Origin of the sequence: Novosphingobium sp. PhB57, assembly GCF_004342985.1 — a bacterium.
Classification (GTDB): domain Bacteria; phylum Pseudomonadota; class Alphaproteobacteria; order Sphingomonadales; family Sphingomonadaceae; genus Novosphingobium.
Genome location: NZ_SMBO01000001.1, coordinates 1368098 through 1590036 on the forward strand (window position 1 = coordinate 1368098; position 221939 = coordinate 1590036).

Genomic DNA, 221939 nt, shown 5'->3' on the forward strand with positions numbered 1-221939 from the left:
GCCTCACGGAAGAGGCGGATAGCGGCATTTCACGAGGCGGCTAGGGACTTTCCCCGATCAACTTTTGCTCCTGCCAAGGCAATGATCGCAAAGCACAACGGAAGGTGAAGACCGATGGAGATCGTGAAACAACTGATACCGTTACTGCTGACCTTGAGCCTCGGCCTGCTGGTGGTAGCGGCCGGACTGGCATCGTCGCGCGGTGACTTCGCCTATGTCCTGAGGCGCCCCCGGCTGTTGCTGCCCGCCTTCGTGGCGATCATGGTGATCCCGATCCTTGCGGCCATGGCCATCGTCGCTCTGTTCCCGCTTTCCCAGGCGGCAAAAGCCGGCATCCTGCTCATGGCCATTTCGCCGGTGCCCCCACTGATGCCGGGCAAGGCGCTGAAGGCGGGCGGTCACACGCCCTATGTCTACGGCCTCATGGCGACCGGCGCCGTCTTCGCCGTGATCTTCGTGCCGATCCTCGGCGCCCTGGCAGCCCGCTTCTACGGCGTTCACGCGCAATTCCCGGTAAGCGTGGTTGCGCGCAATATCCTCATTGGCGTGGCCATCCCGCTTGTGGTCGGGCTTGTAGTTGGCCGGGTCCTGCTCAAGGCGCCCGCTCCGCGCCTGACGAAAGCCGTGACCATTGCCGCCTACCTGCTGCTGGTGCTGGCCGCACTGCCGATCTTGATCAAAGTCTGGCCGGCAATGATGGCGCTGATCGGCAATGGCACGGTTCTGGCCATGATACTCGTCGCCGTCGTGGCCATCGCGGGCGGCCATTTTCTTGGTGGCGACAACCTGGCGGACCGAGGCTCGCTCGCCATCTCCGCCGCCATGCGACACCCTGGCATCGCCTTGGCCCTGGCCGGTGCCAATCATGCCAATGCGGCGCTTTCGGCTGCAGTCCTGCTGTTCCTGATAGTCGGGTTCCTGGTGCTGATCCCTTACCAGATGCTCCTGCGGCGACAGGAAAAGCCCGGAGATCAGGTCTGATCCCCGGGCCCTGCAGGCTCAGTCGTTCGCGTCAGATCCTGGCGATGGCCCGGAAACCGACATGGGATGTCGAGGTATCGACCGGCTGGGCATGGCGCGCCGCCGGTCGATAGCGCTGGCAGTAGTTCGGCGCGCAAAGGTGCGAGCCGCCCTTGAGCACGCGCCGGGGGATGCGCGTGGGGTCGTTCGGGTCGACACTGTCCTGCATCGCCTTGGCCCGCGCCGTGGAGCAGCAGCTCCTGACCGGCGCCGCACCGGGAGAATCGCGCCACCAGTCGGCGGTCCATTCCCAGACATTGCCGATCATGTCGTTGAGCCCATAGCCGTTGGCCGGATAAGTGCCGACGGGCGAGGTCCGCAGCCACCCGTCCTCGCGCAAGTTCGCATAAGGGAAAGCGCCCTGCCAGGTGTTGGCCTGATGGACGCCGCCCGGCACGAGTTCGGAACCCCAGGCGAATTCGGTGCCTTCGCTGCCACCGCGCGCCGCGAACTCCCACTCCGCCTCGTTCGGCAGCGAGAGTCCCGCCCAGTCGAGATAGGCCTCGACATCGACCAGCGCGACATGGACCACCGGATGTTCGGCGATCTCGTCCAGGGAGCTATCTGGTCCCATGGGATGGCGCCAGTCCGCGCCGGACTGGAAAGACCACCACTGGCTGACCGGCCCGCGCGGATCGACCGGGCGGGCGGGCGGCTGGAACACGAGCGAGGACGGTACCAGCATCTCCGGCAGGGCGCCGGGATAGTCGGCCGGGTCCGGCGCCTGCTCTGCAAAAGTGCGGTAGCCGGTTTCCGCCACGAACCGCGCGAATTCCCGGTTGGTCACCGGGTTGCGGTCGATCCAGAAGCCTTCGACCGCGGCCGGCCGCTCGGGCCTTTCTTCGGGATAATGGTGGTTGGAGCCCATGGTGAACTGCCCGCCTTCGATCCAGACCATGTCGCGATCGGATCCGGGGCGGGTCTTTGCTGCATTCGATGCCACGGTTCAGTTCATCCCCGAGATGTTGAAGACGATCCCCAGCACCGCCGCTATGCCGAGAATAGCCAGCAGCACCGCAACGACCAGGGTAAGCGAAACCGGAAACACCGTCTCGCCGTGAATCAGCCCGTCGCCCGTCATGGACGTTCGGCTGGCGCGAAGCTCCAGCGCAAACTGGACGTGCCGCGCGATGCCGCCGAACAGCAGCAATATGCCCAGCACGATAAGCGCAACGCCGAAGTTCCGGGGTGTCTGGCTTTGGCCGATGACACCCGCTTCGTGCAGCTTCGCGAAGGCCTGATAGATCGTGAAACCGAAGCCGATGAGCGACAGCGCAGTGCGTATCTCGGACATCAGCGTCCGATCGGCGCTCATCCGCGTCCGGTGGAAGGACATGCCGGTGCGGCGCATCGACATTTCCGTGCGGTTTTCGGAAAGACCCGTGCGATGCTGCGAAAGATCGGTCCGGAATTCGGACAGGTCCGTGCGGTGCTCCGAAAGGTTCGTGCGAAAGCGCGAGAGATTGCTGCGAAACCGCGAGAAAGTGGTCGAAGCCTCGTCGGAAGAGATTCCGGCAACGTCGGGCAGAGGCGGAACGGCAGGCAGGTCGATCCGCTCAGGCCTGGGGGTGGCGATGCCCCGTTCGTTCTCGAACGCTTCGCCGGTCATTTCGCCGCTCCTGCCGGCGGCGGGAAGTTGGCGAGAACCGCCGTCACCACCGCATTGACCTTTTCCTGAGTGACGCTGCTGCTGGTCACCTGCTGCGTCGCAGTGCCATGCCACACCGGCGACTTGCTCGCGCTGTCGTAGACGTCGATGGTCAGCGTCCCGTCCGTCACGTTGCGCACATCGACCTGGTTGTACCCGGCCCAGCCGCCCCAGGGACGGAAATAGGGCCCGTAGGAGCCCAGCGAGGACACTTCCACGCGGTCACGCGAACCAAGGGTAAACCCGATGGCGAAATCGCCGGTGCCGGCCTGGGTATAGCCGCGCTTGGACATCTCGCTTTCGACCGCGGTCTTGACGCGCTGGGTAAGCAGCGGGTTCACGCCTTGCGGTGCGGCAGTGTAAGCCCAGCTATACGTCCGGAAACCGGCAAAATTCGCCGTAGGATCGGCGTCGAAGGTTACTTTCGGCGTGGTCGCGCAAGATGCCGTCAGCAGTGCGCAACATGCCAGGGTCAACGCTCGCGAGTTCATGGCCTTCTCCTTGTATCGAGGCCTGAACTATTCGGCTGGCAATGGCTTTCAGCTATCGGGAATCTCCCTGATGCAGGCTGTCGGGCATCCCCATGGACAGCCCCCGAGGTTCGCCGCGCCGACTGCCCTGGCATCTCCCGAGGCAATTCCAGCGCGATCAGAGGGATTCCCCGGATGTGACGCCCGCAGGGAAACTGTGACCCTGTAACGGTTCAGCCATCAAAGGAGTGACCGATGCCCGTTTCGCGCTTCCGGCCTACCGCCGGAGCCTTCACGCTGGCGCTGCTGCTCGCGGTTGCCGCGACACCCGCTCTCGCCCAGGCTGCTGCGGACCAGACCCCGTCCGCAGCCGACGCGGCGACGACCGCAGCCACTGGGCCCCGCACGGCGACGCAGACGCTCGACCCGGTGGCCATCCAGGCGCTCAAGGGCATGGGCAACTATCTCAAGACGCTGCAGAGCTTCGAGATCCAGTCCAAGGCGACGATGGAATCGACGTTGCAAGACACCGATATCGCCGTGCATCTCGGCTATGAGGCAACCTACAAGGTCATGCGGCCCACCGCCTTCTTCGTGCAATTGAAGTCGGACCGCGCGATCCGCGAATATTACTATGACGGCAAATCACTCACCGTGAACGTGCCGCGGCAGAACTACTATGCCAAAGTGCCCGCCCCGGCGACGATCCGCCAGACGGTGGACAAGATCTATCTCGACTACGGCATCGACTTGCCGCTTGCCGATCTGTTCTACTGGTCCGAAAATCCCGTGACCGATGGCATCACTTCGGCCGTCCGCGTGGGCTTCGCGCGGATCAACGGGCAGGAAACCGACCAGTTCGCCTATCGCGGCGAGGATCTCGACTGGCAGCTCTGGATCGCCCGCGGCAAGAAGCCGGTGCCGCTGAAGGTCGTGATCATAGACCGGTCGAACCCGATCCGGCCGTCTTACGTGGCGGAACTCACCTGGAACACCGCCCCTGCCCTGACGGCGCGCGATTTCGCCTTCGTTCCGGGCAAGAACGCCACCGCGATCCAACTGGCCGCGCTTTCCAGCCTGGAGGGCAACTGACATGCGAAACCATCGGATCGCTCGGATCGGAGCCCTTGCCACGTCGCTTGCAGTCCTTGCGGCGACGATTGCTCCGGCGGAGGCCCAGCGCCGTCTCGGCGGCGGCGGAATGCATATGAGCGGCGGACGCATGAGCGGCGGGCTGGGCGGCGGCGGAGGCTTTCAGGGCCGCAGCAACTTCCATGCCCCCGGCAGCGGCGGCGGCGGCATCCGCAATCCCGACATCCCGCGCGAGCATCCCGTGCCGCATCCCGATGGCGGCGGCGGCGGAAGACCCGAACCCGGCCCCGGTCCGCATCCCGGCCCCGGACCTAACCCTGGACCTAACCCCGGCCCTGGCCCTGGCCCTGGACCCGGCCCCGGACCGCATCCTGGGCCTGGCCCGGGACCTGGACCTCACCCGGGACCAGGACCTCGTCCGGGACCGCCGCCGCCACCCCCGCCGCCCGGCTGGGGTTGGGGCTGGGGATACTACGACGATCCCTTCTGGGATGCTGCGGCCGTCGGCATCGTCGCCGGCACCACTGCAGCCGTGGTCGCCAGTTCCAGCCAGCCGGACACGGTCGTCATCCAGAGCACGACCGTCGGCTCGGTGGTCTACACACTCCCTTCCAACTGCCCGAAAGTGGTGCGCGGCGACGTGACCTACTTCAGCTGCAACAACATCTGGTATCGCCCGCAGTACCAATCCTCCGGGGTTACCTACGTCATCGTCAATCCGCCGGGGTGAGGCTCATGTACCCCCTCGGTCCCGCGCCGGTGGAGCAGGTCGCCGGAGTTGCCCTTCCCGAAGGGCGGCTCCGGCGACTACGCCGCGGCAGTCGGGCAAACCTGCCGGGAGGATCGCTGGATGAAATCGATAGCAATGTTATCGCGCGATACATTCCACCATGCGACATCGAGCAAAGCGGCAGTCGTTTTTGCCAGACCAGACATGAAAGCTTACACTAGTCCGGTAGAATGTTCTCGATTTACCTTTTGAACCTCTGGCTATTTTTCAAATATTTAATATCAATATCCGGCCCGGCTTCAAAGGCGAACCTCTCCTGAAAATTCAGGAGATCGGTTCGACTTGGAAAAGTGCCTTTGCATCTGCGTTCGCCGTTCGTCGGAATTGTGGAGAACTTATGCCGGAATGCTAGGGAAACTCCCGATTGAACGGGGTCATGACGGAACGAAGATAGACCCGCAGCCAACCGATGGCACCTGCAACGCCGCTAGAAAAAGGGGGGGTCGAATGCGCCCGATCACAAGCAGAATCCTTATCGCTGACGATCATCAGGCGATGCGCCAGGGCGTTCGGACCTTGCTGGAATCGCATGCCGATTTCCAGGTCGTGGGGGAAGCGGCCGATGGCCGCGAGGCGCTGAACCTGGCGGTGGAAACCAAGCCGGACATCGCCATCCTGGATTACTCGCTGCCGCTGATGAACGGCCTCGAACTGACCCGCGCGATCAAGCACGAGCTGCCGCGCACCGAAATACTGATCTACACGATGCACGATCGCGAAAGCATCCTGATAGATGTCCTGCGCGCCGGTGCCCGCGGCTATGTCCTCAAGTCGGACAGCGGCGTGCATCTGGTCTCTGCGGCCAAGGCCCTGGCGAAACGCAAGCCGTACTTTTCCGGCGCGATTTCGGAAACGCTGCTGGAACACTTCATCGATACCAACCACTCTACCGACAAGAGCATCATGCTCACCGCGCGCGAACGCGAGATCGTGCAGCTGATCGCGGAAGGCAAGCTGAACAAGCAGATCGCCCATATGCTGGGCATCAGCGTGAAGACGGTGGAAACCCACCGCGCCGCCGCCATGCACAAGCTGAAGCTCAGGACGACGGCGGAACTCGTGCTTTATGCGGTTCGGAACAATATCGTTGAGCCTTGACCGCGTTCGCCGCAGCATCGGTCTGGCGCCGCTGCGGGAAATAGGCGCCGATGTGCGTGCCATTGGCGCGCCGCTCCACGCAAAAGATACCGCCCAGCGCCTCCACGCGCTCACGCATCCCTGACAATCCCACGCCCATGGCCTCGCGGCGGCGTCCTTCGATGATGTCGCTGGGAATGCCGATCCCGTCGTCCTCTACTTCCAGCACGAGATGCTTGGCCACCGTCGTCAGGCGCACTTCCACGGTATGGGCGAAGGCATGCTTGCCCACGTTGACCAGCGCTTCCTGCGCGACGCGGTACAGCGCAATCTCGAGATCGGCCGAGGGCCGCAGACGCCCGGCAAGGTTCTGGAAACGAACGTCCAGCCCCGTGCGCCGCGCAAAACCCCTGACGAAGGCTCCCAGCGCCTCGTAGATGCCCCCAGACGACAGTTCCGGCGGGTGCAGGACGTAGCTGAGCGTGCGCATTTGATGCTGCGCGGTGCTGAGCGCGCTTTCGATGTCGATACAGGCTTCCTCGATGGCATCGAAAGTCCGCGCCTTGCGCACCGTCTCCAGCATGACTTGCGCCAGCGCGAGGTGCTGCGCGGTGCCGTCATGAAGGTCGCGCGCGATCCGGCGGCGCTCTTCTTCCTGCGCCAGGAGAATTCTGGCCTGCTGCGCCCGCCGCGTCAGCCGCTCCCCTGCCTTGCGGCCGGTCTTGAGCACGACCAGGATCATGCCGAAGGGCTCGGCAATGCTCGTGATCTGGACGCCCAGTTCCCCCCCGCGCGAGGTCAGCATGGGATAGCTGCGGCTGACGGACAGCAGGCTTCCGCCCAGGATGCGAACGATGTGCCCGCGAATGTCCGATCGGGATTCCTGGTCGAGAGGAAGCTGCTCCAGCACGCTCTCGAACGATGAATTGACGCTCTGGGCGAAGTCCATGCCCAGCACCGCAAGCGCTGCATCGGTAAGATTGGCAAGGACCACCTTGCCGCTCGGCGCCACTACGAAGACATCGAGCGGCAGCGCCTGGATTAACCCGCTCAGGACAGTAGCACGGTTCTCATCATAGCTGAGGTTCTTTACGAGCGGCATCTTGACTACGACGCCGCTGCAATCGATTTTCGGGTTCGTCATACGCACAGCCCCCGTGAGTACGCAGCAATTTGCGCTTCGGATCAATAGCGTAACTAAGTATGATTCTCTAGCTGTATTATTCCAAGTCCATGACTAACCACAATGGATAGGTTTTTCGCGCCTCCGTAATTACCCGTATAGCTCTTTACTTATTGTGATATTGTTTCCAACACCGCCAATTAGCTAACGTGGCAACTGAACTTTTCTGTCCTGCAGCATCGGCGCAGGCCAGGCGCATCGCCTGCAAACGTTGCTGAAAACCGGACCTCGCGGAAACCCGATCGCCATTTCCTGCCTGAAAGGGTGCGTCGAACGCCCCGGACATGCTGCAGCGCCCACACGCACGATCATCGAGTTGCGCAGCGGATCCGCGTGCCCTCGCGCCCTTCCGGGCTGTGCCCCTATGGCCACAGGGAAAGCCCCCATAGCCTCGGGGCGAGGAGTCGATAGCGTGCTGTCCTGTAGAAACTGATGCGCGAGCCAAGCCGATGTCCGAAGCTGACACCAGCGGCACAGCCCAGGACACATCGCCCGGGCGCAGAGGCTGGATCCGCGATCCGCTGGCGGGGCTGGTCGACGCGGTCGTGGCCCTTCCCGATGGCCTCGCAACCGCCGCGCTGATCGGCGTGAACCCGGTTGCCGGCCTCTATGCCGCCGCGATCGGCCCAGCAGTCGGCGGCATGCTGACGAGCAGCCGGTTGATGATCGTCGCGACCACCAGCGCTTCCGCCGTCATGGCCGCAGAGGCGCTTGCAGCGTTCTCCGGCGAAGCGCGCACCAGCGCACTGATGCTGCTGGTCCTGCTGTCCGGCGGCTTCCTGGTCCTGTTCGGACTGTTACAGGCTGGCCGGCTCGTGCGCTTCGTCTCCCATGCAGTGATGACCGGCTTCATGCTGGGCGTGGCGGTGATGCTGATCCTCTCGCAATTGCCCACGCTGATTGGCTATTCTCCGCAGCCGCCCGCCGAAGTCGGCCCCCTGCTCTCGCGGCTGTTCCATATGGGCCGGATCGCGCCTCATACCGCGATTATCGGCCTCTCCACTCTGGCGCTGCTGCTGATACTGCGCCGCACACGGCTCAGCCTCTGGTCCCCCCTCCTCGCACTGGCCGTCCCGACGCTCTCGATGGCGGCACTGGGATGGAGCGACGTTCCCACTGTCGCCAGCGGCAGCCCCATTCCGCGCGGGTTCCCGCTGCCGCGCCTGCCGGCGCTGGACAGCTTGACGCTCGACCTCGTCGGATCGGCTTTCGCCATCGCCGTGGTCGTGGCGATACAGGGTGCCGGGGTCAGCCAGGGCCTTGCCGTCGCCCACGGCCGCCGCGCGAACGTCTCCCGCGACATGATGGCGCAAGGCGCCGCCAATTGCGCGAGCAGCCTGATGTCGGGGATCGGCGTAGGCGGGTCGGTCAGCCAGACCGCCCTCAACGTCAGCCTCGGCGCCGCGACCCGCTGGGCCGGCATCAGCGCGGGGATCTGGCTGCTGGTCTTCATCCTGCTCATCCCCAATCTGGTCGGCCTGGTCCCGACGAGCGGCCTCGCCGCGCTGATGGTCAGCGCTGGAGCGAGCGCGATCAATTGGCGTGAGGCACTCTCCATCTGGCGCGTGGGAGGCGGCGCGCGGCTCGCCATCGTCGCGACTTTCAGCGCCTGCCTGGCCCTATCCATCCCCGTAGCAGTCGGCATCGGGGTACTGGTGACGATCGTCTATTTCGTCTCGTCCTCGGCCACGGACGTGTCCATGCGGATGGTGGTGCAGCGACCTGACGGACAGGCGGAGGAACAGCCCCCGCCGGCCGCCCTCGCCAGCCACCAGATCCTCGTCCTCGACGTCTGGGGCAGCCTGTTCTTCGCGGGAGCGCGGACCCTTCAGGAAAACCTGCCGGATCCCGCCGGAGCGGAAGAGCCCGCAGTCATCCTACGCATGCGCGGCCACAGCGCCGTGGACGCCACCCTGATCGAAGTGCTTGACGACTACGCCCACCGACTGTCGAAGCAAGGCGGCACGCTCTACCTCAGCGGCGTCAGCGACGGCCTGGCCGAACAATTCCGCCGATCGGGAAAACTGCTGCCTTCCAGCAACGTGCACATCGTTCCGGTCCAACCCATAATCGGCGCCGCCACCCGAACCGCCCTCGCCGAAGCACGCCGCTGGTCCGAAGACCACGACAATCGCGCCAGCTGAACGTGTGAAGCCGCTAAGGTTCGGCTAAATAAATATTTCTATGAAAAAGTAATGGTAGCGGAGGAGGGACTCGAACCCCCGACACGCGGATTATGATTCCGCTGCTCTAACCAGCTGAGCTACTCCGCCAAACCAGGGCCGCCGCGTGGGGGCCAGATCCGGTGCCTCGCATTGCTGCTGGGCAGGCCGCGTCCTCTAGGGGTAAGGTTTCCATCGGTCAACACCCAAAAATGCTTTTAGCTGCGAAAAGCTATCGAGCGGATCGGGCGCCACAATCCGTCCTCCCAGGCATGGAGGCCGAAGCCGCGGAAACGGAAGGTTACCGGGCGCAGACGCGGTTCCAGATCGGTCTGGAGCGCGCGGGCGGCGGCTAGTTCCACCTTGTTCTGGATCGTGATGTGAAGCCGCAGGGGCCGACTGTCCTGATCGGTGAGCAGCCCGTACATGCGCTCTGCGATCTGGGCATGCAATTCGACCATCTCCGGCGATTCGATGGCGATCGCCGTGCCGCCGCCTAGCTTCATCACGCCGGCGATCTGCGCTTGCGGCCTGCTTGCGCGGGCGAGCGTCCCGAGGACCTGCAGCAATTCGGCCTCCACGCGCGGCGGAAGGGCATGGAACAGAGTGACGTGGGCGCGAAGGCGGTTCCGTTCGGCAGGATAGTGCGCGCGGCGCAGGCCGTCCGCCCAGTCCAGAACATCGGCAGGCAGTTCCGCCGTGACGAGCAGCGGCGCATTCGGCTTGCGCTCCGGCGGCAGGACCTCTCCCTCGCGGTTCATGCAGTCTGCTCCTTCATTGCCGCGCCCTCCCCCGCCGTAACGGTTGTCAGGGCCTTGGCGCCAAGGCAAAATCGCCCATTCACCGTCCTGCGCGAAAGGAAGCGGGCATGAGAAAGTTCCGGGTCATCGCCGTTCTCATACTCTTGTGGAATCTTCTGGGCGATGCCGCCTATCTCATGCAGGCGACTGCCAATCTCGACGAGATTGCGCTGCGCGATCCGGTGCAGGCGCAGGCCTTTCGCGCAATGCCCGGCTGGGTCTGGGCAGCTTACGCCGTTGCCGTGTCGAGCGGTACCATCGGCGCGATCGTCCTGCTGATGCGGCGCGGCTGGGCCTGGGCGCTGTTCGCGCTGTCGCTTGTCGCCGTGGTGATCCAGTTCGGCTGGACCTTCCTCGGCTTCCACCTGCTCGGCGCCAAGGGGCCTTCCTCCGCCGTGTTTCCACTGCTGATCGTGGCGGTCGCCCTCGCTTCGACGGTCTACGCCCGCCGCAAGCGCGCGGACGGGACGCTGAAGTAGCGCCCGCGCCGTCAGATCTCGCCGCGCGACCGGCGGATCGCGAACCACTTCTTCACGTTTTCATTGTGCTCCGAAAGGGTCGCAGCGAAAACGTGCCCGCCGGTACCGTCCGCCACCATGTAGAGCGCGTCGGTCTTCGCCGGATTGAGCACGGCGGCAATCGATTCGCGGCCGGGATTGGTGATGGGATGCTTGGGCAGACCGGCCATCGTGTAGGTGTTGTAATCGTTGACGGCGCGGATTTCCGACTGGCGGATGCGGCGGCCTAGCGGCTTGCCCTTGGTGATCGGATAGATGATCGTCGGGTCGGCCTGGAGCGGCATGCCGATGCGCAGGCGGTTGGAGTAGAGCCCCGCCACCATGCCGCGTTCGGAAGGCTTGCCGGTTTCCTTCTCAACGATGGAGGCCAGGATCAGCGCCTGTTCCGGCGTCTTGACGACCAGACCTGACGCCCGCTTGGCCCAAAGCTCTGCCAGGGTCTTCGTCATGGCCCCTTGCATGCGCCGCAGCAGGGCCGCGCGCGGTTCGCCATTTTCGTAGGCATAACTGTCGGGCAGGACGGACCCCTCGTTCGGCGTCGAAACGTCGCCGCTGAGGTGCTCCTGCGCGTTCAGGCGCTCGTAGACCATGATCGAGGGCATGCCCTCGGGCACCATCACGAAGCGGCGGACCATGTCGTCGCTGGAGATGATCGCCAGCACGCGCGAAGCACTGGCATGGGCGGGAATGGCGAACTCGCCCGCCTTGATGCCGCTGCCGCCGCCGAAGACGCGGGCACGCAGCGTGAAGCCGCGCGCGCTGCGGATCACGCCCTGCTTTTCCATCCGTTCCGCCACGGCCGAGAGGCTGGCTCCGGCCGGAACGAGAAAATGCTGGTCCTTCTTGAGCGGGCCGGATCCGTACCAGCCTCCCACGAAGGACCACAGGGCGATCGCCGCCACCAGGCCGATGGCCGCGACGAGTATCCAGTTGCGCCGCGACATCATCGCCTTCAGTCCTTCTCGATCAGTCGATCTTGCGCATCACCAGGCTGGCATTGGTACCGCCGAAGCCGAACGAATTGTTCAGCACGGCGCGCACTTCGCGCTTCTTGGCGACGTGCGGCACCAGATCGACGCCTTCGCAGCCCTCGTCCGGATTGTCGAGATTGAGCGTGGGCGGCACGATCTGGTCGCGCAGCGCCAGGATGCAGAAGATCGATTCCACCGCACCGGCACCGCCGAGCAAGTGGCCGATGGCCGACTTGGTCGAGCTCATCGAAACGCCGCCGATGTCATCGCCGAACAGGCGGCGCACGGCGCCCAGTTCGATGGTGTCGGCCATCGTCGAAGTGCCGTGGGCGTTGATGTAGTCGATGTCGGCCGGGGTCATGCCCGCCTTCTTCAGCGCCATCGCCATCGAGCGATAGGCACCGTCGCCAGTGGGCTCCGGCGCGGTGACGTGGAAGGCATCGCCCGAAAGGCCGTAGCCGATCACTTCGCAGTAGATCTTGGCGCCGCGCGCCTTGGCATGCTCGTACTCTTCCAGCACGAGAACGCCCGCGCCCTCGCCCATGACGAAGCCGTCACGATCCTTGTCGTAAGGGCGGCTCGCCTGTTCGGGGCGGTCGTTGTAGCTGCTGTTGAGCGCACGGGCCTGTGCGAAACCGGCAATGCCGATCGGGCAGACGGTGGATTCGGCGCCGCCCGCCAACATGATGTCGGCATCGCCGTCCTTGATCATGCGCGCCGCGTCGCCGATCGAGTGGGCGCCGGTGGAGCAGGCGGTGACGACCGCGTGGTTCGGGCCCTTGAGGCCGTACTTGATCGAGACCTGGCCCGAGATCAGGTTGATGAGGCGCCCGTGCACGAAGTGCGGCGATACGCGGCCCGGGCCCTTTTCGGCCAGCACCAGCGATTCGCTTTCGATGCCCGGCAGCCCGCCGATGCCCGAACCGATCGAGCAGCCGGCCATGAGCTTGTCTTCCTCGCTCATGTCGGTGAGGCCGGCGTCTTCCAGCGCCTGGCCCGCGGCGTCGATGCCGTAGACGATGAAAGGATCGACCTGGCGCTGGACCTTGTGGTCGACGCGCTTGTTGGCGTCGAAACCATATTCGTGGTCGGCCGGCTTCACCTCGCAGGCGATCTGGCACTTCTGGTCCGAGGCATCGAAGCGGGTGATCGGCCCTGCCCCGCTCTTGCTCGCAAGGATGTTGGCCCAGGCGGTCTCCACGTCGGCCCCGAGCGGGGTGACAAGACCAAGTCCAGTGACGACAACACGACGCATTCATGCTCTCCGAAAAAGCAATTTGGCCGAAAATGCGGCCGGTGCAAACCAGCCTGCAGAAACGGCAACAGGCCCGCCCCCTTAGAGGTCGAGCCTGTCGAGTTCAATCCGGTTATGAACCGGGATCACAGCCGCCCGCGCGCCGACACCTGGCCGGCCTGCGCGAGAGTAGCCGAAAAGCCGGGCTCAGCCCTTGTTCTCTTCGATGTACTTGATGGCATCCGAGACGGTGCTGATCTTCTCGGCAGCATCGTCGGGGATTTCGACGCCGAATTCTTCTTCGAACGCCATGACCAGCTCGACGATGTCGAGCGAGTCAGCGCCCAGATCGTCGATGAAGCTTGCTTCTTCCGTCACCTTGTCGGCTTCGACGCCCAGGTGTTCGACGACGATCTTCTTAACCCGATCGGCGGTATCGCTCATTGAATAAACCCCTTCAAAAATTCGCGAGGTGTGAAATCTCGCCTGCCGCCCTAATGACTGGGGGCCGCGCTGGCAAGCCTCGCACGCAAGTTAGGATCACGACGTACAAGCGTCATGGCCCGATTTATCCACGACGCGTCCCTGTTTCCAGATTGTTTCCCGAAAACGGGGCTGCATCGTGACGGTTGAGGCGGCGGAGCAAACCCCGCCGCCATGCAAAAATTCGAACGAACTCAGCTCTTCTGCGGTTCCACGACACGCATGTGCAGTTCGCGCAGCTGCCTGGATTCGGCCGGGCTCGGCGCGCCCATCAGCAGGTCTTCGGCGCGCTGGTTCATCGGGAACAGCGTGATTTCACGCAGGTTCTGCGCCCCGCAGAGCAGCATCACGATGCGGTCCACGCCGGCCGCCATGCCGCCGTGCGGCGGCGCGCCGTACTGGAAGGCTCGGTAGAGGCCGCCGAAGCGATCTTCCACGTCCTGCTTGGTCAGGCCCACCATTTCGAAGGCCTTGACCATCAGTTCGGGCGATTGGTTGCGGATCGAGCCCGAGGCGATCTCGTAGCCGTTGCAGACGAGATCGTACTGGAACGCCTTGATCGTCAGCGGGTCCTGGCCCTCCAGCGCTTCCATGCCGCCTTGCGGCATCGAGAACGGGTTGTGCGCGAAATCGACCTTCTTGTTGTCCTCGTCCCATTCGAAGAACGGGAAGTCGACGATCCAGCACAGCTCGAAGCGGTCCTTGTCGATCAGGTCGAGCTGCTCGCCGGTGCGGATGCGGGCAAGACCGGCCAGCTTGGCGGCCTGCTCTTCCTTGCCGGCGGCGAAGAACACGCCGTCGTTCGGGCCGAGACCCAGCGCTGCGACCAGCGCGGCGGTCTTTTCCTCGCCGTGGTTCTTGGCGATCGGGCCGCCGGGGACGCCGTCCTTGATGTTGATGTAGCCAAGGCCCGAATAGCCCTCGCCGCGCGCCCAGACGTTCATCTCGTCGAAGAACTTGCGGCTGCCGGCGCCAGCGCCCGGAGCCGGGATCGCGCGGATCACGCCGCCGTTCGCGACGATGCCGGCGAAGATGCCGAAGCCCGATTCGACGAAGTGTTCGGTCACGTCCTTGATGATCAGCGGGTTGCGCAGGTCAGGCTTGTCCGAACCGTAGTCCAGCATCGACTGGGCATGCGGAATGCGGCGGAATTCACCGGCCGGCGTCACCGGCTTGCCCTCGGCGAAGTCGGCGAAGACGCTCTGGAGCACCGGCTCCATGGTTTCCCAGACTTCTTCCTGGGTCACGAAGCTCATCTCGAGATCGAGCTGGTAGAACTCGCCCGGCAGACGGTCTGCGCGCGGATCTTCGTCGCGGAAGCAGGGGGCGATCTGGAAATAGCGGTCGAACCCGGCGACCATCAGCAGCTGCTTGTACTGCTGCGGCGCCTGCGGCAGCGCGTAGAACTTGCCGGGGTGGATGCGGCTCGGCACCAGGAAGTCGCGCGCGCCTTCGGGGCTGGAAGCGGTGAGGATCGGCGTCGAATATTCGGTGAAGCCGATGCCTTCCATCTTGCGGCGCATGTCCGAGATGACCTTGGTGCGCTTGACGATGTTGGCGTGCAGCGTGTCGCGGCGCAGGTCGAGGAAGCGATAGCGCAGGCGGATATCCTCGGGATATTCCTGCTCGCCGGCCACCGGCATCGGCAGCTCCTCGGCGCGGCTGATCACCGTGGCGGAACGGGCGTAGACCTCGATCGCGCCGGTGGCGAGATTGGCGTTCACCGTGGATTCGGTGCGGGCCTTCACCACGCCCTCGATCGTCACGACCGATTCGACGCGCAGCGAATCGAGCAGTTCCAGCGCCGCGCTGTCGGTATCGGCCACCACCTGGGTCATGCCGTAGTGATCGCGCAGGTCGACGAAGAGAACGCCGCCGTGATCGCGCTTGCGATGCACCCAGCCCGAGAGGCGAACGGTCTGGCCGACCTCGGCAGCGGTCAGGGCGCCGCAGGTGTGGGAGCGATAGGGATGAGTCATGGCGGGCTCGCGCTTCTTCTGATCGGAATTGAGTTGCAAGCCGAGGCCCCTAGTCGAGTGGCGCGGCGATTTCCAGAAGAGATCGGACCGTCATGCGCGTCCAGCGCCAGGTGGCTTGTGGAATCCTCGTGGATTCCCGTTCCTATCTCTCGACCAGGCGCGCGGGCGCTAACCTGAAATAAACCATTGCGGGTCCATACCCATCGGCAAAACGGGTCTTGCCGATGGATCACATGGACAATGCGCAGGCTTCGGGCACCGTCACGATCGACGGTATTCCGGAGAATCAGTTCCGCACCGCGATCGAGGCCATGCTCCGCGAGGGCCGGGCCGACGAAGCCGCGCGCCGCCTCAAGGACGAACTCGTCTTTCTCTGCGGCGAAGGCCTCCCCCTGCCCGCGCGTTTCCGGTTCATCGCTGCGCAGGACGTTTCCGTCAGCGGCTGGCCGCGCCTGATCGAGCGGATCGGCGAACTCGACCGGCCCGGAGACCCGATCACCGCGATCGGCATCGACATCTGCCAGGGACCGACCGAGACCGGGCGGCCCTTCTACGAAACCGCTTTCTATACCGACCGCGCCTGGCCCTTCTCTCGCGCCGGCCGACTCGACCTGGCGGCGGCCTGCGGGGCCGACAGCCCGGCGTGGCAGGGCGCTGCGGAAGACAATGGCGATACGCTGAACGTCACCGGCCTGGAGGACCTCCACGCCGTGATCGCCGCGATAGGCAAACTCTGCGAAAGCGGCATGGCCACCATCGAGGAACAGCGTGCCTGCATCGTCGGGGCCTGCCATCTCGCGGTGCTGACTCATCAGGCCATCCGTGACGCGGCCATGGCCGAGGGCTTGCCGCGGCCCATGGCCCTCCTCGTCGGCAGCGACGGCGGCTATCCGGGCTTCGAGGCAGCGGCGCTCGCCGCCGCCGAAGGACCGCCCCGCAACGCGCCTCCCGCGGCGCCGTCCGAGCCGGCGAAAGACGCCCAGCGCCCCGCCGAACAGGCCGCGGCGATTCCCGGCGACAATTCCGAAACCTGGCCCGAAGCCTGGCACCTGCCGCCGCCGGGCCTGCACGTCACCGGCACGCAGCTTCGCCGCCGGCTGGTAACCCAGGAAAGCATCGCCGAACTCGACGCAGAGACGAGCCCGAGCCTCCTGAACAGGGTTTTCGGAGGCCTGCGGCGCAAGAAATAGGCATTTTCGTCATTTGTCGGAGAATTTGACGGGCTGGAAACATTGATCCCCCGCCCTGTTCGCGTTACCGCCACGGTCGAAATGAAAATCCACCCTCTGATAACGAAGACCGAAGACCTCGCCGCGCTGTGCGAACGCCTTGCGAAATCCGATTTCGTGGCGGTCGACACCGAGTTCATGCGCGAGAACACCTATTGGCCGGAACTCTGCCTCGTGCAGATCGCCAATACCGAGGAAGCGGCCGCGATCGATCCGATGGCAGTTGGGCTCGACATGACGCCCCTGCTCGACTTGCTGACCGACAACGAGGAGGTCCTGAAGGTCTTCCACGCCGGCGGGCAGGACGTGGAAATCATCTACAACGCCACCGGCCGCACGCCGCATCCGATCTTCGATACGCAGATCGCGATGATGGCGATCAGCCAGTCCGAACAGATCGGCTATTCGAACCTGGTCGAATCGTGGATGGGTCTCACCATCGACAAGGGCGCCCGCTTCACCGACTGGTCGCGCCGCCCGCTGACCGAGCGGCAGATCGAATATGCGATCGGCGATGTCACTCACCTCTCCAAGATCTTCCCCAAGATCCTCAAGCGCCTGATGAAGACCGGGCGCGGCGAGTGGCTCGACCAGGAAATGGAAAAGCTCGCCGATCCTGAGCACTACCGCAACGATCCCGCCCAGGCGTGGAAGCGGATCAAGGCCGCCGGCCGCAACCCGACGATGCTCGGCCGCCTCAAGGCCATTGCCGAGTGGCGCGAGCACGAAGCGCAGGGCAAGAACATCCCGCGCGGCCGTATCGCCCGTGACGAAACGCTGGCCGATATCGCCAGCCACCCGCCCAAGCAGCAGTCCGACCTCGCCAAAGTGCGCGGTCTTTCGCAGGGCTGGAAGGACAACGACATCGGCAAGCGCCTGATGAACACCATCGCCAAGGCCGAGCCGCTGGCAGACGACGAATTGCCCCCGCGCACGCCCAAGGGCGCGCCGCTCGGCAAGGAAGGCGCGCTCGTCGCTGACCTGCTCAAGCTGCTGCTCAAGATCCGCGCGCGCGAGATCGACGTTGCCGCCCGCCTGCTGGCCCGCAGCGAGGATCTCGAACTGCTGGCCGCCGGCGTGCGCAAGAAACTGCCGATTCTCGAAGGCTGGCGCTACGGCGTGTTCGGCCGCGATGCGCTGGACCTCGTTGAAGGCAAGCTCGCGTTCGCGGTCGAGAACGGCAAGCTCAAGATGACCCGCGTCGAGGACGAACCGACGGACGAGGCCTCGGACGAGCCTTCGGACGCCGCCGCAACGGAAGAATAAGGCACGGCAAAAGTCCATCGTCCCGGACCCGATCCGGGACGATGCGCCTTTCCGCCTTCTTCCGGAAGCACGTTCAACAAAAGCAAACGCTTGGCGAACCTGCCGCGTTCATGCGATAGCCGGCGCGTGACCGTATACCAGCCCACGCTCAAGCAGCTCCAGTACCTCGTCGCCCTGCACGAACACGGGCATTTCGGCCGTGCCGCCGATGCCTGCTTCGTCTCGCAATCGACCCTGTCCGCCGGCCTGCGCGATCTCGAAGCGCTGCTGGGGGTCACTCTGGTGGAGCGCACCAAGCGCGCGGTGCGCTTCACGCCGCTCGGTAATGCCGTGGTGGCCAAGGCGCACCGCATCCTGCGCGAGACCGAAGAACTCTCCGACCTCGTCCAGTCCAGCGGCAAGCCGCTCTCCGGCGAAGTGCGCATGAGCGTGATCCCCACGATCGCGCCGTTCTTGCTGCCCCGCATGCTCCCGCGCTTGCGCCGCGAGCGCCCGAACCTCAAGCTGTTCCTGCGCGAGGAGCCCAGCCAGGCCGCCATCGAATCGCTGCACCACGGCCGCGCCGACTGCGTGCTCCTGGCGCTGCCCTATGCCACCGGCGAGGTCGAGAAGGAGACCATCGAACTTGACGCCTTCTTCGTCGCCTTCCCCAACGACGATCCGCGCAATCCGCCGGCCGAAGTCGGCCCCGAGGTGATCGACGAGCACCGCCTGCTGCTGCTGGAAGACGGCCACTGCCTCAAGGACCATGCACTTGCAGCCTGCAACCGCCCGGAACTGCGCGCTTCGGCAACGATGATCGGCACCTCGCTCCATACGCTGGTGCAGATGGTCGACAACGGCCTCGGGCTGACGATGCTGCCGGAAATGGCGATCGATGCCGGCATTCTGAACGGCACCAACGTCGTGGCCCGCCCGCTGCTCTCCCCCAATGCCAACCGGGAGATCGCGCTGGTCTGGCGCAAGAACTCGCCCCGGGCCGAGGAATTCCGTTTGCTCGCGGATGAGTTGCGCGCCGGATAAGCCGCGCCCCCGCTCCCGGGCGCGCGATCCGGGAAATCAGGCCTTGCGCCGCAAGGTCTGAAGACCCAGCCCCAGTGCCGCGATTCCGGTGCCGAGCACGACGACGCCGGTCCAGCCCCAATTGTGCCACGCCACGGTCGCCGCGCCGGAACTGGCCGAGCCGGCGAAGAACATCGAGGCCATGTAGACGGTGTTGATCCGCGAGCGCGCCTCCGGGCGCAGGGCGTAGATGATGCTCTGGTTGGAGATCTGGCTCGCCTGGATCGCGAAGTCGAGAAGCAGCACGCCGACCACCAGGCCGATGATCGAGGTCCAGAAACCGAACACGAGCCAGGACACCAGCGTGAGGGCGCTGGCTGCGACGATCACCGGATGAGGGCCGCGTCGGTCCGCGATCCGTCCCGCGACGGGCGCGGCCAGGACGCCGGCCGCCCCGAGCACGCCGAACAGCCCCGCCACTTCCGAACCGAGGCCGAAACGCGGCTCCTGCAAGTGCAGCGCCAGGATCGTCCAGAACACGCTGAACACGCCGAACTGGGTGCACTGGGTGAATGTCGCCAGGCGCAGCGCGGGAAATTCGCGCCAGAGATCGCGCAGCGAGGCGATCAGCCCCAGGTAGCCGAGCCCGCCCGATTGCGGACGGCTGCGCGGAAGCTGCCAGGCCATCAGCCCGGCGGTCAGCAGCGCCAGAGGCACCGCCAGCCAGAACATCGCGCGCCAGCCGAAAGCCGCGCCGACGAAGCCGGCCAGGGTTCGGCTCAGCAGAATGCCGCAGAGCAACCCGGCCATGACCGAGCCGACCACGGCACCACGCTTGTCTTCAGGCGCGAGATTGGCGGCGAGCGGAACGATCTGCTGCGCCACCGAGGCAAGCAGGCCGACGACAAGCGAGGCCGCCAGCACCGTGCCGCCCGTGGGCGCGAGCGCGACCAGCGCCAGCGCGACCGAGAGCGCCAGGCACTGCAGCACGATGAGCCGCTTTCGCTCCAGCAGGTCCCCCAGAGGCACCAGCAGCAGCAATCCACCCGCATAGCCGAGCTGAGTCGCGGTTGGGACGTAGGTGATCGCAGCGCCGGAAAAATCGCGCTCCATCAACCCGAGCATGGGCTGGCCATAATAGATATTGGCCACGGTCAGCCCGGCGGAAACGGCCAGGGCAAAGACCATGGAGGGGCCGAACGCGCGCTCGCGGCCAGATCCGCCGCCCGGTGCTCCGCCCTGTTCCTCACCGGGCGGCAGCTTGCGAAATGAGGCGGGGTTGGAACGAGGCGACGCGGAGATGGGATTATCCTTCATGAAGAGTCCCCCCGAACCGGAGCGCCCTGCCGGGTCAGCGCGCTTGTGCCAAACGCAACGAGTTCAAGCCCGATAGCCAATTTTGCAATAGAGCGCCGCCGAAAACGAGGCAGGCGCGGGCCTTCAGTCCATGTGCTTCAGGCCGACGCGCAGATAGTCCCAGCCGGTGATGAGCGTCAACGCGGCCGCGGCCCAGAGCGTGGTCAGCCCGACGGTATGCGGGATATTGACCTCCACCGCGCCCAGGTCGACGTTCCACCATGGCATCGCCGCGCCCAGGATCAGGGCGCCGAGCGAAACCAGCTGGAACGTGGTCTTCCACTTGGCAAGGCGGCTTACGGGCACGGAAACCTGAAGCCCGCCCAGGAACTCTCGCAGGCCGGATACGGCAATCTCACGCACCAGGATGATGAGACCGGCGATCACATGCATGTCGCCGACGTAGGGCCCGGTGAGAATCCCCTGCGCCGTCAGCACCAGGATCACCGTGGCGACCATGATCTTGTCCGCGATCGGATCGAGGAACACGCCCAGTTTCGACACCGTGCCGCTCGACCGGGCGAGATAACCGTCGAAATAGTCGGTTATGCCCATCAGGCAGTAGATGCCGAAGGCAAGGCCATAGCCGAATTCCCATCGGGGCCACCACAGCAGGAAGCCCAGCAGGGGGAGCGTGACGATCCGCGAGAGCGTGAGGATATTCGGCAAGGTCAGCATGTTCTCTAGCCCATAGCGTCGATTCTCGCGTTTGAGAATTGGCTTGTGATCGGGTGCCGCGTCATTTCCGCCCGACCACCTCGGCCTTGCCTCGATCGGCGTGGCGGTGTTTGTTGCCGGGGCATTTCCACAGGGCCCGCAGGCGGCCGCACCCCGGCAAAAAAGGCCGGGTCGGCGCCTACAGGGGTTGTGCCCTCGCCCTACCGCATTAAGTGTCGCCGCAACGATGAAGCGAGGCCGCCGAATTTTTCCGACATGACCACGACCTCCCAACTCATCCGGGCAAGACGATTCCTGCCCCTCTTCGTCACCCAGTTGCTTGGCGCGTTCAACGACAACCTGTTCAAGAACGCGATGGTGCTTTTCGTCGTCTACGGCGTCTACAATTCGGAAACCGCCGAGGCCCGGTTCAGCGCGCTCGCTTCCGGCATCTTCGTAATCCCCTTCTTCCTGCTCTCCGCCCTCGCCGGCCAGATGGCCGACATGCGGGACAAGTCGCGAATCATCCGCATCGTCAAGTTCTGCGAGATCATCATCATGGTGGTCGGCGGGACCGGGCTTGCGCTCGCCTGGCAGGGTATCGCGCTGCACACGGTGGCCATCCCGCTGATGCTGCTGGCGCTGTTCGCCATGGGCATCCATTCGACGTTCTTCGGCCCGATCAAGTACGCGATCCTCCCCCAGCACTTGCGCGATGACGAAGTGCTCTCAGGCACCGGGCTGGTGGAGGCCGGGACCTATATCGCCGTACTGGCCGGCACGATCGTGGCGGGCTGGATCAGCGTGGATACCGCTGCCATCACCGTGGTGATCATCGCCGGCCTGGGCTATTTCGCGGGCCGCCAGGTGCCGCCCGCACCGCCGCAGGGCAAGCCGGAGCCGATCGACTACCACGTCATCCGCTCCTCCATCCACCTGGTGCGCACGACGATGAAGGACCGCCGGGTCTACCTGGCGATCTGCTCCATCAGCTTCTTCTGGGCGATCGGCACCGTGCTGTTCATTCAGTTCCCGCCCCTCGCCAAGAACATGCTTCATGCCAGCAAGGAAGTGGCCAGCCTGTTCTTGGTGATCTTCTCGGTGGGCGTCGCCATCGGTTCGGTAGCGATCAATGCCCTGCTCAAGGGTACCGTTTCCGCGCGCTGGTCGCCGCTATCGGTGATCGGCATGGGCCTGTTCCTGCTGGCGTTCCAGGAAGTCTGCGCGATCTGGCCGCCACACGAAGGGCCGGAAGTGCTGATGAACGTGGGCACGTTCGTGGTCCAGCCGCTGGCCGTGCCGCTGCTGCTCACCCTGCTCGGCATCGCCGTGAGCGGGGGCATGTTCGTGGTGCCGCTCTACGCCTTCCTGACGACTTTCGTCGACAAGTCGCAGACCGCCCGCACCATCGCGGCCAACAATATCGTGAATTCGGGCGCCATGGTGGTCGGTGCCATCGCCACCGGGCTCATGTCGCTGCTGGGCCTGCCCGTGGTCACCCAGCTTATGGTCGTGGCGCTGTGCTGCGTCGCTTCGGCCTGGCTGGGATACCTGCTGTACAGGGCCGAGCGCGCCGCGAGGCGTCCCTGATCTCCAGCCCGATCTGGGCCAGGCCCTTCAGGCGATGAAGGCGACCACGGCAGCCAGGCTCACGCAATAGGCCGAGAGGAAACTGCGCCAGTCTCCGCCGGTCATTTCCCAAGCGGTCCGGGCCTCGGCATTTTCCGCGGCCTCCACGGCAGGGGGCCGCATGCCCCGGAAGACATGACGAGGCAGAGAGCGCCGGAAGGGATGGCCGGCCCGCTCATGGGTGAGGACGAGTGCGCGTCTTGACATGCTCCACATGGGACGCACCTTAAGACATTGTTTACCTTTGACCACTCGCCCGAAAGAGACATCCCGATCCGGGACGGTACGGCTGCCAGGCAGGCCATGAACGACCTTTAACAGGCGAAGATTCCTCGGTTTTCTGCCATCGCGGCGATCGAGGCCCAAACGAAAAAGGGCCGCCCTTGGGCGACCCTTTTCGAACGCTTCGGCATGGAGCCGAGGCGCGTGGTCAGATCCGGTCGCCGAGGGCGCCCTTGACCTTGCCAACGCCCTGCTGAAGCTCGCCCTTGGTTTCCTGGGCCTTGCCTTCAGCCTGCTGGGCCGGGTCGTTGCGAGCCTTGCCCGCGGCCTGCTTGGCGTTGCCGGCAATCTCGTTGCCCAGACCCTTGATGGTGTCCTTCAGTTCGCCCATGATCGGTACTCCTTTTCGGTTTCGGCAGAAATCCGCCGTCTACACGAACAAGAAACCGGACCAGGGCGCTGGAAGTTGCAGGCCGCTGCGCCGAAGCGTTCCGCTGCGGCGACGAATCTCTTCGCCTGCCTTATCCGCCGGCCAGGGTCAGGATGTATTTCCAGTCCTCCGGCGTCACTTCCGCCACCGAAAGGCGCGACAGCCGGATCATTTCCATGTCGGCCAGCCTGGGATCGGCCTTGATCTGCTTGAGCGTGACCGGACGCGCCACCTTGCGCACAGGCTTCACTTTCACCGCCGCCCATTTGCCCTCCGGATCGGACGGATCGGTGAGGCCGGACTGGCTGATCGTGACGATGCCCACGATCTCCTTGCCGATGTTCGAATGGTAGAAGAAAGCCTCGTCCCCCACTTCCATGGCGCGCAAGTTGCCCGCGGCGCGGTGGTTGCGCACGCCGTCCCAGGTGCCCTCACCTTCCGCGACCAGATCGTCCCAGCCGTAGGCATCCGGTTCGGACTTCATCAGCCAGTAGCGCTTTGCCATGAATCGCCTTTCGATTTTCGATTTGGGACGGAAGCTTCTATGGGGGCGGCATAGCGATTCAATCGACGGAAACAACATCGGTGATTCGGCCTTCCGCTGGAGGCGCCGGTCACCGCCCGCTTACCACGGGCCGCCGATCCTGTTGGAAGACCATGATGAACCTTGCCCAGATTCCCGTCCTCAGCCTCGCAGACGACCGCGCCGAATTCTCGCAGCGCATCGGCGAGAGCTTCCGCACTTTCGGTTTCGCCATGGTCCGCGACCACGGCATCGACCAGGCCCTGATCGACCGCGCCTGGGAGATGACCGCCGCTTTCTTCGCCCTGTCAGACGACGTGAAGCGCAGCCACTTCATCCCCGGCCAGGGCGGCGCGCGCGGCTATACGCCGTTCCGCACCGAAGTGGCCAAGGGCGCCACCGAAAAGGACCTCAAGGAGTTCTGGCACATCGGCCGCGACCTGCCGGCCGGCTCGCCCCTCGCCGCCTCGATGCCGCCCAATATCTGGCCCGGCGAAGTCGAAGGCTTCCAGGAGACCTTCACCGAACTCTATGCCCAGTTCGACAAGGCCGGTGCGGAAATCCTTTCGGCGATCGCCGTCTACCTCGGTCTCGACGCCCGCTGGTTCGATCCTGCGATCGAGGACGGCAACTCGGTGCTGCGCCTGCTGCACTATCCCCCCGTGGCGCAAGGCGCGGGCGGCGCCATCCGCGCGGGCGCGCATGAGGACATCAACCTCATCACCCTTCTTCTCGGCGCGCAGGAAGCCGGCCTGGAACTGCTGGGCAAGAACGGCGAGTGGCTGTCGGTCGCCCCGCCCGAGGGCGCGGTCGTCATCAACATCGGCGACATGCTCCAGCGCCTGACCAACCACGTCCTCCCCTCGACCACGCACCGCGTGCGCAATCCCGAGGGCGACCGCGCGGCGCACAGCCGCTATTCGATGCCCTTCTTCCTGCACTTGCGCAGCGACTTCCCGTTCAAGACGCTCGACCAGTGCATCACGCAAGAGAACCCCGACCGCTATCCGCTGAGCATCACGGCGGACGACTACCTGCAGGAGCGCCTGCGCGAAATCGGCCTCAAGATGTGATCGATCGGTGCTCCCGGGCGATCCCGGGAGCACCGCTGCCTCACCGATTTAACCAATATTTCAGTCCACTGCGCTAAGGAACTCACCGGGGTTCAAGCAGGGGGTAACTGGAGTGACGGAAACGGAGGCCACACGATACGCCGTGGTTGGCGAGGCGACCGAAGCGGCGAACGAAGGCCCGGATAACGAGGCCAATCGCCCGGTGGACATCGTCGCGCTGGGTATCGTCACGGCCGCGATCCTGCTGTTTCTCGCCACCGGCGCGGCGATCGGTCCTTCGGTCGTGAAGTCGCTGACCGGACAAGGCCCTGCGCCCGACCGGTTCCTGGTCAACGCCTTCCTCCTCAACGTCGCCATCATCATCTTCGGATGGAGCCGCTATCGCCAGCTCTGCGAGGAAATCCAGCAGCGCAAGCGCGCCGAACGGCACGCCCGCCACCTGGCGGAAACCGATCCCCTCACCGGCTTCCTCAATCGCCGCAGCTTCCACCGCGCGGTGGACGCCCTGATCCGCGAGGCCGCGCTGCGCGACCGGGCAGTGATGCTGGCGATGATCGACCTCGACAATTTCAAGCAGGTCAACGACTACAACGGCCACAACACCGGCGACCGCCTGCTCCAGGAATGCGCGCGCCGCATTTCCGGATGCCTGCCGGACCGCGCCCTGATCAGCCGCATCGGCGGAGACGAATTCGCGGTCGCCGTGGAGTTCGACCGGAGCCGGGTCGAGCGGATCGACCGCATCGCCGCCTCGCTGGTCGAGGCCATCGGCCAGAGCGTCTCGGTCAATTCCACCCCGATCGACGTGACGGCCTCGATCGGCCTGGCCCGTTCGGATATTCCCCGTTCGGATGCTCCCCGCTCCGCCCCTTCCGGCGAGCGGGCGCCGGGGCCCGATGCGCAGGCTCTGCTCGAGATGGCGGATATCGCCATGTATCACGCCAAGCGCCAGGGCCGGAACAGCTTCTACTGGTTCGAAACGGCCATGGCCGAAGAGATGCGCTTCCGCAGCGATCTGGAGTTCGGCATTCGCCAGGGCATCGCCAATGGCGAATTCGTGCCCTTCTACGAGCAGCAGATCGATCTCCAGACCGGCGAGCTGACCGGCTTCGAGATGCTGGCGCGCTGGAACTCGCCGCTGTTCGGGATCGTCGCGCCGGACATCTTCATTCCCGTGGCCGAGGATATCGGCGCCATTGCCGAACTCTCCGAACAGCTCATCGCCCGCGCCCTGGACGATGCGCGGGGCTGGGACGCCCGGCTGACGCTTTCGGTCAATATCTCGCCCCTGCAGATGCGCGACCCCTGGTTCGCCCAGAAGCTGCTGAAGCTTTTGGTGGAGGCCAGTTTCCCGCCCCATCGGCTGGAGATAGAGATCACCGAATCGTGCCTTCACCAGAACCTCACCCAAGTCCGCACGCTGATCGCCAGCCTGAAGAACCAGGGGATCAAGGTGAGCCTCGACGATTTCGGCACGGGGTTCAATTCGCTGGCAATGCTGCGCAGCCTGCCGTTCGACCGCATCAAGATCGATCGCAGCTTCATATCGGGCCTCGCCGAGAACAAGGACAGCATGGCCATCGTCCACGCCATCGCCCTGCTCGGCAAGGGTCTCGACCTGCCCGTCACGGCCGAGGGGATTGAGACCAGCGAAGTCCTGTCCCACCTCCAGCAATACGATCGCATCAAGGGCCAGGGCTATCTCTACGGCAAGCCGCGTCCCGCCGAGCATCTGGCCGAGTGGCTGGAAGGCATGGAGATCGTGGCCGATGCCGAAGCCGTCAGCGATCTTGCCGCCTTGCGCCGCCGCATCGAAGCCGCACGCATGGACGAGCAGCGGGCCGCCGGCGCCGCGCCGGATCCGCAGGCCCGTCTGGCCTGAAGCGAGCGCCTCGCGGCTTTTTCTGGACCTCGCGCCCCGCAGCGCATAAATCGCCCGCCATGCGGATCGACTTCACCAAGATGCATGGACTGGGCAACGACTTCGTCGTGCTCGATGGACGCACCGCCGCGCTGCCGGTCGTGAACGCTGCGCTCGCCGCCGCGCTCGCCGATCGCCATACCGGCATCGGCTGTGACCAGCTCATTGTCCTCACGCCTTCCGATCGCGGCGACTTCCGCATGCGCATCTTCAATGGCGACGGCAGCGAAGTGGAAGCCTGCGGCAATGCCACCCGCGCGGTGGGCCTGCTGCACGGCCGGCCGGCCACCGTGGAAACGCTGGGCGGCATCGTCTCCACCACGCCCAGGGGCAGCGGCATCAGCGTCGAGATGGGCAAGCCCCGCTTCGACTGGAACGCGATCCCGCTTGGCTATCCGATGGACACGCGCAGCCTGCCGGTGGCCTGGGAGGAACTCGTCAATCCCATCGCCGTCAATGTCGGCAATCCGCACGTCATCTTCTTCGTCGACGATCCCTACGGCATCGACATGGCCCGGCTCGGACCCCTGATCGAAAACGATCCGCTGTTTCCCGAGCGCATCAACGTGAACGTCGCAGCCGTGACGGCGCGCGACGCCATCACCCTGCGCGTCTGGGAGCGCGGCGCCGGACTGACACGCGCTTGCGGCACGGGCGCCTGCGCCACCGCCATCGGCGCCATGCGGCGCGGCCTGGTCGACCGCAAGGTCACCGTCACCCTTCCCGGCGGCCCGCTGGCCATCGAATGGCGGGCGGACGACGAAATCGTCATGACCGGCCCGGCCACCGAATCGTTCCGCGGCTCGTTCGAAACGGCGGACTACGGGATCCCAGATTGACTGTCGAAGTCCATTCGCTCGGCTGCCGCCTCAACATTTCCGAGAGCGAAACGCTGCGCGGCTTGCTGCGCGGGGCCGAGGATCAGCCGGAAGGCCTGGTGGTCGTCAATTCCTGCGCCGTGACGGCGGAAGCCGTGCGCCAGACGCGTCAGGCGATCCGCCGCGCCCGCAAGGCCCACCCGGACGCGCGCCTGATCGTCACCGGCTGCGCGGCTGAAGTGGAACGCGCGATGCTGGCCGCCATGCCCGAAGTCGACGGCATCGTCGCCAACACCGCCAAGCTCGATCCGCGCGCCTGGAACGTCCCGCCAGCGCCTATTGCGCCTTCCCCCGGCCTGACCGCGCGGCGCGCCTATACGCGCGGTTTCGTGCAGGTCCAGAACGGCTGCGACCACGCCTGCACTTTCTGCGTGATCCCGCAAGGCCGCGGGCCCAGCCGCTCACGCACCGTGGCCGAAGTCCTCCACGACCTGGCCGTCCACACCGACGCCGGCGTCAACGAGATCGTGCTGACCGGCGTGGACCTCACCTCCTGGGGCGGCGATCTTCCCGGATCGCCCCGCCTCGGCACGCTCTGCGAAGCGATCCTCGCCCGCTTCCCCGGCCTGCCCCGCCTGCGCCTGTCCTCGATCGACGGCGCCGAAGTGGACGAGACGCTGTTCGCGCTGCTGGCCAGCGAGCCGCGGGTCATGCCGCATGTCCATCTCTCGCTCCAGCACGGCCACGACCTGATCCTGAAGCGCATGAAGCGCCGCCACAGCCGTGCCGATGCGCTGGAACTGGTCTCCGGCCTGCGCGCGCGCCGCCCCGAAATCGCCATCGGCGCCGATCTCATCGCCGGCTTCCCGACCGAGGACGAGGAAGCCCATGCCGCCAATCTCTCGATCATCGAGGAACTGCAGGTCGTCCACGGCCACGTCTTCCCCTATTCGCAGCGGCCCGGCACCCCGGCGGCGCGCATGCCGCAAGTGGAGGCCGCCACGATCCGGTCCCGCGCAGGCGAACTGCGCGAGAAGATCGCCGGAACCAGGGCGAACTGGCTCACGGGGCTCATCGGCCAGCCGCTATCCGTGCTTGCCGAAAGAGGCGCGAAAGGCCATGCGGAAAACTTCGCGCCGGTACGTCTCCCTGGGCGCCTGCCCGACCATGTGCAGCCCGGCACGCTAATCCGCGTTACGCCCGCAAGGGTAGTCGAAGGAATACTGGAATCATGAGTACCGATGGCCAGCAGGCTGACCGCGACTGGTCCGACCGCCTGTTCGGCGGCTTCCGCAAGACCTCGGAACGCCTGAGCGAGAACCTTTCCGGCATCGTCGGCAAATCCAAGCTGGACGATGCCCAGCTCGACGCTCTGGAAGACGCGCTGATCATGTCGGACCTCGGCCCCCGCGCCGCCGCCCGCATCCGCGCCCGCCTGGCCGAGGAACGCTTCGAGCGGGACGCGGACGAACGCGCGATCATGGAAGTGGTCGCCCGCGAGATCGCGGAAATTCTGCGCCCGGTCGCCAAGCCGCTCGACGTCGTGGCCTTCCCCCGCCCGCAGGTGATCCTGGTGATCGGCGTCAACGGCTCGGGCAAGACCACCACGATCGCCAAGCTGGCGCACTTGTTCCAGGAGCAGGACTACTCGGTCATGCTGGCGGCGGGCGACACGTTCCGCGCCGCCGCGATCGGCCAGCTCGGCGTCTGGGCCGACCGTCTGGGCGTTCCGCTCATCAAAGGCCCCGAGGGCGGCGACCCGGCCTCCATCGTCTTCGATGCGGTGAAGGCCGCGACCGACCAGGGCATCGACGCCCTCATCGTCGACACCGCCGGCCGCCTGCAGAACAAGCGCGAACTGATGGACGAACTGTCCAAGATCCGCCGCGTGCTGGGCCGCCTCAACCCCGAGGCGCCGCACGACGTGGTGCTCGTGCTCGACGCCACCAACGGCCAGAACGCGCTTTCGCAGATCGAGATCTTCAAGGAAGTGGCGGGCGTATCCGGCCTCATCATGACCAAGCTGGACGGCACGGCCCGCGGCGGCGTCCTCGTCGCGGCGGCCGAGCAGTACGGCCTGCCTATCCACGCCATCGGCGTCGGCGAGAAGATCGACGACTTGCGCCCCTTCAACCCGGATCTGCTCGCGCGGGTCATCGCCGGGATCGCCTGATGAACAGCCAGACCACGCCTGCCGAGAAACCCAAGAGTTCCTGGGTCAATCTCGTCGTCGATTTCGGCCCGCTGCTCGTCTTCTTCCTGGCCTATCGCCATTTCTCGCCGACCGGCGAGGGAGACACCATCGGCACGGTTTCCGCCGTGATCAAGGGCACCGTGGCCTTCATGGTCGCCACCGTGATTGCGCTGGGCATTTCGAAATGGCGCCTCGGCCACATCTCGCCGATGCTCTGGCTGACCACGGTGCTGATCGTCGGCTTCGGCGCGCTCACCGTGGTGTTCCACGATGCCTTCTGGATCCAGATCAAGCCCACCGCCGTCTACCTGATGTTCGCGGGCGTGCTGTTCTTCGGCCTCATGCGCGGCAAGCCCATGCTGAAATACCTCCTGCAATCCGCGTTCGAGGGATTGAACGAGGAAGGCTGGATGAAGCTTTCGCGCAACTGGGCCTGGTTCTTCCTGCTCCTAGCCGTGCTCAACACCGCGCTGGTCTTCACCGTCAGCTTCGACACCTGGCTCCAGGCCAAGCTCTGGGGCTTCACCGTGCTGTCGTTCGTCTTCACGTTCTCGCAGCTGCCCATGGTGCTCAAGCACGGCATGGGCGAGGCTGCGAAGGAAGAAGTGATCGAGAACCCGCCGCACGACTGAGCGAAGCGGGGGGGGCAGCGGCAAGGCCGCCGCCCCCCGTCAGCCGACCGAGCGACAGTCCTTCAACAGGAGGATGTGGTCGGTGGGGCTGAAATTGTCGTAGACCCCGCTCATGCGAATGGTCTTGCCGGGCTTGAGCTGCAGGGTGAACGCGGCCTGCCCTTTGGCCATGACACAGGCGATATCGGTCTTGAATGCCGCCTGGCCCGGCAGGCGGATGGCCTGCTCGTAAGGCTGGGGGATCTTGTAGGTGACGATATAGTCGCCCCGATCCTTGGCGATCTCGCCCACCATGCCCTTGATGATGAAGCTCTTGTTTTCATAGCGCAGCGGAATGGCCGCGGCATTGCGTTCGGTATCCTTCGAGATCTGCTGCGACAGCGAGAGCGCGTCCATTTCGAGCGGCGGCGCGGTGCTGACGGCCTTCATGCCGCTGCTGGCCGCCGCCAGACCGGCCTTGCCGCCCTTGAGGCCGCCGAGCATCTCGCACATCTCGGTCTTGGCCGCCTCTGCCGGCACCGTCTGCCCCCCGCGCAGCTTCGCTTCCATCTGCACGGTGCCCTGCCCGCCGGCATTGGTGGCAGTGATCGTGATCGGGAAGGCGCGCGCCTTGCCGGTCTGCGGCTGCTCGATCAGCATGGATCCGTCTTCCGGCTCGGCGACGATCACGTCGTAGCCCTTGGCCGCGACGATTCCCCGCATCTGCCCGATGGCGCTGGCCGGTGTCAGGTCGGGAACGGTCACCGTGGCCGTGAAGCGCATGCCGCTGAGAATGGAGCCGGCCTTGGCGAACGTCTCGTCGCAAGTCGCCGCTTTCGCGCCCGAGGACAGCGCCAGCGCCGGAAGGATCAGGGCCGCACCGGCCGAGAGGTAACAGGAACGCATCTCACCCCCTTGTTGGAGAAGTAAAGTTGCGTCCTATCAGACCGTTGTGTTTGAAACTGATGACAAATACCGTCAACAGGGCCGCAAGGATGCCGCCCGTGCCTGCATGGCTCAGATTTCCAGCTGGCTGCCCAGTTCGACCACGCGGTTGGTGGGCAAGCGGAAGAACTCCATCGCGCTGGCCGCATTGCGCATCATCCAGGCGAACAGCTTTTCGCGCCAGATCGCCATGCCGGGCTTGGCCGAGGGAACCAGGGTCTGGCGCGAGAGGAAGAAGCTGGTCTTCATCATCTCGAACGGGCCGCCGCACATCTCGGAATGCGCGAGCGCGGCCGGAATGTCGGTCTCTTCCATGAAGCCGTAACGCAGCGTCATGCGATAGAAGCCCTGCCCCAGGTCGGTGACCGAATAGCGTTCGGCCGGCTCGACATAGGGCACGTCCTGAACTTCGACCGTCAGCACCACCACGCGCTCGTGCAGCACCTTGTTGTGCTTGATGTTGTGCAGCAGGGCCGAAGGCACCCCGGCATTGCTCGATGCCATGAAGATCGCCGTGCCCGGCACCCGCGCCGCCGAGCCATGCGCGCTCTTGGCGAAGACGTTGAGCGGCAAGGCGGCCTCGGTCATGCGAACGCGCATGAGGCGGCGACCCTTGTTCCAGGTCGTCAGCAGGGTGAAGGCGATGCCGCCGATCAGCAGGGGGAACCAGCCGCCGTCCGGCACCTTGGTGGCATTCGCCGCGAAATAGGCGCCGTCGACGACGAAGAAGGTGACGATCACCGGGATCGCCATCCACAGCTTCCAGCGCCAGAGCACGATCAGCAGCACCGCCATGAGGCAGGTGTCGATCAGCATCGCGCCGGTCACCGCGATGCCGTAGGCCGAGGCGAGGTTCGACGAGTTCTGGAACACCAGGACCAGCACGATCACGCCGGTCATCAACGCCCAGTTGACGAAGGGAATGTAGATCTGGCCCACCTCGTGCTCGCTGGTGTGGCGAGTGGAGAGACGCGGGATGAAGCCGAGCTGCATAGCCTGGTGAGTGATCGAGAAGGCGCCCGAAATCACCGCCTGGCTGGCGATGAAGGTGGCGCAAGTGGCCAGGATCACCAGCGGCAGGCGCAGGTTTTCGGGCGCGAGGTTGAAGAATGGGTTCTTCATCGCCTCTGCCGCGGCCGAATCGTCGAGCCCGAGGATCATCGCCGCCTGGCCGAAGTAGTTGATCAGCAGGCAGGGCATGACGACCCCGAACCACGACAGGCGCAGCGGGCCGCGGCCGAAATGGCCCATGTCGGAATAGAGCGCTTCCGCGCCGGTCACGGCCAGCACGACCGAGCCCAGAGCCAGGAAGCCCAGGACCTTGTCGGTCATGAAGAACTGGATGGCGTACCACGGGTTCAGCGCCACCAGCACTGACGGCATCTGCACGAGATGGTAGATGCCGAGAATGGCGAGCACGGCGAAATAGACGATCATCACCGGCGCGAAGAGCGCGCCGACTTTGGCGGTTCCGCTCTTCTGGATCACGAACAGTGCGATCAGCAGCACCAGCGCGATCGGCAGCACCAGCGGCGCCAGTCGCGATTCGACGACGGTGAGGCCCTCGACCGCGGACAACACCGAAACGGCGGGGGTAATCATCGAGTCGCCGTAGAACAATGAGGTCGCGAAGACGCCCAGCAGGACCACCAGCGAACCGTAGCGCGACTTGCGGATCGCGCCCGAGATCAGCGCCACGAGCGCCAGGCTGCCGCCCTGCCCCTTGTTGTCCGCGCGCATCAGGATGCCGACGTACTGGACCGACACGACCAGCGTCATCGACCAGAAAATCAGGCTGACCACGCCGAGAACGTGCAGTTCGTCGATCGCCAGCGGGTGCGGGCCGACGAAGGTTTCCCGGAAGGCGTAAAGCGGGCTGGTGCCGATGTCGCCGAAGACGACGCCCACGGCACCGAGCGCGAGCTTGGTTATGTTGCCGGAACCATGTCCACCCGCGGCGGGGGCTTTATGCCCCGTCGCCGGATCGATCACCGTCGGAACGACAGCCGTGTCCGAACTTGCATCACTCATTCCAGCGCCCCGTAATGGCTTTGCCGCGTCGGCATTTCACCCCCGCAACAAGCGCCCGCCGTTAGCAGCATGATCGGAGCCTAGCAACGACCGTTAGTTGAAGGTTCATCGACGCGGCGGCATGGGCTGGGGATTCCGCGATGGCGGCGTCCGCTCTTTCATGGGTTCAGGCCCGGATTCCTGGGCCTGAGGTTCTTGAGCCTGAGCATCTTGACCTTTGGCATCCGGTGCCTGCCCGGTCTGCTCCTCCGCCTGTACGGCCGAGGGCGATTGGCTGGCGATGAAGACATCGAGCCGCTGAAGCTGCTGCGCCACTGACACCCGCCAGTCCGCATTCTTCGGCGCCGTCTTCAGCAGATCGGCCCATAATGCCCGCGCCTGCGTCAATTGACCGGACTGAGCCATGGCCAGCCCCAGGAAATAAGGCGGCCCGGGCGCCTTCGGATCGGCCTTGACGGCCCGCCGGTAGGCATAAAGCGCGGGCGGCGTCAGCACGCCTTCCGAATGGGCGACAAGGACGTTGCCCAGCGCCAGCCAGGCTTCGGAATCCTTGGGATCGTCCTCGATAGCCCCGCGCAGGAGCTGCGCGGCGTCGGCATAATGGCCATTGCGGGCCAGCCCGTCGGAAATGATGACCCAATGGTTGCTGGTGGGGATGCCCTGGTCGCGCAAGCGGGCACGGGCCTCCACGAAGAATTGGCCAGCTTCCGGATTCTGCGCGTCCGTGGCTTCCTTGGGCGCTCCGGCTTCGCCGGGCCGCCCCTGGGCGGCATAGCCTGCCGCCCCCAGCATCAGTGCCGCCGCCACCGCCTCTCGGCCGCCTTTCGGCGCCTTGAACAGGAAGACGATGGCCAGGAAGGACAGGATGGCCAGCAAGGCGACAAAAACCCAGGTCATCGCGCTTCTCCCCGGCGAAAACGCTTCCGCAGGAGCAGCGCGGCCAGCCCGATCAGCACGACCGGCAAGGCGAACAGCGGCCAGGTCAGCGAGGTAAGCTGCGGCGCATAACTGACGTAGTCGCCATAGCGCTCGATCAGCCAGCCGCGAATCGCCTCGGGCTGTTCGCCGGCAGCGATTCGCTCGCGCACCAGCGAGCGCATGGACCCGGCGATGGGCGCATCCGAATCAGCAATCGACTGGCCCTGGCATTGCAGGCAGCGCAGCGTTTCCATCAGCGCCTGCGCCTGCTGTTCCTTGGCGGGATCATCCAGCTGGCGATAAGCGAATGGCGCCGTGGTTTGCTCTTCCTGCGCGGCCGCGGGCACGGTCAGCCAGAGCGCCATCGCCAGGGACAGGGCCGTCAGGGACAAGGCTGCCGGGCGCCGCGTCACTGCGACGCCTCCTGCAGCTTTGCCAGGATCATCGCGACATGCTCGGGGCGGATCTCACCGATGTGCTGGTAGCGGATGACGCCCCGCCCATCGATCACATAGGTTTCGGGCACGCCGGACGAGCCCAGCGCCAATTGCACCTTGCCATCGTCGTCCGCGCCGATCCGTTGATAGGGATCGCCGTTTTCCTTGAGAAAACCGGTCAGCGCCTCGGTGCTGTCGCGCACCGAAATCCCCACTATCGGCACCCCCGCTCCGGCCAGAGCGCGCAATTGCGGTGCCTCGACCCGGCAGGGAATGCACCACGAGGCGAAGATATTGACGAGATGCGGCTTGCCGGTGGCGATGTCGGCGCTGCCCAGGCCAGGTCGGTCAGGCAGGGCGGGCGGCAGCGCGAACGCCGGCATCGGCTTGCCGATCAGGGTGCTGGCGACCGTCCGGTCCGCCGGCCGGAGGAGGCCGATCGTGACCAACGCCGCGAAAGCCAGGAACAGCCCCAGCGGCAACCAGATCGCCCAGGCAGGCGCCTTGGTTCGCACAGGCGGGCTCATGGCTCCTCGCCCTCCTGCGCGCGCTGCAGATCGGCCATGCGGCCCCGGCGATAGGCGATCTTCTCGCGCGCGAAAATGCGGCGCAAGTCGCTGGCAACGCGGCCGAGCAGAGCCAGCAAGCCGCCCAGGGCGATGAGCACCCCGCCCAGCCAGATCAGCGGCACGAAAGGCTTCCACCACAGGCGCAGCTGCCAGCGGCCGTCATCCGCCTCGCCGCCGAGCACCGCGTAAAGCTGGCCATTCCAGCGGGTGAGCAGCGCCGATTCGCTGGTCTGCTGCGGCGGCGCCCAGAAACTGCGCGATTGCGGGTCGAGCTGCGTAACCTTCCCGTAGTCGCCATAACGCACCAGCAGCCGGGCTTCGAGAGCGGTCCAGTTCGGACCTGCCATGGGCTCCACCGCGTCCAGCTTGATCTGCCACGGCCCCACGGCCGTCGCGTCGCCGGCTTTCACCGCCACCAGCTTCTCGACCGAAAATGCGCTCTCGCAGCTCATCCCGAACAGCGAGACGGCAATCCCGAAGTGCGCGAGAACCATACCCCAGATCGGCAGAGGCGTGCGGCGCAAGTTGCGGCCCTTGAGCGGCAGCACGCTCGCCCAGCCAAGCCCCAGCGCCAGCGCAAAGCCGAGCGTGGGCAGAAGGCCGACGCCGCCGACCACCACCATGGCGATGATGCCCGCCGCCACCAGCATCGCCGGAATGACCAGCGACCGGCCGACCCGGGCGAACGAATCGCGCCGCCAGCGCAGCATGGGGCCGACGGCCAGGATCACCAGCATCGGCACCGCGAAAAGCGCGCCCATCGGATTGAAATAGGGCGGTCCGACGGAGACTTTAGCGCCCATCGTCTCAGCCACCAGCGGGTAGAGCGTACCGAACAGGACGATGCCCAGGATCGCCGAGAGCATGACGTTGTTGAACACCAGCGCGCCCTCGCGGCTGACGAGAGCGAAACGCTCGCCTTCGGTGACGGTCCCGGCCCGCAGCGCGAAGAGCGTCAGGGCGCCGCCGATATTGATCGCCAGCAGAGCGAGAATGAAAGAACCGCGCTGCGGGTCCACAGCAAAAGCGTGTACGCTGGTGAGAATGCCGGAGCGCACGAGGAACGTGCCGATCATCGACATCGAGAAGGCCACCACGCCCAGCATCACCGTCCAGGCCCTCAGCGCATCGCGGGATGCCAGCACGCTTACCGAATGGAGCAGCGCCGTCGCCGCCAGCCAGGGCATCAGGGAAGCATTTTCCACCGGGTCCCAGAACCACCAGCCGCCCCAGCCCAGCTCGTAATAAGCCCAGTAGGAGCCGGCCGTGATGCCCAGCGTCAGGAAAATCCAGGCGCCCAGCACCCAGGGGCGCATGGCACGGGCGAAAGCCGGGCCGACCTGCCGCGTGACCAGCGCGCCGATGGCGAAGCTGAAGGCCACCGAAAGACCGACATAACCGAGGTAGAGCGTGGGCGGATGGAACGCGAGCCCAAGATCCTGCAGCAGGGGATTGAGCCCATTGCCTTCCTCCGGGACCGGGGAAAGGCGGTCGAACGGGTTGGAGGCGATCAGCAGGAAGGCATAGAAGCCCAAGCTGACAAAGGCCTGTCCGGCCAGGGTCGCCAGCATGGTCGGCTCCGGCAGCCGCCGTTCCACGAGCGCGACGAAACCACCGGCCAAGCTCATCACCATGACCCAGAGCAGCATCGAGCCTTCGTGATTGCCCCAGGTTCCCGCCACCTTGAAGATCAGCGGCTTCAGCGAGTGCGAGTTCATCGCCACCAGCTTCACGGAAAGATCCGTCGTCGCGAAGACGGCGATCAGGCAGAGGAAGGCGATCAGCGCCAGGACGCCCTGCACCGCCGCCACCGGCCGCACGATCCCGCCCAGCGAGGCGCCGCGCCCGGTCAATGCCAATATGCCTGCCAACAATTGCAGGCCGGCCAGCGCCGCGGCCATCCAGAGGGCGGCAAGTCCGAGTTCGGCTATCATCGCGCGTCGCTCATTTCGTCTCGCGCATCACTTGCTCGGCCTGTTCCCTGCTCATGTCCTTCATTTCGCGCGGCACATAGTTCTCATCATGCTTGGCCAGGAGATTGTCCGCCTGGAACGTGCCGCCGGAATCCAGATGCCCTTCGGCCACGACGCCGGAGCCTTCCACGAAGAGCGAAGGGACGATCCCTTTGAAGCGCACCGGAACGCGCGCTTTCCCGTCTTCCACGACAAAGGCGATTGTCACGCCGTCAGCCTCGGTCTTCAGGGAGCCTTGCGCGACCATCCCGCCCAGCCGCACGGCGCGGCCGGGCTCGGGCGGTTTCGCCACGATCTCGGCCGGTACGTAGAAATAGCTGGCCTGGTTGCGCAGGGCCCAGGCCGCCAGCAAGGCAGCGCCGACGAGAACGGCCAGCGCCACGGCCAGGAGGACCAGCCTCTGGTGCTTCGCCTTGATCCCGCCAGGGCGGACATTGGCCGTCTGCGCCATGCTCAGCGCTTCCTCGCATCGTCGCGGCGCTTCTCTGCACGACGCATCGACAGCAGCGACCATGCCGCCATCGTCACGGTCGCACCGATCCCCACCACATAGGCCGCGGCCACGAAGATCCAGGGGTCCATCGCCTCGCGCATCAGTTCCTCTTATCCGGCATGACTGTCACCAGGCCTCGCTCAGGGCCTTGCGCCGCAAGCGGGCTTCGGCTTGCTGGTTTGCCAGGATCGCGCGCATCCGCGCCAGGACGCAGCCTGCGAAAAGCAGTGTGAAACCCAGCATTGCCAGAAGCAGCGGCCAGAGGAAATCGCCGGCCATCGCCGACTTGCCCAGGCTGATGCTGGGTGCCTGGTGCTGGCTGTTCCACCAGATGACCGAGTAGTGAATGATCGGAATGTTCACGGCGCCCACCAGGCCGAAGATCGCGGGTGCGCGGTTCTGGCTGCCGTCGGCGGCCTCGCTCGCCTGCGAAAGCGCCATCCAGCCGAAGTAGAGGAAAAGCAGCACCAGCATGCTGGTCAACCGGCCATCCCAGACCCACCAGGTGCCCCAGGCCGGCCGTCCCCAGAGCGATCCGGTGATCAGGCAGACCGCGGTAAACACCGCCCCGGGCACTGCGCAGGCACGCGCGGCTATGCCCGCGAGCGGGTGGCGCCAGACGAGTTCGGTAAAGCTGGCGGCCGCAATTCCCATCCATCCCGCCATGCCGAGCCAGGCGGCCGGGACATGGAGATAGACGATGCGAACGGTTTCGCCTTGCAGACGCTCTGCCGGGCCGAAGAACAGGCCCCACCCCAGAGCCCCGAACGCCACGGCGAATCCGATGCCCATGCAAAGCGGCATCAGCCATCGGGCGATGCGCAGGAACCGGGCGGGATTGGCAAGGCCGTGCATGGTCGAAGGCGTTCTATCGTCCGCAGGGAAAGGAGCAAGTGGCCTACGTCAAAGCATCGGGAATTTCACCCGGCATTTGATCCATATGGCGATAGAAGAAGGAGAAATGGGGCGATTGATGGGGTTCGAACCCACGACCTCCGGTACCACAAACCGGCGCTCTAACCAACTGAGCTACAATCGCCACACGGCAAACGCGGTTTGAAACGACGCGTCTTCCGAAGTCCGCTCCGTTTCGCTTTGCAGCGACCGTTGCGGAGGGCGCCCTTTGCACAAGGTTTGCCCTCTTGCAAAGCAAAAAATTGGATCAGGCCGAAACTCATGCAATTTTCTCGCCCGGAGCGGCCCGCTAAGGGTGCAGCATGAAGTCTCCCGGCGAATCATCTGCTGACATCCTGCTCTCGCGCCATGGCGTGCAGCGCTTCCCCTCATCGCGGCTGGACCTTTTCGTCCTGCGCGCGTTCCTGTCCGGGGAGGAATGCGACGCCCTGCTTGCCATGATCGAGGCGCAGCATCGGCCCTCAACGATCGCCAACTACAACGGTGACGATGCCTTCCGCACCAGTTCGACCTGTGATCTTTCACCCGAGGATCCCGCCGTGGCAGCTCTGGCGGACAAGCTGGCGCAGTTGTCGGGTATCGACATCGCCCACGCGGAGCCGCTCCAGGGCCAGCGCTACGAGGTGGGCCAGGAATTCAAGGCACATACCGACTACTTTGAGCCCAACAACAGCGACTACGACAAATACTGTTCGGTCGCGGGCCAGCGGACCTGGACCTTCATGGTCTACCTCAACGATGTTGAGGCCGGCGGCGCCACGCGGTTCAAGGTGATCGACAAGCTCATCCAGCCCGAGCGCGGGAAGCTGATCGCCTGGAACAACCGCCGCGCCGACGGTACGCTCAATGCCGCCACGCTCCATCACGCGATGAAGGTGCGCAAGGGCTACAAGTACGTCATCACCCAGTGGTACCGGGAAAAGCCCTGGGGCTGAGCGGGGAGCAGCCCAGCGAGCGCGCCCCGCTCGCCAGGATCACTTCGGAGCGCTGATCACCGCGCAGGCAATGCGGCCACCGGCGTTGCCGGCAGGCTGGCTGGTATAGTCGTCGGGATCGGCGTGGATGACCAGCGCCGAACCATCCGCATCGGCCAGTGACTTGGCGCCTGCGGCCAGCGTCACCCCGGTATTCAGAACCTGCGCCTTCAGCACGCCGTCCGCGCCGACGTGCTGGTTCGGCATGTCGCCGCCATGCGGACCGCCCATGACCATCAGGCCGTGCTTGTGGTCGCCGCCCGTGAAGTGACCACCGGCCGTGGTGAACTTCTGCGCCGGTTCGCACACGCCCTTCTCGTGGAAGTGGAAGCCATGGTCGCCGGCAGGAATCCCCTTGAGATCGGTGGTGACGAGCACGCCGCCCGCCGTGTCCTGAAGCATGACAGTCCCCATCGGCTTGCCGTCCAGGCCGATGACATCGGCGTGAACCATCGGCGCAGCCGCTGCGGTGTCCTGAGCCTGCACCTGTCCGGCGAGAGCGGCACTGGCCACGAGTGCGGCGCCACAGGCGGTCAGGATACGGAAGTTACGGTTCATTGCGCTTCTCCATCTGCAAGCCGGCAAACCGGCATCTGCCTCATTCCATCAGGACCGGCCGGAGATTTTGGTTCCGATCGCCCCACGGTGACTGTCCGTTAACGGTATTGACGGAAATTGGCTCCGAATTTTCAACGGTACGCCAAGGACATCGCACAGTGAACGCATCGCTCGCAAGGCTCATGCCCAGCCCCGCGCGGGCTCGCGACGACCGGCGCCGCGAACACCGGCACGTCACTTGCTACGATGCCACGCTGGAATCGGCCCGCGGCGGCTCCGCATCGGTCCAACTCGCCGACGTCTCGGCCCATGGTTGCAGCGTTCGGGGCGACGCGGACTGGCTGCGCCCAGGCGCATTCGTTTCGATCCGACTGGAAACCGGCGCGCCCGCGCTGCAGGCAATCGTCCGCTGGGTGCGCGGGGATGCCGCCGGAATGGAGTTCCTCCGCCCCGTCCCCGCCGAGCGGCTGGACTGGCTCGATCTCATGGATTTCGGCTTCGAGACCTGACCAGGACGCCTCCGACACGCTGCCGCGCGAATCGGATAAACCTGAATCGGACAACAAAAAAGGCGGCCCGAAAGGACCGCCTTCTTTGTGTTCGAAGCTGTCTGCGCTCAGTTTTTCTTGAGCGAAAGACCGCCGAAACGCTTGTTGAACTGGGCAACACGGCCGCCGTCCTGCAGCTGGGCCTTGCCGCCGGTCCAGGCCGGGTGCGACGTGGGATCGATGTCGAGGACCAGCGTGTCGCCTTCCGAGCCCCAGGTCGAGCGGGTCTGGAAAGTGCTGCCGTCGGTCATCTGGACGGTGATCATGTGGTAGTCGGGATGCGTATCGGCCTTCATGTCGTATCTCTCTTCGCATATGGCCGGTTCCGACCGGCCTGCTTCGGAAAGCGGCGCCCTTACACGGACGCCCCCGAAAATGCAAGGGTCAAGGGGAAGGCTGGCCCTCCCCTTCCCGTCAGGCGTCGGCGATCATGGCGGTGAAGTTCACTTCGCAGGTCACCTTCTCGCCGATCGAGGCCTTGCCCCAGAACTTGCAGACGCGCGAGCGCTTCTGCACGAAGCCGGCCCGCAGGTCGAGCAGGTTGCCCGGCGTCACGGGATTGCGGAACTTCGCTTCCTCGATCGCCATGAAGTAGACCAGCTTGCCGGTTCCGGCGAGCCCGAGTGCTTCGATCGCGAGGATGCCGGCCGCCTGCGCCAGCGCTTCGATCTGAAGCACGCCGGGCATGATCGGACGGCCGGGGAAGTGGCCCTGGAAGAAGTCCTCGTTGAAGCTCACGGCCTTGACCGCATGGATCTCGTTCTCGTCGAACGAGACCACGCGGTCGACCAGCAGCATCGGGTAGCGATGCGGCAGAGCCGCGAGGATCTTCGCGGTGTCGTAGACGAACTCGGTCGGCTCGCTCATCGCCTTACCCGCCGCTGCCCTTAGCGGCCCGAGGCCGCGGGAGCAGGCTGCTGCTGCTGCTGCGCCGGAGCCGTGGTGTTGATCGAGGTGAGCGCGCCGTTAAGCGCGGTCAGCACGTCGGTGGTCACGTCCAGGCCGGGATCGTAGGCCAGCGTCTGGCCCATTTCGACCAGCATGTTGGCGCCGCGCTTCTGCATGGCGGGCTTGTAGAGGTTCTGCAGCTGCGCCTGGATCTGCTGGCCGACATAGGCCTGGTTGCGCTGGATCTGCTGCTGCTGGCCCTGCAGTTCCTGGCCGGCCTGCTGTTCCTTCTGCTGGTAGGCCTGGATGCGGGTCTGCAGCGCGGCGTCGGGCTGCTTGCCGTTCAGCGCCTTGACGGCGGTTTCGAGGCCCTGGGCTTCAGGCTGGAGCGAGGTCTGCAGCTGGTTGCGGCGTGCCTCGAAAGCCTGGATCTGCTGCTGCAGCGACTGGTTGGCAGTCTTGCAGGCGTTGCACTCACGCGCAACGCGGTCGAGATCGACCACGGCCACCTTCGACGCGGGCACAGCCTGCGCGAGCGCGGGCTGGGCCAGAGCGACAAACGCCAGGCCCGAGGCCAGAGCGGCGGACTTGAGAAGCATGTTCATCAGAATTGAGTTCCCACGTTGAAAGTGAAGGTCTTGGTATTGTCGCCGTCATACTTGAGCAGCGCCTTGGAGATATCGATACGGAACGGCCCGAAGGGCGAGTTCCAGTTCACGCCGAAACCGATGGCAACGCGCGGCTTCCAGGTATTACCCTCGAAGGTTTCGGTGAAGTAGCTGGTGGTCCCGATGGCCGTGTTCGCGTCACCTGTGACCGAATTGGTCTTACTGGTCGTAGTCGATGTCGTGCCGTCGGAAGCCGTCTCGGTATAAAGCTGGTTACCGCTCGAATCACGCGACCCAATAAAGCAGCCCTTCTCACAGTCGCTCAAAGTCGGCGACTTGATGGCCCAGACCGCACCGGCGTCCACAAAGATGGAAGGGCGCAGACCCATTTCGCGTGCGCCCGAGCCCAAAGGAATCTCGAGTTCTGCGCGGTTCATGTAGTAATACTTGCCGCCGAGAGCGTCGTCCGAATCCTCGCCCTTAACGGTATAGTTCCCGTTACTGTCTGCCGTAAGGTACTGACGCACGACGCGCGGTCCGACGCCGCGAATGCCGAAGCCGCGGATCTGGGGCTCACCCAGATAGAAACGGTCGGTCAGGCGGACATCGTCTCCGCCCCAGCCCTTGATCAGGCCGCCTTCGCTCTGGATCGAGAAGATGAAGCCCTTGCCGAGCGGCCAGTACTTCGCCGCATTGGCACGCAGGCGGTAGTACTTCACGTCGCCGCCGAGGCCCGCCACGTCGACGTTGGCCGAGATGGTTTCACCGCGGGTCGGACGCTGGCGGTTGTCGAGGTTGTCGTAAACCACCGACATGCCGAGGATCGAGCTGAGACGCTTGCCGATCGCATCGCAGAGATAACGGCCGGCACGCAGCGGGTCGCAGGCGTAGTTACCGTTGGAATCGACCGAGTAGTACGTACCCTTGTCCAGCGACACATCATCGTAGTTGAGCGTGTAGCGGCCGATGGCGGTCAGGTATTCGGTCAGCGGCACACCGGCACGAACCTGGAAGCCCGTGGTCGACTGCTGGTAGGTCGTGTTGCGGTCCGAATTCGTGTAATTGAAGCTGTTGTAATCGCGGCGATAGATATCGACGCCCAGCGACACGTTCTTGTCGAACAGGTACGGCTCTACGAAGCTGGCTTCGACCGACTTCGAGTAGGACGAATAGCTGCCCGACAGGCCCACCGTCTGACCGCGGCCGCGGAAGTTGCGCTGGCGGATCGAAGCCTGGAAGATGAAGCGCTCAAGGCTGGAGAAACCGGCCGAGAGCTGGAGTTCGCCAGTCGGCTTTTCCTCGACGTTGGCTTCGAGGATAATGCGATCCTCGGCCGTACCAGGCTTCTGCTCGACTTCGAACTTCTCCTGGAAGTAGCCGAGCGACTTGATGCGGTTGGTCGAACGCTTGACCTGCAGCGAGTTGAAGGCGTCGCCTTCCGCAAGACGGAATTCGCGGCGGATCACCTTGTCCTGAGTCAGGGTATTGCCGTTGATGTCGATCTTCTCGACATAGACGCGCGGCGCCTCCTGGATCACGAAGGTCAGCCCCATGGTGAGGTTTTCCTTGTCGCGATCGTACTGCGGGCGCACGTCGGCAAAGGCATAGCCAAAGGCGCCGGCGGTGTCGTTCAGGCCCTCGATCGTGTCTTCGACGAGCTTGGCGTTGTACCAGTCGCCCTTGTGGAGCGCGAGGTTCTTGGCCAGCTTGTCGCCATCGAAATCGCGCAGCTGGCTCTCGACCTTCACGTCGCCGAACTTGTACCGCTTACCTTCCTCCACCACGTACGTGATGATGAAGTCCTTCTTGTCCGGCGTCAGTTCGGCCACGGCCGAGACGACGCGGAAATCGGCATAACCCTGCGTCAGGTAGAACTGGCGCAGCTTCTGCTGGTCGAAGGCCATGCGATCGGGATCGTAGCTGGTGCCCGAGCTGAACAGGCGCGTGAAGCGGGCCTGCTTGGTCACCATCTGGCTGCGCAGTTCGCCGTCGGAGAACTGCTCGTTGCCCAGGATGTTGATCTGGCGCACCTTGGACTTGTCGCCCTCGGTGATCTCGAAGACGATGTCGACGCGGTTCTGGTCGAGCATGACCATCTTCGGCTCGACAGTCGCGGCGTAACGGCCCTGGCGCTTGTAGAGTTCGATGATGCGGGCCACGTCGGCGCGGATCTTGGAACGGGTGAAGATCTGGCGCGGAGAGACCTTGATCTCGGGCAGGATCTTGTCGTCCTTGATGCGCTTGTTGCCTTCAAGGATGATGCGGTTGATGACCGGGTTTTCCTTGACCGTGATGGTCACGACGCCCTTGTCGTTGTTGACCTGCACGTCCGAAAACAGCTCGGTTCCGTAGAGGTCCTTGAGCGCGGCGTCGCCGGCGGACTTGGTATATTGCTGGCCGACGCGCAGCTGGATGTACGAAAGTACGGTCTGCGCTTCGAGGCGTTCGGCGCCGGTAACCTGAATCGTCTGGATCGTTTCGCCGACTTCGGCGGGGGCCTGAGCGGGAGCCGAGACGGGAGCGGCGGGGGCAGGTGCATTCTGCGCAAGGGCAATGCCGGGGGCGCCCGCGAGGATCGTGGTCCCCAGGAGCACTACGGCAAGCTGCGGCGCACGGCGAGCTTCAGTGCTGCGACCCATTTCCAATCCGATCATTCTACGCAAATTCCTGTATTCGCTTTCGCGAGGACTTCGACCGACCCGCCAGGCTGCCCGTCATGACGACGGGTAATCGCGCCCATCTGCCCGATGGACGACGTCCAATCAAGCAGCCAATCCCGGCGGAAATGTGATGGCTGATGAATTCTCCAGGCTATCCCCCGAAAATCGGGAGCGATGCCAGATCGTTGACCGTGACGAACACCATCAGGGCAAGCACGAGTGCCACCCCGGTGCGGATCGCCCATTCCTGACTGCGCAGTCCCAGCGGCTTGCGACGGACCAATTCGGCCGCATAGAAAGCCAGGTGCCCGCCGTCGAGGCCAGGAATTGGCAGGAGATTGATGAATGCCAAGTTAATCGAGATCATCGCCACGAAGCCCACGAAAGGCTCCCATCCCAGCGAGAATTGCTCGCCGGAATACTTGGCGATCTTGATCGGGCCGCCCAGTTCTCGGACGGACCGGTCTCCGGTCACGATCTGCCGGATCCCGGTGACTATCGTGCCCATCAGCGCGAAGCTGCGATCGACGCCGATACCCAGTGCGGCGACCGGCCCAACAGGCTCAAGCCGGCCGAAACCGGACTGGACACCGATACGCCCGACGGTTTCCTGGCGGCCTTGCGCGTCCTTCTGGATGGCGCTGCCGATGGTCATGGGCAGGACATGCGCCTGGCCCTCGCGCATGACGGTTATGGTCGTTCTGGCACCCGGCATGGGCATGATCAGCGGCGGCACTTCGCGGAAGCTGCTGATCGGAGTCTCGCCGACGGCAACGATCCGGTCACCCACTTTCATGCCTGCCTGCTCGGCCGGGGAATCGCCCATGAAGCCGCTTACGACCGGGACGGCGAAATCGAGGCCGAGGTCGCCGATCCGGGCCTTGTTGCCGAAATCGTCACTCACTTCGTCGCCGGCCAGGGTCACCGGCAGAACGACCGAGCGCCCTTCCCGGTCCACGACCAGTTCCACGTTCTTGCCCGGGAAATAGACGGTGTGTTCGGGAATATCGGTGACGCTGCCGATGCGGTTGCCGTCGATGGCGACGATGCGATCGCCGATCTGCACGCCCGCCACCTTCGCCGCGGAGGTTTCCGAGAAGCCGACGACCTCGGGATCCGCGATCAGACGGCCGTGAGCATAGACGAAGCCGGCCAGGATCAGCACGCAGAGGACGAAGTTGGTCAGCGGGCCCGCAAAGACGATAAGCGCACGCTGCCACAGCGGCTTCACATGGAAGGTCCTGGTGCGTTCCTCGGCCGTGAGGCCGTCCTCCCCGGCGCGGGGCGCCGAGGCCGGGTTCATGTCGCCAGCGAACTGGACGTAGCCGCCCAGCGGCAGGGCCGAGAGCTTCCAGCGGGTGCCGCGCCGGTCGGTCCAGCCCGCGATCTCCTTGCCGAAACCGATCGAGAAGGCATCCGCCTTTACGCCGAACAGCCGTCCCACCAGATAGTGGCCAAGCTCATGGATCAGCACGAGCGGCCCCAGCACCAACAGGAATGCAAAGATCGTCGTCAGCAGGTTGGGCGATCCGGTCAATTCAGGGAATCCTTTTCGGACCGCGTGCCGTCACGCAGTCCCGGCCAGCATGCTTGCCCTTGCTCTTGCCTCGCCGTCAACCGCCAGAACATCCGACAGGCTGGAGGGCGCGGGCGGCGCATAGGCCCCGAGCACGTCCTCGACTTGTGCGGCAATGCGCGTGAACGGAATCTGACCGCCAAGGAAAGCGGCCACGGCCACTTCGTTTGCAGCGTTGAGCACGGCCGGAATGGCACCGCCCGCCTCGGCCGCTTCCCTGGCCAGACGCGTGGCGGGAAACCGCACTTCGTCGGGGCGGCGGAACGTCAGTTCGCCGATTTCGGCCAGGTCCAGCGGTGCGCAGGGCGTGTCCATCCGTTCCGGCCAGGCGAGCGCAGAAGCGATTGGCACACGCATGTCGGAAGGCCCGAGCTGCGCCAGAGTCGACCCGTCCCGATACTCCACCATCGAATGAACGACGGACTGCGGGTGAACGATGATACGCAGCCGGTCCAGCCCGACCGGGAAGAGGTAGTGCGCCTCGATCAGTTCGAGGCCCTTGTTGAACATCGTCGCCGAATCGACGCTGATCTTCGCGCCCATATCCCAATTCGGATGCTTTACCGCCTGTGCCGGGGTCGCCAGCGTCAGCCGGTCGAGCGACCAGTCGCGGAACGGACCGCCACTGGCCGTCAGCGTGATCCAGCGGACGTGATCGAGGCTGTTGCCCTGCAGGCACTGGAAGATCGCATTGTGCTCGGAATCGATGGGCAGCAGGGTTGCGCCGTGACGCTCCACCGCTGCGGTCATCACTTCGCCCGCCGAGACGAGCGCCTCCTTGTTGGCGAGCGCGATCACCCCGCCCTGCTCGATCGCGGCCATGGTGGGCGCGAGGCCGGCACAGCCGACGATGGCGGCCACGGTGACGTCGGCGCCGCGCGAGGCGGCTTCCACCAGCGCGGCAGGGCCGCCGGCGGCTTCGATCCCGGTTCCGGCCAGAGCCTCCCGCAAGGCGGGCAGGCACGTCTCATCGGCGACGACCGCGACTTGCGCGGACAGCTCGATCGAAAGCCGGGCCAGTTCCGGCACGTTGCCGTTGGCGGTCAGGGCCACGACGCGCCAGTCCGCCGGATGGCGGCGAACGAGGTCCAGCGTCGAGGCGCCGATGGAGCCGGTGGCTCCGAGAACGGAAATGGTGCGCATCATGGTCATCGCGGCTGGAAAAGGATCATCAGCCCTAGCACGAAAAGCACGGCCAGCAAGCCGTCGAGACGGTCGAAGAAACCGCCATGGCCCGGAATGAAGTGGCCCGAGTCCTTGACCCCGGCCCGGCGCTTCATCCAGCTTTCGAAGAAATCGCCGGCTTGCGCGCAGACGGCCAGCAGTATGCCGGTCATCAGACAGGTCGCGAAAAGCGGCACCGCATTGGCCGTCAGGTACCAGCAGGGCTGCATCCCGAAGCAGGCGGGGCCGTCCGCCGCATTGCCCTGCGGATGGACCGAGATCAGCCCCTCCTGCCAGAAGCGCGCGGCGCCGAACAGGACCAGCGTGGCGCCAAGGACGCCGCCGAGCAGGCCGGACCAGGTCTTGGACGGACTGATGGAAGGTGCGATCTTCGGGCCGCCCAGCGAGCGTCCCGTGAAATAGGCGCCGACATCGACGCCGATCACGGCCAGCAGGATCGTCAGCAGCGGCGCAAGGCTGAAAGCCGGGTTGCGCAGGAACAGCAACATCGCGGCGCCGATACCCACATAGAGCATGCCGCCGAAGTTGAAGGCCGCGCGCTCGCCGGGATGTTGCGTGCCGCCGCGGGCCAGCTTGACCCATTCCCAGAGCACGCCGAGCGCCACGGCACAGACGAAGGCGGTCCAGACCACCCCGCCCAGCCACAGCGCGCCGCCGGCCACGACCAGCATGACCACGGCCGAAGCCGTCCGCACGCCCAGGTCGGACTTTTTCCTGCCGGGGTCAGCGTCCGCCATAGCGTCGCTCGCGGGAGGTGAAATCTTCCAGGGCCTGGCGCAAGTGCTCGGCGGTGAAGTCCGGCCAGAGCACTTCGGTGAACATCATTTCCGCATAGGCCGCCTGCCAGAGCAGGAAATTCGACAGCCGAACTTCGCCCGAAGTGCGGATCAGCAGATCGAGCGGGGGCATGTCCGCCGTATCGAGTTCGGCAGCGATGGTTTCGGGCGTGATCGGGCCCTTCGCGGCTGCCTTGCTGGCGGCGCGGGCGATCTCGTCCTGCGAACCGTAATTGAGCGCCACGGCCAGCGTGGTGCCGGTGTTGCCGGCCGTCCGCGCGACGGCACCTTCGACCAATTCGACCACATCGGGCTTGAAGGCCTTGTAATCCCCGATGATCTTCAGCCGGACACCGGCCGCTGCAAACTCGTCCAGATCGGAGAGGATGAAGCGCTTCATCAGGCTCATGAGGTCGGAGACTTCTTCCTCCGGCCGCCGCCAGTTCTCCGTGGAGAAGGCGTAGAGCGTCAGCGCTTCCAGCCCCATCTCCCGGGCGCCGCGCACCACGCGGCGAACCGATTCGACGCCGCGCTGGTGACCCAGCGCACGCGGCAAGTGGCGCTTCTTCGCCCAGCGCCCGTTGCCATCCATGATGATGGCAACGTGGCGCGCCACGACTTTCGCAGGTTCTTCCTTGGCCATCAGGTCTCCCTCGCGGCGAGGCTAAGCCTCACTTGCCGAGGATTTCCTTCTCCTTGCGGCCGAACTCCTCGTCGAGCAACTTGATCATGTCGTCGGTCAGCTTCTGGACTTCGGTTTCGCCGCGCTTGCGCTCGTCTTCCGAGATTTCCTTCTTCTTTTCGTCCGCCTTCAGGTTCTCGATACCATCTCGGCGCACGTTGCGCACGGCGACGCGGGCCTTTTCGGCGTAGGAGCCGGCGAGCTTGGCCAGTTCCTTGCGGCGTTCCTCGGTCAGGTCGGGAATCGGCAGGCGCAGGGTGTTGCCGTCATTGATCGGGTTGAGGCCGAGACCGGCCGAACGGATCGCCTTTTCGACGGGACCGATGTTCGTCTTGTCCCAGACCTGCACCGAAAGCATGCGCGGTTCGGGCGCCGAGATCGTGGCGACTTGCGTGATCGGCGTGTTGGCACCGTAAACGGTGACCATGATCGGCTCCAGCAGCGCGGTGTTGGCGCGGCCGGTGCGCAGGCCCGAAAGGTCGTGCTTCAGTGCTTCGATCGCGCCGGTCATGCGGCGTTCGAGATCCGCCTTGTCGTACTTGGCCATTGTTCAGGCTCCCTTCTGGACGATCGTCTTGGTGCCGCCACCGGCAAGAACGGTGGCGAGATTGCCCTTCTCGCGGATCGAGAACACGACGATCGGAATGGAATTGTCGCGGCACAGGGCCACGGCGGAGGCGTCCATCACCTTCAGGTTGTCGGCGAGGACAGTGTCGTAATCGACCGAATCGTAGCGCTTGGCATCCGGATTGGTCTTGGGGTCGCTGTCATAGACGCCGTCGACGCTGGTGCCCTTCAAGAGAGCGTCGCAGCGCATTTCGGCGGCGCGCAGGGCAGCGCCCGAATCGGTGGTGAAATAAGGTGCGCCAACGCCGGCGGCGAAGATCACCACGCGGCCCTTTTCCAGGTGACGCTCGGCACGGCGGCGGATCACCGGCTCGCAGACCTGGTCCATCTGCACGGCGGACTGCACGCGCGTCTCGACGCCAAGCTGCTCGAGCGCATTCTGCATCGCCAGGGCGTTCATGACGGTGGCCAGCATGCCCATGTAATCGGCCTGCGCACGGTCCATGCCGCGCGCGGCGCCGGCCATGCCGCGGAAGATGTTGCCGCCGCCGATGACGAGGCAGACCTCCAGGCCGGTTTCCTTGGCCGCCTTCACTTCCTTGGCAAGTTCGGCGACGAATTCGGGATCGATTCCGAACTGCTGGCTTCCCATCAAGACCTCGCCCGACAGTTTCAGCAGGACGCGCTTGTAAGGGGAAGAACTCATGGCCGCACAATCTCCTCTGGGCAGGACCGCCCGGCTTTAGGAGCGCGCGGGCCGATTGCCAAGGGGCGAGCTTGTGGATGACCGCGCCCGGTCTGCGCGGCGGCCCCTCCTACCCCTTCATAGGTAGCGCATCCACCAGGCGGGACTGGCGCGCTTGACCCCGGCGAACCAGCGCGTGGCGAACCAGCAAGGGACCGCGGTGAGCGCTGCCAGCGCCCAGATCCAGCCCACCGAAGGCACGCTCGTCAGGCCCTGCGCCCCCATCACCGCACCGGCCGCGCGGTTGGCCGCGTGGAGCAGATAGAGATGGACGAGGTAGAAGAACAGGGGCGCCCCGCCCAGCACGGCCAGCCACCGGATCGCCGCACCGGCGCCGCGGTGTTCCGCGCGTTCGAACAGGTTGAGCAGCGAGGCACCTATGCCAAGGGTCAGCAGCAGGAAACAGGCGGAGGCCGGATACTTGGTGAGGTTCACGAAGGCCATGGCATCGCGCGGCATGTTTCCGCTGACGGTCCAGGCCTGGGTGTCACCGTATCCCGTCGCTGCGCGCAGCAGGGCGAAGAGGGCCAGACTTCCGGCCGAAAACAGAAGGAGCGCCCTGCCCCGCATCTTCGGGTTCGCCTCGCGGCCGAACCACGGTCCGGCGGCATAGCCGATCGCCATCGCCCCGATCCAGGGCAGAACCGGATAGGAGGTGCGCGCCGCCGCGCCCCAGGGCAGCGCGATCAGGTCGCGCTGGTGGAGAATCGCCCAGAGGGCATGCCCGGGCGCGTCCGGCGCCAGCGTGATGCTGTCGAGGAGGTTGTGTCCCAATATGAGCGCCCCGCCCAGGCCCGCGACCCAGGCGCGTGGCAGATGGACGAGCGCGGCCAAGGCCAGCATCGACAGGCCGATCGCCCAGATGACCTGGAGAAAATAGGTCTCGGGCGCCGGGTCGAAAGTCCAGGCGAAGTTCACCAGAGTCACTTCCAGCACGATGAGGAACAACCCGCGCTTGGCCAGGAAAGCCCCGGCCCGCGCCGCATCGCCGCGCGCATGGAGCCAGGCCGATACGCCGGTCAGTACGACGAAAACCGGCGCGCAGAGATGCGCCGCCAGTCGCGTAAGGAACAGCGCGGGATCGGTGACATCGAGGTTCATCGGATCGGTGACCTGCCGATCGAGGTAGAAGAACTCGCGGGTATGATCGACGAGCATCAACAGCATGACGAGCCCCCTCAGGGCATCGATAGCCATGATCCGCGGACCCGAAACGGGACGCACGGCTTCGTTCTGCGGCAGGGATAGGAGATCGGCTCGGCTCATGCCTCGCGCAGTACAGTAACGTTATATCATTTCAACCCTGCACTGCAGATCGCATGCGATCCTGGCTTCTTACAGAGCCAGGCCCGCCAGTTCCTCTTCGCGAACGTCGTAAGCAAGCTGCGCCAGCCTTACGTCGGCCATGCGCCGTTCGGCCCAGTCGATCATGGCCTGAAGCGCGGCGAGCAATTCACGTCCCAGCGGCGTGATGGCGTAGCTGACCGTCACCGGCACCGTCGGCACGACCGCGCGCACGACCAGTCCGTCACGCTCCAGCGAGCGGAGGGTCTGGCTCAGCATCTTCTGGGAAATCCCGTCGATCCGCCGTTTCAGAGCGTTGAACCGCATCTCCCGAGAACCCAGGGTGGTCAGGATCAGCACGCTCCATTTGTCGGCAATGCGATCCAGCAATTGCCGGGTCGGACAGTTCGCCGCGTAGACGTCGGGGAGACGGTCACCGGTTCCCTCGGGGTAACCCGGTGCGCTGAAAGTGCCTTCTTGCATGGCCACGCTCCATGACACACTTGGTCACTATTGGAAACCAGTGGAGTATCCGGAAATGAAGATTGCAGTCCTCGGCGCCAGCGGCCGCGCCGGATCGGAAATCGCCAGGGAGGCCGCCGCGCGCGGCCATCAGGTTCTCGCCATCGCGCGCAATCCTGCGAAGATTCCGTCGGTAGAAGGCGTGACCGCCACGGCCGGCGACGCCTCCGACCCCGAGGCGCTCGCCCCGCTCATCGCCGGCAGCGATGCGGTGATCAGCGCGCTCCACTTCGATGTCTCGGCCGACACACTGCTTGCCGCGCTCCGCAAGGCGGGCGTCCACCGCCTCCTCGTCACCGGCGGTGCCGCCAGTCTCGAAGTCGCGCCCGGCAAGCGGCTAATCGATTCGCCGGATTTCCCGGAAGAGTGGAAGCCATTTGCAACCGGCGGCATCACTTTCCTCGACGCGCTCAGGCAGGTCGACGACGTGGACTGGACCTTCTTCTCCCCCGCCGCGCTGATCTTCGAAGGCCCGCGCACGGGAGCCTACCGCACGGGGGGCGACCTGCTCCTCACGGACGAAGCCGGAGAGAGCAAGATCAGCTTTGCCGACTACGCCATCGCCATGGTCGACGAACTGGAAGCACACCGGCACAGCCGCGCGAGGTTCACCGCCGCCTACTGACCCTGCACCGCGCAAAGAAAAAGGGCCGGGAAGCCTAAGCTCCCAGGCCCTTTTCTTATTTCGGTGTCCGCGAAGGATCAGCCGGCGACAGCAGCAGCCACTTCGGCTGCGAAGTCGGTGACTTCCTTCTCGATGCCTTCGCCGAGCTGGAAGCGGACGTAGTCCTTCAGCACGATCTTGGCACCGGCTTCCTTGCCGGCCTGGTCGACGACCTGCTGGATCGGGGTCTTGTTGTCCATGACGAAGACCTGCGAGAGCAGGGCGTTTTCCTTGGCGTACTTGGCGATCGCGCCTTCGACCATCTTGGCCTGCACGGCTTCGGGCTTGCCCGATTCGGCGGCCTTTTCCTGGGCGATCTTGCGCTCGCGCTCGATCAGCTCGGCGTCGAGGTCGTCGGCGTTGAGGGCCAGCGGGAAGGCAGCGGCGATGTGCATCGCGATCTGCTTGCCGAGGGCTTCGAGAACGTCAGCCGAAGCTTCCGATTCGAGCGCGACGAGAACGCCGATCTTGCCGAGGTTCGGCGCGGCAGCGTTGTGCATGTAGGGGATGACCAGGCCCTGAGCGACTTCGACGGTCTTCAGACGGCGAACCTGCTGGTTCTCGCCGATGGTCGCAACATTGTTGGTCAGCGCGTCGCCAACGGTGCCGCCGGTCGGGTAGGCAGCAGCCTTGAGCGCTTCCACGTCGTCACCGGCAACGCCGAGGGCGACTTCGGTCGTGTTGCGGACGAAGTCCTGGAACTGGTCGTTCTTCGCAACGAAGTCCGTTTCCGAGTTCACTTCGACGGCAACGCCCTTGGTGCCGGTGACGGCAACGCCGACCAGACCTTCGGCAGCCGTACGGCTGGACTTCTTGGCTGCAGCAGCCAGACCGCGAGCGCGCAGCGCGTCGACGGCAGCTTCGAGATCGCCACCGGTTTCGTCCAGGGCCTTCTTGCAGTCCATCATGCCGGCGCCAGTGCGCTCGCGCAGGTTCTTCACGTCAGCGGCGGTGTAAGCCATCGCTCAAATCCTCTTGCTTGGTGGGACCGTGTAGCACGGCCTTTAAAATCCTCGGATCGCGATGCGACCCGAAAATGCCCAGGTCGCGTTGCGGCCCATGAAATGCCCGGGTCGCACAGCGGCCCATAAAATTAACGCGCGCCAGGCCCATTGGACCCGGCGCGCGACAATTCCATGACGAAAAAGTCGTCGCCGGACCTATCAGGCCTCGACGGTCTCTTCGGCAACCGGCACGTCCATGGCGCCGAGATCGGCACCGCTGTTCACGAGCGCGTCACGACCACCCTTGGTGGCGGCCTGAGCAACGGCTTCGCAGTACAGACGAACGGCACGGCTGGCGTCGTCGTTGCCCGGGATCGGGAACGAGATGCCCTGCGGGTTCACGTTGGTGTCGAGCACGGCAACGACCGGAATGCCAAGGACGTTGGCTTCCTTGATGGCCAGCTCTTCCTTGTTGGCGTCGATCACGAACATCACGTCCGGGATGCCGCCCATGTCGCGGATACCGCCAAGCGACAGCTCAAGCTTGTCGCGCTCGCGGGTGAGCTGAAGGACTTCCTTCTTGGTCAGACCGGTGGTGTCGCCGGCAAGCTGCTCTTCAAGAGCCTTGAAGCGCTTGATCGAACCCGAGATGGTCTTCCAGTTGGTGAGCATGCCGCCCAGCCAGCGGTGGTTGACGAAGTGCTGACCGCAAGCGCGGGCGGCCTGGGCGATCGGCTCCTGAGCCTGGCGCTTGGTGCCAACGAAGAGCACCTTGCCGCCGGCCTGGACAGTGGCCGAAACGAACTCGAGAGCGCGGGCCATCAGGGGCACGGTCTGCGAAAGGTCGATTATGTGGATGCCGTTGCGCGCACCGAAGATGTACGGCTTCATGCGCGGGTTCCAGCGGTGGGTCTGGTGGCCGAAGTGCGCGCCGGCTTCGATGAGCTGCTGCATGGTGACGACGGGAGCCGCCATAATGTAATTCCTTCCGGTTGAACCTCTGGAAAGCAGGAACCAAGCGGGGATATCGATCCCTGGCCGCCTAGCACCGGTATGTGCGCTTTCCATGTGGATTGCCCGAGTCGCGGGTGACGCGAATTCGACACCTTTCGCCGAGCGGGGCCGCCCTTAGCGCCGTTTGCCCGAAAACACCAGCCCCAATCCGGCGTCCCGACAAGGCATTTCGTCGCAGAGCGCGAGACTTGGCGGCCAAGGCCGGAAACTACAGGGCTTCCACTGCTTTTCCACAGGGTAATCCCCAAGCTGCCGGCGCTTCTGGCGCAGTTCCATCCGGCGCCAGCGATCGGCACAGCAGAAGGGATCTTTCAAGGACAGCGCCTGAGGGGGTCGCGAATTCAAGGACGCAATCGATGACTGTCGTTTCATCCATCCTGTTCGGAATCGGCGCCGCCCTGGCGCTCATGACGATCTGGAAGAGCTACCGCGCTGCCCTGCCCGCACTGCGCAACCTGAAACGCCAGATCGATCTTGAAGCCGGAGACGCCGTGTGCTGGAGACGGGGTGCCGTATTGCCGGGAGATCGTGCCCCGCGCCGCCCCCCTGCAGCCCGTCGCCGCCTGCTCGCGCCAAAGGCCGCGCCGCATGTTCCGCGCCGCCTGACCCATCGTCGGGCGGCCTGACCTGACATCGGCGAATCAGTGCAGGCGCCGCGAGCCTTCCAGTCCGAACGCCTGGTCGATGGTCCGGTCATCGGCCTCCATCTCGCGCTCGATGACATCCTCCAGCAGTTCGCTCGTATGATCGATGATTGCCTGCATCTGCATGACCGCCTCGCCGATTGCCGCAGCGGTTCGGCAGGAGGGCATGAGATCGACGATGATGATGAGGCCTTGCTGCGCGTCGACTGAAAACCGGCAGCCCAGCAACCGGTCATGCAAGCGCGCGAGAGTCAGGCATAAGGCCGATCCCGGTTCGACTTCGTCCAGAACCAGACCCTTGATCTGGATCCAGTCGTCGACGCCGAATACCGACCAGACGCTCCCCGCTTCGCGATCGGTCAGGACGAGTTCGCTCGAATCAATTTCCTCCAGATCGAACTGATTGCTCTCGCACCAGTCGCGCAAGCCCTCCAGCTCGGCCAGACGATCGACGGCTTCTCCGCTCATGCCGCCCCCCGCAGCGCGCGCTTTACGCTCAGCGAAGGTCTGGACGATTCCTGCTTGACAGCCGGAGAACAAATTGAGAACAACGAGATCACAGGAACATTAATAGAACGATTCTGGATTTTCCACAAGGTGTCCACAGGCGCTGCTCTTCGGCAGACCAGGGAGGCCATGGATGATGGTTCGAAAGGAACGGTCATGACTGCTTTTGCTGCCTGTATCTTCGCTGTGGCCGCGATTGTTTCGGCCCATGTCATCGCCACGAGCTGGCTGCGCCACGCGGATGCGGCGCGGTCCTTGCCGGCGCAGCTGCGTGGCTGCCCGGACAGCACTCTTCTGGTCTGGAAAGCGATCGAACGCGTGCCCCTGCCCGCGCTCGCCACGCTCAGAAAGGACCGTTCGGTCCGTCCTCGCCGCCAGTCGCAGTGGACTGCGGCGGAACGCCCGGGACTGGAATGGCCGGGGATGGAACTGCCGGCGACGGACCTCGCCGCCTGATCTTCATGTAAGTGACGATGCCGATGGGAATCAGCGCCAGATAGGCAATGGTAATCACGGCCAGCGTGAACCAGGGCTCGGTCAGCAGCGCCGCCACGGTCAGGCCGACCAGCGCGATCAGTCCGACGCGAAGGCTTGGCGGCGGACTCATGCGGGACCAGCTGAGCGTCGGCAGGCTGGAGATCATCAGGAAGGCGATCACCACCATCCAGACGCTGACCGCGATGGGATTGGCGAATTCCGGCACCCCGCTCGCGATCCACAGATACATCGGCAGGAACGCCAGCCCCGCGCCGATCGGCGCCGGAACACCAGTCAGGAAACCGGCGTCTTTATGCGGCTGATCGATCTCGTCGAGGCGGGAATTGAAGCGCGCCAGACGCAGTACGCAGCAGATCGCGAAAGCCAGGGCGGCAATCCATCCCAGGCTGGGCAGCTGGTGAAGCGTCCAGAGATAGACGATCAGCGCCGGGGCAACACCGAACGAAATCGAATCGGCCAGACTGTCCAGCTCGGCGCCGAAACGCGTCTGCGCCTTGAGCAGGCGCGCCGCGCGGCCGTCGATACCGTCGAGCAGGCCCGCGAGGATGATGGCCTGCACGGCGCGCTCATAATCGCCGCCGATCGCAAAACGGATACCGGTAAGGCCGGAGCAGAGCGCGGCGGCCGTGATGGCATTGGGAACGAAAACGCGCATCGGCAGCCCGCCGGCAAGGCGGCGGCGCACGCGAAGGCCATCGCCCTCGAACTCGCCGCCCTGGATTCCGTCGGGCTCGCCGGTCACTGCGAGATACCCTCGATCACCGGCGCCGAACCGAGTTCCGCCAGCACGGTTTCACCGGCGACGATCCGCTGGCCCATGAGCACCTTGGGCTCCGTTCCTGCGGGGAGATAGACGTCGACGCGGCTGCCGAAGCGGATCAGGCCGATCCGCTGGCCGGAGGCGATCATGTCGCCCGGCTTCACGAACGGAACGATGCGGCGCGCGACCAGACCGGCAATCTGCGTAAAGCAGACGCGCAGTCCATCACCGCGCTCGACCAGGATGTGCTGACGCTCGTTTTCCTCACTGGCCTTGTCGAGGTCGGCATTGAGGAACTTGCCGGGGATGTAGATCACCCGGCGCACCGTGCCGCCGATGGGGCTGCGATTGATGTGGACGTCGAAGACGCTCATGAAGATCGAGATGCGGGTAACCGGTTCGGTCGACATAGGCTGCGAGCCGCTGCCATCCTCGACCGTCAGTTCGCGCGGCGGAGAGACTTTGCCGATAAGCGTCACCAGGCCATCGGCCGGTGCGACGATATAACGGTCGTCCTGCGGCGTCACGCGCACGGGGTCGCGGAAGAAGGCCAGCACGCAGACCGTGAGCAGCGCCAGCGGCCAACCGACCAGCGGACCGAACACGATCCAGCCGATCAGGGCCACGACGCCGGCGATAGCGCCGAACTTGCGGCCTTCCGGGTGGATGGAAGGCCAGCTCCAGGACGCTTCGCCGCGTCCCTGATTATCGAGAATTTCTCCGGGCATCACCATCCTCTAGTCAGTGTCCACCCCTCCCGCAATGCCGGGAAGAAGGGCATGTTCCCATCCACGCCGACGGCCGGGGATAGTTTCCAGCGCGATACGCCACATGGCACCCTGTCCGCCGCGATACGCGACACGGCACGGTTATCTCGCGCGATGCTGTAACTGGAGGGGAGCCCCGAAGGGAATGTCCTGTTAGGGAAGCCGGTGGTGGACAGGGCTGGATTCGAACCAGCGTACGCTTGCACGGGCAGATTTACAGTCTGCTGCCTTTAACCACTCGGCCACCTGTCCACACCAGTTGCTGGCGGGGGTTCTTCTTTCGAAAAACCCGTTGTGTTGAAGCTCCGAAACCAGAGCCTCGCTGCCGAGGAGCGCGCCTATGTAGAACGCGGCCTTGCCTGTCAATGGGGGTAATGGCAGGAGCGGCATAGTTTTTCCAAAAAGGACAGTTTTCATGACCAATCGTAGCGACCGGCAAGAAGGCGACCGCGAAGGCGGACGCTCCGGGAAGGCGCTGCGCGGCCGCGCAGGCCGGATGAAGAACGGCCGTGGCAGCGGCAGAGCGAGCACCGGCATGGTTCGGCTCTGGGGTCGCCACGCCGTGGAGGCCGCGCTCAAGAATCCGAATCGCAGCCATCGCAAGCTCTGGGCGACTCGCGAGGGCGTGGAATCGCTCGACGGCGAATTGCCGGCCGACTTCCCCGTCGAATGGGCCCAGCCAGCCGATCTCGCCCGCCTCGTCGCACGCGACGCTCCGCACCAGGGCCTCGTGCTCGAATGCGCACCGCTCGATGATATCTTCATCGACGACGTGCTGGATGGCGATCCCTCGCGCCCGGTCGTCGTGCTCGACCAGGTAACCGACCCGCACAACGTCGGCGCGATCATGCGTTCGGCGGCGGCCTTCAATGCCTGCGCCATCGTCACGCAGGACCGTCACGCACCGCCCGAATCGGGTACCCTGGCCAAGAGCGCTTCCGGTGCGCTGGAAGTCCTTCCCTGGGTCCGCGTGGTCAACCTGGCCCGCGCGCTCGAGGAAATCGCGGAAGCCGGCTACTGGCGCATCGGCCTCGACGGCGGCGCGCAGTCGACTCTCGGCGAAGCGCTTCCTGCCGGACCGGTCGCGCTCGTGCTCGGCGCCGAAGGTGACGGCATGCGCCACAACATCGCCCAGCATTGCGATTCCGTCGCCAAGCTGCCGATCAGCGATGCGATGGAAAGCCTGAATGTCAGCAATGCCGCTGCCATCGCGCTTTACGCCGCGGCGACCCGCGGCTGACGATCCGAACGCAAGAGGGGCACTCATCATGAACCAAGTCGAACGGCGCCCCCTGGGGCGCCGCTTGCTGGCAGGGCTGGGCGTCACCGCCCTCGCCCTGCTGGCGGCAGCGTGCATCTTCGCACCCGGCAAATTCACCTCGACGCTGGACTTGCGCAAGAACCGCACGTTCACCTTCCGCTATGCCGGCGAAATCGTGATGGTGCCTCTCCAGGCATCCAAGCCCAAGGTCTTCGCGCCGGAAGCGTGCCACGACGAAGACTACAACGAGCACCCCTGCACCGAGGAGGAACTCGCCCAGCAGAAGACCGATTGGGAGAAGTCCAACGAGGACAAGAAGAAGAGCGATGCCCAGGCCGCGCAAATGCTGCTGGGCGGGCTGGATCCCAGCGATCCGAAAGCCGGGGAGCAAGTGGCCGAGAAGCTCCGCCGCCAGGTTGGTTGGAACAAGGCCGTCTACATAGGAGACGGCAAGTTCGATGTCGATTTCGCGATGACCGGCCGGCTCGACCATGATTTCGCATTCCCCACCATCGAGGGCTTTGCGATGAGCAATCGGTTCGTCCAGCTCTCGCTGCGCCGGGACGGCTCGGTGCGCGTGGATGCCCCCTCGTTCGGCCCTCAAGCCGGCGCGACGGGCATGGGCGCCATGATGAGCGGCCTGGCCAATGAAAAGGAGGGCGATGCCATGCCCGGCACCACCGAGGCCGACGGCACTTTCACCGTGACGACCGATGGCGAGATCCTGGCCAACAACACCGACGAAGGCCCTCAGGCGGCTGCCAATGGCAAGGCGCTCATGTGGAAGATAGACCCCCGAACGCCCGCCGCACCGACGGCTCTGGTCAAACTGATGCCCTGAACCGGAGAGGGCCGGCGCCTCGGCGCAGGTCCTGCCTGGCCTGGGTCCCGGCGGCATCCTCCGGGAAACAGACCGCTACAACGAAAAACGCCGCGCCAACCCAAAGTTGGCGCGGCGTAATCTTTTCAGCCCGCGAGGCGTAGCAGGCTACAAGGATGCTTAGTTGACAGCGTCCTTGAGGCCCTTGCCGGCCTTGAACTTCGGCTGAGCCGAAGCCTTGATTTCCATCGGTTCGCCGGTGCGCGGGTTGCGGCCGGTCGAGGCCTTGCGCTTGGCAACCGAGAAAGTGCCGAAGCCAACGAGGCGAACTTCGTCGCCGGACTTCAGCGCGCCGGAGATGGCGTCGAACACGCTTTCGACGGCCTTGGTGGCATCGGTACGGGTAAGTCCGCTCGAGTCTGCTACGGCGCTGATAAGATCGTTCTTGTTCATTATGGGTACCCCCTAACCTTTCTGTTGAATCGGATGTGTCGGGATATTCGGACTCGCCTCTAAACGCGACGGAATTGAGCGGTTTTTGCGCGCGGTGTCAAAGGCTAAACAAAGCCAAAACTGGCACTTTATCGCGTTTTTCCGCCATTCAGATGACGATTCCTGAATTGTGCAACGCAGCATGATCGACCGTGCGACGCCTGCCCTCTTTCCGAAAGGCGTTGCGTCGAACAACAGAAGGGCCGCGCGGGTTCATTTTGCCGGCGTGGACTGATTCGCTTCGCGGAATCAAGTCGATAACCGTAATTGTCATCCAGGCGGAGACACAAAAAAGGCGGTTCGAAACCGAACCGCCTTTCAAGTTGTCCAGCCTGCAAGCGGCGGACACGATGCCGGAGCTTAGCCCTGGACGTCGTTGATGCGACGCTCGGCGATGCGAGCGCGCTTGCCGGTACGACCGCGCAGGTAGTACAGCTTGGCACGACGCACGACGCCGCGGCGAACCACGGTGATCGAGTCGATGTTCGGCGAGTAGAGCGGGAATACGCGCTCGACGCCTTCGCCGAAGCTCATCTTGCGAACGGTGAAGTTCGAACCCATGCCACGGTTCGAGCGCGCGATGCACACGCCCTCGTAAGCCTGGACGCGGGTACGGGTACCTTCGACAACCTTCACGCCGACGCGGACGGTGTCGCCCGGACGGAAGGTCGGGATTTCCTTGGCGGCCTTGGCAATTTCCTCGGCCTCGATCTGCTGAATCAGGTTCATGAACCTAAGTCCTCGTTTTTGCGCCGCGCACCAGAGGCAGACTGGCCCCGAACGTCACTGCGACGTTCCCAAAGGTCCGGCCTGCGTGACCGTGTATCTTCCTCCGCCTGTTGTTTCCGCCAGGCGGCGATCTTCGCATGATCCCCCGATCGCAGCACTTCAGGGATCGTGCGCCCTTCCCACTCGGTGGGTCGGGTATATTGCGGGTATTCGAGAAGACCGTCCTCAAACGATTCCTCGGTCCCGCTGGAAGCCGCGCCCATTACGCCGGGAAGCAGGCGAATGCAAGCGTCGAGAAGCAGGATCGCCGCGGGTTCGCCGCCGGAAAGCACCGCATCGCCGACCGACATCTCCTCGACGTCGCGGCCCTCGAAAATGCGCTCGTCGAAACCTTCGAACCGGCCGCACAGGATGGTGACGCCGGAGCCCTCCGCCAATTCGCGCACACGGGCCTGCGAGATCGGCTTGCCGCGCGGTGTCATGGCGATGACCGGCGCGGCCGGATTGATGCTGCGGGCATGGTCGATGGCCGCCGCCAGCACATCCACCTTGAGCACCATTCCCGCACCGCCGCCTGCGGGGGTGTCGTCCACGGTGCGATGCTTGTCGGCCGCGAAATCGCGGACATGCACGGGGTTCATGGCCCATTTGCCCTCGGCAAGCGCCCTGCCCGCCAGGCTGACGCCGAGCGAGCCAGGAAACATCTCCGGATAGAGGGTGAGAACGGTGGCGTTGAAAGTCATGCTGTCGCGCAAAGCCCAATTCGGCGGCGGCGACAAGAGGCCGGGCGGGATTTTGTGTCGCTCAGAAGGGTTCCCATACTTCTGGCGGCAGGAAATCCCGGTCGCGCATCACTTCGTCGCGCAGCCATTCCCGAAAGCGTTCCAGCTTGCGGACGCCCACGCGCTGTTCCGGGTGGACCAGCCAATGGCCGGTGCCGGGCAGGAACATCGTCGCGAACGGCTGGACCAGACGTCCCGCCGCCAGGTCCTCGCGCCAGATCAGCGGTGTCATCAGGGCTATGCCGAAGCCTTCGCGGGCCGCGCTGCCTTCCTGGAGCTGGTTGTCGAACATGAAGCCGCGCCGGGACGGCGGCGGCGGCGTTCCCACGCCGGCGGCTGCGAACCAGGCCGCCCACCAGGGATCGTTAGGGGCGAAGCGCTCCACCGCCAGCAGGTCTTCCGGCCGCGTGATCCTGTGGCGCTCCAGGAAATCCGGTGCGCAGATCGGCGAATAGTGCTGCCGGAACAGGAATTCGCTGCGCAGCCCCTCCCAACGTCCCGCGCCGCCCCGGATCGCGGCATCGTAGTTCGAAGTTGCGAAATCGATCACTTCGTTCGAAAGCGACATGCGGACGGCAATGTCGGGATGGCGGAGCTGAAAGCGGCCGATGCGCGTGCTCAGCCAGCTTGCGCCAAGCGATACCGAAGCATTGATCGCCAGCACGTCCTCTTCTTCGCTGCGAACGGCGGCGAAAGCATCTGTCATCGCGGCAAACGCACCGGACAGCGCGGGCAGCAGCCTGCGCCCGACATCCGATAGCCGCGCCCGGCCCTTCTCCCGCACGAACAGCGGCTTGCCGACCCGGTCTTCCAACTGCTTGATCTGATAGGAAATGGCCGCCTGACTCATGCCCAGTTCCTCGGCGGCACGGGAGAAATTCTCGTGCCGGCCCGCGGCTTCGAATGCGCGAACGGCGGTCAGGGGCGGCAGGCGGTCCATGGCCCGACGATAAGGCAGCCTTATGGCTGCCACCAGAGGGTTTGTTGGCAAAGAGGCGCTGCAACGCGCAGATTCCGGATATCCGAAGGAGGAACCGGACAATGCAGGACGAACATTTCATGCGCCAATGGAACGCCGGCCATGCCCGGTTTTCCGAAGATGCGGATCGCGGCCTCGTAACGCTCGCCGCCAAAGCCACACGCCTGCCCGGTTGGATCGGGCGCAAGGCGCGGCTGGAAACTGCGCTGGCACGGAAGGCGAGGCTGACGACCATCGCCATTCTCGCCGGCGTGCTGGCCGGCTCCAGTCTGGCGGCCGTAACGCCGCTGATCGCCCCGACCGATGGCAGCCAGGCCCCGCGGCAAGCCGCACAGCCCTGCACCGACCCCGCGCTCGCCTGAGGAACCCTCGCCTGAGAAACCAAGGCCCCTGACGCAGAAAGGCCGCCCGGAGGCGGCCTTTCCTTATTCTTCCGCAAAGGCGGCGTTGACCACCACCCGTTCGTGATCCCATTCGGGCACCGCGGCCGGGCTCATCGGCACCATGAAGCGGCGCCGCTTGCCGTCCTCGCCTGCCGGACGCTCGATCTCGATCACGTCGCCGGCGCCGAAGTTTTCGACCGCTATGCAAGTGCCCAGTTCGTCACCCGCATCGGAAACGGCGCGCAGGCCCAGCAGGTCGGCGTGATAATACTCGCCTTCCGCCAGTTCCGGCATCTGCGAGCGCGGAACGGTGAGCGCGGTACCGCGCAGCTTTTCCGCCGCGTTACGATCGAGCACTTCTTCGAAGCGGGCGATCGCGCCGCCCTTGCCGTCATCGCGCACTTTGGTGAGCGTGAGCGTGGAATCGGTGAAGGCGCGGTAGCGCTTGAGCGCCGCCACGCCTTCACCGAACAGCTTGAGGCGAACCTCGCCCGTCACGCCGTGCGCGCCGGTTACGGCAGCAAGCGTGACGGGGCGGTCTTGACCAGCCATCTGGATTCAACCTGAAGCTTAGGCTTCGGTCGATTCCTCAGCAGCTGCTTCGGCAGGCGCTTCTTCAGCGGCCGGAGCGGCTGCAGCAGCAGCGGCAGCTTCTTCAGCTTCACGCAGCTTCTCGGCCTTTTCCTCGGCGCGGTCCTTGGCCTTCTGGCCGGGCTCGCCCTTCTGGGCGTTCACGGTTGCGGCGCGTTCCTTGATGCCGGCCTTGTCGAGCAGACGGGCAACGCGGTCGGTCGGCTGGGCGCCAACGCCGAGCCAGTAACGCACGCGGTCTTCGACCAGGCGCACGCGGTTCTCGTCTTCCTTGGGGAGGACCGGGTTGTAGGTGCCGACCTGCTCAAGATACTTGCCGTCGCGCGGAGCGCGCGAGTTGGAGACGACGATCTTGTAATAAGGACGCTTCTTCGCGCCACCGCGCGACAGACGGATCGAAACGGACATTGCTCTACCTTTCCTTCAAATCTTCGAGAATTACTTTTTCAGAAACTTGCTGAGATCGGGACCACCGAGGCCCGGCATGCCGCCGGCGCCCCCACCCATGCCGCCACCAAGCCCGGGCATGGCGGCATCGAGGCCGCCCTTTCCGAACATCGCGGCAAGGCCCTTGAGGCCGCCCATCTTCTTGATCTGCTTCATGGCCTTGGACATCTCCTGGTGCATTTTCAGGAGCTTGTTGACGTCCTGCACCTGGGTGCCCGAGCCGTTGGCGACGCGAATTTTGCGCTTGGCGTTGAGCAGCGCGGGATTGACGCGCTCCTTCTGCGTCATCGAGCCGATGATCGCATCCATGCGCAGCAGCACGCGGTCATCCATGCCCGAAGCCTGCATCGCCGCCTTGGCCTTCTTCATGCCCGGCATCATGCCGGCCAGCGCGCCAAGGCCGCCCATCTTCTGCATCTGGCCCAGCTGCATGCGCAGGTCGTTCATGTCGAACTTGCCCTGCTCCATGCGCTTGGCCAGCGCTTCGGCGTCCTCGACCTTGACCGCTTCGGCGGCCTTCTCGACGATGGAGACGATGTCGCCCATGCCGAGAATGCGGTTGGCAACGCGGCTGGGGTGGAAGACCTCAAGGGCCTCCATCTTCTCGCCGGTGCCTGCGAACTTGATCGGCTTGCCGGTGACGGCGCGCATCGACAGCGCCGCACCGCCGCGCGCATCACCGTCCATACGAGTGAGCACGACGCCGGTGAGATCGACTTCGCCGGAGAACGACTGCGCGACGTTGACCGCGTCCTGACCCGTCAGCGAGTCGACCACGAGCAGCGTTTCACGCGGAGTCGCGATGGCGGCAACCGCCTTCATCTCGTCCATGAGCTGCTGGTCGACGTGGAGGCGACCGGCCGTGTCGAGCATCAGCACGTCGACGGCCTGGAGCTTGGCCGACTGCATCGCGCGGGTGGCGATCTCGGTCGGCTGCTGACCCGGGATGATCGGCAGGGTGGCGACGCCGACCTGCTCGCCCAGGACGCGAAGCTGTTCCTGCGCGGCCGGACGGTTGACGTCCAGCGAGGCCATCAGGACCTTCTTGCCCTGCTTCTCACGAAGGAGGCGGGCGATCTTGGCCGTGCTGGTGGTCTTGCCCGAGCCCTGGAGGCCGACCATCATGATGACGACCGGGGGAGCGGCATTGAGGTCGAGTTCAGCGGTCTCTTCGCCGCCAAGCATCTCGATCAGGGCATCGTTGACGATCTTGACGACCTGCTGGCCGGGCGTGACCGAGCGCAGCACCGAGTGGCCCACGGCCTTCTCGGTAACCTGGTCGATGAAGCGGCGCACGACGGGAAGCGCGACATCGGCTTCGAGCAGCGCGATGCGGACTTCGCGCATGGCATCGCGAACGTCCTGCTCCTTGAGCGCGCCGCGACCGCGCAGCTTGTCGAAAACGCCACCAAGACGATCCGAAAGGGAGTCAAACATTCTCGCTCCTAACGTCACTCGCGGCGAACATGCCAAAATTCCTCATCGACGGGTCGAACCGCCAGAACGCCAAAAACGCCGGTGGGCGAAACCTCGCTGACCGGCGTGACGGGACGTTATGCGAAAAACGCCGGCGGACGAAACCTCGTCAGCCAGCGTGTCGCGTTCCCGCGAAACTGCAATGTTGAAATGGTGGAGCCTAGCGGGATCGAACCGCTGACCTCCTGCATGCCATGCAGGCGCTCTCCCAGCTGAGCTAAGGCCCCAATCATTTCATCGGATCGATCCTGGGAGGTCCGATCCGTTTCCGTCACGGCGACTTGCGCCTCCGCTTGGGAGGCCGCCCTCTAGATTGGGTTCACCGGACTGGCAAGAGGAAATTTTCACGGGCCTGTCATTTTCCGGAAAGCGGCCCGAAAGCGCACCCCCGTCCCTCTGCAGTGTCCTTCGCTTCACAGCCTTTGCCCTTCGTCATTGCGAGGAGGTGAAGCCGGCGAAGCAATCCAGAGCGGTGTAAGGCGCCCCTGGATTGCTTCGCCATGCTCGCAATGACGAAGGATGGAATCGAATCTGGCGGACCAAAACGAGAAAGGGCGCGGTCGCCTGAGCGCCGCGCCCTTTCCCTTAATGGATGCGTATCGCGGCTTACTCGTCGCGGTCGCCGTCGTCGTCGCCGGCACCGATGCCGAGATCGTCGTCACCGCCGAGGTCGACGTCGTTGTCCGGCGAATCGCCGTCGTCGTCGATATCCAGATCTTCTTCAGCCAGATCCGAATCTTCGGTCTCGACCACTTCCTTCTTCTGGATTTCCTCATAGGGAATCGGCTGCTTGGACTTCAGCACCGGCTCCGGGTGCCACGAATGGCCGCACTCGATGCAGGTGACCGGGTCGTCCTTGCCCAGGTCGTAGAAGCGGGTGCCGCATTTCGGGCAGCCGTGCTTGGCGCCCCACTCAGGCTTTGCCATGAAATGTCCTCATATTGCCCGCTCGAAAGGAACGGGCGTGAATTTCGTATCTTGATGGGAGGGCCGGCGCGCAAAATCAAGCGTCCCGGCACCATCAGGGCGCGCGCCTTGCCATAGGCCGCACCCGCTGTCAAAAGCCCGGCGATTTTGCGCCCCTCCAGTATCGAGAGAAGCACGCCCGTGAGCCACGACGACACCACCCCCATGCGCCCCCGCCGTTTCCTGCCCGCAGGACCGCTCAAGGGCAAGATCCGCGTGCCGGGTGACAAGTCGATCAGCCACCGCTCGATCATGCTGGGCGCGCTGGCCGTGGGCGAAACGCGCGTGACCGGCCTGCTGGAAGGCGAGGACGTGCTGGCCACCGCCGCCGCCATGCGCGCCATGGGCGCCACGGTGGAACGCGTGGGAGACGGCGAATGGCGGGTGAGCGGCGTGGGCGTGGGCGCCCTGCTCCAGCCCGAGGGTCCGCTCGACATGGGCAATTCCGGCACCTCGACCCGCCTGCTCATGGGCCTGGTCGCCAGCCACCCCATCACTGTCAGCTTCACGGGCGACGGCTCGCTCTCCAAGCGCCCGATGGGCCGCGTGATCGATCCGCTCTCCGAAATGGGTGCGAGTTTCGAAGCCAGCGAAGGAGGCCGCCTCCCGCTGATCGTGCGCGGCGCCTCGCCGGCCGTGCCGATCACTTACCGCCTGCCCGTCGCCTCTGCACAAGTGAAGAGCGCGATCCTGCTCGCCGGCCTCAACACCCCCGGCACCACCACCGTGATCGAGCCGGTGCCGACGCGCGATCACTCCGAGCGCATGCTCAAGGGCTTCGGCGCCGATCTTGAGGTCACGGTGGAGGCGGACGGCACCCGCGTCATCACCATCAAGGGCGAGGCGGAACTGAAGCCGCAAGTCATCGACGTACCGGGTGACCCCTCCTCCGCCGCTTTCTTCATCGTTGCTGCCCTCGTCACGCCGGGCAGCGAAGTCGTGATCGAGAACGTCGGCCTCAACCCGACGCGCGCCGGCCTTGTCGAAGTGCTGCGCCAGATGGGCGGCCAGATCGAATTCCTGAACGAGCGCGAAGTCGGCGGAGAGCCGGTGGCGGACCTTCTGGTGAGGCATTCGCAGCTCAAGGGCATCGAAGTCGATCCCGCCATCGCGCCTGCCATGATCGATGAATTCCCCGTTCTCTTCGTGGCGGCCTCGCTTGCCGAGGGCGTCACCGTCACCAGCGGTCTCGACGAACTGCGCGTGAAGGAATCGGACCGCCTCACCGCCATGGCCGTCGCGCTGACGCTGGCGGGCGCCCGGATCGAGGAACGCGAGGACGGCCTCGTCATCACCGGCACCGGCGGCAAGCCCCTGCCCGGCACGGCCAGCGACGCGCAAGTCGTCACCCACCTCGACCACCGCATTGCCATGTCGATGGCGATTGCCGGCCTCGTCAGCAGCGGCGGCGTGGAAGTGGACGACACGCGCCCGATCGCCACCAGCTTCCCCAATTTCGAGGACCTGCTGGCCACGCTGGCCGGATAAGGGCATTCTTGCAGGCTGGCGGCGCCGCGTTCTTCCACGCGGGCGCCCCGCCTGACAGGAGTGTGCATGATCCTCGACCTGCCGCAGTGGCTCAGCAACATCCTCGGCTTCGTGGGCACCGTGTGCTGCGTGATCGCCTATGCCTATGTGACATACGAGAACAATCCGAACCGCTACCTTCAGCACGGACTGAACTTCGTCGGGGCCGTGCTCCTGCTCATTTCGCTGATGGTGAACGTCAACCTCCCCTCCATCGCGATGGAGGGGCTTTGGGCGATCATCGCCGGCTGGGGCCTCCTGAAGGCCCTGCGGTCAAGGCGCAGCGCGGACCGGCCATCCGACGAAGCCCGCCTGCCTTGACCTTCGCCCAGACCTTCGCCCAAACCTACGGCGCCGGCTCGACCAGCCCCTTGCCTTGGCCGCGCCAAGCCGCCAAGAGCCCGCGATGATCATCGCCGTCGACGGACCCACCGCATCGGGCAAAGGCACTATCGCCAAGGCCCTCGCAGAGCATTACGGCCTGCCCCACCTCGATACCGGACTGCTTTACCGCGCCGTCGGCCGCCAGTGCTTCCTCGACGGCGGCAATCCCGACGATCCGGTGGCCGCCCTTGCCGCATGTGCCTTTCCGGACGCATTCCTGAGCGACCCGGAACTCCGTTCGGAAGCGAGCGGCGGCCTTGCAAGCCGCGTCTCGATCCACCCCGCGGTGCGGCAGGCCCTGTTCGAACGCCAGCGCAGCTTCGCCACGCAGGCCGGCGGTGCCGTGCTCGACGGGCGAGATATCGGCACGGTGATCGCGCCCGAGGCAGAGGCCAAACTCTTCGTGACCGCTTCGGTGGAAGCCCGCGCCCAGCGCCGCCATCTCGAAATGGAGGCGCAGGGCCGCGATGTCTCGCTGGATGAGATCGCCGCCGACTTGTCCGCCCGCGACGCCCGCGACCGCGGCCGCAAGGACGCCCCGCTCGTGGCGGCAGATGACGCCGTGCTGCTCGATACGTCCGACCTCGGCCGCGACGCAGCAATCGCCGCGGCCATCGCCGCGGTCGAAGCGCGCGCGCGCCGATCGCCAGCTCTTTGACATCAAGGCCCTCTGGAAGGCGGGCCTTCAATCCCGCGCGCGGTTGCGCCAGCGCTCGACCCCGGCCCGGGCGTCCTGCACGAAGCGCGAACGCCGCACGCCTTCCAGGAACAGGTTGCCCACGATCCACCCCACGGGACCGACCGGGCGCTTGAACTGCACGAGCAGGACGATGCGCGTTTCTTCGCTGTCATTCCTCACTTCGTGGTTGAAGACATCGTCGAAAACCAGACACTTGCCTTCCTGCCACTCCAGCCAATCGTCGACCACGCGCATCCGGCACTCCCCGGATTCGCGCGGCACCTGGATGCCGAGGTGGCACGTCAGGAACGCTTTCGAGACGCCGGTGTGGGCCGGCAGGTGCGTGCCTGGAACGAGCACGGAAAAGAACGCCGAATTCAGGCCGGGTATGCGCGAAATCAACTCGGCCGTGCGCGGACAGGCCCGGCAATTGGGCTCGTCCCGGTAGCGATAGCCGACCAGGAAGTAGGACCGCCAGCGCCCGGCCGGAGCGATGCGCCGATGGTCGGGTGAAATCGTCGCCAGTGGAGGAACTTCCTCCAGGTCCTGGAGCACGGCCGCGGCTTCCTCACGGATGGCCTCCCAGTTGTCTTCCAGCAGGCGGGTCCAGCGGAAATTCGCCGGATCGTGAACCGGCACGTCCGGTACGCGCGAACTGCGGGCAATCCAGCGGTTCGTCCTGGGCTGCATCCATTTCCCGAAACGCAGGATCCAGTTCGGCTTCGGGACCAGCGCCTTGCTGGGGGCCATCGTTGCATCGAGTCTGTCTGGGATCGGTGACGTAGCGTGCTCGGCCATGAAGGCTCCTCGAACGAAGTGTCCCGCGCTCCCCCATATCTCAGGCCGAAGGTCAGGACAGGGCGGGACAATGGCGCTTTTCCGAGGCGGCCACAAGACGGCCGCCCTGCCCGGTTCCGACGGACCGCCGCCATCCGTCGGCGAACCGGGCAGGCCGGCATTTTCCTTGCATTTTGGCGCTCCGGCGCGTAGGGGCCGCCGGTCTGGAAAGCCCTTGCGCTGAAAGGACGCTGCGGAAGGCATCCGGCCCCCGTGGCAGTACGGCCCTTTTGGCCCGCCGCCCGCATGGTGCGGACGCGCGGAGGAAAGACCGGCGGATTCAACCGCCTGGCCGGAAATACGTGAACAGGAAAGACCTTTAATGGCTAGTTCTGCCAATCCGACTCGCGACGATTTCGCGAAAATGCTCGACGACCAGCTCGGCGGCGTCGCCGACGACGGCTTTGAAGGCCGCGTGGTCAAGGGCACCATCACCGCCATCGAAAACGACAAGGCCGTCATCGACGTTGGCCTCAAGAGCGAAGGCCGCGTGCCGCTGCGCGAATTCGCGCGCGGTGAAGGCGAGCACGGCCTGAAGGTCGGTGACGAAGTCGAAGTCTACGTCGACCGCGTCGAAAACGCCGACGGCGAAGCGATGCTGTCGCGCGACCGCGCCCGCCGCGAAGCCGCGTGGGACAAGCTCGAAAACGAATTCGGTGAAGGCAAGCGCGTCGAAGGCGTGATCTTCGGCCGCGTCAAGGGCGGCTTCACCGTCGACCTCGACGGCGCCGTTGCCTTCCTCCCCGGCTCGCAGGTCGACATCCGCCCCGTGCGCGACGTCACCCCGCTGATGGACGTGCCGCAGCCCTTCCAGATCCTGAAGATGGACCGTCGCCGCGGCAATATCGTCGTGTCGCGCCGTGCCGTCCTCGAAGAAACGCGCGCCGAACAGCGCAGCGAGCTGATCGACAAGCTGAGCGAAGGCCAGGTCATCGAAGGCGTCGTCAAGAACATCACCGACTACGGTGCGTTCGTTGACCTCGGCGGCATCGACGGCCTGCTCCATGTCACCGACATGAGCTACAAGCGCGTCAACCACCCGAGCGAAGTGATCGCCATCGGCGACACCGTGAAGGTGCAGATCATCCGCATCAACCAGGACACCCAGCGCATCAGCCTCGGCATGAAGCAGCTGGAAAGCGATCCGTGGGAAGGCGCAGCCGTCAAGTACCCCGTGGGCGCCAAGCTCACCGGCACCGTCACGAACATCACCGAATACGGTGCCTTCGTGGAACTGGAAGCCGGCATCGAGGGCCTTGTCCACGTTTCGGAAATGTCCTGGACCAAGAAGAACGTCCACCCCGGCAAGATCGTCTCGACCTCGCAGGAAGTCGAAGTGGTCGTTCTCGAAGTCGATTCGGACAAGCGCCGCATCTCGCTCGGCCTCAAGCAGGCTCAGCAGAACCCCTGGGAAGCCTTCGCCGAGAAGCACCCCGTCGGTTCGCAGGTTGAAGGCGAAGTCAAGAACGCCACTGAATTCGGCCTGTTCATCGGTCTCGACGGCGACGTCGACGGCATGGTCCACATGTCGGACATCGCCTGGGGCATCTCGGGCGAAGACGCGCTGGCTCTGCACCGCAAGGGCGAGCAGGTTTCGGCCGTTGTTCTCGACGTCGACGTCGAGAAGGAACGCATCAGCCTCGGCATGAAGCAGCTTGAGCGTGGCGCTCCGGCCGCTGGCGGCGTTGCCGCAACCGGCGGCAGCTCGCTGCGTCGTAGCGAAGTCGTCACCGTCACCGTTCTCGAAGTTCGCGACGGCGGCCTGGAAGTCCAGGCTGGCGACGATGGCGCCACCGGCTTCATCAAGCGTTCGGACCTCGGCCGCGACCGCGACGAGCAGCGCCCCGACCGCTTCCAGGTCGGCCAGAAGCTCGACGCCATGGTCACCGGCTTCGATCGTTCGAAGAAGCCGAACTTCTCGGTCAAGGCCCGCCAGCTGGCCGAAGAGAAGGAAGCCGTGGAACAGTACGGTTCGTCGGACTCGGGCGCTTCGCTCGGCGACATCCTCGGCGAAGCCCTCAAGAACCGTTCGTAAGAACGCTTCCGGGCTTCACCGCAAGGTGAACCATCAAAGGCCCGTCCGGAGCAATCCGGGCGGGCTTTTGCTTTTCCGGCGGTCGCCATCGCGCGCGCGCCTTGCTTCCAGGCTCTTTCGCGCACCGCTCCGAAGGCTTACATCGCCCGGCAAGGAGACGCCCGATGCTCGAAGTTCACCAGTTCCCCTGCCTCAGCGACAATTACGGCTATCTGCTGCACGATCCCGTCAGCGGGGAAACCGCCTGCATCGATACGCCCGATGCCGATGAGTACCTCCGCCAGGCCGGGCACAAGGGCTGGCAGATCACGCAGATCTGGAACACGCACTGGCATCCCGACCACGCCGGCGGCAATGCGGCGATCAAGGCCTGCACCAATTGCACCATCACCGCTCCGCTGGACGATGCCGGGAAGATCGAAGGCGTCGACCGGACCGTGTCTCAGGGAGAGGTCGTCATGCTGGGCAACTGGAAGGCCCATGTCATCGACGTAGGCGGCCATACCATGGGCCATTGCGCCTACTACCTACCCGAGGCGCAGATCGCTTTCGTCGGCGATTCGGTCTTTGCGCTGGGCTGCGGGCGCATGTTCGAAGGTCAGCCCGCGCAGTTCTGGGCGAGCCTCCAGCGCATCAAGGCGCTGCCGGTGGACACGATGCTCTACTGCGCCCACGAATATACCGCGGCGAATGCCCGCTTCGCGCTCCATGCCGATCCGGACAATGCCGAGTTGGCCGCTTATGCCGAAGACATCGCGCGCGCGCGCGCAGCGGGCCTGCCGACAGTCCCCACCAAGCTCGGCCGCGAGCTGCTGACGAACCCGTTCCTGCGCGCGGACGCCCCCGCTATCCAGGCGCGCTGGGCGCCGGAGGGCGAGGCCGGAGATGCCGTGGCGACCTTTGCCGCTCTGCGCGAGGCCAAGAACACCTTCTAGCGGCTGTTTCGCGGAGGCAGGGATTTCCCCTGCCCCGCATAGTGCTATTCGTAGACGATCCGCAGTTTCGCGGCGGCTTCTGCAGCGATCCGCCGCGCTTCATCGGTGTCGCTTGCCAGCGCCAGGGCGACACCCATGCGGCGATAGGGTCGCGTCGTGGGCTTGGCGAAGACCCGCAGGTCCACCTCGCCGCCCGGCGTCGCCAGGACATCCGCCAGCCCCTCGTAGGCGAAAACCTCGGCCTCGCGGTCGGCCAGGATCACGGCCGAGGCACTCGGGCCGCGAAGGGTGACTTCGGGGACCGGAAGGCCCAGGATGGCCCGCGCGTGCAGATCGAACTCCGAAAGGTTCTGCGAGATCAGCGTGACCATGCCGGTGTCGTGCGGGCGCGGCGAGAGTTCGGAGAAGATCACGTCTTCGCCTTTCACGAAGAACTCCACCCCGAAGATGCCGTAGCCGCCAAGATCGTCCACGACTTTGCGCGCCATGTCCTGAGCCGCGGCGATCGCCGCGGGCGCCATGGGCGTCGGCTGCCAGGATTCCTGGTAGTCGCCGCGTTCCTGCCGGTGGCCGATCGGCGGGCAGAACGACACGCCCTCGCGGCTGCGCACGGTCAGCAGCGTGATTTCGTAATCGAAATCGACGAACTCTTCGACGATCACCCGGGCCCGGTCGCCGCGCATGTTGGCGACGGCATAGTCCCAGGCCTTCTCCAGATCGGCCGCATCCCGCACGGTGCTCTGGCCCTTGCCCGAAGAGGACATGACCGGCTTGATCACGCAAGGCAGCCCCGTGTGCTCGGCGCCGGTCAAGACTTCGCCCAGGTTCTCGGCATAGCGATAGCGCGAGGTGCGCAATCCGAGTTCGGTCGCGGCCACTTCGCGGATGCGGTCGCGGTTCATGGTCATCTGCGTCGCCCGCGCCGATGGCACCACGCAGAAGCCTTCCGCCTCCACTTCCGCCAGCACTTCGGTGCGGATGGCCTCGACTTCGGGCACGATGAAGTCCGGCCGGTGCTTCTCGATGGCGGCGCGCAGCCGCTCCCCGTCAAGCATCGAGAAGACTTCGAAAGCATCGGCCACCTGCATCGCCGGCGCGCCCTCGTAAGCATCGCAGGCCACGACCTCGCAGCCGAGCCGCTTGGCCGAGATCACGAATTCGCGCCCCAGTTCGCCCGAACCGAGCAGCAGGATCTTCGCGGTGAATGGCATGGCGGCCGGTCCTTTCGTTTGGCTTTGCGCCCTAGAGCAGCGTCCCGGAGAGAATCGCAAGAGCGATGGTGAAATAGATCACCAGCCCCGTGACATCGACCAGGGTCGCGACGAATGGTGCGGAGGCGCTGGCCGGGTCGAAACCGAGCCTTTGCAGCAGGAACGGCAGCATGGATCCAGCCAGGGAGCCGAAAGTGACGATCCCCACCAGCCCCGCCGAAACGGTCGTGGCGATCAGCATCCAGTGGCTGCCGTAATCGTAGAAACCGAGGGCCTGCCAGGCCGCGATCCGGGCGAAGCCGACCGCGCCGAGGATCGCGCCCAGCACTAGCCCTGCAGGGAGTTCGCGCAAGGCGACGCGCCACCAGTCGCGCAGGCGGACCTGCCCCATGGCGAGCGCCCGGATGATGAGCGACGTCGCCTGGCTGCCGCTGTTACCGCCCGAACTCATGATGAGCGGGATGAACAGCGTGAGCACGACTGCGCGCGCCAGCTCGTCCTCGAAATGCTGCATCGCGCTGGCCGTGAGCATTTCCGAAAGGAACAGCACGCTGAGCCACCCTGCCCGCTTGCGGATCATCTCGAAGAACCCGGTCTCCAGATAGGCCCGGTCCAGCGCCTCGACCCCGCCGAACTTCTGCACATCCTCTGTATGTTCGGCGACGAGTGCGTCAAGCACGTCATCCACGGTGACGATGCCCAGAGGTCGTCCGGCATCGTCGACCACCGGCAGCGCCAGCAGGTCATGACGGCGGATCAGATCGGCCACGACCTCGCGGTCGGTGTCGGGCGTCACGGTGACCGGCTCGCGGTCGCGGGCAAGGTCGATCGCGGGCGAATCGGGCGCCGCGGCGATCAGACGGCGCAGCGAGATCGTGGCTTCGAGGCGGCCGGCCTCGTCCATGAGGAACACCGAGTAGACGGTCTCGCGGCTGCGTTCGACCGTGCGGATGAGATCGAGCACATCGGCCACGCTGGACGAAGCCCGCGCCGCGACGAACTCCGTCGTCATCATGCCGCCTGCGCTGTCCTCGGGCCATGCCAGGAGGCTGCGCAGCGACGAGCGCACTTCCGGGGCCAGCGCCGCCAGGATCTGTGCGGCCACGCCCTCGTCCATCTCGGCCAGGACGTCCGCCGCGCGGTCCTCGGCCATTTGCGCCACCAGATGAACCGCACGCGGCAGCGGCAGCAAGGCCAGAGCTTCGGCAGCGCCGGTGAATTCGGGGCGGTCGAGCGTCGCCACGGCGCGCACGTCGGCCATGCGGCCAAGCTTGGCGGCGGCCGCCTCGGGCGGCAGCGCCTGAAGCATCTCGACGATATCGGCAATATAGAGCCCGCGCTTGGCGGGACGGGCACCGGCAGTCATGCCGGCGAGGAGGTCGTTCACCATCATCACACCTTTCGTCCGCACGACCCGGGCGGACGACGGCCAGCGAGAACTAGCGGACGACCTCCGGGCGTGCGGTCCTACTGGAACTGTCGCTTGACATGTCCTCGCTTCCTGAAACACCGCAGCAACACTGGCTGCGCGGTCGTCGCTCTGATCCCAAATGCGCGGGGCGTCAACTGCCGATCGGCGCTATGCCGACCCCAGCGTGACCGCAATCGGGACACAAAAAAGCCCCCGCGCAGCGCGCGGAGGCTTTTTTGTTCGATAGCGAACCGGCGGTATCAGATACCGGCGATCGCCTGGTCGACCAGCGCCTTGTCGGCATCGACCGAGTGGTTGGCGCGGATCAGCCCGCTGGCGGCAGCCGCCGCAGCAGCAGCAGCCTGCTGGCGCAGTTCGGTAACGGCCGCGCGTTCGACGGCGCCGATCTTGTCCTGCGCCATCTTTTCGCGGCGGGCGATCACGTCCGTCGTGTCGGCCTGGGCCTTGGCGACGATCGTTTCCGCCTCATGACGGGCATGCTCGAGCAGAGCCGCGGCGTCCTTTTCGGCACCGGCGATCTTGTCGGCATATTCCTTGCGCAGGGCTTCCGCCTCGGCGCGAAGGGTCTTGGCCTCTTCGAGCTGCGCCTTGATCTCGGCGATCTTGCCGTCCAGACCGCCCGAAATCATCTTGGGCAGGCCCTTCCAGACCATGATCGCCAGGAGCACCAGCATCGAGGCGCTGACGACCGCGACCGGCGGGGCGACGCCCAGCAGCAGCGGTTCGGCATGATGCTCGACGCCCTCGTGGGTCTCGGCACCCTGGGTTCCGGCCATCTCGGCAGCCTCGTGCGAGGTGCCTTCGGCAACGACGGTGTCCGTGGTGGACAGCTGCGTGTTGTCAGCCATGGACCAGGTTCTCCTTCACGGCGGAACGAACCGCGCCATCGTCGAGAGTCAGGCCGGCGATGCGGCTGACGATCTCGCGCGTGGCGTCGGCGGCGACGTCCTCGATCTCCGCGGCAGCCGAACGGCGAGCCTGGGAAATGCGGGTTTCGGCTTCGGCGAGCGTGGCGTCGATTGCAACCTGTGCGGTCGCGAGACGCTCCGTCGTGACGGCAGCGGCCTTGGCGCGGGCTTCCGCGATAAGGGTCTGCGCCTCGGCGCGGTTGGCGTTCTCACGCGTGCGCCAGGCTTCCTCCTCCGCATCGGCCTGAGCGCGAGCGCGTTCGGCGGCGGCGAGGTCGTCGGCAATCTGCTTGTCGCGCTGCGCAACCGTATCCATGACCTTGGGAACCATTCCCCGTCCGACGACGAAGAACGTGAAGCCGAAGAAGATCAGCATCCAGAAGATCTGGCTGGAATAGGTCGCGGCTAGCTGTGCGATCTGAGGCATGGGTCAGCCCTGTCTCGAAGTGGCCGGTAGAATTCTTGCGTCCTCTCCGGCCGCCCAACCAAAGGGTTCGGGCAGCCGGAGGGGATCAGTGCGCGCGATCAGGCGAAGATCAGCAGCGCGGCAACGACGAACGACAGCAGGCCGAGAAGTTCGGCGCCGGCGAAGCCGATGAAGAGGCGGCCCTGCTGGGCGTCCGCGGCGCCCGGATTGCGCAGTGCGCCTTCGAGGAACTTGGCGAAAACGCTACCCACGCCGATCGAGGCGAGGCCGCAACCGATAGCAGCGAGACCGGCACCAAGCAGCTTTGCAGCTTCTGCGTCCATTTCAAAAACTCCCTTTGGAAAACTCGAGTGAGACTGAAAATCAGTGAAGGTTCTCTGCGTCGTTCAGATAGACGCAAGTGAGAAGAGCGAAAACGTAGGCCTGGATGCCGGCGACGAGCAGCTCGAGAGCGCAGATGCCGACCATCAGGATGAAGCTGGGCAGCCCGGCGATGGCGAAGAGGCCGATACCGGCATTGCCCGAGCTGATGACGAAGCTCGAAAGAACCTCAAGAAGGACGTGGCCGGCCATCATCGCAACAAAGAGACGCAGGCCGAGGCTGAACGGGCGCACCAGGAAGGAGATCAGTTCCACGCAGAAGATCAGCGGGATCATGATGACCGGGGTGCCGTGCGGCACGAACAGCGAGAAGAAGTGCAGCTTGTGCTTCGCGAAACCGACGATCAGGACGATTGCGAAGGAAAGCACCGCGAGAACGCCCGTGGCCGAGAAATGGCTTGTGAACGTGAAGGCATGGAGGCCGATCACGCCCAGCGGCAGCAGGCCGAGGAAGTTCGCGAAAAGAATGAACATGAAGAGCGAGAAGATGTACGGAACGTACTTCTTGCCGCCGGGGCCGACGTTGGCAGCCAGCATGCCGTCGATGAAGCCGGTGAAGCTTTCGACTGCCATCTGCCAGCGGCCGGGAACGAGCTGGCGCTTCATGCCGCCAGCGACGAAGAACGCCAGCGTCACGGCGGCGATCGCCATCCACAGCGTGCTGTTGGTGAAGGCGATGTTGTAACCGGCGATGCTCCAGCCTTCCGAGCCGAACAACGGCTGGATGCTGAACTGGTGCATCGGATCGACCTTCGCTTCGGCTGCCACGCGAATATCCCTGTCGCCAATGAACGACAGCGCCCTTACTCACCCCCCTTGGGTCAATCCGGGCGCCGGTTCGAATTCCTGATAATATTCCTGAAGGCGACGAATATTCCTGCGAACATCATCACCATCAGACCCCAGGGCGATGTTCCGGCGAAGTGATCGATCACCCAACCAAGGAACAGACCACCGGCAACCCCGCCGAGCAAGTCGGCCAGGACGCGGTTTCCGGCACGATAGGCATCGTCCGTTTCCGCACCCGCGACCGGCCTTTGACGCTTCACCTCGCGCTCACGAAGGGCTTTCAGCCGATCGTCCAGCGTATCGAGGCGCGCATCTTCGCCAACAGGTTCCCGTGCGGACGGCTCGTCGTTCATGTCAGGTTCCTCCTCCAGGAAAGGATGACGCGTTCAACGGCTGCCCGCCGAGGGCGCCGACCCCTTAGGGTGGGGCTATTCCCGAGTCAACCATGGCAGGACGCGCACGGCAACAGTTGTTCACACGGATACCCGTATGCCCAAGTGCCGAACAGGGCTGGAAAATGGGGCTGGGCCGGCAATACCGCAAGGACGATACCGAAGAAATTCCTCGTAAAAGCCACAGCCGCGTCCCGCCCCGGTCAAGCGGCGCGGCGACTTGTCGGTTCAACGTCGCAGCGCCGTCGTGAAAGAGACACACGAAAAAGGGCGGCTGGATGTCCAACCGCCCTGTCGGGTTCTGCTTTTGGGCCTTCGGCCATGCTCGCTTTCGCCTGGCGCCATTCGGAGGCCGCGCAGGCGCCGCCGATCACGGGCAGCGGGCGTCGCGCTCGGGCGCTCCGGCGCCGCGGGTTTTCCACGTTCCGTCGGGCGCCTGGTACTTCTCACCAGGCTGGGTCTGCGAGATCAGACGGCACGCGGTGGCGAAGGCATATTCCTCGATGGTGCTCTTGCCCGCGGCCTTTTCCGTGTAGATGGCGCGGCGCTTGTTGTTCAGGTCGCGTACCATCGCCTGGACCGCCGCGGACTGGCCGCCGATAACGCCCAGATAGCCGTCCTTCTGCTCACCGACCTGGCCCGCAGAGCGCGCTGCCGCATATGCGGGATCGCGGCCTTCCTGTGCCAGCGCCATGCTGCCGCCGCCAAGAGCCAGGGCCATTGCGCCGATCAGGCCGACGGGTCTGCTGAAAACGGTCTTGCTCATCAGAATACGCCTTCGTTTTCCTTGATCGTGTTCTCCGCATCCTGGGAGAGACGATAGATCACTTCCTGCCTGATGTTGATGTTGAGCTCTATCACGATCGGCTTGTCGGGCGCCGTCACGTTGACGCAGCCGGCAAGGGCCGATCCCAGGCCCGTCATCATCATCACGGCGCATGCGGCGCGCCGGCCGGACCGGGAAGCAAGCTGCTGCGCGAAATATCGTACCGGACTCATCATCGCCGGGCTTGTCGCAGCCGGAGTGCTTCCGGTCAATTCCAGGGCCTTCATGGATTATTCTCGCTGACTGGAGGCTGAATGGTGGCTGGCGCGGGACGAATCGAGTTCGGGTCATTCGAGAGCTGGCCCTGCGCCGGAAGCTGGTTGGGGATCCCCAGGGTGCGCGGATCGGTCAGGTAGGTCGGATCGTAGAGCGAGCGCATCGAGCCGAAGAGGCTGAAGAACGGCGCCTTGATCTTGACGATGAACCGGATCGGCAGCTTCGCCACCTGCCGCGTGAGGAAATTCTTGTCTGCGGACGAGCCCTGGCTGAGCCCGTCGAAAGCGATGCGCGTCAGGATGTCACCCGAGATCGAGCCGTTCAGGCCGATCTCCATGTGTTTGTAATCGACCGACTTGAGCGCGCCGAAGGCGAAGTTGCCCATGGCCGACAGGTCCTTGTAGGTCAGCGCGCCGAGATAGCTGACATTGCCGCCCGGATCACGCGAGGCCAGGTAGCCGTCGACGATGCGGCCGCCCTGCTCGTCGAAGACGATCGGCACTTCGCCGTCGAAGACGCCGCTGGCGTTGATATTCGTCAGTTCGAGATGCTGCACGAACGTCGCGGCGTCGAGGCCGCGGACGTTGAGCTTGTAGTGCCGCGTCTCGGAGGCACCGATTCGCATCGTCGCCGGATCGAGCGTGAGCGTGCCCGACATGAAAGGCCATTTCGCGCCGTTGATCCGCAGCAGATAGCCCGGCTCCATCTGGAAGCCGACGACGCCGTCATTGACTTCGATGCCCGGGTTGACCGAGGCGATCCTGAGCTGCTGGTCCGGCGCGGTGACGAAACCGAGCAGGTCGGTGAAAACCACGTCGCCGCTGAGGCCCTTCACCGGGCCGAAGGCGGCGGCGAAGTCCAGGCCGTCCGAGGAGAACCGGCCGGTGCTGGTGACGCCGCGCTCGTTCCAGTCGATTCGACCCGTGCCATGAAGCGAACCGCGCAAGTCCGAAACGATGCCGAGCAGCAGCGGAGAGAGCGCTTCGGCCTGAAGGTTCTTGTCGAAAGTGATGCCAGCCACGCTCAGATCGGCATGGCCGCTGGTCTTGCCGAGGTCGTGGACAATGTCGGCGCGAACCACCTCGTGGTCGCTGCTGGGCTCACGCATGACGGCCTGCGCGGTGATGACATTGTTTTCCAGCCGCAGGCTGCCGTCACGGGCGATCAGCGGCTGGAAGCGCGGCACCGCCTGCCGGTCGACCAGAGTGAAGCGTGCCCGGTCGATCGTGAGGATACCCCCGGCATAGCGCCAGTTGCCCGCGGTCTGGCGCAGATCGAGCGGGACGGCCGCTAGCCCGATGTCCGCTTCGTCGAAAGTGCCGCCGATATCCTTGCCCACTTGCGCGTCGAGGCGGGCGAGCTGGAAACGCGACGGCGCATCTGCGGGACCGAGAGCGACATCGATGCCCTTGGCGGTCAGCGCGCCGGGCCGACCCGCCAGCTGCGCATAGCCCAGCGGCCCGCTGGCGATCCGGATCGGCGTCTGGCCGAGCCGGCCCGACACGTCGAGATTCGGGACGCCCAGCGCAATGTCGAGTCCGCTGCCGCGGCTGCGCAGGATCGCGCCGCCGGGCGCGGGGCAGACTTGCAGGCTGCGCCGCTCCAGCGTCAGGTTCGCAAAGGCGAGGCTGTCGAAACCGATTTTCGTGCAGGCGTTCCAGACCGCCAGCGCGCCGTCGGCGCCCCAGCGCCCGTCGACCGGCAGGACGAGGCCCTTCGCGGCGCCGCCCGGCAGGGCGCCGGAGAGCCGCGCCTCGCCGGCAAAGCGCATGGCGCCATCAGGTGATTGGGTGAGCGCGAGGTGCGGCACGGCCAGGCGCGAATCGCCGGCGGCATATTCGGGCATGGCCACCTGCAGCGCGAGGCGTCCGCGCGCATCGCTTTCCATGCGCCCGGAGATCTGTGGCAGGCCCTGCCCGCCGCTCGCGAAATTGCCGGTCACGACCGGGCGGCGGCCGCTGTCGGTCTCGGCGCCGAACTGCGCCTGCACGCGCGAGAGCGTCAGCAGCGAGGCGCCGCTGGTGCCGTGCAGATTGCCGCGCGGCACCACCAGGGTCAGGCCCTCCTGCCCGCGGCGCAGCACCAGGTTGGCGGAGAGCGTGCTGGCGCGGGTTTCGCGTGCCAGGGCGGTGCGGAATTGCCGGGCCAGTGGCGCGGCCAGCGTGCCCTCCCCGGACTGGACTGCCTTGGCGAGCAGCGAATCGACCGATTCGCCGATCGCCAGCCGCTTGCCGCCAATGTCGCCCTCCAGATCGAAGCGGGCGAGGCCGTGGCTGGAACGCATCCGGCCATCGAAGCCCAGCTCCCCGATTCGGGCCTGCGAAGTGGCGACATCGCGCGCGGCGGCCTTGAAATTCGCGTTGAGCGCCTCGCCCCGATACGTGAAGCGGCCCGATCCGGTGAGCGCGGCGAGGCGATTTCCCGCTATCCGCAGGGCGCCGCCTTCAAGGCCGAGGCGGCCCTCCCCACCGTCCAGCCGCCGGTCGAGCACGACATCGAGCTGCATCCCGCTGGCGGCGAGTTGCAAGTCGCGCGCGCGGCAGGTCACGCCGCCGGTTCGCAGCGGCCCCTTGAAGCGCGGACGCTCGCCGGAGATGGACAGCTTGCCGTAAAGCGTGGCGAGCCCGGTCTCGCAGCCATCGACCGCGAGGCGAGGGGACACCACCGCCAATTCACCGCCGAAACCGCCGCGCAGTCCGCCCGCGCCGGTCAATTTCGCGGCCAGGCGGCCATAATCGCTTTCGATCAGCGCGCGTCCGTCCACCACGGCCACGTCGAGGTCGGGCAAGGGGTGGTCCTTGTCACCGCCGCCGCTTGCCAGCGCCTTGTCGAGCGCGCCCAGGCTCAGCTTGCCCTGATGGAGCGCACCGAACAGACGCGGGCGAACGACGGTGATCCGGCCGATGCCCGGCCAGCCCCAGGTCAGCCGGGTGGCGACGCGCAGTTCCTCGATCGTGAGGTCCGGATGCTTCGGATCGCCGATCACGAGATTGCGAATCACCTGCTCCGAAGGGCCGATGCGAACGATCCGGTAAGTGGCCGGCAGGCCGAGCTTGTGCAGCTGGTCGGCAATGATGTCGTCGGCGATGTCCTTGCGCCAGGCCCAGGCGCCCGCAAGTCCTGCCCCCACCACGGCCAGCATACCCAGCGCCGCCACGCGCCGCCCGAGGCGACGGGCCGGCTGCGGCAAATCCGCCGGTACGGTAGGTTGGTCCTGCTGCTGCGACATCCGGTCCATCACTTGCGCTTGCCTTCCGGGAAAGGCAATTGTCTGTACGCGTTATGCCCGAGCAAGACCGTCTCTTCGATGAACCTGTAGCCCCGGCGGGCCGCGATTCCGTGTCCGTCGTCGCGGCGGTCGGCCCCGATGCCGGGAACGACCCCAGCGGTCACCGTGCAAGGCTGAGGAAGCGGTTGGTCGAAGGCGGGGCGGAAGCTTTGGGCGATCACGAGGTGATAGAACTCCTGCTGATGCAGGCCGTTCCCCGCCGCGACATGAAGCCTCTGGCCCGCAGCCTGATCCATCGCTTCGGCTCGCTCGCGGCCGTGCTTCAGGCCGATCCGCGCACGTTGGGCGGCCATCCGGGCATGGGCGAGGCCAGCGTGGCCGCGCTGCGCGTGGTGACCGTGGCGGCCACCCGCCTCGCTCGGCAGACAGTGCGCGAGAAGCCGGTTATCGGCTCGTGGCAGGCGCTGATCGACTATCTGACGATCGACATGGCGCACCTGACGCTGGAACGCGTTCGCGTGCTTTATCTCAACACTAGAAACATGGTTGTGCAGATAGGAGCCCACCAACGTCACTGCTTGCTGAACAGTGACCATGAAAGCCTCCACTCAGTTGCGTAAATTGCATCGAAATTTCGGCAGAATTGCAAAGAATGATATCGTCAAATTGGGGGCTCGGCGCGGATACGATGTCTATGCCTTGTTCCAATTGCCCCCTGACAAAAGTGTGTAGCCTCGAATTTCCCCTCCCGACCAACGTCAGCGCGCTTCGTTCAAGGCGCGGCCGTCCCCTCCCCGTAGGCGAATACCGCTGTACGTTCGCCTGTGCGGGCCTGACGGTGAGAAAGTTGGTTGTGCATGGAAGCCATGCTCACTGCGTGAACTTTCATCCGGATTGATAGCACCCGCTATCTTTTGAACATACGAAAAATTCCTTCTTCGATACGAGAACGCTGATGAGACCTGAGTCTCATCAAACCGAGGACGTGCGCGTCCTCGATGATAAATAAGTTAAAACAAGCATGTGATCTCTTGAAAATTCAAATTCCGACTACGCGCGATGCGCTCCTTTCCTACTACGACCTCAGTGATGAATTTCGACGCCGCCTTGATAGCTGCGGTACTCCGGCAAATTGGGGCTGGGTTTTTTGCAAGACTTTCGCTTGCCAGCGCTGCCGGAAATATCGCGCGCGCGACTGGGCTGCCGAGGCATCTGCACTCTTCAGCGAGAGCCGGGCTGAAAATCTGCACTGGGTAACAATCATGCTGGAGCCGATCGCTGATCTCACCCGAATTCGCCCGCAGTTGAAGAAGGCCCGGAAGGATCTGCGCAATTTGATAGCGCGATTTCGCGCCCAGGACGAACGAGCGACGCAACTGCGGATGTATGGCGCTTTTGAGACCGACTGGTACCCCACCCATCACGTCCCCCGGCTGAGCGGCTACAAGCTGACGCAGCTTGCCAAAATCGGTTTCGACTACACGGCTTCGGAGGTGTGGTTTCCGCACTTGCACGTCTTGGTAGACCTGGGCGGCGCGAGCGAGGCTGGATTCCGCGATCTTTTGACTCGAAAATGGCCAGGGCACCGACGCGTCCATTTTCGGAACCTTGATGAGACGAGATCGCGGGAAACAAATATCGCCAACCTGATGTCGTACGTCCTGAAGTGCAAGCACTACTACCGGCTGGACCCTTTCCGCGATGAGACCGCGTCGGTCTCGAGGTGGCCCGCACACGTCGTTGCCCGGTTCCATGAAGAAATCTTCGCTCACGGCAATTTCGCCTTCGTCCGCTTTCATCTTAAACCGGTTGAAGATAAATCCTTGAGCGAAATCGATGAACTCGAAGCAGAAGACTCGTCTTTCTACTTCACCTCGTCAATAAGTCAAAACTCGTATTCTTTATATATTAACTAGAGGAAATCATGATTAACTACGAAAGGTCACTTTATAATCTTCACCTACTTGCCGTACAACTTGCGCGTGAGCTTGGCGAGGCCATCCAGGCGGAAGGCAGCCTTCCTGAAACGCACCTTGATGAAGATGCCGCAGAGGCGGCGCGCAAGGCGCGTGAGCAAATCGCTAGCGCCGATCACAAGAAGTCGGCGGCGGCGGACCGGTACCGTACGGCCGTGAAGAAAGCCGAAGGCAAGCCGGAGTTCGGGCGGAAAGCATCTGATGCGAGCCAGAAATACCAGGCGTCGATGAAACGTGCTGACACCAGCATACGGAATGCCCGCTCAAAGCTGCGGAACGATCGATGAGGAGGCACATGTGGGCGGCCGCATTAACAGCCTCGCTTCCGCTGGAGCCGTCCACCGCAGGAGCGGTGGTGACCCGGTCAATCCACTGGTGCGAAAATTTCTGTGTTGGCCGGTGGTCCTATCATCGGGCGCGCCCAGATCGCGCTTTCCTCGCCTTCGAGTATGAAGAAGACTGCGACGGGTTCATGGGACAATTGTGATCTGGAGAACGGCGCAGCCATACTGGATCGCAGCCAACGCCCGCGCCTGCGCGATGTCACGGGCCACCAGTTTCGTCTTTGAAATTCCTGCCTTCGTGCGCAGCGTGATGGTGAAAGTCGTCACGAGGCGCAACAACGTTTGACAGTCGCGGGGCTGATGGAAAACTGCTTCGCAGTTTCACGAATGCTCGCCCGGTTGTGTCGTCGCCAAGATGCCACCTCAGCCGGATCCGCCGCTTTCGGCCTGCCCAGGGAGGATTTACCGCGATGCGTTTTTCCCGTGACCGCAAGCGCGGATCTCGCAGCACTTCGCCCAGCTTCGCATCTCTCCCGAATGCGTGCACGCTCCATGTCAGCAACCTGAGCAAGGACAGCGAGGATTAGCTCGCCAACCCCGGTCCCTATGCTGCCCAGGCCGTAAACATCGACCGTGACTCCCCGCTTGAGCAATCCCCGGACGGTGGCTTGAACGTCGAGCGCGTCACGGCCGAGCCTGTCCACCGCGAAAACACAAACGGTATCTCCGGAACGGACATAGCGAAGCAGCGCGCTGAAACCCGGGCGCTGCGCGGCTGGCACCGCTCCCGAAATCCCCTCGTCCGAAAACGCTTCATCGCAGGATCCGAGCGCCTCCTTCTGCGCTTGGATCGATTGGTCAGATCCCGAGACTCGATAGTAGTTGATACGGCTCATCATCATCGACCTATGGATCAAAAGATACATCCCATTAATGAGCCATGGCTCAATTGTAAAACGTTATCTTTTGATACAGCTTCATCCCGCAAGATTGCCAGGGTCCAAAAGGATCAAGTTGTGAGCCGGGCGCGTCCATGTGCAGCGGCGGCGGATCGACCGTTGTAACCGCGTGCTCCGAGTGGTTCGGCTACAGCAGAACCGCACGGTCGGACACCAGTCACTATCCGGTCGGGCGATGCTGGAGCGACCGCACGGCCAGGGCATAATGCATCGCGCCGCTCACGATGCTAGCAGTTCGCCCAGGTCACCTTGAATTCCAGCGGCTCGCTGGCGTTAGGCATTGTGTAGAGATAGCGATATGTGATGCCGTAATCTCTCAACATCCGTTTCGTGTCAGCTTGCGAACAGACGTTCGGGCGAATGGTTTTTTCGAAAAACCTTCGCAGCGCGTCATCACTCGCATCGCGGCGGATGATCGAATAGAAGTAGGTGAGCGTTCTGCCGTCCGCCTCCGCACGATCGACTCGCGTGACCTGATCTAGCATCTTCGGCTTCACCTGCGCTGCACCCTCAGCAAGCTCTGCTGCGATGGGGTCATCGGCCTCCACCCGAGGTGGAGCAATCACCGTACCGGCCGTTTCGTCATACTCGATCGTCTGAGACGCCGTGCGCGCCTGGTTCCGCTCGTATGCATCAAGCACCCGGTCGCCGATATTCAGGCCGACGAAAAGCAGTGCTACCATCCACACCCGCGCGGGGTTGCACTGGATGTCGTATACGCGAGTTGAAAGCACGTCGTCCCACGCGGTCTGATCTCCACGGCTAACCCGCGCGTGATTGCGAGACATCGTAATTAGCGCGATCAACGGAAAGCCGATTGCCAAACCGAAGAACCACACACGGAAGTTGCGCCGCAGAGCAGTGCCAAAGTCTAACCGCGCGTGCCACATCGTCTCAACGCGAATGCCCATGAGGGCACGACCTGGCGTATTGCCGAATGCCGTTAGCACCGCAGCATCGATCACCATGCCGACCGGGATCAACATCATGGTGAACAATCCTGCCCCGCCACCTTGAAAGGCTTCGTTACTAGCTAGAGCGGGAAAAAAATACGCGACCAAGAACGCTAGCGGCAAGTTCCAGATCAGCACGTCCAGCATCCGCGACCAGTAACGCGGCCACGCCCGCGCTTGTTCACGTACCACCTCGCCGGATAGTTCGAATTCGCGATCGTCAATTGCAAGTGCTGTCATCGTGCCCCCTTTATTCGCAGGCCCATAGTGCCGTGATTTCGTTTGGCAACTCTTTCCAAAATCCAGCCTCGGCGGGAACGTCGTGTCGCGACTAAACCTTTTCTGAATTGCTGTTCCACGGACGTTCCGGGCTCCGAAGCGATCCCGATTACATCGCCTCATCGATGGAGAGGCTCACTTAGAGGCTGCCCGCCCGATGTCGGATGGGTATGGTCGCGTCGGGCGGTTGCTCATTCTTCTCATGACGGCCGCATCTGACCACACACCACTAATCCTCTCGCCTTACATCGAGGCAAACGCCGGTCGATATGTCGAAGCGCTGAAGTCGGCGCAGCAACGCTTGGAGTGGGCTGAGATCATCGGTTTCATGGCTGATGCGATCACGGGAATGGGTCGCGACCTTCCTCTTTACCGTTTGTCAAACCCTGAACCTTAGCTTTTCCGCCATGGCAAGACATCACCCGTTCCACACGATCCGTCGTCAACGTCAGCCGCGAAGGCGCGAGGGTTGGGGGATGATCGCGGATTATCTCATTGGCGCGGTGATCATCGGTGGAGCGGCCGGTCTCGCGCTGAATGCCTGGGATGGACATCAGGCAAGGAAGGCGAAACTCGAAGCGTTGCCCGCTGGCTATCAGTTCCCCGGATGCGATGCCGTTCGCGCACAAGGCCTGGACCCGCTGAGACGCGGTGAACCCGGCTATGGAAAGCACATGGACGGTGACGGTGACGGAATCGCGTGCGAACCCTATCCCTGACGGTCTTTTGCCAATTGGGTAAGCTGAAGGTTCACACCAGCGTAACTACTAAAGGGCCAACGCCTAACCTGAGCGGTCTCGCCAGTTTCGAAGATAGCTCGATCACGGTCTCCGCTCGCATCCGGCGAAACAGGACGACGCAGCGACATTCCGCTCGCAGACCAGCTTGACCGGCTTGGTAAATCGAGATTGCTTCAACCGGGGCATCAACCAGACCGTCAGAACCGACAATGCAACAACGACATCCGATAGGCCTGCGATCGCGGATTGCGTTTCGAATTCACGAGGTTAGATGTTAGGCTATGGAGGGGGCATGTCCATAGCTTATCGTGCGGGCCGCATCTGGCGGAAAATCTGGAACGGGCCGTTTCACATCGGCCATCTCTCTCAGCCGGTCACGGTTGGCGACGTTCTCATGAAGGTGCTGGAAACCGCGTGGCGGACGGCCGTCGTCGCAATCACGATTGTGGTGGTGATGGTCGCCTGCGGCGGCGTGTGGTTCACCTACCTCAGCCCCGTGATATTCCCGCGCGCGGAAACGAAGCTTGTGGTGGAAGCGGTTTACGATAACGGCAAGCGTACGATACCGGCACCTCCGCCGCTCGTTAAACCAGGGCAGAAAGCGCCTCCGGTGTTTCGCTGCACGCCCGATTATCCGATCAAGGTGAGTTTCTGGAACAAGAGTTCGCGGCCGATCACCGATGTTTATTTCGACATTGAAGCCTACAACCTCGGCTACACCAACAATCTGGTAGACGGCGGCGCGTTTCGCGAAAACCATCGAGTTGTTGAGCCTCACCATATCTGGACTACGTGCTACGCCTCCCCTGCTCTGGAAGGCGTTGATCCTATGGAGTTGACCTACAAGGCCAACGTCTCGACGGCGTCGTACGCTGACGAATGACCGCGTTACCCGGTTTTGCGGGATGCTAACCGGAAATGGCGGGCGTAGGGCTAACCGATTGAAATCGGCACCGGTTCAAATTTCGATAGGCTGGCTCCTCCTGACTTGTGATGCCAGAACCTCTACCGCATCGTCGGCGACGCCATACCTCAGAATTCGCGAGAACGCGCTATCGGGCTCATTTGCAAACACCTCCAGGTGATCGCGCTTCTTGACGACGTTGCCGTTGCCATCAAACCAGACCATGAAGTGACCGCCCACAAGGCGCATAGCGATCAGCCTTGTATATTTCCTGTGTCCGACTTTCGCGCTTTTGAACCGGATCGACTCGATCACATTCTGGAACGCTGTCCGAACCATCCGTCGAGCCTGCTGTCCAGTTTCAGGATCATCGCTCGTGATCGCCTCCCGAACCTCCATCACCCGCTTGATGTGATCGGCCGGGCTCACCTGCCCGCGAGCAAGCTGCAAGGCAGCTTCCGCCTTCGCTAGATCGGCCTCAGCCCGTGCCACTGAGTCTTCGCGCTGAGCGATCTTCGTTGCAACAGTGCGACTGTCCAGTCCATCCTCCACCATCGCGACAAGAGAGTCGAGTTTCCGTTGCTCAAGCTCGATCTGCTTCCGAAGATCGGCAATGCGGGCGATGATCGGGCTAGTTTCTTCGGTCTTCGTGAAGTGCTTGCTATCGAGGCTGAGATAAAGAATCTCCCGCACCGCAGCCTCCTCGAATTTGTCGTAGCGGAATTGAACGTTGTTTTCGCAAGAGCCCCCCCTCGCTGCGCGACAGATGATGTAGTAGTACCGGGAACCTCGCTGGTTCAGGTTGACGATCTTCGCCATTGTGCCGCCGCACGACCCACACGTCATCAAGCCCGTGAAAAGATTCCGACCTTCGGGCGCGTACCGGCCACCAGTTTTCAAACGAGCGCGTTTCGCTGCCCTCGCCTGCTCAACCAACTCCGCCGCCACGACTCGCGGATAGTAGCCAGTAATGACCTCTATCCGATCTTCGCCTGCGGCTTTGCGATGATATTCGCCCTCGACACTTGGGCTGTGTAGTATGTCGCGGACATAGCCGATTTTCCATTCCGCCCGATCGGTCTTCCACCCCCGCGTCCACGGCTCATAAGTGGCGTTCAGTTTCTTGCAGATTGCTGCGTAGCCGAGTCCATCGGCCGACCACTCGTATATTTGCTGCACTATCGGCGCACGGTCAGGCGACGGATACCACTTCCCATCGTTCCCAACCAACCACGCTGGCGCTCGCGCGGTAATGATTTCGCCCCGCTTCGCTTTCTCGATGTGCCCTTCATTGACCTTCTGCCGAAAAGATGAACGGCGCTCTGACTCCGCGTGAGCCCGCTGCGCTTCCATGAGGTATTGCATCAGGTCGAGGATGTTTTCGCCCGACAAGCTTTCTTCCGTGAAGACCTTATTCAAGCTAGCCACGGCCACAGAGATACCTGCCTCGGTCACTTCTTCGATCCAGCGCCGGGCGAATCGGACCTTTTGGCGGGAAAGACGGTCAAGATTCTCGATAACGAGAACCGATCCCGGTTCGATCTCGCCTGCATCAATCAGTTCCTTGAACTTGCCTAGCTGCCCCACCTTGAGGTGGTCACCTCTCCATGCCGATCGGCCTTTATCTTCTAAAGGACCTCCCGGGGCTGGGGTCCAATGGTTGGAAAGTATCATCGCCGTGGTGGCGGCGGCTTGCCGCTCGATCGAGGAGCCTTTGTCTTGAGTTTTTGTCGAAAAACGGTGGTATGGATAAGCGATTGTCATGGCTGAAATGTACGGGAATCTCCATGTCAGCACAATACTGCTACATCTTAATGCCAAGAACATGCTGATCCTCGACGACCTGGTGGGCGACGGCTCGATCGACGAAGCGGCGATTCACCCGCGCGAAGTGATTCGCCGCGCGCTGGACATCGGCGCCACCGCCCTCATCCTCGTGCATAATCATCCCTCGGGTTCCCCCCAACCCAGCCGCGCGGACATCGAAGTCACCAACCGCATCGCCGAAGCCGGAAGGCTGCTGGGGGTCTCGGTGCACGATCATGTCATCATCGGCCGCGAAGGCCATGTCAGCCTGCGCGCCAAGGGCCTGATCTGAAATGTGCGTTGCCGCCGTCGCCTGGCAGGCCCACCCGGACTGGCCGCTCGTGGTCGCCGGCAATCGCGACGAATTCCACGCACGCCCCTCGGCGCCGCTTTCGCCTTGGCAGGACGGCAGCGGAATCCTGGCCGGTGCCGACTTGCTGGGCGGCGGGACATGGCTGGGCGTGACGCCATCGGCGCGCATGGTGCTCGTCACCAATTACCGAGTGCCGGAAGGCTCGGTTCCGGGCCGCCCTTCGCGCGGCAAGCTCGTCACCGACCTGCTGGAAGGCCGTGAGCCGGAACCCGTCGAGACGATGAACCCGTTCAATCTCGTCGAAGTGAACGGCACCAGCGCCCGGTTCCTGACCAATTATCCGCATCGCGAATCGCGGCCTCTCGCCCCCGGCATCCATGGCCTGTCCAATGGCGGCTTCGACCGGCCCTGGCCCAAGACCCTGCAAGTGGCGCAGGCGGTTTCCGCATGGCTGGCAGACGGGCAAGCCGATCCCTCCCCCCTGCTCGGCGCCTTGCAGGCGGAGACCCCGGGCATGGCCCCCGGCCATGCCGAAAACGGCCCCGAGCCGCGCTTCGCCCCGGTCTTCATCCGCGATCCCCTCTACGGCACCCGCTGCTCCACGGTCATCGCCGTGAACCGCACCGGCGCCGGCATGATCGTGGAGCGCAGCTTCCACCCGGACGGTTCGGCCTCGGGCGAAGTCCGTATCGATTTCGACTGGTCGCCGGTGCTCTCGCAAGGCCCGAACTAGGCAAGGGCTCCGGGCAATCCCGCGCCCGCTCTTCGCGCGCGCCGGGCCTGCCGATCTTCGCCGCATCATGGACTTACCGGCGCCTTTTGCATAAGTTGGGCCGGTCTCCGGCGGTTCGGCGATCGATTGCGACAGGGATTATCCAACCGCATGACGCTTCAAGGTTCGGTTCTGCTGCGCGCCCTGCCCTTTTGCGCGGCGCTGCTGGCGAGCGGCTGCAACACGATGGCCCCCCCCGTGGCGCAAGTGGCTTGCACGGCCACGCAGCAGCCCCGCGTCGCCCTGTCCGCCGATGGACGGAGCGCCACCACCACGCTCTCGGTGCTCACTTTCAATATCGAAGGGCTGTCCTGGCCCGCGCGCAGCGGGCGCAAGCCCTCGCTTGAGGAGATCGGCAGGCATCTGGCCAGGATGCGCGCCGCCGGCACCGCGCCCGACGTGGTGCTGTTCCAGGAGATGTTCAGCGACGCCGCCAAGCGCGCAGTGGCCTCTGCCGGCTATCCCGCGCTCGATTCCGGCCCGCGCCGGACCACCCGCGCACGCGGTTCCACCAAGGAACGGCTGCCCGGCAATTCCAGCCTCAAGCGCGGCGAGATCGGCATCCACGTCTTCGGCAGCGGCCTTGCCATCGCCTCGCGCTACGCGATCGTCGATACCGAGCGCCGGGCCTATGGCCGCAAGTCCTGCGCCGGGTTCGACTGTCTGTCGAACAAGGGCATCGCGCTCGCAAGGATCGACGTGCCGGGCGTGCCCACCCTGATCGACGTCTACGACACGCACATGAATTCGCGCGGCGCTTCCGGCGCGCCCGCGGCGCGCAACCTGGCCGCGCACGACCGGCAGGCCCTGGAAGCCTCGGAATTCATCGACCGCACCCATGACGATGCGACGCCGGTGATCTTCGGCGGCGACTTCAACATGCGCCACTCCGAGCCGCGCTGGGAGAATTTCTCGCGCTATCAGTCACTGAACCTGGTGCACCGCACCTGCTCGCACCCTGGCTCGGGCTGCGACGTGCAGATGTCGTGGGACGGGGACGAACCCTGGATGGATACGCAGGACCTGCAGTTCTACTGGAACGGACAAGCCGTCGAGATCCGCCCCATCCGGGTGCAGGCCCTGTTCGACGGGCGTCCGGACAGCCCGCAGCTGTCCGACCATGACGGCTTCCTCGTCACTTACGAACTGCGCTGGAAGGCTTCCGAGACCCGCGCGCCGGGCTGCCGGACGATCCCCGGCGCGCTGGCTCCGAATCCCCGATAGGACCTTCGCGCCAGCTCTTCTTCAGGGTGCCGGCGAGGACAGGATCTCCAGCAGCCGGGCCCCGAACACGTCCGGCGCTTCCACCTGCGGAGAATGCCCGTAGTCGGGGAATTCGACGATCCGTGCCGAAGGCATGGCCGCCGCCGCTTGTGCCGCGATCTGCGGGATGGGTTTCAGCTTGGCCTTGATCTCGGCCGGGGCCTGACCCTTGCCGAAGACCGTCGTGTCCCGCATGCCGATCATCAGCGTCACGGGAACGCCGAGACGGCCGAACTCGTGGCTCACCGGCTGGGTCAGGATCATCTCGGAGGTCTTGGCCTGCGCCAGTTCCGCCGCATCCTGGTCCGGCGTGGCATATTGCCCCGCCAGCATCTTCACCCACCGATCATAGCGCGGGTTCCAGTCGCCATGATAATAAGTGTCGAGCTGATACTGGCGCATTTCGGCATAGCCCTTGGCGCGCTCGCTGGCCAAGAGCTTGTCCAGCGGCGCGTAAGGCACGCCTTCCGCCATGCGGTCGACCAGCCCCAGCGGATTGACCAGCACCAGTCGCTCCACCGCTTGCGGGTACATCAGGGCAAAGCGCATCCCCAGCATGCCGCCGGTCGAGTGCCCCAGCACGATGGCCTTTTCCAGGCCCACTTTCTCCATGAGCCGGTGCGTGGTGTTCGCCATCATCGCGAAACTGTATTGCGCGGAGGCCGGCTTGGAGGACTTGCAGAAACCGAGCTGGTCGGGGATCAGCACCCGGTACCCCGCGGCCAGCAGCGTTCGCGCGGTGTCTTCCCAGGTCGCGCCGCAGAAATTCTTGCCGTGCAGCAGGACCACGGCGTGGCCGTTGGGCTTGTCGGGCTGCACGTCCATATAGGCCATGGCGGCTTCTTCGGCGCCCAGATTCAGCTCCATGGTCTCGACTTTCCAGGGATAGGGAAAGCGTTCGAGATTGGCGCCGAATTCCTCCAGCTTGATGTCCTGGGTGCTCAGGACCGGCGCCGCCAGGGCCGAGGGGACGGCTTTCGGGTCGGCGGCGTCCTGGGCATGGCCCGCGCCGATGCCGGCGCCGAAGAGACAGGCCGCGGCAAGAATCGTCGAGAGCGCGCGAGGCATCGCTGGTCCTTTCGTGATCGACAGGGTGCCGCATGAAACCGATGCGACCATAGCGCCTGACGGATCGGATGGCTCCTGAGAAATCGGAAAACCGTGGTTCTACAATCGCTCCGCCGCCAAACTTATCGTCTGCGGGATGCCGCTTCGCCTTGCCGGCTTTCAATTCGTGCAAGCGGCGGTGCCGGGCTCAGTATTGCCTCCCCTGTTCCCGCAACGCCCCGAATTCCGCCAGCTTCGCCGTCCGGCCCGGCGGATTCTTTCGGCCTTTCCCGGCCGCGCACCCTTGCCTTTGTCGCAAGCCCGCCGTAGCGGCACCGCCATGAGGCCGGGTCAGCGCCGGGTCGAGTCAGGTCACTCAAGGAGTCGAACATGGTCCCCCGTTACGCCCGCCCCGCAATGACCGCGATCTGGGAACCCGAAGCCCGCTATCGCATCTGGTTCGAGATCGAGGCCCACGCCGCCGTGAAAATGGGCGAGATGGGCACCGTGCCGAAAAGCGCCGGCAAGGCGCTGTGGGACTGGTGGGCCACCAATCCCGTGATCGACGTTGCCGCCATCGACGCCATCGAGGCCGTGACCAAGCACGACGTCATCGCCTTCCTCGACTGGGTGGCCCAGCAGGTCGGCCCTGAAGCCCGCTTCATGCACCAGGGCATGACCAGCTCCGACGTGCTCGACACCACGCTGAACGTGCAGCTGGTCAAGGCTGCCGACATCCTGCTGGCGGACCTCGACGCCCTGCTCGCCGCGATCAAGCGCCGCGCCGAAGAGCACAAGTATACCCCCACCATCGGCCGCAGCCACGGCATCCACGCCGAGCCGGTGACGTTCGGCCTCAAGATGGCCGAAGCCTATGCCGAATTCGCGCGCTGCAAGACGCGCCTGATCGCCGCCCGCGAGGAAGTCGCCACTTGCGCGATCTCGGGCGCCGTCGGTACTTTCGCCAATGTCGATCCCGCCGTCGAAGACTATGTTGCCGACAAGCTGGGCCTCGCGGTCGAGCCGGTCTCCACCCAGGTCATCCCGCGCGACCGCCACGCCATGTTCTTCTCGGTGCTGGGCGTGATCGCCAGCTCGATCGAACGCCTTTCCATCGAAGTGCGCCACCTTCAGCGCACCGAAGTTCTGGAAGCCGAGGAATACTTCTCGCCCGGCCAGAAGGGCTCGTCGGCCATGCCGCACAAGCGCAACCCGGTGCTGACCGAGAACCTCACCGGCCTGTCCCGCGTCGTGCGTTCGGCCGTGGTTCCGGCCATGGAAAACGTGGCGCTCTGGCACGAGCGCGACATCTCGCACTCTTCGGTCGAGCGCTTCATCGGCCCCGACGCGACGATCACCCTCGACTTCGCACTGGCGCGCCTCACCGGCGTGATCGACAAGCTGCTCGTCTATCCCGAGCGCATGCAGAAGAACCTCGACCGCATGGGCGGCCTCGTCCACTCGCAGCGCGTGCTTCTCGCCCTTACCCAGGCCGGCCTCAGCCGCGACCAGTCGTACCGCCTGGTGCAGCGCAACGCGATGAAGGTGTGGGAATCGGACGGCCAGCTCTCGCTGCTCGAACTGCTCAAGGCCGATGACGAAGTCACCGCCGCGCTTCCGGTCGAAGTGATCGAGGACAAGTTCAACCTCGACTATCACTTCAAGCACGTAGACACGATCTTCGCGCGCGTTTTCGGGAACTAAGCTTCCAGCCGACACTTCCCATGCCTCGCAATCGCGCTTAGCATCCAGCGCGATTGCGAAAGGTCTTGGTGCACGAATTGCCGGAGGGAACATGAACATAGTCCGCACGGTGCTGTGGATCGCGATCACCGCGATCCTGGTCGCTTTCATCGCCATGAACTGGACCAGGGTGCCGGTGAACTTCTGGCCGCTGGACGATGCCAACTACGTCCATTTCGAATGGCCGGTCGGCGTTGTCGCACTCGTCTTCTTCGTGCTGGGGATGGCCCCCGTCTGGCTGTACCTGCGCGCCGTGCGCTGGCGCCTCCAGCGCCGCATCGCCAGCCTCGAAAACTCCCTTCGGGCCAACAGCGTGCCTTCCACGGTTCCGGCCGTCCCGGAATCGGCACAGGGCGCGCATCTTTTCACGCCCGAGGCCACCTCACCTTCCAAATCCTCTCCGGAACTCTGAGATCATGAACAGCAATCCCGTCTACCTCGCCCTCGACCTGCCCCGCCTCGACGCCGCCGAGGCGCTGGCGCGAAAGGTCGCCGGGCATATCGGCGGGATCAAGCTGGGTCTCGAATTCTTCTGCGCGCACGGTCATCATGGCGTTCACGAGCTGCATAAGCTCGGCCTGCCGATCTTCCTCGACCTCAAGCTGCACGACATCCCCAACACCGTGGCCGGCGCCATGCAGGCGATCCACGTCCTGGAGCCTTCCATCGTCACCATCCACGCCGCCGGCGGCCGTGCCATGATGGAAGACGCCAAGGCCGCCGCGGGTGAGAACTGCAAGGTCGTGGCCGTCACCGTATTGACCAGCCTGGACGGCGGCGACCTCAACGCCATCGGCGTGAACGCGGAACCGCACGAGCAGGCGCTTCGCCTGGCGGACCTGGCCCATTCGGCAGGGCTCGACGGCATCGTCTGCTCGGGCCATGAAGTGGGCGCGGTCCACCAGCAGTGGAAGGACGGCTTCTTCGTCGTCCCCGGCCTTCGTCCCGACGATGGCCGCAACGGCGACCAGAAGCGCATCATGACCCCGCGCGCGGCGCGCGATGCGGGCGCCAGCGTGCTCGTCATCGGCCGCCCGATCAGCCGTGCCGAAGATCCCCTCGCCGCCGCGATCGCGATCGAAGCGACGCTCTGATACTAGAGCGGTGCGGCCGGTCGAATGCCGCACCGCACCTGACCCAGCCGGACACCGACAAGAACTGACTTGGCCCGTCAGCCCGCTTCTGCGGGAGTACGGAAAGACAAAGGCCGTGTCCGTTGCCCACCGGGATCGCAAGCCACCGGCGCAGCGGCACACCTCCTGCTCCAAACCTTTCACGGCGCAAAATGCACGGTTCAGCGCCGGGCAACCTCCCTCCCTCCAGATCGTTGAACCGATCAATTGGACGGAGAGTGCGACCTCATGAAATCCCTGAACCTGCTTGCCGTAACGACTGCCGCGCTGGCCTCGGCCGTGGCTGTGCCCGCCATGGCCCAGGACACGGGCCTCGTGCCTACCATCGCCGCCGGGCATACCCTGCTGACCGTCAACGCGCAGGGTTCCTCCACCCGCACGCCCGACATGGCCGGCTTCTCGGCCGGGGTGACCACGCAAGGCGCCACGGCCAGCGAGGCGCTCAATGGCAATTCCACGCGGATGAACCAGGTCATCGCCTCGCTGAAGCGCGCGGGCGTGGCGGACAAGGACATCCAGACCAGCAATCTCAGCGTCAATCCGGTCTACGCCCAGCCCAAGCGCCAGCCCGACGGCAGCTATGTCGACGGCCCGCGCGAGATCGTCGGCTATGAGGCCAGCAACACCGTGGGCGTGCGCCAGCGCAAGCTCGACGACATGGGCAAAGTGATCGACGCGCTCGTCAAGGCCGGCGCCAACCAGGTCAACGGCCCCAACTTCTCGCTGTCGCAGCCCGATGCCGCGCAGAACGAGGCGCGCGTCGCGGCCATCAAGGAAGCCCGTGCCCGCGCCGAACTCTATGCCGGTGCTGCAGGCATGCATGTCACCCGGATCGTCTCGATCAGCGAGAGCGGCGGCTATTCGCCCGCCCCGGTGATGTACCGCGCAAAGGCGGCGATGGACTCGCTGGCCTCCGCGCCCCCCGTCGCAGCCGGAGAGCTGGAAACCAACGTCAACGTCACCGTACAGTTCGAACTGGCGCCTTGATTCGCACAGGCGCCTGCCCGGCTCAGTTGAGCATCATGTCCTGCGACTGGATGTTGTAGCCGGTCAGCGCCACCTGGCCTTCGTCACTCTTGCGATAGACGAACTGTTCGACGCCCGACCCGCGTTCGAACTGCGTCTCGTACGTCAGGGTGACGAAGGTGCCGCCAGTGGTGGCATTGGCGTTCCAGCCCACCTGCTTGGTCCCCTTCACTTTGCCGAGCTTGCGCTGCACGGCTTCCAGCGCCTTGGCGAGCTGGTCGTGCTCCGGACCCTTGCGCAGCGCCGGATCGGTCTGACGCCAGATCGGCTGCAGGTTTCCGGCGTCCATCGCCTGGTGGAATTTCGCCACTTCGGCTTCGGCGTCCTTGAACGACTCCTTCACGCCGCAGCCCGCCAGCATTGCGGCGGCGACAAATGGCACTAGATAGCGGCCGACCCGTCTCGACATTTGGCGGTTCATCCTGTCCCCCTTGGTTCCGGGACGCAATCTAGGCCGGAAAAACGACATGCCAACTGCCGCGATCAAGATCTGCGGGATAAGCACGCCCGACGCACTCGACGCAGCGATCCGCGCGCGCGCCGCCCATGCCGGCTTCGTGTTCTTTCCCAGGAGTCCGCGCAACGTCACGCCGGCGCAGGCAGCGCTCCTGTCGGAGCGGGCGGAAGGGCGGATCGGCCGGGTGGGCCTGTTCGTCGATGCCGACGATGCGACGATCGGCGAAGCCGTCGCCAGCGCACGGCTCGATGCCCTTCAGCTTCACGGCAGCGAAAGTCCCGCCCGCGCAGCGCAGCTTCGCGCGCAGTTCGGGATTGCGGTGTGGAAAGCGCTTTCGGTCGCCACGGCGGAAGATGCGGCCAGGGCCGCCACTTATGCCGGAGCCGTGGATCTCGTGCTGTTCGATGCCAAGACACCCAAAGGCAGCCTGCCCGGCGGCATGGGCCTGAGCTTCGACTGGAATCTCGTGGCGAACTGGAAGGGCCCCATCCCCTGGGGCCTGGCGGGCGGCCTGAACCCGGAAAACGTCGCCGAGGCCGTGCAGCTGACCGGCGCTCCGCTGGTGGACACCTCTTCGGGGGTCGAGAGCGCACCGGGCGTCAAGGACCTTGACCGGATCGCCGCTTTCGCGCGCGCCCTGCAGGCGTCCTGACCGCAAGCTGCCGGATCGCGGCGCGGCCTGGCGCGGCGCGATCACGCGCGGAGGGCATGCAAAGAGAAAGGGCGGCCCCTCATAGACCGCCCTTCCCTGGCTTACGCTCCTTGCAGAGCGAATTCCCTGTGCCGGCTCCGGCCTGACGAACTCGGTAGCTGCGTCAGGCCGGAAATCCGATCAGAACTTTACGCCAACGCCAACCAGGCCGACGTCTGCGTCGGGGGTGTTGTCGCCAACCAGCAGGTGCTTGTATTCGACCTTGCCGTAGAAGCGGTCGTTGAGCGACTGCTCGAGACCACCGCCAACGGCAACGGCGCTGTTGCCGTACTTGGCGAACTTCGACTGCCAGGTCGAGTTGGCGTAGAGCTTGGTGGTCGGGGTGACCTTGAAGCCGGCGCGGCCGCCAACGCCCCACGAAACGCGGGTGTCGTCGGTCAGGATCTTGTCAGCCGAACCTTCGACGCCCACGAAGAACTTGTTGCCCAGGTCGTAGTCGTAGCCGACTGCGACGCCTGCAACTGCTTCGCTGTCGCTGCCGTCCCAGATGATGCCGGTGCGGGCTTCGACGCGCGCTTCGTTGGCGAGAGCGGGGGTGGCGGCGGCCACGGAAGCAACCGCAGCGAGCGAAACGAGTGCAATACGCATATTTTTAAACTCCAGAATGTCCCGGCCCTCACCGGGAGCCGCCCCGCTGCTCCCCCCAACCTTTCACCCAGATGAACGAAATAATTCATAATTACCCCGAAACGTCACGAAACTGCCACTTACAGACATTATCTTGCCATTGAAGGTGCGCCTGTTGCATGATTTGCAATTGAAAACGGGTTGGCGCACCCCAAGGAAGCAAGGCGCTGGACTTGCAGGTCGCGCTCTGCCAATCGCCCGTTTCATGACCGCACCGACGCCCGTGAACAGTTTCCGCTCCCTGCCCGACGAAACCGGCCATTTCGGCCAGTTCGGCGGTCGCTACGTTGCCGAAACGCTGATGCCGCTGATCCTCGATCTCGAGAAGGAATACCGCAAGGCACAGCAGGATCCGGCGTTCTGGGCCGAATTCGATGCGCTGATGAAGGACTTCGTCGGCCGCCCCAGCCCGCTCTACTATGCCCCGCGCATGACCGAGCATTTCCGCGGCCTCGCGCCGGCCGGAAAGGGCCCGAAGATCTACTTCAAGCGCGAAGAGCTGAACCACACCGGCGCGCACAAGATCAACAATTGCATCGGCCAGATCCTGCTGGCCATCCGCATGGGCAAGAAGAAGATCATCGCCGAGACCGGCGCCGGCCAGCACGGAGTCGCCACGGCCACCGTCGCCGCACGCTTCGGCCTGCCCTGCAAGATCTTCATGGGCGCCAAGGATATCGAGCGCCAGAAGCCCAACGTGTTCCGCATGAAGCTGCTGGGCGCCGAAGTCGTCTCCTGCGAAAGCGGATCGCAGTCCCTCAAGGACTCGATGAACGACGCGCTGCGCTACTGGGTCGCGAACGTCCACGACACCTTCTACATCATCGGCACCGCCGCCGGCCCGCACCCCTATCCGGAACTGGTGCGCGATTTCCAGTCGATCATCGGCAAGGAAGCGCGCGAGCAGATGCTGGAGAAGGAAGGCCGCCTGCCCGACATGCTGGTGGCGGCCGTGGGCGGCGGATCGAACGCGATCGGCCTGTTCCACCCCTTCCTCGACGATCCCGAAGTCGCGATGACCGGCATCGAAGCCGCGGGCCACGGCATCGAGACCGACAAGCACGCCGCCTCGCTTACCGGCGGCAAGCCCGGCATCCTGCACGGCAACAAGACCTACCTGCTCCAGGACGAGGACGGCCAGATCACCGAGGCGCACTCGATCTCGGCCGGTCTCGACTATCCGGGCCTCGGGCCGGAGCACTCCTGGCTGCACGAGAGCGGCCGCGTGAACTACGTGCCGATCACGGATACCCAGGCGCTGGAAGCGTTCCAGCTCTGCTGCGAACTGGAAGGCATCATCCCGGCGCTCGAAAGCGCGCACGCCCTCGCCGCGCTGCCGCAGCTGACCGCCGAGATGGACGAGGACAAGCTGCTCGTCGTCAACGTCTCCGGCCGCGGTGACAAGGACATCTTCACCGTCGCCGAAGCGCTGGGCGTGGAACTCTGAACATGACCACCCGCTTCGAAACCGCATTCGCCAAGGGCCCGGCGCTCGTCTGCTTCATCACCGGGGGTGACGGCAACACCGCCGCCAATCTCGACGCGCTTGTCGAAGGCGGCGCCGACGTGATCGAACTCGGCATGCCCTTCACCGATCCCATGGCCGACGGCCCGGCGATCCAGGAAGCGAACATCCGCAGCCTCGATGCCGGCACCAGGACAGCCGACGTGTTCCGCATCGCCAGTGAATTCCGTGCGCGCCACAGCCAGGTGCCGCTGGTGCTGATGGGCTACGCCAACCCGATGATCGCGCGCGGCGCGGACTGGTTCGCCGGTGAATGCGCGAAAGCCGGTGTGGACGGCGTGATCTGCGTGGACATCCCGCCTGAGGAAGACGCCGAACTCGGCCCTGCCCTGCGCGACAAGAGCGTCTCGCTCATCCGCCTCGCCACGCCCACCACCGATGCGGCGCGGCTTCCTGCCGTGCTCGAAGGCTCCTCGGGCTTCCTCTACTACGTCTCGGTCGCAGGCGTCACCGGCATGCAGCAGGCGGCACAAGGCTCGATCGAGGATGCCGTGGCCAAGCTCAAGGCCGCCAGCACCATCCCCGTGGCCGTCGGTTTCGGCGTGCGCACCCCCGAACAGGCCAGCGCCATTGCCAGAGTGGCGGACGGGGTCGTCGTCGGCTCTGCACTGGTCGACCTGGTCAAGCAGCACGGCACCGACGCTCCTGCCCATCTGCGCGCCCTGACGGCCTCGCTGGCCGAAGCGGTCCACACCGCGCGCTGACCCTTCTGTTTTTCGTCATTGCCAATTGCATGACGACAACGCAATTCCAGCATCGCGGCAGCCTCTTGCAGGTTGCCGCGATGTGCTTTTCCGGACGGGTGCCATGAAAGACTTCGCCGTTTCCGAAGACCCCCGCGTCCAGGCCCAGCTCAACCGGCTGGAGGCGCTGTCACTGCCGCAGGGGCGTTTCGGGCTGGAGACCATCCTGACCCTGCTCGACCGAGTCGGTAACCCGCAAAAGCGCCTGCCGCCGACCTTTCATGTGGCCGGCACGAACGGCAAAGGTTCGACCTGCACTTACCTTCGCTTCATGCTGGAAGCGCAGGGCCTGAAGGTCCACTCGGCCACCAAACCGCACCTCGTGCGCTACAATGAGCGTATCCGCCTTGGCGGCAAGCTGATTTCCGACGGGATGCTGGCCGACCTGCTCGCCGAAGTTCTCGATGCGGGCGAGGATCTCCAGCCCAGCTTCTTCGAAGTGACGACGGCCGCGATCTTCCTCGCTTTCGCGCGGGAACCTGCGGATGCCTGCGTGGTCGAGGTCGGCCTCGGCGGGCGGCTCGATGCCACCAATGTGCTGGAACACCCGGCCGCCTGCGGTATCGTGACGCTGGGCATCGACCACGAGGCGTTCCTGCTCCGCCCGGAGCCTGGCGCGCCCGAGGACCCGCTCGCCCGCATCGCCTTCGAAAAGGCCGGCATCGTCCGCAGCCCTGCCCCCGTCGCCACCCTGGCCTATCCCGAAAGCGCAGCGCTGGAGATCGAGCGCGCCGCCATGACCGCCGGCGCTCCGCTGCACATGCGCGGGCGCGACTGGGACGCGGGCGTGGGCGACGTGATCGAATATTCGGACCGGCACGGCGAACTCACCCTGCCGCTGCCGAGCCTGCCCGGCCTGCACCAGGCGGAGAACGCCGCGCTGGCCGTCGCCATGCTGCGCCATCAGGACCGCGTGACCGTCGCGCCAGAGGCCATGGCGGAGGGGATACGCGCCGCACACTGGCCCGCGCGCCTGCAACGGCTCTCCCAAGGTCCGCTTACCCGTCATGCCGGAGGGCGCGCCGTCTGGCTGGACGGTGGCCACAACCCCGACGCCGGGCGTGCCATCGCCCGTCATTTCGCCGGGCAGCGGCTGCATCTCGTGATCGGCATGCTGGCCAACAAGGACCCGCGCGCGCTCACCCAGCCGCTGGCCGAAAGCATCGCCAGCATTCGCGCGGTGCCGGTGCCGGGCCACGACTGCCACGGTGCCGCGAGCTTCGGCCCGGGCGCGCTCGGCGCCGAAAGCGTGGCCGATGCGCTTGCCGCGCTGCCGGACGATGGCCTGCCGGTATTGATCGCCGGATCGCTCTATCTGTCCGGCGTGGTGCTCAAGGCCAACGACGAAGTGCCGGACTAGGCCTCAGGCCAGGCGCGCGCGCCGCGCCTGGCGGGCCACGCGCCACCATTCCAGCAGGCACAGAACGATGGCGATCGTGCCGATCCAGGTGACGAGCACGAACATCCGGTAATAGCCCTGCTGCTGGATGAGCTGTCCCAGCGCGCCGCGCCCCAGTGTTCCCACCAGCAAGGTCAGCGAGGAGAGCAGCGCATATTGCACCGCGCTGTAGCCCTTGGAGACGATGGACGAGAGCCAGGCGATATAGGCCGCGCCGGCAATGCCCGTCGCCAGGTTCTCCGTGCCGATCGTGACCATCAGCGTGCCCAGGCGCGGCTCTCCGCCAAGCTGCTCGACCAGCCAGGTCACGCCGAGCATATCGCTCACCATGGCCATGCGCGCGCCGCCGAGGGCGAGGTCCGCATAGAGCAGGTTGGTGACCGCAGCGAGGATCGCGCCAAGCGTCAGCGTGGCCATGCGGCCGATCACCGTCAGCAGCGTACCCCCGAGCGCGAGGCCCAGAACGATGGCGCCCACGCCGAAGAACTTGGAGGCGATGGCCACTTCGTCCTTCGTGTACTTCAGTTCGCCCAGGTAGAAGGGATAAGCGAAAGTGCCCCAGATCGAATCGCAGATGCGATACGTCAGCACCAGCGCCAGAGCGAGCACCAAGCCCCAGCCCATGCGCCCCACCAGTTCGGTCAGCGGCAGGATCAGGGCGCGGTAGAGGTGGTCCGCCACGCGCGAACCGGTCCCGTCGTGCGGCACGGCCTGCGTCAGGAGATGACGTCCACTGCGCTGCAGATAGACCAGCACCGCCGCGATGGAGGCAGGCAGGATGATGGTGGCGATGACGATGAGCGGGCCGGTGGTCGACACGAAATCGACGGCATCGGGCCGCGCTCCCGGATCGCTGCCCAGCGAGCGGACCATGAAGATTCCCACGGTGACCAGCGCCCAGCCCCACAGCAGGCCCACCAGCGCCAGCGCAATCGTTCGCACGCGCGGGCTCAGCTGCCCCGCCTCGCGCAGTTCCAGCAGTTCGTCCCGGTCTTCGGCGCTCGGCGCGACAGCATCCGCATCGGGCGCGAAGAGGCAAACCACACCCGCAGCCACGAGAATCAGCCCCATGACCAGGAACACCGAAGTCCAGCCGATCCGCTCGGCCAGGATCAGGGCCAATGCCCCGCCGACGAGCGCGGCGATGCGATAGCCCATCTGGAATACCGTGGAGAGCATGTCGATGGTCGCCACGTCGTCCGCCACGTCGACGCGCCAGGCGTCGATGGCGATGTCCTGCGTGGCCGAGGCGAAGGCGCCGATGCCCGCCAGCAGCGAGAACAGGCCCAGCGCCGCGACCGGATCGAGCTGCGACAGCGTCACCAGAATGATGCCGAGCAGGACCTGCGCCGTCACGATCCACTGCTTGCGGCGGCCAAGGCGGCGAAGGCCGGGCAGGTCGATGCGGTCGAGCGCGGGAGACCAGAGGAACTTGAACGCGTAAGCCAGCCCGATCAGCGAAAATACGCCCATCGTCTCCAGATCGACATGGGCATCGGACAGCCAGGCATAAAGCGTGCCGAGCAGGAGCGAGTAGGGCAGACCGGCCGCGAACCCGAAGACCGCCATGAACCCGGTCTTCCGATTGCCCAAAGCGCGAATCACCGTCCCCAAGCCGGGCTTCGGGGCAGCAGAGGCTTCAGACATCCAATATTCTCCGTTGGCAAACTCCGGGGACGGGCCCTGCGCGACCGTAACGCGTGGTTTCCCGAAGGGAAGGCTGGATGAAGCGGCGATCAACAGGTATGGGCGGGCGAATGTCCAAACCTCCTTTCAAATCCGGCGGCCCGAAGCGTGGCGGCTCTTCCCGCGATGGCGGCTCCTCGCGTGGCCCCTCGCGCACCACTTCAGGCACCTCGGGCCGGCGCGGCGCCGACCGGACGGCACGCGACGGCGCGACCCGGAGCGATGCGGGACGGGAAGAAGGCGGCCGGGGACGCGCATTTCGCGATGGCCCCGCACGGGATGCGCGCGACACGCGCAGCGCCCGGGATTCGCGGGACGGCCGCAACCCCCGCGATACGCGATCGACGCGCGACGAACGCCCCGCCCGCGGCGGCCGCTCAGGGCGCACCGGCCGTGACGAAAAGCTCTTCGGTCGTAACGAACGCCCCGTGCGCGATGAACGTCGTTCGCGCGATGATCGTCCGGCCCGCACCGAACGCCCTGATCGTGGCGACCGCCCTGCCCGCACCGACCGTCCCGTACGCGGAGACCGTCCCTTCCGCGAGGATCGGCCTTTCCGCGAGGATCGGCCATCGCGCGATGGCGCGCCGGCACGCGGCGAGCGCTCTGCCCGCACCACCGCTCCGGCGCGTGACGCTGCGCCGCGCCGCGGCCCCGGCGCTCGTTTCGGCGAGCAGGAATCGCGCGGCAGCGCTTATGCGCCGCGCGGTCCCCGTCCGTCGGATTCCGGCCGCTTCGACAGTGAACGCCCGCGTCGCAAGCCCCCCCGCTCGGCGCCCCAGGCGGCAGCGCCCACGCCCAAGTCTGCCGGGTTGCCCGTGCGCGAGGGCGAACGCATCGCCAAGCTGCTGGCCCGTGCCGGCATCGCCAGCCGCCGCGAAGCCGAACGCCTGATCATCGAAGGCCGCGTGAAGCTGGGTGAAGACGTGATCGAAACCCCCTCGACCGTGCTCGCCAACCTCAAGGGCGTCACCGTGGACGGCAACCCGGTCCGCGAGGCCCAGGAAACCCGCCTCTTCGCCTTCCACAAGCCCGCCGGCCTGCTTACCGCCGAGCGCGATCCCGCCGGCCGACCGACGATCTACACCGCCTTGCGCAATGCCCTGCCCGAAGGCAGCGGCAGGGTGATGCCGATAGGCCGTCTCGATCTCAGTACCGAGGGGCTGCTGCTGCTGACCAATGACGGCGAGTTCAAGCGCGAGCTGGAACTGCCCGCCACCGGCGTGCCCCGCACTTATCGCGCCCGTACTTTCGGCGACATCAGCCAGGGCCAGCTCGAAGACCTGATCGAAGGCATCGAGATCGAAGGCGTGGTCTACGGCAAGATCGACGCCAACATGGAGCGCCGCACCGGGCGCAACCAGTGGATCGAGATGACTCTGACCGAAGGTAAGAACCGCGAAGTCCGCCGTGTTCTCGAACACCTCGGCCTGCAGGTCAGCCGCCTGATTCGCACGTCTTACGGACCTTTCCGCCTGCTCGACCTGCCCAAAGGCATGGCCTTCGAGGTTAGCCAGCGCGATCTCGAAAACTTCCGCAAGACCCTGCCGAGCATCAAGTCGTGAAGGGGCCCGCGGCCAAGGGCCCAGCCGTGAAGACGGGCCTGCGCATCGTCGCGGGCGAATGGCGCGGCCGCAAGCTGGCAGCGCCCGAAGGCGATACCACCCGGCCGACGGCGGACCGCACGCGAGAGACGCTGTTCTCGATGCTGGCCAGCCGGCTCGGCACATTCGAGGGTCTGAAAGTCGCGGATCTCTTTGCGGGATCGGGTGCGCTGGGCCTTGAGGCGCTGTCGCGCGGCGCGGCCCATTGCCTCTTTGTCGACCAGGACCCGGCAGCGGTTCGCGCGATTCGCGCCAATATCGCCAATCTTCAGGCCCAGGGCCGGAGCGACGTCCGCGCCGGATCGGTCATGGCACTCGGCCCCGCCAAGGGGACACTCGACCTCGTACTGCTCGACCCGCCTTACGAGACGGGCGCCGGCGCAGTCGCGATCGACAAGCTCGCGCGGCTCGGCTGGATCGGCGAACAGACCTGGGTCAGCCTGGAGACCGCCAAGACGGAAGCCGTTTCCATCAAGGGCTTCGAACTCGAAAGCTCGCGCGATGTCGGCAAGGCCCGCCTGCATCTGCTGCGGCCCGTCGGCTAAAAGGCAGCACCGTCCCGGACAAGGTTCGGGACGGTCTCGCCCGGCTTACTTGCCGCCGCGATTGCGACAGCCATCCTTCACGGTCTTGCTGCAGACCGGATAATCCTTGTTCATCGCAGTCGCAGGCGGCGGGGTCATTGCGCCCTTGTAAGGGCCGCCCTGATAGGTCTGGTCCGCCGGCATGGCCGGGCGCACCGTCTGGTCGGCATATTGCGGATCGGGAACGCCGGTCGTCGGCATGCCTTCACCCGGAGGGTTCGCCTGTGCCGGGGGCGTCGTCGGTGTCTTGCCGGCCATCTGCTGCGAAATCGAGTTCCATGCGATCGCCTGCTGCTCCGGGGTCATCTTGTAGATTTGCCCGCGCTGGTCCGGGGTGAGCGCCCAGTAGCCCTTCTGCTGCGGCGCCGTGAGGCTCCAGTAATAGGCTTGATACTCCGGCGTCCACGAATCGTAGTCCGCGCGCTGAGCGGCCGGCCAGGCGTCGTACACGGACTTCTGGTCGGGTGTCATGGTCGAGGAGGTGATGGGCTTGGCCCCGGCCATGCCCGAGGGCATGCTCGAATCGGAAGGGGTTGCGGGCGGCGGCGGGGCTTCCGGCACAGGGGGCATCTCGCCGGCAGAATCCGTTGTGGTATCCCCAGCGGTGTCTTGGGCCTGGACGGCGCCGGACATGCTCAGGATGGCCAGGGCTGCCGCGCCCGAAAGGAGATATTTGTGCATGACTCACTCTCCATCTGCTCGTGTTTCTGGTTATTCTTTTCCGTGACTAGGCGACTCCCGGCGCCGGGGGATTGTTCCGGGGCTGCGACGAACCGGCCTTGCGCCACGACATCCCGTTCCCTAGATGTTCACGGGTGAACGATCTGCAATCCTCCCTGCCCGAAGCCTCCTCGGACCCCCTGCTGGAAGGGCTCAACCCGCCGCAGCGAGAGGCCGTGCTGACCACCGAAGGCGCGGTGCTGATGCTGGCCGGAGCCGGCACGGGCAAGACGGCCGCGCTCACCCGCCGCCTGGCGCATCTGGTGCGCAGCCGCCTCGCCTGGCCGAGCGAGATTCTCTGCGTCACGTTCACCAACAAGGCCGCCCGCGAAATGCGCGAGCGCGTGGGGCACCTGATCGGCCCGGCCGTGGAAGGCATGCCCTGGCTGGGCACGTTCCACGCCATCGCCGCCAAGATGCTGCGCCGCCATGCGGAACTGGTGGGGCTGCAACCCAACTACACGATCATCGATACCGACGATCAGTTGCGCCTGCTCAAGCAGCTCATCCAGGCCGAAGGGCTGGACGAAAAGCGCTGGCCCGCCCGCCAGCTTGCGGGTTGCATCGATCGCTGGAAGAATCGCGGCCTCAACCCGGCCGACCTCGATGCAGGCGAGAACGAGGCCTATGCCAATGGCCGCGGGCAGAAGTTCTACCAGCTCTATCAGCACCGCCTGAAGGCCGTGAACGCCTGCGATTTCGGCGACCTCCTGCTGCACATGCTCAACATCCTGCGCACTCACCGCGAGGTGCTGGAACAGTATCAGCAGCGGTTCAAATACGTGATGGTGGACGAGTACCAGGACACCAACCAGGTCCAGTACCTGTGGCTCCGGCTCATCGCGCAGGAGCGCAAGAACATCTGCGTGGTGGGAGACGACGATCAGTCGATCTATTCCTGGCGCGGCGCCGAAGTGGCGAATATCCTCAAGTTCGAAAAGGATTTTCCGGGCGCCAAGGTGATCCGGCTGGAGCAGAACTATCGCTCCACCCCGCAGATCCTCGCCGCCGCTTCGGGCCTGATCGGCGAGAATACCCAGCGCCTCGGCAAGACGCTGTGGACCGAGCGCCATCCCGGCGACAAGGTCCGCGTGATCGGCGTCTGGGATGCCCCCGAGGAAGCGCGCCGCGTGGGCGACGAGATCGAGCGGCTGGAACGCGAAGGCGCCCCGCTCGACCAGGTGGCCATCCTGGTGCGCGCACAGTACCAGACCCGCGAATTCGAAGACCGGTTCATCTCGATCGGCATGAAATACCGCATCGTCGGCGGCTTCCGCTTCTACGAACGCGCCGAGATCCGCGATGCCCTCGCCTATCTGCGCGTGATCGCGCAGCCGGCGGACGACCTTGCCTTCGAGCGCATCTACAATGCCCCCAAGCGCGGCCTGGGCGCCAAGGCGCTGGAGGCGCTGCACACGCTCGCTCGGCGCCGGAATATTCCGCTTGCCATGGCCGCGATCGAGATCGCCGACAGCGACGAATTGCCGGCCCGTCCGCGCAACACGTTCCTGTCGCTGATGCGCGACTTCGCGCGGTGGCGGGACCTTTCCGGCACCGAGAACCCAGCCGATCTCATGCGCACCGTCTTGGATGAGAGCGGCTATACGGACGCGCTCCAGGCCGAGAAAACGCCCGAAGCCAGCGGGCGCCTCGAAAACCTCGTCGAACTGGCGCGGGCCATGGAGGAATACGAGACGCTCGGTGATTTCCTCGAGCACGTCAGCCTCGTCATGGACAACGACGCTGCCTCCGACGAGGAAAAGGTCACGATCATGACCATGCATGCGGCCAAGGGACTCGAGTTCGAGCATGTGTTCCTGCCCGGCTGGGAGGAAGGCGTGTTCCCCTCGCAGCGGGCGATGGACGAAGGCGGACTGGCCAGCCTGGAGGAAGAGCGCCGGCTCGCCTACGTCGCGATCACCCGCGCGCGGCGCAAGTGCACGATCCTGCACGCGGCCAATCGGCGGATCTACGGCCAGTGGACCAGTTCGATCCCCTCGCGCTTCATTGCCGAACTTCCGGACGATCACGTCGAGAGCGAAACCACGCTGACCGGCGGCGCTTCGCTCTGGCGGGCGCAATGGTCCGAAATGGCGGATCCCTTTGCCGAAGTGGCCCGCGCCCAGCCCGCCCGCACGGTAACGCGCGGCCCGGGGTGGCAGCGCGCCGCAGCCCGGGAATTCGATACCACGCCGCGCAAAATCGCCGAATCGACGCGCAGTGCGGCCAGCTTCGCCGCCAAACCGCGCACCGACATCGAAATCGGCAGCCGCGTGTTCCATGAGAAGTTCGGCTACGGCGCGGTGATCTCCCAGGAAGGCAACAAGCTGGAGATCGAATTCGAACAGGCCGGGCTCAAGCGCGTGCTCGACAGTTTCGTCAAACCGGCAGGCTGACGCGGGCCAGCCTGCCAGCTTGATGCCATTTCAGAGGCCGGCCTTTACCGGCGCCGCGCGAATCTGCTCGATCCACGGATCGCGCTCGAAGCGCGCCGTGCCATCGGCTGCAAAGTCGAGAAGATCCCCGCCCTCCCCGGCGCGCGGCGACCACTTCGGCAAGGAGGTGCCGTTGGGATCGCCGGTCCGCGCGAAATTCACGAGATAGGCGCTGACGATCCCGCCCATCGCCTTGTCCCGCGCACTGGTCCGGTCTCCATATTTCACCGCCTGGGTATCGAGGAAGAACGGGATGTCGGTAGCGTGGCCGGCGCCCTTGCCGCCGCCTTCCAGCGAGGACGCAACGTAGGAGAAGCGGTACTCGTAGACCGCAACGCCCGCCTTGGCGACAAGGTCGGAGATCTGCCGCGCGCCGGCTACCATGCCGCCACTGACGCCGCCGATGTCGTCGCTGGTCGCGCCGATCATCATCGGAACGTGGTGGAAACGGCTGGTTTCATAAGCCTTGCGCTGGTCCACCGCTATGCGGCCATCGGAGAAGGGACTGGCGAAGGTCCGCAAGCCCCCGGGCGGCGTGAACAGCGCCGCGAGATTGAGACCGTCGATCACTTGCTCGGCCGTCAATCCGCGCAATTTCGCCAGAGCCTCCGGGTCGCCCGGAGCGATGCCCTTGGACTGCCCGAAGCGGCCACCGATCTCTTCCGCCGCGGCAAGATCCGGATTGGCCAGGCTCGTGCCGTTCCCGCCCGACATCACGACCGCTTTGTGAAACAGGCCATCGGCCTCGGGCGAGGTCACGAGATTGTTCACCGACATGCCGCCGGCGCTCTCGCCGATGATGGTGACATTGGCCGGATCGCCCCCGAAAGCAGCGATGTTGCGCTGAACCCAGCGCAGCGCGGCCAGCTGGTCCATGTAGCCGTAGTTGCCCACCATGCCGCCGTCCTCCGCCGCCCGGGTAAGCGCCGAATGCGCGAAAGTCCCGAAGCGACCGATGCGGTAGTTGAAGCTGAAGAACAGGACGCCCTGCCGCGCCAGTTCCGCGCCGGAATAGGTCGGCGGCGAAGCGCCCCCGTTCACGAAGCCGCCGCCGTAGATCCACACGACCACCGGCAGCTTGCCCTTGGCTGCGGCAGGACGCCAGACATTGGCGTAGAGGCAATCCTCGGCAGGCGGCGTGCCGAGCGGCGCCGCGTCGCCGTCGAAGGGCTTCTGCATGCAGTCATGGCCATAAGTCGTGGCCTCGCGGGTTCCCTGCCAGGCGGCGGCGGGTTGCGGCGCGCGCCAGCGCAAGGGACCGACCGGCGGCGCGGCGAAAGGAATGCCCTTCCAGCTGTCGACGCCGTTCTCGACGCGGCCGGCCAGCTTGCCGCCCTCGACGACCGCTTCCGGCCGGGGACCGGCCTGCGCGCCGCAGGAGGCAGCAAACACGCCTACGAACGCCAGCATGTACCTGTATTTCATCGGATCCCCGCTGCAGACAGCCTCTTCGAAAGCAGTCTGGCATGCGGCCGTGCAGCCACGCAAGCGAGATCGCCCGCGCTCAGGCGCAACGCAAAAACGCCCCGCTTCCTCCGAAGAAAAAGCGGGGCGTCTTGGAATTATCTGGAAAAACACCCCTCAGGGCATTCTCCCGACCGTGCGCTCAGGCGAGCGCCGAAACGTGGAGGAATTCCGGGATCGGGCCGTTCCAGCCGTCGTCAGCCGGCTCCTGATCGCGGCGGCGCGACCGGTTGCCATCCGAACGGCGCTCGCGGCGCTGTTCTTCCCCGCGGCTTTCGCGGCGCGGTGCACGGTCTTCGCGGGCAGGCCGCTCTTCGCGAACCGGCGCGCGCTCTTCACTGGCGACTCGCTCTTCACTGGCGACTCGCTCTTCGCGCACCGGGCGCTCCTCACGGGCCGGGCGCTCTTCGCGGGCCGAAGACCGCTCACGCTTTTCACGGCGGGGCTTCTCTTCACGGGCCGGAGCTTCAGGGGCCTCCTCATCCGCCATCTGATAGACCGGGATCTTCCCGCCAGTGAGCTTTTCGACATTGTCGATCGCCTCGGCATCTTCCGGGGTCACGAACGTGAAAGCACGGCCCGATGCGCCGCCACGGCCCGTGCGGCCGATGCGGTGCACATAGTCGTCCGGGTGCCAGGGCGTATCGAAGTTGAAGACGTGGCTTACACCCTTCACATCCAGGCCGCGGGCAGCGACATCGGACGCGACGAGGATGTTCACCGCACCATCCTTGAACCGCTGCAGCTCTGCCAGACGGGCGGGCTGGTCCATGTCGCCATGGATCTCGCCGGCCGCGAAACCGTGCTGTTTCAGGCTCTTGGCCAGTTCGCGAACGGTAGTCTTGCGGTTGGCGAAGACGATCGCGGTGGAGACATTGTCAGTGCGCAGCAGGTCGCGCAGCACTTCGCGCTTCTTGCGCGACTGCACCGCCACCTTGTGCTGGACGATATTGGTGTTCGCCGTCGCCGGGCGGGCGACTTCGATATATTTCGGGTTGGTCAGGAAGCGGTCTGCCAGCTTCTTGATCACCGGCGGCATCGTTGCCGAGAACAGCAGCGTTTGCCGGGTGGTGGGCAGCTTGGAGCAGATCGTCTCGATGTCGGGGATGAAGCCCATGTCGAGCATGCGGTCCGCCTCGTCGATGACGAGCAGTTCGCAACCCGTGAGCATGATCTTGCCGCGCTCGAACAGGTCCATCAGGCGGCCCGGAGTCGCGATCAGCACGTCGACGCCGCTTGACAGCGCCTTGAGCTGATCACCCATCTGCACGCCGCCGATCAGCAGCGCCATCTTCAGATCGTGGTTCTTGCCGTACTTCTCGAAGTTTTCGGCGACCTGCGCAGCGAGTTCGCGCGTCGGCTCGAGAATCAGCGAACGCGGCATCAGCGCGCGGCGTCGGCCATGCGCGAGAATGTCGATCATCGGCAGCACGAAGCTGGCCGTCTTGCCGGTCCCGGTCTGGGCGATGCCGATAAGGTCCTTCATCATCAGGACCGGCGGGATGGCTTGCGCCTGAATGGGAGTCGGCTCGCTATAGCCAGCGGTTTCAACCGCTTGCAGCAGTTCGTCAGACAGGCCGAGATCGGCAAAGTTCATAGACAGACAGGTCTCATAGGCAGGAGTCTTGCGAGAATGCAGGGTACTTCGATTATGTCGCGGCGCGGCAGCGAGACCCGAATCATATGATTCACGCGCATGCCAATCGTACACCTGCGCGCCGCCTAGGCGGGAAATACCGCAGAAGTCAAGGAAATCCACGCCCTGCCCGCTTCAGGCTGCAAGATTCGCCTTCGCAAAAGCCGCGCGAAACGCATCTGCCGCCCCGCGCGCGTTCCGTGACAGCCTATCGCGCCACCACAAGCTGACGGATGCGTGACAGCTTGCAGGTCGTGCCGCTGCGCGAAAGCAACTCGTCACGATCGATGCAAAGCTGGCCGTCGGACGTGCGGGAAAGCAGGAAACCCGAGTAAAATGCGCCTGCCCGACACCCGCGCTCCAGGTCCGCGCCCACCACGCGGCGATCGCGCATGAACAACAGCAGGCGGCTCTGACCGTCGGGCTGGACCCCGGCGATCCCGGACATCGGCAGGCACTTGCCGATCTTGCGTTCCGAATAACGCGGCCGATCGTCCTCGCGCCCCGGCATGCCCATGAGCATTTCCGGCGGAGCGGGCATCTGCGCGCGCGGGCTGATTCGGATGGTCATGCGCTGCTCGATTCGCACCTGCCAGGCACTGTCCGGCTCGACATGCTCGAAAGCCTCGGCGGCGAAGCGCCAGGCGCTGGGCGAATCGGGCAGTTCTTCCGGCCAGACGTAGCCCTGCTCAGCCGGCGCGGCCGTGGCAGCGGGCGTTTCCGGACGATCTTCGTGCTTCGCGCGCCCACCTCCGCCCAGGCCGACTGCGGGAAGCAGCAGCGCAAACGGATAGAGCAGGACGGAAGCGAGATTCATGAAAAGGAACGGTCCCCGGGCGCGCTTTAACCGTCGCCATAGCGCAGGAGCTTGAACCAGCGCTTAACTCGGCGCAACGCCAACCGCCTTCCTATCCCGCGAAGAGTGCTGCCTATCTTGCGAAGAGTGCTGGTGAAACCTGTTCGCGCCTGTGCCATATCGCCCCCATGACCCATACCGACAGCTTTCTCGCCGAAGCCGCCGACCTGCTCGGTCCGCGTGGATTCACCACCGATGCGGAACTCGTCACGCCCTGGCTGACCGACTGGCGCGGCCGTTACACCGGCGCGGCCATGGCGCTCGCCTCGCCGGCCGATGCCGAGGAAGTCTCCGCGCTTCTGCGGCTCTGCTCGAAGCACGGCGTGCCGATCGTACCGCAGGGCGGCAACAGCGGCATGTCCGGTGGCGCGACCCCGGACGCCACCGGTTCGGCGCTGCTCCTGTCGCTGCGCCGGATGAATGCGATTCGCGCGCTCGATGCCGAGGCCCGGCAAGTGACCTGCGAGGCGGGGGTCGTTCTCCAGACGCTTCACGAAGCCGCCGAAGCGCAGGACTTGCGTTTCCCCCTCTCGCTCGGCGGCAAGGGCTCCGCCACGGTCGGCGGCCTGATCTCGACCAATGCCGGCGGCACCCAGGTGCTGCGCCATGGTTCGATGCGGGCCTTGGTGCTGGGGTTGGAAGCCGTCATGGCCGATGGCCGGATCTTCTCGATGCTGACGCCGCTCAAGAAGGACAACCGCGGTTTCGATCTCAAGCAATTGCTGATCGGATCCGAAGGGACGATGGGCGTGGTCACCGCCGCAACCCTCGCCCTGCTCCCGGCCGTCGCCGAACGCGTGGTCATCTGGGCAGGTGTTCCCTCGCTGGGCGCAGCGCGAAAGCTCCTGCTCCACTGCGAGGCGGCGGCCGGAGAAGCGCTCGAAGGCTTCGAAGTGCTGCCGCAAGCCTGCCTCGAAGCCGTGCTCGACCACTTGCCCGATGCGCGCGCGCCGCTTGCAGACGCGCATGCCTGGCACGTCCTGATCGAAGTGGTGGCGGACCGCTCGGCAGCCGCGACCTTGCGGGACCGCTGCGAAGCGATGATGGCCGATGCCTTCGAGGCCGAACTGGTGGAGGACGCCGCCATGTCCGCCAGCGAAGCCCAGGCTGAGGCAATGTGGCTCCTGCGCGAATCGATCTCGCCCGCCGAGCGGGCCCGCGGTCCGGCGGTCCAGCATGACATTTCGGTGCCGGTCGAAAAGATGCCCGACTTCGTGGAAACGACCATCCCGATGATCGAGGCGAAATGGCCCGGCACCGAAGCCATCGCTTTTGGACATCTCGGAGACGGCAACGTGCATTACCACGTCATCGCCCCCAGCGTGACCGACGGCCCCGCCTGGCAGGCCGGCGAGGGCAAGGCGATCAGCCGCTACGTCCACGACCTCGTCACCGAATGGGGCGGCTCGATCTCGGCCGAGCACGGCATCGGCCAGCTCAAGCGCGACGAACTGGCGCGCCTCGGCGATCCGGTGGCCCTATCCATCCTGCGCGCGGTGAAACAGGCACTCGACCCGCAAGGGCTGCTCAATCCCGGCAAGCTGATCTGACAGGATAATATCGCCGAACACGCCGCCGAAGGCCGACTCGCGCAATATCCCCGTTCCGGCGGGGCCGGCGCTTGCGCCCGCCCCGCGCAGCCCCTAAAGCGACGCCTTCAAAATTTCCCTGTCTTGCGGAGAGTATCGCAATGGCCACCGCGCCGCAGAATCCTGCCCTGCCCCTGTTCTACAAGGACCTCGTGCCGCTCAATTCGCAGCAGCACACCACCTGGAAGACCCGCTCGACCGATAAGGCGACCTGGCTCGTCGGCGTGAATTCGATTCCGCTGACCGTCGAGGAATTCCCGCAGGCGCAGCGCAACTTCCCGATCATCTTCACGGCAGGCGAAAATCCGGTCCCGCTGGTGCTGATGGGCATGAACGAAGGCGTGAACGTCTACGTCGACGAAGACGGCACCGTGAACACCCCGGTCTACATCCCGGCCTACGCGCGCCGCTATCCCTTCATGCTGGCACGCCTGCGTCCCGACGCCGAGGAACTGTCGCTCTGCATCGATCCGACCAGCGACCTGGTGGGTGAAGGCGACGAGGGCGAAGCCCTGTTCAACGGCACCGAGCCGACCGAAGCCACGACCAACATGCTCAAGTTCTGCGAGAACTTCGAGATCGCCGGCACCAAGACCGCCAACTTCATGGCGGAACTGGCCAAGCACAACCTGTTGATGGACGGCGAGCTGAACATCGATATCGGCACCGGCCAGCCCTTCACGTATCGCGGCTTCCAGATGGTCGACGAGAACAAGCTGCGCGAAATGCGCGGTGACGTTCTGCGCCAGTGGAACCAGAACGGCATGCTGCCGCTGATCTACGCCCACCTCTTCTCGCTCGACCTCGTACGCGAGATCTTCGGCCGCCAGGTTTCGCAGGGCAAGGGCCCGCAGATCCTGCCGAGCGCCTGAGAACCAGCGGCTAAACCCGCTCGGAGCGGAGGTTTATGACAAATTTGTCACACCTCCGCTCCATTATGCGACGCTATCCAAACGCGCTCTTGCAAAACATATGTTGCGTACCCCATTCTAGGGGTTGAATGTGCGATCAGGCTTGCTATGTTAGGGCTACCTGATCGGCGCTACCCTCATGGCCCGGTCAGGCTGGTGCACATCGTGCACCTCCTCCCTGAACCTTGGCCACCTCGCGCATTGCGCGAGGTGGTTTTTTATGGGCTCAAGCGGTTCTGAAGACCGCATCGCCTGCGGGCATTTTCCAGATCCCAGATATACGCGATTTCGAGCCGCGGCCGGGCTATTCGGCCGCCTGCGCCATACCCCTGCCCGAATCCTGCGCCAGCTCGCAGACGGTCGCAGCCAGCTGGCGTACCAGCCCTGACAGCAGTTCTATCACCGCCTCCATGCCCGGACCCGGCTCCAGCAGACGCGAATCGAGGTAGCAGCTGCGGTCGATCTCCAGCTGCATGGCATGGATCGCCTCGGCAGGCCGCCCATGTCGCTCCAGCACATATCCGCCCGCGTAGGGACGATTGTGCGACGCTTCCCACCCATGATGCGCAAAGTGCGAGAAACAGGCTCCCACGAGGCTACCGTGGCAACTGGCACCGAACTTGTCCCCCACCACGAAACGCACAGGCTCGGAGCCAAGCCGCGCCGCCAGCGGGGGCATGGAATGGAGGTCGAGCAGCAACGCCGCCCCCCAGCGCTCACGCAGGCCGCTCAAGGCGCTCGCCAGGGCCGCATGGTAAGGTTCATGCACCCCGTCGATCCGAGCCCTGAGATCGCTCTCCTCGAGCCGGCCGCGCCAGATTTCCCCGACACCGGGAAGGCGGCGCGGTATCAGCCCCAGTCCGCTTCGCACCCGCCGACTCGGCAATCCGCGATGCCCGGCAGGGCGCGACGCGCGCGAAAACATGTCCCAGTCGACATCGTCGGGCGCGCGGTTGAGATCGATCATCGCGCGCGGCGCCTGGGCGAACAGCAGCGATGCGCCCGTCGCCCGCGCCACGCCCTTGGCGATGCGATCGACAAGGCGATCCTCCAGCCTGATCGAGACGGTTTCCGGCTGCCGCATGTCCTTGAGAAGCGACGAAGGATAGGCCCGCCCGGCATGAGGCGCAGCGATCAGGACGGGAATGGCCGAAGGCTCGGGCGCTGAAAGGACGAAAGCGGGAATGCCGGGAGCGCCGGGAATGCGGCCTCCGGCACCTTGTTGCGAATCATTCGCGCCCAATGGATCGATCATGCCCACTACGCTGGCCCTTTCCAGTCCCGCTGTCAAAGCGTCCCGATCCCGATCACTTCGTAATCCTAGCGAGAATTTTAACCAGACAGGGGTTATGGCTTGGAGCATAAGAGCGTGCGACGCGCCACCCGACGAATCTGGCCGTGGTTTGGCCCCGAATCTGGATATGAAAACGCGATGATCCGCATCCTGCTTGCCGAAGACGACCAGGCCATGCGCACTTATCTTGCCCGCGCGCTGGAAAACGCCGGCTATGATGTGCTGGCCGTCGATCGCGGCACCGAGGCCCTGCCTTATTTGGAAAGAGACCACTTCGACCTTCTGCTTTCGGACATCGTCATGCCCGAAATGGACGGAATCGAACTGGCGCAGCGCTGCGCCGAAGTTTCTCCGATGACCAAGGTGATGTTCATCACCGGCTTCGCCGCCGTGTCCCTGCGCGCCAGCCGAGAGGCGCCGCACGCCAAGGTCCTGTCCAAGCCTTTCCATCTGCGTGATATCGTTATGGAAGTTCAGCGCGTATTCGGCCTTTCGGAGCACGCGCGGCTCTGATCGAAACTATCCACAGGGCTATCGACAGGCCCAAAGAAGTTTTTTGAAAAAACCGGTTGCCAACCCTCGGGACCACCGTTAGAGGGCCACTCCACCGAGCGGCACACAATGCCGCAACGGACCGACCGAATGGTGTGGGCGTATAGCTCAGTGGTAGAGCACTATGTTGACATCGTAGGGGTCGCAAGTTCAATCCTTGCTACGCCCACCATTCGGACAGTCGGCCAGAACTAGGGCCGACCTTCCCCAAATCTCTACAATTTGACGGAACGCGGATTGCCGCGGCGGCGGCCAGTTTGGTTCCCCCCCGGACGATCGCCAGCGCGTAATGCGCGGCGCGCAACTCCGCCCCCGCGCAAAGCGGGTGCCCTGCCCGACAGCGCCTTGCCAGCCGTGCCCCGCCTGCCTAAGAGACCCCCAATTTCTCACCTCCAGGGGAGTTTTCCGGAATGGCAAAAATCAAGGTCAAGAATCCCATCGTCGAGATGGACGGCGATGAAATGACGCGGATCATTTGGGAATGGATCCGTGAACGACTGATCCTCCCCTACCTCGACGTCGACCTCAAGTACTACGACCTCTCGGTCGAAAAGCGCGACGAGACCGACGACCAGATCACCGTCGACGCCGCGAACGCCACCAAGGAACATGGCGTTGCCGTGAAGTGCGCGACCATCACCCCCGATGAAGCCCGCGTCACCGAATTCAGCCTCAAGAAGATGTGGAAGTCGCCCAACGGCACGATCCGCAACATCCTGGGCGGCGTCGTCTTCCGCGAACCGATCGTGATCTCGAACGTGCCCCGCCTGGTTCCGGGCTGGACCGACCCGATCGTCGTCGGCCGTCACGCCTTTGGCGACCAGTACAAGGCCACCGACACCCTGATCCCGGGCGCCGGCAAGCTGCGCCTCGTGTGGGATGGCGAAAACGGCGAGAAGATCGACCTCGACGTGTTCGATTTCCCGGCTCCGGGCGTCGCCATGGCGATGTACAACCTCGACGAATCGATCCGCGACTTCGCACGCGCCTCGTTCAACTACGGCCTCAACCTGGGCTGGCCGGTCTACCTCTCGACCAAGAACACGATCCTCAAGGCCTATGACGGCCGCTTCAAGGACCTGTTCCAGGAAGTCTTCGACAACGAAGGCTTTGCCGCCAAGTTCAAGGACGCCGGCATCACCTACGAGCACCGCCTGATCGACGACATGGTCGCCTCGGCGCTCAAGTGGTCGGGCAAGTTCGTCTGGGCCTGCAAGAACTACGACGGCGACGTCCAGTCGGACACCGTTGCACAGGGCTTCGGCTCGCTCGGCCTGATGACCTCGGTCCTCCTCTCGCCCGATGGCAAGACCGTGGAAGCGGAAGCCGCTCACGGCACCGTGACCCGTCACTACCGCCAGCACCAGCAGGGCAAGGCCACCTCGACCAACCCGATCGCCTCGATCTTCGCCTGGACGCGCGGCATCGCCTACCGCGGCAAGTTCGACGAGACCCCGGAAGTCGTGAAGTTCGCCGAGACGCTGGAACAGGTCTGCATCGAAACCGTCGAAAGCGGCAAGATGACCAAGGACCTCGCGCTGCTGATCGGTCCGGACCAGAACTGGATGACCACCGAGCAGTTCTTCGAGGCTATCGTGCAGAACCTCGAAACCAAGATGGCTGCCTGGGCCTGAGCCTTTCGCATCCAAGCCCCGGGTCTTCGGACCCGGGGTGCAAAAAACCCTCCGCCTTCCCAGGCGGAGGGTTTTTTCTTGTCCCGGGCAGGCGGCACCCTGCCTAATGGAGCACGCCTTATTCGAAGGGTTCTTCGCCTTCGAGCTTGGTGCGATGCATCATGCGGCCGCAAGTGGGGTCATAGGCCTCGGCCCGGTGCATGGTGCCGGTGTTGTCCCACATGACGAGATCGCCCACTTCCCACTCGTGGCTGTAAGTGAACTCCGGCCCCGTCGCCCATTCGCGCAGGCCGTGGATGATCATCGCGCTCTCCAGCGCGGACTTGCCCACCACTTGCGCCGAAGTGCAGCCGATCACCAGGCTCTTGCGGCCGGACTTGTGCTTCCAGACGAGCGGCAGTTCCTGCTCACCGATCTGCGCATAGCCCTGCAACTTGGCGAGGCTGGGCTCGGGCTCGTAATAGAAGAGGCTGGCCCAGGGGCCGTGGATCATACGGTACTGCTCGTATTCAGCCTGCTGGTCCGCCGGCAGTTCCTCGAAAGCGGCGTAAGTGTTTGCGAAGCCGGTATTGCCCGTGCCGCGGGGGCTGGGCACGCGGCAGGACAGCAGCGAGGCCAGGATGGGCACATCGTTGCGGGTGCCGTCGATGTGCCAATAGAGCGAGCCCTTGAGGTACTCGGCGCTCATCGGGTTTTCCTTGGCGTCGAGGGTAATCTTGGAAATCACCTCCTCGCCGCCCTTCCGCTCGGGCGCGAACGTGCCGAGCGTCTTGGTGAAGGCGACCTGTTCCTCGTCCGTGAAATTCACTTGCGGGAAGACGAGTACGCCGCGCGCTTCCAGCAGCTCGCGGATTTCGGTGGCCACCGTTCCGACGAGCAGGTCTTCCCTGCTGTTGAGTACGCGGCTGCCGATCTTCGGCTTGATCTCTTCGGCCTTCAGCCTGGTCTGGGTCTCGACCGACATCCTGGAATTCTCCCGTCATATTGGGCCCGCTGAATCAGCGGCTCACGAGAGTTCCAATATCACGGCCTGAACGCCTGTTCAAATCGGCGCGAGCGCGTAGCGGCGATGGATCGCCCTTGCGAAAGTCAGCCCGCGCCCTGCAGGCGGTCGAGCCAGGATTCGACGATGCGGCGCGCCTGTTCGTGGCCCATCTCGGCGCCCAGCCCTTCCTCCATCACGATGCAACGGCCGATTCCGGCAAGGATCACGGTGAGCCCGGCCGGGTCGAAGCCCTCCACGGCCTTCAGCCGATCGCCCAGCAGGCGCTCCAGGAGCTCGACCTGGCGGCGGCGCATGGCGATGCTGTGCTCGGCCATCTTTTCGCGCACGGCCGGGCGATGGTTGGCCAGGGCCATGAATTCGACGGACATGGCCGTGCGGCTGGTATCCACGAAGAACCCCCAGAGCGCCCGGACGGGATCGGCGGAGGCCAGGGCTTCCTCGATCATCTGGTCGCTGTCCGCCGCGCCCTGGCGGCACACTTCCAGAAGCAGATCGTCCGTGGTGGGGAAATAATAGTGCACCAGCGACGGCTTGAGCCCTGCGCGCGCAGCCACGCGGCGCGTGCTGGCGGCGGCATAGCCTTCGTCCCGGATCAATTCCACGGTCGCCGTGACGATGCGCGCTCGCGTCGCGGATGTCTCGGCCCCTATCCTGCGCGCTGCGCCTGCCATCGGATTTCCTTTGCTTGTCGGGCCTGCCTAGGGGCTGGCCGGAGCAATATCAACCGAACGGCTTTGGCTTGTATTTTGTTCTCTTTTTGTTCATACGAATCGCATGCGAGTTCCTGGGCCAATCCAAAAGGGAAGAGGTGCCGTCAGCGGCCAGGCCAGTCGGCGTTTCAACCTGCCGCAGCGGGAGAGCGACGGGGACTGGATGGATGCCGCGCAAGAGATCGACGGTCCGGCGCGGCACCCGGCCACGACGGTTACCGAGGAGCATCCTCGCTCAATCCTGTCGTTCAACAAGTCTCCGGACATCCCCTTCGACCGCTCGATCAACGCTTACCGGGGATGCGAGCATGGCTGCATCTACTGCTTCGCGCGGCCGACCCACGCTTATCACGACCTTTCCCCCGGGCTCGATTTCGAAACGAAGCTCTTCGCCAAGCCGAATGCGGCACGGCTGCTGCGCCAGACTTTGGCGAAGCCCGGCTATCGCCCCGCTCCCATCGCCATGGGCACCAATACCGACCCCTACCAGCCGATCGAAAGCCGCTATCGGATCACCCGCAGTGTGCTCGAAGTCTGCCTGGAAACGCGGCATCCGGTAACGATCACCACCAAATCGGACCGGGTTCTGCAGGATCTCGACCTGATCGCGGAACTGGCCAGGCTGAAGCTGGTGGAAGTGGGCATATCGGTGACGAGCATGGATCCGAAGCTTTCCCGCCTGCTGGAGCCGCGAGCGGCTGCGCCTGCCAAGCGCATCGCCGCGCTGGGGCGTCTGGCGGACGCGGGCGTGCCCGCCCACGTTTCGATTGCGCCGGTCATTCCCTCGATCACCGATCAGTTCCTCGAAGACATACTTCATGCCGCGAAGGATAAGGGTATCGACCGCGCGACATGGATCATGGTCCGCCTGCCCCACGAAGTGGCGCCCCTGTTCCGCGAATGGCTGGATGTGCATTTTCCGGATCGGGCAGGCAAAGTCATGGCCACGATCCAATCTCTGCGCGGCGGCCGCGACAACGATCCGGATTTCTTCACCCGCATGCGCCCCACCGGCGTCTGGGCCGATCTGTTCCGCAGGCGATTCAAGGTGGCAATGACCCGCATGGGATTCTCGAAACCGGCGATCCTGCTGGACAGCACGGCCTTCCGCCGGCCGTCGCTGGACGGTCAACTTTCGCTGCTATAGCCTTCGTTTCGAAATACAGGTGGAGGCTGATCCCATGTTGCTGGCAACTCTCGCTCTTTTGACCGCCACCGTCGCGCCTGCGGCTTCCACCCCAGCCGCCCCGCCTGCCTCTGCCCCCGCCGCCGCCAACCCTGTCGAGACAACTCGCACCGCAGCCGCACCGCCGGCCTTCCGCGCGCTTTCCTGCGCCCGGGGATGCCTTTCCGCCATCGAGGCGGTAACGTATGCCTCCTATCTCGGCGAAAAAGCCGGGGTGGCCGGCATGTTCGAAATGCCCGTCGTCGAAGTCGGGCAGCAGAACGGACTGTTCTACCTCAACTCCGAAGACGACTACCGCGACCGCAATTGCCTGACCGTGGCCATGACACCTGCGGCTATGCAGGCCTTCATCGGCACGGTGGATCTCGACCAGGTCCGCAAGCGGCTTCAGAAGCGCCGGATCGTGGTGCGCGGGGTTGCCCAGCAGGTGCGGATCAATTTTTCCTCCGACGGCAGGCCCTCCGGCAAGTACTATTACCAGGTCCATGTCCGCGTCGGTGAAGCGAGCCAGGTGCGCGTGACCGTCTGAGGCGCTCCGCAACCGAAAACCATCCTCGCGCGTTCCCTGCCCAACGATAAAAATGGACAGGAGGCTGTCATGGCCGATGAAACCGTAACGACCGAACGCGCACCCGAAGCTCCGACCACCACCACGACGATCATCCGCGAACGCGGATCATCGGGAGGAGCGACGGGCATCGTGATGGCGCTGATCCTGCTGATCGCGGTTGTCGGCGGCATTTACCTCTTCAGCAAGGGTACGCAGAGCGAAACCGCCAAGGACGATGCCATCACCGAAGCGGCCAACAATGTCGGCTCGGCCGCGAACAAGGTCGGCAACGCGGCAGAGAACGCTGCCGACAACGTCCAGAAGAACGACGGTAACTGAGCGGGCCTGCTGAACGGTCAATCCGGCAGGCGATAACCCCGGAAACGTTCGCGCAGGTCTTTCTTGCTGATCTTCCCGCTGCCGGTGTGGGGTATGTCGGACACGAATTCGATCGCGTCCGGCAACCACCACCTGGCCACCCGGCCCGCCAGGAATGCCAAAAGCTGACGCTCGTCGATCGCGCTTTCCGGTCTGCGGATGACGACGAGCAGCGGCCGCTCGTCCCATTTTGGATGCGAAATGCCGATGGCCGCCGCTTCCATGACATCGGGATGCGCCACGGCGGCATTTTCGAGTTCGACCGAACTGATCCACTCGCCGCCGGATTTTATGAGATCTTTGGTGCGGTCCGTGATCCGCAAGGCGCCGTCGGGCTGGATTGCGGCCACGTCGCCGGTATCGAACCACTGATTGCTGTCTACGCAGTCCTCCTCGGCACCGAAATAGCGGCGTACGGTCCAGGCACCGCGCACTTGCAGGGCGCCGGACGATGCCCTGCCCTCCGCTCCGATGCCCCCTACCTCGATGCCGTCTGCCTCGCCGCCTGCCTTCTCCTCTCCGGCGAGAGGGACGATGCGGACTTCGCTGCCGTAGAGCGGGCGCCCCTGAAAGCTCTTGACCAGGACCTGCTCCTCGAAGGTCATCTCGTCCCATCCGGCCGGTTCGTAAGTGACCGTTGCAATCGGGGAGGTTTCCGTCATGCCCCAAGCCTGGACCACGCGCACGCCGGCACGCATCAGCCGCTCGACCACGCTCGGCGGTACGGCGGCGCCGCCCGACAGGGCCTGGCGGATAGGCGGCATCTCCCTGCCCGTGCTGTCGAGGTGCGCGAACATCGAGAACCAGACGGTCGGTACCCCCGCCACATGGGTAACCGCTTCGTTTCGCAGGAGATTGCAGAGCGTCTCAGCCTCGCTTGTCTGACACCAGACCATCTTCGCGCCGACCGCCGCGCAGGCCCAGGGCAGCCCCCAATCGTTCGCATGAAACATCGGCACCACCGGCAGGACGCAGGATCGCGGCTCGAGGGCGAGGCAGGACGGCGCGATGATCGCCAGGGTGTGAAGCACGTTGGAGCGGTGGGAATAGAGCACCCCTTTGGGATGCCCGGTCGTGCCGCTGGTATAGCACAGCATACAGGCGTCGCGCTCGGCTCCCGGCGTCCAGAGCGCCCGGCCGTCCTCCAGCCCGATCCAGTCATCGAAACAGGGCCCGAATGCCGCCGAATCGAAGCAGATGGCATGGGCGATGGAGGGGCACCGCGGCAGCAGGCGTTCGACGATGGACTGGAACGCCGCGTCGTAGATCAAGACGCGGTCGGATGCGTCGTTGACGATCCAGGCGAGTTGGTCCTCGAAAAGCCGAGGGTTGAGGGTGTGGAGCACACAGCCCGCGCCGGTCACCCCGAACCAGGCCGCAAGGTGCCGCCCGTGGTTCATCGCCAGCGTCGCCACGCGGTCTCCGGGATAGATGTCCAGCCGCCGCAGCGCCTGCACCATCTTCAGGGCATCGTGCCTGATGCCGGCCCAGTCCGTTCGGGTTTCGCTGCCGTCGACCCAGTGCGTGACGATCTCGCGCGTGCCGTGCTCGCGCGCGGCGTGATCGAGCAACCCCGTCACGCGAAGGTCCCATTCCTGCATCGCCCCAAGCATCGGGTGCCTCCCCTCTTCCTGCAGCTTCCCCCGTGGAGGAAGCCCCGCCAAGGCAAAAGGTAGGTGCAGTTTGCCCCTGATAGCAAGCTGCCGCGACCGGCCGCGCGGCGGACGGACGGATCGAGGGGATATGCGGTCAGGCCGCGCGGCGAAGGCCTTCCGGCCCCCTTCGTGCGATCAGCGACACGTTGGAGATCCCTGCCACACTGGCAAGGTGCTCGGCGAACTCACCGTCGAGCGCGAAATCCCGTCCCAGCCGGACTTTCTGCCGGCGCCCCTCGCCCAGATCCAGCACTGCCACCACTTCACCGCATCCGGGCGCTCCCGGCCGCATGAGCATCGCCAGTTCCTGCACGGCTTCCACCCGGTCTATGTCGAGCGTGAGCAGCATGCGGGCCCCCGCCTTCACTTCGTTGAGCGGCCGCGCGCCCCGCACCGTCACACGCGGCGGTTCGTCCGGGCTGGGGCTGTCGAGTTCGACGTTGAGCAGCACGCATGCGCCCTCTTTCGACCATCTGACGAAGTTCTCGACCAGGCTTTCCTCGAAGCAGGAGGCAGAGAAATTGCCCGACTGATCGGAGAAGTCGGCCATGACGAAGTCCTTGCCGCGGCGCGTCTTCCGTTTCTGCACGTTCTCGACCATGGCCGCCATGACCGCATCCGTGCGCCCTGCCCCGCCGCCGTTCATGAGGCTGGAATAGGTCCGCGCCCCGTTGGCCGAGGCCACGGCGCGGAACTGCTCCACCGGATGAGCGGCGAAGTAGAAGCCGAAAGTCTCCCGCTCCTTGGCCATCTGGTCCATGCGGTTCCAAGGGTCCGCATCCACGAAGCGCAAGCCCTGCTCGACATGATCGTCCCCGCCGAACAGGCCATGCTGGGCGCTGTTCCGCTCTCGCGAGGAGCGATCCGCTTCCGCCAGCAGGGTATCGGCATTGGCCAGGACTTTGGCGCGATTCGGCTCCAGGGCGTCGAAAGCACCGGCAGCGGCCAGGCTTTCGAGCTGGCGGCGATTCATCGAGCCGGCAGGGGCCCGCCTGAACACGTCGTCGAGGCTGACGAACTTGCCGTTCGCTTCGCGCTCGGCGACGATGGCGTCCATCGCCTTCTCGCCGACATTGCGAATACCCGCGAGGGCATAGCGCACCGCGTGGCTGTCCGGCGTTTCCTCCACGCAGAATTCGGCTTCCGACATGTTGATGTCGGGCGCTGCGAGCTGAATGCCGTTGCGCCGGGCGTCATCGACGAAGATCGCGAGCTTTTCCGACTGGTGCATGTCGAAGCACATCGAGGCGGCGTAGAATTCGTGCGGGTAATGCGCCTTGAACCAGGCGGTGTGATAGGCGAGCAGCGCGTAGGCGGCGGCGTGCGACTTGTTGAAGCCGTAGCCGGCGAACTTGTCGATCAAGTCGAACAGTTCGTTGGCCTTGCCCGCCTCGATCCCGGAAACCTCCTTGCAGCCATCGACGAAGCGCTGGCGCTGCTTGTCCATCTCCGCCTGGACTTTCTTGCCCATGGCGCGGCGCAGAAGGTCGGCATCGCCGAGCGAATAGCCTGCCAGGATCTGCGCGGCCTGCATGACCTGTTCCTGATAGACGAAGATCCCGTAAGTCTCGCCCAGGATACCGGCCAGCTTGTCGTGCGGATACTCGATCGATTCGAGCCCGTTCTTGCGCCTGCCGAACAGCGGGATGTTGTCCATCGGGCCGGGACGGTAGAGCGAGACGAGCGCGATGATGTCGCCGAAATTGGTGGGCTTCACGGCCGCCAGCGTGCGGCGCATACCTTCCGATTCCAGCTGGAACACGCCCACGGTGTCGCCGCGCTTCAGCAGTTCGTAAACGGCCGCATCGTCCCAGGCGAGCGTCGAGAGGTTGATCGTGATGCCGCGCCGTTCCAGCAGGTCGCAGGCCTTCTTCAGCACCGAAAGCGTCTTCAGGCCGAGGAAGTCGAACTTGACGAGGCCGGTATCCTCCACCGACTTCATGTCGAACTGCGTCACCGGCATGTCCGAGCGCGGGTCGCGGTAGAGCGGCACCAGTTGCGCCAGCGGACGGTCGCCGATGACGACGCCCGCCGCGTGAGTCGACGAGTTGCGGGGCAGACCCTCCAGCTGAACCGCCAGGTCGACCAGGCGCTTCACCTCGCGGTCGACATCGTATTCGCGGCGGAATTCCGCGACCGGCGGATCCTTGGTGACGCCATGCTGCTTGCGGCCATGCAGCGCATCGGTGAGCGTCCACGGGTCGGTCGGATGGTTCGGCACCATCTTGCAGAGACTGTCGACGCGGCCGTAGCCCATCTGAAGGATACGGCCGCAGTCGCGCAGCACGGCGCGGGCCTTCATCTTGCCGAAAGTGATGATCTGGGCGACGTGATCGTGCCCGTACTTGCGCTGGACGTAGCGGATCACCTCGCCGCGGCGGGTTTCGCAGAAGTCGATGTCGAAGTCCGGCATCGAGACGCGTTCCGGGTTCAGGAAGCGTTCGAACAGCAAGCCCAGCTTCAGGGGATCGAGGTCAGTGACGGTCAGCGCCCAGGCGACCAGCGAGCCCGCGCCTGAACCACGGCCCGGTCCTACCGGAATGTCGTTGTCCTTGGCCCACTTGATGAAGTCGGCAACGATCAGGAAGTAGCCGGGGAAGCCCATGCCGACGATGATCTGCACCTCGAAATCGAGGCGCTTGGCATAGTCGAGGAAATCCTCGGTGACGCCGCGCTCGGCCAGTTCCCGATAGGCGGCTTCGCGCTCTTCGCCCTGAAGGGCCATGGCGGCATCGAGTTCGTCTTCGGTAACGTCCGGCCAATAGGGCGCGAGACGGCTGGCAAGGCCGGCGCGGGAATTGTCCGCCAGCATCCGCGCCTCGCCCTCAAGGTCGCCGGCAAGGCTGGGCAGCAGCGGCTTGCGGCGCGGCGGCATATAGGCGCAGCGCTGCGCGACGACGAGGGTGTTGGCCAGCGCCTCGGGCAGGTCCGCGAACAGCTCCTGCATCGTCTCCGCAGGCTTGACCCAGCGTTCGGACGAGGACCGGGGACGCTCCGGCGCGTCGACTTGCGTGGAATTGGCGATGCAGAGCATGGCATCGTGCGCGGCGTGGAACTGCGCTTCGGCATATTGCGCGGGGTTAGTGCCGACGAGGGGAATATCGCGCACATAGGCCAGCGCGATCAGGTCTTCCTCGCTCTCGTCCTCGACTTGCTCGCCGGTGCGGGTGATCTCGATATAGAGCCGGTCGCCGAACAGGGCTTGCAGGCTGTCGCAATAGCTTTCCGCGGCTTCGAACTTGCCCGCCGCATAGAGCCGGGTCAGCGCGCCTTCGCTGCCTCCGGTCAGGCAGATCAGGCCATCGGTGTGGCCGCGCAGCGATTCCAGCGTGACATGCGGGTCGAGCTCCAGTGGACGCTCCAGGTGCGCGCGGCTGACGAGATCGCACAAGTTCAGCCAGCCGGCCTCGCTCTGGGCGAAAAGCGCGAGCCAGTCGATCGGCAGGTCCTGTCCCTGTGCCACCACCCCCGGCCGCGCGACGGCGAGGAAAGTGCCGACGATGGGCTGGACGCCGGCTCCCTTGCAGGCCTGCGCGTAAGTGGGGGCACCGTAGAGACCGTTACGGTCGCAGATGGCGGCGGCGGGAAACTTGCGTTCCTTGGCCAGCTTTGCCGCGGCCTTGGGATCGATCGCGCCGTCCAGCATCGTGAAACTTGAGAAGATGCGCAGAGGTACGAAGGATGCATGGGCCATCCGGGGAATTTAGGCATTGCCCTATGCCCCGATCAAGGCGCGTCTGGGGATAAGCCGGGGGAAAGGGATCGCGATGGCTCCGAAACGGTCCGGTCTCGCGCCGGATGGCTGGATTCCGGCGAGCGGGTACGGGCCCTGCTGCTGTCGGAGCGCCTTGAAAGTCGGGCGGAATCGCGTCATGTTCGGCCCGTTCCTGTCCTTGCCGGAAGTCCCGACCCGGTGTCTTCAAGAACCATTGATTCATGCACAACCCACGCCGTTTTCGGCGTTTTCGTCTTATGCCGGATCGGCCGTTCTGGAGACGTGTGAATGAAGTTCGCCTATCTCGCTTTCGTTCCCCTGCTGCTCGCACCGGAAGGCCTGCTGCCTCTGGAGTTCGCAGCCATGGCACAGCAGAATCGTCCCGGCGGATCGCAGGGCCAGGGCGCGCGGCCACCGTCGGGTGGTTCGAATCGCCCCTCCGGCCCCGGCCAGCCCGGCGCGGGAGGAAGCCGCCCGCAACCGCAACCGCAGCCTACCCGCCCCGGCGGCAACCAGACGCAGCCGAGTCGGCCCGGTGGCGGCAACGACAATCGGCCGGGGCAACCGGGTGGCGGCAATCGACCGGGGCAACCCGGTGGAGACCATCGCCCCGGCCAGCCCGGCAATGGCAATCGCCCTGGGCAGCCGGGTGGCAACTACCGCCCGGGACAGCCGGGCAGCAACTATCGCCCGGGCCAGCCGGGCAGCGGCAACCGCCCCGGCCAACCGGGCTATCCGCGTCCGCCCGTCGTCTCCCAGCCCCATCGTCCGGGCGCAGGAAGGCCGAGCACGTTCCGCCCGATGCGCGCGCCGCCGTACCGCTATCCGCGGGGCTACAGCTATCGGCGATGGACGGTGCGGATGGTCCTGCCGGCCATCTTCCTGTCCTCGGCCTATCTGTTCCAGGACTACTCGATGGTCGGCGTCGGCCCACCGCCCCCGGGCTATTACTGGGTGCGCTACGGCCCCGACCTGCTGCTGGTCAACCGCACCACGCGCCGCGTGGTCGATGTGATCTACAACGCCTTCTACTATTGAGCCGGATGGCAGGACGAAAGAAGGCGCTGCTCGTTCAGAGCAGCGCCTCGATGTCCTTTTCCAGGCTCTCCGGCTTATCGGTGGGAGCGTAGCGACGCACGACCTTGCCGTCGCGGCCGATCAGGAACTTGGTGAAGTTCCATTTCACGGACTTGCTGCCGAGCAGACCCGGCGCTTCACGCTTCAACCATGTCCAGATGGGCGCGGCATCGTCTCCATTGACGTCCACTTTGCCCATGAGCGGGAACGAGAGGCCGAAGTTCACTTCGCAGAACGAGGCGATCTCCTCGGCCGAGCCCGGTTCCTGCCCGCCGAACTGGTTGCACGGGAAGGCGATGACCTCGAAGCCGCGGTCCCGATATTTCTGCCAGAGTGCTTCCAGTCCGGCATATTGCGGCGTGAAACCGCACTTGCTGGCCGTGTTGACCACGAGCAGCACTTGGCCGAGCCTGTCGGCGAGACTTACCGTCTCACCGCCGGGCAAGGCGACTTCGAAATCCGCAATCGTTCGGAGATCAACTGGTGACGCCATGGGGGAAGTCCGTCCTTCGATAAAGACGGCGTATGTCCCCGATTTCCAGCAGCCTGTCACCGTCCTTCTGAACGGAATAATTCACCTGATCCGCCTCTGGGAGGTGCATCACGTAGCGAATCAGATTGGCCACCGTATCTCGGCGTATCGCCTTGAATACGTTGAACAGACCACTGCCATCAGTGGCCTTGTGCAGTTCCGCACCGTCGTTCCATCCGGGGCTGTCGCCAGCCGGAATGCCTTGGATGGTGGTGGGAAAGTCGCTCATATGTTGCTCCTTTCGCGCGTCTTGCCTCGGCCCATGAAACGCGCAGGAATCGCGCAATGTTCCCTGAGCTTTATCCCGGCCGGGTCAGGCCAGCACCCCTTCGTGGAGTCTTACCACCCGGTCCATGGCTGCAGCCAGCCGCTCGTTGTGGGTAGCCACAAGCGCCGCGCTGCCCTGTCCGCGCACCAGTTCGAGGAACTGCGCGAACACAGTGTCGGCGGTGGTCTCGTCGAGATTGCCGGTCGGTTCATCGGCCAGCACGAGGCGCGGCTTGTTGGCCAGGGCACGGGCCACGGCGACGCGCTGCTGCTCGCCGCCCGAGAGCTTGCTCGGCCGGTGTTCGAGGCGCTGCCCCAACCCCAGCGCGCTCAGCAATTCGCGCGCGCGCTCCTCGCACTCCTCGCGCGGCTTGCCGGTGATGAGCTGCGGCAGGACCACATTCTCGATCGCGTTGAAGTCCGGCAGGAGGTGGTGGAACTGGTAGACAAAGCCGATATGGTCGCGCCGAACCGCCGCGCGGCGGTCCTTGCCGAGCTTCGACGCATCGATGCCGGCAATCTCGATTCGCCCGCCGAAACCGCCTTCGAGAAGGCCGATGGCCTGGAGCATGGTCGACTTGCCCGAACCCGAAGGCCCGAGCAGGGCAACGATCTCTCCGGGGCGAACGTCGAGGTCCACGCCGCGCAGGACATCGATGGTCACGCCGCCCTGCTCGAAGCTGCGCGTCAGCTTGTCGAGGCGGACGACCGCTCCATTGGCGGAAGCATGGGCAGTGTCATTCATAGCGCAGCACCTGCACGGGATCGGTGCTCGCCGCCTTGAAGGCGGGATAGAGCGTGGCGAGAAAACTGAAGATCAGGGCCATCACGCAGATCACCGCGATTTCCACGGGGTCCGGGCGCGAGGGCAACTCGGTCAGGAACCGGATCGAGGGATCCCAGAGGTTCTGGCCGGTCACGATCTCCACGAAATGAACGATCGGTTGGCGGAAGTAGAGGAACACGATGCCCAGCAGCACCCCCGCCAGCGTTCCCAGCACGCCGATGCAGAAGCCGGTCGTCACGAAAACCTTGAGCAGCGAACGCCGGGTCGCTCCCATCGTCCGCAGGATCGCGATGTCGCGCGTCTTGGCGCGCACCAGCATGATCAGCGAGGACAGGATGTTGAACACGGCCACCAGCACGATGATCGAGAGCACGACGAACATCGCCACGCGCTCCACCGCCAGCGCCTCGAACAGGGAGGCGTTGATGGTCTTCCAGTCAGTGACAATGGCGCGGCCCTTCAACTGCCGTTCAAGCGGCGCGATGATCTCGCCCACGCGGTCCGGGTTGGTAGTCGTCACCTCGATCATGCCGATGGTGTCGCCCGTGAGCATCAGCGTCTGTGCGTCCTTCATCGGCATCACGACATAGGCCTTGTCGTAATCGTAGATGCCGATCTCGAAGATGGCAGCGACGCGATAGGCGATCTGGCGCGGGACGGTGCCGAACGGCGTCGAGCGGCCGAGCGGGTTCATCACGGTGATCGTATCGCCGACTTGCGCGCCGAGATTCTGCGCGAGCTGCGACCCGATCGCTACGTTGTCGCTGCCGGGAACCAGTTCTCCGAGATTGCCTGCCTGCACCTTTTCACGCAGGCGCGCGATATCCTCATTGGTGTTGCCCCGCACCAGCACGCCTTCGACGCGGCCGTTGAAGGTGGTCACCAGCGGCTGTTCGATCAGCGGCGAGGCCTTGACCACGCCCGGAGTCGCGCGGACATCCTTCAGCACGCTCTGCCAGTCGTCCAGCCGGCCGCCATAGGCCTGGATGATCGCATGGCCGTTCAGCCCCACGATCTTGTCGAACAGTTCCGCGCGGAAGCCGTTCATGACGCTCATGACGATGACCAGCGCGGCGACGCCCAGCATCACGGCCACCAGGCTGATGCCGGCAACCAGGGCAATGAAGCGCTCGCCCTTTCCGGGCAGCATGTAGCGCTTGGCGATGGTCCATTCGAAAGGGGATAGGATCAAGCGACGGGTCCGTCTGTGATCGGGCAGATGGCCCGGCATTAAGCAGAAGTAGGAAGACTGGCAAGCTGATCGCCTGCCCGAGGTGACGCGGTGCTGAACGCGCAGGCAAAAGTCCAGAGAGCCCCAACGGTCGATCACAATGCTTCTGAGAGGCGCCGGTTCCCGTGGATCGGGGCTGTCATTATGCCGTCACGAAGCTGGCGCAGACGCCCTTGCCGAACCGGAGGCGTTCGACCCCCTTGCATTTACGGGCAACACGCTCCAAATGCGCGGGCGATTTTGGCGCGCCAGCAGCCCGGACGACATCCATGAACATGACACATCCCTTTCGAGACGCCGACGGGGACAAGCTGCGCGAAGAGTGCGGCGTTTTCGGCGTAATCGGCTCCAAGGACGCGGCGAACATCGCCGCGGCCGGGCTTCACTCCTTGCAGCACCGCGGCCAGGAGGCCGTGGGCATTACCAGCTTCAGCGGCGAGGAGTTCCACTCCCACCGCGGCCTCGGCCACGTGGCGCAGGTGTTCTCCCAGCGCGAGCTGGATACCCTGCCCGGCACCATGGCTTCCGGCCATGTCCGCTATGCCACGACCGGCGGATCCGGGCTGCGCAACGTGCAGCCGCTCTTCGCCGATCTGGCCGCGGGCGGTTTCGCGATCGCCCATAACGGCAACATTTCCAACGCGATGACGCTGAAGCGCGATCTCGTGTCGAAAGGCTCGATCTTCCAGTCGACCTCCGACACCGAGGTGATCATCCACCTCGTCGCCACCAGCCGCTATCCCACGCTGCTCGACCGGTTCGTAGACGCGCTGCGCATGGTGGAAGGCGCCTATTCGCTCATCTGCATGACGGCAGAGGGCATGATCGCCTGCCGCGATCCGCTGGGCATCCGCCCGCTGGTCATGGGCCGCATCGGTGACGCCACCGTGTTCGCCTCGGAAACCGTGGCCTTCGACGTGATCGGCGCCGAGTTCATCCGCTCGATCGAGCCGGGCGAACTGGTCCAGGTCGATCACAAGGGCACGATCTCCAGCCACCGCCCCTTCGGCAATCCGGCCCCGCGCCCCTGCATTTTCGAGCACGTCTACTTCAGCCGACCCGATTCGGTGATGGACGGCCGCTCGGTCTACCAGGTGCGCAAGCAGATCGGCATGGAACTCGCCAAGGAAGCGCCGGCCGCCGCCGATGTGGTGATCCCGGTTCCCGACAGCGGCGTGCCTGCCGCCATCGGTTATGCCCAGCAATCGGGCATTCCCTTCGAGCTCGGCATCATCCGCTCGCACTATGTCGGCCGTACCTTCATCCAGCCGGGTGACGCAGCCCGCCACGCGGACGTGAAGCGCAAGCATAATGCCAACCGCGCCATCGTCGAAGGCAAGCGCATCATCCTGATCGACGATTCGATCGTGCGCGGCACCACCTCGATGAAGATCGTCGAGATGATGCGCGACGCAGGCGCTGCCGAAGTGCACATGCGCATCGCCAGCCCGCCGACCGAGCATTCGTGCTTCTACGGCGTCGACACGCCGGAGCGTTCGAAGCTGCTGGCCGCCAACATGGACATCCAGGCCATGGCGGACTTCATCAAGGCCGACAGCCTCGCCTTCGTCTCGATCGACGGTCTCTACCGTGCGGTCGGCGAGGAAAAGCGCAACAAGAAGCGCCCGCAATTCTGCGATGCCTGCTTCTCGGGCGAATATCCCACCAAGCTGACGGACTTCGCCGAGCGCTTCTCCGGGGAGCTTAACGCAGCGTGAGCGAAAGTATTGGCGGCAAGCCGTTCGAAGGTCAGGTCGCGCTCGTCACCGGCTCCAGCCGGGGGATCGGTGCGGCCACCGCGCTCGCACTCGCTTCGGCGGGCGCACACGTCCTGCTGACGGGGCGCGACACCAAGGCGCTGGAAACGATCGAGGACCGGATCTACCAGGCCGGCGGCGCGGCGACGATCGCGCCGGTCGACCTCGTCGAATCGGACGGCATCGCCCGCCTGGCGACCGCCGTATCGCAGCGCTGGGGCAAGCTCGACATTCTCGTCGCCAATGCCGCGGTCCTGCCGGAACTGACGAGCGTGGCCGATATCGACCAGCGCGCCTTCAACAAGGCGCTCACCACGAATGTCCTCGCCACGCAGGCGCTGATCGCCAATTTCGATCCGCTGCTCCGCAAGAGCGACGATGCGCGCCTGATCGGCATGACCTCCACCGTTGCCACCGCGCCCCGCGCGTTCTGGGGCGCCTATGCCGCTACCAAGGCCGCGTTCGAGGTTCTGCTGGATTGCTATGCGCAGGAAAGCCGCAATATCGCGAAGCTGCGGGTGGCCATCGTCAACCCCGGCGCCACCCGCACGGCGATGCGTGCCCGTGCCTATCCTGGCGAAGCGCCGGCATCGGTGAAACCGCCCGAAGCCGTGGCCGAAAGGCTTGTCTCGCTGCTGGCGGAACCCTTCGAAAGCGGCCACCGCGAGACCATTCCCGCCGATTTTTAACCACATGATTTAATGCGGTGGTAACTCTTTCCTGATTTCTTCCCATTGACGGCGTATCATGCACGCCGCTCCAATGTACGGGTCTCGGGACAATGACGACAAAATCCCCGCAAGACATCTACGAACTCGCTGCCCAGGAAGACCGCAGCGCGATTCGCCTGCGAATCTCGATTCCGGCCGGTTTCCGGGCATCGGGCACCAAGGGTTTCCAGACGGCCGTGCGCGATCTCTCGCTTTCCGGCTTCTCGGCCACGGCGATCAGCCGCATTCACCCCGGCACATACTGCTGGCTGACGCTGCCCGGAATGGAAGCCCTGCCCGCGCGAGTCATCTGGTGGGAAGACGGGCTGGTCGGCTGCGCGTTCGAGCAGCTGCTGAACCCGATCATTCTGGAAAACGTGCTTGCGCGCTGGCGCGGCCAGGGAAGCTGAGCGCTTCTTCAGCCCGGCTTGACCAGGGTAACTTGCGCGACGTCGATGCCGCCGCCCATGAAGCCGCCCTCGCAATACATCAGGTAGAAGCGCCATAAGCGTACGAACCGCTCGTCGAAGCCGGCGGGGAGCCGCCCTTCCGCAACGGCGGCCTCGAAGTTCCGGCGCCATTCGTGGAGCGTCCGGGCATAATCCAGCCCGAATCCCTGCCGGTCCTCCCACGAAAGTCCGCGCTCCTCGGCCAGGCGGCGGAATTCCGGTTCGTGAATCAACATGCCGCCGGGGAAGATGAAAGTCTGGATGAAGTCCGCGCTGCGGGCATAGGATTCGAAGATGTCGTCGCGAATCGCGATGTACTGGATCGCAGCGCGGCCGCCGGGCTTGAGGTTCCGCGCCACGCAGTCGAGGAAATCGGGCCAGAATTGCCGCCCTACCGCCTCCACCATCTCGACCGAGGCAATGGCGTCATAGGCGCCTGCGACATCGCGGTAGTCCTGCTTCAGGAAATCCACGCGCCCGCCTGCGCCTTCCACTCGCCCGGTCCAGCGATCCCGCGCATAGGCGAGCTGCGCGTCCGAAAGGCTGATGGCATCGACATGCGCGCCCTCGGTTTCAGCGAGGAAGGCGGAGAGCGTGCCCCAGCCGCAGCCGATTTCCAGAACACGACCGTCTTCGGGAATGGCAAGCCGGTGGGCGATGGCGCCGATCTTGTTCGACTGCGCGAGGTCAAGCTCGGTGACGAACTGGCTGAGCGCATTGGGGCCGCCCCCGGCGCGCGGATAGATCCCGCTGGAATAGAGCATCGTCTCGCCCAGCCATTGTTCGTAGAAGTCGTTGCCGAGATCGTAGTGGACGTGGATGTTCCGCAGCGAGCCGGATCGCGTATTGCGGTTCAGCCAATGCAAGGCCTTGGCCGCGATCCGCCAGGGTCCGCGCGCGCGGCCGACATTTCCCAGGCCCGCGGCATTGTCCATGAACAGCGCGAAGATCGGCACCGGATCGGGGCTTTCCCATTCCCCTTCGTCCCAGGCCTGATACCAGCCGACCGAGCCTGCCGTGGCGAGGCGCAGCAGCGCGCGCCAGCTATTGATCTGAACCACGGCTTCGAATCCCGGCGCCCTTCCGCCGAGAAGGCGAGTCTCGCCGCCGGGAAGGGTCGCCTCTATCGATCCGCGCTGGAGACCCTGGTCGATCTTGTCGAGAACCCTCGACACACCGCCAGACCAGAGTTTTGCCAGCCACTGCGGGCCGACGCCAATGGAGCGGCCGCCGTCGACCAGTTCCTCACCCCTGCCTGGCGCCTGTGCGTTCATATCCGGGATATTATCCGGAAATTGGCCGCGGGCAATTGCTTAGAAACCCGCTCTCACCGGTCTTTCGCCTTCGCCCAGGCGGCCAGGGCCCGCTCACGTCCCGCCCGGTGCTCGACGAGCTTGGCAGGATAGCCGCGAGGGCGCTTGTCCGACGCGGGATCATGGATATCCGCGTCGTCCAGGTCCGCAAGCTCGGGCACCCACTCGCGAATATAGGCGCCCGCGTCGAACTTCTCCGACTGGCTGAGCGGGGCCATGATCCGCACGAACATCTGCGCATCCACGCCCGAACCGGCGGCCCACTGCCAGTTCACCGCGTTGGAACCGTAGTCCGCATCCACCAAGGTATCCCAGAACCATTTCTCGCCTTCCCGCCAATCGAGCAGGAGATGCTTGATCAGGAAACTGGCGACGATCATCCGCACCCGATTGTGCATCCAACCGGTGTGCCAGAGCTGGCGCATGCCGGCATCGACGATCGGATAGCCGGTCCTGCCTCGCTGCCAGGCAGCAAGATCCGATTCGGCCTGCTTCCCGGTCCGCCAGTGCAAGTGCGAAAAATCCTCCTTCGCGGAACGGCTCCCATATTCGGGGAACTGCAGGATCACGTTCTGCGCATAATCGCGCCAGCCCAGTTCGCCGAGGAAGGTCTCCACCGAGCCGCCGGCATCGGCCACGGCATGCCAGACTTGCGCCGGGGAGATTTCGCCGAAGTGAAGATGCGGCGAAAGGAAGGAAGTGCCGTCGACCGATGGCAGGTTCCGCTGCGCTTCATAGGCGGAGGCTTCCTCTACGAAGGCATGGAGCCGCTTCTTCGCCCCATCCTCGCCCGGTTCCCACATCTCGCGCATGCCGCCAGCCCAATCGGGCTTGGCCGGAAGCAGCTTCCAGTTCGCGAGCCGATCGGACTTCGGCCAGTGCGCCGGTGCCTCGATCCTGGCGGGCCGGGGTTGCGGTTCGACCGGCGGCAGGCGTTCGTGCAGCGCCCGCCAGAACGGCGTGTAGATCTTGTAGGGCCGTCCCGAACCATTGATCACCGACCCGGCCGGCGCCAGGTAATTGCCATGATGAAGGTGCAGATCGAGCACTTGTCCCACGGCCTTTTCGGCATTGCGCCACCAGGGCTCGTAGTGGTGCAGGGCGTGAACCGACGTGGCCCCCACTTCCTCGGCCACTTCCTTCAGCACGTTCTCGCACTGCCCCTTGCGCAGGATCAGACGCGAGCCTTTTTCCCGCAGCGCGGCGTCCAGGCTTTTCAGCGAATGGTGCAGCCACCAACGCGATGCACCGCCCATGCTGCGATGCCTGGGCGTCTCGTCATCCAGGACGTAGACCGGGACGACGGGGCCCTGGCTGGCCGCTTCGGCGATGGCAGGCTGGTCGGACAGGCGCAAGTCGCGCCGCAGCCACACGATGATGGGGGGATTCATGCTGCCGGAACGCTTGTCTGCCATGGGCGTTCCCTAAGCCAATGGCAGCCTCTTCCGAAAGACCGAACCTGCTGCGGCATCGCATCGATCCGCGCAAATCCCTCATCGCCGCCGCGACCTGCTGGACGGCTTTCGCCTTTTTCGCATGGGCGGTGCCGGCGGGACGTACGACGCATTTCGACAGGATCGGCGTGATGTTCTGGCGCGCGCAGGATTTACGGCCGCTCGGCCCGACCTGGCTGCTGGAATGGGTGCGGGATCTCACCGCAATGGGCGGATTCCTGCAACTGAAGCTCTACACGATCATGGCGGTCGTGGCGCTGTTCTGGCTCCGCTGCCGGCGCGAAGGCGTTCTCTTGGCATTGACCGTCATCAGCGCCAGCCTGGTCAATCTGGGGTTCAAGGCGCTGTTCGGCCGCCCTCGCCCCGAAATCGTGCCGCACCTGACCTCGGCCGGCGGGGCCAGCTTTCCAAGCGGGCACAGCTTCAATGCCGCTTCTTCATATATCGCGTTCGCCTTGGCTTTTGCCGCATTGAGTCCGCGGGCCTCGCTGCGCCACACGCTCATCGCCTGCGCCATGATCCTGAGCCTTGCGATCGCCTGGAGCCGGGTATGGCTGGGCGTCCACTGGCCGAGCGACGTCATGGCCGGATGGCTGGGCGGCGCAGGCTGGGCCTTCCTGGCCAGCGCGCTGCTCTATAGACCGGCGGTCACCGTGATCCATGCCGCCGACGATCTCGCTGACGCCAAGAGCTGAGTCCCTGGCTTCAAGGCACGGTCCAGGTCTGCCCGCGGGCTAGCAATTTGCCGAGATCCGCCGTCTTGCCCGCGATCAGCCCCTGCCTTTCGGCCACGACCGCGCTTTCGAACGTGGGCGCTGGATCGTCGAGAATCACGCCCAGCGCCATCGGGAACGGACCGAAGGGCATTTCCACCAGCATGTGGGCCAGCGTGCGGTTGCGCACATTATGCCGCAAGACCCCGGCGCCCTGCCAATCGCCGTCGACTACGTCGACAGCTTGCAGCGACAGCGTCTCGGGATCGAGCGCAAGGCCGCGGGTCTCCTTTGCATAGAGCAAGGGCTCTCCATCCCGGCACTGTACCTGCATATCCGCAGCGACAGCCTTGTCGGTGAAGTCGTCGAAACGATCCTTGTTGTAGACGATGCAGTTCTGGAAAATCTCCATGAAGGCCGCACCCTTGTGGCGATAGGCGGCCATGAGCACCTCGGAGAGATCCTTGGAGACATCGTAGCTGCGCGCCACGAAACGCGCACCCGAACCCAGCGCGAAGGCGCAGGGGCTGGCGGGCCGATCGACCGATCCCGCTGGCGAGGTCGGCGAAGGTGTGCCGGGACGACTGGTCGGGGAATATTGCCCTTTCGTCAGGCCGTAGATCTCGTTGTTGAACAGCATGATCTGGCAATCGAGATTACGCCGCAGCACATGCATGGTGTGGTTGCCCCCTATCGACATGCCGTCGCCGTCGCCGGTGACCAGCCAGACGTCGAGCTGCGGATTGGCCAGCTTTATGCCGGTTGCCACGGCGGGTGCGCGGCCGTGGATCGAATGGAAGCCATAGCTCTCGACGTAGTAGGGAAAGCGACTGGAACAACCGATACCCGAGACGAAGACTGTGTTCTTCGGGTCTGCTCCCAGCATGGGCAGGGTCCGTTGCACGGCCTTCAGGATGGCATAGTCGCCGCAGCCGGGGCACCAGCGCACTTCCTGGTCGGTCTCCCAGTCCTTGAGCGTAGTCTCGATCGGGGTCATGTCGTTCATGAGGGCATCTCCGTTCGAAAGTCTCAGGGCTGCTCGATCTCGGGAGCGGGAAGCTGGGTCTCGTTGACCTCCACTTCGCCGCCTTCGTTGCCGGCGATGCCGTCGAAGAACCGGGCGATGGCCGCCTCCAGTTCGGCGATGGCAAAAGGCTGGCCGCTGGTCTTGTTCAGCGGCACGGCGTCGACCAGAAACCGGTCCCGCAGCAAGGTCTTGAACTGACCCGTGTTCATTTCCGGCACGAGCACATGGTCGAAGCCCGCCAGCAGTTCGCCGAGATTGCCGGGCAGCGGCCAGATATGGCGAACCTGGGCATGGCTGACGGCGTACCCTTTTTTTTGCGCGCGGCGCACGGCCTGATGGATCGGGCCGAATGTGGAGCCCCAGCCGATGACGAGCAGCGTGCCCTGCGCTTCGCCCAGGCAGATTTCCTGAGGGGGAATGCCCGCCGCAATGCCGTCGATCCGGGCCTTTCGCGCATCGGTCTGGGCCTGATGGACATCCGGAGCGTAATCGATGTTGCCGGTATCGACGGCCTTCTCGATGCCGCCGATGCGGTGCATGAGACCGGGCGTGCCCGGCCTGATCCACGGCCGCACGCCGCGCTCGTCGCGCTTGTAAGGCAGCACCCGCGACTCGCCGTTGGGCTCTTCCAGAAATGCCACGGGGAAAGGCGCAAAGCCGGCCGGATCGGGGACTTTCCAAGGTTCGGAGGCATTGCCGATATAGCCGTCCGTCAGCAGGATGACCGGCGTCATGTAGCTGGTGGCAATGCGGCAGGCCTCGATGGCGCATTCGAAGGCGTCGGCCGGGGAGCAGGCCGCGATCACTGGCAGCGGCGCATCGCCGTTGCGCCCGTAGACCGCCTGGTAGAGATCGGACTGCTCGGTCTTGGTCGGCAAGCCCGTCGAAGGCCCGCCGCGCTGCGAATTGACGATGACCAGCGGCAGTTCGGTCATCACCGCCAGTCCCATGGCCTCTCCTTTCAATGCGATCCCGGGCCCGGACGAGGAGGTCACCCCCAATTGCCCGGCGTAACTCGCGCCGATGGCGGAGCAGATCGCAGCGATCTCGTCTTCGGCCTGGAAGGTGGTGACCCCGAATTCCTTCATCTTGACCAGATGGTGCAGGATCGCGGAGGCCGGTGTGATCGGATAGCCGCCGAAGAACATCGGCAACCCGGCAAGCTGGCATCCCGCGACAAGGCCGAGGGAGATCGCCTCCGCGCCGGTGATCGTCCGGTAGAGCCCCGGCGCGCTCGGCACCGGGTCGATGTGCTGGCGCTTCAGCGGACCGGCCAGTTCAGCCGTCTCTCCGTATGCATGCCCGGCATTGAGCGCGGCTATGTTGGCCTGCGCCAGGACCGGGTTTTTTGCGAACTTGGCGTTAAGCCAGTCGATCAGCGGCTGCCGGTCGCGGTCGAACATCCAGAGCGCCAGGCCGAGCGTCCACATGTTCTTGCAGCGCAGCGCTTCCTTGTTGCCCAGGCCGAAGGGCTTCACCGCCTCCAGCGTCAGCGCGGAAATGTCGAAGGCCAGCACGTCCCATCGCGCAAGGCTGCCATCCTCCAGTGGATTGGCCGCGTATTTCGCCTTCTCGAGGTTGCGCTTGCCGAATTCCCCAGTGTCTACGACGACCATGCCGCCGGGCTTGAGCGCATGGATATTGGTCTTGAGCGCGGCGGGGTTCATGGCGACGAGCACATCCGGCGCATCGCCCGCCGTGGTGATCTCACTGGAGCCGAAATTGATCTGAAAGGCCGATACTCCGAACAACGTGCCTTGCGGGGCGCGGATTTCGGCCGGGAAGTCCGGGAAAGTCGCCAGGTCGTTTCCGGCCAGGGCGGTGGAGAGGGTGAACTGGCCTCCCGTCAACTGCATGCCATCGCCCGAGTCGCCGGCGAACCGCACGACCACGGCTTCCAACGGTGGTGCCTCCACCCCAGGAACGCCCCCTTCCAGCGGCGCGCGTTGCCGCGCCGAATCGTCAACCGATGAGATCGTTGCCATCATCGTCTCTCCCGGGATGGCCGGTCTGACGCCGGCAGCATTTGTTTCCCGTTCACCAGACTATGCTGGCTTACTATCGGTGCAAACCGGAAAAATGCCCGGCGCGGCAGACCGCGCGCGGCGGCGGATCAGATCCCGGATCTGGGGCCGATCATCGGTTAGCGGACTGGGAACCATAGATCGCGCTGGCATTGCGCGAGCGCTTGGGCCATTCTACGGCCATGCGCTCCGGTAATCCCGCCGCCGATTTCCGAACCTCGCTTCTCCCAACGATCATGGAATACCGTTCACCGATGAAAGACTTCGCGTCCCTGCCCTACCGCCCCTGCGTCGGCGTCATGCTCGTCAATTCCGACGGCAAGGTCTTCGTCGGCAAGCGGATCGACACCAAGGAAGGCGACTGGTGGCAGATGCCCCAGGGCGGCGTCGACGATGGCGAAGACCTCAAGGCCGCCGCCCTGCGCGAGCTTTGGGAGGAAACCGGCGCGACCGAACAGCACGTCACCATGCTGTCCCAGACCCGCGAAGAGCTGTTCTACGACTTGCCTGACGAACTCATCGGCAAGTTGTGGAAGGGCAAATATCGCGGCCAGCGCCAGACCTGGTTCCTCGCCCGATTCGACGGCAAGGACGCCGACATCGATCTCGAAGCCCATACGCCGGCAGAATTCGCCGACTGGAAATGGATCGAGCCGGAATTGCTGCCCGACCTGATCGTGCCGTTCAAGAAGCGCGTCTATCGCGCCGTTCTGGAAGAATTCCGCGCGCTGATCTGATTCGCAGGTCTATCGATCGGGCTGACCGGCCCGATCGAACCTGCTCCTGCCGAAAAATCAGTTTTCGGAAACGACCGGCTTGGGCGCCGTCGCTTCGGCAGTCATGACCCGAGTCGCGGGAACTTTGGCGATGGCGGCGGCGAGCTTTTCGGTTTCGGCGCAATCCTTGCCGCAAAGCGTCTGGAGCCGCGCCAGGTTGCGGCTCGCCTTGTCGGTCGCGCCCTTTTCCGCCAACGCCATGCCTTCGCCCGCCAGAGCCGCGACATTGCGCGGATCGCTGGTCAGCGCGACGCGATAGTAATGCAGCGCCTTGCCCTGAAGCCCCTGCTTGCGCGTGGCATCGGCCAGGGCCAGCAGGACGGGAACGCTGCCGGGTTCCACGGTGAGAGCGGCTTCATAGGCATCGATGGCGCCATTGACGTTGCCCGCGTCGACAGCAGCGCGCCCTTCGGCCATCAGGGTCGCAGCGCGGGGATCGAGCGCCGCGGCGGGCTCGGACAGGATGGCGCTGGAAGAGATGGCAACAACAAGGGATAGAGCAATCGCGGCAGGCGTGTAACGCATCAAAATGTCCTTGGCCGAGGGCTTCGTCCTCATCATGACGCCGACGCTATCACAGCCGTTCGAAGCGCGCGACGAAAAAGCCATCGGTCCCGTCGTGCCACGGCGACAGCCTCAGCCCGGCTCCGCGCTGCGTACCGACTGGCAGGACGGGCGCTGCCGCCTGCCATCCGGGATTGCGCTTCAGGAAGCCATCGGCCTGGTTCGCGCCTTCCTCGTCCAGCAGCGAACAAGTGACGAAGACCAGCCTTCCTCCCGGCCGCACCAGCTGCGCGGCCACGTCGAGCAGACGGGCCTGCACGGCCGTGTAGCGGGCCAATTGCGCTTCGGTGAGCCGCCAGCGCGCCTCGGGATTGCGGCGCCAGGTGCCGGTGCCCGAGCAGGGCGCGTCGACCACGACCGCATCCGCCAATTCCGCGAAGCGCTGGAGAGCCTGCATTTCCTTGTTGGGATCGAGGAGCACGGTTTCGATCCCGGTCGCCCCGGCGCGCTCGGCTCGCGGGGGCAGGCGCGAGAGGCGGGCCCGGTCGGCATCGCAGGCGATCAGAACACCGCGATTTTCCATGGCCGCTGCCAGAGCCAGGGTCTTGCCCCCTGCCCCGGCGCAAAGATCGATCACCGTTTCGCCGGGCCTTGCGGCCACGACTTCGCAGGTCAGCTGCGAGCCGGTGTCCTGAACTTCGATGGCGCCCTGGAGATAGGCCTCGGTCTGCTCGATGCGGGTTTCGGGAGGATAGCGCCAGCCGTGGGCCGCTTCGGAGCGTTCCCCGCCCTCGGGAAGATCCAGGTCACCCTGGCGGAGCGTATTCACGCGGATGTCCAGCGAAGCGCGGCCCAGCAAGGCTGCCGCGTCGCGTTCGGAGACGCCGCTGCCGGCAAAGCGATCGACCAGCCAGCGCGGGGCGAGCCCGGCTTCGGCCACCGGCTCGTCTGCAGCGATAGCGGCGGGCCCATGCCCCTCCCCATCGAACAGCGCGGCCAGTCCCGGATCTTCGGCCGCGACGCGAAGCATGGCCGCGCGCCCGGACTCCGGAATCTCACCGCATACGCGTATCGCCCGGTACGCCAGTTCGCGCACGGCACGGCGATCCTTGCTGCCGGCAAAGCGCCGCGCGCGAAACCAGTCTGCGATCAGTCGGTCGGCCGGCGCTCCGCCGGCACGCGCGGCGTCGATCACGAGATCGAGGATCTCGATCGCCGCCTGAACGCGCGCGCCCGGTGTCATGCCCTTGTGCCGCCCTGCGCGATCAGCGCGACGGGTAGTTCGGCGCCTCACGCGTGATCGTCACGTCGTGGACGTGGCTCTCGCGCAGGCCGGCATTGGTGATGCGCACGAACTGCGCGCCCTTGCGCAGATCCTCGATCGTGGCCGAGCCGGTGTAGCCCATGGCCGCCTTCACGCCGCCGACGAGCTGGTGAATGACGTCCTTGGCGGGACCCTTGTAGGCAACCTGGCCTTCGATGCCTTCGGGAACCAGCTTCATCTGGTCCTTGATGTCGCCCTGGAAATAGCGGTCGGCCGAACCCCGGCCCATCGCGCCCACCGAACCCATGCCGCGGTACGACTTGTAGGCGCGGCCCTGGTAGAGGAACGTCTCGCCCGGCGCTTCCTCGGTGCCGGCCAGCATCGAGCCGACCATGATCGTCGATGCCCCGGCGGCGAGCGCCTTGGCCGCGTCGCCCGAAGTGCGCAGGCCGCCGTCGGCAATCACGGGGACGCCCGACTTGTCGGCCTCTTCGGCGGCATCCATGATAGCGGTCAGCTGCGGCACGCCGACACCGGCGACGATGCGCGTAGTGCAGATCGAGCCCGGCCCGATGCCCACCTTCACGCAGTCCGCGCCCGCGTCGATCAGCGCACGCGCCGCTTCGGCGGTGGCGATGTTGCCGGCGATGACCTGGGCCGAGTTCGACAGCTTCTTCACGCGCTCGACCGCGAGCGCCACGTCCTTGTTATGGCCGTGGGCGGTGTCGATCACCACGACGTCGCACTCGGCGGCCAGCAGCGCCTCGGTGCGGGCGAAGCCCTTGTCGCCCACCGTGGTGGCGGCGGCGACGCGCAGGCGGCCGGCGGCGTCCTTGGTGGCGTCCGGGTAGGTGACGGCCTTTTCGATGTCCTTCACGGTGATGAGGCCGACGCAGCGGAAGTCGTTGTCGACCACCAGCAGCTTCTCGATCCGGCGGGCGTGCAGCAGGCGGCGCGCCTCGTCCTGATCGACGCCGAGCTTCACCGTGGCGAGATTCTCATGCGTCATCAGCTCACGCACCGGCTGTGCCGGGTTGGCGGCGAAGCGCACGTCGCGGTTGGTCAGGATGCCGACCAGCTTGCCCGAATTCTCCACCACCGGGATGCCGCTGATCCGGTTCGCGAGCATGATGGCCTGCGCTTCCCCAAGCGTGGCATCGGGCGAAATCGTGATCGGGTTGACGACCATGCCGCTCTCGAAGCGCTTCACGGCACGGACCGCCGCGCACTGTTCCTCGATCGTGAGATTGCGGTGCAGCACCCCGATGCCGCCCAGCTGCGCCATGACGATGGCCATGTCGGCCTCGGTCACGGTGTCCATCGCGGACGAGATGACGGGGATGTTGAGCGCGATGTCGCGCGTGAGGCGGCTGCGGGTATCGGCCTGCGTCGGGACGATGTCGGACTTCGCGGGACGAAGCAGTACGTCGTCGAAAGTAAGTCCGAGCTGGATATCCATGAGCGCCACCATAACCTTTACCGGGGAGAATCGTGGCGGCCCATGTAATCAAAGGGGGGCGTCAGGGCTAGAGCCTTTTCAAGCGCGGCTTCGGGCCAGGACGAAACGGCTCACTTGCGCTTCTTCTCCCCGCCCGTGACGGGAGGCCCTACCGGATTGACCGGCACGCGGCGCAAATCGCCGAACCACCTGCCGAGCGCCGTCAGCATCTTCACGTCATCCACCGCCCCGCCCAGTTCGAGCGGATGATCCATATGCGCCAGGTCGTCGCTGGGCCGGTGGTAGTCGCCATCGAAAAAGGCGCGCATGCGGGCGATGTCGCCATAGGCCGTCGTCACCATGACCGCCGGAATGTCGTGCTGGATCAAGGCCCAGCCGTCCTGCCGCTTGAGGTATTCATTGGCGTCGTCACCCGCGCGCAGCTTGAAGCGCTCGGCCTTGGCGACCTTGGCGATTTCCCCATCCAGTGCCGTCATGCCCCGCCCGACGATGGCGAAGGGCGTGCCGCGCGGGGCAATGGCGATCGAGTCTATATTGAAGGCGGCAACGATGCGCTCGGGCGGCAGCGGCGGATTTTCCGCAAAGGCGTGCGCGCCGAGCAGACCGAGTTCCTCGGCCGTGGTGGCCAGGAAATAGACGTCGCGATCGAGCTGCGGCCCGCGCGACAGGCGGCGTGCCACTTCGGTAAGCGCGGCCACGCCGCTGGCATTGTCGATCGCGCCGTTGCAGATCACGTCCTCGGCGGGTGCCTCGCCGCATTCGCCGAAGTGATCCCAATGCGCCAGGAACAGCACGGCACCCGAATCCGGTCTTCTGCCGGGCAGCTTGCCGATCAGGTTGTGGGTGTGGATCGTGGTTTCGCGGGTTGTCGCCTCCAGCGAGGCGGTAAGGTCCAGCGTCAGCGGCACGAAGTCCTCCTTCTCGGCAGCCGCTTCGAGACTGGCGAGCGAACGGGAGGTACCCTTGAGCAACGCCGCCATGGCCTCGCGCGTGATGAAGGCTTCCAGATCACCGCCCAGCGCATCGTCGGACAGCGCATAGCCCGTGCGTTTGCGCCGCGCCGCGACCTGCTCGAGGCTGCGGTCCCCGTCGAGCACGGTCAGCACCGCCGAAGCGCCGAGCGCCAGCAGGTCGTTCTGCCGCTCTCCGTCGGGCGTGTCGCCATCGAGCACGACGGCGACGCGGCCCGCCAGTTCGTTGCGCGTATAGTCCCGGCCCCGCCCCTTGCCCAGGAACAGCATCGGCACATTGCGCACGAGGCTCCGCTTGCCCGAAGTCAGCACCAGCACGCCCTCGGGCGAAACGGTGCTGCGCGCGCCCTTGCGCAGGAAGCGCGCCATCGAAGAGGAAGGCTCGCGCGCGACAAGGGTGACCGGGGCGAACCATTCGTGACCCGGGTCGTTGGTGCCCGAAACCAAGCCGATGTCGAACCACTGCTTGCCAAGATAGCGCAAGGTTTTCGCCTCGCCGTCCGTGCCGGGCTCGCGGCCGTCGAAATCGTCGCTGGCCAGAACCTCGATATGGGCGCGCAAACGCGAGGCCAGTTCCTGGTCGGCGCGTGAGATCGCGGAAAGCAGAGGATTGCTGCTCAACAGCAGTGCGCCGAGCGCCACCGCGCCGGCCGCACGGGCCAGTGCCGCCCGATATCCCCTGTCGTGTCCCCTGTTCATCGCGTCGCTGCCTATACGATGGAAATCGGCCGGCTGTTACATTTTCTCGCAAGTGTCCGAACAGGAAGACACTTTTGTGGCCGCAAGGCAACGCCGGAACAACTTGCCCGAAATTCGATTGAACAGGCCTTAGGCCTATGGCTAGTCTGGAGCGCCCTGCTCCGGATCTGCGTGCAAGGCGGCAGGCCTCTTCGGAAAGGATCACATACGATGCGGCTCGACGAGTTCGACCCTGACAATATCCGGGTCAGCCAGGGTGGTCGCAGCTTTCCAGGAGGACGCGGCGGCAAGATGGGCTGCGGCTCGCTGGTCATCGTGCTGATCGGCGCACTGGTCTTCGGGGTCGATCCCGGACAGATGCTCGGCACTCTGGACAGCGTCCAGCAGCAGCAGGCGCCCAGCCAGATCGAGCCCGGCCAGCCGAAGGATACGTCCTCCATCTGCCGTGAAAACGCCTATTCCCTGGAATCCTGCAACGCCCTGTCCTCGCTGAACAGCACTTGGCAGCCCTTGTTCCAGAAGGCCAACACCGCCTTCGACCAGCCAAACCTGCACTTCTACAACGGCTCCGACCAATCGGGCTGCGGCGCCGCACAAAGCGCGATGGGCCCGTTCTACTGCCCCGCAGACCAGGGCATCTACATAGACACCAGCTTCTATGACGAACTCGACCGCAAGCTGGGCGCCAAGGGCGATTTCGCTCGGTACTACGTGGTCGCCCATGAGTACGGCCACCATATCCAGCACCTCCTCGGCCTCGATGCCCAGGTCCGCCGCGCCCAGCGCCAGAACCCGCAGCAGGCCAACGCCTTGCAGGTAGGCATGGAGCTTCAGGCCGATTGCTATGCGGGCGTCTGGGCAGGCCGAAACAAGGACCGCATCGAGCCCGGCGACATGGAAGAAGGCCTCACCGCTGCCAGCGCCATTGGCGACGATACGTTGATGAAGAACGCCGGGCAGCGCGTAAGCCCCGAGAGCTTCACTCACGGCTCCAGCGCCCAGCGTATGCAGTGGCTGCGCCGCGGTCTGGAGACAGGGAACGAGGACGCCTGCGACACGTTCAACCAGAAGTAAGACGAACCGAGGCTGGCGTTTCCCTCCTTCCCCGTGGGTGCGACCGCGCCGCCCGGGGTAACAGGAGGAAACTATGCGCCCCATTCTGATCATGGCCGCCATGGCCGGAACGCTGGCGGCCGGCGCCGCCGAGGCGCGTCAGGACAAGCCGATCACCAGCAACGAACCCAGCGCGGTGGATATCGCCAAGACGCCGGTGACCGACCTGAATCTGGAAAAGACCGACATTCCCCCGGTCCTCATCACCGCCATCAAGAAGCCCTACGATCTCAGCGCTATGCGCTCCTGCAAGCAGATCGGCGCGGCGGTGACCGAGCTGGACGGCATCCTTGGCGATGACATCGACCTGCCGCAGGACGCACGCGACCGTGTCAGCACCGGCCGCATGGCGAAATGGGTCGTCAGCTCCTTCATCCCCTTCCGCGGTCTGATCCGCGAAATCTCCGGCGCCAACGCGCAGGAGCGCGCGGTGCTGGCCGCCGTCCAGGCCGGCGTTGCCCGTCGCGGTTTCCTCAAGGGCGTAGGCGCCGAGCGCGGCTGCAAATATCCAGCCTCACCTGCCACGGCCGCGGTCATCCAGGCCAAGGAACTCAAGCAGCATCAGGAAGACGCCAGGAACGGCGACAAGAAGGATGCCGCGGCTGACGACAAGACGGCCGCAAAGGACGGTGTCGCCTACACGGCGCAGCCGGTGGTCCAGAAGGTTCCGTGAACCCGGAAACGGCGCAGCGGCGGCGGATGGCCCGTGAAGCCTCCGCCACCGGGCGTGTTCAATCCGCCTCGCCGATCATCCCGGCCCGGGTCGCGGCCATCTCCTTGTCGAGCTCCGCAACGATCTGATCGCGCACCATCGCGTCGAGCGCGCGGTTCGACGCCACCGAGGCACGCGCCGAGGACATGGCCTGGATCGCGGCATTCATCGCCTGGCGCGGCGCGCCGGTGCAGACGTGCTTGCTCGTCCCTTCCGGATTTCCCCCCGATGCCGGCTTACGATCGGCTGGGCAGGTGCTGTCGATCGTGATCGTCTTCTGCACCTGGCGGCGACCGCCCTCGGTCTTGTGCAGGATGCGAATAGTCTGGATCCTGCCGTCGGCGCTGGTGGTCTGCTCCACCACCGGGACGTTGCGCATGCGTTCGGCCATCGCCGCCCGGTAGTCGCCCGTCGCGGCCCGGCGAACCGCGTCCATGCTCTCGTGCGAAGGCGGGGCGGGCGGGGCTGGAGGAACGGGCGGTGCAGGCGGCGCAGGCGGCACGTCCAGGCGGCCGAACTGCTGGGGCGCCGTTGCAGCGGACCAGGGGACCGGAGGGGCCTCCGGAACGCTCATGGTCTGCGGAGCGGGCGGCTGCGGCGGCTCGGGGGGGACCGGCCAAGCCTCGGCCTCGTGGGATGACGGCACAGCCGGCGCGGCGGGGACCGCGGGCACAGGCGCGTCTCCCGGAACGTAGAGCGCTTCCGTGGGCGCTTCCGGTACTACCGGCACTTCCTGGTCATCCATGGCCGCATAAGTGACGGTTGCCGTGCAAGGCACCGCGACGACCGCAAAAGCAAACAGGCTTCGCGCCATCACGCGCCGGGTCGGCGAGACGTCCATGGTGCTTAGCGCCTTGAGGCGCTGGATGATCGGCTTCTCACCTGCCAGGGCTCCGGCGATCGGCGCGGCCAGTGTCAGGCGCGTACCCGCGGTGAACGATGCGATCACGCGGCCATAGCGCGCGCGAACTTCACGGTCGCACCCGGCCATGACACGCGCATCGCAAGCCGCTTCCTGGTCGGCGCGCAGCGCGCGCCAGGCGGCCCAACCCAGCGGATTGAACCAGTGCAGCGCGAAGAGCGGTTGCAGCACCATGAGCGCCAGAAGGTCGTTGCCGGCGTGATGCTCGAGTTCATGGGCAATGGCGAAATCGGAGCTTTCCGAATCGACCGTCGCCAGGAAACCTTCCGGAAGGGCCACGATCCGGTCCCGCACCCCGAACGCCAGCGGTGCGGCGGCGGCCGGGGTCTCGACGATACGAATATCCCCGGCGTGGGCCACCTGGCGCGCATCGGTCAGCAGTTCCGCGCGCATCAGCCGATAGTTGCGAAACCGCTGCACCAGGAAGATCGCTGCGCCTGTCAGCCAGATCGCCAGCAGCAGCGAAACCCAAGGGATTTGCGTGAGCAGGCCGGGATCGACGGAGCCGGTTGTCGCATCGGAAACGGGCATGTCCAGCATCGTGGCGGCCGGATCGATGACAGGCGCCGGCATCATCGGTTGGGCTGCCGCCGTCACGGTCTCGATGGGAACCTCCGGCCGAGCGAATATGCTGCGCGGGAGGGCGAGCGGCGGCAAGACCAGTCGCAGCACCGGCAATGCCCAGAGTGCATAAGCGGCCGCGGGGCCGAACCAACGCGAAACCGGGCGGCGGACCAGCAGGACCAGCGCCATCAGCGCGCCGGTCATCACAAGCGTATCGGTAAGCCATTCGATCATGACTTCAGCTCCTTCAACAGGGCTTCGATCTCGGCAATGTCATCTTCGGTCAGGGCGTCGGATTCGGCAAGATGCGCGAAAAGCGGTGCGGCGCGGCCGCCGAACAGGCGGTCGACAAGGCGGCGGCTTTCGCTGCCGACGTAGGATTCGCGGGCGACGCGGGGGGAGTAAAGAAAGCGCTTGCCGTCAGGCTCGGTGGCGAGAGCCTGCTTCGCCACGAGGCGGGACAGCAGCGTCTTGACGGTGGCCAGGCTCCAGCCGCGCGGGGTGCAGACCTGTTCGCATACTTCGGCGGCGGTAAGGGGGCTGCGCTGCCACAGCACCTCCATCACCGCATGTTCGGCATCCGAGATACGCTCGGGCTGCTCAGGGGACTCGGACACCGGGGCCTCCATCGTTTACATACGTAATCGACTACGCTTGTAAACATGAACGCCAGGTGAACGTGTCAGCGCGACAGCTTGCGGAGCGACATCGCCAGCATGATCAGGAAGACGCCGCGAACCACGAGGCTGATCATGATGATCACCGCCAGAAACGCCAGCCCGGTCGCCGGGTTCGAGAACAGCAGGATCAGGCCGAGCACCACGTCGAGCACGCCAAGGAACAGCCGCCAACCGCGATCCATCCGCGCCTTCAGCGCGAAGGCGATCTGGAATCCGCCCGAAACCACCAACCAGGCGCCGATCGCCCAGACCAGCGAAAGGGCACCGGCCACGGGGTTGAGAATGGCGAAGATGCCCGCGATCAGCGCCAGAAGGCCGAGCAGGACTTCCACCCAGCGGGCGCGCTGCGACAGGGAGGTCCAACCGGAGGCAATCGCCGCAATCCCGTAGATCACCAGGACTACGCCGATGAGCAGTCCGGTCGCCACGCCGGCGACAAGTGGATTGGCAATGACGATCAGCGCGATCAGCAGCAGAAGCAGGCCGTAGGCGAGCACCCAGCCCCATGCCTTCCCGCTGGCCTGGGCCAGAGTATTGACCAGGGGATCGTTCTCGACGTGCGGTTCGAGTAGCGGATCCATTTCGGTGCGAGTCATGCCCCTGCCTCCAGCGTTGTCAGGTATTCCCGCTGGACAATGCACGAAACCCGGTTCGGTTTCGGCACCAAGGTGCAATTGTGAACGCAAAAAGGGCGGCGCACCTTCCGGTACGCCGCCCTTTGCAAGTCATTCCGACGAAGCGGATCAGTACACGCGAGCCTTGGGCTTGATGTACTCGATGTCGTCAGTGAGCGTATATTCATGGACAGGACGGTAATCGAGACGGACTTCACCGCCCTTGCCGCCCCAACCGTTGAACCAGCCCACGGTGTGCTTCATCCAGTTCGCGTCGTCGCGGTTCGGGAAGTCCTCGTGCGCGTGAGCGCCGCGGCTTTCCTTGCGTGCCTGCGCGCCATGTAGCGTGACCGAAGCCTGCGAGATCAGGTTATCCAGCTCCAGCGTTTCCACCAGGTCCGAGTTCCAGATCAGGCCGCGATCGGAGACCTTGATGTCCTGCATGCGGTCATAAGTCTTGGCGAGCTGGTTCTTGCCTTCGACCATGAGTTCGTCAGTGCGGAACACGGCGGCGTGGCCCGACATCGTGCGCTGCATCTCGGTGCGTACTTCCGCCGTCGACGAACCGCCGTTGGCATTGCGGAAGTGATCGAGGCGGGTGAGCGCCAGATCGGCCGAATCCTTGGGCAGTTCCTGCTGGGCTGCGCCCGCCTTGACGATTTCCTTGAGGCGATGGCCGGTGGCGCGGCCGAAGACCACGAGATCGATCAGCGAGTTCGAGCCCAGGCGGTTGGCGCCGTGGACGGAGACGCAGGCCGCCTCGCCCACCGCGAAGAGACCGGGCACCACGGTGTCCGGATTGCCGTCCGGACCGATGGTGACGACTTCGCCGTGATAGTTACAGGGAATGCCGCCCATGTTGTAGTGCACGGTCGGGACGACCGGCAGCGGCTGGCGGGTAAGGTCCACGCCTGCGAAGATCTTGCCGCTTTCGGTGATGCCCGGCAGACGCTCCGCCAGCACCTTGGGATCGATGTGATCGAGGTGCAGGTAGATATGGTCCTTGTGCGGGCCGACGCCGCGGCCTTCGCGGATTTCCAGCGCCATCGAACGCGACACGACGTCGCGCGAGGCGAGGTCCTTCGCGGAAGGCGCGTAACGCTCCATGAAGCGCTCACCTTCGGAGTTGGTGAGGTAGCCGCCCTCGCCGCGCGCGCCTTCGGTGATCAGCACGCCCGCGCCGTAGATGCCGGTGGGGTGGAACTGCACGAATTCCATGTCCTGCAGGGGCAGGCCGGCGCGCAGCACCATGCCGCCGCCGTCGCCGGTGCAGGTATGGGCCGAAGTGGCGGTAAAGTAGCTGCGCCCGTAGCCGCCGGTGGCAAGCACGACGGCCTGCGAGCGGAAGCGGTGGATCGAGCCGTCATCCATGCAGAGCGCGATCACGCCGACGCACTTGCCGCCGTCCATGATCAGGTCGATGGCGAAGTATTCGATGAAGAAGTCCGCGTCGTACTTCAGCGACTGCTGGTAGAGCGCGTGCAGCATGGCGTGGCCGGTACGGTCCGCGGCGGCGCAAGTGCGCTGCACCGGCGGGCCTTCGCCCATGTTCTGCATGTGGCCGCCGAACGGGCGCTGGTAGATCGTGCCGTCGGCATTGCGGCTGAAGGGCACACCGGCGTGCTCCAGCTCGTAGACCGCCGCCGGGGCTTCGCGCACCATGTATTCGATGGCGTCCTGGTCGCCCAGCCAGTCCGATCCCTTGACGGTATCGTACATGTGCCAGGTCCAGTGGTCCGGCGTGTTGTTCTGCAGCGAGGCGGCAATGCCGCCCTGCGCCGCAACGGTGTGCGAGCGGGTGGGGAACACCTTGGTGATGCACGCGGTCTTCAGGCCGGCTTCGGCCGAGCCCATCGTGGCGCGCAGACCCGAGCCACCGGCGCCGACGACGACGGTGTCATAGATGTGGTCGATAATCTTGTAGGCAGGGGCGGACATCAATGGGCTCCCAGCGCGAGGCGGATGACGCAGAACGCGCCGAAGGCGATGCCGCCGCAGGCAGCAAGGTTCAGCGCGGCAATGCAGGCGAACTTGTTGGCGTGATCGTGGACGTAGTCCTCGACAAGAACCTGGAGACCGATGCGCGCGTGCCAGAACGTCGTGACGACGAGCAGGATCATCATCACGGCCGGGACCGGGCGCGCCATCCATTCCGCGACCGACGCATAGGTCAGGTCAGGAAGGAGAAGGATCGAGACGGCCAGAAACAGCACCGAAAGCAGGTTGCCGATGGCGGTGAAGCGTTGCATCAGCCAGTGATGAACGCCGGTCTTCGCCGAGCCGAGGCCGCGAACGCGGCCGATGGAAGTTCCGTTACCCATGTTTCCCGTTCCTCAGCGAAGCAGCAGGATCGCCCAGAAGGCGACGGTGGCGAGCACGCCCAGGATCGGGCAGACGATCGACCAGGTCTTGTTCGTCTTAAGTTCGAAGCCGCCGCCCACGTCGAGCACGAAGTGGCGCAGGCCGCTCATCATGTGGGTGAAGAACGCCCAGGAGATGCCGACGAGGACGATATAGCCGATCGGCGTCGTCATGACCTTGCTGAAAGTCTCATAGGAGGCCGGGCCGCCCGCGAGAGCGCCGAGCCACCACAGCAGAACGCCGAGTCCGGCGAACGCCATTCCGTCACCGGTCACGCGGTGCAGAATCGAGACGAACATGTGAGGGCCCCAACGCCAGATCTGGAGATGGGGCGAAAGCGGACGGTTCCTGGTGCCGTCTTTGGCCATGGCTCTTTCGAATCCCTTTTGCCTTGTGCAGCAGCCCGAGGCTGCCCCTGTCGAAAGTCCCCTTAGACAAATCACCGCTTGGCGCAAGTTCTGCGAAGCACATCGCGGATGCATCGCACACAACAGCCTGCTACCCCTCTCGCTCGCCGCGCGCTCGGCTCGTCGTGTGGCCGAACCGCGGGCCGCGCCTGCCACTGGCCTTGCGCGCATCTCGGGATTAAAGCGCAAGACCATGACCCGCCTGCCAATCATCCTCGCCGCCGCGCTTTCGCTCATGGCATGCACCTCCTCCCCTGGCAGCGCGGACGCCCCGGCGACCTCGGATCGCCGGGAAGCGTCAGGCGCGCCGCAAGCCGCTGACGGCGCCCGACTCGCCGCGGCCTGCAAGGGGAAGGAAGGCTGGGGCGATCCCGCGCCGCCTGCGCATCTGTTCGGCAACAGCTGGTATGTGGGTACATGCGGAATTTCGGCCATTCTCGTCACGGGCCGTGAAGGGCATGTCCTGATCGACGGCGGAATTCCGGAAGCCGCCTCCTTGGTGCTCGCCAATATCGCCGCGGCCGGCTTCAAGGCGAAGGACGTGCGCTGGATCCTCTCCAGCCACGAGCACTTCGATCATGCCGGCGCTTTGGCGGCTCTCCAGCGCGCTACCGGGGCGCGCGTCGCGGCCCTGCCCGCGGCCGCCGAGGTTCTGGAAACCGGCAAACCCCCTGCCGCCGATCCGCAATTCGGTCAGCTCGATGCATTTCCTCGCCTCCACGTCGACCGCCGCCTGGCCGACGGGGAGCGCGTGACGCTCGGCGACATCACTCTGGTCGCCCACGCCACGCCGGCCCATTCCGCTGGCTCGACCAGCTGGACCTGGCGGACCTGCGATGACAACCGCCAGTGCTTGACGATCACCTATGCCGACAGCGTCAGTGCGATTTCCTTCAAGGGCTATCGCTTCAGCGACCATCCCGAGCGCATTGCCGGGGTCCGTCAAGGCCTCGCGCGGGTCGCCGACCTTCCCTGCGACTTGCTGGTCACCCCGCATCCCGGCGCGAGCGACCTGCTTGCGCGGTTTGCCGGCACATCCCTGCTTGTCGATCCCACCGCCTGCCAGCGCTATGCGGCCGGCGCCACTGCCCGCTTCGATCAGCGCCTCTCGCAAGAGGCCGCGGACGAAGCGAAGGAGACCCGTTCGTGAGTTGGAAAATCACTGCCTACGCCCCGCGCACCGTCGTCGAAGGCGCTCTTGTCGCGCATGAGGACGCATTCGACTGGGATCCGGACATCGTGCTTTCGGGAAGCGAAATCGCGGAAGACAAGCCGGACGACTGGCAACTCGAAGCCTGGCTCGGCCATGAACCCGGCGAGGCGGACCGCGCGGCGATCGCGGCGTTGTTCCAGGGCGAAGTGCCGGAATTCATCGTCGAGGAACTGCCGGACACCGACTGGCTGGTAACCAGCCAGCAAGGGCTGGAGCCGATCCGCGCCGGCCGTTTTCATGTCCATACGCCCGATCACCCTGCCCTCGACGAGCCCGGCGTAGTCGATTTCACGATCCCCGCCAGCCAGGCTTTCGGCACGGGCCAGCATGCGACCACGGCCGGATGCCTCGCCATGCTCACGCACATGAAGGCGCAGGGCCTTATCTTCCGGAATCACGCCGACATCGGCACCGGCACCGGTCTGCTGGCCTTCGCGGCCATGGCGCTCTGGCCCCGCGCCCGCGCCACGGCCAGCGATATCGACCAGGTCTGCGTGGGCGTGGTGGAAGACAATGCTGCGGCCAATGGCGTGAAGATGGGCCCGCGCGGGGGCGAACTGGTCATGACCATCGCTGACGGCATGGATCATCCACTGATCGCCGCGCGCGGCCCTTACGACCTGATCATGGCCAACATCCTGGCGGGACCTCTGGTTTCACTGGCCCCGGACTTTGCGCAGTCGCTGGCGCCGGGCGGCAGCCTGGTCCTGGCAGGGCTGCTCGAGACCCAGGAAGACGCGGTGCGCCGTGCCTGCCGCCGCGCGGGACTTCGGCTGGCCGGGCGCTTGGTGAATGGTGACTGGTCAATCCTCTGGATGCGCGCGCGCCGCAGGTGACGCGCAGCTGATCCGAATGCGCGGCAAATTGTCCTCTGCCGCGCGGGGAACTGCGTCCCCTTCAGAGCATTCCTGGATCCGCCGCGCGAACCCCACCCATCCGAAAGAGCCAAGAGCTACCCCTGAAAGTTAATATGGATAAACCGGCTATGGATAGTGCAGTAAGAATTGGTTTTTCGGTTTATTGTGTAATTTCATAAAATTACGTACATGCGCGTAATTTCGCGTTAACCATGCCTGGTTACGTCGAATTAAGGGTTTGCACCAAGAATTAACGCCAAGGGGGGCTGGTAACAACAGCTCAAGAGGCCAACATGCTTCAATCTGAACTCGATCGGCCCAAGGCCGTCGTGGGACCCCTGGGGGAAGCTCTCGACAGGGGCAGCTTGCCGCCGCGCAGTACGTCACGATGGGTCGTTCGCCGCAAGGCGGAAGTCGTTGCGGCGGTGAACGGCGGACTGCTCACGATCGCGGAAGCCTGCGACCGCTACGACCTCACGCTTGAGGAACTGGCGTCCTGGCAGCGAGCGGTCGAACGCGAGGGCATGGCGGGGCTGCGCGCCACCCGGGTACAACACTATCGGCACCTGCACGAACAGCAGGCTCGCCGCATCTGATCAGAAAGGGGAACCGGCGGCTTCTGTCCACCGGTTCCCCTTTCGATTCTGCCCGGTTTGCGCCCCGGTCCGCGGCGATTCATTAGCTAGCCGGCCGCCTGCACGATCCGCGCCCATTCGGCTTCGTCGATCACCTGGATCCCCAGGTCCGCGGCCTTCTTCAGCTTCGACCCGGCCCCCGGCCCCGCCACCAGCAGGTCGGTCTTGGCGGAAATCGAGCCAGCGGCCTTGGCCCCGAGCCTTTCGGCCTGGGACTTGGCTTCATCACGGCTCATGGTTTCCAGCTTGCCGGTGAACACCACCGTCTTGCCGGCCACTTCGCTGTTCACCGTCTCGACCACATAGGGCGGCGGAGAAACTTCCGAGAGCAGGTCCTCCCAGACCGCACGGTTATGCTCCTCGTGGAAGAAGTCTCCAAGCGCTTCGACGACGGCAGGGCCGATGCCGTCGATCGAGACCAGTTCCGAATAGGCGTCGCTCCCGGCGGCCGCCGCCTCCTCCCCGTCCCGCACCTGGATCGCCTCGGCAACGATCCGAAGGTCCGGCAGGGTCTCGAACCGCTTCATCAGGTCGCGCGCCGTTACGGCGCCGATATGGCGTATGCCCAAGCCGAAAAGGAGCCGCGCTGCATCGGGGCGACGCTTGCTTTCCACAGCCGCCAACAGGTTGTCCACAGACTTGTCCTTCCACCCGTCGAGCGCGAGAATATCCTCGCGGCGCTTGCGCAGGCGGAAGATATCGGCCGGGCTTTCCAGCCAGCCTCTGGCGAAGAACTCATCGATCGTCTTTTCGCCCAGACCCTCGATGTCGAGCGCCCCGCGGCTGACGAAATGCTTCAGCCGCTCCGTCCGCTGGGCCGGGCAGATGAGCCCGCCCGTGCAGCGCACGTCGACTTCACCTTCTTCGGCCACCGCTTCGCTGCCGCACTGCGGGCAGTGATCGGGGAACCGGAACGCAGGGCGTTCCTCATCGCGAGTCGCGTTGTCGACCACCTGGGGAATGACGTCGCCGGCACGCTGCAGCACGATCCGGTCGCCGGGGCGAACGCCGAGCCGGGCAATCTCGTCGCGGTTGTGCAAGGTCACGTTGGTTACGGTGACCCCGCCGACCAACACCGGCTTTAGGCGGCCGACCGGGGTGAGCTTGCCGGTACGGCCGACCTGGATATCGATCGATTCCAGCAGTGTCTCGGCTCGCTCGGCCGGGAACTTGTGCGCCAGTCCCCAGCGGGGCGCCTTGGCCACGAAGCCGAGGCGCTGCTGCCAGTCGAGCCGGTCGACCTTGTAGACCACGCCGTCGATCTCGAACGGCAAGGCCGCGCGGCCGTCACGAATGGCGCGATAGGCCGTCAACATCTCCTCCACCGAATGGCAGAGGCGGAATTGCGGCGAGACCGGCAGGCCCCAGGATTCGATCTTGCGGATAACCTCGTGCTGGCTGGCGCCGGGAACGTGACTCGCCGCCCCCCAGCCATGGGCCCAGAATCGCAAGGGCCGCTTGGCAGTGACACCGGCATCCTTCTGTCGGAGCGAGCCGGCAGCGGCATTGCGCGGATTGGCGAACTGGCGGACCTTGCTCTCGTCGAAGGCTTCGCCCTTGGTTTCCGCCAAAGCGCGCGCCTCGGACATCAGCGTCTCGTTGAGCGTCCGGAAAGCCGCCTTCTCCATGTAGACTTCGCCGCGAACTTCAAAGACCTCCGGCACGTCGTCGCCCCGCAGTTCCTGCATGATATCGGCGATATGCGCGACATTGGGGGTCACATCCTCGCCCACTTGTCCATCGCCGCGCGTCGCTGCGCGCACCAGCTTGCCGTGCTCGTAGCGCAGCGAGCAGGACAGGCCGTCGATCTTGTCTTCCGCCGTCAGCAGCACCGGCTCCTCGGCGGGCAGCGACAGGAACCGCCGCACGCGGCCGACGAAGTCGGCCACTTCCTCGTCGGTAAAGGCATTGTCGAGGCTCATCATGCGAACCTCGTGCGTTACTTTCGAGAGCGGCGAGGCAGCCACTTCGTGACCGACCTTGTTGCTCGGACTGTCCGGACGCGCGAGATGCGGGAACGCCGCTTCGAGTTCGGCATTGCGGCGAACCAGCGCGTCGTACTCCGCGTCCGAGATTTCGGGCGCGTCCTCGGCGTGATAGAGCCGGTTGGCACGGCTGATCTGGCGCGCCAGGCGCATCAATTCGTTGGCGGCTTCGGCTTCACTGGTCTCGGACTGGGTCATGCCCGTGTGATAGGACAGACCGGCGCGGGTTGGAATTCCCCCTCCCCGCTTAATCCCCCTCGATCGGATCGAACTCCAGATGAAGGCTGGCGAGCGCACGCAGGATATAAGTCGGCTCGTAGCTGAAGCTCAAACTGCCGTCGGGCCGCTGATGGGCGGGAGCCAGGCGAATGTTGCCCATGCGGGCCAGCAACCGCTCGATACTGGTCACGACCTCCCGGCGGGCGAGCGGGGCCCCGATACAGGTATGGGCGCCGCGCCCAAAAGCCAAGTGCTCCTTGATCCTGGGACGATCCATGTCGAACCGATCGGGCTGAGCGAACCGCGTGGGATCTCGGTTGGCGGCCATGTGCGAGAGGAGGATCGCCGTCCCGGCCTTGATCTCGACACCGCCGAGCGTGGTCGTCTTCTGGCATATCCGTCCGCCACTCTTCACCGAGCCATCGAAGCGCAGCACTTCCTCGACAAAAGCGGGGATGCGGCCGGGATCGTCCCGCAGCTGTTGCTGGATGTCCGGCCTGGTCGCGATGATGCGGAAGGCGTTGGCCAGCAGGCGATTCGTCGTATCCTGCCCGGCCCCGAACAGAAACGCGGCCAGGCTGGTAAGATCGACCAACGAAGGCTTCCTGCCATCGGGATAACTCGCCTGGGCCAGTTCATTGAGAATGTCCTCGTGGGCTAGCAAACCGCGCAAGGGGCGCATCAGCGGGTGGGCCGACATGCGCCGCTGCGCGATCAGCTTGAACAGGTCCTTCCCCACGCCCACGAGCGGGTTCTTCAACATCTCCTCTTCGCTGGCGTCCATGGGCACTGGAATCGCGCCCTCCAACAGGACGCGGAACTTGTTTCGCGTCCGCTCCGACAGCCCCAGCAAGTCGGAAATCACGAGAGCGCCGTAAGGACCGCCATATTGGCGAACGAGGTCCACATGGCCGTCGGCAGCGAACTCGTCGATCAGCCCTTCCGCCGTCGCCAGCAGCTTGGGCTGAAGTTCCTTCAGGCGGCTAGGCGTGAAGAGTCGGGCAATGATCGACCGCAAGTCGGCATGGCGCGCCCCGCCCTCAGTGACGATCTGGTCGCCGAAAGCGATCTGCCCGCGATGGGACTCCAGCTCGGCGGAGATGTCGTCTCCGGTCGGCTCGAACGGGAGGGAGGCCACCGGGCCCGTCACCGCGTTGATCGAGGAAAAGTGCTCGGTATCGAGCATGACCTGAATGGTCTCCTCGTAGCCCGTCACGGCGACGGCATTGCGATAGGGCAGGCGCACGACCGACCCCTTCGCGCGGAGAAAGTCGAAATAGGCGTGCGGATCGTCGACCAGCGAGACATCGGTGTACCAGTCGGCCGTCTCGTAGGCCGAGGGCGCCGGATGAAGTGCTGGACTGGACACGGACTTGATCTCCCGATTCTTATGATCCTTTGTGTATCACAAATTCGGAAGCGGTCAATCGAAGGCGGGACCCGACCGGCAACAGCTTTCGCTCCCGTTTTTCCAGAGGCACGGCTATGAACCGGCAATGCCGACGATCATTCCGCCCGATGCCCCTGCCTTGCCTGCTGCTTTCGACATTCTGGGCATCGCGGTTTTCGCGCTGACCGGAGCGCTTTCCGCGGCGCAGATGCGGCAGACTTTCGTCACGGTGGCGTTTTTCGCGCTGATGACCGGCGTCGGCGGCGGCACCTTGCGCGACCTTCTGATCGGCGCGCCGGTCTTCTGGGTGCGCGATCCTTTCGTGGTCCCGGTGTGCCTCGCCGTGGCGATCCTTGCCTGGTTCACACCCGTGCGGTGGTGGCAGGGTCGCTTGCTGGAGTGGGCAGACGCGATGGGCCTGGCGGTCTATTCCGGATTCGGCACGATCAAGGCCATGGCCTGGGGCGTACCACCGGTGCCGGCCATGGTGATGGGCGTCGTCACCGGCTGCGTCGGCGGGATCGTGCGCGACGTCGTGGCGGGACAGCCGTCGATCCTGATGCGGCCGGAGCTTTACGTGACGGCAGGTGCACTTGCAGCAGCCGTCGCGGCGACCGGACTGGCCCTGGGCTTTGCGCCCGTGCTCACCTGGGCTATCGCCGCAAGCGCCGGCTTTGCCTTGCGCGGCGCCGCAATACATTGGTCGCTCGGCCTCCCTGCGCACGAGGGGGCGGACTGAGCGGCAGGCAAGGCCGCGTCCGGACCGCTAAAGCCCGGGAACGTCGTCGAAGCCGAGATCCACGATCATTCCGCGAACGATCTCGCATTCGAATGAGCCGCGCGCAGGAGCATTGTCGCGCCAGGCCGGTCCGCCCCCGCCTACGCGGACCCACCCTTCGATCTCATAACCTTCCGGCTTTCGCTCGACGCTCTTGAGCCCGATGACGTCGACACCGGTGAATTTCGCTGTCTTCGCCGCGTCCTCGGCGGCGGCCACGCACTTGTGGGCCGCCTGCCGCGAACTGACGCCATAAGCATCGGGCTTGTTGTCCAGCCTGGGATCCGCCGCGAAGCGATCGGTCTGAGCCAGTACCGGAGCCGCCATCACGGCTCCTGCAAGAAGTGCGCAGCGAGACAGTGTCCTGAAAAGGTTCGGCATGGTTCGTCGCTCCCTTGCGGTCGGCCGCCCAGGCGGCCCGCGAACCATGCCATAGTCTGGCTTTCAGCGCCGAACGCAACCCACTCTCATGCCCGCTTGGCGCGGAACCTCACTTCGGAACCGACAGCCCGGTCCACTCCGCCACGAAAGACAGCACATCCGCACTCTCCTCGATCACCTTGTCCGTAGGCTTGCCCGAACCGTGCCCGGCGCGCGTCTCGATACGAATGAGGTGCGGCTTGTCGCCCAGCGGCGCCGCCTGGAGGGCCGCCGCATACTTGAAGGAATGCCCCGGCACCACGCGATCGTCTGTATCGGCCGTGGTGACCAGAATGGCAGGATAATCCGTGCCCGCCTTGATATTGTGGTAAGGCGAATACGCGCGCAGCACGCGGAAGTCCGCCTCACGGTCAGGATAGCCGTAATCGTCGACCCAATAGCGCCCGGCCGTGAATCGGTCGAAGCGGAGCATATCCATCACCCCGACTTGCGGCACGCCGGCAGCAAACAGGTCGGGCCGCTGGTTCAGTACCGCACCGACCAATAGGCCGCCGTTCGATCCGCCCTGAATCGCCAATCCATCCTTGGCGGCGATGCCCTCTGCCTTGAGGTACTCTCCCGCAGCGATGAAATCGTCGAAGACGTTCTGCTTGTTGGCCCGGCGCCCGGCATCATGCCAGGCGCGGCCGTATTCGCCGCCACCGCGCAAGTTCGCCATCGCGAAGGCGCCGCCCGCCTGCACCCAGGCCATACGGCTCGCCGAGAAACCCGGCGTCAGCGAAATATCAAACCCGCCGTAGCCGTAGAGCAGCGTCGGCACCGGCTTGCCTGCCTGCGCTACGTCCTTGCGGCGTACCAGGAACATCGGCACGCGCGTGCCATCCTTCGAGACGTAGAACCGCTGCTCGACTGCGATTTGCGCGGGATCGAAGTCCATCGCCGGTTCCGCGAAGGGCTCCGAAGCGCCGGTATCGAGATTCATGCGGAAAATCGACGCGGGACGGTTGAAGCTGGTGAACGAGTAGAACGTCTCTGGATCGCCCGGTTTACCCCGGAAGCCGGAAGCGGTGCCGATGCCGTTGAGAGCAAGCGCCCTGCCCGGCTTGCCGTCCAACCCGACGAACTCCGCATGGCTGGCGGCATCGCGCATATAGTTGAGAACCAGCTGGCGGCCGACGATGCCGGCCTTTTCGAGGATATCCTCACGTTCGGCCACGACTTGCGTGAACACAGGATCGCTCGCCGCCAGATCGATGCTGACAAGGCGGTAGCGCGGAGCACCCTCGTTGGTCACGAACCAGAGCTTCTGCCCGGCCCCTTCCACAAGCCGCCAGTCATCCTTGAAGCCGGTGACGATCGAGCGAGCGTGCCATCCGGTCTTGCCGCGCTTAGAAAGATCGACCACCCGCACGTCGTAGCGGGAATCCGTGCCGATGTGCGACGTGATGACCGCCAGGCGGCCGTCCTGCGTAACTTCGGCGGTATGGCCGTAGTCAGGATGGTCGGGTGTGGAATAGACAAGCTCGTCCGCGCTCTGGGGTGTGCCCAGACGGTGATAGTAGACGCCCTGATTGTAGTTCCGGCTCTGGAAAGCCGCGCCATCCTCCGGTGCGGGGAAACGGGAATAGAGGAAGCCTTCCTCCCCGATCCAGGCCAGCGCGCTGAATTTCACCCAGCGCAGCTCATCATCAAGGACTTTGCCGCTGGCGGTGTCCATCACATGGAGAATGCGCCAGTCGCTGCCGCCGTCCTGTACGCTGTACAGCAGATAGCGGCCCTGCTGCGACGGCTCCCAGGCGTCCAGCGCGGTCGCGCCATCCTTGGCCCAGGCATTGGGATCGAGCAGAAGCCGCGCCTTGCCGTGCAGGCCGTCGCGCACGAAAAGCTGCGACTGGTTCTGCAAGCCGGTGTTGCGCGTATAGAAATACCGGGTGCCAGCCTTCGTCGGCAGCCCGAAGCGCTCGAAGTTCATGAGCGCACTGATGCGTTGCTTGAACCACGCCCGCTGCGGCAAAGTCTCCAGGTATTCCTCGGTGTAGCGCGATTCGCGATCCACCCAGTCGGCCACTTTGGCGTCGTGGCGGACGTCCGCCTCCAGCCATCGATAGGGATCCGCGATCTTTTCCCCGAACAGGGTTTCGACCACATCGTCTCGGCGCGTTTCTGGATAGTTCATCGTGGCCACCGTCTGCGCCGAAACCGGCATGGCTGCAAGCAGCAGGCTGAAAGTCATCGCACAAGCCGTCGCAATATGAGCCCCGCCGAGCCCGCCCTTCCAAGGCATTCCATTCCCCTGATTTCAAAAAACAAAAAGCGGCCGCGAGCCTAGCACTCGCGACCGCTCTTGCAATGTCTGGTCCGCCTCCTTGTGGAAAGCGAGCCTTCAGAAGCTATCAGGCTTCTGCGTATTCTTCGGTTTCGGCAGCAACCGGACCCGAATCCTGGCCCTTGGCTTCCACGTCACGATCAACCAGTTCGATGATCGCGATCGGAGCGGCGTCCGATGCACGGATGCCGGCCTTGATGATGCGGGTGTAACCGCCTTCACGGTTCTTGTAGCGCTCTGCGAGCACTTCGAAGAGCTTGGCTTCCTGCGTTTCGTCGAGAAGGCGCGCGTGCGCGAGACGACGGTTCGAAAGGCCGCCATGCTTCGCCAGCGTGATCAGCTTCTCGATGTAGGGACGCAGTTCCTTCGCCTTGGGCGTGGTGGTCTTGATCTGCTCGTGCTTGATGAGCGCGGCGGCCATATTGCGCAGCAGCGCGGTACGGTGGCCAGACTTGCGCTGCAGCTTGCGGCCGCCCATTTTGTGACGCATGGTTTCTTCTCCGTTCGTCAGGCAGCCGTCTCAGGTACTGCCTGCCGGGCGATGTGGTGCGGCCACCGCCCAAAACCGGCTCACGTATCGTGAAGCGCTGCCCTCAAGACGATCTGACTTAAAGAGTCAAGCGCGAAGGGCGGAATTCCGCCCTCATTAAAAGAAGAAGGGCCCCGCATCGCTGCGAAGCCCTTCTTCTTTGCATATCGGAAAGACCGATCAGCCGAGCAGTTCCTGCTCGAGCTTCTTGGCCATTTCTTCGATGTTCTCGGGCGGCCAGCCTGGGATGTCCATGCCGAGGCGCAGACCCATCGAGGAAAGAACTTCCTTGATCTCGTTGAGCGACTTGCGGCCGAAGTTCGGCGTGCGCAGCATCTCGGCTTCGGTCTTCTGAACCAAGTCGCCGATATAGATGATGTTGTCGTTCTTGAGGCAGTTGGCCGAACGCACCGACAGCTCCAGTTCGTCGACCTTCTTGAGAAGGTAACGGTTGAGCTGGTTGGTGTCGCTCTCCTCCGAAGCAGCAGCGCCGCCAGCAGCCATGCCGATCATCGGCGACTGGCCAACCGGAGCGATGTCCTCGAAGTGGACGAACAGCGCCAGCTGGTCCTGGAGAATGCGCGCGGCATAGGCCACGGCGTCTTCAGGGGTGACGGTGCCGTCGGTTTCGACCGCGAGGCTCAGCTTGTCGTAGTCGAGTTCCTGACCGATACGGGCATTGTCGACCTTGTAGCTGACCTGACGGACCGGCGAGTAGAGCGAGTCGACCGGGATAAGACCGATCGGCGCGTCAATAGGACGGTTCGACACGGCGGGGACGTAGCCCTTGCCGGTGTCGGCGGTGAGTTCCATGTTCAGGACCGCACCCTCGTCGAGGTGGCAGATCACGAGGTCCTTGTTCATGACCTCGATATCGCCCGAAACGGCGATGTCGCCCGCCTTCACTTCACCCGGGCCAGTGGCCGAGAGCTGAAGACGCTTCGGGCCTTCGCCCTGCATCTTGAGAGCGATCTGCTTGACGTTCAGGACGATGTCCGTGACGTCCTCGCGCACACCGGCAAGCGACGAGAATTCGTGCAGCACGTTCTCGATCTTGATCGAGGTGATCGCGGCGCCCTGCAGCGAGGAGAGCAGCACGCGACGCAGCGCGTTGCCGAGCGTCAGGCCAAAACCGCGCTCGAGAGGTTCGGCGACGAAAGTCGCCTTCAGCTTGGGGTCGGGTCCCGGCTTGATCTCAAGGCTGTTCGGCTTCTTGAGTTCCTGCCAGTTCTTGATGTTGACAGTCATGGACTTCCCCTGGGAGTGATGGCGGTTACGCCCCGAAGCCTGGTGGAAAGGCTCGGGACGTTCCGAAGCCGGACAGCGACCGGTTCGCCGTCCGGATTAGCTCGATCAGACGCGGCGACGCTTGGAAGGACGCACACCGTTGTGCGGGATCGGCGTCACATCGCGGATCGAGGTAATGGTGAAGCCGACCGCCTGGAGAGCGCGCAGGGCGCTCTCACGGCCCGAACCCGGGCCCTTGACTTCGACTTCGAGGGTGCGGACGCCGTGCTCGGCGGCCTTCTTGCCGGCATCGTCAGCTGCAACCTGTGCAGCGTACGGGGTCGACTTGCGGCTACCCTTGAAGCCCATCATGCCGGCCGAGGACCACGAAATCGCGTTGCCCTGGGCGTCGGTGATGGTCACCATGGTGTTGTTGAAGCTGGCATTCACATGCGCAATGCCGCTGGTGATGTTCTTGCGCTCGCGGCGCTTAACGCGCTGAGGTTCGCGTGCCATGTTCGTGTATCCTGTCGAAAAATCGCTGGGGGAAACCGGTTGGGTCGATTGCTCGACCCAATCAGCTTACTTCTTCTTGCCGGCGATCGGCTTGGCCTTGCCCTTACGGGTGCGCGCATTGGTATGCGTGCGCTGGCCACGAACCGGCAGACCCTTGCGGTGACGCAGGCCACGGTAGCAGGCGAGATCCATCAGGCGCTTGATGTTCATCGCGGTTTCGCGACGAAGATCACCCTCGACCGTGAGGTCGGCGTCGATCGTTTCGCGGATCTGCAGGACTTCGGCGTCCGACAGGTCCTGTACGCGACGGCTGTGATCGATGCCGAGCTTGTCGGCGATCTCGAGAGCCTTGGTACGACCGATACCATGGATGTAGGTGAGCGCGATGATAACGCGCTTGTTGGTGGGGATGTTTACCCCGGCAATACGAGCCACTTAAATCTCCATGCTCCACAGGGAGCGCCCTAGGGACGACCCCTATCTCAACGCTTACTCACCCGAAAGGTGAAATGACAACAGCGCCCGGTCGGCAGCACACTTGGTGCCATCGCCACCCGGACTTGCCGAAACCTTTTGAGTGAAGGGCGCGCATAGAACGATTCGCAAGGGCTGTCAACGCCCGCGAACCTGTTGCCGCTCGATCGCCATCGCATGTCGGAGCGGGGAGAGTGACTTCGCGATCTGTGTATCGCATCCAAGGGCGTTAGTCAAAGAAACGACCGGGTTCCAGGCGGATGCGCTGGCATAGAAGGGCCGGTCGCCGACAGGCCGCCTTCTCCATACCGCCCCTCGGCCGGAAAGACGAAGCCCCGACCCTCTGCGGCTCGCACCGTCAAAGGATCAGGGCTGTCGGATCAGCTCTTGTCGGTCGAGGGGGCGATACACCCCCTGGATCAGGTCCTCAGCGCGCCCTCGATGGCAGCGGTAACATGATCCATGTCCGCCATGCCATCCACCTTGGCCACGATGCCGCGCGCCTCGTAGATAGGCAGGATCGGCGCTGTCTTGGCGCGGTACTCTGCCAGGCGGGTGCGCACGGTTTCTGCATTGTCGTCTGGACGACGCTTGAATTCCGTCCCTCCGCACTTGTCGCAGACGCCGTCGACCTTGGGCCGCTCGAACGTGTCGTGATAGCCCTTGCCGCAAGTCGCGCAAGTAAAGCGCCCGGTGATCCGCTCGACCAGTGCCTCTTCGTCGACCTCAAGCTCGACCACATGATCCAGCTTGCGGCCACGAGCGGAAAGAATCGCGTCGAGCGATTCCGCCTGCGCCGCGGTACGCGGATAGCCGTCGAAGATCGCGCCGGTATCGGCGCCCATCGCGTCCAGTTCGTCGCCGATCAGCGCCGAAACGATGGCGTCCGAAACCAGCTCACCGCGTTCCATTACGGCCTTGGCTTCAAGTCCCGTGGGCGTGCCCGCCTTTACGGCGGCGCGCAGCATGTCGCCAGTCGAGAGCTGGCGCATGCCATGCCGTTCGACCAGACGCTGCGCCTGGGTGCCCTTGCCCGCCCCCGGCGGGCCCAACAGGATGATATTCACGCCTTACCCCTCATCTGTCCCTGAATGCGCTATCAGCGCATACGGCCCTTCAGTTTCGCCTTCTTGATCAGATCGCCGTACTGGTGCGCCAGCAGGTGCGACTGAATCTGAGTAATCGTGTCGACGGTGACGTTGACGACGATCAGCAGGCTGGTCCCACCCATGAACAGCAACGGCAGACCGGTCATCGAGAGGAAATACTCGGGAACGGTGCAGACGATGGTCAGGTAGATCGCGCCGATCACGGTCACGCGCGTCAGCACATAATCGAGATAGTTCGCGGTGTTCTTGCCCGGACGGATGCCGGGAATGAAGCCACCGTTCTTCTTCAGGTTCTCGGCCGTTTCCTCGGGATTGAAGACGACGGCGGTGTAGAAGAACGAGAAGAAGATGATGCCGGATGCGTAAAGCAGCATGTAGAGCGGCTTGCCGTGGCCCAGGTACTGGTTGAGCGCGACGACGATCTTGCCCCAGGTCGATTCGGGGTTCAGCGACTTGCCCGCGAACTGGGTGATGGTGAGCGGCAGCAGCAGCAGCGAACTTGCGAAGATCGGCGGGATGACGCCCGCGGTATTGATCTTCAGCGGCAGATGGCTGCGATCCGCCTGCATCATTCCGCGCTGCGTGGCGCGCTTGGGATACTGGATCAACAGGCGGCGCTGTGCGCGTTCTGCGAAGCAGATCATCAGGATCATCGCCACGATCAGCACGATCAGCGCGATGATCAGGAACGAGCCCGTGTCACCGGCGCTGTAGGCCTGCCCCACGTTGCTCGCGAAAGTCGGCATCTGCGCGACGATACCGGCCATGATGATCAGCGAAACGCCATTACCGATACCGCGCGACGTGATTTGTTCACCCAGCCACAGCAGGAACATGGTGCCGCCGACCAGCGAGATGACGGCGCCGACGCGGAACAGAAGACCCGGATCGACGACGGCCTGCAGGCCGCTCGACGCACCGTAGGCCTCGAGGCTGACGGCCAGGAACCAGCCCTGGATGGCGCAGAGCAGCACGGCGCCATAGCGGGTGTACTGGTTCAGTTTCTTGCGTCCGGCTTCGCCTTCCTTCTTCAGCGCCACCAGCGCCGGGTGAAGCGAAGCAGCCAACTGCACCACGATCGAGCTGGTGATGTAAGGCATCACGCCGAGCGCGATCAGGCTCATTCGCGAAAGCGAACCGCCAGAGAAAGTGTTGAAGAGGTCGAGAATGCCGCCCTGGGTCTTGCTGTAAAGCTGCGAGAGAATCAGCGGATTGACGCCGGGCAGCGGAACGAAGCTCAGGAAGCGGAAAACGATCAGGGCGCCGATCGTGAACCAGATGCGGTTCTTGAGCTCGGTCGCCTTCGAGAAATTGGCCAGGCTCAGAGTGCTGGCGATATTGTCGGCGCGTGAAGCCATGACGTTTTGTAAAGCCTCGATAGTCGGTTCGGGTCCAGCCTTAGCGACTGCAAGAAGGCTTGTCGAACACCGGTTCTGGTCCGCTCATATAGACATTCGTACCGGGTCTGGAAGCCCTGTCGCCCCGCGCCCCATCGAATCCGCCATGTTCAAGGCCGATCCAAGTCAAGGCACCCGTTGGAATGAAGAGAGGGCGAAGCGCATGGCGCCCGCCCTCCCTTTATGAGCATATCGCGGTTGCGATGCCTCAGGCCTCAGCGGCTTCCTTGACAGGAAGGATCACCGAACCACCAGCCTTCTCGACTGCGGAAACAGCGCTCTTCGAAGCACCGGCAACGTTGAACTCGACCTTCTCGGTCAGTTCACCCTTGGCGAGGAGGCGCACGCCGTCCTTGCCGCCACGGGCCAGGCCGGCGGCCTGGAGAACAGCGTGGTCGACGACGCCCGAGATGTCGAGCTTGCCGGCTTCGATCGCCTTCTGGATCATGCCGAGGTTCACTTCAGCGTAGTCCTTGGCGAACTTCTTGTTGCTGAAGCCGCGCTTCGGAAGACGCATGTGAAGCGGCATCTGGCCGCCTTCAAAGCCGTTGATCGAGACGCCCGAACGAGCCTTGGCACCCTTCTGGCCGCGGCCAGCAGTCTTGCCCTTGCCCGAACCGATGCCACGGCCGACGCGGATACGACGATGACGGGCGCCATCGTTGTCGCGGATTTCGTTCAACTTCATAGTCTGCACTCGCTTTCGCTTTTGGTCGCGCTAATGGGAAAGCGGCCCCATAGGCGAACCGGCCGGCCTTGTCACCCCTGAATTCGCGATGTCGCGGCTTCAGCTGCCCCGCATGCGAATCACCAGCTGCGCATCGCCCGGCATCGTTCGCCCTTCGGCGTTGCGTGCGGGCTTCCAATGCAGTTGCTCCCGGCCGAGCCGGCAAATGTCGGCGTCGAACGCCGTCGAAACGGTTTTTGGTTCAAAACTGCAAGATTTGATCTTGCCCTTGGAATCGATGGCGAACTTCAACTCGTGCCGCGTCATCGTGTCCTTGTTGAACACGGTACCGTAAGTGTCGCCCAGCTTGGCCAGTTCGGCGTTGAAGGCCGCCTTGTTGCCGTCCGGAAGCGCCGGCTCTTCCGCAAGCGCGTTATATTCCTGCTCCGTTACCAGCGACTTCATCCGAAGAACCAAGGCAGTCCAGGACAGCGCCCGCGCGATCTGCATCGGCGAATCGCGGTCGACCAGGGCCTGGCACTGGGCACCCGACGGACTGGCATGCTGCGACAGCAGGAATCGCGCGGCCGCCTCGCGGCGATAGGCGATGGCCCAGGCGAGCGGAGTCATGCCGAAGAGATCGGGCGAATCGATCGTCGTCAGTCCGTCCAGCGCGTCGCCGGTTGCATCGACAGTGGGCGCCTCCAGCAGCTTACGAAGCACAGCGACATTCCCCCGGCGAGCAGCGTCGGCCAGTGTCGGGCTTTCCGACAAGGGCCCGAGGTTCGCATAGCCATAGTCGCGCCCGTTACGCTTCACGGCTTTCCTCTCCGCCGTCTTGCCCGGAGCTGCGGCATCCGCGGGCTGCGCACTTGCGCCCTTCTTGTCGGCCTTTACCGGCTTGGCGTCTTTGACGGCCTGGTCCGACTTGCCTTCGCTCTCAACCGCCGGAACCACGCGGCAGACGTCACGATAGGGATAGGCATCATCGGCGATTAGCGTCTCGTTGAAGCTACGTGCGAAATCTCCCAGAGGATCCTCCCCCTCTTCGCCGGCACCCTCGGTGCCCGTGGCGATCGGGATGGGAGCCGGCGTGGGCAGCGCATCATCGCCGAAATAAGTCACGACGCGTGCCATGCGGGGCGAAAGACCGCCGCGAAGCACGCATTGGGCCCCAAACTCAGTCGTGTCGATGCCGTCCAGCGTGACCGCAGCGACAAGACGAAAATCCCCGGAAGCGGCCGCCTTGTGCGCCTCTGCAACGGGATCGGCCTGTCCAGTGGCGAGCAACGCCTTCAACGCCTTATCTGCGAGCCGGTCACGCTCGAGCGTCGCCGGATCCGCGAGCGGATCGTTACAGGCCGGTTCGGCAGCCGGGCTTTCCTGCACATAGGTTTCGCCGTTGTCGCTCGGTTCGCTGCCCTCGCATCCGGAAACGGCGAGAGCGGCCAGGCACAAGGATGAGGCCGCGATGGTCCTGCGAAGCAATGTATCCCCCGGGGAAATCCAAATCCCGCCGCGCTTAGCACAAGTCATGGTCGATTGGGGAGCCGGACACGCAGCCACACACAGATTTCGCGCGAGCGCGTCTAGCCTCGCCCTTTCCCTAGCCCCCAGCGCCCTGCCCTTCGCCAAAACCAGAAAGGCCCCGGTGTTTCCACCGAGGCCTTTCCGAATATCGTGCCTGAGGCAGGTCGATCAGTCGACCACCGCAACCATGTGCGGCAGCTTTGCGATCGCACCACGGACTTCCGGGGTGTCTTCGCGCTCGACGACCTTGTGCATCTTGCCGAGGCCAAGACCGATGAGGATCTTCTTCTGGCTCTCGGGGCGACGGATCGGCGAACCGATCTGCTTGATCTTGATCTTCGCCATGAGACTTACTCCACGATGGCTTCGGCAGCGGCTTCAGCCTCTGCCTCGGTGGCACCACCGCGACCAAGCAGGTCAGCGACCTTCTTGCCACGACGCTGTGCAACCGACTTCGGCGAAGTCTGGTTGACGAGCGCGTCGAAAGTAGCGCGGATCATGTTGTACGGGTTCGAGGTACCGACCGACTTGGTCACGACGTCATGGACGCCGAGGCTCTCGAACACGGCGCGCATCGGGCCACCGGCGATGATGCCGGTACCGGCCGGAGCCGAACGCACATTCACCTTGCCGGCGCCAAAGTGGCCCCGACCGTCATGGTGAAGCGTGCGGCCTTCCTTCAGCGCCACGCGAACCATCTTCTTCTTTGCAGAAGCAGTGGCCTTCGTGATTGCCTCGGGAACTTCGCGAGCCTTGGCATGGCCAAAGCCTACGCGGCCCTTGCCGTCACCCACGACGACCAGCGCTGCGAAGCCGAAGCGCTTGCCGCCCTTGACCGTCTTCGAAACGCGGTTGATGTGGACGAGCTTTTCAATCAGCTCTTCGCCCTGCTCTTCCTCGTTCCGGCCACCACGGCGGTCGTCGCGACGGCCACGGCCGCCACGCTCACCGCGTTCGCCACGGCCACGGCCACGGCCACGACCTTCACGAGTCTCCTGCGCGTCGCCACCCTGGGGGTGCTCGGCCGCGATCGGTGCTTCGTTGATGTTTTCGTCAGCCATGATCAGAACTCCAGCCCGCCTTCACGGGCGGCTTCGGCCAGCGCCTTGACGCGGCCATGGAAGAGGAAACCGCCACGATCGAACACGACCGAGGTGATGCCCGCCTTCTTGGCGGCCTCGGCGAGTTCCTTGCCCACGCGGACTGCGGCATCCGTATCGGTGCCCTTGGCGCCAAGCGTGTTGGCTGCAGCCACGGTGTGACCCTGCGCATCGTCGATGATCTGCGCATAGATGTGACGGCCGGTGCGGTGCACCGACAGACGGGGACGACCACCCGCACGGGCCTTCAGGGCGGTGCGGACGCGCCGGCGACGGCGCTCGAAAAGGGAAAGCTTGGCCATTACTTCTTCTTCCCTTCCTTGCGGAAGATGAATTCGCCGCGGTACTTGATGCCCTTGCCCTTGTAAGGCTCGGGCTTGCGCCAGCGACGGATTTCGGCCGCGAGTTGGCCGACCTTCTGCTTGTCGACGCCAGAGATCTCGACCGTGGTGTTGTCCGGGGTCTTGACCTCGATGCCTTCCGGCACAGCGATGTCAACGTCGTGCGAGTAGCCGAGCTGCAGCTTCAGGTTCTTGCCCTGAGCTGCTGCACGGTAGCCGACGCCCTTGATCTCGAGGACCTTGGAGAAGCCGTTGGTAACGCCTTCCACCAGGTTCGAGACGAGGGTGCGCTGCATGCCCCAGTGGCTGCGGGCAGCCTTGGTCTGGTTGGCGGGCTGAACGGCAATCGAACCGTCCTCGACCGCGTAGGTCACGAGGTCGGACAGACCCATGGTGAGAACGCCCTTGGGCCCCTTCACCGTGAGGACACCGTTATCGATGGCGGCAGTGACCCCGCCAGGGATCACAACCGGCTTCTTGCCGATGCGGCTCATTAGAACACCTCCGCCAGCACTTCGCCGCCGACGTTCTGCGAACGTGCTTCGGCATCCGAGAGCACGCCCTTGGGCGTCGAGACGATGGTGATGCCGAGACCGTTGCGCACCACCGGGAGTTCCTTCGAACCCGAGTAGACGCGGCGGCCAGGCTTGGAGACGCGAGCGATGTGCTTGATGGCGGGCTCGCCTTCGAAGTACTTCAGCTCGATGCGAAGCTGCGGGTGTGCGCCGGTTGCATCGTCGCTGAAGCCACGGATGTAGCCTTCGCGCTGAAGCACCTCGAGCACACGGGCACGAAGCTTGGAAGCCGGCGAGAGGACGGTGTCCTTCTTTGCCTGCTGTCCGTTGCGGATGCGGGTGAGCATATCACCCAGGGGATCGGTCATAGCCATTGCTTCGTACCCTTACCAGCTCGACTTGGTCACGCCGGGGATCATGCCCTTGTTGGCAAGATCGCGCAGCTCGACGCGGCACAGACCGAACTTGCGGTAGTAACCGCGCGGACGACCGGTGGTCGCACAACGGTTACGAACCCGGGTGGGGTTACCGTTGCGCGGGATCTCGGCCAGCTTCAGGCGGGCGATGAGGCGCTCGGTTTCGTCGAGCGATTCGTCATCGGCCACTGCCTTCAGGCGCGCGTACTTGCCTGCATACTTCTTAACGAGCTGCTTGCGGCGCTCGTTCTTGTTCACGGAACTCAGTTTCGCCATGGACTTAAGCTCTCTTCCTCAGCGGCGGCTCACGCCGCTTCCTTCTGTTCCGACTCTTCAGCCGGGAACGGGAAACCGAACAGACGAAGCAGCTCGCGCGCTTCCTCGTCGGTCTTCGCGGTGGTGGTGACGATGATGTCCATGCCACGCACCTTCTCGATCTTGTCGTAGCTGATCTCCGGGAAGATGATCTGCTCCTTGAGACCCATCGCGTAGTTGCCACGGCCGTCGAACGACTTCGGGTTCAGACCACGAAAGTCGCGAATGCGGGGCATTGCGATGGTGACGAGACGATCGAGAAACTCGTACATGCGCTCACGACGCAGCGTCACCTTGCAGCCGATCGGCATGCCTTCACGCAGCTTGAACTGCGCGATCGACTTGCGGGCCTTGGTAACTACGGGCTTCTGACCGGCGATGGCTTCCATCTCGGCAGCGGCAGTCTGGACCTTCTTCTTGTCCTGGCTGGCCTCGCCGACGCCCATGTTGAGCGTGATCTTCTCGATCTTCGGCACTTCCATCACGTTCTTGTAACCGAACTTCTCGGTCATCGCCTTCGCGATTTCAGCGTCGTACTTCGAGCGCAGACGCGGAGTATACTTCTCAGCCATCGATGGTCTCCCCGGACTTCACGGCCACGCGGACCTTCTTGCCGTCCTTGGTTTCGAAGCGAACGCGCGTCGGCTTGCCGTCCTTGTCGGCAACAGCGATCTTGCTGATAGCCATCGGGGCCGGAATGCGCTCGATGCCGCCCTGCGGGTTCTGCTGGGTCGGCTTGCGGTGACGGGTTGCGACGTTCACGCCTTCAACCACGACCTTGCCGTCCTTCGGGAGAACCTGAAGCACGGTGCCGGTGCGGCCCTTGTCCTTGCCGGACAGGACGACGACGGCGTCACCCTTCTTGATCTTCGAAGCAGCCATTACAGCACCTCCGGAGCGAGCGAGATGATCTTCATGAAGCCCTTGCCGCGCAGCTCGCGAACGACGGGGCCAAAGATACGAGTGCCGATCGGCTCCTCGTTCTTGTTGATGAGCACCGCCGCGTTGCTGTCGAAGCGGATAACGCTACCGTCTGCACGACGGACGTCCTTACGGGTACGCACGATCACCGCACGGTGAACGTCGCCCTTCTTGACGCGAGCGCGGGGCTGCGCCTCCTTCACCGACACCACGATGATGTCGCCGACGCCTGCGAAACGACGCTTGGAGCCACCCAGTACCTTGATGCACTGGACGCGCTTTGCGCCGCTGTTGTCCGCGACGTCGAGATTGGATTGCATCTGGATCATCGATCCGAGTCCTTCTCAACTGGCTTGCCGGAACAAGTCCGGCAGTTCCTAAAAAGACAGGCCCACGAGGGGCCCGAGTCGCCCCGACGGGCGAAGTGCGGCCATTTGCCGCATTCACCCGCGAAGGTCAACACTCTTGTCCGGCCTTGAGGCCGAGGTCCTTAGACCTCGGCTTCGAGTGCCGTACCCTTGCTCGCCTGAAGACGGTCAAGAACCTTCCAGGTCTTGGTCTTCGAGAAGGGCTTCGTCTCCTCGATCCGGACGCGTTCGCCGGTCTTGAAGGCGTTATCTTCGTCGTGAGCGTGGTACTTCTTCGAGCGACGGATGATCTTCCCGTAGAGGGGGTGCTTCACCTTGCGCTCGACCAGTACGGTCACGGTCTTGTCGGTCTTGTCGGAAACGACGGTCCCGATCAGAATACGCTTGGGCATCGTGTTTCCTCCTTAGGCCTGCGCCGAACGCTCGGCCTGGAGCGTCTTGATGCGGGCGATGTCACGACGCACCTGCTTGATACGCGCGGGCGCTTCAAGCTGGCTGGTCGCGGCCTGGAACCGCAGGTTGAACTGTTCGCGCTTCAAGTCGGCGAGGTCAGCAGTCAGCTGATCGTCGGTCTTGGCACGAAAGTCTTCGATCTTGTTTGCCATGATTCGACTTCCTTACTCGCCGCCAAGGTGCGAGGTGTCGCCGAGGCGAGCCACGACCTTGGTCTTGATCGGCAGCTTCATCGCAGCGCGGCTGAAAGCCTCGGCTGCGAGCGGGCCAGCGACGCCGTCCAGTTCGAACAGGATACGGCCGGGCTTGACGCGGGCCGCCCAGTATTCGACCGAACCCTTGCCCTTACCCTGACGGACTTCAGCAGGCTTCTTCGAAACCGGCACGTCGGGGAAGACGCGGATCCAGAGACGACCCTGGCGCTTGATGTGACGCGTGATCGCGCGGCGAGCCGCTTCGATCTGGCGGGCGGTGATCCGCTCCGGCTCGAGGGCCTTAAGGCCGTACGAGCCGAAGTTCAGGTCGGTGCCACCCTTGGCATCACCCTTGATCCGGCCCTTGAAGGCCTTGCGGAACTTGGTCTTCTTCGGTTGCAGCATGACTCTTAGTTCCTGCGGTCATCGCGTGCCGGACGCACGCCGGAGGTCTGCGCCTCCATCATCAGGCGGTCCTGCGCCATCGGGTCGTGGCCAAGGATTTCGCCCTTGAAGATCCAGACCTTGATGCCGATGATGCCATAGGCGGTCAGCGCCTCGGCTTCGGCATAGTCGATGTTGGCACGCAGGGTGTGAAGCGGCACGCGGCCTTCACGGTACCATTCGGTACGCGCGATTTCCGCACCGCCAAGACGACCACCACAGGTGATCTTGATGCCTTCGGCGCCAAGACGAAGAGCCGACTGAACGGCGCGCTTCATCGCACGGCGGAAGGCAACACGGCGGATCAGCTGATCGGCAATGCCCTGAGCGACGAGCTTCGAATCGATTTCCGGCTTGCGGATTTCGACAATGTTCAGCTTCACTTCGCTCGAAGTCATCTTCGCAAGCTGCTTGCGCAGCTTCTCGATGTCCGCACCCTTCTTGCCGATGATCACACCGGGACGGGCTGCGTAGATCGAGATGCGGCACAGCTTGGCCGGACGCTCGATGACCACCTTCGAAACCGCAGCCTGGGGCACGGTGTCGATGATGAACTTGCGGATCTTGAGGTCTTCCTCAAGCAGCTTGCCGTAGTCCCGGCCTTCCGCAAACCAGCGGCTGTCCCAGGTACGGTTGATCTGCAGACGCAGACCGATCGGATTGCTCTTATGACCCATGGATCAGGCCTCCTCGACTTCGCGAACGACGATCCGCAGGCGCGAAAACGGCTTGAGGATGCGGGTGGACTTGCCGCGACCACGAGCGTGGAAGCGCTTCATGGTGATCGACTTGCCGACCGACGCCTCGGCGACGACCAGAGCGTCGACGTCGAGGTTGTGGTTGTTCTCCGCGTTCGCGATTGCCGAAGCGAGGATCTTGCGAGCGTCCTGAGCCATCGCCTTCTTGGAGAAGGTCAGGATGTTCATGGCGTCCTCGGCCTTGCGGCCACGGATCAGGGCGGCGACGAGATTGAGCTTCTGGGCGGAACCACGGATGGTGGTGCCGACCGCAAGAGCTTCCTTCTCGCCAACGCGGCGGGGTGCTGCCTGCTTGCTCATTAGCGCTTGCCCTTCTTGTCGGCGGCGTGGCCGGGGAACGTGCGCGTAGGCGCGAATTCACCGAGCTTGTGACCGACCATGTCCTCGTTCACCGAAACCGGGATGAACTTGTGACCGTTGTAGACCGAGAAGGTCAGACCAACGAACTGCGGGAGAATGGTGGAGCGACGCGACCAGGTCTTGATCGGACCAGCGCGGTTGCCGGCATCCTGCGCGACCTCAGCCTTCTTGAGAAGGTACAGGTCGACGAAGGGGCCTTTCCAGACGGAACGTGCCATCGTGTCTTACCTCTTCTTCTTGGCGTGGCGCGAACGGATGATCATCTTGTCCGTCTGCTTGTTGTTGCGAGTGCGAGCACCCTTGGTCGGCTTGCCCCACGGAGTGACCGGGTGACGGCCGCCCGAGGTACGGCCTTCACCACCGCCGTGCGGGTGGTCGACCGGGTTCTTGGCAACACCGCGGGTCAGCGGGCGACGGCCCAGCCAACGGCCGCGACCGGCCTTGGCGAGGGTCTGGTTGGCGTTGTCGGGGTTCGACACGGCGCCAACGGTGCCCATGCAGTCGCCACGCAGGTAGCGCTGCTCGCCCGAGTTCAGACGAACGATGACCATACCGCGGTCACGACCGACGACCTGAACGTACGTGCCTGCCGAACGAGCGATCTGGCCGCCCTTGCCGGGCTTCATCTCGACGTTGTGGCAGATCGTGCCGACCGGCATCTGCGACAGGAGCATGGCGTTGCCAGGCTTCACGTCGGTCTTTTCGCCGGCAACAACGACATCGCCAACGGCGAGGCGCTGCGGCGCGATGATGTAGGTCAGTTCGCCGTCGGTGTACTTCACGAGCGCGATGAAGGCGGTGCGGTTGGGATCGTACTCGATCCGCTCCACGGTCGCTTCCATGTCCCACTTACGACGCTTGAAGTCGATGAAGCGGTACTTCTGCTTGTGACCACCGGCGATGCCACGCGAAGTGACATGACCCTTGTTGTTGCGGCCGCCGGTCTTGCTCTTGCCTTCGGTCAGCGCCTTGAGGGGCTTGCCCTTCCAGAGCGACGACTTGTCGACGAGGACCAGGCCGCGGCGGGCGGGGCTGGTCGGGTTGTACTTCTTAAGTGCCATCGGATCAGCCCCGCACGCCTTCGGTGATGTCAATCGACTGGCCTTCGGCCAGCGTGACGATCGCCTTCTTCACGTCGCTGCGACGGTAAGCCTTACCGCGCCAGCGCTTGGTCTTGCCCTTGACGACCAGCGTGTTCACGCCGGTGACCTTGACGTCGAACAGAGCTTCGACGGCAGCCTTGATCTCGGGCTTGGTCGCCTTGTCAGCCACCTTGAAAACGACCGCGTTCTGCTCGGAAAGCAGGGTCGACTTCTCGGTGATGTGCGGCGAGAGGATCACGTCGTAATGACGGATGTCCACGTTGCTCTTAGCCATTGAAACGCGCCTCCAGCTTCTCGACCGCGGCGCGCGTCAACACCAGCGTATCATGCTTCAGGATGTCGTAGACATTGGCGCCGACAGCCGGAAGCACATTGACGCCGATGATGTTGCGGGCAGCCAGGGCGAAGCCCTCGTTGACCTGCTCACCGTCCATGACGAGAACCTTCTTGCCGAAGTTCGCCTTGGCGAGCTGACCGGCAAGCACCTTGGTCTTGGCATCAGCCACGTCGAGCGAGTCGACGATCACGAGGCCGTTCTGAGCCTTGGCCGAAAGGGCCATCTTCAGACCGAGTGCACGGATCTTCTTGTTCAGCGAGATGTTGAACTCGCGGCGACGAGCACCGTGAGCCTTACCACCGCCGATGAACACCGGAGCCGCACGGTCGCCGTGACGGGCAGTACCGCCGCCCTTCTGGCGACCGAACTTCTTGCCGGTGCGTGCGACTTCCGAGCGCTCGCGGGTCGCACGGGCGATGCCGCGGCGATTTTCGAGCTGCCAGGTGACGACGCGGTGCAGGATGTCAGCGCGCGGCTCGAGGCCGAACACGTCGTCCGAAAGCTCGATGTCGGCGTTAGCGGCCGAACCGTCGATATTGAGGACCTGAACCTTCATGATTAGCCCTCCTGGCCTTCGGTCGCTTCGGGAGCCGCGGCTTCAGCCGGGGTCACGGCAGCGGCCGTATCATTGGTGTTGCTGGCCGACTTGATGCCGGCGGGGTACGGAGCCTCGGCGTGACGATCGACCTTGACGGCGTCCGAAACGGTGAGCCAGGCGTTCTTCGAACCCGGAACCGAGCCCTTGACGAAGATCAGGCCACGCTCGTCGTCCACGCGGACGACTTCGAGGTTCTGCTGGGTGCGCTGACGGTCGCCCATGTGGCCGGCCATCTTCTTGTTCTTGAACACCTTGCCCGGATCCTGACGGTTACCCGTCGAACCGTGGGCACGGTGCGAGATCGACACACCGTGGGTGGCGCGCATACCGCCGAAGCCCCAGCGCTTCATGGCACCCTGGAAGCCCTTGCCCTGGGTGTGGCCGCCTACGTCGACCAGCTGGCCGGGCACGAAGTGCGAGGCTGCGATCGTGGCACCGACTTCCAGAAGGGCGTCGTCGGCGACGCGGAATTCCGCGACGCGCATCTTGAGGGGAACCTGAGCCTTGGCGAAATGTTCGCGCTGCGGCTTGGCAACGTTCTTCTGCTTTGCTTCGCCCGCACCGAGCTGAACCGCGACGTAGCCGTCACGATCAGCAGTACGAACCGAAACCACCTGACAGTCTTCAAGTGCCAGGACAGTGACGGGCACGTGGCGACCGTCCTCCTGGAACAGGCGGGTCATCCCGACTTTCTTGGCGATCACGCCTGTACGCATGACCTTTCTCCTTACAGAGGCGCACGCAGGACCATCCCTCGTGCGCGTGTCCAACCCTATTTGTGATACGAACCCCGTCCGGGTCAGGTGTTCCCTGCATGCCCATCAAGGACAGCGGAAACGAGACGGGGGACGCATTCCCGACACTGCCCGAAGGCGGCGGCGGAGGTATCCCTTGTGTCCCCTTTCGGGGCGCTGTCTCTGCGGGTTTCTCCCCGCAAAGCCGGCCTCTCGGCCGACAAGGACAATTTGGATCCGAAGATCCGAATTTCGCCTCGATCGTTTAAAGTCCGATCGGAAAGGACTTTCGGGGCAACCTTTCGGTTACCCCGCAAACCGGCTTAGGCCAGCTTGATCTCGACGTTCACGCCGGCAGCAAGGTCCAGCTTCATCAGAGCGTCGACGGTAGCTGCGTTCGGCTGCACGATATCAAGCAGACGCTTGTAGGTGCGGACTTCGAACTGCTCACGCGACTTCTTGTCGATGTGCGGACCACGGTTGACCGTGAACTTCTCGATCTTCGTCGGCAGGGGAATGGGCCCACGAATCAGAGCGCCGGTGCGGCGAGCCGTGTCAGCGATTTCGCCAGTGGCCTGGTCGAGCACGCGATGGTCAAACGCCTTGAGGCGGATACGGATGTTCTGAGCTTCCATTACCTACTACCGATGAGAAAGAGCCAAAGGGCCGAAGCCCCGTCAAATTCGAACCGCGCCACTACACGTTGACGCCGAGTCGGGCAAGCCCTGATTTCACCAAGTCCGGCAGGTTCCTCGGCGCCGCCGATGCAGTTCATCGCATCCCCTCTTCCCTGCCCCCGATCAGCATCCTACCTTGGCATGGCGACGCCTAACAGAAGGCGCTTTCAATGCCCTCCACTACCACGATAATTTCCCGCGCACTTGCCGCGCTAACACTGGCATGTCTGACACCCGAGCTCGCCGCAGCCGGCAATTCCCCCTACGGCCGCAGCCAGACGGGAGTTCCGATCGACCTCGACGATACCGACGTGCTCACCGCTCACGCCGCCATGCCCGATGCCGGGAATGGACGCGTGGACGACGCATGCCGTGAGGCCGCCCGCGCCAGCAATGGCGGCAATGACGGCACGATCGTTGTCTGCTTCCATAACGGCGACGGCACGAACCAGCGCGTCCCAGCGTCAAAATCCGTCGACGAAAGCACGCGCACGGGCGCAGCCTACCCGCCGGGCCTCTGGGACCTGCCCGGCTGCCTAGGCCCCTGCATCACCATACCGTTCGGCCGCGTGCCGGCGCCCGTCTACTATATCGACCTCGCGTCCATTCCCGAAGCACCCAAGGGCTCGGATGCATGGAAGATCGCACAGGGCGATTTGCGGGCCCGATAAAACTGCAAGCCCGGGCTTTGCGCCCTTTAAATCCATTCGGCTCTATAAACGCGAAAAGCCCGGCGTCTCTCTCGAGACGCCGGGCCAATCACGTTAGCCGAAGCCGATCAGCGAATTACTTCGTGATCGTGGCAACGACGCCCGAACCGACGGTGCGGCCGCCTTCGCGGATTGCGAAGCGGAGACCTTCGTCCATGGCGATCGGAGCGATCAGCTTCACGGTCAGCGAAACGTTGTCGCCCGGCATGACCATCTCGGTGCCCTCGGGAAGGATCACTTCGCCGGTCACGTCGGTGGTGCGGAAGTAGAACTGCGGACGGTAGTTGGCGAAGAACGGCGTGTGACGGCCGCCTTCGTCCTTCGACAGAACGTAGACTTCAGCCGAGAACTCGGTGTGCGGGGTCACGGTGCCCGGCTTGGCGAGAACCTGGCCACGCTCAACGTCGTCGCGCTTCAGGCCACGAACCAGTGCACCGATGTTGTCGCCGGCTTCACCCTGGTCGAGCAGCTTGCGGAACATTTCGACGCCGGTGACGGTGGTCTTCTGCGTGTCGCGGATACCAACGACTTCAACTTCTTCACCAACCTTGACGATGCCGGTTTCGACGCGGCCGGTAACAACCGTACCACGACCCGAGATCGAGAACACGTCTTCGACGGGCATCAGGAATGCCTTGTCGGTGGGACGCGGGGGCTGCGGGATGAAGTCGTCGACTGCCTTCATCAGCTCAAGGATCTTTTCCTTGCCGATGTTGTCGTCGCGGCCTTCAAGGGCGGCCAGAGCCGAACCCATGACGATCGGAATGTTGTCGCCGTCGAAGTCGTACGACGAGAGCAGTTCACGAACTTCCAGCTCGACGAGCTCGAGGAGTTCCGGATCGTCGACCTGGTCGACCTTGTTCATGAACACGACAAGCTGCGGCACGCCGACCTGGCGGGCAAGCAGGATGTGCTCGCGGGTCTGCGGCATCGGGCCGTCAGCAGCGTTCACAACCAGGATCGCGCCGTCCATCTGGGCGGCACCGGTGATCATGTTCTTCACGTAGTCAGCGTGACCCGGGCAGTCGACGTGTGCGTAGTGACGGGCTTCCGTCTCGTACTCAACGTGAGCGGTCGAGATGGTGATGCCGCGCTCGCGCTCTTCCGGAGCCTTGTCGATGTTGGCGAAGTCAACGGCTTCACCGCCGAAAGCTTCCGACATGACCTTGGTGATGGCGGCCGTCAGGGTCGTCTTGCCGTGGTCGACGTGACCGATGGTGCCAATGTTGCAGTGCGGCTTGTTCCGCTCGAATTTTGCCTTCGCCATTGTTCAAACCTTCTTTTCGCTTGAAATCGAATCTGCGGGAATGGACGGCGCCCGCTGAAACAGGCGCCGCCCGTAGTCTGATCTTGCCTTTTAAGCAAGCTTCTCCTTGACCTCGGCCGCGACGTTCGCCGGGACCTCGTCATAGTGGGAGAAGAACATCGAGTAGTTTGCACGGCCCTGGGTGAACGAGCGGAGCTGGTTCACGTAGCCGAACATGTTGGCCAGCGGGACCATGGATTCGACGACCTGGGCATTGCCGCGGCTGTCGGTTCCCTGGATCTGACCACGACGGCTGTTCATGTCGCCGATGACGTCGCCGAGATATTCCTCGGGGGTGACGACTTCAACCTTCATGATCGGCTCGAGCAGCTTGATGCCGGACTTCTGCGCGACTTCACGCATGGCACCGCGACCGGCGATTTCGAAGGCCAGGGCCGACGAGTCGACGTCGTGGTAGGCACCGTCGTAGAGGACGATGTCGAAGTCGATGATCGGGAAGCCGACCAGCGAACCCGAGGCAGCGGTTTCGCGCATGCCCTTTTCGATCGCGGGGATATATTCCTTCGGAATGTTACCGCCCTTGATCTCGTCCTTGAAGGTGATGCCCGCACCGCGCTCGCCCGGCGTGACCTTGATCTTCACGCGACCGAACTGACCGGTTCCGCCCGACTGCTTCTTGTGGGTGTAGTCCACATCGACAGGCTTGGCGAGGTATTCGCGATAGGCGACCTGCGGAGCACCGACGTTGGCTTCGACCTTGAACTCGCGACGCATACGGTCGACGATGATGTCCAGGTGAAGTTCGCCCATGCCCTTGATGATCGTCTGGCCCGACTCGTGGTCGGTGGTGACGCGGAACGAGGGATCCTCAGCCGAGAGACGGTTGAGCGCGACGCCCATCTTCTCCTGGTCGGCCTTGGTCTTCGGTTCGACCGAGAGTTCGATAACCGGCTCGGGGAATTCCATGCGTTCGAGAACGATCGGCGCCTTTTCCGCGCAGAGCGTGTCGCCCGTGGTGGTTTCCTTCATGCCGGCCAGCGCGACGATGTCGCCCGCGAAGGCCTCGTCGATGTCCTTACGGTCGTTGGCGTGCATCTCGAGGATACGGCCAACCTTTTCCTTCTTGCCCTTCACCGAGTTCAGGTAAGTGCCCTTGGCGAGCGTACCCGAGTAGATGCGGATGAAGGTGAGCGAGCCCACGAAGGGATCGTTCATGACCTTGAAGGCCAGCGCCGAGAACGGTGCGCTGTCTTCCGGCGGACGGCTGTCGGCTTCGTCGCTGTCGACCTTGACGCCCTGGACGTCTTCGATGTCGAGCGGCGAAGGCAGGTAGTCGACGACGGCGTCGAGCAGGGGCTGCACACCCTTGTTCTTGAACGCCGAACCGCAGACGACCGGAACGAACTTGTGGTTCAGCGTGCCCTTGCGGATCAGCGCCTTCAGCGTGGTGACGTCGGGCTCGGTGCCTTCGAGGTAGGCTTCCATGACCGCATCGTCCTGCTCGACAGCGAGTTCGAGCAGCTTTTCACGGTATTCGGCAGCTTCGTCAGCCAGTTCAGCCGGGATTTCTTCGTAGAAGAATTCGGCGCCGAGCGATTCGTCCTTCCAGACGATTGCGCGGTTGTGAACCAGATCGACCAGGCCCTTCAGGTCGGCTTCGAGGCCGATCGGAATGTAGAGCACGGCAGGCGTCGCACCGAGGCGGTCGATGATCGACTGCACGCAGTACTTGAAGTTCGCGCCGGTACGGTCGAGCTTGTTGATGAAGCACATGCGCGGAACGCCGTACTTGTCGGCCTGGCGCCACACGGTTTCCGACTGCGGCTCAACGCCGGCAACGCCGTCGAAGCACGCGACCGCACCGTCGAGCACGCGCAGCGAGCGTTCGACTTCGATGGTGAAGTCGACGTGCCCGGGGGTGTCGATGATGTTGATGCGGTATTCCTGGCCCTCGGACGTCCAGAAGCAGGTGGTCGCAGCCGAGGTGATGGTGATGCCGCGTTCCTGCTCCTGCTCCATCCAGTCCATGGTCGCAGCGCCGTCGTGGACTTCGCCGATCTTGTAGGACTTGCCGGTGTAGTAGAGGATTCGCTCGGTCGTGGTGGTCTTACCGGCGTCGATGTGCGCCATAATACCGATGTTACGGTACATATTGAGCGGATGGCTGCGTGCCATGGTGAAAATCCTTAGCAGGAGTGTTTGGGAGCGGAGCGGCCTTCAGATAAGACCTCGCCCCCTGAAATAAAAGTGTGACGCCCGGATGACCGCCGAGAGGCAATAGATCCGGGCGACACCACGCACATTACCAGCGGTAGTGCGAGAAGGCGCGGTTCGCGTCCGCCATGCGGTGCGTGTCTTCGCGCTTCTTCACGGCATTGCCGCGGTTGTTGGCAGCATCGAGCAGCTCGCCCGAGAGACGCGCCGACATGGTGGTCTCGGGACGGTTGCGGGCTGCGGTGATGAGCCAGCGGATGGCGAGAGCCTGGGCGCGCTCCGGACGGACTTCGACCGGGACCTGGTAGGTCGCACCACCGACGCGGCGGCTGCGGACTTCGATCTGCGGCGCGACGTTGTTCAGGGCGTCGTGGAACAGCTGGACCGGGTTGGCCTTGGCGCGGGTTTCCATGGTTTCCATGGCACCGTAGACGATCGCTTCAGCGACCGACTTCTTGCCGTCGTACATGAGGTTGTTCATGAACTTCGACAGGATGAGATCCCCGAACTTGGGATCGGGCAGGATAATCCGCTTCTCGGGACGACGACGACGTGACATCGTTGATATTCCTTGTTCTTTCGGGCGGGAGCGTGAGCATCACCGGCCGGTAAATCTTGTACCGTGCGAGGCGCGAAGCCCCGCGGGCCGGCTTACTTCGGACGCTTGGCGCCGTACTTCGAGCGGCTCTGCTTGCGATCCTTGACGCCCTGGGTGTCGAGCACGCCGCGCAGGATGTGGTAGCGAACGCCGGGAAGATCGCGGACGCGGCCGCCGCGGATGAGCACGACCGAGTGCTCCTGCAGGTTGTGGCCTTCACCCGGGATGTACGAAATGACTTCGCGGCTGTTGGTCAGGCGCACCTTGGCGACCTTGCGGAGAGCCGAGTTCGGCTTCTTCGGGGTCGTGGTGTAAACGCGGGTGCAAACGCCGCGCTTCTGCGGGTTCTGCTCCATCGCAGGAACCTTCGACTTGGCCTTCTGCGGCTCGCGACCCTTGCGGATCAGCTGGTTGATAGTGGGCATCTATACTCTTCTTTCAAATGGGAGTGCGATGGATCCGGGCCGGAGCGATGCCTGCAGCAGCAGGCGCACCGGCGCGAACCCTTCGCACCCCAAGGGACCGATCGACATCGGAGCCCGGAGCATCTGAAAGGGACGGAATATTTTCGAGAGTTCACGCGAGACGAGCCGGATATCGGAACCAGCCCTTTCACCCCGATCCGGAGTTACTGGCGGTTCGCCCATGGCAACCGTCGAACGTGAGCCGAAAAACACTCCACCCGGGCAAATGCACCGGATTACTTTGCCATGCGCCTTCCCGGCAAGAACCACCCCGCGACTCGCGCAAGGCGTTCCCAAAGCGGCTTTTCCGGCAGCAAAGCTGCGGGAAAGTCCCGGAAATGCTGACATGACAATGTTCAGCTCTATGTCGTTTCCTGCGAGAACACTCACAGGAGATGGGCGCCCTTAGGAGATTTGGGGCGGTGGGTCAAGGAGAGCGGTAGCAACGGCTATGGGCCGGTAGGCGACTGTCGCGTCATCGTTGGTGAATGGTAGTTAGCGGCCCGTCCGCTGTGCTGAGCAGTTCATGACGGCAGGATAGAAATCTGCCAGTCTGCCAACGCCGACATTGCAGATGTTATAATTGTCGCTTTGGAGGCTGGCGCACGATATTGCTCATGATCTACTTGAATGACCTCTCAGCGCACCGGATGAAAAATGGGCACCTCCTACGACATTGAATATCTACAAGAGATTGCGAAAAAAATTCTCAGATTTTCTCCAGTTGGTGCTTCAAAGATCGTTTTCAAAGCCGAAATTAATCTCGAAGGCGACGTGGCCAGCTTCGAATATGATTATGAAGATCAAGACGGATCGTCAGGGTGGTTCACTCCTGATTCTGCACTTACACAAGAAGAAATATTCTCGCTTCTGAAAGAGCATAGGACTTTATTTGTCTCTAAGGGGCAAAATCTCTGGCTCGAGTGCATGTTAAGCATTGATGTAAGTAGTGGAAAAATTTCAATGGCTCTAAAATATGATTGAGCCATTTGTCCGAATTAAAATCATGGCGGCGTGATCTTACCTATCCGTCAACGGACTGTAGGCCCCAGCTAGCTTTCCTGAATAGACGGCATACCACCCATCACAGTCGCGGCGGCCTTCGTTTCGAGAGGCCCTAAACCGGTCCGACTGCTGTGCGCTGTGGCTCATGCCGTTGACCGCCTGAAATGGCTATCAGGGGTGGAAAGCGGAATAGGAACTTTCAACGTAACGGAGGGCGAAACGGACGCTACCCGCCCAACATTTCCACTCGCTCGTCCTCTGTAAGGAGCGCGATAGTCCCTATCGTATGCTGCGCTTTGGCATGAGCGACGACGGCCAAGGCACCCCTGACGACAAGGTCGTCCTGCGCTTCCGCAAGGTCTCGTAATGCTACCGGGAGGATAGCGGCCCAAGCGTTTTCGTAATCCTGCTTGAGTTCGGAAGGGATAGGCGGATTTCCTTCGGCCAAGCGCGCTTCCTCGATTGACGCGACCAGCGAATAGGCGTTCCAATCAGGCTTCGATTGCTCCTGCATCATCATAACGATTTCGCGAACCGCTGCATATGAGGCCGAATTGACCGTCCCCTGATGGTAGAGCTGATCCCATAGTTCCTGCGTCGCGTCCTCGACTTGCCCGGCGCGCCAAATTTCTATCGCAGGCCGGGGGTCATAAGGTTCACCAAATGCGCTTAGCCACTGATGGTCGTGCACGTCTCGCTCCTGCTACGAACGTCCGCTTCTACCGCCAAAGCGCAAGCTGCGGAATGGCTAAGACGCGGCGAGTCCGGTCAGGCAGCTTCCCGATTAAAATCGTGCAATCTTGCCATTCCGGTTTCGGGAGCGCGGCTGCGCACCGCCCATGACCGAAATGGGCGCAAAGCGGCTGTTCTGCCCCATGCCTTCCATGCGCGTGACAAACCATTTTCCTACACGTCCCCGCTCGCGTTAGACCGGCCTGCCATTGGGAACACAGGTCCATCAGCGCGAGCGAGGTTGCCTTATGTCTTCCGGCAGAAAATCTCCAAATCCAGGTTCTTCGAAACGGCGTCGCGGCGAGCGGCTTCCTCGACAGGCGCGGGATGAGCGGGCGCGAGGATCCTTCGCGTCTCCGTCGGCCGGCGTGGAATCCTCGGCCCCGGAGGCTCGCTGCGAAACGGCTTGTGCCAGTTCCTCTGCGCGGGTTGCCGCGGAAACGGCGGTGCGCTGCGCTTCCGTGCGGCCGGGGCGGCGGACTTCGCGAACGGCCTTCTTCGAGGATGCCATCGACCCCGAAGATCCGCTGCTGGGCTTCGCGCCCTATCGGCACAAGGCGCCGCGCGCCAACTCGATCACGCCGGAGCGGCAGCGGGCCTTCATCGCTGCGCTCGCGGCCAGCGGCATCGTCACGCAGGCCGCGCGCAGCATCGGCGCCTCGATGGAAGCGCTCTACAAGCTGCGCCACCTGCCCGGCGCGGAGGGGTTCGCGGCGGCATGGGACATGGCGATCGGCCGGGGAATGATGCGGCTGGAGGACTGCGCGCTCGAACGCGCGATCCGGGGCGAGGAGCGTCCGGTGGTGAGCCGCGGCGAAGTGGTGGCCTCCTGGACGCGCCACGACACGCAGCTCATGCTGTTCCTGCTGCGCCAGCGCCTGCCCCATCGCTATGGCGACAGCCGCCGCGATCCCCGGCCGGGCGATCCGCTCTACGAACGCATCCGGGCCGAGATCGAGGCGGAATATCCCTCTCTGGAGGAAGTCCGCGCCTCGATCCGGGCCAAAGTCGCCGGACTTCGCGCGCAAGTCGAAGCGCGCGCGGCGACGGGGAATGGCGCCCTCGAAGAGTAGCGCCCCTCGCCTTCCCTCGCCGCCCGCTTCCCGGTTCCGATCAGAACCGCAGGCGGAAGGAGACGCCGACCTTGAGGCGGTCGAATTCCTGAGTCGCGTCGTCGCTGTTGCGCTTGCCGAAGTTGGCGTAGCCCGCGACCGACATGTTCCGCGAGAACAGGTATTCCACTTCGCCCGAGACCGTGGGCGTCTGTTCCTTCACCCCCGAGCCGATGTAGCGCGTGCTTCGGTAGCCCGCGCCCACCGAAGCGAAGAGATTGTGGCGGATCTCCTGCTGGAGCGAGAGCTTGACCGTGGTGTCGGTTCGCGACTGGGCGCCGCTGCGGAACGTGGCGACATCGCCGTTGAAGGCGTCCAGCATGATCGCCGTGCGCTCGCGAGGCCGGTAGGTCAGGCTGCCCGAGACAGAGAGGCCGGTGCGATCGGGCACGGCCTTGTCGTCCGGCGTGAAGCGGAAGAAACCGGCGGAAAGGTTGCCTTGCAGCACACCACCGGGTTCGAATTCCACGCCCAGGCGGCCGCCCCAGGTGGTGGTGTTACGCTTGTCTCCCGCGGGGGTATATTCGATGCGGAAGTCGCGCCGCGCGACGAAGGCGCTGGCGGTCACGAAAGTGATGCCGGTCACGCGCCAGCCCACGGTGGCCACGCCGTTCATGCTGTTGAAGTCGCGGTTGTCGTCCACGGTGGAGACGGCATCGTACTTGGTGAAGTTGCCCTGGAGGTCGAACAGCAGGCGGCGGGTCATGTGCCGGAAGCGCAAGTCGGTGCCGAGGCTGTCGATCTCGCGCGGTCCGGCGTTGGGGTCCTGCCGCGATTCCGGGCTGCCGCGCTCTTCGACCGTGCGCTGCCAGAAGGCGCGCCCGACCAGCGAGGTCGTCGCCTCCGGGGACCAGCGCAGGGTGCCGTCCAGCGACCAGGCCTCGGTGTTCTCGGTCTTGAGATTGGCGAAACGGCGGACCGTGGCCGAAGCATGCGCCTGGCCGCTGAGCGTGCCGGGGCCGGTGTTGATCTGCAGTTCCGGCGTCAGTTCCAGGTGGACGTCGTCGCGCGCGTTGTTCTCCTGGGCGTAGACGTTGGTGTCGTATTCCACCCGCGCCTCGCCGCCGAGGCTGACGTTGAGCGAGCCGAGGTGCATCGGCAGCTCGCGATAGTCCTTGTCGTTGGGATAGACCGCCGAGGCGGTCGAGCCGATGTCGCGGGCCTGGGCCAGTGCCTGCTGCGGCATCGCGAGCAGGAACGGGACCGGCGCGGCCAGTACGATTGCCCCCCGCATGGCCTCAGAACCACCGCTCGTAGACGCGGATCCGGTCGCCGGGCTGGATGGTCGCCATCTCGTCGGCGCTGGCGGTGACGTCCTTGCCGCTGACCACGCGGGTCACGGCGACCTTGCCGGTCTGCGCGCGGTAGGTATAGCCCCCCGCGGCCGAGATCGCCGCGAGCACCGTCATCCCCTGGCGATATTCGAACTGGCCGGGCTTGTTCACCTCTCCCACCACGTAGAACGGGCGGAGTTCGACCGGGCCGACGTTGACCACCGGATCGCCGGTCATGATGCCCTGGCGCAGCAGCGACGCGGCGATGCCCTGCTCGATCTCGCGATAGGTCAGGCCGGCGACGTCCACCTGCTTGATGTAGGGCAGCGAGATCGCGCCGCTGTCCTCGACGATGTAGTCGCCGTTGGCGCTTTGCAGGTCCTGCACCACGATGTGGAGCTTGTCGCCCGCACCCACCTTGTAGGCTCCCGCCGGGGTGGATGCGAGCGTGGGCAACGATGCGGTGGGCGACGAACATCCGCCAAGCATCGAAGTGGAAATGAGCGAAACGGCCAGTGGGACCGCCAGAAGCGGCCGGAACCGGAACAGGCTTGCGAGACCATGTGACATTGGGTTGCCCTCCCTTGCAGAAATTGAGGCCCTTGCGAAATCGAGCCCGGCCCGCCCCCCGCGCGGCCCCTCGAAGCAGCGCGGCCCCAGCGAAACCGTCGTCCGACACGTTGACGCAAAGATCGGCGGAATGCCTTGGTTATTAAGGGTTATCCGGGGGAATACTCGGGCGATGAGAGCTAATCCTCGTGGGGGGAGGATGGGTTTCCTGTCCGATATCGCCAGGCAAAAACGGGGGGAGGATTTGGTTGGAGCGCCTTCGACGGATGTCGAAGGCTTGCGGCACCAGCCCGCAAGCTCGTCACGGACGTGACGAGCGCACCAAACAAAAACTCATCCCGGCACCGCGACCACATCGCGAAAAACGACGAGCGCACCGCCAGACCAGCCCGGTCCGGCGCGGGCGCCCTACCCTCGCGCCAGTTCCTCATAAGCGGCGGTGACCTGGCGGACGTGGTTTTCGCGCGAGAAGCGGCGGCGGGCTTCGCCTCGGGCGCGGATGCGGATGGCGTCGAGGCGTTCGGGGTCGGCGAGCAGGCCCGCGGCGGCGCGGGCCATGGCCTCGGCATCGTCGAGCGGGCAGAGCACGCCGCAGCCGCCCTCCAGCGCTTCCGGATTGCCGCCCGAATCGGTGGCCACCACCGGCGTGCCGACCAGCATGGCCTCCACCAGGGTCCGTCCCAGGGGCTCGCGCGCGGCGGGAACCAGCAGGAGGTCGCAGCCGGCCAGCCATTCGTGGCCGGGCGTGCGGAAGCCCATCATGTGGACGGCGGCATTGCCCGAGACCCGCGCGATCCGCTCCGGCAGGGCGTCGCCCACTTCGGTATTGCGGGGATCGCCGAACATCAGGCCGACCACCGGCTTGTCCAGCAAGGCCCCGAGCCGCTCCACCGCATCGACGAATTCGAGCGGCCGCTTGCGCTGTACGAAGTTGCCGAACCAGCCGCAGAGCACGGCGTCCGGGGCGCAGCCGAGTTCCTCCACGAGGGTACGGCGCATGGCGGCCCAGTCGGCCGTGACGCTGGTGTCGAAGGGGCTGTAGACCACTTGCGCGGCCCGCGCCGCCCCGCGGCTGCCCTGCGGGAGCGAAAAGCGCGACACCGTGAAGATGCGGTGCGCCAGAAACGGCGCCACATAGCGCAGGCCGCGCGCGTCGGGATCGCCGCGGTGGTGCCAGATCAGCCGGACGCCTGCCAGCCGTGCCGCCAGTGCCCAGCTCGCATGGCTGCGCCCGTCGTTGCTGTGCACGACATCGATGGCATTCTCGCGCAGGAACCGCACCCGGCGCGGCACGCCGGCCATCGCGCGCAGAACCTTGCCGAAGCCGAAGCGCGCGCCGGGAACGAAGGAGCGGCGCGGCCGGGCCGGGTCGGGCACCTGGGCAAAAGCGGAGAAGAACTGCGCGATCGTGCCGCCCGGCACTTCTGGCACGACCAGAAGGCGATAGTCGGCGGGATCGAGCTGCTCCATCAGCCCGCGTGCGGAAACGTGGCTGCCGCCCAGCTCGTCCCCGGCGAAGGGATAGCAGATCCGCAGCGGCGCGGACCCGGCGGCCACGCGGGCGGTCCCGCCTTCGATCCTGTCCAGCTCGGCCCTCTCGAATTCGGCGCTTTCGAATTCGGCCCTCTCGAACTTGGCCCCAAGCGGCCCTGCCAGACTGTTCAAAGACCGAACCCTTTCTCTCGGTAGCTCAGGAATTCCTCGATATTCTCGATGCCGTTGCCGTTCTTGTCGCCCCAGGCGTCGTTGCGCGTGGGGTCCAGGCCATTGGCGCGTTCCCAGGCATCGTCCATGCCGTCCTTGTCGTCATCGACATAAGGCGTGCCCGATGCCTGGGCCGGCAGTGCCGGAACCGGTTCGCCGATGCGGCCGGTGCGGTTCTTGACGTCGGCCACCACTTCCTTGTCGAGGGCATCGCGCGGGAAGGCCCCGGCACGGGCGAGGACAGAGGTATAGGCGGCCGCGGCGGCCATCGGCTGGACGGTCAACGGGCACGGCGCCTGCTGGATCTGGGCCGGCACCACTTCGGGGCTGACATGCTTGAAATTGCCGTCGAAGGCATTGTCCCAGAGGTAGATCGAGGCCGTGCCGGTCGATCCCTGGGTCTCGCGGGCGACGCCGCGGCTCTGGGCATTGGTATTGGTGCCGGCGATGAAGCTGTTGCCCACGATCGAGACCGGGCTGCCGCCGTAGCTTTCCCAGACTTCCGCGAATTCCGACATGGCGTTGTAGAGCACGTTGTTGATCACTTCCACGCAGGATCCCTTGGGGAAGTTGATGTCCGGATTGCGGTCTCCGTTATGGGCGCAAAGGTTGCCGATGAAGCTCAGCTTCTGCTTGTCCACCGGATCGCTGGCGAGCAGCGCGCACTTGTCGTGCTTGGGCACGCCCCAGGCGAAGATCGAATTGCTGATGGTGATCTCGTCGTTGTCGTCATAGCCGTTGATCAGCTCGTCGCGCGCCCAGGAGGCGCTGACATGGTCGATCACCACGCGGCTGCTCTTTTCTATGGTGATGCTGTCCTCGGCCTCGCGGTTGCCGCCCACGCGGTCGTTGCGCACGCGGATGCCGCGCACCACGACGTCATGGGTGTTCTTGATGACCAGCGGGGTCAGCCCGTTCTTGCCGCCCGAATGGGCCAGGGTGATGCCGCCGCCCGGCGCGGTCTGCCCGGCGATGGTCAGGTAGGGCGTCATGATCCACGGCGGGCGCTGGGTGAAGCGGATCACGCCGCTGACCCGGAACACGCAGACGCGCGGGCCGCTGGCGGTAACGCAGGCGCGGTAGGATCCGGTGCCGGAATCGGCCAGGGTGGTGACATAGATGATCCGCCCGCCCCGTCCGCCGACGCTGGTGGCGCCGTAGCCGATCGCGGCGGGGAAGGACTTCTTGCCCGTGGGAATGCGAACCACCGGCGCTGCGGCCATGACGCGCTCGCTGACCGTGCCGGCCAGGCCCAGCACCAGGGCCAGCACCGCCAGACCCATCGCCGCCAGCACTATCAGCGCGCGCAAACGGGTCGTTCGGGAACGCGCTGTCTTGGAAAGCTTTGCCGCAACCATGCCGATTCTCCAGCCGAGGACCGGGCCAAGCATCGGAAATGGGCCCGGGAAACATGCGCGCGGCGAAACGTGATCCTTCGGCCGAACGCGCACAAGTTACCAATTGGACTTAGCGCGGCCCGCGCCCTCCCCCTTTTGCGCTAACATCTATGCGCTTGCCTATTGCCCGGACTGGCCTTTGCCTTGGGCCGATCCCCTGCCCATGATCCCGGGCCATGGCCGCTATCCTAACCCAGCTTCCCGACGACGGGGTGCAGCAACCGGCGATCCTGCGGGGCCCGTTCCGGATGGCGGGGGGCTATCGGCCTGCCCGCGCACCGGAATCCCCTTACGACCGCGTCATCGGCTTCCTGCTTCCGGCGGCCGCCTTCTTCCTCAGCTGGTGGCAGGTAGGGCGCATTCCCGCCTTCAACCTGACCATGTCGGACATGATCCTGATCGTCTGCACATTGCTGATGCTCGTCTCGCGCGGGCTGAACGCGCGGATGATGGGGCGCATGTCGGTGCTGTGGGTGGGCGGGATCGTCATGCTGCTGGGCGGCATGCTGGTGGGCTCGACCGTCCACGGCGATTTCACGCGCTGGCCGGTGGTGGCCGGGCAATATGCTTTCGCCCTGGTGCTGATCCCGATGGTCCTGGCCAATTGCTCGCTGACGGCGCTGCGCCGCAGCGGCCTGGCCTATGTCTGGGGCGTGGCGGTATCGCAGGCGGTGGGCGTCGCCCTGGTGAACCTGTTCAGCCGCGACATGATCAACCAGTACGTGAACAAGTACGTGGTCACCGGCAATGGCCGGCTGGGCGCCTTCACCGGCGAGCCCAATTCGAACGGCGCGGTCTGCGTCTTCGCCCTGATCTTCCTGCTCCATGCGGTGATCGAGAAGCGCCTGCGGCCGGTGATCGCCGTGCCGCTGGCGCTCGTGATCGTCGCGGGCCTGGTCTATTCCGCCAGCTTCACCGCCTTCACCGCCACCATCCTGGCGATCGGCTTCATCCTGGCGCTCTCGCGCATGCGCACGGTCGTCACCATCGCGCTGCCGGTGGCCCTGGCGGTGGGCGCCTACGTCGGCCTGGGCGGACCGGTTCCGGCCGTGTTCGAACAGCGGGTGGGCGACGCGGTCGTCTCCGGCGATCCGACCAAGGCCGGCACGTTCGTCGGCCGCTCGGTGCTGATCCAGGAGGCCTGGCAGATGTCGGGCGACAACCTGCTGATCGGCCTGGGCAGCGACGGATACCGCAAGGCCAGCGTCTACGGCATGCCGGTGCACCAGCTCTATCTCCTGGTGCTCAACGAAGGCGGGCTGGTCTCCTTCATCGGGCTCAGCGTGATGTTCGCCGCCATGTTCGTGCAGGGCCTCTTCATCGCCGGGCGAAGTCGCACCGACGGGGTCTGCGCGCTCGCGATCCTGGGGGTCTTCTTCATGTACGCGATGTCGCTGCCGCACATGTTCGCGCGGATGTGGAACGGGCCGGTGATGCTGATGTTCGCGCTGTCCACGGCCGGAGCCGGAGTCGCCGCCCTCACCGCCACGCGGCGCCCGCAGTGGTACAATCAGGCCGGCCACCGGGATGCAGAACCGGCGGCTGACACAGAACGGACTTCGGAAGCAGGATGACTCCCATCGACAGCGCCAGCAAGGCCTCGTTCCTTCCGCGCCTGCTTTCCCGTTGGCGCGGCAGCGAGATGCTGAAGCCCCATCTGGTCAGCATCGGCCATTTGCTCTCGGGCAATTTCGGCGGCGTGATGATCATGATGGCGAGCCTCGCCATCGCCACCCGCGCGCTTGGACAGGAGCAGTTCGGCATTCTCGCCGTGGTCCTGTCGATCGGGCGCGTCTGCGAACGCCTGATCCGCTTCGAATCCTGGCAGCCGCTGGTGCGCTTCGTGGCCGTGGAGGAGGAGAACGGAGACGTCTCGCGGATGTCCTCGCTCTATGCCTACGGGCTGTTCCTCGATGTCGGCAGCGCTCTGGTGGCCGCGGTCCTGAGCGTGATCGTGGCATGGACGGCCGGCGGGCTGATCGGCATCGGCCATGACAACGTGCACCTCGTGGCGATCTACGCCTGCGCCATCGCCTGCAACCCGCGCGGCATGGCCAGCGCGGCGCTGCGCCTGGCGGGCAGGTTCCGGGTGCTGGCCTATGTGCAGCTTGCCTCCTTCGTGGCCCGCTTCGCCCTCTCGGCGCTGCTTTACGGACTGGGCGGCGGACTGATCTGGTTCGTGCTGGTCTGGACGGTGAGCCAGATCTTCGACTCGGCCCTGTTCAACTACCTCGGCTTCCGCGCCCTGGCGGAGACCGGCATCCCCAGCCCGCTCAAGGCCGACTGGCGTGACCTGCCCGGTCGCTTCCCCGGCTTCATGCGCTTCGCCATATCGACCAACCTGTCCTCCACCCTGCGCACCATGACGCATGAGATGGACACGCTGCTGGTCAGCACTTTCGCGGGCGCCAGCGCGGCGGGGCTCTATTACCTCTCCCGCCGCATCGCCAAAGTGGCGCAGACCGCCGGGGACATGATCCAGACGGTGATCTACCCCGACCTCGCCCGGCTGTGGCGCAAGGTCGGCCCGGCGGCGATGGGGCAGCTGGTCTCGGTGCTCCAGGCCTCGCTGGCGGCCATCGCGCTGACGGCGGTGGGCGCCTGCTGGCTGATGGGGCGCCAGGCGATCGAGATCGTGTTCGGGCCGGGCTTCGCGGACAGCTACCAGCTCCTGCTGGTGCAGCTCTTCGCGGTGCTGCTGACGCTCCATGCGACTCCGGCCCGCGCGGCGCTGCTGGCGATGAACCGGCCGACCTACGTGCTGGCCGCCAGCTTCACCTCCACCGCCTCGTTCTTCGCCGTCGCCTTCGTGCTGATCCCCCGCTACGGCGCGCTGGGCGCCAACTACGCGCATATCGCCTTCGGCGTGGTCACGGTGATCCTGCTCGACATCGCGTTCTGGCGCGGCCTCCGCAGCGCCGATCACAACCCGCGCGAAACGGGGCCGGAAGCGGCGCCCAAGGGCCCTGCGGCATCGCCCAAGGCCGCCTTCGCCCTGGAGTCCGAGGCGTGACGGCCCACGCCCCCGCCGGAGACTTCGCCCGCGACGGCGAATTCCCGGGCGGCGACGGGGCGCCGAGGCCGCTGCGGGTCAGTTCGGTCATCACCAGCCTGACCTCCGGCGGGGCCGAGATCCTCGTCACCAACCTCAACGGCGCTTTCGCCGCACGGGGCGCGGCCGGCACCGTCGTCGCCTTCTGCGACGCCCCCACGCTCGGCAATTCGCCCGAGATGGAGGCCGAACTCGCCGGACAGATCGCCGAGAGCGGCTGCCGTTTCGAATCGATGCAGCTCACCCGCCGACGGGGCCTGCTGCGCGGCGCGCTCGCGCTGCGCCGCCACCTGGCCGCCGCCCGGCCGGACGTCGTCCACGTCCATACCGTGCGCGCGGTGGCCATGATGGCCTTCACCGGGTTCGCCGGCCCGGTGGTCTTCACTTACCACAACAGCCGCCTGAGCTTCCCGCCCGGCCTGTTCGCCGCGGTCGACCGGGTGGTGCATCACTATGTCGCGATCAGCAACGACACCGCGGCCATGTACCGCCGGCTGTCCCGGCGGCCCTATACCCTGATCCAGAACGCGCCCTCGGCCCGCTACAAGGCCAAGGCCCCGCGCGTGGCCGCGCGGCGGCCCGGCAATGTCCTGAGCGTGGGCGCCGTGTCCGACCAGAAGAACTATCCCCTGCTCATCGAGACCGCCCGCATCCTGCGCGACCGCGCCACCGAGGCGATGCCGCCGCCGGTCCTGCGCGTGGCGGGCGGCGGCGAGGGGCTGGAGGACCTGCGCGCGCAAGTGCGGACGCTGGGCCTGGAAGGGGTGGTCGAATTCCTCGGGGAGCGGCGCGACGTGCCGGACCTCATCGCCCGCAGCGACTTGTTCCTCAATACCTCGCACTACGAGGGTTTCTCGGTCGCCATCCTGGAGGCCATGGCCATGGCGATGCCCGTCGTCGCCACCGACGTTGCCGGCAACCGCGGGCTCGTGCGTCCCGCGCAGAACGGACTGCTCTGCGCGCCGGACAAACCCCAGGCCCTGGCGGCGGCTATCATGCGGCTGATGCAGGACAATTCGCTTTACCGGCAGTTTTCCGCGGGCGCGCTGGCCACGAGCCGCGAATATACCATCGAGAATGCCGCCGCCCGGCACCTCGAACTCTACGCGTCGCTGCTGCGGCTGCGCGCTCCCCAAAAGGACTAGTCTCTATTAGGGCGCGCCCGTCCCGGATGCCCTTTTTGCGCGTCCCGGCTTTGATCGCATAGTCCAGACTGAAGATCGCCCCGCGTGGGCGGTCCCGCACCAGGCCCGTCCCGAGGGGGGGCGGCAGGTATTACAGGGCCGCCCTGTGGCGGCGAACTTCACCTCGCTGGAGGGGCACACATGTCAACTGCAATCGCGCCAAGCCCGATCGGCGGCGCGCCGGCGCATTATCGCGGACCGGCGCTGTCGCGGGATGCTTCATCACCATCCGAACAACAAGTCGGGCCACGCGACCTTCTTCGCGTCATCTACCGTCACCGAACGATGATGGCGCTGGTCGTGGGGGTCATCACCCTGGGTGTGCTGGTGCAGCAGTTGCTCTCCCCCACCCAGTACCGGGCCTCCTCGACCGTGCAGGTCGAGCTGATCGACGAGGTCGGCACCAACCAGGCGGACGTGAACTCCCGCAATGCCGAGCGCGTGGCCAATGCCGTGCGCCTGCATCGCTCGCGCTCCGCGGCCGAGCAGGTCGTCAACGACCTTCACCTCACCCGCGACAACGACTTCCTCAAGGAACTCGGCAAGGTTCCGGCCGACCGCCGGGCGCTGCAGCAGGCGGCGACCAACAAGGTCCTGTCGATGGTGACGATCAATTCCGAGGCCGGTTCCGACCTTGTCGAGATCGCCGTCACCGCCCGTTCGCCGGTCGTCGCCGCCGAAATCGCCAACCAGATCCCGATCTCGGTCCGCTCGCTGCGCACGATGAAGACCAACGAGCGCCGCTCCGAGCTGCTGGCCTCGCTGGAGCAGGAACAGCAGTCGCGCGCCACCGAAGCCGAGGAGACCGCCCAGCGCGTCGCCGACTTCCGCGGCCAGCACCAGATGCTGACCGGCGCCGGCGGTGAAGAGGACCTGGCCCAGATCAACCGCATCGCCGTGCAGAGCGCATCGGCCATGGCCGCGCGTGACGCTGCCGCCGCCCGCAGCGCCGGCATCGCCCGCGCCAGCCGGATGCAGAGCACCGCGCTCGCCAGTTCCGGCGTGCTCGACCAGCTCGAACGCACCCGCGGCGAACTCATCGCCGAAACCTCGAAGCTCTCCACCAGCCTCGGGCCGAACCACCCCGACGTGAAGCGCCTGAATTCCCAGCTTGCCACCGTCAACGAGGGCATCACCAAGGAACAGGCCCGCGTCCAGGGCGCCGCCCAGGCCGACGCTTCGGCCAAGGCCTCGCAGATGACCGAGATCGCCCGCAGCGAAGCCGCCGGCGACAGCGCCCAGGCCAACCGCCTGGAAGGCATCGTCGCCGGGCTCAGCTCGACCGCCTATCGCAACACCGCCAATGCCGTGCAGCTCGACAAGCTGGTGCGCGAATCGACCTTGGCCGACGATGCCTACAAGGCCATCGCCGGCCGCGTGGAGCAGGTTCGCGCGCAGATGCAGATGGAGGGCGTGTCCTCCTCGGTCGTCTCGCCCGCCGTGCCGGACTACGACCCGGTCGCCCCGGCGCCGGTCAAGATGGCCATCACCGCCCTGCTGGGATCGAGCGTCCTGGCCTTCCTGATCGCCTTCGCCCGCGACTTCCTGGACGACCGCCTGCGCACCACCGCGCAGATCCGCCGCCTCTTCGGGCTGCCGACCCTGGGCATGCTGCCGCTGCTGAACAACAGCCTGTCGGAAGACCCCAAGGACAGCCCGGTCATCAAGGAGCCGCAATCGCTCTTCGCCGAAGTCGCCCGCTCGACTTATACCGAAGTGCGGGCACTGGACCGGCGGCCCGCCGCCGCGCGCGGGAATTCGCAAGTGGTGCTGGTCACCTCGCCGCTGCCCGGCGACGGCAAGTCCACCGTCTCGCTGACGCTCGCCGCCGCCGGCATCGCCATGGGCGACCGCACGGTGATCCTCGACCTCGACTTGCGCAAGCGCGGCGCGCTCCAGCGCCTCCAGAACGAGATGCACATGCCCGACCTCGTGGACATCGTCTGCGGCCGGGCCGATCTCGACAGCCTGGTGGGCCCGCGCTCGGCCCATCCCTATGACGGTTCGCCCAATGCCGGCACGATCGTCACCGGGCCCGACGGCAGCCAGATCATCGAGCCGGAAGGCGCGAACCAGATCGTGCTGCTCAGCGCCAAGGATCCGGTGGCCGAACCCGCGCTGCTGCTCTCGTCCAATCGCCTGAAGACCCTGCTCGAACAGCTGCGGGAGCGCTTCGAACTGGTCATCATCAACGCCCCGGCAGCCCTTGCCGTGCGCGATGCCCGGGCCATGTGCCACTTCGCGGACCAGACCGTGCTGGTCGCCCGCTGGGGCCACACCACCGGGGACCAGATGCGCGCCGCCCTGGAAATGCTGGACGACAGCGTCAGCGGCGTGATCTTCGACCAGGTCGACTACGTCGAGCACGCCCGTCGCCGCTATGGCGACTCGGTCCAGTACTACGCAGACTCGGCCAGCTACTACTCGTCGCCGGTCCCGGCCCGCGACGAATGGGCCGCCAAGATCCGTCGCTTGTTCCGGGGCCACTCCTGGCGCCCCGTGGAAGCGTGAGCAGGAGCGCGCGAGTGGCCTTCGCTTCCCTTCGATTGCTCGCCTCGCTGCTCCTGCTCACCCTTCTGCCGCTGCTCCTGCTGTTGGGGCTCGGCGTCCTGCTCTCGATGGGTCGCCCGGTGCTGTTCCGACAGCGCCGGGCGGGCCGCGAGGGGCGGGATTTCACCCTGCTCAAGCTGCGCTCCATGCGCGAGGCGACGGGGCCGGATGGGCAGCCGCTGCCGGACGAAGCCCGCGTCACCGCCTTCGGCCGCTTCCTGCGCCGCAGCCGGCTGGACGAACTGCCGGGCCTGTGGAACGTCGCTGCCGGGGACATGACTTTCGTCGGCCCGCGCCCGCTGCTGCCCGAGACCATCGCCGGTCTCGGACCACGCGGCGCGGCGCGGGGTCGGGTCCGGCCGGGGCTGACCGGCTGGTCGCAAGTCAACGGCAATACCCTGCTCTCGCTCGACGAGAAGATCGCGCTGGACTTGTGGTACGTGGACAATGCCTCGCCGCTGCTGGACTTGCGGATCGTGGCGCTGACCCTCTGGGTCATGGTCGGCGGCGAACGCCGTTCGCAGGCGGTGGTTCTCGCGGATTGAGGGAGCGCGCGGCGCCGCGGGCGCCTGCTCTTCCTGCGCGTGACTCTTCTGAAAACCCGGAACCAGATCAGGCGCCCGATCAGGCCAGCCTCAGTTCGTCCAGCGAAACCACCACATGGTGCGCCGCATGGCCGGGCGTCGGCGCGGTGCAGGCGTGGATGCGCCGCTCGCGCAGGATCTGCACGGTCGTCCACCCTCGGGCGCGGGGCGTCACGAAGTCCTTGGCGGCATTGTCGGCAATATAGACGTGGTCCGCCGCAGGACGGCCGGACCATTGCTCGACCATCTCGTACGCCATGGCATGGGGCTTGCCGCAGCCTTCGGGCAGCAGGCCGGTGAGGATCACTTTGCCGATCCGGTCGTGGAGGCCCAGCGCCGCCACTTTGTTGCCCTGGGTCTGCGCCGGGCCGTCCGTGATGATCGCGCTGGCCCGCGCGCCAAGCCGGTCGAGCAGGCGTCCGGCGTCTTCGGCCAGCGCGATCTCGGGCGCGTGGCCACGGTAGAGCGCCACCAGCGGCGCGACCTCGATCGCGGCAAGCCCCATGGCCGCCAGCGCCGCGTCGAACACGGTGCCGCGGTGCCCTTCGTCCAGCAGCCGCGCGCAGTGCTCGGCATAGCCGGTCAGGCCGTGGCTCTCCTCCAGGTGGCGCCCCACGGCCGCAAAGCCGCTGCGTGCGAAGTCCCGTTCGAGATAGAGCGTGTCGTCGAGATCCAGCACCACGACCGGATGCGGGATATCAACCACGGAACACGGCGCTGTCGTAGCGCACCATGGTCACGCCCTCGCGCCAGTGCTCGCTGGCGCATTCGGGCAGACCGGAGACGCGGGCGAGCAGGCTTTCGGCAAAGCGGCCCCCGGCCTGGTCGGCCAGGGGATAGCCGCCGCCGAAGCGGGCGTTGATCTCGAAGACGCGGGGACCGCGATCGGGATCGTCGATGAGCTGGAAGCAGAGCACGCCCTCGGCGCCCGGCCTGCTCGGAGCCGGGGCAGCGAGATCTCCGGCGTTCGGGCCACGCGCATTCAGGCCACGCGCATTGAGGGCAGCGGCGATGTCTGCGGCGATGGCGATCATGCGCGGATCGCGCACGGTGCGCCCCTTCTCCACTTCGCCGGCCCGGGTCGAGATGCGCAAGTGCGGGATCGCCGATCGCATCCGCCCGCGCGCATCGAGGTACATGTTGATCGTGTATTCCGGGCCGCGCAGCAGTTCCTGCACCAGCATCGGCTCGGGATAGTCCGCGCGGATGTCGGCCGCCGCGTGCAGCACGCCGATGCCGCGGCTGGCACTGCCGCCCACGGGCTTGGCGAAAAGCGGGAAGGCCCAGCCCGAGGGATCGGCGCGCACATCCTCGATCCGCGCGGTGCGCGGCACGGGCACGCCCGCCTCTGCCAGCACGGCGATCGTGCGTTCCTTGTCGCGCACGACGTCGATCACTTCGGGCGCGCTGACGTGGACCAGGGTGCCCACTTGCGCGAAGCGGTCCCGCGCCCGCGAGAGCAGGTCCAGCTCGGTATCGATGGTCGGCACCAGCAAGGCGATCTTCTCGCGCGCGCAGTGCTCCAGCAGGCGTTCGACATAGTCGGGCGCCGTGCAGCGCGGCACCGCGAAGGCCACTTCCGCCTCCAGGCAGGCGGCGCTCAGTTCGGGCTGCAGGTCGCAGGCGTGGACTTCCGCGCGCAGGCCCAGTTTCTCGGCCGCGCGGCGGAAGCACCGCGTCAGTTCCACCCGGCGCCCGGCCGACGTGAAGAGTATCCGTACCACCCTGTTTCCCCCGTTCATGCCTTAGGCCCCATGGCTCCGGCGCCCCTCAACCTTCCGCCCCGGCCCTGCGCCCGGCCGGACCGGACACCGTGACCGACCGCGCACCACGATGCCGCGGCGAGACGACTTGCGCCAGGACCTGGTCCCATTGCTGGAGTATCCGCGCCGGTTGGAACCGCGCCATGGCCTCTGCGGCCTCGGCGCCCATGCGGCTGCGCGCCAGGGGATCCGCGATCAGGCCCGCCATCGCCTGCGACAGCGCGGCCGTGTCTTCGCTTGCGACCAGCAGCCCGCTGCGGCCATGCTCCACCATGTCGGCCGGGCCGAAGTCGCAGTCGGCAGCGATCGCGGGCAGTCCCGCGGCCATGGCCTCGCCCAGCACATTGGGAAAGCCTTCGTAGCGGGAGGACAGGACGAAGATCCCGGCCTCCTCCACCCAGGCGCGCGGCCGGGGGCTGAGCCCGCGCAGCAGGACCCGGCCCTCCAGGCCGAGAGCGCTCACTTGCGCCTCCAGCGCGGCGCGTTCCGGGCCTTCGCCCCAGATGTCGAGCCGCCAGTCCGGCCAGAGCGGCGCCACGGCGGCGAAAGCCTGCACCAGCAGGTCGAAACCCTTCTGGTGCGTCAGCCGGCCGACCGCGCAAAGGCGCTTCACCTCGCCCTCGGCCCGCATCACGTCAGGCGCGGGCACCGGGTTGGCGATCGTCACCAGCTTGGCCAGCACGGCGGCGGGAAAACAGCGCCTTACTGCCGCCGTCTGGCAGACGATGGCGTCGGCGCGGCGATAGAGCAGGCGCAGCAGCAGGTTCCACAAGGGATGCGTGCCCTGCCGCTCGGGATTGTTGCGCTCGGCACAGACGAGGCGCGTGGGCGTGCCGAGCGTGGCCAGCGCGGCGATCAGGTTGTTCTTGGTCAGGAACGAGACGAACACTTGCGGCTGCCGCGCCTGCAACACCCGCCGCAGCGCCGCGACCCGCCCCGCCATGCCGGCAAAGCCGCTGCCCCCGCCGAGCCGGTGCAGCGTGACCGGCTGCGGCAGGCGGTGGAACACGGGATCCTCCGGCCTGTCGAAGGCGATCACGTCCACCGTATGTCCCGCCGCGCACCAATGGTGCGCGAGCTGGGCGATCACCTGCTCCGCCCCGCCGGCGCCAAGGCCGGAGGCGAGGATCGCGATGCGCATCGTGCTGGTTGGAAGTACCAAGGCCCCCTCTTCCGCCTGCGTGAAAACCTGCCTGCGTGAAAACCGCTTCGTCAATTGCCCCAGAACCTAGCGAAAGCCTGCCGCGCAGGCAGGCGTTCATGCGGTCTAACCCTTTATTGGAGCGGGCGATTTGGGAGCAATGCGGGAGGGCGACCCGGCAGGATCGGGACCATGATGGACCGGGCGCCCGCCGAAACATCACGATGAGCCTCCGGCAGGCCCCGGCACCCCCACCCGGCGGTCCGCCGTCATCCTGAGTGGGTACGCCCTAATCGCGCTCACGGTCGCTGGCGGCATCGGCCACACTCCCGTGTCAGGGGTGAGGCCAGGCTGCTGGCGCCGCAGGCAACAGGGGATCCCGATGATGGAACGCGACAGGCCGCAGAACGCGGGGCAAGCCGCGGGGCAGGGTTTGGGCCAGAACGCAGGCCAGAACGTGGGTCAGGCCGCAGGTCAGGGCCGGGACTATGCCGCGCCGCAATCCGCGCCGGACCTCGGCGCCGAACCCGCGGGACTGTCGGCCGCCTTGCCGCAAGGCCTGAGCGACGGCCCGGGCAATACCGCGCGAACCGCCCCCAGCCCGGCCATCGTCGCCGCGCTCGGCCTGCTGGCCGTGCTGTTCCTGGGGCTGGCCGGACGGATCCTGGCCTTCCCGATCGGACGGGACGAGAACCTGTTCATCACCGTCTCCCGCCTCTGGGGCACCGGCGATATCTACCGCGATTTCGGCTATAACCACTTGCCTTACCTGCCCTATATCCTGGGCGGGTTCTACTGGCTGACCGGCACCGGGCACGTCCTGCTGCTGGGCCGCATGCTGATCGTGGCCGCCTGGGCCATGGCGATCGGGGCGCTCTGGCTGATCGCCCGCCGTCAGCGAACCGGCTTTCCGGCCTTCTTCACCGCCGCCATGCTGCTGATGGGCAATGTCCTCCTGATCGGCCCCCCGGGCATGATGGTGAGCAACAACTTCCTGCCCATTCCCTTCGCGCTCATGGCGATCCACTTCCTGCTCTGCGGGCTGGACCGCGAGCGGCCCTCCTGGATGTGCTGCTTCGTGGCGGGCGTGCTGGTCTCGGTGGCGGTGGGGCTCAAGGCCAACTACATCTTCATCGCACCGTTCCTGGCCGTGACCACGCTGCTGGCGCCGCTGGCCCATCCGCTGCGCCAGCGCCTGACCTGCGGCACCGTGCCGCTGGCGCTGGGCGGGCTGACCGGCGGCATCCCCGCGCTGATCGCCATCGCCTCCGACCCCGACGCCTTCTTCGCGCATACGATCCGCTACTTCACCCAGCTCCAGCCGGTCTACTGGATGCACTCCACCGAGCCCAAAGTGATCGGCGTGGCCCAGAAGATCCTGCTGGCGGAAGACATCTGGACCTCGAACGCCACGCTCCTCGCCCTCGTCGGCGCGGTGGCCCTGGTCGCCCTCCCCCTGCGGCGGCGCGGCTGGCGGGACGGGGTCCTGGCGGTCTGGTCCTGGCCGGTGGTGCTGGCCGCGGTGCTGGCGCTGATGGGCGTGGTCGTGGCCTTCGTGCCCAGCCCGTCCTTCCCGCAATATTTCGCGCCGCCGATCCCCTTCCTGATCCTGCTGGTGGTGCTGCTGCGCGCCCGCACGCTCAGCGAAAACCGGCTGGCGGCGGACGCCGTGCTGCTCTCGCTCGCTTTCGTGGCGCTGCTCTGCGCGGGGTCCAGGCTTGGGCCGGGCCTGATCTCCCTCGCCCGGCCGACGTCGTGGGAAGGCGTGAAGATCCACCGCGAGATGCGCGCTCTCGCCCGCAGCGCCGGGGCCTCCTCGGGCGACAGCGTGGCCACGCTCTCTCCGGTGCTGGCGCTGGAGGGCGGCTTCTCGCTGCCGGGCGAGTTCGCCGCCGGCCAGTTCGTCTACCGCGTGGCGGACTACATGCCGCCGCAGGACCGCACTTACTGGACGACAACCTCACCCACCCGGCTGGTGTCCTGGCTCGATGCCAATCACCCCTCGGCCATCCTGATCGGCGGGGAAGAGCCGCTGGAGCAGGCTTTCGCGGACTATGCGCGCAGCCACGGCTACCTGGAATTCGCCAGCCGCCGCAACGGTACCGGCCCGGTGCTCTACCGCCGCCCGCTGGACCCGGACGAGGCTTCGCAGTGATCGCGCGGAAACCCGGCGCAGAAGGCGTGGCCGATCCCTCGGCGGAGCCTACCCGAATGGTTCCTTCGGCCATTTGCAGAGCACGGGTTAACCCTTTGGCACCCCTGCTGGCTAAAGCTGCCTAACCCCGATGAACACTTCTCCGCCGGACCGCTCTGCCCTTAACCTTCCCTCATCGACCGGAGAAATTCTCCAGAAAATTCCGACACCGGAGGTGCGGTTATGAAAGTCGTCCTGCTCGCCGGGGGCCTTGGGTCCCGCCTTGCCGAAGAAACGGTCCGCGTCCCCAAACCCATGGTGGAAGTGGCGGGCCGCCCGATCATGCTTCACGTCATGGATATCTACGACCGCTGGGGCCACAACGACTTCATCGTCGCCTGCGGTTACAAGGCCATGGCGATCAAGAGCTTCTTCCAGGACCTCCACCTCATGTCGAACGACTTCACGGTCGGCATCGGCAATGGCGAGATGGCCCTGCGCCCCACTTCCAAGGTCGACTGGCGCGTTTCGGTGGTGGACACCGGCCTGGCCACGATGACCGGCGGACGCCTGAAGCGCCTGCGCTCCTGGCTCGACGACGAGACCTTCATGGTCACCTATTCGGACGGCGTCGGCAATGTCGACCTGGACGCGCTGCTGGCGTTCCACCGCTCGCACGGCAAGCTCGCCACCGTCACCGCGGTCCAGCCGCCCGCCCGCTTCGGCAACCTGGAGCTGGGTGAGTGCGACGGCAACGGCGGCCAGGTGGTCGAATTCACCGAGAAGGTCGTCAAGTACGAGACCTGGATCAACGGCGGCTTCTTCGTCTTCGAACCGGGCGTGCTGGACTATCTCAGCGGCGACGAGGAACCCCTGGAGCAGGCGCCGCTGACGCGCCTGGCCCATGACGGGCAGCTCATGGCCTACAAGCACAAGGGCTTCTGGCACCCGATGGACACCGTGCGCGACCGCGACACGCTGGACAAGCTGGGTACCTCGGCGATGCCGCCCTGGATGGATTTCGAGAACGGCCAGCCGGTGCTCAGCACCGACCTGCCCGCGAAGTTGCAACATGCCTGAACAAGGCACACTGAATCAGGCGCTTGTTTCGGCATATCGGGGCAAGCGGATTCTGGTGACCGGCCACACCGGCTTCAAGGGTGGCTGGTTATGCCTCTGGCTCAGGCAACTGGGCGCAGAGGTCACCGGGGTCGCCTTGCACCGCCCCCCGCAAGGCCCTGACATGTTTCATTCGGTCGACCTGGGGGGGCTGGTCGACCACCGCATTGCCGACATCCGCGACGCCGCCGCCTTCGATGCGGCCTGTGCGGACCTGCGGCCGGACCTGGTGTTCCACCTCGCCGCGCAGGCGCTGGTGCGCCCGTCCTACGACGATCCGGTCGAGACTTTCGCCACCAACGTCACCGGCACCGCCGTCGTCCTCGACGCGGTGCGGCGCATGCCTTCGGCGCGCGGCGTGGTCGTGGTCACCAGCGACAAGTGCTATGAAAACCGCGAGTGGGAATGGCCCTACCGCGAGACCGACGCGCTGGGCGGGGCGGATCCCTACAGCGCCTCGAAAGGCTGCACCGAGCTGGTCGCCGCGGCGTTCCGGCGGTCGTACTTTTCCAGTCCCGACGGCTGCCAGCTGGCCACCGTGCGTGCGGGCAACGTGATCGGCGGGGGCGACAACTCGCTCGACCGCCTGCTGCCCGACGTCGTGCGCGCCACCATGGCAGGCACCGCCGTGACCATCCGCAACCCGGCCAGCGTGCGCCCCTGGCAGCATGTTCTGGAGCCGCTGGCGGGATACCTGATGCTGGGTGCGCAGCTTCTTGGAGAGGATGCGCCGCGCTTTGCCGAGGCCTGGAACTTTGGCCCCAGCGCCGATGGCTTCATCGACGTCGAGGAAATCGCGCGCCACTTCCAGCGGGCCTGGGGCCCGGGCGTGGCGCAGATCGCCTTCGGGCGCCGTCCCGACGACCCGCACGAGGCGGGGCTGCTCACGCTCGATTCCAGCAAGGCCCATGCCCGGCTCGGCTGGCGCCCGCGCCTCTCGACCGAGGAAGCGGTGACGATGAGCGCCGAATGGTACCGCGCCTACGCGCGCGGCAACGCCGACATGCGCGCCTTCAGCGAGGCGCAGATCGCCCGGTACTCCGATCAGCTCTCCGGCTCGGAAACCGGGATCACTGAAACTCTCCAGGGGGAAACAGCAATATGCGCGTGAATTATGGTCAGACCGTCCACGGCGAGGAAGAAATCGCCGCCGTCCTCGAAGTGCTGCGCACCTCCACCCAGATGGGCCCGAAAGTGCGCGCCATGCAGGAGCAGGTCTCGGCGCTCTTCGCCAAGGACCACGGCATCATGGTCAATTCCGGCTCCTCGGCGAACTACCTCGCGATCGAGCTGCTGAACCTGCCCGAAGGCAGCGAGGTCATCACCCCGGCGCTGACGTTCGCCACCACCGTGGCGCCGATCGTGCGCTCGCGCCTGGTGCCGGCCTTCGTCGACTCGGCGGTCGGCACTTACAACATCGACGTCGAGAAGATCGAGGCGATGATCGGGCCGAACACCAGGGCGATGATGATCCCTTCGCTGATCGGCAACCTGCCCGACTGGGACCGCATCCGCGAGATCGCCGACAAGCACGGCCTGATGGTGGTGGAAGACAGCGCCGACACCCTGGGCGCCACCTTGCGCGGCACCAGCACCGGCACCCGTTCGCACATCTCCACCACCAGCTTCTACGGCTCGCACGTCATCAATGCGGCGGGTAACGGCGGCATGCTCTGCGTTTCGGACGAGGACCTCGCCCGCCGCGCGCTGCTGCTGCGTTCCTGGGGGCGGACCAGCTCGCTCTACGTCGATTCCGAAAGCATCGAGAAGCGTTTCAACGTCGCGCTCGACGGTATCGACTATGACGCCAAGTTCCTGTTCGACGAGCTGGGCTTCAATGTCGAGCCTTCGGAAATGGGCGCCGCCTTCGGCCTCGTCCAGCTCAAGAAGCTGGACAACAACATTGCCGCGCGTGAGCACAACTTCGAGCGGCAGTACCAGTTCTTCAAGCAGTACGAGGACTGGTTCGTCCTGCCCGAACAGCTGCCGGAATCGCGCACGGGCTGGCTCGCCTTCCCGCTGACCATTCGCGAGGACGCGCCCTTCACCCGCACCCAGATGCAGATCTGGCTGGAAGAGCGCGACATCCAGACCCGCCCGGTCTTCACCGGCAACATCCTGCGCCAGCCGGCCATGAAGGACGTGACGCTCAAGGCCCCGCCGGAAGGCTGCCCGGTCGCCGACGCGGTGATGAAGGGCGGCATCCTGCTCGCCTGCCACCACGGCCTGACGGAAGCGCATATCGACTTCATGCACGAGACGTTCGAAGGCTTCGTCCGCTCCCTGACGACAACGTCCTCGCGGGAGGCGGCGAATGCTTGAAATGTCCATTCCCAAGCCGGCCGATGCCGCCGATTCCGCCTCGAAGCTCAGCGAATGCCGCGCGTGCAAGGCGCCTTCGCCCTATCTCTTCCTGCCGCTGGGAGACCATGCCCCCGGCCAGATGCTGATCCGCCCGGAAGACCTGGGCGCGGAGCAGCCGGCCTTCCCGCTCAACACCCAGGTCTGCCTGGAATGCGGGCTGGTGGAGATCGCCGACCAGATCCCGGCCGATTTCTTCCGCCACTACCTCTATGTCCCCTCGGGGGCCGCGCGCATGCACACGCACTTCTCGGACTTCGCCGAAGTGCTGGCCGCGCGCGCGGGTGACGGGCTGATCGTCGACATCGGCAGCAACGACGGCCTGCTCCTGGCCGCCTGCAATGCGCTGGGCTGCCGGACGCTGGGCTTCGACCCGGCCGAGAACATCGCCGCCATGGCCGCCGAGCGCGGGGTCGAGACATATATCGACTACTTCACGCCCGCCTCCGCCGAACTGGTCCGCTCGCAGCGCGGCCCGGCGAAAGTGATCGTCACCACGAACACCTTCAACCACATCGGCGACCTGCACACTTTCATGGCGGCCATCAGCATCCTGCTGGCGGACGACGGCACCTTCGTGATCGAAGTGCCCCGCGCCAAGGAGTACATCGACCACACCGAATTCGACAATATCTACCACGAGCACGTCTCCGAGTTCAGCCTGCTCTCGATCGTCAAGCTCGCCGCCTTCTTCGACCTCGAAGTGACCGACGCGCTCTCGCTGCCCGACATTCACGGCGGCTCGATGCGGGTGTTCCTGAACCGCAAGGCGGCCGGGATCGGCCCCTCGCAGTCGGTCGGCACGATGCTGCGCGACGAACTGGCCGGCGGCATGCTGGTCCAGGAGACCTATGACGCGCTCGCGCTCGAAGTGGAGGATATGGGCCGGGACATCCGCGCCATGCTCGACGAGATGAAGGCCCAGGGCCTGAAGATCGCCGGCTACGGCGCCTCGGCCCGCGGCAACACCCTCATCACCCATTTCGGGATCGACACCGATTACCTCGACTTCCTGGTTGACCGGAATCCGCTGAAGCACGGCCTCTATTCGCCGAACACGCGCATTCCGATCCGCCCGGTCGAGGCGATCGAGGAAGAGAAACCGGACGTGCTCTTCGTGCTCGCCTGGAATTTCTTCGACGAGATCTTCGAGCAGCAGGCCGCCTTCCGCGAACGCGGCGGCCGCTTCCTCGTGCCCCTGCCCGTGCCGAGGATCGTCTGCTGAACCGATCAAGCCGGGCCGGAGCGTAATTTCCGGCCCGGATCTTTTGCGGAAGGCCGGATTGTCGTGGAAGGCCGCAATTCTTGTAGAAGGGTCGCCAAGTGGCCGAAGGCGTAACGCTGCTCACAGGTGCCGGCGGCTTCATCGGCGCGCATCTCGTCCGCCGCCTTCTCGATGAAGGCGGGGACGTCCATGCCATCGTGCGCCCCTCCACCGAGCTGGGGCGGCTCTCGCCCTTTGCCGAACGCCTGACGATCCACCGCATCGACTTGTCGGACCGGCTGGAGATCCGGCGCTGCATCCGCGGCATCGCGCCCCGGCGCGTGTTCCACCTGGCGGCCGAGACCCGCCTGCCGCCCCAGCCCGATTTCGCGGCGGCCCGCGCCTCCCACGCGATCTACCTCCAGCCCGCGCTCAACTTGCTCCAGCCGCTGGCCGAGCTGCCCCGGCCCCCGGAAGCGGTGGTGCGCGCAGGGACCATCGCCGAATATGGCCGGGCCGCGCTGCCCTACCGGGAAGACGCCCGCGCGGTGCCCTCCACGCCTTATGGCGCGGGCATGCTGGCGACCACCGAGGCCATCGCCATGCTGGCCCCGCGCCTGCCCTTCCCGGTCGTCACCGCGCGCCTGGCGCTCTGCTACGGCCCGGGCCAGGCCCCCAGCTTCCTGATACCCGCGCTGATCGACGCCTGCCTCTCCCGCCAGCCGATGACGATCCGCCGCCCCGCCGACCGGCGCGACCTGATCCACGTCGACGATGCGGTCGACGCGCTGCTGCAGATCGCCCGCCAAGCGACGCGGCAGGATGTCCCGGACTGCGTGAACATCTGCTCGGGCGACGCGCCGACGATGGAGGAGGTCGCCTGCCGGATCGAGGCCATGACCGGCTGCCCGGAGAACTTCCTGCCGCGGGCCGAGCCCGAGGACGCGCCCGTGGAGCTTTGCTCCAGTCCCGACCTTGCCGCCGGCGTGCTCGGCTGGCGCCGCCGCATCGAACTCGACGAAGGCCTCGCCCGTACCATCGCGGGCGAGCAACTCATGTGCACGAAAGCAGGATAGATCCGTGAACGCCGAGCCGAAGACCCTGGTTTCCATCCTCGTTCCCGCCTTCAACGAGGAACTCAACGTCGTGCGCTGCTACGAGGCGATCGTGCGCGTCTTCGAGAAGCTGCCCGAATACGCCTACGAGATCATCGTCACGGACAACCATTCCACCGATCGCACTTTCGAGCTGCTGGAAGACCTTGCCCGCAAGGACCCGGCGCTCAAGGTCATCCGCTTCTCACGCAATTACGGCTACCAGCGCTCGCTGCTCTGCGCCTACAAGGCCGCCACCGGCGCCTGTTCGATCCAGCTCGACTGCGACCTCCAGGATCCGCCCGAACTGATCCCCGAGATGCTGGGGCTGTGGCGGGTGGGCCACCAGGTGGTCTACGGCATCCGCCGCTCGCTCAAGGACGGCTTCGTCATCGCGACGCTGCGCCGCGCCTTCTACCGCTTCATTTCCTGGACCAGCGACGACGACCTTCCCGTCAACGCCGGGGAATTCCGCCTGGTCGACCGCCGCATCCTGGTGGAACTGAACAAGGTGGAGGACGCCTCGCCCTATCTGCGCGGGCTGATCAGCGCGATGGGCTTCTCCCAGGTGGGCCTCGAATACGACCGCGGCGACCGTATCGCCGGAGAGAGCAAGTTCCCGCTCAAGTCGATGATCTCGCTGGCGGTGGACGGGGTGCTCAACCACTCGCTGATGCCGCTGCGGATCGCCTCGATCTCGGGGATCGTGATCGGCGTGCTCAGCATGGTGCTGACCTTCATCTACCTCGTCGGGCGGGTGTTCCTTGGGCAGGCCTGGCCCGCCGGTTTCGCCACGACCACGATCCTGCTGCTCATGTCGATCTCGATCAACGCGGTCTTCATGGGCATCCTGGGCGAATATGTCGGCCGCCTGTTCCTCCAGGCCAAGCCGGGCACCCGGCCGATCGTCGAGCAGAAGATCAACTTTCCCGAAGTGATCTCGCTGGTTGCGCGCGAAAGACAGTGATGCGGGTGAGCACGAAGAGCACACCCGCATAAGTGCAGATCGCCAGGCCCTGCACCAGGGCGCTGCGCTCGAAGCCCGCCGCGCGGCCCAGCGCGATCACCCCCAGGTTCGCGGCATAGGACACCAGAAACGCCGCGCCGTAGCGCAGGGCCTCGGCCGTGGAGGCGCGGTGGCGGGCGCGGAAGGTGAGGTGCCGGTGAAGGGCGTAGGAGATCGGCAGGCCCATGGCGAAGCCCGCCAGGTTGGCCGCATAGTCGCCCAGCCCCGCCCGCAGCCAACCCAGGATCAGGCCGTAGCCGATCGCCGTATTGGCCAGCCCCACCAGCACGAAGCGCGCCAGCGTCGCCGCCTCGCGCGCCAGCGCCGACCTGTCCAGTGGGGGCCTGTCCACGGGCCGGCGTTTACGCGGAATATCGGTCACTCCGCCTCCTGAGACTGCAGCGATTCCACGTCGTAGAACTGGCGATACCAGTCGGCGAAGCGTTGCAGCCCTTCTTCCAGCATGACGCGCGGGTGGTAGCCGCAGATCGCCTGCAGCTTGCTCACGTCGGCATATGTGGCGGTGACGTCCCCCGGCTGCATCGGCCGCATGATCTTCTGCGCCTTGCGGCCGAGCGCCGCTTCCAGCGCCTCGATCATGTCCATCAGCCCCACCGGGCGACTGTCGCCGATGTTGAGCACCCGGTGCGCCCGGGCTTTCACGCCGCCGGCGCCCGGCACATTGTCGAGCGCGCCCAGCACACCGTCGACGATGTCGTCGATATACGTGAAGTCCCGCGCCATGCGGCCCTCGCCATAGACCTCGATCGGCTCTCCGGCGAAGATCTTCCGCGTGAAGCCGAAGTAGGCCATGTCGGGGCGGCCCCAGGGTCCATAGACCGTGAAGAAACGCAGCCCGGTCTGCGGCAGCCCGTAGAGGCTGGCGTAGGACTGGCTCATCAGCTCGCAAGACCGCTTGGTGGCGGCATAGAGCGAGACCGGCTCCGTGGCCGGATCGTCCTCGGAGAAGCCGCCCGCACCCCCTTCCTTGCAGGCCTGGCCGTCCGGCCCGGCCAGCGGCCGCTCGCCGTAGACCGAGCTGGAGGAGGCATAGACCAGATGCTCGAAGCCTTCCGCATGGCGGCAGGCCTCCAGCACGGCGAGATGGCCGGCCAGGTTGGAGCGCTCATAGGCGAAGGGGTTCTCGATGCTGTAGCGCACCCCGGCCTGCGCGGCGAGATGGACCACCCGGCGCACGCCCCGGCTGCGGACCAGCGCGGCCACGGCGGCGGCATCGGCCACGTCCAGGCGGTGGAACTCGAACTCGGGCAGGCCCTCGAACGTGGCGAGGCGCGCATGCTTGAGCGCGGGGTCGTAATAGTCGTTGACCACGTCGAGCCCGATCACCTGCTCGCCCCGGTCGAGCAGGCGGTGCGCCACGGCATGGCCGATGAAGCCGGCCACGCCCGTGACGAGGACGGGTCCGGTGACGTTGGCGGCAGCGAGTGCGGGATCGGTAGGGTTCAAGAGCGGCTTCCTGTTGCGACGGGTTCCGCCGCAAGGTTGGGCATCGCCGGGCGGGCCGACAATCACCCGGAAGCATAGCGCGCCCGGTCATTGGGGCCGCACCGCGACCCAAGGGATTAGCCCCTCGCAGGAAACCGGCGATCCCGCATCGCAGGGGCGCGGCTCGGGCGCGGAAACGCGCCGGAACCGGCTGTATATATCGATCCACCCTAGACTTTCGGAGGACCATCCGGGCGATTCATGGCAATTGACCCGACCCGCCCCGGCATGGTCTCTCGTTTGTGTTCAAGGTGTTGTCCTGAACGTGACAAACGATGTCCTCGCGGCCTGACCTTCCCCGGCATGCACGCGCGGAGGAGCCAGGGAGCGCGACGTGAAGGAGCCGGGTACAAGACCACTTGTCCATATCGGATTCCACAAGACTGCTTCAACGCTGCTCCAGAACGCCCTGTTCTCGCGGCGCGAACTCGGCTTCGAGCGGCTGGAGAACGATCGCTATCACATCCAGCTGGACTTCGTGAAACAGGGCGCCTTCGACGACCTCTCTCCCCACCGGATCGAGAGCTATCGCCGCCGCAGCCGCGAGGCGCAGGCGCGTGGCAATACCCTGGTAGTCTCGCACGAGCGGCTGTCCGGCTATCCCGCCTCGGGCGGATACGACGCCAAGCTGATCGCCGACCGCATCAAGAACTGCCTGCCGAACGCCCGGATCCTGGTCTTCGTGCGCGAGCAGCGCTCGATGATCTTCTCGTACTACCTGCAATATATCAGCGACGGCGGCTCGCTCTCGTTCCGCCGGCTGACCACCCCGCTGCAATGGACCCTCTCGCGCAAGCCGGACTTCGACTTCCGCTCCTTCGCCTATGTCCAGTGCATCGAATATTACCGCCAGCTCTTCGGCCCCGAAAACGTGCTGGTGCTGCCTTACGAGGCCCTGCGCAACGACGCGTCGCGCGTCGCGCGCGAGATCTCGCAGTTCTGCGAGCACGACGCCTCGCTGATCCCGCACGACATCTTCGGCGCCCCCGCCAACGAGGGCATGCCGATCCTCATGCAGGCCCTGCGCCGTCCGCTCAACGCCCTGTTCAACCGGAACCAGCTTTCGCCCCAGGCGCCGGTGGTGTTCCCCCCGTTCGACCGCTACTACCGCAAGCTCCGCCCGATCTTCGCCTTCACCGCCATGTTCGACAAGCCGCTCCGCCGCCGCCTGATGCGCCAGATCGAGCAGTCGGTCGGAGAGCGCTATGCGGAAAGCAACCAGCAGCTCCAGCGCATGACCGGCTACGACTTGCGCCGCTTCGGCTACAGCCTGCCCAGTCCGGCCGCGCCGATGCTGGAACCCGGCATCAGGGGCGCGACGGCCGCCGGCGTCCCGCGCAAGACCAAGCGCTCGCGCGCCGCCCTCCACGCTCACGGCCAGGCGCACAATCACACAGGCGGGTCGCGCACGGCATGACATCCTTGTGACCCGGAGCTGCGCCACTGCCCTCCCGCTCGAGCGCGAGCCGGGCGGGTCGCCCGCGCCTGCGGCCGATGCCGCAAGGACGGGTGGCGGCAAGACGGGTGGCGGCAGGGCGTCCCGATCCGGCGCAGGCTTCAACCCCACCGTCCATGGCCTGCGCGGCGTCGCGGCGATGATGGTCTTCCTTGCCCATGTCCTGGGCGGCCTGGGCGAGAACATCTACCCGCACGACGCCGCCTACCTGGCCGTCACCGAGGCACCGTGGAACTTCGGCCGCTGGGGCGTCTGGCTGTTCTTCGTCATCAGCGGCTACGTGATCCTGCCCAGCGTCATGCGCTATTCCGCGCGCGAATTCGCGCTGCGGCGATTCTTCCGCCTCTATCCGCTGTTCCTGGCCTTCTCGCTGCTGTTCATCGCGGTGAACGCGGCGACGGGCACCATGCCCGAACTGAACACGCTGGAATCGATCGTGCCGGCGCTGCTGCTGGTCAACCTGCTCACCCATACCGAGCAGCTCACGCCCAATGCCTGGAGCCTCAGCTACGAAGTGCTGTTCTACGCGATGGCCTGCCTGACGGTGCACACCGCGCTGCGCCGCGGGGACCGTGTGCTGACCGTGCTCCTGGCCCTGACCGCGGCCGGCCTCGTCTACCGTTTCCCGGCCATGGCCTTCTTCCTCACCGGAATGGGCGCGAGACTGCTCGACGAGCGGGGCCTGCGCCCGCCCGCCGCCTGGCGCCCGGCGCTGGAGGCCCTGGCGTTCGCCGGGTGCCTCTATTTCGGTTCGATCCAGCACTACGATTTCATGCTGAAGAACATGGGCGACCCGCGTAACTACGCGATGCTGTTCTTCACTTCGGCCTATTTCTACATGGCCATCGCCCCGGGCAGCGTGACCGGCCGCCTGCTCGACCGGCCCTCGGCGTTCTACCTCGGCACCGTCAGCTACAGCCTCTACCTGGCTCACCCCTACACTTACCTGACGACGCGCCTGCTCTTCGTGCGCCTCGGCCTGTTCAGCGCCCACTGGGCACTGTCGCTGGCCCTGTTCCTCTCCGTGGTGATCCCGGTGACGCTGGTCTTCACCGAGATCGTCTACCGCCTGCTCGAACGCTACCCCTACCAGTGGTACTTCCACGAACGCATCTTCCACCGCCGCAACCGCGAGCGGCTGGAGTCGCAGTAGAAGCCTTCTAGCGGTTCTTCTTCGTAGTCGTCTTCTTGCCCGTGCTCTTCTTGCCCGTGCTCTTCTTTCCAGTGCTTTTCTGGGGCGCGCTTTTCGTTGACGAGGCGCAGGGCCAGGCCTTGCGGGTGGCCTTGAAGACCTGCTCCGAGGCCGAGCCCTTCCGGTCGTTCGGGTTGCGCGCCAGGTAGTCCATGGTGACTTCCTTCAGCTGGCCGATGGTCACGTCCGCCGGCAGGCAGCTGTCGAGCTTGTTGGTCTTGCGCGTGGTGTTGAAGGCATCGACGGCGCCGGTGATATAGGCGATGCATTCGTAGCTCTTCTCGACATAAGTATTGCTGCCGCGCTCGGTCATGCAGGCCGCATAGAGGTCGTCGCCGGTGTAGAAACTGGCGTTCGCGGCAACGGGGAACAGGCCAAGCGGAGCGATCAGGAAGACGCAGGCCAGCTTTACGGATTTCATTCTCGAGTCTCTCCAACCAATTCGCGAACCCTTGGGACAAATCCCCGGCGCGTCAATCGCTGCCGGCCGCCTGCTGCAAAAGCGGGCAGCGACCCCCGTGCGTCGCCGGCCGGTTCCGCCCTAGGCCGCCGGCAATGCCGCCGCGCGTTTCGCATGCTGCATCACCACCAGCGTCTTGAACGCGCGGACGTGTTCCTCGCCGTGAAGCACCCGGCGCGAGAAGGCATCGTAATGCGCCATGTCCTGCGCCGCCACCTGCAGCACCAGGTCGTGGTCGCCGGTGACGTACCAGACATCGATCACCTCGCGGGTCTGCCGAAGCCGGGCGACCAGGTCGTCCACCACGCGGCCCTTGTCGGTCTCCAGAGAGACCAGCACGATCATCGTCACCAGCCAGCCCATCGTCCGGGGCGAGACCAGCGCCATTTCCCGCTCGATCGCGCCTTGCTCGCGCAGCGTCCTGACGCGGCGATAGCAGGCGGGAGCGGAAAGCCCGACCGCCTCGGAGAGGTCCGGCATGGAAATCCGCGCGTCGCGCTGAAGCTCGGTAAGGATGCGCAAGTCGAACGCATCGGGCATGGGGCTGATCTCCGATAAATATTATCGCCGCGCGGCAATCATAGACCGCTTTTATCGCCGTCCCCGGATAAAAGCATCGCCGATTCCAGCCGAGGGTTCCATGGTCATTCGCCGCATAGCAACGCGTTCCTCCTCCAATGACTTCGCGCCGCTTGCCGCGGTGGCGACGGCCATGGTCTCGATCTGCTGGGGCGCCTCGGTGGCCAAGTCGCTCTTCCCGGTGACCGGCCCGGCCGGCACGACGGCGCTGCGCCTGGCGCTGGCGGCGGGCATCCTCTGCGGCGTGTTCCGCGTCTGGCGAAAGCCGCTGGACCGGCAGATGCTCCGCGCCGCCCTGCCCTATGGATTGGCGCTGGGCTGCATGAACATGCTGTTCTACTTCGCGATCCAGCGCATCCCGCTCGGCATCGCCCTCGCCACCGAGTTCACCGGCCCGCTGGCCGTGGCGACGTTCTCCTCGCGCCGCCGCATCGACCTCGCCTGGATCGGGCTGGCCATCGCGGGCCTGGCGCTGCTGGTGCCGATCTCCGCCTCGCCGGAGGCCGCCGCCGCCGCCGCCCCCCGGGCCATCGACCATGCCCTCGACCCTGCAGGCGTGCTGCTCGCTCTGGCCGCCGGGGTGTTCTGGGGCGCCTACATCCTCATGGGCAAGCGCGCGGGCGAGGCCCTGGGCGCCGCCGCGCCGGCTTACGGCATGACCGTGGCCGCGCTCGTCGCCCTGCCTTTCGGCATCGCCCAGGCCGGCATGGCCATGATCCAGCCGCATGTCCTGGCCATAGCGCTGGTCGTGGCGATCTTCTCCAGCGCCATCCCCTATTCCCTGGAGATGTTCGCGCTGCGCCGCCTGCCGACCAAGAGCTTCGGCATCCTGACCAGCGGCGAACCGGCCGTGGGCGCGCTGACCGGCGCCCTGCTGCTGGGCGAAGTGCTGCCCCTGGCCAAGTGGCTGGGCATTGCCGCGATCGTCGGCGCCACGATCGGCACCACGCTCACCGCGGGCACCGGCGCAGCCTCCGGAGAACCAGGGAATTCCGGGGCCGGTACGAAACCTGTCGGTAGCGAGGCCTGACCGGCCCGGCGCCGCTTGCGCACGGCGCCGATTACGCCCATGCCTCCCCACATGCCGCAAGCCTCCGATATCCAACTCGCCATCTTCTCACAGGCCGTCGACGCCCTTGGCGGCCAGCGCGCGCTGGCCCGGCACCTCGGCATCGCCGAACGCGACGTGCGCGAATGGATCTCCGGCGAAGCGCCGCTGGACTATGCCACCCTGCGCGAGACGGCACGCGCATTGATCGCCCATTCGGACATGTGCCGCCGCC

At 65.1% G+C, this 221939-nt stretch carries 226 protein-coding genes, 5 tRNA genes and 2 pseudogenes (1 of these 233 cut by a window edge); 86 read left to right on the forward strand and 147 right to left on the reverse strand.

Annotated features, from left to right (window positions below):
* Window positions 1-114 precede the first annotated feature (114 nt).
* Window positions 115-981: a Na+-dependent transporter gene (locus EDF58_RS06180; protein ID WP_132263528.1), complete on the forward strand. Its 867-nt coding sequence runs from the start codon at window positions 115-117 to the stop codon at window positions 979-981.
* Between the two features lie 31 nt (window positions 982-1012).
* Here the strand turns inward: EDF58_RS06180 and EDF58_RS06185 are convergent, their stop codons facing one another.
* Genes EDF58_RS06185 through EDF58_RS06195 form a run of 3 tightly spaced genes read right to left on the reverse strand, consistent with a single transcriptional unit; the run spans window position 1013 to window position 3159 of the window.
* Window positions 1013-1918: a formylglycine-generating enzyme family protein gene (locus EDF58_RS06185; protein WP_132263530.1), complete on the reverse strand. Its 906-nt coding sequence runs from the start codon at window positions 1916-1918 to the stop codon at window positions 1013-1015.
* A gap of 48 nt (window positions 1919-1966) precedes the next feature.
* Entirely contained in the window at window positions 1967-2629 is a 663-nt protein-coding gene (locus tag EDF58_RS06190; protein ID WP_132263532.1) for a DUF202 domain-containing protein, read from the reverse strand.
* Window positions 2626-3159, reverse strand: a complete 534-nt coding sequence (locus tag EDF58_RS06195; protein WP_132263534.1) for a DUF4136 domain-containing protein — start codon at window positions 3157-3159, stop codon at window positions 2626-2628. Before EDF58_RS06195 ends, EDF58_RS06190 begins: the two co-directional genes overlap by 4 nt.
* Window positions 3160-3393: 234 nt before the next feature.
* On the opposite strand from EDF58_RS06195, the gene EDF58_RS06200 reads away from it, so the two are divergent.
* The 3 genes from EDF58_RS06200 to EDF58_RS06210 all read left to right on the forward strand — a co-directional run bounded on the left by EDF58_RS06200 (window position 3394) and on the right by EDF58_RS06210 (window position 6118).
* Entirely contained in the window at window positions 3394-4230 is an 837-nt protein-coding gene (locus EDF58_RS06200) for a DUF2092 domain-containing protein (RefSeq protein ID WP_132263536.1), read from the forward strand.
* Between the two features lies 1 nt (window position 4231).
* A complete protein-coding gene (locus EDF58_RS26075; protein ID WP_207912821.1) occupies window positions 4232-4960 on the forward strand; it encodes a hypothetical protein in 729 nt (242 codons plus the stop codon).
* Window positions 4961-5467: 507 nt separating this feature from the next.
* Window positions 5468-6118 (forward strand): response regulator transcription factor, encoded by a 651-nt coding sequence (locus EDF58_RS06210; protein WP_132263540.1) that lies wholly within the window; start codon window positions 5468-5470, stop codon window positions 6116-6118.
* Here the strand turns inward: EDF58_RS06210 and EDF58_RS06215 are convergent.
* On the reverse strand, window positions 6060-7241 hold the full coding sequence (locus tag EDF58_RS06215; protein WP_132263542.1) for a sensor histidine kinase: 1182 nt from the start codon (window positions 7239-7241) through the stop codon (window positions 6060-6062). The genes EDF58_RS06210 and EDF58_RS06215 overlap by 59 nt on opposite strands.
* A 488-nt stretch (window positions 7242-7729) precedes the next feature.
* Here EDF58_RS06215 and EDF58_RS06220 point away from each other — a divergent pair, with 488 nt between their 5' ends.
* Entirely contained in the window at window positions 7730-9424 is a 1695-nt protein-coding gene (locus tag EDF58_RS06220; RefSeq protein ID WP_132263544.1) for a SulP family inorganic anion transporter, read from the forward strand.
* Window positions 9425-9476: 52 nt separating this feature from the next.
* Here the strand turns inward: EDF58_RS06220 and EDF58_RS06225 are convergent.
* A tRNA-Met gene (locus EDF58_RS06225) sits at window positions 9477-9553 on the reverse strand.
* Between the two features lie 107 nt (window positions 9554-9660).
* The gene (locus EDF58_RS06230) at window positions 9661-10203 is read right to left on the reverse strand and encodes a 2'-5' RNA ligase family protein (RefSeq protein WP_132263546.1); all 543 of its coding nucleotides are present in this window, start codon (window positions 10201-10203) and stop codon (window positions 9661-9663) included.
* Window positions 10204-10310: 107 nt separating this feature from the next.
* Here EDF58_RS06230 and EDF58_RS06235 point away from each other — a divergent pair, with 107 nt between their 5' ends.
* Entirely contained in the window at window positions 10311-10721 is a 411-nt protein-coding gene (locus tag EDF58_RS06235) for a sugar transporter (protein ID WP_132263548.1), read from the forward strand.
* 11 nt (window positions 10722-10732) lie between these two features.
* On the opposite strand, the gene mltG is transcribed toward EDF58_RS06235, so the two are convergent.
* The 4 genes from mltG to aspS form a co-directional block, all read right to left on the reverse strand.
* The gene (mltG, locus tag EDF58_RS06240; protein ID WP_132263550.1) at window positions 10733-11707 is read right to left on the reverse strand and encodes an endolytic transglycosylase MltG; all 975 of its coding nucleotides are present in this window, start codon (window positions 11705-11707) and stop codon (window positions 10733-10735) included.
* A 19-nt stretch (window positions 11708-11726) separates the two neighbouring features.
* Window positions 11727-12986: a beta-ketoacyl-ACP synthase II gene (gene fabF, locus EDF58_RS06245; RefSeq protein ID WP_132263552.1), complete on the reverse strand. Its 1260-nt coding sequence runs from the start codon at window positions 12984-12986 to the stop codon at window positions 11727-11729.
* 186 nt (window positions 12987-13172) lie between these two features.
* A complete protein-coding gene (locus EDF58_RS06250; RefSeq protein ID WP_007013838.1) occupies window positions 13173-13409 on the reverse strand; it encodes an acyl carrier protein in 237 nt (78 codons plus the stop codon).
* A 233-nt stretch (window positions 13410-13642) separates the two neighbouring features.
* The gene (aspS, locus tag EDF58_RS06255) at window positions 13643-15427 is read right to left on the reverse strand and encodes an aspartate--tRNA ligase (RefSeq protein WP_132264186.1); all 1785 of its coding nucleotides are present in this window, start codon (window positions 15425-15427) and stop codon (window positions 13643-13645) included.
* Between the two features lie 233 nt (window positions 15428-15660).
* Here aspS and EDF58_RS06260 point away from each other — a divergent pair, with 233 nt between their 5' ends.
* The 3 genes from EDF58_RS06260 to EDF58_RS06270 all read left to right on the forward strand — a co-directional run bounded on the left by EDF58_RS06260 (window position 15661) and on the right by EDF58_RS06270 (window position 18945).
* Window positions 15661-16617 carry a hypothetical protein gene (locus EDF58_RS06260; protein WP_132263554.1) on the forward strand — a complete coding sequence of 319 codons (957 nt, stop codon included), beginning with the start codon at window positions 15661-15663 and terminating at the stop codon, window positions 16615-16617.
* 81 nt (window positions 16618-16698) lie between these two features.
* Window positions 16699-17922 (forward strand): ribonuclease D, encoded by a 1224-nt coding sequence (gene rnd, locus EDF58_RS06265; protein WP_132263556.1) that lies wholly within the window; start codon window positions 16699-16701, stop codon window positions 17920-17922.
* Between the two features lie 126 nt (window positions 17923-18048).
* On the forward strand, window positions 18049-18945 hold the full coding sequence (locus tag EDF58_RS06270) for a hydrogen peroxide-inducible genes activator (RefSeq protein ID WP_132263558.1): 897 nt from the start codon (window positions 18049-18051) through the stop codon (window positions 18943-18945).
* A 36-nt stretch (window positions 18946-18981) separates the two neighbouring features.
* Here EDF58_RS06270 and EDF58_RS06275 read toward each other — a convergent pair whose 3' ends face one another.
* The gene (locus EDF58_RS06275) at window positions 18982-20112 is read right to left on the reverse strand and encodes an MFS transporter (protein ID WP_132264188.1); all 1131 of its coding nucleotides are present in this window, start codon (window positions 20110-20112) and stop codon (window positions 18982-18984) included.
* A 252-nt stretch (window positions 20113-20364) separates the two neighbouring features.
* Window positions 20365-20958, reverse strand: a complete 594-nt coding sequence (gene pgsA, locus EDF58_RS06280; protein WP_132263560.1) for a CDP-diacylglycerol--glycerol-3-phosphate 3-phosphatidyltransferase — start codon at window positions 20956-20958, stop codon at window positions 20365-20367.
* 255 nt (window positions 20959-21213) lie between these two features.
* On the opposite strand from pgsA, the gene EDF58_RS06285 reads away from it, so the two are divergent.
* Window positions 21214-22527: an MFS transporter gene (locus EDF58_RS06285; protein WP_132263562.1), complete on the forward strand. Its 1314-nt coding sequence runs from the start codon at window positions 21214-21216 to the stop codon at window positions 22525-22527.
* Window positions 22528-22554: 27 nt separating this feature from the next.
* On the opposite strand, the gene EDF58_RS06290 is transcribed toward EDF58_RS06285, so the two are convergent.
* The 3 genes from EDF58_RS06290 to EDF58_RS06300 form a co-directional block, all read right to left on the reverse strand.
* Window positions 22555-22773, reverse strand: a complete 219-nt coding sequence (locus EDF58_RS06290; protein WP_243654098.1) for a hypothetical protein — start codon at window positions 22771-22773, stop codon at window positions 22555-22557.
* 223 nt (window positions 22774-22996) lie between these two features.
* Window positions 22997-23179 carry a CsbD family protein gene (locus tag EDF58_RS06295; protein ID WP_132263566.1) on the reverse strand — a complete coding sequence of 61 codons (183 nt, stop codon included), beginning with the start codon at window positions 23177-23179 and terminating at the stop codon, window positions 22997-22999.
* Window positions 23180-23309: 130 nt separating this feature from the next.
* Window positions 23310-23723: an EVE domain-containing protein gene (locus EDF58_RS06300; protein WP_132263568.1), complete on the reverse strand. Its 414-nt coding sequence runs from the start codon at window positions 23721-23723 to the stop codon at window positions 23310-23312.
* Between the two features lie 155 nt (window positions 23724-23878).
* Between EDF58_RS06300 and EDF58_RS06305 the strand changes: the two genes are divergently transcribed.
* From EDF58_RS06305 to EDF58_RS06330, 6 genes are all read left to right on the forward strand, one after another.
* Window positions 23879-24814, forward strand: a complete 936-nt coding sequence (locus EDF58_RS06305) for a 2-oxoglutarate and iron-dependent oxygenase domain-containing protein (RefSeq protein WP_132263570.1) — start codon at window positions 23879-23881, stop codon at window positions 24812-24814.
* Between the two features lie 112 nt (window positions 24815-24926).
* A complete protein-coding gene (locus tag EDF58_RS06310) occupies window positions 24927-26696 on the forward strand; it encodes an EAL domain-containing protein (RefSeq protein WP_243654099.1) in 1770 nt (589 codons plus the stop codon).
* 59 nt (window positions 26697-26755) lie between these two features.
* The gene (gene dapF / locus EDF58_RS06315; RefSeq protein WP_132263572.1) at window positions 26756-27574 is read left to right on the forward strand and encodes a diaminopimelate epimerase; all 819 of its coding nucleotides are present in this window, start codon (window positions 26756-26758) and stop codon (window positions 27572-27574) included.
* Entirely contained in the window at window positions 27571-28788 is a 1218-nt protein-coding gene (locus EDF58_RS06320) for a MiaB/RimO family radical SAM methylthiotransferase (protein ID WP_132263574.1), read from the forward strand. The genes dapF and EDF58_RS06320 overlap by 4 nt, the downstream gene beginning before the upstream one ends.
* Window positions 28785-29726: a signal recognition particle-docking protein FtsY gene (ftsY, locus tag EDF58_RS06325; RefSeq protein WP_132263576.1), complete on the forward strand. Its 942-nt coding sequence runs from the start codon at window positions 28785-28787 to the stop codon at window positions 29724-29726. The genes EDF58_RS06320 and ftsY overlap by 4 nt, the downstream gene beginning before the upstream one ends.
* Complete coding sequence (locus EDF58_RS06330; protein WP_132263578.1) at window positions 29726-30379, forward strand: inner membrane-spanning protein YciB; 654 nt, start codon at window positions 29726-29728, stop codon at window positions 30377-30379. The genes ftsY and EDF58_RS06330 overlap by 1 nt, the downstream gene beginning before the upstream one ends.
* Before the next feature lie 39 nt (window positions 30380-30418).
* On the opposite strand, the gene EDF58_RS06335 is transcribed toward EDF58_RS06330, so the two are convergent.
* The 10 genes from EDF58_RS06335 to EDF58_RS06375 all read right to left on the reverse strand — a co-directional run bounded on the left by EDF58_RS06335 (window position 30419) and on the right by EDF58_RS06375 (window position 38763).
* A complete protein-coding gene (locus EDF58_RS06335) occupies window positions 30419-31264 on the reverse strand; it encodes a hypothetical protein (protein WP_132263580.1) in 846 nt (281 codons plus the stop codon).
* A gap of 111 nt (window positions 31265-31375) precedes the next feature.
* Window positions 31376-33334 (reverse strand): potassium transporter Kup, encoded by a 1959-nt coding sequence (locus EDF58_RS06340; RefSeq protein ID WP_132263582.1) that lies wholly within the window; start codon window positions 33332-33334, stop codon window positions 31376-31378.
* Window positions 33335-33439: 105 nt separating this feature from the next.
* Window positions 33440-34231, reverse strand: a complete 792-nt coding sequence (locus EDF58_RS06345; RefSeq protein ID WP_132263584.1) for a tetratricopeptide repeat protein — start codon at window positions 34229-34231, stop codon at window positions 33440-33442.
* Window positions 34228-34617 carry a cytochrome c-type biogenesis protein gene (locus EDF58_RS06350; protein ID WP_132264192.1) on the reverse strand — a complete coding sequence of 130 codons (390 nt, stop codon included), beginning with the start codon at window positions 34615-34617 and terminating at the stop codon, window positions 34228-34230. Before EDF58_RS06350 ends, EDF58_RS06345 begins: the two co-directional genes overlap by 4 nt.
* Window positions 34618-34661: 44 nt before the next feature.
* Window positions 34662-35216, reverse strand: a complete 555-nt coding sequence (locus EDF58_RS06355) for a DsbE family thiol:disulfide interchange protein (protein ID WP_132263586.1) — start codon at window positions 35214-35216, stop codon at window positions 34662-34664.
* Window positions 35213-37192, reverse strand: a complete 1980-nt coding sequence (locus tag EDF58_RS06360) for a heme lyase CcmF/NrfE family subunit (protein ID WP_132263588.1) — start codon at window positions 37190-37192, stop codon at window positions 35213-35215. The genes EDF58_RS06355 and EDF58_RS06360 overlap by 4 nt, the downstream gene beginning before the upstream one ends.
* Window positions 37193-37202: 10 nt before the next feature.
* Window positions 37203-37682, reverse strand: coding sequence for a cytochrome c maturation protein CcmE (gene ccmE / locus EDF58_RS06365; protein ID WP_132263590.1), 480 nt, complete (start codon window positions 37680-37682; stop codon window positions 37203-37205).
* Window positions 37683-37684: 2 nt separating this feature from the next.
* On the reverse strand, window positions 37685-37825 hold the full coding sequence (locus tag EDF58_RS25800; protein ID WP_165921337.1) for a hypothetical protein: 141 nt from the start codon (window positions 37823-37825) through the stop codon (window positions 37685-37687).
* A 25-nt stretch (window positions 37826-37850) separates the two neighbouring features.
* Complete coding sequence (gene ccmC / locus EDF58_RS06370) at window positions 37851-38579, reverse strand: heme ABC transporter permease CcmC (RefSeq protein WP_132263592.1); 729 nt, start codon at window positions 38577-38579, stop codon at window positions 37851-37853.
* Window positions 38580-38686: 107 nt separating this feature from the next.
* A tRNA-His gene (locus EDF58_RS06375) sits at window positions 38687-38763 on the reverse strand.
* A gap of 178 nt (window positions 38764-38941) precedes the next feature.
* Here EDF58_RS06375 and EDF58_RS06380 point away from each other — a divergent pair.
* A complete protein-coding gene (locus tag EDF58_RS06380; RefSeq protein WP_132263594.1) occupies window positions 38942-39574 on the forward strand; it encodes a 2OG-Fe(II) oxygenase in 633 nt (210 codons plus the stop codon).
* A 39-nt stretch (window positions 39575-39613) separates the two neighbouring features.
* Here the strand turns inward: EDF58_RS06380 and EDF58_RS06385 are convergent, their stop codons facing one another.
* Complete coding sequence (locus EDF58_RS06385) at window positions 39614-40171, reverse strand: superoxide dismutase family protein (protein WP_132263596.1); 558 nt, start codon at window positions 40169-40171, stop codon at window positions 39614-39616.
* 158 nt (window positions 40172-40329) lie between these two features.
* Between EDF58_RS06385 and EDF58_RS06390 the strand changes: the two genes are divergently transcribed.
* Window positions 40330-40680, forward strand: a complete 351-nt coding sequence (locus EDF58_RS06390) for a PilZ domain-containing protein (RefSeq protein ID WP_132263598.1) — start codon at window positions 40330-40332, stop codon at window positions 40678-40680.
* 107 nt (window positions 40681-40787) lie between these two features.
* Here the strand turns inward: EDF58_RS06390 and rpmE are convergent, their stop codons facing one another.
* From rpmE to EDF58_RS06450, 12 genes are all read right to left on the reverse strand, one after another.
* Window positions 40788-41015 (reverse strand): 50S ribosomal protein L31, encoded by a 228-nt coding sequence (rpmE, locus tag EDF58_RS06395; RefSeq protein ID WP_021235635.1) that lies wholly within the window; start codon window positions 41013-41015, stop codon window positions 40788-40790.
* 118 nt (window positions 41016-41133) lie between these two features.
* Complete coding sequence (gene fabZ / locus EDF58_RS06400; protein ID WP_132263601.1) at window positions 41134-41586, reverse strand: 3-hydroxyacyl-ACP dehydratase FabZ; 453 nt, start codon at window positions 41584-41586, stop codon at window positions 41134-41136.
* Between the two features lie 20 nt (window positions 41587-41606).
* Window positions 41607-42212 (reverse strand): OmpH family outer membrane protein, encoded by a 606-nt coding sequence (locus tag EDF58_RS06405; protein WP_132263603.1) that lies wholly within the window; start codon window positions 42210-42212, stop codon window positions 41607-41609.
* The gene (gene bamA / locus EDF58_RS06410; protein WP_243654100.1) at window positions 42212-44854 is read right to left on the reverse strand and encodes an outer membrane protein assembly factor BamA; all 2643 of its coding nucleotides are present in this window, start codon (window positions 44852-44854) and stop codon (window positions 42212-42214) included. The genes EDF58_RS06405 and bamA overlap by 1 nt, the downstream gene beginning before the upstream one ends.
* A 172-nt stretch (window positions 44855-45026) precedes the next feature.
* On the reverse strand, window positions 45027-46412 hold the full coding sequence (gene rseP / locus EDF58_RS06415) for an RIP metalloprotease RseP (RefSeq protein ID WP_132263607.1): 1386 nt from the start codon (window positions 46410-46412) through the stop codon (window positions 45027-45029).
* A gap of 30 nt (window positions 46413-46442) precedes the next feature.
* Window positions 46443-47594, reverse strand: coding sequence for a 1-deoxy-D-xylulose-5-phosphate reductoisomerase (locus tag EDF58_RS06420; protein ID WP_132264193.1), 1152 nt, complete (start codon window positions 47592-47594; stop codon window positions 46443-46445).
* 5 nt (window positions 47595-47599) lie between these two features.
* Window positions 47600-48373: a phosphatidate cytidylyltransferase gene (locus tag EDF58_RS06425; RefSeq protein ID WP_132263609.1), complete on the reverse strand. Its 774-nt coding sequence runs from the start codon at window positions 48371-48373 to the stop codon at window positions 47600-47602.
* Window positions 48360-49055: a polyprenyl diphosphate synthase gene (gene uppS / locus EDF58_RS06430; RefSeq protein WP_132263611.1), complete on the reverse strand. Its 696-nt coding sequence runs from the start codon at window positions 49053-49055 to the stop codon at window positions 48360-48362. The genes EDF58_RS06425 and uppS overlap by 14 nt, the downstream gene beginning before the upstream one ends.
* A 28-nt stretch (window positions 49056-49083) precedes the next feature.
* Window positions 49084-49641: a ribosome recycling factor gene (gene frr, locus EDF58_RS06435; RefSeq protein ID WP_132263613.1), complete on the reverse strand. Its 558-nt coding sequence runs from the start codon at window positions 49639-49641 to the stop codon at window positions 49084-49086.
* Between the two features lie 3 nt (window positions 49642-49644).
* Complete coding sequence (pyrH, locus tag EDF58_RS06440; RefSeq protein WP_132263615.1) at window positions 49645-50367, reverse strand: UMP kinase; 723 nt, start codon at window positions 50365-50367, stop codon at window positions 49645-49647.
* A gap of 117 nt (window positions 50368-50484) precedes the next feature.
* Window positions 50485-51672, reverse strand: a complete 1188-nt coding sequence (locus EDF58_RS06445) for a heparan-alpha-glucosaminide N-acetyltransferase domain-containing protein (protein ID WP_132263617.1) — start codon at window positions 51670-51672, stop codon at window positions 50485-50487.
* A 69-nt stretch (window positions 51673-51741) separates the two neighbouring features.
* The gene (locus tag EDF58_RS06450; RefSeq protein WP_132263619.1) at window positions 51742-52173 is read right to left on the reverse strand and encodes a helix-turn-helix domain-containing protein; all 432 of its coding nucleotides are present in this window, start codon (window positions 52171-52173) and stop codon (window positions 51742-51744) included.
* A gap of 55 nt (window positions 52174-52228) precedes the next feature.
* Between EDF58_RS06450 and EDF58_RS06455 the strand changes: the two genes are divergently transcribed.
* Entirely contained in the window at window positions 52229-52837 is a 609-nt protein-coding gene (locus tag EDF58_RS06455; protein WP_132263621.1) for an NAD(P)-dependent oxidoreductase, read from the forward strand.
* A 77-nt stretch (window positions 52838-52914) separates the two neighbouring features.
* Here EDF58_RS06455 and tsf read toward each other — a convergent pair whose 3' ends face one another.
* Window positions 52915-53838: a translation elongation factor Ts gene (gene tsf / locus EDF58_RS06460; RefSeq protein WP_132263623.1), complete on the reverse strand. Its 924-nt coding sequence runs from the start codon at window positions 53836-53838 to the stop codon at window positions 52915-52917.
* A gap of 201 nt (window positions 53839-54039) precedes the next feature.
* Window positions 54040-54795 carry a 30S ribosomal protein S2 gene (gene rpsB, locus EDF58_RS06465; protein WP_132263625.1) on the reverse strand — a complete coding sequence of 252 codons (756 nt, stop codon included), beginning with the start codon at window positions 54793-54795 and terminating at the stop codon, window positions 54040-54042.
* A gap of 395 nt (window positions 54796-55190) precedes the next feature.
* Here rpsB and EDF58_RS06470 point away from each other — a divergent pair, with 395 nt between their 5' ends.
* On the forward strand, window positions 55191-55460 hold the full coding sequence (locus EDF58_RS06470) for a hypothetical protein (RefSeq protein ID WP_132263627.1): 270 nt from the start codon (window positions 55191-55193) through the stop codon (window positions 55458-55460).
* 15 nt (window positions 55461-55475) lie between these two features.
* Here EDF58_RS06470 and EDF58_RS06475 read toward each other — a convergent pair whose 3' ends face one another.
* The 4 genes from EDF58_RS06475 to EDF58_RS06490 form a co-directional block, all read right to left on the reverse strand.
* Complete coding sequence (locus EDF58_RS06475; protein WP_132263629.1) at window positions 55476-55946, reverse strand: hypothetical protein; 471 nt, start codon at window positions 55944-55946, stop codon at window positions 55476-55478.
* 382 nt (window positions 55947-56328) lie between these two features.
* Complete coding sequence (locus EDF58_RS06480) at window positions 56329-57138, reverse strand: phosphatidylcholine/phosphatidylserine synthase (RefSeq protein ID WP_132264195.1); 810 nt, start codon at window positions 57136-57138, stop codon at window positions 56329-56331.
* An 83-nt stretch (window positions 57139-57221) separates the two neighbouring features.
* The gene (locus EDF58_RS06485) at window positions 57222-57971 is read right to left on the reverse strand and encodes a phosphatidylserine decarboxylase (RefSeq protein WP_132263631.1); all 750 of its coding nucleotides are present in this window, start codon (window positions 57969-57971) and stop codon (window positions 57222-57224) included.
* A 205-nt stretch (window positions 57972-58176) separates the two neighbouring features.
* A tRNA-Tyr gene (locus EDF58_RS06490) sits at window positions 58177-58262 on the reverse strand.
* A 163-nt stretch (window positions 58263-58425) separates the two neighbouring features.
* Here EDF58_RS06490 and EDF58_RS06495 point away from each other — a divergent pair.
* Together EDF58_RS06495 and EDF58_RS06500 are read left to right on the forward strand one after the other, a co-directional pair.
* Window positions 58426-59250: an RNA methyltransferase gene (locus tag EDF58_RS06495; RefSeq protein WP_132263633.1), complete on the forward strand. Its 825-nt coding sequence runs from the start codon at window positions 58426-58428 to the stop codon at window positions 59248-59250.
* A gap of 28 nt (window positions 59251-59278) precedes the next feature.
* Window positions 59279-60112: a hypothetical protein gene (locus EDF58_RS06500; RefSeq protein WP_132263634.1), complete on the forward strand. Its 834-nt coding sequence runs from the start codon at window positions 59279-59281 to the stop codon at window positions 60110-60112.
* 159 nt (window positions 60113-60271) lie between these two features.
* Here EDF58_RS06500 and EDF58_RS06505 read toward each other — a convergent pair whose 3' ends face one another.
* The 4 genes from EDF58_RS06505 to EDF58_RS06520 all read right to left on the reverse strand — a co-directional run bounded on the left by EDF58_RS06505 (window position 60272) and on the right by EDF58_RS06520 (window position 63067).
* A complete protein-coding gene (locus EDF58_RS06505) occupies window positions 60272-60544 on the reverse strand; it encodes an HU family DNA-binding protein (protein WP_132263636.1) in 273 nt (90 codons plus the stop codon).
* A 399-nt stretch (window positions 60545-60943) separates the two neighbouring features.
* On the reverse strand, window positions 60944-61312 hold the full coding sequence (gene rplS / locus EDF58_RS06510; protein ID WP_132263638.1) for a 50S ribosomal protein L19: 369 nt from the start codon (window positions 61310-61312) through the stop codon (window positions 60944-60946).
* On the reverse strand, window positions 61309-62055 hold the full coding sequence (trmD, locus tag EDF58_RS06515) for a tRNA (guanosine(37)-N1)-methyltransferase TrmD (RefSeq protein ID WP_132263640.1): 747 nt from the start codon (window positions 62053-62055) through the stop codon (window positions 61309-61311). The genes rplS and trmD overlap by 4 nt, the downstream gene beginning before the upstream one ends.
* A gap of 61 nt (window positions 62056-62116) precedes the next feature.
* Window positions 62117-63067, reverse strand: coding sequence for a LysR substrate-binding domain-containing protein (locus EDF58_RS06520; RefSeq protein ID WP_243654101.1), 951 nt, complete (start codon window positions 63065-63067; stop codon window positions 62117-62119).
* A gap of 68 nt (window positions 63068-63135) precedes the next feature.
* Between EDF58_RS06520 and EDF58_RS06525 the strand changes: the two genes are divergently transcribed.
* A complete protein-coding gene (locus EDF58_RS06525) occupies window positions 63136-63435 on the forward strand; it encodes a hypothetical protein (RefSeq protein ID WP_132263642.1) in 300 nt (99 codons plus the stop codon).
* A 63-nt stretch (window positions 63436-63498) separates the two neighbouring features.
* On the opposite strand, the gene rimM is transcribed toward EDF58_RS06525, so the two are convergent.
* The 5 genes from rimM to EDF58_RS06550 all read right to left on the reverse strand — a co-directional run bounded on the left by rimM (window position 63499) and on the right by EDF58_RS06550 (window position 66897).
* Window positions 63499-64008: a ribosome maturation factor RimM gene (rimM, locus tag EDF58_RS06530; protein WP_132263644.1), complete on the reverse strand. Its 510-nt coding sequence runs from the start codon at window positions 64006-64008 to the stop codon at window positions 63499-63501.
* Window positions 64009-64026: 18 nt separating this feature from the next.
* The gene (rpsP, locus tag EDF58_RS06535; protein ID WP_132263646.1) at window positions 64027-64455 is read right to left on the reverse strand and encodes a 30S ribosomal protein S16; all 429 of its coding nucleotides are present in this window, start codon (window positions 64453-64455) and stop codon (window positions 64027-64029) included.
* A 30-nt stretch (window positions 64456-64485) separates the two neighbouring features.
* Window positions 64486-65931: a signal recognition particle protein gene (gene ffh / locus EDF58_RS06540; RefSeq protein WP_132263648.1), complete on the reverse strand. Its 1446-nt coding sequence runs from the start codon at window positions 65929-65931 to the stop codon at window positions 64486-64488.
* 190 nt (window positions 65932-66121) lie between these two features.
* Window positions 66122-66197: transfer RNA gene (locus EDF58_RS06545), tRNA-Ala, on the reverse strand.
* Window positions 66198-66576: 379 nt separating this feature from the next.
* Window positions 66577-66897, reverse strand: a complete 321-nt coding sequence (locus EDF58_RS06550) for a TIGR02300 family protein (RefSeq protein WP_132263650.1) — start codon at window positions 66895-66897, stop codon at window positions 66577-66579.
* A gap of 204 nt (window positions 66898-67101) precedes the next feature.
* Here EDF58_RS06550 and aroA point away from each other — a divergent pair, with 204 nt between their 5' ends.
* From aroA to EDF58_RS06565, 3 genes are all read left to right on the forward strand, one after another.
* Window positions 67102-68424, forward strand: a complete 1323-nt coding sequence (gene aroA, locus EDF58_RS06555; RefSeq protein ID WP_132264198.1) for a 3-phosphoshikimate 1-carboxyvinyltransferase — start codon at window positions 67102-67104, stop codon at window positions 68422-68424.
* 66 nt (window positions 68425-68490) lie between these two features.
* Complete coding sequence (locus EDF58_RS06560) at window positions 68491-68784, forward strand: permease (protein ID WP_132263652.1); 294 nt, start codon at window positions 68491-68493, stop codon at window positions 68782-68784.
* An 85-nt stretch (window positions 68785-68869) separates the two neighbouring features.
* Complete coding sequence (locus EDF58_RS06565; RefSeq protein WP_132263654.1) at window positions 68870-69505, forward strand: d(CMP) kinase; 636 nt, start codon at window positions 68870-68872, stop codon at window positions 69503-69505.
* A gap of 27 nt (window positions 69506-69532) precedes the next feature.
* On the opposite strand, the gene EDF58_RS06570 is transcribed toward EDF58_RS06565, so the two are convergent.
* Window positions 69533-70324 carry an aspartyl/asparaginyl beta-hydroxylase domain-containing protein gene (locus EDF58_RS06570; protein WP_132263656.1) on the reverse strand — a complete coding sequence of 264 codons (792 nt, stop codon included), beginning with the start codon at window positions 70322-70324 and terminating at the stop codon, window positions 69533-69535.
* Window positions 70325-70685: 361 nt separating this feature from the next.
* Here EDF58_RS06570 and rpsA point away from each other — a divergent pair, with 361 nt between their 5' ends.
* Window positions 70686-72398, forward strand: a complete 1713-nt coding sequence (gene rpsA / locus EDF58_RS06575; protein WP_132263657.1) for a 30S ribosomal protein S1 — start codon at window positions 70686-70688, stop codon at window positions 72396-72398.
* A 164-nt stretch (window positions 72399-72562) separates the two neighbouring features.
* Complete coding sequence (gene gloB / locus EDF58_RS06580; protein WP_132263659.1) at window positions 72563-73333, forward strand: hydroxyacylglutathione hydrolase; 771 nt, start codon at window positions 72563-72565, stop codon at window positions 73331-73333.
* 44 nt (window positions 73334-73377) lie between these two features.
* Here the strand turns inward: gloB and purT are convergent, their stop codons facing one another.
* The 10 genes from purT to EDF58_RS06630 all read right to left on the reverse strand — a co-directional run bounded on the left by purT (window position 73378) and on the right by EDF58_RS06630 (window position 83153).
* Entirely contained in the window at window positions 73378-74544 is a 1167-nt protein-coding gene (gene purT / locus EDF58_RS06585) for a formate-dependent phosphoribosylglycinamide formyltransferase (RefSeq protein ID WP_132263661.1), read from the reverse strand.
* Window positions 74545-74575: 31 nt separating this feature from the next.
* Complete coding sequence (gene mgtE, locus EDF58_RS06590; protein ID WP_132263662.1) at window positions 74576-75934, reverse strand: magnesium transporter; 1359 nt, start codon at window positions 75932-75934, stop codon at window positions 74576-74578.
* 281 nt (window positions 75935-76215) lie between these two features.
* Window positions 76216-76824: a hypothetical protein gene (locus EDF58_RS06595; RefSeq protein WP_207912823.1), complete on the reverse strand. Its 609-nt coding sequence runs from the start codon at window positions 76822-76824 to the stop codon at window positions 76216-76218.
* Window positions 76817-77311 carry an ATPase gene (locus EDF58_RS06600; RefSeq protein ID WP_132263664.1) on the reverse strand — a complete coding sequence of 165 codons (495 nt, stop codon included), beginning with the start codon at window positions 77309-77311 and terminating at the stop codon, window positions 76817-76819. The genes EDF58_RS06595 and EDF58_RS06600 overlap by 8 nt, the downstream gene beginning before the upstream one ends.
* A 98-nt stretch (window positions 77312-77409) precedes the next feature.
* Window positions 77410-77634, reverse strand: coding sequence for a F0F1 ATP synthase subunit C (locus EDF58_RS06605; RefSeq protein ID WP_007013775.1), 225 nt, complete (start codon window positions 77632-77634; stop codon window positions 77410-77412).
* 40 nt (window positions 77635-77674) lie between these two features.
* Window positions 77675-78460: a F0F1 ATP synthase subunit A gene (locus tag EDF58_RS06610; protein WP_021233351.1), complete on the reverse strand. Its 786-nt coding sequence runs from the start codon at window positions 78458-78460 to the stop codon at window positions 77675-77677.
* A gap of 53 nt (window positions 78461-78513) precedes the next feature.
* Window positions 78514-78834 carry an AtpZ/AtpI family protein gene (locus tag EDF58_RS06615; protein WP_132263665.1) on the reverse strand — a complete coding sequence of 107 codons (321 nt, stop codon included), beginning with the start codon at window positions 78832-78834 and terminating at the stop codon, window positions 78514-78516.
* 409 nt (window positions 78835-79243) lie between these two features.
* On the reverse strand, window positions 79244-79639 hold the full coding sequence (locus tag EDF58_RS06620) for a YdbL family protein (RefSeq protein ID WP_132263667.1): 396 nt from the start codon (window positions 79637-79639) through the stop codon (window positions 79244-79246).
* A complete protein-coding gene (locus EDF58_RS06625; RefSeq protein WP_132263668.1) occupies window positions 79639-79926 on the reverse strand; it encodes a YnbE family lipoprotein in 288 nt (95 codons plus the stop codon). The genes EDF58_RS06620 and EDF58_RS06625 overlap by 1 nt, the downstream gene beginning before the upstream one ends.
* Window positions 79923-83153, reverse strand: coding sequence for a YdbH domain-containing protein (locus tag EDF58_RS06630; protein ID WP_243654102.1), 3231 nt, complete (start codon window positions 83151-83153; stop codon window positions 79923-79925). The genes EDF58_RS06625 and EDF58_RS06630 overlap by 4 nt, the downstream gene beginning before the upstream one ends.
* Window positions 83154-83197: 44 nt before the next feature.
* Between EDF58_RS06630 and EDF58_RS06635 the strand changes: the two are divergent.
* The 3 genes and pseudogenes from EDF58_RS06635 to EDF58_RS06645 form a co-directional block, all read left to right on the forward strand.
* Window positions 83198-83695, forward strand: a pseudogene (locus EDF58_RS06635) (UPF0758 domain-containing protein); the annotation flags it as partial.
* A gap of 480 nt (window positions 83696-84175) precedes the next feature.
* The gene (locus EDF58_RS06640; protein ID WP_132263670.1) at window positions 84176-85060 is read left to right on the forward strand and encodes a hypothetical protein; all 885 of its coding nucleotides are present in this window, start codon (window positions 84176-84178) and stop codon (window positions 85058-85060) included.
* 8 nt (window positions 85061-85068) lie between these two features.
* Window positions 85069-85407, forward strand: a complete 339-nt coding sequence (locus EDF58_RS06645; RefSeq protein ID WP_132263671.1) for a hypothetical protein — start codon at window positions 85069-85071, stop codon at window positions 85405-85407.
* A 183-nt stretch (window positions 85408-85590) separates the two neighbouring features.
* On the opposite strand, the gene EDF58_RS26080 is transcribed toward EDF58_RS06645, so the two are convergent.
* From EDF58_RS26080 to EDF58_RS06655, 3 genes are all read right to left on the reverse strand, one after another.
* Window positions 85591-85731, reverse strand: coding sequence for a hypothetical protein (locus EDF58_RS26080; protein ID WP_207912825.1), 141 nt, complete (start codon window positions 85729-85731; stop codon window positions 85591-85593).
* Window positions 85728-86300: a recombinase family protein gene (locus tag EDF58_RS06650; RefSeq protein ID WP_132263673.1), complete on the reverse strand. Its 573-nt coding sequence runs from the start codon at window positions 86298-86300 to the stop codon at window positions 85728-85730. Before EDF58_RS06650 ends, EDF58_RS26080 begins: the two co-directional genes overlap by 4 nt.
* A 290-nt stretch (window positions 86301-86590) precedes the next feature.
* The gene (locus EDF58_RS06655; protein WP_165921338.1) at window positions 86591-87556 is read right to left on the reverse strand and encodes an RDD family protein; all 966 of its coding nucleotides are present in this window, start codon (window positions 87554-87556) and stop codon (window positions 86591-86593) included.
* Window positions 87557-88071: 515 nt separating this feature from the next.
* On the opposite strand from EDF58_RS06655, the gene EDF58_RS26085 reads away from it, so the two are divergent.
* Window positions 88072-88314, forward strand: coding sequence for an excalibur calcium-binding domain-containing protein (locus EDF58_RS26085; RefSeq protein ID WP_207912827.1), 243 nt, complete (start codon window positions 88072-88074; stop codon window positions 88312-88314).
* A gap of 313 nt (window positions 88315-88627) precedes the next feature.
* Complete coding sequence (locus EDF58_RS06665) at window positions 88628-89218, forward strand: hypothetical protein (protein WP_132263679.1); 591 nt, start codon at window positions 88628-88630, stop codon at window positions 89216-89218.
* 75 nt (window positions 89219-89293) lie between these two features.
* Here the strand turns inward: EDF58_RS06665 and EDF58_RS06670 are convergent, their stop codons facing one another.
* Window positions 89294-91003 (reverse strand): recombinase family protein, encoded by a 1710-nt coding sequence (locus tag EDF58_RS06670; RefSeq protein WP_165921339.1) that lies wholly within the window; start codon window positions 91001-91003, stop codon window positions 89294-89296.
* Between the two features lie 37 nt (window positions 91004-91040).
* On the opposite strand from EDF58_RS06670, the pseudogene EDF58_RS06675 reads away from it, so the two are divergent.
* From EDF58_RS06675 to EDF58_RS06685, 3 genes and pseudogenes are all read left to right on the forward strand, one after another.
* Window positions 91041-91337: pseudogene (locus tag EDF58_RS06675) on the forward strand (JAB domain-containing protein); the annotation flags it as partial.
* A 1-nt stretch (window position 91338) separates the two neighbouring features.
* Complete coding sequence (locus EDF58_RS06680; RefSeq protein ID WP_132263683.1) at window positions 91339-92091, forward strand: NRDE family protein; 753 nt, start codon at window positions 91339-91341, stop codon at window positions 92089-92091.
* Between the two features lie 150 nt (window positions 92092-92241).
* On the forward strand, window positions 92242-93354 hold the full coding sequence (locus EDF58_RS06685) for an endonuclease/exonuclease/phosphatase family protein (RefSeq protein WP_132263685.1): 1113 nt from the start codon (window positions 92242-92244) through the stop codon (window positions 93352-93354).
* 21 nt (window positions 93355-93375) lie between these two features.
* Here the strand turns inward: EDF58_RS06685 and EDF58_RS06690 are convergent, their stop codons facing one another.
* The gene (locus EDF58_RS06690) at window positions 93376-94461 is read right to left on the reverse strand and encodes an alpha/beta hydrolase (RefSeq protein ID WP_132263687.1); all 1086 of its coding nucleotides are present in this window, start codon (window positions 94459-94461) and stop codon (window positions 93376-93378) included.
* 369 nt (window positions 94462-94830) lie between these two features.
* On the opposite strand from EDF58_RS06690, the gene purB reads away from it, so the two are divergent.
* The 4 genes from purB (at window position 94831) to EDF58_RS06710 (ending at window position 98303) form a co-directional block, all read left to right on the forward strand.
* Window positions 94831-96144, forward strand: a complete 1314-nt coding sequence (purB, locus tag EDF58_RS06695; protein ID WP_132263689.1) for an adenylosuccinate lyase — start codon at window positions 94831-94833, stop codon at window positions 96142-96144.
* Window positions 96145-96235: 91 nt separating this feature from the next.
* Window positions 96236-96595 carry a LapA family protein gene (locus tag EDF58_RS06700; protein ID WP_132263691.1) on the forward strand — a complete coding sequence of 120 codons (360 nt, stop codon included), beginning with the start codon at window positions 96236-96238 and terminating at the stop codon, window positions 96593-96595.
* A gap of 4 nt (window positions 96596-96599) precedes the next feature.
* Complete coding sequence (gene pyrF, locus EDF58_RS06705; RefSeq protein ID WP_132263693.1) at window positions 96600-97277, forward strand: orotidine-5'-phosphate decarboxylase; 678 nt, start codon at window positions 96600-96602, stop codon at window positions 97275-97277.
* Window positions 97278-97544: 267 nt separating this feature from the next.
* Window positions 97545-98303 carry an SIMPL domain-containing protein gene (locus EDF58_RS06710; protein WP_132263695.1) on the forward strand — a complete coding sequence of 253 codons (759 nt, stop codon included), beginning with the start codon at window positions 97545-97547 and terminating at the stop codon, window positions 98301-98303.
* 22 nt (window positions 98304-98325) lie between these two features.
* Here the strand turns inward: EDF58_RS06710 and EDF58_RS06715 are convergent, their stop codons facing one another.
* The gene (locus EDF58_RS06715; RefSeq protein ID WP_132263696.1) at window positions 98326-98763 is read right to left on the reverse strand and encodes a DUF4019 domain-containing protein; all 438 of its coding nucleotides are present in this window, start codon (window positions 98761-98763) and stop codon (window positions 98326-98328) included.
* 46 nt (window positions 98764-98809) lie between these two features.
* Between EDF58_RS06715 and EDF58_RS06720 the strand changes: the two genes are divergently transcribed.
* On the forward strand, window positions 98810-99451 hold the full coding sequence (locus EDF58_RS06720; protein WP_132263698.1) for a phosphoribosylanthranilate isomerase: 642 nt from the start codon (window positions 98810-98812) through the stop codon (window positions 99449-99451).
* A gap of 180 nt (window positions 99452-99631) precedes the next feature.
* Here the strand turns inward: EDF58_RS06720 and EDF58_RS06725 are convergent, their stop codons facing one another.
* Window positions 99632-100099 (reverse strand): outer membrane beta-barrel protein, encoded by a 468-nt coding sequence (locus EDF58_RS06725; RefSeq protein WP_132263700.1) that lies wholly within the window; start codon window positions 100097-100099, stop codon window positions 99632-99634.
* A gap of 244 nt (window positions 100100-100343) precedes the next feature.
* On the opposite strand from EDF58_RS06725, the gene trpB reads away from it, so the two are divergent.
* The 3 genes from trpB to EDF58_RS06740 all read left to right on the forward strand — a co-directional run bounded on the left by trpB (window position 100344) and on the right by EDF58_RS06740 (window position 103766).
* Window positions 100344-101585, forward strand: coding sequence for a tryptophan synthase subunit beta (gene trpB / locus EDF58_RS06730; RefSeq protein WP_132263702.1), 1242 nt, complete (start codon window positions 100344-100346; stop codon window positions 101583-101585).
* A gap of 2 nt (window positions 101586-101587) precedes the next feature.
* The gene (gene trpA / locus EDF58_RS06735; protein ID WP_132263703.1) at window positions 101588-102367 is read left to right on the forward strand and encodes a tryptophan synthase subunit alpha; all 780 of its coding nucleotides are present in this window, start codon (window positions 101588-101590) and stop codon (window positions 102365-102367) included.
* Window positions 102368-102470: 103 nt separating this feature from the next.
* Window positions 102471-103766, forward strand: coding sequence for a folylpolyglutamate synthase/dihydrofolate synthase family protein (locus tag EDF58_RS06740; protein WP_132263705.1), 1296 nt, complete (start codon window positions 102471-102473; stop codon window positions 103764-103766).
* A gap of 3 nt (window positions 103767-103769) precedes the next feature.
* Here the strand turns inward: EDF58_RS06740 and EDF58_RS06745 are convergent, their stop codons facing one another.
* The gene (locus EDF58_RS06745; RefSeq protein WP_132263707.1) at window positions 103770-105452 is read right to left on the reverse strand and encodes an MFS transporter; all 1683 of its coding nucleotides are present in this window, start codon (window positions 105450-105452) and stop codon (window positions 103770-103772) included.
* Window positions 105453-105562: 110 nt separating this feature from the next.
* Here EDF58_RS06745 and EDF58_RS06750 point away from each other — a divergent pair, with 110 nt between their 5' ends.
* Window positions 105563-107056: a pseudouridine synthase gene (locus tag EDF58_RS06750; protein WP_132263709.1), complete on the forward strand. Its 1494-nt coding sequence runs from the start codon at window positions 105563-105565 to the stop codon at window positions 107054-107056.
* Window positions 107057-107082: 26 nt separating this feature from the next.
* Window positions 107083-107640 carry a 16S rRNA (guanine(966)-N(2))-methyltransferase RsmD gene (gene rsmD / locus EDF58_RS06755; RefSeq protein WP_243654103.1) on the forward strand — a complete coding sequence of 186 codons (558 nt, stop codon included), beginning with the start codon at window positions 107083-107085 and terminating at the stop codon, window positions 107638-107640.
* Between the two features lie 45 nt (window positions 107641-107685).
* Here the strand turns inward: rsmD and EDF58_RS06760 are convergent, their stop codons facing one another.
* Window positions 107686-108360 carry a hypothetical protein gene (locus tag EDF58_RS06760; RefSeq protein ID WP_132263710.1) on the reverse strand — a complete coding sequence of 225 codons (675 nt, stop codon included), beginning with the start codon at window positions 108358-108360 and terminating at the stop codon, window positions 107686-107688.
* 134 nt (window positions 108361-108494) lie between these two features.
* Between EDF58_RS06760 and EDF58_RS06765 the strand changes: the two genes are divergently transcribed.
* A complete protein-coding gene (locus tag EDF58_RS06765; RefSeq protein ID WP_207912829.1) occupies window positions 108495-110795 on the forward strand; it encodes a UvrD-helicase domain-containing protein in 2301 nt (766 codons plus the stop codon).
* A gap of 30 nt (window positions 110796-110825) precedes the next feature.
* On the opposite strand, the gene EDF58_RS06770 is transcribed toward EDF58_RS06765, so the two are convergent.
* From EDF58_RS06770 to EDF58_RS06780, 3 genes are all read right to left on the reverse strand, one after another.
* A complete protein-coding gene (locus EDF58_RS06770) occupies window positions 110826-112259 on the reverse strand; it encodes a carboxylesterase family protein (protein ID WP_132263712.1) in 1434 nt (477 codons plus the stop codon).
* Window positions 112260-112440: 181 nt separating this feature from the next.
* Window positions 112441-113895: a DEAD/DEAH box helicase gene (locus tag EDF58_RS06775; protein WP_132263714.1), complete on the reverse strand. Its 1455-nt coding sequence runs from the start codon at window positions 113893-113895 to the stop codon at window positions 112441-112443.
* Window positions 113896-114142: 247 nt separating this feature from the next.
* Entirely contained in the window at window positions 114143-114751 is a 609-nt protein-coding gene (locus tag EDF58_RS06780) for a hypothetical protein (RefSeq protein ID WP_132263716.1), read from the reverse strand.
* A gap of 167 nt (window positions 114752-114918) precedes the next feature.
* Here EDF58_RS06780 and EDF58_RS06785 point away from each other — a divergent pair, with 167 nt between their 5' ends.
* Both EDF58_RS06785 and EDF58_RS06790 read left to right on the forward strand, forming a co-directional pair.
* On the forward strand, window positions 114919-116340 hold the full coding sequence (locus tag EDF58_RS06785; protein WP_132263717.1) for an FAD-binding oxidoreductase: 1422 nt from the start codon (window positions 114919-114921) through the stop codon (window positions 116338-116340).
* 140 nt (window positions 116341-116480) lie between these two features.
* Complete coding sequence (locus EDF58_RS06790) at window positions 116481-117251, forward strand: SapC family protein (protein ID WP_132263719.1); 771 nt, start codon at window positions 116481-116483, stop codon at window positions 117249-117251.
* A gap of 343 nt (window positions 117252-117594) precedes the next feature.
* Here the strand turns inward: EDF58_RS06790 and EDF58_RS06795 are convergent, their stop codons facing one another.
* On the reverse strand, window positions 117595-118545 hold the full coding sequence (locus tag EDF58_RS06795; RefSeq protein WP_132263721.1) for an N-formylglutamate amidohydrolase: 951 nt from the start codon (window positions 118543-118545) through the stop codon (window positions 117595-117597).
* A 177-nt stretch (window positions 118546-118722) separates the two neighbouring features.
* Between EDF58_RS06795 and EDF58_RS06800 the strand changes: the two genes are divergently transcribed.
* From EDF58_RS06800 to EDF58_RS06810, 3 genes are all read left to right on the forward strand, one after another.
* Window positions 118723-119097 carry a response regulator gene (locus EDF58_RS06800; RefSeq protein ID WP_132263723.1) on the forward strand — a complete coding sequence of 125 codons (375 nt, stop codon included), beginning with the start codon at window positions 118723-118725 and terminating at the stop codon, window positions 119095-119097.
* Window positions 119098-119233: 136 nt separating this feature from the next.
* Window positions 119234-119308 (forward strand) — tRNA-Val (locus EDF58_RS06805).
* Between the two features lie 238 nt (window positions 119309-119546).
* Window positions 119547-120770, forward strand: a complete 1224-nt coding sequence (locus tag EDF58_RS06810) for an NADP-dependent isocitrate dehydrogenase (protein ID WP_132263724.1) — start codon at window positions 119547-119549, stop codon at window positions 120768-120770.
* Between the two features lie 118 nt (window positions 120771-120888).
* Here EDF58_RS06810 and EDF58_RS06815 read toward each other — a convergent pair whose 3' ends face one another.
* Window positions 120889-121734 (reverse strand): TauD/TfdA family dioxygenase, encoded by an 846-nt coding sequence (locus EDF58_RS06815; protein WP_132263726.1) that lies wholly within the window; start codon window positions 121732-121734, stop codon window positions 120889-120891.
* 125 nt (window positions 121735-121859) lie between these two features.
* Window positions 121860-122447, reverse strand: coding sequence for a TetR/AcrR family transcriptional regulator (locus EDF58_RS06820; protein ID WP_132263728.1), 588 nt, complete (start codon window positions 122445-122447; stop codon window positions 121860-121862).
* 103 nt (window positions 122448-122550) lie between these two features.
* Between EDF58_RS06820 and EDF58_RS06825 the strand changes: the two genes are divergently transcribed.
* From EDF58_RS06825 to EDF58_RS06835, 3 genes are all read left to right on the forward strand, one after another.
* Entirely contained in the window at window positions 122551-123633 is a 1083-nt protein-coding gene (locus EDF58_RS06825) for a PA0069 family radical SAM protein (protein ID WP_132263729.1), read from the forward strand.
* A 34-nt stretch (window positions 123634-123667) separates the two neighbouring features.
* Entirely contained in the window at window positions 123668-124201 is a 534-nt protein-coding gene (locus EDF58_RS06830) for a hypothetical protein (protein ID WP_132263731.1), read from the forward strand.
* Window positions 124202-124270: 69 nt separating this feature from the next.
* Window positions 124271-124561, forward strand: a complete 291-nt coding sequence (locus tag EDF58_RS06835; RefSeq protein WP_132263733.1) for a hypothetical protein — start codon at window positions 124271-124273, stop codon at window positions 124559-124561.
* A 17-nt stretch (window positions 124562-124578) separates the two neighbouring features.
* Here the strand turns inward: EDF58_RS06835 and EDF58_RS06840 are convergent, their stop codons facing one another.
* Together EDF58_RS06840 and dnaE are read right to left on the reverse strand one after the other, a co-directional pair.
* The gene (locus EDF58_RS06840; RefSeq protein WP_132263735.1) at window positions 124579-126213 is read right to left on the reverse strand and encodes a long-chain fatty acid--CoA ligase; all 1635 of its coding nucleotides are present in this window, start codon (window positions 126211-126213) and stop codon (window positions 124579-124581) included.
* 136 nt (window positions 126214-126349) lie between these two features.
* Complete coding sequence (dnaE, locus tag EDF58_RS06845; protein WP_132263736.1) at window positions 126350-129949, reverse strand: DNA polymerase III subunit alpha; 3600 nt, start codon at window positions 129947-129949, stop codon at window positions 126350-126352.
* A 309-nt stretch (window positions 129950-130258) separates the two neighbouring features.
* On the opposite strand from dnaE, the gene EDF58_RS26615 reads away from it, so the two are divergent.
* Entirely contained in the window at window positions 130259-131008 is a 750-nt protein-coding gene (locus EDF58_RS26615) for an RcnB family protein (RefSeq protein WP_207912830.1), read from the forward strand.
* 34 nt (window positions 131009-131042) lie between these two features.
* On the opposite strand, the gene EDF58_RS06855 is transcribed toward EDF58_RS26615, so the two are convergent.
* The 4 genes from EDF58_RS06855 to EDF58_RS06870 form a co-directional block, all read right to left on the reverse strand.
* Window positions 131043-131540 carry a glutathione peroxidase gene (locus tag EDF58_RS06855; protein ID WP_132263738.1) on the reverse strand — a complete coding sequence of 166 codons (498 nt, stop codon included), beginning with the start codon at window positions 131538-131540 and terminating at the stop codon, window positions 131043-131045.
* Window positions 131524-131808: a hypothetical protein gene (locus EDF58_RS06860; RefSeq protein WP_132263740.1), complete on the reverse strand. Its 285-nt coding sequence runs from the start codon at window positions 131806-131808 to the stop codon at window positions 131524-131526. Before EDF58_RS06860 ends, EDF58_RS06855 begins: the two co-directional genes overlap by 17 nt.
* Window positions 131809-131892: 84 nt before the next feature.
* Window positions 131893-132591: an ABC transporter ATP-binding protein gene (locus tag EDF58_RS06865; RefSeq protein WP_132263742.1), complete on the reverse strand. Its 699-nt coding sequence runs from the start codon at window positions 132589-132591 to the stop codon at window positions 131893-131895.
* Window positions 132584-133825 (reverse strand): lipoprotein-releasing ABC transporter permease subunit, encoded by a 1242-nt coding sequence (locus EDF58_RS06870; protein ID WP_132263744.1) that lies wholly within the window; start codon window positions 133823-133825, stop codon window positions 132584-132586. The genes EDF58_RS06865 and EDF58_RS06870 overlap by 8 nt, the downstream gene beginning before the upstream one ends.
* Window positions 133826-134133: 308 nt before the next feature.
* On the opposite strand from EDF58_RS06870, the gene purF reads away from it, so the two are divergent.
* From purF to EDF58_RS06885, 3 genes are all read left to right on the forward strand, one after another.
* A complete protein-coding gene (purF, locus tag EDF58_RS06875) occupies window positions 134134-135582 on the forward strand; it encodes an amidophosphoribosyltransferase (protein WP_132263746.1) in 1449 nt (482 codons plus the stop codon).
* Window positions 135579-136310 (forward strand): SDR family NAD(P)-dependent oxidoreductase, encoded by a 732-nt coding sequence (locus tag EDF58_RS06880; protein ID WP_132263748.1) that lies wholly within the window; start codon window positions 135579-135581, stop codon window positions 136308-136310. The genes purF and EDF58_RS06880 overlap by 4 nt, the downstream gene beginning before the upstream one ends.
* Window positions 136311-136402: 92 nt before the next feature.
* Window positions 136403-136741 carry a PilZ domain-containing protein gene (locus EDF58_RS06885; protein WP_132263750.1) on the forward strand — a complete coding sequence of 113 codons (339 nt, stop codon included), beginning with the start codon at window positions 136403-136405 and terminating at the stop codon, window positions 136739-136741.
* A gap of 8 nt (window positions 136742-136749) precedes the next feature.
* Here the strand turns inward: EDF58_RS06885 and EDF58_RS06890 are convergent, their stop codons facing one another.
* Together EDF58_RS06890 and EDF58_RS06895 are read right to left on the reverse strand one after the other, a co-directional pair.
* Complete coding sequence (locus EDF58_RS06890) at window positions 136750-138054, reverse strand: cyclopropane-fatty-acyl-phospholipid synthase family protein (protein ID WP_132263751.1); 1305 nt, start codon at window positions 138052-138054, stop codon at window positions 136750-136752.
* A 53-nt stretch (window positions 138055-138107) separates the two neighbouring features.
* The gene (locus tag EDF58_RS06895) at window positions 138108-139484 is read right to left on the reverse strand and encodes a deoxyribodipyrimidine photo-lyase (protein ID WP_132264210.1); all 1377 of its coding nucleotides are present in this window, start codon (window positions 139482-139484) and stop codon (window positions 138108-138110) included.
* Window positions 139485-139525: 41 nt separating this feature from the next.
* Between EDF58_RS06895 and EDF58_RS06900 the strand changes: the two genes are divergently transcribed.
* The gene (locus EDF58_RS06900) at window positions 139526-140242 is read left to right on the forward strand and encodes a phosphatase PAP2 family protein (protein ID WP_132263753.1); all 717 of its coding nucleotides are present in this window, start codon (window positions 139526-139528) and stop codon (window positions 140240-140242) included.
* Between the two features lie 10 nt (window positions 140243-140252).
* Here the strand turns inward: EDF58_RS06900 and EDF58_RS06905 are convergent, their stop codons facing one another.
* Both EDF58_RS06905 and EDF58_RS06910 read right to left on the reverse strand, forming a co-directional pair.
* On the reverse strand, window positions 140253-141266 hold the full coding sequence (locus EDF58_RS06905) for a 2-oxoacid:ferredoxin oxidoreductase subunit beta (RefSeq protein WP_132263755.1): 1014 nt from the start codon (window positions 141264-141266) through the stop codon (window positions 140253-140255).
* Window positions 141267-141289: 23 nt separating this feature from the next.
* On the reverse strand, window positions 141290-143272 hold the full coding sequence (locus tag EDF58_RS06910; protein WP_132263756.1) for a 2-oxoacid:acceptor oxidoreductase subunit alpha: 1983 nt from the start codon (window positions 143270-143272) through the stop codon (window positions 141290-141292).
* Between the two features lie 293 nt (window positions 143273-143565).
* Between EDF58_RS06910 and EDF58_RS06915 the strand changes: the two genes are divergently transcribed.
* Window positions 143566-144048 carry an RNA pyrophosphohydrolase gene (locus tag EDF58_RS06915; protein WP_132264212.1) on the forward strand — a complete coding sequence of 161 codons (483 nt, stop codon included), beginning with the start codon at window positions 143566-143568 and terminating at the stop codon, window positions 144046-144048.
* Window positions 144049-144105: 57 nt separating this feature from the next.
* On the opposite strand, the gene EDF58_RS06920 is transcribed toward EDF58_RS06915, so the two are convergent.
* From EDF58_RS06920 to EDF58_RS06935, 4 genes are all read right to left on the reverse strand, one after another.
* A complete protein-coding gene (locus tag EDF58_RS06920; protein WP_132263758.1) occupies window positions 144106-144648 on the reverse strand; it encodes a tetratricopeptide repeat protein in 543 nt (180 codons plus the stop codon).
* A gap of 13 nt (window positions 144649-144661) precedes the next feature.
* Window positions 144662-145834 carry an RsmB/NOP family class I SAM-dependent RNA methyltransferase gene (locus EDF58_RS06925; protein ID WP_132263760.1) on the reverse strand — a complete coding sequence of 391 codons (1173 nt, stop codon included), beginning with the start codon at window positions 145832-145834 and terminating at the stop codon, window positions 144662-144664.
* Window positions 145835-145856: 22 nt separating this feature from the next.
* Window positions 145857-147314 carry an IMP dehydrogenase gene (guaB, locus tag EDF58_RS06930; protein ID WP_132263761.1) on the reverse strand — a complete coding sequence of 486 codons (1458 nt, stop codon included), beginning with the start codon at window positions 147312-147314 and terminating at the stop codon, window positions 145857-145859.
* A gap of 110 nt (window positions 147315-147424) precedes the next feature.
* Entirely contained in the window at window positions 147425-148984 is a 1560-nt protein-coding gene (locus EDF58_RS06935; protein WP_132263763.1) for a M28 family peptidase, read from the reverse strand.
* Between the two features lie 210 nt (window positions 148985-149194).
* On the opposite strand from EDF58_RS06935, the gene EDF58_RS06940 reads away from it, so the two are divergent.
* Both EDF58_RS06940 and EDF58_RS06945 read left to right on the forward strand, forming a co-directional pair.
* Entirely contained in the window at window positions 149195-150058 is an 864-nt protein-coding gene (locus EDF58_RS06940; protein WP_132263764.1) for a neutral zinc metallopeptidase, read from the forward strand.
* Window positions 150059-150131: 73 nt separating this feature from the next.
* Complete coding sequence (locus tag EDF58_RS06945; RefSeq protein WP_243654104.1) at window positions 150132-150770, forward strand: hypothetical protein; 639 nt, start codon at window positions 150132-150134, stop codon at window positions 150768-150770.
* A 58-nt stretch (window positions 150771-150828) separates the two neighbouring features.
* Here EDF58_RS06945 and EDF58_RS06950 read toward each other — a convergent pair whose 3' ends face one another.
* From EDF58_RS06950 to sdhC, 6 genes are all read right to left on the reverse strand, one after another.
* Window positions 150829-152529, reverse strand: coding sequence for a M56 family metallopeptidase (locus EDF58_RS06950; RefSeq protein ID WP_132263766.1), 1701 nt, complete (start codon window positions 152527-152529; stop codon window positions 150829-150831).
* On the reverse strand, window positions 152526-152924 hold the full coding sequence (locus tag EDF58_RS06955; RefSeq protein ID WP_132263768.1) for a BlaI/MecI/CopY family transcriptional regulator: 399 nt from the start codon (window positions 152922-152924) through the stop codon (window positions 152526-152528). Before EDF58_RS06955 ends, EDF58_RS06950 begins: the two co-directional genes overlap by 4 nt.
* Window positions 152925-152977: 53 nt before the next feature.
* Window positions 152978-153571, reverse strand: coding sequence for a DUF308 domain-containing protein (locus EDF58_RS06960; protein WP_132263769.1), 594 nt, complete (start codon window positions 153569-153571; stop codon window positions 152978-152980).
* Window positions 153572-153718: 147 nt separating this feature from the next.
* The gene (sdhA, locus tag EDF58_RS06965; protein ID WP_132263771.1) at window positions 153719-155527 is read right to left on the reverse strand and encodes a succinate dehydrogenase flavoprotein subunit; all 1809 of its coding nucleotides are present in this window, start codon (window positions 155525-155527) and stop codon (window positions 153719-153721) included.
* Window positions 155527-155910, reverse strand: coding sequence for a succinate dehydrogenase, hydrophobic membrane anchor protein (gene sdhD / locus EDF58_RS06970; protein ID WP_132263773.1), 384 nt, complete (start codon window positions 155908-155910; stop codon window positions 155527-155529). Before sdhD ends, sdhA begins: the two co-directional genes overlap by 1 nt.
* Window positions 155911-155922: 12 nt before the next feature.
* Entirely contained in the window at window positions 155923-156318 is a 396-nt protein-coding gene (gene sdhC, locus EDF58_RS06975; protein ID WP_132263774.1) for a succinate dehydrogenase, cytochrome b556 subunit, read from the reverse strand.
* Window positions 156319-156550: 232 nt separating this feature from the next.
* Between sdhC and bla the strand changes: the two genes are divergently transcribed.
* From bla to EDF58_RS06990, 3 genes are all read left to right on the forward strand, one after another.
* Window positions 156551-157507: a subclass B3 metallo-beta-lactamase gene (bla, locus tag EDF58_RS06980; protein WP_132263776.1), complete on the forward strand. Its 957-nt coding sequence runs from the start codon at window positions 156551-156553 to the stop codon at window positions 157505-157507.
* Complete coding sequence (locus tag EDF58_RS06985; protein WP_132263778.1) at window positions 157504-158406, forward strand: 50S ribosomal protein L11 methyltransferase; 903 nt, start codon at window positions 157504-157506, stop codon at window positions 158404-158406. Before bla ends, EDF58_RS06985 begins: the two co-directional genes overlap by 4 nt.
* 314 nt (window positions 158407-158720) lie before the next feature.
* On the forward strand, window positions 158721-159023 hold the full coding sequence (locus EDF58_RS06990) for a DUF1153 domain-containing protein (RefSeq protein ID WP_132263779.1): 303 nt from the start codon (window positions 158721-158723) through the stop codon (window positions 159021-159023).
* Window positions 159024-159109: 86 nt separating this feature from the next.
* Here EDF58_RS06990 and ligA read toward each other — a convergent pair whose 3' ends face one another.
* Entirely contained in the window at window positions 159110-161245 is a 2136-nt protein-coding gene (gene ligA, locus EDF58_RS06995) for an NAD-dependent DNA ligase LigA (protein ID WP_132263781.1), read from the reverse strand.
* Window positions 161246-161294: 49 nt separating this feature from the next.
* Entirely contained in the window at window positions 161295-162635 is a 1341-nt protein-coding gene (locus EDF58_RS07000) for a cytochrome P450 (RefSeq protein WP_132263783.1), read from the reverse strand.
* Window positions 162636-162762: 127 nt separating this feature from the next.
* On the opposite strand from EDF58_RS07000, the gene EDF58_RS07005 reads away from it, so the two are divergent.
* Window positions 162763-163395, forward strand: a complete 633-nt coding sequence (locus EDF58_RS07005; protein ID WP_132263785.1) for a trimeric intracellular cation channel family protein — start codon at window positions 162763-162765, stop codon at window positions 163393-163395.
* A gap of 27 nt (window positions 163396-163422) precedes the next feature.
* On the opposite strand, the gene EDF58_RS07010 is transcribed toward EDF58_RS07005, so the two are convergent.
* The 30 genes from EDF58_RS07010 to rpsJ form a co-directional block, all read right to left on the reverse strand.
* Window positions 163423-163761, reverse strand: a complete 339-nt coding sequence (locus EDF58_RS07010; protein WP_132263787.1) for a hypothetical protein — start codon at window positions 163759-163761, stop codon at window positions 163423-163425.
* Window positions 163762-163924: 163 nt separating this feature from the next.
* Window positions 163925-166048 carry a prolyl oligopeptidase family serine peptidase gene (locus tag EDF58_RS07015; RefSeq protein WP_132263789.1) on the reverse strand — a complete coding sequence of 708 codons (2124 nt, stop codon included), beginning with the start codon at window positions 166046-166048 and terminating at the stop codon, window positions 163925-163927.
* Between the two features lie 160 nt (window positions 166049-166208).
* Window positions 166209-166631: a 50S ribosomal protein L17 gene (rplQ, locus tag EDF58_RS07020; protein ID WP_132263790.1), complete on the reverse strand. Its 423-nt coding sequence runs from the start codon at window positions 166629-166631 to the stop codon at window positions 166209-166211.
* Between the two features lie 219 nt (window positions 166632-166850).
* Window positions 166851-167918, reverse strand: coding sequence for a DNA-directed RNA polymerase subunit alpha (locus tag EDF58_RS07025; RefSeq protein WP_132263792.1), 1068 nt, complete (start codon window positions 167916-167918; stop codon window positions 166851-166853).
* Between the two features lie 105 nt (window positions 167919-168023).
* Complete coding sequence (gene rpsK, locus EDF58_RS07030; protein WP_132263794.1) at window positions 168024-168413, reverse strand: 30S ribosomal protein S11; 390 nt, start codon at window positions 168411-168413, stop codon at window positions 168024-168026.
* Window positions 168414-168479: 66 nt separating this feature from the next.
* Window positions 168480-168848, reverse strand: a complete 369-nt coding sequence (gene rpsM, locus EDF58_RS07035; protein ID WP_132263796.1) for a 30S ribosomal protein S13 — start codon at window positions 168846-168848, stop codon at window positions 168480-168482.
* 458 nt (window positions 168849-169306) lie between these two features.
* Complete coding sequence (locus EDF58_RS07040) at window positions 169307-169954, reverse strand: adenylate kinase (RefSeq protein WP_132263798.1); 648 nt, start codon at window positions 169952-169954, stop codon at window positions 169307-169309.
* Between the two features lie 32 nt (window positions 169955-169986).
* Window positions 169987-171354 (reverse strand): preprotein translocase subunit SecY, encoded by a 1368-nt coding sequence (gene secY, locus EDF58_RS07045; RefSeq protein WP_132263799.1) that lies wholly within the window; start codon window positions 171352-171354, stop codon window positions 169987-169989.
* A gap of 247 nt (window positions 171355-171601) precedes the next feature.
* Window positions 171602-172081 (reverse strand): 50S ribosomal protein L15, encoded by a 480-nt coding sequence (gene rplO, locus EDF58_RS07050; RefSeq protein WP_132263801.1) that lies wholly within the window; start codon window positions 172079-172081, stop codon window positions 171602-171604.
* Window positions 172082-172180: 99 nt separating this feature from the next.
* Window positions 172181-173695: an ankyrin repeat domain-containing protein gene (locus EDF58_RS07055; protein ID WP_132263803.1), complete on the reverse strand. Its 1515-nt coding sequence runs from the start codon at window positions 173693-173695 to the stop codon at window positions 172181-172183.
* A gap of 63 nt (window positions 173696-173758) precedes the next feature.
* Window positions 173759-173935 carry a 50S ribosomal protein L30 gene (rpmD, locus tag EDF58_RS07060; protein WP_132263804.1) on the reverse strand — a complete coding sequence of 59 codons (177 nt, stop codon included), beginning with the start codon at window positions 173933-173935 and terminating at the stop codon, window positions 173759-173761.
* 5 nt (window positions 173936-173940) lie between these two features.
* Window positions 173941-174651 (reverse strand): 30S ribosomal protein S5, encoded by a 711-nt coding sequence (gene rpsE, locus EDF58_RS07065; RefSeq protein WP_132263806.1) that lies wholly within the window; start codon window positions 174649-174651, stop codon window positions 173941-173943.
* A gap of 2 nt (window positions 174652-174653) precedes the next feature.
* Window positions 174654-174992 (reverse strand): 50S ribosomal protein L18, encoded by a 339-nt coding sequence (gene rplR / locus EDF58_RS07070; protein ID WP_086490045.1) that lies wholly within the window; start codon window positions 174990-174992, stop codon window positions 174654-174656.
* Entirely contained in the window at window positions 174992-175525 is a 534-nt protein-coding gene (rplF, locus tag EDF58_RS07075; protein ID WP_132263808.1) for a 50S ribosomal protein L6, read from the reverse strand. The genes rplR and rplF overlap by 1 nt, the downstream gene beginning before the upstream one ends.
* A complete protein-coding gene (rpsH, locus tag EDF58_RS07080) occupies window positions 175525-175920 on the reverse strand; it encodes a 30S ribosomal protein S8 (protein WP_132263809.1) in 396 nt (131 codons plus the stop codon). Before rpsH ends, rplF begins: the two co-directional genes overlap by 1 nt.
* A gap of 12 nt (window positions 175921-175932) precedes the next feature.
* Window positions 175933-176238 carry a 30S ribosomal protein S14 gene (gene rpsN / locus EDF58_RS07085; protein ID WP_132263811.1) on the reverse strand — a complete coding sequence of 102 codons (306 nt, stop codon included), beginning with the start codon at window positions 176236-176238 and terminating at the stop codon, window positions 175933-175935.
* 29 nt (window positions 176239-176267) lie between these two features.
* Window positions 176268-176849 carry a 50S ribosomal protein L5 gene (rplE, locus tag EDF58_RS07090; RefSeq protein ID WP_021233434.1) on the reverse strand — a complete coding sequence of 194 codons (582 nt, stop codon included), beginning with the start codon at window positions 176847-176849 and terminating at the stop codon, window positions 176268-176270.
* Entirely contained in the window at window positions 176842-177159 is a 318-nt protein-coding gene (gene rplX / locus EDF58_RS07095; RefSeq protein ID WP_054440323.1) for a 50S ribosomal protein L24, read from the reverse strand. Before rplX ends, rplE begins: the two co-directional genes overlap by 8 nt.
* Complete coding sequence (gene rplN, locus EDF58_RS07100; RefSeq protein WP_054440322.1) at window positions 177159-177527, reverse strand: 50S ribosomal protein L14; 369 nt, start codon at window positions 177525-177527, stop codon at window positions 177159-177161. Before rplN ends, rplX begins: the two co-directional genes overlap by 1 nt.
* 161 nt (window positions 177528-177688) lie before the next feature.
* Window positions 177689-177958, reverse strand: a complete 270-nt coding sequence (gene rpsQ / locus EDF58_RS07105; protein WP_021233437.1) for a 30S ribosomal protein S17 — start codon at window positions 177956-177958, stop codon at window positions 177689-177691.
* Between the two features lie 12 nt (window positions 177959-177970).
* Window positions 177971-178171 carry a 50S ribosomal protein L29 gene (gene rpmC / locus EDF58_RS07110; RefSeq protein WP_132263813.1) on the reverse strand — a complete coding sequence of 67 codons (201 nt, stop codon included), beginning with the start codon at window positions 178169-178171 and terminating at the stop codon, window positions 177971-177973.
* Between the two features lie 12 nt (window positions 178172-178183).
* On the reverse strand, window positions 178184-178618 hold the full coding sequence (gene rplP, locus EDF58_RS07115; protein ID WP_021233439.1) for a 50S ribosomal protein L16: 435 nt from the start codon (window positions 178616-178618) through the stop codon (window positions 178184-178186).
* A gap of 5 nt (window positions 178619-178623) precedes the next feature.
* Window positions 178624-179334, reverse strand: a complete 711-nt coding sequence (gene rpsC / locus EDF58_RS07120; protein WP_132263815.1) for a 30S ribosomal protein S3 — start codon at window positions 179332-179334, stop codon at window positions 178624-178626.
* A gap of 3 nt (window positions 179335-179337) precedes the next feature.
* Window positions 179338-179715 (reverse strand): 50S ribosomal protein L22, encoded by a 378-nt coding sequence (gene rplV, locus EDF58_RS07125; RefSeq protein WP_132263817.1) that lies wholly within the window; start codon window positions 179713-179715, stop codon window positions 179338-179340.
* Window positions 179715-179993: a 30S ribosomal protein S19 gene (rpsS, locus tag EDF58_RS07130; RefSeq protein ID WP_054440312.1), complete on the reverse strand. Its 279-nt coding sequence runs from the start codon at window positions 179991-179993 to the stop codon at window positions 179715-179717. Before rpsS ends, rplV begins: the two co-directional genes overlap by 1 nt.
* A gap of 6 nt (window positions 179994-179999) precedes the next feature.
* On the reverse strand, window positions 180000-180836 hold the full coding sequence (gene rplB, locus EDF58_RS07135; RefSeq protein WP_132263819.1) for a 50S ribosomal protein L2: 837 nt from the start codon (window positions 180834-180836) through the stop codon (window positions 180000-180002).
* A 4-nt stretch (window positions 180837-180840) separates the two neighbouring features.
* A complete protein-coding gene (locus EDF58_RS07140; protein WP_086490055.1) occupies window positions 180841-181152 on the reverse strand; it encodes a 50S ribosomal protein L23 in 312 nt (103 codons plus the stop codon).
* Window positions 181145-181771, reverse strand: a complete 627-nt coding sequence (gene rplD / locus EDF58_RS07145; protein ID WP_132263821.1) for a 50S ribosomal protein L4 — start codon at window positions 181769-181771, stop codon at window positions 181145-181147. The genes EDF58_RS07140 and rplD overlap by 8 nt, the downstream gene beginning before the upstream one ends.
* Window positions 181772-181773: 2 nt before the next feature.
* Window positions 181774-182529, reverse strand: coding sequence for a 50S ribosomal protein L3 (gene rplC, locus EDF58_RS07150; protein WP_132263823.1), 756 nt, complete (start codon window positions 182527-182529; stop codon window positions 181774-181776).
* Window positions 182530-182870: 341 nt separating this feature from the next.
* Window positions 182871-183182 (reverse strand): 30S ribosomal protein S10, encoded by a 312-nt coding sequence (gene rpsJ, locus EDF58_RS07155; RefSeq protein ID WP_007011873.1) that lies wholly within the window; start codon window positions 183180-183182, stop codon window positions 182871-182873.
* A gap of 212 nt (window positions 183183-183394) precedes the next feature.
* Here rpsJ and EDF58_RS07160 point away from each other — a divergent pair, with 212 nt between their 5' ends.
* On the forward strand, window positions 183395-183895 hold the full coding sequence (locus EDF58_RS07160) for a hypothetical protein (RefSeq protein ID WP_132263824.1): 501 nt from the start codon (window positions 183395-183397) through the stop codon (window positions 183893-183895).
* Between the two features lie 115 nt (window positions 183896-184010).
* Here EDF58_RS07160 and tuf read toward each other — a convergent pair whose 3' ends face one another.
* The 4 genes from tuf to rpsL form a co-directional block, all read right to left on the reverse strand.
* Window positions 184011-185201: an elongation factor Tu gene (gene tuf, locus EDF58_RS07165; protein ID WP_132263826.1), complete on the reverse strand. Its 1191-nt coding sequence runs from the start codon at window positions 185199-185201 to the stop codon at window positions 184011-184013.
* Between the two features lie 90 nt (window positions 185202-185291).
* Window positions 185292-187376, reverse strand: coding sequence for an elongation factor G (fusA, locus tag EDF58_RS07170; RefSeq protein WP_132263828.1), 2085 nt, complete (start codon window positions 187374-187376; stop codon window positions 185292-185294).
* A 127-nt stretch (window positions 187377-187503) separates the two neighbouring features.
* Complete coding sequence (gene rpsG / locus EDF58_RS07175; protein ID WP_132263829.1) at window positions 187504-187974, reverse strand: 30S ribosomal protein S7; 471 nt, start codon at window positions 187972-187974, stop codon at window positions 187504-187506.
* A gap of 92 nt (window positions 187975-188066) precedes the next feature.
* Entirely contained in the window at window positions 188067-188438 is a 372-nt protein-coding gene (gene rpsL / locus EDF58_RS07180; RefSeq protein ID WP_007682177.1) for a 30S ribosomal protein S12, read from the reverse strand.
* Between the two features lie 696 nt (window positions 188439-189134).
* Between rpsL and EDF58_RS07185 the strand changes: the two genes are divergently transcribed.
* Window positions 189135-189461: a hypothetical protein gene (locus EDF58_RS07185; RefSeq protein ID WP_132263831.1), complete on the forward strand. Its 327-nt coding sequence runs from the start codon at window positions 189135-189137 to the stop codon at window positions 189459-189461.
* Window positions 189462-189708: 247 nt separating this feature from the next.
* Here the strand turns inward: EDF58_RS07185 and EDF58_RS07190 are convergent, their stop codons facing one another.
* Window positions 189709-190173 (reverse strand): hypothetical protein, encoded by a 465-nt coding sequence (locus EDF58_RS07190; RefSeq protein ID WP_132263833.1) that lies wholly within the window; start codon window positions 190171-190173, stop codon window positions 189709-189711.
* Between the two features lie 487 nt (window positions 190174-190660).
* On the opposite strand from EDF58_RS07190, the gene EDF58_RS07195 reads away from it, so the two are divergent.
* Complete coding sequence (locus tag EDF58_RS07195; RefSeq protein WP_243654105.1) at window positions 190661-191287, forward strand: hypothetical protein; 627 nt, start codon at window positions 190661-190663, stop codon at window positions 191285-191287.
* 40 nt (window positions 191288-191327) lie between these two features.
* On the opposite strand, the gene EDF58_RS07200 is transcribed toward EDF58_RS07195, so the two are convergent.
* The 4 genes from EDF58_RS07200 to EDF58_RS07215 form a co-directional block, all read right to left on the reverse strand.
* Window positions 191328-192560, reverse strand: a complete 1233-nt coding sequence (locus EDF58_RS07200) for an outer membrane beta-barrel protein (protein ID WP_132263834.1) — start codon at window positions 192558-192560, stop codon at window positions 191328-191330.
* Between the two features lie 4 nt (window positions 192561-192564).
* The gene (locus EDF58_RS07205) at window positions 192565-193170 is read right to left on the reverse strand and encodes a polysaccharide biosynthesis/export family protein (protein WP_132263836.1); all 606 of its coding nucleotides are present in this window, start codon (window positions 193168-193170) and stop codon (window positions 192565-192567) included.
* Window positions 193171-193578: 408 nt separating this feature from the next.
* Window positions 193579-194835 carry a glycosyltransferase family 4 protein gene (locus EDF58_RS07210; RefSeq protein WP_243654106.1) on the reverse strand — a complete coding sequence of 419 codons (1257 nt, stop codon included), beginning with the start codon at window positions 194833-194835 and terminating at the stop codon, window positions 193579-193581.
* The gene (locus EDF58_RS07215; RefSeq protein WP_165921340.1) at window positions 194832-196232 is read right to left on the reverse strand and encodes a pectate lyase; all 1401 of its coding nucleotides are present in this window, start codon (window positions 196230-196232) and stop codon (window positions 194832-194834) included. The genes EDF58_RS07210 and EDF58_RS07215 overlap by 4 nt, the downstream gene beginning before the upstream one ends.
* Before the next feature lie 215 nt (window positions 196233-196447).
* On the opposite strand from EDF58_RS07215, the gene EDF58_RS07220 reads away from it, so the two are divergent.
* From EDF58_RS07220 to EDF58_RS07240, 5 genes are all read left to right on the forward strand, one after another.
* Window positions 196448-197845: a hypothetical protein gene (locus tag EDF58_RS07220; RefSeq protein ID WP_132263839.1), complete on the forward strand. Its 1398-nt coding sequence runs from the start codon at window positions 196448-196450 to the stop codon at window positions 197843-197845.
* A complete protein-coding gene (locus tag EDF58_RS07225) occupies window positions 197842-199284 on the forward strand; it encodes a lipopolysaccharide biosynthesis protein (RefSeq protein ID WP_132263841.1) in 1443 nt (480 codons plus the stop codon). The genes EDF58_RS07220 and EDF58_RS07225 overlap by 4 nt, the downstream gene beginning before the upstream one ends.
* The gene (locus EDF58_RS07230; RefSeq protein ID WP_165921341.1) at window positions 199281-200468 is read left to right on the forward strand and encodes a glycosyltransferase; all 1188 of its coding nucleotides are present in this window, start codon (window positions 199281-199283) and stop codon (window positions 200466-200468) included. Before EDF58_RS07225 ends, EDF58_RS07230 begins: the two co-directional genes overlap by 4 nt.
* Before the next feature lie 180 nt (window positions 200469-200648).
* Entirely contained in the window at window positions 200649-203018 is a 2370-nt protein-coding gene (locus EDF58_RS07235; protein WP_132263845.1) for a polysaccharide biosynthesis tyrosine autokinase, read from the forward strand.
* Window positions 203019-203032: 14 nt separating this feature from the next.
* Complete coding sequence (locus tag EDF58_RS07240) at window positions 203033-203602, forward strand: sugar transferase (RefSeq protein WP_243654107.1); 570 nt, start codon at window positions 203033-203035, stop codon at window positions 203600-203602.
* 79 nt (window positions 203603-203681) lie between these two features.
* On the opposite strand, the gene EDF58_RS07245 is transcribed toward EDF58_RS07240, so the two are convergent.
* Genes EDF58_RS07245 through EDF58_RS07255 form a run of 3 tightly spaced genes read right to left on the reverse strand, consistent with a single transcriptional unit; the run spans window position 203682 to window position 206566 of the window.
* Complete coding sequence (locus tag EDF58_RS07245) at window positions 203682-204347, reverse strand: HAD family hydrolase (protein WP_132263848.1); 666 nt, start codon at window positions 204345-204347, stop codon at window positions 203682-203684.
* Complete coding sequence (locus EDF58_RS07250; protein ID WP_132263850.1) at window positions 204340-205383, reverse strand: ATP-grasp domain-containing protein; 1044 nt, start codon at window positions 205381-205383, stop codon at window positions 204340-204342. Before EDF58_RS07250 ends, EDF58_RS07245 begins: the two co-directional genes overlap by 8 nt.
* 28 nt (window positions 205384-205411) lie before the next feature.
* Window positions 205412-206566, reverse strand: coding sequence for a glycosyltransferase family 4 protein (locus EDF58_RS07255; RefSeq protein ID WP_165921342.1), 1155 nt, complete (start codon window positions 206564-206566; stop codon window positions 205412-205414).
* Window positions 206567-206930: 364 nt separating this feature from the next.
* On the opposite strand from EDF58_RS07255, the gene EDF58_RS07260 reads away from it, so the two are divergent.
* The 7 genes from EDF58_RS07260 to EDF58_RS07290 all read left to right on the forward strand — a co-directional run bounded on the left by EDF58_RS07260 (window position 206931) and on the right by EDF58_RS07290 (window position 215424).
* Window positions 206931-208700: a hypothetical protein gene (locus EDF58_RS07260; RefSeq protein ID WP_134095316.1), complete on the forward strand. Its 1770-nt coding sequence runs from the start codon at window positions 206931-206933 to the stop codon at window positions 208698-208700.
* Between the two features lie 222 nt (window positions 208701-208922).
* A complete protein-coding gene (gene rfbF, locus EDF58_RS07265) occupies window positions 208923-209759 on the forward strand; it encodes a glucose-1-phosphate cytidylyltransferase (RefSeq protein WP_132263855.1) in 837 nt (278 codons plus the stop codon).
* The gene (gene rfbG, locus EDF58_RS07270) at window positions 209752-210909 is read left to right on the forward strand and encodes a CDP-glucose 4,6-dehydratase (protein WP_207912832.1); all 1158 of its coding nucleotides are present in this window, start codon (window positions 209752-209754) and stop codon (window positions 210907-210909) included. The genes rfbF and rfbG overlap by 8 nt, the downstream gene beginning before the upstream one ends.
* Window positions 210900-212120 (forward strand): aminotransferase class I/II-fold pyridoxal phosphate-dependent enzyme, encoded by a 1221-nt coding sequence (locus EDF58_RS07275; RefSeq protein ID WP_132263856.1) that lies wholly within the window; start codon window positions 210900-210902, stop codon window positions 212118-212120. The genes rfbG and EDF58_RS07275 overlap by 10 nt, the downstream gene beginning before the upstream one ends.
* On the forward strand, window positions 212113-213384 hold the full coding sequence (locus EDF58_RS07280) for a class I SAM-dependent methyltransferase (protein ID WP_243654109.1): 1272 nt from the start codon (window positions 212113-212115) through the stop codon (window positions 213382-213384). Before EDF58_RS07275 ends, EDF58_RS07280 begins: the two co-directional genes overlap by 8 nt.
* Window positions 213385-213482: 98 nt before the next feature.
* The gene (locus tag EDF58_RS07285; RefSeq protein WP_132263858.1) at window positions 213483-214439 is read left to right on the forward strand and encodes an NAD(P)-dependent oxidoreductase; all 957 of its coding nucleotides are present in this window, start codon (window positions 213483-213485) and stop codon (window positions 214437-214439) included.
* A 4-nt stretch (window positions 214440-214443) separates the two neighbouring features.
* Window positions 214444-215424, forward strand: coding sequence for a glycosyltransferase family 2 protein (locus tag EDF58_RS07290; RefSeq protein ID WP_132263859.1), 981 nt, complete (start codon window positions 214444-214446; stop codon window positions 215422-215424).
* Here EDF58_RS07290 and EDF58_RS07295 read toward each other — a convergent pair.
* Both EDF58_RS07295 and EDF58_RS07300 read right to left on the reverse strand, forming a co-directional pair.
* A complete protein-coding gene (locus EDF58_RS07295) occupies window positions 215378-215845 on the reverse strand; it encodes a GtrA family protein (RefSeq protein ID WP_165921343.1) in 468 nt (155 codons plus the stop codon). The genes EDF58_RS07290 and EDF58_RS07295 overlap by 47 nt on opposite strands.
* On the reverse strand, window positions 215842-216930 hold the full coding sequence (locus EDF58_RS07300; RefSeq protein WP_132263861.1) for an NAD-dependent epimerase/dehydratase family protein: 1089 nt from the start codon (window positions 216928-216930) through the stop codon (window positions 215842-215844). The genes EDF58_RS07295 and EDF58_RS07300 overlap by 4 nt, the downstream gene beginning before the upstream one ends.
* 373 nt (window positions 216931-217303) lie before the next feature.
* Here EDF58_RS07300 and EDF58_RS07305 point away from each other — a divergent pair, with 373 nt between their 5' ends.
* Both EDF58_RS07305 and EDF58_RS07310 read left to right on the forward strand, forming a co-directional pair.
* Window positions 217304-218386, forward strand: coding sequence for a hypothetical protein (locus tag EDF58_RS07305; protein WP_132263863.1), 1083 nt, complete (start codon window positions 217304-217306; stop codon window positions 218384-218386).
* A 7-nt stretch (window positions 218387-218393) separates the two neighbouring features.
* On the forward strand, window positions 218394-219578 hold the full coding sequence (locus tag EDF58_RS07310) for an acyltransferase (protein ID WP_132263865.1): 1185 nt from the start codon (window positions 218394-218396) through the stop codon (window positions 219576-219578).
* 7 nt (window positions 219579-219585) lie between these two features.
* Here the strand turns inward: EDF58_RS07310 and EDF58_RS07315 are convergent, their stop codons facing one another.
* Both EDF58_RS07315 and EDF58_RS07320 read right to left on the reverse strand, forming a co-directional pair.
* Complete coding sequence (locus EDF58_RS07315) at window positions 219586-220038, reverse strand: Rap1a/Tai family immunity protein (protein WP_132263867.1); 453 nt, start codon at window positions 220036-220038, stop codon at window positions 219586-219588.
* A 120-nt stretch (window positions 220039-220158) separates the two neighbouring features.
* Window positions 220159-220617: an Lrp/AsnC family transcriptional regulator gene (locus EDF58_RS07320; protein WP_132263869.1), complete on the reverse strand. Its 459-nt coding sequence runs from the start codon at window positions 220615-220617 to the stop codon at window positions 220159-220161.
* 100 nt (window positions 220618-220717) lie between these two features.
* Here EDF58_RS07320 and EDF58_RS07325 point away from each other — a divergent pair, with 100 nt between their 5' ends.
* Together EDF58_RS07325 and EDF58_RS07330 are read left to right on the forward strand one after the other, a co-directional pair.
* Window positions 220718-221686 carry an EamA family transporter gene (locus EDF58_RS07325; RefSeq protein ID WP_132263870.1) on the forward strand — a complete coding sequence of 323 codons (969 nt, stop codon included), beginning with the start codon at window positions 220718-220720 and terminating at the stop codon, window positions 221684-221686.
* 51 nt (window positions 221687-221737) lie between these two features.
* Window positions 221738-221939: the 5' portion of a YdaS family helix-turn-helix protein gene (locus EDF58_RS07330; RefSeq protein WP_132263872.1), read on the forward strand. 98 nt of this gene lie beyond the right edge of the window; 202 of the gene's 300 nt are visible here — the first part of the coding sequence; it begins with the start codon at window positions 221738-221740; the stop codon falls past the right edge of the window.

Bases quoted from the DNA above. Each gene is read 5' to 3' on its own strand.
- EDF58_RS06180 (WP_132263528.1), top strand. From the start codon at position 115: ATGGAGATCGTGAAACAACTGATACCGTTACTGCTGACCTTGAGCCTC.
- EDF58_RS06185 (WP_132263530.1), bottom strand. From the start codon at position 1,918: ATGGTCTGGATCGAAGGCGGGCAGTTCACCATGGGCTCCAACCACCAT.
- EDF58_RS06190 (WP_132263532.1), bottom strand. From the start codon at position 2,629: ATGACCGGCGAAGCGTTCGAGAACGAACGGGGCATCGCCACCCCCAGG.
- EDF58_RS06195 (WP_132263534.1), bottom strand. From the start codon at position 3,159: ATGAACTCGCGAGCGTTGACCCTGGCATGTTGCGCACTGCTGACGGCA.
- EDF58_RS06200 (WP_132263536.1), top strand. From the start codon at position 3,394: ATGCCCGTTTCGCGCTTCCGGCCTACCGCCGGAGCCTTCACGCTGGCG.
- EDF58_RS26075 (WP_207912821.1), top strand. From the start codon at position 4,232: ATGCGAAACCATCGGATCGCTCGGATCGGAGCCCTTGCCACGTCGCTT.
- EDF58_RS06210 (WP_132263540.1), top strand. From the start codon at position 5,468: ATGCGCCCGATCACAAGCAGAATCCTTATCGCTGACGATCATCAGGCG.
- EDF58_RS06215 (WP_132263542.1), bottom strand. From the start codon at position 7,241: ATGACGAACCCGAAAATCGATTGCAGCGGCGTCGTAGTCAAGATGCCG.
- EDF58_RS06220 (WP_132263544.1), top strand. From the start codon at position 7,730: ATGTCCGAAGCTGACACCAGCGGCACAGCCCAGGACACATCGCCCGGG.
- EDF58_RS06230 (WP_132263546.1), bottom strand. From the start codon at position 10,203: ATGAACCGCGAGGGAGAGGTCCTGCCGCCGGAGCGCAAGCCGAATGCG.
- EDF58_RS06235 (WP_132263548.1), top strand. From the start codon at position 10,311: ATGAGAAAGTTCCGGGTCATCGCCGTTCTCATACTCTTGTGGAATCTT.
- mltG (WP_132263550.1), bottom strand. From the start codon at position 11,707: ATGATGTCGCGGCGCAACTGGATACTCGTCGCGGCCATCGGCCTGGTG.
- fabF (WP_132263552.1), bottom strand. From the start codon at position 12,986: ATGCGTCGTGTTGTCGTCACTGGACTTGGTCTTGTCACCCCGCTCGGG.
- EDF58_RS06250 (WP_007013838.1), bottom strand. From the start codon at position 13,409: ATGAGCGATACCGCCGATCGGGTTAAGAAGATCGTCGTCGAACACCTG.
- aspS (WP_132264186.1), bottom strand. From the start codon at position 15,427: ATGACTCATCCCTATCGCTCCCACACCTGCGGCGCCCTGACCGCTGCC.
- EDF58_RS06260 (WP_132263554.1), top strand. From the start codon at position 15,661: ATGGACAATGCGCAGGCTTCGGGCACCGTCACGATCGACGGTATTCCG.
- rnd (WP_132263556.1), top strand. From the start codon at position 16,699: ATGAAAATCCACCCTCTGATAACGAAGACCGAAGACCTCGCCGCGCTG.
- EDF58_RS06275 (WP_132264188.1), bottom strand. From the start codon at position 20,112: ATGGTCTTTGCCCTGGCCGTTTCCGCCGGGCTGACCGTGGCCAATATC.
- pgsA (WP_132263560.1), bottom strand. From the start codon at position 20,958: ATGCTGACCTTGCCGAATATCCTCACGCTCTCGCGGATCGTCACGCTC.
- EDF58_RS06285 (WP_132263562.1), top strand. From the start codon at position 21,214: ATGACCACGACCTCCCAACTCATCCGGGCAAGACGATTCCTGCCCCTC.
- EDF58_RS06290 (WP_243654098.1), bottom strand. From the start codon at position 22,773: ATGTCAAGACGCGCACTCGTCCTCACCCATGAGCGGGCCGGCCATCCC.
- EDF58_RS06295 (WP_132263566.1), bottom strand. From the start codon at position 23,179: ATGGGCGAACTGAAGGACACCATCAAGGGTCTGGGCAACGAGATTGCC.
- EDF58_RS06300 (WP_132263568.1), bottom strand. From the start codon at position 23,723: ATGGCAAAGCGCTACTGGCTGATGAAGTCCGAACCGGATGCCTACGGC.
- EDF58_RS06305 (WP_132263570.1), top strand. From the start codon at position 23,879: ATGAACCTTGCCCAGATTCCCGTCCTCAGCCTCGCAGACGACCGCGCC.
- dapF (WP_132263572.1), top strand. From the start codon at position 26,756: ATGCGGATCGACTTCACCAAGATGCATGGACTGGGCAACGACTTCGTC.
- ftsY (WP_132263576.1), top strand. From the start codon at position 28,785: ATGAGTACCGATGGCCAGCAGGCTGACCGCGACTGGTCCGACCGCCTG.
- EDF58_RS06330 (WP_132263578.1), top strand. From the start codon at position 29,726: ATGAACAGCCAGACCACGCCTGCCGAGAAACCCAAGAGTTCCTGGGTC.
- EDF58_RS06335 (WP_132263580.1), bottom strand. From the start codon at position 31,264: ATGCGTTCCTGTTACCTCTCGGCCGGTGCGGCCCTGATCCTTCCGGCG.
- EDF58_RS06340 (WP_132263582.1), bottom strand. From the start codon at position 33,334: ATGAGTGATGCAAGTTCGGACACGGCTGTCGTTCCGACGGTGATCGAT.
- EDF58_RS06345 (WP_132263584.1), bottom strand. From the start codon at position 34,231: ATGACCTGGGTTTTTGTCGCCTTGCTGGCCATCCTGTCCTTCCTGGCC.
- EDF58_RS06350 (WP_132264192.1), bottom strand. From the start codon at position 34,617: ATGGCGCTCTGGCTGACCGTGCCCGCGGCCGCGCAGGAAGAGCAAACC.
- EDF58_RS06355 (WP_132263586.1), bottom strand. From the start codon at position 35,216: ATGAGCCCGCCTGTGCGAACCAAGGCGCCTGCCTGGGCGATCTGGTTG.
- EDF58_RS06360 (WP_132263588.1), bottom strand. From the start codon at position 37,192: ATGATAGCCGAACTCGGACTTGCCGCCCTCTGGATGGCCGCGGCGCTG.
- ccmE (WP_132263590.1), bottom strand. From the start codon at position 37,682: ATGGCGCAGACGGCCAATGTCCGCCCTGGCGGGATCAAGGCGAAGCAC.
- EDF58_RS25800 (WP_165921337.1), bottom strand. From the start codon at position 37,825: ATGCGCGAGGCGATGGACCCCTGGATCTTCGTGGCCGCGGCCTATGTG.
- ccmC (WP_132263592.1), bottom strand. From the start codon at position 38,579: ATGCACGGCCTTGCCAATCCCGCCCGGTTCCTGCGCATCGCCCGATGG.
- EDF58_RS06380 (WP_132263594.1), top strand. From the start codon at position 38,942: ATGAAGTCTCCCGGCGAATCATCTGCTGACATCCTGCTCTCGCGCCAT.
- EDF58_RS06385 (WP_132263596.1), bottom strand. From the start codon at position 40,171: ATGAACCGTAACTTCCGTATCCTGACCGCCTGTGGCGCCGCACTCGTG.
- rpmE (WP_021235635.1), bottom strand. From the start codon at position 41,015: ATGAAGGCCGATACGCATCCCGACTACCACATGATCACCGTCCAGATG.
- fabZ (WP_132263601.1), bottom strand. From the start codon at position 41,586: ATGAGCGAGCCGACCGAGTTCGTCTACGACACCGCGAAGATCCTCGCG.
- EDF58_RS06405 (WP_132263603.1), bottom strand. From the start codon at position 42,212: ATGAACATGCTTCTCAAGTCCGCCGCTCTGGCCTCGGGCCTGGCGTTT.
- bamA (WP_243654100.1), bottom strand. From the start codon at position 44,854: ATGGGTCGCAGCACTGAAGCTCGCCGTGCGCCGCAGCTTGCCGTAGTG.
- EDF58_RS06420 (WP_132264193.1), bottom strand. From the start codon at position 47,594: ATGCGCACCATTTCCGTTCTCGGAGCCACCGGCTCCATCGGCGCCTCG.
- EDF58_RS06425 (WP_132263609.1), bottom strand. From the start codon at position 48,373: ATGGCGGACGCTGACCCCGGCAGGAAAAAGTCCGACCTGGGCGTGCGG.
- uppS (WP_132263611.1), bottom strand. From the start codon at position 49,055: ATGGCCAAGGAAGAACCTGCGAAAGTCGTGGCGCGCCACGTTGCCATC.
- frr (WP_132263613.1), bottom strand. From the start codon at position 49,641: ATGGCCAAGTACGACAAGGCGGATCTCGAACGCCGCATGACCGGCGCG.
- pyrH (WP_132263615.1), bottom strand. From the start codon at position 50,367: ATGAGTTCTTCCCCTTACAAGCGCGTCCTGCTGAAACTGTCGGGCGAG.
- EDF58_RS06445 (WP_132263617.1), bottom strand. From the start codon at position 51,672: ATGAGCCGAGCCGATCTCCTATCCCTGCCGCAGAACGAAGCCGTGCGT.
- EDF58_RS06450 (WP_132263619.1), bottom strand. From the start codon at position 52,173: ATGCAAGAAGGCACTTTCAGCGCACCGGGTTACCCCGAGGGAACCGGT.
- EDF58_RS06455 (WP_132263621.1), top strand. From the start codon at position 52,229: ATGAAGATTGCAGTCCTCGGCGCCAGCGGCCGCGCCGGATCGGAAATC.
- tsf (WP_132263623.1), bottom strand. From the start codon at position 53,838: ATGGCTTACACCGCCGCTGACGTGAAGAACCTGCGCGAGCGCACTGGC.
- rpsB (WP_132263625.1), bottom strand. From the start codon at position 54,795: ATGGCGGCTCCCGTCGTCACCATGCAGCAGCTCATCGAAGCCGGCGCG.
- EDF58_RS06470 (WP_132263627.1), top strand. From the start codon at position 55,191: ATGACTGTCGTTTCATCCATCCTGTTCGGAATCGGCGCCGCCCTGGCG.
- EDF58_RS06475 (WP_132263629.1), bottom strand. From the start codon at position 55,946: ATGAGCGGAGAAGCCGTCGATCGTCTGGCCGAGCTGGAGGGCTTGCGC.
- EDF58_RS06480 (WP_132264195.1), bottom strand. From the start codon at position 57,138: ATGCGCGTTTTCGTTCCCAATGCCATCACGGCCGCCGCGCTCTGCTCC.
- EDF58_RS06485 (WP_132263631.1), bottom strand. From the start codon at position 57,971: ATGCCCGGAGAAATTCTCGATAATCAGGGACGCGGCGAAGCGTCCTGG.
- EDF58_RS06495 (WP_132263633.1), top strand. From the start codon at position 58,426: ATGACCAATCGTAGCGACCGGCAAGAAGGCGACCGCGAAGGCGGACGC.
- EDF58_RS06500 (WP_132263634.1), top strand. From the start codon at position 59,279: ATGAACCAAGTCGAACGGCGCCCCCTGGGGCGCCGCTTGCTGGCAGGG.
- EDF58_RS06505 (WP_132263636.1), bottom strand. From the start codon at position 60,544: ATGAACAAGAACGATCTTATCAGCGCCGTAGCAGACTCGAGCGGACTT.
- rplS (WP_132263638.1), bottom strand. From the start codon at position 61,312: ATGAACCTGATTCAGCAGATCGAGGCCGAGGAAATTGCCAAGGCCGCC.
- trmD (WP_132263640.1), bottom strand. From the start codon at position 62,055: ATGACTTTCAACGCCACCGTTCTCACCCTCTATCCGGAGATGTTTCCT.
- EDF58_RS06525 (WP_132263642.1), top strand. From the start codon at position 63,136: ATGCAGGACGAACATTTCATGCGCCAATGGAACGCCGGCCATGCCCGG.
- rimM (WP_132263644.1), bottom strand. From the start codon at position 64,008: ATGGCTGGTCAAGACCGCCCCGTCACGCTTGCTGCCGTAACCGGCGCG.
- rpsP (WP_132263646.1), bottom strand. From the start codon at position 64,455: ATGTCCGTTTCGATCCGTCTGTCGCGCGGTGGCGCGAAGAAGCGTCCT.
- ffh (WP_132263648.1), bottom strand. From the start codon at position 65,931: ATGTTTGACTCCCTTTCGGATCGTCTTGGTGGCGTTTTCGACAAGCTG.
- EDF58_RS06550 (WP_132263650.1), bottom strand. From the start codon at position 66,897: ATGGCAAAGCCTGAGTGGGGCGCCAAGCACGGCTGCCCGAAATGCGGC.
- aroA (WP_132264198.1), top strand. From the start codon at position 67,102: ATGCGCCCCCGCCGTTTCCTGCCCGCAGGACCGCTCAAGGGCAAGATC.
- EDF58_RS06560 (WP_132263652.1), top strand. From the start codon at position 68,491: ATGATCCTCGACCTGCCGCAGTGGCTCAGCAACATCCTCGGCTTCGTG.
- EDF58_RS06565 (WP_132263654.1), top strand. From the start codon at position 68,870: ATGATCATCGCCGTCGACGGACCCACCGCATCGGGCAAAGGCACTATC.
- EDF58_RS06570 (WP_132263656.1), bottom strand. From the start codon at position 70,324: ATGGCCGAGCACGCTACGTCACCGATCCCAGACAGACTCGATGCAACG.
- rpsA (WP_132263657.1), top strand. From the start codon at position 70,686: ATGGCTAGTTCTGCCAATCCGACTCGCGACGATTTCGCGAAAATGCTC.
- gloB (WP_132263659.1), top strand. From the start codon at position 72,563: ATGCTCGAAGTTCACCAGTTCCCCTGCCTCAGCGACAATTACGGCTAT.
- purT (WP_132263661.1), bottom strand. From the start codon at position 74,544: ATGCCATTCACCGCGAAGATCCTGCTGCTCGGTTCGGGCGAACTGGGG.
- mgtE (WP_132263662.1), bottom strand. From the start codon at position 75,934: ATGGTGAACGACCTCCTCGCCGGCATGACTGCCGGTGCCCGTCCCGCC.
- EDF58_RS06595 (WP_207912823.1), bottom strand. From the start codon at position 76,824: ATGGCTGACAACACGCAGCTGTCCACCACGGACACCGTCGTTGCCGAA.
- EDF58_RS06600 (WP_132263664.1), bottom strand. From the start codon at position 77,311: ATGCCTCAGATCGCACAGCTAGCCGCGACCTATTCCAGCCAGATCTTC.
- EDF58_RS06605 (WP_007013775.1), bottom strand. From the start codon at position 77,634: ATGGACGCAGAAGCTGCAAAGCTGCTTGGTGCCGGTCTCGCTGCTATC.
- EDF58_RS06615 (WP_132263665.1), bottom strand. From the start codon at position 78,834: ATGAACGACGAGCCGTCCGCACGGGAACCTGTTGGCGAAGATGCGCGC.
- EDF58_RS06620 (WP_132263667.1), bottom strand. From the start codon at position 79,639: ATGAGCAAGACCGTTTTCAGCAGACCCGTCGGCCTGATCGGCGCAATG.
- EDF58_RS06625 (WP_132263668.1), bottom strand. From the start codon at position 79,926: ATGAAGGCCCTGGAATTGACCGGAAGCACTCCGGCTGCGACAAGCCCG.
- EDF58_RS06630 (WP_243654102.1), bottom strand. From the start codon at position 83,153: ATGGACCGGATGTCGCAGCAGCAGGACCAACCTACCGTACCGGCGGAT.
- EDF58_RS06645 (WP_132263671.1), top strand. From the start codon at position 85,069: ATGATTAACTACGAAAGGTCACTTTATAATCTTCACCTACTTGCCGTA.
- EDF58_RS06650 (WP_132263673.1), bottom strand. From the start codon at position 86,300: ATGAGCCGTATCAACTACTATCGAGTCTCGGGATCTGACCAATCGATC.
- EDF58_RS06655 (WP_165921338.1), bottom strand. From the start codon at position 87,556: ATGACAGCACTTGCAATTGACGATCGCGAATTCGAACTATCCGGCGAG.
- EDF58_RS26085 (WP_207912827.1), top strand. From the start codon at position 88,072: ATGATCGCGGATTATCTCATTGGCGCGGTGATCATCGGTGGAGCGGCC.
- EDF58_RS06665 (WP_132263679.1), top strand. From the start codon at position 88,628: ATGTCCATAGCTTATCGTGCGGGCCGCATCTGGCGGAAAATCTGGAAC.
- EDF58_RS06670 (WP_165921339.1), bottom strand. From the start codon at position 91,003: ATGACAATCGCTTATCCATACCACCGTTTTTCGACAAAAACTCAAGAC.
- EDF58_RS06680 (WP_132263683.1), top strand. From the start codon at position 91,339: ATGTGCGTTGCCGCCGTCGCCTGGCAGGCCCACCCGGACTGGCCGCTC.
- EDF58_RS06685 (WP_132263685.1), top strand. From the start codon at position 92,242: ATGACGCTTCAAGGTTCGGTTCTGCTGCGCGCCCTGCCCTTTTGCGCG.
- EDF58_RS06690 (WP_132263687.1), bottom strand. From the start codon at position 94,461: ATGCCTCGCGCGCTCTCGACGATTCTTGCCGCGGCCTGTCTCTTCGGC.
- purB (WP_132263689.1), top strand. From the start codon at position 94,831: ATGGTCCCCCGTTACGCCCGCCCCGCAATGACCGCGATCTGGGAACCC.
- EDF58_RS06700 (WP_132263691.1), top strand. From the start codon at position 96,236: ATGAACATAGTCCGCACGGTGCTGTGGATCGCGATCACCGCGATCCTG.
- pyrF (WP_132263693.1), top strand. From the start codon at position 96,600: ATGAACAGCAATCCCGTCTACCTCGCCCTCGACCTGCCCCGCCTCGAC.
- EDF58_RS06710 (WP_132263695.1), top strand. From the start codon at position 97,545: ATGAAATCCCTGAACCTGCTTGCCGTAACGACTGCCGCGCTGGCCTCG.
- EDF58_RS06715 (WP_132263696.1), bottom strand. From the start codon at position 98,763: ATGAACCGCCAAATGTCGAGACGGGTCGGCCGCTATCTAGTGCCATTT.
- EDF58_RS06720 (WP_132263698.1), top strand. From the start codon at position 98,810: ATGCCAACTGCCGCGATCAAGATCTGCGGGATAAGCACGCCCGACGCA.
- EDF58_RS06725 (WP_132263700.1), bottom strand. From the start codon at position 100,099: ATGCGTATTGCACTCGTTTCGCTCGCTGCGGTTGCTTCCGTGGCCGCC.
- trpB (WP_132263702.1), top strand. From the start codon at position 100,344: ATGACCGCACCGACGCCCGTGAACAGTTTCCGCTCCCTGCCCGACGAA.
- trpA (WP_132263703.1), top strand. From the start codon at position 101,588: ATGACCACCCGCTTCGAAACCGCATTCGCCAAGGGCCCGGCGCTCGTC.
- EDF58_RS06740 (WP_132263705.1), top strand. From the start codon at position 102,471: ATGAAAGACTTCGCCGTTTCCGAAGACCCCCGCGTCCAGGCCCAGCTC.
- EDF58_RS06745 (WP_132263707.1), bottom strand. From the start codon at position 105,452: ATGTCTGAAGCCTCTGCTGCCCCGAAGCCCGGCTTGGGGACGGTGATT.
- EDF58_RS06750 (WP_132263709.1), top strand. From the start codon at position 105,563: ATGTCCAAACCTCCTTTCAAATCCGGCGGCCCGAAGCGTGGCGGCTCT.
- EDF58_RS06760 (WP_132263710.1), bottom strand. From the start codon at position 108,360: ATGCACAAATATCTCCTTTCGGGCGCGGCAGCCCTGGCCATCCTGAGC.
- EDF58_RS06770 (WP_132263712.1), bottom strand. From the start codon at position 112,259: ATGAAATACAGGTACATGCTGGCGTTCGTAGGCGTGTTTGCTGCCTCC.
- EDF58_RS06775 (WP_132263714.1), bottom strand. From the start codon at position 113,895: ATGAACTTTGCCGATCTCGGCCTGTCTGACGAACTGCTGCAAGCGGTT.
- EDF58_RS06780 (WP_132263716.1), bottom strand. From the start codon at position 114,751: ATGAATCTCGCTTCCGTCCTGCTCTATCCGTTTGCGCTGCTGCTTCCC.
- EDF58_RS06785 (WP_132263717.1), top strand. From the start codon at position 114,919: ATGACCCATACCGACAGCTTTCTCGCCGAAGCCGCCGACCTGCTCGGT.
- EDF58_RS06790 (WP_132263719.1), top strand. From the start codon at position 116,481: ATGGCCACCGCGCCGCAGAATCCTGCCCTGCCCCTGTTCTACAAGGAC.
- EDF58_RS06795 (WP_132263721.1), bottom strand. From the start codon at position 118,545: ATGATCGATCCATTGGGCGCGAATGATTCGCAACAAGGTGCCGGAGGC.
- EDF58_RS06800 (WP_132263723.1), top strand. From the start codon at position 118,723: ATGATCCGCATCCTGCTTGCCGAAGACGACCAGGCCATGCGCACTTAT.
- EDF58_RS06810 (WP_132263724.1), top strand. From the start codon at position 119,547: ATGGCAAAAATCAAGGTCAAGAATCCCATCGTCGAGATGGACGGCGAT.
- EDF58_RS06815 (WP_132263726.1), bottom strand. From the start codon at position 121,734: ATGTCGGTCGAGACCCAGACCAGGCTGAAGGCCGAAGAGATCAAGCCG.
- EDF58_RS06820 (WP_132263728.1), bottom strand. From the start codon at position 122,447: ATGGCAGGCGCAGCGCGCAGGATAGGGGCCGAGACATCCGCGACGCGA.
- EDF58_RS06825 (WP_132263729.1), top strand. From the start codon at position 122,551: ATGCGAGTTCCTGGGCCAATCCAAAAGGGAAGAGGTGCCGTCAGCGGC.
- EDF58_RS06830 (WP_132263731.1), top strand. From the start codon at position 123,668: ATGTTGCTGGCAACTCTCGCTCTTTTGACCGCCACCGTCGCGCCTGCG.
- EDF58_RS06835 (WP_132263733.1), top strand. From the start codon at position 124,271: ATGGCCGATGAAACCGTAACGACCGAACGCGCACCCGAAGCTCCGACC.
- EDF58_RS06840 (WP_132263735.1), bottom strand. From the start codon at position 126,213: ATGCTTGGGGCGATGCAGGAATGGGACCTTCGCGTGACGGGGTTGCTC.
- dnaE (WP_132263736.1), bottom strand. From the start codon at position 129,949: ATGGCCCATGCATCCTTCGTACCTCTGCGCATCTTCTCAAGTTTCACG.
- EDF58_RS26615 (WP_207912830.1), top strand. From the start codon at position 130,259: ATGAAGTTCGCCTATCTCGCTTTCGTTCCCCTGCTGCTCGCACCGGAA.
- EDF58_RS06855 (WP_132263738.1), bottom strand. From the start codon at position 131,540: ATGGCGTCACCAGTTGATCTCCGAACGATTGCGGATTTCGAAGTCGCC.
- EDF58_RS06860 (WP_132263740.1), bottom strand. From the start codon at position 131,808: ATGAGCGACTTTCCCACCACCATCCAAGGCATTCCGGCTGGCGACAGC.
- EDF58_RS06865 (WP_132263742.1), bottom strand. From the start codon at position 132,591: ATGAATGACACTGCCCATGCTTCCGCCAATGGAGCGGTCGTCCGCCTC.
- purF (WP_132263746.1), top strand. From the start codon at position 134,134: ATGAACATGACACATCCCTTTCGAGACGCCGACGGGGACAAGCTGCGC.
- EDF58_RS06885 (WP_132263750.1), top strand. From the start codon at position 136,403: ATGACGACAAAATCCCCGCAAGACATCTACGAACTCGCTGCCCAGGAA.
- EDF58_RS06890 (WP_132263751.1), bottom strand. From the start codon at position 138,054: ATGAACGCACAGGCGCCAGGCAGGGGTGAGGAACTGGTCGACGGCGGC.
- EDF58_RS06895 (WP_132264210.1), bottom strand. From the start codon at position 139,484: ATGAATCCCCCCATCATCGTGTGGCTGCGGCGCGACTTGCGCCTGTCC.
- EDF58_RS06900 (WP_132263753.1), top strand. From the start codon at position 139,526: ATGGCAGCCTCTTCCGAAAGACCGAACCTGCTGCGGCATCGCATCGAT.
- EDF58_RS06905 (WP_132263755.1), bottom strand. From the start codon at position 141,266: ATGAACGACATGACCCCGATCGAGACTACGCTCAAGGACTGGGAGACC.
- EDF58_RS06910 (WP_132263756.1), bottom strand. From the start codon at position 143,272: ATGGCAACGATCTCATCGGTTGACGATTCGGCGCGGCAACGCGCGCCG.
- EDF58_RS06915 (WP_132264212.1), top strand. From the start codon at position 143,566: ATGAAAGACTTCGCGTCCCTGCCCTACCGCCCCTGCGTCGGCGTCATG.
- EDF58_RS06920 (WP_132263758.1), bottom strand. From the start codon at position 144,648: ATGATGAGGACGAAGCCCTCGGCCAAGGACATTTTGATGCGTTACACG.
- EDF58_RS06925 (WP_132263760.1), bottom strand. From the start codon at position 145,834: ATGACACCGGGCGCGCGCGTTCAGGCGGCGATCGAGATCCTCGATCTC.
- guaB (WP_132263761.1), bottom strand. From the start codon at position 147,314: ATGGATATCCAGCTCGGACTTACTTTCGACGACGTACTGCTTCGTCCC.
- EDF58_RS06935 (WP_132263763.1), bottom strand. From the start codon at position 148,984: ATGAACAGGGGACACGACAGGGGATATCGGGCGGCACTGGCCCGTGCG.
- EDF58_RS06940 (WP_132263764.1), top strand. From the start codon at position 149,195: ATGCGGCTCGACGAGTTCGACCCTGACAATATCCGGGTCAGCCAGGGT.
- EDF58_RS06945 (WP_243654104.1), top strand. From the start codon at position 150,132: ATGCGCCCCATTCTGATCATGGCCGCCATGGCCGGAACGCTGGCGGCC.
- EDF58_RS06950 (WP_132263766.1), bottom strand. From the start codon at position 152,529: ATGATCGAATGGCTTACCGATACGCTTGTGATGACCGGCGCGCTGATG.
- EDF58_RS06955 (WP_132263768.1), bottom strand. From the start codon at position 152,924: ATGGAGGCCCCGGTGTCCGAGTCCCCTGAGCAGCCCGAGCGTATCTCG.
- EDF58_RS06960 (WP_132263769.1), bottom strand. From the start codon at position 153,571: ATGACTCGCACCGAAATGGATCCGCTACTCGAACCGCACGTCGAGAAC.
- sdhA (WP_132263771.1), bottom strand. From the start codon at position 155,527: ATGTCCGCCCCTGCCTACAAGATTATCGACCACATCTATGACACCGTC.
- sdhD (WP_132263773.1), bottom strand. From the start codon at position 155,910: ATGGGTAACGGAACTTCCATCGGCCGCGTTCGCGGCCTCGGCTCGGCG.
- sdhC (WP_132263774.1), bottom strand. From the start codon at position 156,318: ATGGCCAAAGACGGCACCAGGAACCGTCCGCTTTCGCCCCATCTCCAG.
- bla (WP_132263776.1), top strand. From the start codon at position 156,551: ATGACCCGCCTGCCAATCATCCTCGCCGCCGCGCTTTCGCTCATGGCA.
- EDF58_RS06990 (WP_132263779.1), top strand. From the start codon at position 158,721: ATGCTTCAATCTGAACTCGATCGGCCCAAGGCCGTCGTGGGACCCCTG.
- ligA (WP_132263781.1), bottom strand. From the start codon at position 161,245: ATGACCCAGTCCGAGACCAGTGAAGCCGAAGCCGCCAACGAATTGATG.
- EDF58_RS07005 (WP_132263785.1), top strand. From the start codon at position 162,763: ATGCCGACGATCATTCCGCCCGATGCCCCTGCCTTGCCTGCTGCTTTC.
- EDF58_RS07010 (WP_132263787.1), bottom strand. From the start codon at position 163,761: ATGGCGGCTCCGGTACTGGCTCAGACCGATCGCTTCGCGGCGGATCCC.
- EDF58_RS07015 (WP_132263789.1), bottom strand. From the start codon at position 166,048: ATGACTTTCAGCCTGCTGCTTGCAGCCATGCCGGTTTCGGCGCAGACG.
- rplQ (WP_132263790.1), bottom strand. From the start codon at position 166,631: ATGCGTCACAAAATGGGCGGCCGCAAGCTGCAGCGCAAGTCTGGCCAC.
- EDF58_RS07025 (WP_132263792.1), bottom strand. From the start codon at position 167,918: ATGACTGTCAACATCAAGAACTGGCAGGAACTCAAGAAGCCGAACAGC.
- rpsK (WP_132263794.1), bottom strand. From the start codon at position 168,413: ATGGCACGCGAACCTCAGCGCGTTAAGCGCCGCGAGCGCAAGAACATC.
- secY (WP_132263799.1), bottom strand. From the start codon at position 171,354: ATGGCTTCACGCGCCGACAATATCGCCAGCACTCTGAGCCTGGCCAAT.
- rplO (WP_132263801.1), bottom strand. From the start codon at position 172,081: ATGAAGTTGAACGAAATCCGCGACAACGATGGCGCCCGTCATCGTCGT.
- rpmD (WP_132263804.1), bottom strand. From the start codon at position 173,935: ATGGCGAAGATCAAGATCAAGCAGATCGGTTCGCCGATCCGTCGCCCC.
- rpsE (WP_132263806.1), bottom strand. From the start codon at position 174,651: ATGGCTGACGAAAACATCAACGAAGCACCGATCGCGGCCGAGCACCCC.
- rplR (WP_086490045.1), bottom strand. From the start codon at position 174,992: ATGGCCAAGCTTTCCCTTTTCGAGCGCCGTCGCCGGCGCGTCCGCACC.
- rplF (WP_132263808.1), bottom strand. From the start codon at position 175,525: ATGAGCCGCATCGGCAAGAAGCCGGTTGTGATCCCTGGCGGGGTCACT.
- rpsH (WP_132263809.1), bottom strand. From the start codon at position 175,920: ATGGCTATGACCGATCCCCTGGGTGATATGCTCACCCGCATCCGCAAC.
- rpsN (WP_132263811.1), bottom strand. From the start codon at position 176,238: ATGGCGAAACTGAGTTCCGTGAACAAGAACGAGCGCCGCAAGCAGCTC.
- rplE (WP_021233434.1), bottom strand. From the start codon at position 176,849: ATGGCTGAGAAGTATACTCCGCGTCTGCGCTCGAAGTACGACGCTGAA.
- rplX (WP_054440323.1), bottom strand. From the start codon at position 177,159: ATGGCTGCTTCGAAGATCAAGAAGGGTGACGCCGTCGTCGTCCTGTCC.
- rplN (WP_054440322.1), bottom strand. From the start codon at position 177,527: ATGATCCAGATGCAATCCAATCTCGACGTCGCGGACAACAGCGGCGCA.
- rpsQ (WP_021233437.1), bottom strand. From the start codon at position 177,958: ATGCCCAAGCGTATTCTGATCGGGACCGTCGTTTCCGACAAGACCGAC.
- rpmC (WP_132263813.1), bottom strand. From the start codon at position 178,171: ATGGCAAACAAGATCGAAGACTTTCGTGCCAAGACCGACGATCAGCTG.
- rplP (WP_021233439.1), bottom strand. From the start codon at position 178,618: ATGCTGCAACCGAAGAAGACCAAGTTCCGCAAGGCCTTCAAGGGCCGG.
- rpsC (WP_132263815.1), bottom strand. From the start codon at position 179,334: ATGGGTCATAAGAGCAATCCGATCGGTCTGCGTCTGCAGATCAACCGT.
- rplV (WP_132263817.1), bottom strand. From the start codon at position 179,715: ATGAGCAAGCAGGCAGCACCCCGCCGCGTTGGCGAGAAGGAAGCTCTT.
- rpsS (WP_054440312.1), bottom strand. From the start codon at position 179,993: ATGGCACGTTCCGTCTGGAAAGGCCCCTTCGTCGACCTGTACCTTCTC.
- rplB (WP_132263819.1), bottom strand. From the start codon at position 180,836: ATGGCACTTAAGAAGTACAACCCGACCAGCCCCGCCCGCCGCGGCCTG.
- EDF58_RS07140 (WP_086490055.1), bottom strand. From the start codon at position 181,152: ATGGCTAAGAGCAACGTGGACATCCGTCATTACGACGTGATCCTCTCG.
- rplD (WP_132263821.1), bottom strand. From the start codon at position 181,771: ATGAAGGTTCAGGTCCTCAATATCGACGGTTCGGCCGCTAACGCCGAC.
- rplC (WP_132263823.1), bottom strand. From the start codon at position 182,529: ATGCGTACAGGCGTGATCGCCAAGAAAGTCGGGATGACCCGCCTGTTC.
- rpsJ (WP_007011873.1), bottom strand. From the start codon at position 183,182: ATGGAAGCTCAGAACATCCGTATCCGCCTCAAGGCGTTTGACCATCGC.
- EDF58_RS07160 (WP_132263824.1), top strand. From the start codon at position 183,395: ATGCCCTCCACTACCACGATAATTTCCCGCGCACTTGCCGCGCTAACA.
- tuf (WP_132263826.1), bottom strand. From the start codon at position 185,201: ATGGCGAAGGCAAAATTCGAGCGGAACAAGCCGCACTGCAACATTGGC.
- fusA (WP_132263828.1), bottom strand. From the start codon at position 187,376: ATGGCACGCAGCCATCCGCTCAATATGTACCGTAACATCGGTATTATG.
- rpsG (WP_132263829.1), bottom strand. From the start codon at position 187,974: ATGTCACGTCGTCGTCGTCCCGAGAAGCGGATTATCCTGCCCGATCCC.
- rpsL (WP_007682177.1), bottom strand. From the start codon at position 188,438: ATGCCCACTATCAACCAGCTGATCCGCAAGGGTCGCGAGCCGCAGAAG.
- EDF58_RS07185 (WP_132263831.1), top strand. From the start codon at position 189,135: ATGGGCACCTCCTACGACATTGAATATCTACAAGAGATTGCGAAAAAA.
- EDF58_RS07200 (WP_132263834.1), bottom strand. From the start codon at position 192,560: ATGCGGGGGGCAATCGTACTGGCCGCGCCGGTCCCGTTCCTGCTCGCG.
- EDF58_RS07205 (WP_132263836.1), bottom strand. From the start codon at position 193,170: ATGTCACATGGTCTCGCAAGCCTGTTCCGGTTCCGGCCGCTTCTGGCG.
- EDF58_RS07215 (WP_165921340.1), bottom strand. From the start codon at position 196,232: ATGGTTGCGGCAAAGCTTTCCAAGACAGCGCGTTCCCGAACGACCCGT.
- EDF58_RS07220 (WP_132263839.1), top strand. From the start codon at position 196,448: ATGGCCGCTATCCTAACCCAGCTTCCCGACGACGGGGTGCAGCAACCG.
- EDF58_RS07225 (WP_132263841.1), top strand. From the start codon at position 197,842: ATGACTCCCATCGACAGCGCCAGCAAGGCCTCGTTCCTTCCGCGCCTG.
- EDF58_RS07235 (WP_132263845.1), top strand. From the start codon at position 200,649: ATGTCAACTGCAATCGCGCCAAGCCCGATCGGCGGCGCGCCGGCGCAT.
- EDF58_RS07250 (WP_132263850.1), bottom strand. From the start codon at position 205,383: ATGAACGGGGGAAACAGGGTGGTACGGATACTCTTCACGTCGGCCGGG.
- EDF58_RS07260 (WP_134095316.1), top strand. From the start codon at position 206,931: ATGGAACGCGACAGGCCGCAGAACGCGGGGCAAGCCGCGGGGCAGGGT.
- rfbF (WP_132263855.1), top strand. From the start codon at position 208,923: ATGAAAGTCGTCCTGCTCGCCGGGGGCCTTGGGTCCCGCCTTGCCGAA.
- rfbG (WP_207912832.1), top strand. From the start codon at position 209,752: ATGCCTGAACAAGGCACACTGAATCAGGCGCTTGTTTCGGCATATCGG.
- EDF58_RS07275 (WP_132263856.1), top strand. From the start codon at position 210,900: ATGCGCGTGAATTATGGTCAGACCGTCCACGGCGAGGAAGAAATCGCC.
- EDF58_RS07280 (WP_243654109.1), top strand. From the start codon at position 212,113: ATGCTTGAAATGTCCATTCCCAAGCCGGCCGATGCCGCCGATTCCGCC.
- EDF58_RS07315 (WP_132263867.1), bottom strand. From the start codon at position 220,038: ATGAAATCCGTAAAGCTGGCCTGCGTCTTCCTGATCGCTCCGCTTGGC.
- EDF58_RS07320 (WP_132263869.1), bottom strand. From the start codon at position 220,617: ATGCCCGATGCGTTCGACTTGCGCATCCTTACCGAGCTTCAGCGCGAC.
- EDF58_RS07325 (WP_132263870.1), top strand. From the start codon at position 220,718: ATGGTCATTCGCCGCATAGCAACGCGTTCCTCCTCCAATGACTTCGCG.